We start from the raw sequence: 230,686 nt of genomic DNA on the forward strand, positions 1-230,686 counted from the left end.
CAGCAGTTCCGGTTGGCCGACTCCGACGGTGGTTACGTGCGGCTGATCAACCGCAACAGCAACAAGGCCGTCGAGGTGCAGGGTGCCTCCACCGCCGACGGCGGCAACGTCGTGCAGTACGCCGACTGGAACGGCACCAACCAGCAGTGGCAACTCGTCCGCGTCGACGGCGGGACCGACCCCACGACGCCACCCCCGTCGAACGGCACGTACTCGAACCCGGTGGTCTGGCAGGACTTCGCCGACGTCGACATCATCCGCGTCGACAACGCCTACTACATGTCGGCGTCCACCATGCACTACTCGCCTGGCGCGCCGGTCCTGCGCTCGTACGACCTGGTCAACTGGGAGTTCGCCGGGCACTCAGTACCCAAGCTCGACTTCGGCTCGAAGTACGACATGAGCGGCGGTAACGCCTACGTCGATGGGATCTGGGCGTCGACGCTGAACTACCGGCCGAGCAACCGGACGTACTACTGGGCCGGGTGCATCGACTTCGCGCAGACCCACATCTACACCGCGTCCGCCGTCGACGGCACCTGGAGCAAGCACACCACCATCCCCAACTGCTACTACGACGCGGGGATGTTGATCGACGACAACGACACCATGTACGTGGCGTACGGCAACGGCACCATCAGCGTGGCGCAGCTGTCCGCGGACGGGAAGTCCCAGGTTCGTGCCCAGCAGGTGTACACCACGCCGTCGAGCATCGGGACGCTGGAGGGCGCCCGCTTCTACAAGCGCAACGGCGCCTACTACATCTGGCTCACCCGCCCGGCCAACGGCCAGTACGTGCTGAAGTCGACGAACGGCCCGTTCGGCCCGTACGAGCAGCGTCAGGTGCTGCTCAACCTGCCCGGCCCGATCTCCGGTGGCGGTGTGCCGCACCAGGGTGGGCTGGTGCAGACCCAGAACGGCGACTGGTACTACATGTCCTTCGTCGACGCGTACCCCGGTGGTCGGATGCCGGCCATGGCCCCGATCACCTGGACCGGCGACGGCTGGCCCGTGCTGCAGACGGTCAACGGCACGTGGGGCAGCACGTACCCGAAGCCGAACCTGCCCGCGCCGCCCCGGGCGGTCAAGCCGCTCACCGGCTCCGACACGTTCGCCGGCACCACGCTCGGCCCGCAGTGGGAGTGGAACCACAACCCGGACAACAGCAAGTGGTCGGTCAACAACGGGCTGAACCTGCAGACCGCCACCGTCACCGGCGACCTGTACAAGGCGCGCAACACGCTGACCCACCGCATCCAGGGCCCCACCTCGACCGCGACGATCGAGTTGGACTACTCCACCATGCGCGACGGTGATCGCACCGGCCTGGCGGTGCTGCGCAACTCGTCGGCCTGGATCGGAGTCCGACGCGACAACGGGTCCACCCGACTGGTCATGCAGAACGGGCTGACGATGGACGGCAGCTGGAACACCACCAGCACCGGCAGCGAGGTGGCGAGCACCGCCGTCTCCGGCGGCCGGATCTGGTTGCGCGCCAACGCCGACATCAGACCCGGCTCCGGCCGGCAGGCCCGTTTCTCGTACAGCACCGACGGGGTCAACTTCACCTCGTTCGGCAATGCCCTGACGTTGGCGAACAACTGGCAGTTCTTCATGGGCTACCGATTCGCCATCTTCAACCACGCGACGCAGGCGCTCGGTGGCGCGGTCACCGTGCGGCGCTTCGACCTGACCACCCCGTGACACCAGTCACACGACGATCGCTCTGACCGGTGGCGCTGGCAACGCAGGCCTGGCGGCATGTGAAGTCCGCGCCACCGCGTCAGGTCCTCGCCGGCCTGTTCCTCGCTCTGTCCAGGAGCGAGGGCAGGCCGGCGTACCACTTCGGGACCGTGCCCCGTCCCGGTTGGTTGGGGACTGCGGGCGGGCACGCGTTGTACGGCTTCGGCATGTCGCGGGGTCCCCGCACAGCCGTGCCGTGTTCGGGGCCGTTGCTGGCGTAGACTGTCGGCGATCCAGCGCTGGTCACCTGGGATTCAGCACCGGCGTGGTGACTGAGCGAGGGGGATCGGGCCGGGCCGCTCCAGTCGACGTCGACGGGCTGCGGGCCGGAGATGTAGCGGGGGGAGTGAAATGGCCGTCCACGGTCCCGCGATGACGGACGTTGCTCGTCTCGCCGGTGTCTCCCATCAGACGGTGTCGCGGGTGCTCAACGGGCACCCCAACGTCCGTGAGCAGACCCGGCTTCGGGTACGCGCGGCGATCGCCGAACTCGGCTACCGCCCCAATGGCGCGGCACGCGCCCTGGTGACCGGTCGATCACAGGTCATCGGTGTGGTCGCGCAGAACACGACGCTCTACGGTCCGGCGTCGCTGCTGGCCGCTCTGGAGCAGACCGCCGCCGAAGAGGGTTTCGCGGTCAGCGTCGGCAGCGTGCGAAACCTGGACCACCGCTCCATCTCGGCGGCCGTCGAGCGGCACCTGTCGCACCGCGTCGCCGGCATCGTGGTCATCGCCCCGGTCGAGTCGGCCGGTGAGGCGCTGGAGCGCCTGCCCAAGGATGTCCCGCTGGTCACTGTCGACGGTGATCCGAGCCGGCCGGTGCCGCTGGTGACTGTCGACCAGGTGGCGGGCGCCCGGGCGGCGACGCAACATCTGCTCGACGCCGGGCACCGCACCGTCTGGCACGTCTCCGGGCCGACCGACTGGTTCGACAGCGTCGGTCGGATCGACGGCTGGCGCCAGGCGCTGCTGGCCGCCGGGCTGGATCCGCCGCCGCCGATGCCGGGGGACTGGTCCGCAGCGTCGGGTTACCGGTGCGGGCAGATGTTGGCGCGGATGCCGGAGGTCACCGCCGTCTTCACGGCCAACGACCATCTCGCGCTGGGCGTGCTGCGGGCGCTGCACGAGTTCGGTCGACGGGTGCCGCACGAGATCAGCGTGGTCGGCTTCGACGACGTGCCGGAGGCGGCGTACTTCATTCCGCCGCTGACCACCGTCCGACCGGACTTCGACGCGGTGGCGCGGGCGAGCCTTCAGATGCTGCTGTCCCAGATCGAGTCGGGCATCGGCGGGGCGCTGCGGCAGACCATCGCCCCGGCGCTGGTCGCTCGCGAGAGCGTCGCCCCACCTCGTCACTGACGGCCGGACCAACCGGAGGTCGCCGCCTCCCGCGACGCGGGGGAGCGGTCCCGCCGCCGTTCCGCGTCCAGTGGGTCCGCGTCAGCGTGCGCCACCACTGTTCACCTGCTCCGCCTGATAAGACGCAACTCGATGGGTTGCAGAGTGTGACCAATCGATGTCGGGCGATACGACGCCGTGCAGGTATTGAACCTCGTGAAATGTCGCCGTAACATGATGGGCGTCTCTGTTAACGCTAACAAAAATTGGCGTCCCACTATCGGCGCACCGACCAGAGATCGTAATCACGGGCGGGCGTCACCGACAAGGAGGCTCGATGAACCGCATTACCCGAGGTCGTCGCTGGGGGAGCGTACTGGCGGCCGGAGTACTGCTCGCCGGTGCCCTGGTCGGCCTTCGCGCGCCGACGGCGCAGGCACTGGACAACGGCGTGGCACGCACTCCCCCCATGGGTTGGAATTCGTGGAACTCGTTCGGCTGCAACATCAACGAGGCGCTGATCCGGCAGACGGCTGATGCGATCGTCAGCAGCGGTATGCGGGACCTGGGCTACAACTACGTAGTGGTCGACGACTGTTGGTTCAACCCCAACCGGGACAGCTCCGGCAACATCCAGGGCGACCCCAGCCGGTTCCCCAGCGGGATGAAGGCGCTCGGCGACTACCTGCACGCCCGGAACCTGAAGTTCGGCCTCTACCAGGTGCCGGTCGACAAGACCTGCGCGCAGTACTTCGGCGCCTACCCCGGTGCGACCGGCAGCCGCGGCCACGAGGTGCAGGACGCGCGTCAGTTCGCCGCCTGGGGTGTCGACTTCCTCAAGTACGACTGGTGCTCGCCGGAGGGCAGCATCAACGACCAGGTGACCACCTTCGCCAAGATGCGTGACGCGCTGGCCGCCACCGGCCGACCGATCGTCTACAGCATCAACTCCAACAGCATCCACGCCAAGACCGGCCCGCAGCGCAACTGGGGCGACGTGGCGAACATGTGGCGAACCACCGAGGACATCACCAACGCGTGGGACACCGGCCAGAGCAACGGCTACCCGATGGGCATCCAGAACATCATCAACGTGACAGTTCCGCTGGCGTCCTACGCGAGGCCGGGTGGGTTCAACGACCCGGACATGATGGAGGTCGGTCGCGGTGGCATGAACGACACGGAGATGCGCAGCCACTTCGCTATGTGGGCGATCATGGCGTCTCCGCTGATCGCCGGCAACGACGTGCGGAACATGAACTCCGCGACGCAGACCATCCTCAAGAACGCCAACCTCATCGCCATGAACCAGGACTCGCTCGGGTTGCAGGGGACGCAGGTGTCGTTCGACGGCACCCGTCGGGTGCTGGCCAAGCGGCTCGCCAACGGTGACATCGCCGTGGCCCTCTTCAACCAGGGCGGCTCGACGACGACGATCTCGACCACGGCCGCGGCCATCGGCAAGTCCGGCTCGTCGTTCACGCTGGTGGACGCGTGGACCGGTGGCACCAGCTCCAGCACCGGGACGATCAGCGCCAGCGTCCCCGCACACGGCACTGTGGTGTACCGGGTCAGCGGTGGCGGGACGACTCCTCCGACGACGCCGCCGCCGACCACGTCGAGCGCGTACGCCAGCGCCGCCTCGGGCCGCTGCCTCGACGTGCCGAACAGCAACACGGCAAACGGCACGCAGCCGGTCATCTGGGACTGCAACGGCGCCGCCAACCAGCGCTGGACCAGCAGCGGTCAGACCCTGCAGGCCCTCGGCAAGTGCCTGGACGCCCCGGTCAACGCCGCGGCCGGTGCCAAGGTGCAGCTCTGGGACTGCAACGGCGGGACCAACCAGCAGTGGACCGTCAACGCCAACGGCACGATCAGCAACACGCAGTCCGGGCTCTGCCTGGACGTCAACGCCAACGCCACGGCGAACGGCACCACGGTGATCCTCTGGACCTGCACCGCAGCGGCCAACCAGCGGTGGTCGCAGCGGTAGCCGATCGGGTCCGCCGGCAGCCGAGGTCGCGGCGACCCACCTGATCCGGCGGTAGTGCTGGTGCCCGCGGACGACAGACGTCGTCCGCGGGCACCGGTCTGTAGAGTGCTGCGGACGACACGCTGAGTCGCCGCATCCTGCCCTTCCGGCGGATCGGCCACATGGCTACGCTCGCCTGGATGCTCCGTTACGAGACCGTGACACCGGTATTTCGGATCTGGTGTTGACGCAATCTATGTGAGCGCTAACACTACCCGAAAGATGACACTTGGCCCCGGCAGTCGGCGGGGGAGTCCAGAGAGGAGAAGCCCGTGGGCAGGAAATTCCTGGTTGCTCTCGGCGGCGCGGCACTCGCGCTCAGTTTGGCGGCGTGCAGCGGCGGGGGTGCGGGCAGCGGCGAGAAGAGCGGCGACGAGAAGCCCAGCGATCTGACCATCGGTGTCTCGATGCCGACCCAGACCTCGGAGCGGTGGATCGCCGACGGCAACGCGGTGAAGTCGAAGCTGGAGGCCAAGGGCTACAAGGTCGACCTCCAGTACGCCGGCGACGACATCCCCACGCAGTCGCAGCAGGTCGACCAGATGATCACCCAGGGTGCTGATGTCCTGGTCCTCGCGGCGATCGACGGCACCGCGCTCAGCAGCCAGCTGCAGGCCGCCGCGGCCGCGAAGATCCCGGTCATCTCCTACGACCGACTGATCCGTGGCAGCAAGGACGTCGACTTCTACGTCAGCTTCGACAACTACAAGGTTGGCGTCGCCCAGGGCACCGCGCTGCTCGTCGGTCTCGGCCTGCTGAACAAGGACGGCTCGAAGGGCACGGCCAAGGGGCCGCTGAACGTCGAGCTCTTCGCCGGCTCGCTGGACGACAACAACACCCAGTACTTCTTCGGCGGCGCGATGGACACGCTGAAGCCGTTCATCGAGAACGGCACGCTGGTCGTCAAGTCCAAGCAGACCACCCCCGAGCAGGTAGCCATCCTGCGGTGGCAGCAGGAGACCGCGCAGAAGCGGATGGAGAACCTGCTCACCTCCAGCTACAACGACGGCTCGAAGGTCGACGGGGTGCTCTCGCCGTACGACGGCATCTCCCGGGGCATCATCACCGCCCTGCAGAACGCCGGCTACGGCAAGGGCGCGAAGAAGCTCCCGGTGGTCACCGGCCAGGACGCGGAGATCGCCTCGATCAAGCTGATCAACGACGGCGTGCAGAGCTCCACGGTCTTCAAGGACACCCGTCTGCTGGCCGAGCAGGCCGTGAACGCGGCCGAGGCGTTCCTGCAGAAGAAGCAGCCGCAGGCCAACGACACCCAGACGTACAACAACGGCGTCAAGGTCGTCCCGGCGTACCTGCTGCCGATCGCGACCGTCTACAAGGACGACATCAAGGCGACACTGATCGACTCCGGCTACTGGACGGCGGAAGAGGTCGCCGCCGGTCAGGCCAAGAAGTAAGCCACTCGTCGGGCCCGGCGTTCATCCGCCGGGCCCGACGCCTGGGCGCGTACCACGTCCAGACCTGACGGAGGACAGTGACAATGGACGACACCATCCTCGAGATGCGTCGCATCACCAAGACCTTCCCCGGCGTGACCGCGCTGGAGGACGTCACCCTCGCAGTGCGCCGCGGTGAGATCCACGCCATCTGTGGTGAGAACGGCGCCGGCAAGTCCACCCTGATGAAGGTGCTGTCCGGCGTCTACCCGTCCGGCTCGTACGACGGCGAGATCCTCTTCGACGGCAAGCCGATGCAGTTCCGTGGCATCCGCGACAGCGAGGCCAACGGCATCGTCATCATCCACCAGGAGCTCGCCCTGGTGCCGTACCTGTCGATCGCGGAGAACATCTTCCTCGGGAACGAGCGGCGCGGCCGCAGCGGGCTCATCGACTGGAACTTCGCCAACGCCGAAGCGGCGAAGCTGCTGGCGTCCGTGGGGCTGCACGAGAACCCGGTCACCCCGGTCATCCAGCTCGGTGTCGGCAAGCAGCAGCTGGTGGAGATCGCCAAGGCGCTGTCGAAGAAGGTGCGCCTGCTCATCCTGGACGAGCCGACGGCCGCGCTCAACGACATCGACTCGGCGCACCTGCTGGACCTGTTGCGGGCCCTCAAGGAGCAGGGCATCACCTGCATCATGATCTCGCACAAGCTCAACGAGATCACCGCCATCGCCGACTCGACAACGGTCATCCGCGACGGACGCGCCGTGGAGACCCTCGACATGAGGTCCGACGACGTGACCCAGCAGCGGATCATCCGGGGCATGGTCGGGCGCGACCTGGACAGCTTCTACCCCGACCGCGAGTCGTCCCCCGGTGACGAGGTCCTGCGCATCGAGGACTGGACGGTGCGCCACCCGGTCCAGGACCGGATGGTCGTCGAGGGCGTCGGTCTCTCCGTACGCGCCGGCGAGGTCGTCGGCATCGCGGGCCTCATGGGGGCCGGGCGGACCGAGCTGGCCATGAGCGTGTTCGGTCGGTCCTACGGGCGCGACATCCGGGGCCGACTCTTCGTCCACGGGCGGGAGGTGCAGGCGCGCAGCGTCGCCGAGGCGATCGACAACGGCATCGCCTACGTCACCGAGGACCGCAAGCGCTACGGCCTCAACCTCATCGACGACGTGCGGCGCAACGTGTCCGCCGCCGCGTTGGACCGGCTGTCCCGCCTGGGCTGGGTGAACGGCAACGAGGAGATCAAGGTTGCCGAGGCGAGCCGCAAGGAGATGAACATCCGGACGCCGAGCGTCATGGCGGTGGTCGGCAAGCTCTCCGGCGGCAACCAGCAGAAGGTCGTGCTGTCGAAGTGGCTGTTCACCGACCCGGACGTGCTGATCCTCGACGAGCCCACCCGCGGGATCGACGTCGGCGCCAAGTACGAGATCTACACGATCATCAACCGGCTGGTGGCCGCCGGTAAGGCGGTGATCGTCATCTCCTCCGAGCTGCCGGAGCTGCTCGGCATGTGCGACCGCATCTACACCCTCGCCGCCGGCCGGATCACCGGCGAGATGCCGGTGGCCGAGGCGACTCAGGAGAGCCTCATGGAGCTGATGACCAAGGACAAGGAGCTCGTCGGATGACCAGCATCAAGACCCCTTCGACGGAGCGCCCCACGCCCCCGGACAGCACGCCCGCCGCCGCCCTGCACAGCGGGACGAGCGACCTGCGGGCGCTGGTGTTGAACAACCTGCGGCAGAGCGGGATCTACGTCGCCCTGGTCGTCATCGTCGCGCTCTTCGCGGTCCTGACCGACGGGGTGTTGCTGAGCCCCGGCAACATCACCAACATCGTCCTCCAGTACTCGTACATCCTGGTCCTCGCGATCGGGATGGTCATCCTGATCATCGGCGGGCACATCGACCTGTCGGTCGGATCGGTCGTCGCGCTCACCGGAGCGGTCTCCGCCGTCCTGGTGATCCAGCAGGGCCACCCGTGGTGGATCGGCGTCGTCGCGGCGCTTGTCGTCGGCGTCGCGGTCGGCGCGTGGCACGGGTTCTGGGTGGCGTACGCCGGCATTCCGGCCTTCATCGTGACCCTGGCCGGCATGCTGCTGTTCCGGGGTCTGACCCTGCGGGTGCTCGACAACATCTCGCTGTCGCCGTTCCCGTCCGAGTACCAGCAGGTCGCCGCGGGCTTCCTCAACGGCCTGCTCGGCGGGCAGGGCTTCGACGCCTTCACGCTGCTGATCGGCGCCATCGCCGTGGCCGGCTACGCGGTCAGCGGCTTCCGCACCCGCGTGGCGCGTATCCGGTACCAGCAGCCCGTCGAGTCGTTCCCGCTCTTCGTCGCCCGGGTCGTGCTGGTCGGCGCGGTCCTCATGTACTTCGCCTGGCAGTTGGCGCACGCCCGAGGGCTGCCGATCGTGCTGATCATCCTGGCGGTCCTGGTGCTGGTCTACGGCCTGCTCACCCGGCGTACCGTCTTCGGTCGCCAGGTCTACGCGATCGGCGGCAACCTGTCGGCGGCGGCGCTGTCCGGGGTGAAGGTCCGCACCGTCAACTTCTGGATGTTCGTCAACATGGGCTTCCTGGCGGCGGTGGCCGGGGTCATCTACTCGTCGCGGTCGAACGGCGCCCAGCCCGCCGCCGGCAACATGTTCGAGCTGGACGCGATCGCCGCGGCCTTCATCGGTGGCGCGGCGGTCACCGGTGGCGTGGGCACCGTGGTGGGCGCGATGGTCGGTGGTCTGATCATGGCGGTGATGAGCAACGGCATGCAGCTGATGGGCATCGACCAGTCGACCCAGTCGGTGGTGAAGGGCCTCGTCCTGCTCGTCGCGGTCGCCTTCGACGTCTACAACAAGCGTCGCGCCGGCACCGCCCGCTGACGCTCGGTCCGTACCAGGTGGCCCCTGACCGCGCTGCGGTCAGGGGCCACCTGCGTACCAACCCGACTCCGCGATCTTGCACTTTGTGTCGACGGTATGCGGCTTATGCGGCATAAGCCGGGACAGAAAGTGCAAGATCGGCGGGGTGGGGGATGGGGCGGGGTGGGGTGGGGTGGGGTGGGGTGGGGTTAGTGGCAGGTGGTGGTGCCGGTGTCGGTGTAGGTCTGGCCGGCTACCGGTACGAACTGCCAGTCGTAGCTGTTGGAGTGCAGGGTGAACTTCAGGACGCCCCACGCTGAGCTGTTACGCGCCTCGCTGTTGGGCTGGATGGTGCCGAAGCCGTAGTGGCCGGCGCCGCCCATCCCGGCGACGAAGCTGTGCAGGCCCCGGCTGGAGTCGGCGCCACCGGCCGGGTTCATCGGGGCGAACCGCTCGTACACGTGGTTGTGTCCCCACACCACGACGTCGGCGTTGTAGTCGTAGAGCGCCTGGTACAGCGGACGCGTCGACGTCGACGGCGCGTGGTTGGAGCTGGACGTGAAGAGCGGGTGGTGCCAGTAGGCGAGCGTGCACGGCCTGCTGCTGGCGGCCAGGTCCGCGCGTAGCCACTGCTCCTGCGTCGAGCCGGCCGACATGCTGATGTTCGAGTTCAGCGACACGACGTGCCAGTTGCCGAGGTCGTACGAGTAGTAGCCGCGACCGCTCGGGCCGGCGGACGTACCGAAGTAGTTGTAGTAGCCGGTCGCGCCCGACGTGTTGTAGTCGTGGTTGCCCGGCGACGGGCGGGTGCGGGACTTGTGCCGACCCCAGGTGGGCTCGTAGTAGCTGTTGAACTGCGACGCCGTCCCGCTGTCGTAGACGTTGTCGCCGGTGGTGAAGACAGTTCCCGGGATGCTGTCGAGCAGCGTCGCGGTGGCGCTGTCGCCGGAGCCCGAGTCGGCGATGTCGCCGGCACCGACGAACACCGGGTCGCCCGACGGGGGTGGCGTGGTGCTCCCGGTGGTGACCACCAGTTGCGGAGCGTCGGCGCCACTCTCGCGAGTGTCGTAGTAGGCGCCGTCACCGCTGGTCGAGGTGGCCCCGAAGCTGTACGTGCCGTTGCCGGTGACCGCGGCCGTGACGTCGACCTCGTACCAGGTGTTGCCGCTGACCGCGCCGATAGTGCCGAGCGTGGCCCCGTCGATGGTCGGCTGGCTGTTCCAGGTGGTGCCGGTCTCCGACCAGGTCGTGTTGGACATCCGGCGGAACGTGCCGCCGGCGTCGCTGCCGCTGTTGCCGCTGATCGTGCGCAGTCGCAGCTTGGCGCCGGTCACCGTGCCGCTGACACCGCTCACCGTGAAGCGCAAGAACGAACGCCGCACCGGCGAGTTGTCGACCACGACCTGCGTGGACGTGCCGTAGTTGGTGGTGGCCGTGTCGCTCTGGACGTAGGTGTCGGCGACCGGCGTGAAGGTCACGCTCGCCGCCGACGCCGCGCCAGCGCCGGTCACGACGACGGCGGCGGTCGCGGCGACGATCACCGTGACCACCCCCAGCGTCACCGACGGACGGGGAAATCGAATGTCCATCCAGGACTCCTTACCTCGTGGGGAAGAGCGCAAGGAATGTAGGAAGGTCGATGAGCCGGCGGGCGACGGGCGGATGAACACCGCGTCCCGGCAAGCGAACACCTCGGTGTTGTCAGCCCGTTCACCCGACCCTCGCCGGGAGGCCATCCGCGGTCCGTTGTGCCTGCTCCACTGAGTACGGACGATGGCTGCCCGTCGACCGCCGATCCGAGGAGATGCTCGTGTACCTGTCGACCGTCTCCCGACCGGTCGCCGACGAACCCGGATCGGGGCCTCGACGCCGCCGGTTCGCGATGGTCAGCGGCAACGTCGTCGCGCTCGGCACTGTCAGTCTGATCACCGACGTGTCGGCCGAGATGGTGGCCGCGGTGCTGCCGCTCTATCTGGTGCTGGGCCTGCACCTCAGCCCGGTGGCGTTCGGCGTGCTGGACGGCGTCCACACCGGCGCCACCGCGCTGCTGCGGGTCGTCGGTGGTTTCGCCGCCGACCGGTTCCGGCGGCGCAAGGTGATCGCTGGCGTCGGGTACGCGCTCTCGGCGGTCGCGAAGCTCGGCCTGCTGCTCGCCGGTCGGTCGATCCCGGCGATCGGCGCCGTCATCGCCGTCGACCGGATCGGCAAGGGGGTGCGCAGCGCGCCGCGCGACGCGCTGATCACGCTCTCCACGCCCCCTGAGGCGCTGGGTCGGGCGTTCGGGGTGCACCGGGCGATGGACAGCGTCGGCGCGTTCCTCGGGCCGCTCGCCGCGTTCGCGGTCCTGCTGGTCGTCGGGCAGTCGTACGACGCGGTCTTCGTCACCAGTTTCTGCATCGCGGCCCTGGCCGTGGTGGTGCTGGTGCTCTTCGTCCGGGAGCAGCCCTCAGGCGAGGCGGGTGGCGAGACTGACGACCCGAAGGTCTCCGTCCGGGAGGCGTTCGGGCTGCTGCGCGTTGGACCGGCCCGACGGCTCGTGCTGGCCGCCGCGATGCTCGGGCTGGCCACCATCGGCGACGGCTTCGTCTACCTGCTGCTGCAACGCCGGATGGACCTCGGCCTGCGCTGGTTCCCGTTGCTCGCGGTGGGGACCAGCCTGGCGTACCTGCTGCTCGCCGCACCGCTCGGCGTACTCGCCGACCGGATCGGTCGCCTGCCCGTGGTGATCGGCGGCTACACCGCCCTCGGTGTGACGTACCTGCTGCTGGCCGGGCCGGTCGACGGTTGGCCGCTGATCGTCCTGGCGCTGACGCTCTACGGCGCCTTCTACGCGGCCACCGACGGCGTGCTCATCGCGCTCGCCGGTCCGGTGCTGCCGGCGCGAGTGCGGACCACCGGAATCGCGTTGGTGCAGACCGGGCAGGCGCTCGCTTACCTCGTCTCCTCCGTGCTGTTCGGTCTGGCCTGGCAGGCGTGGGGGCCGGAGAACGCGATCCGCGTGGCGGCCGTGGCCGTCGCCGGCGTCCTGGTCGGCACGCTGCTGCTGCTGGCCTCCCCGTCCCGACTCACCACCTGGAAGGTGCCCCGATGACCGCGATGTCGACCCGAGCGAAGCTGGGCGTGGTGGTGGCCTCGGCCGTTCTGTTGGGCACCGTGGCGGCCGGCTACGCCGCCACGGCCGCGCAGGCTCCCGCGGCGCCGCCACCGGCCGGCGGCGAGCAGGCGGTCACCCTGGCACCCGGGCCGCGCCTGCTGGCGATCACCGACCGGCACGTCTCCACCGTCGCCGCGACCGACCCCGCCGGGCCGCGCACCGTCGCCGGCCTGGAGTGCCTCCGGGTGTACGCGGCGGCCGGCACCGGGGTCTGCCTGAAGCCGGAGACCGCGTGGTCGTACCAGGTCGTCGTGCTCGACGCGACGCTGCGCCAGACGCGGGCGGTCAGTGTGCCGGGGCTGCCGAACCGGGCCCGGGTCTCGGCCTCCGGCCGGATGGTCTCCTGGACGACGTTCGTCGGTGGCGACTCGTACACCTCCAGTGGCTTCTCCACCCGTACCGGGATCCTCGACACCCGCACCGGCGCCACTGTGGCGTCGCTCGAAGAGTTCGCGATCACCCGGGACGGCCGGGGCTACCGAAGTGCGGACGTCAACTACTGGGGGGTCACCTTCAGCGCCGACGACAACCGCTTCTACGCGACAATGGCGACCGGGGGTAGGAGGTACCTCGTCCGGGGTGACCTCGCCGCCCGTACTGTCGAGACGCTGAAGGAGAACGTCGAGTGCCCGTCGCTGTCACCGGACGGCACCCGGCTCGCGTTCAAGGAGGCTGTCGACGCCGACCCGGCGAAGGGCTGGCGGCTGTCGGTCCTGGACCTGTCGAGCATGCGGGTCACCGCGACCGCCGAGGTCCGCAGCGTCGATGACCAGGCCGCGTGGCTGGACGGCGGGACGTTGGCCTACACGCTGCGCCGGGACGACGGCCAGCCCGACGTCTGGACCGTCCCGGCGGACGGGTCCGGCGCTCCGACGCTGGTGATCCCCGGCGCCGAGTCGCCGTCGCCGCTCACCTGACGGTCCGGCCCCCGGCACCGGCGGTCCGGACACCTGAACGCCTTGGCGCGGACAGCATTCCGTCATGTCGGATTCCGCCGCGCAGCCATCGCCGTTCATCGACGTTCCCGAGGCTGTTGACCATGACAAGGCTGAGCCGTCGCATATTCGTCCTCAGTGGACTCGTGACCGCCGGAGTCGCTGTGACACCCCGCCAGGGTGCCCGCGCCGCGGCGCCGTACCCCTTCAAACTCGGTGTGGCGTCCGGTGACCCGGCGCCCGACAGCGTGGTTCTCTGGACCCGGCTGGCACCATCCCCGCTCAACGCCGACGGGCAGGGCGGCATGGCCAACGCCGACGTGACGGTGGAGTGGCAGGTGTCCGCCACCGACCGGTTCACCTCGCTGGTCGCCTCCGGCTCGGTGGTCGCCCGGTACGCCGACGCGCACTCCGTGCACGCCATCGCGGGCGGGCTCGCCGCCGACTCCGACTACTACTACCGGTTCCGGGCCCAGGGGCAGATCTCGCCGGTCGGGCGGACCCGGACCGCCCCGGCGCCCAGCGCCTTCGGCCGCGACCTGGTGATGGCCTTCGCCTCCTGCGCCCACTACGAGGCCGGCTACTACACGGCGTACCGGCGGATGGCCGAGGACAACCCGGGCCTGATCCTGCACCTCGGCGACTACATCTACGAGGGCGGCGTCGGCAGCTCCACCGTTCGGCAGCACGTCGGCGCCGAGATCGTGTCGCTGGCCGACTACCGCCGCCGGTACGCGCTGTACAAATCCGACCCGGACCTGCAGGCGGCCCACGCGGCGGCGCCCTGGCTGGTGGTGCCGGACGACCACGAGGTGGAGAACAACTACGCCAACATGGTCCGCAACGACAGCAGCCCCACGCTGACCCCCGCCCAGTGGACCGCCCGGCGCACCGCCGCGTACCGGGCCTACTACGAGAACATGCCGCTGCGACCGCCGTCCGCCGCCAACGGCAACAGCATCCCGCTGCACCGGCGGGTCCGGTGGGGGCAGCTCGCCACCTTCCACATGCTCGACACCCGGCAGTTCCGTGACGACCAGGCCTGCGGGGACGGTTGGAAGGTCTGCGCCGACGCGGACCTGACCTCCCGGTCGCTGACCGGCGCCAGCCAGGAGGCGTGGCTGCTCGACGGGCTGGCCCAGCGCTACGGCACCTGGGACATCCTCGGCCAGCAGGTCTTCTTCGCCCAGCAGCTGGACGCGAACGGGGCGGCGAGCATGGACGCGTGGGACGGCTACCGGGCCTCCCGCAGCCGCATCCAGACCGGCTGGCAGCAGCGTGGGGTGCGCAACCCGCTGGTGCTCACCGGCGACGTGCACCGCTCGTGGGCCAACGACCTCAAGGCCGACTACGCCAACCCGTCCTCGGCCACCATCGGCACCGAGCTGGTCTGCACCTCGATCAGCTCGACCGGCAACGGCAGCGGCAGCACCACGGTCCCGAACGCGGCGGCCAACCCGCACCTGAAGTTCTACTCGGACCGGCGCGGCTACGTCCGTACCACGATCAGCCGCAGCCAGGTCCGCGCGGACTTCCGCGCGGTGAACACCGTGACCGAGCACGGCGCTGCGGCGTCCACAGTGCGCTCGTTCGTCATCCTCGACGGCCAGCCCGGCCTGCAGGCCGGGTAAGGGAGAAAGCCACAATGACCGTGACAACCGCACTGCTCACCGCGTCCCTGCTGGTCCCGAACGTGTTTCTCGGCCCGACCGCGATGACCGCCGAGGCGGTCACCTGGACCACCGCGAACAGCGTCGCCACCGGAGACCAGGACCTGCCCTCCATCGCCATGAACCGCAACGGCCACGTCGCAGTGGTCTGGGAGGACGACCGGGACAGCACCGCCCCGGAGGACGACACCCACAGCGAGATCTACCTGCGGCTGTTCCGCGACGGCACACCCGCGTACGAGCTGAAGCTCTCCACCGGAGGGACCAGCGGAGCCGCCTGGCGGCACCTCAGCCCGGACGTGGGGCTCGACGACCGGGGCAACGCCGTGGTGGTCTGGGCCGCCGACGGCGACGGCAACGGCGTCTACAACATCCAGTACCGGGTGGTGTCGCCCACCGGCGCGGTGCTCGGCTCGGGGCAGGCCAACGCCAGCGACGCCGGGCAGCAGATCTGGCCGAGGGTCTCGGTCGACCCGGACGGCGCGCCCAGCAACGCCGCCGCCGTCGGCTTCACAGTGGTCTGGGAGGACGTGCAGGGCACCGCTCCCGCCACCGTCAAGGCCGCCGGCTTCACCGCCGCCACCACCAAGGCGTACGAGGTGACGGCCTCGCAGACGACGGGCACGCACCACCGCCCCGACGTGGCGGTGTCCGCCTCCGGCGAGGCGCTGGTGGTCTGGGACGAGGACGCCGACGCGAACGGCTCGTACAACATCGGGCTGACCCGGCTGGCCCGGTCCAACGGTGCCGTTACGCTGTCGCGGCGGACGGCCAACGCCCAGAACGGCGGGCAGCAGCAGCGGGCCTCGGTGGCGGCGAACTTCGCCGGTGACTTCACCGTCGGGTGGGAATCCGACCACCTCGGCACCCGGGGTGTCTGGGCCCGATCGTTCACCGCTGCGGGCACGGCCCGGCACGACGAGGTTCCGGTCTCCACCGGAACCGGTGCCGTCGCCCCGGGGGTCGGCATCGACGACCAGGACAACGTGGTGGTGGGCTGGACGGTGTCCGGCGCCAACCCGGACGTCTGGGCGCGGGGCCTCAACCCGGACGGCACGTCCACCGGGCGGCTGGCTGCCCAGGCGCTGAGCCAGACCACGACGGGTCGCCAGGAGCACTTCGCGGTCGCCGCGTCGCCCTGGGGCGAGGTGAGCGTCTGCTACACCGACGACAACGACGGCAACACCTTCGACCAGGTGCTCCTCGGCCTGGGGACGACGAACTCCACCTGGCTGATGTCCGCCGACGAGCTGCGCCGTCTGAAGGCGCGGGCGGGCTTCACGACCCACTAGGGCGCGGCTCGCCGCCGACCCGCGCCACCCCGTCGTCCCCGCCGAGGGATGACGGGGTGGCCACGGCGCGCAGAGTGATCGACTGGTCGGTGTGGTCGACCTCGAAGAGCGTCCCGGCCGGAAAGGTCGCCACCGTCTCGGGCGGCAACTGGATCGTGCCGTCGCCGGCCACCACGGCGAAGTCCCGGCCGTTGCGCCCCTCGGCGCCGACCCGGCCGTCCCGGATGGTGACCGCGCGGCCCAGCTGGGCGCCCACCTCGCCGTCGTGCGTCACCACGACCACAGTGGTGCCCCGCTCCGCGTTAACGGCGGTGAGCGCCGCGAGCACCTCGTCCCGACCGGACGCGTCGAGCTGGCTGGTCGGCTCGTCGACCAGGAGCAGCCCGGGCCCGGCCGCGAGCCCCTGCGCCAGAGCGGCCCGCTGACGTTGCCCCGGGGTCAGGTCGCCCACCCGCCGCGAGCCCGCGCCGGCGAGACCGACGAGGTCCAGGATCGCCTCCGGTGGATCGAGCCGGCGTCCGGCGAGGCGTGCCGCGGGTCGCTGCGCCAACCAGATGTTGCGCGACAGCGACACGTACGGCAGCAGGTTGCGTTCGGCGCCCTGGAGCACTGTGCCGATGGTGGCCCCGCGGAGGGCCGCCAGGCCCTTGGACGAGAGCCGCGACAGCTCGTGGTCGCCCACGTACACACGCCCGGCGGACGGCTGCATGAGCCCGCCGAGGATCGCCACCAACGTGGACTTTCCCGAGCCGGACGGCCCCACCAGCGCCAGCATCTCGCCGGGAGAGATCCGCAGGTCCACGCCGGAGAGCGCGACGACGTCGCCGGTGCCTGTGGAGTAGATGTGGATCAGCCGGTGGCAGGTGACGGCCACGCCCTCTGCCGGTCGGGCGAGGGTCAACGGCTCGTCGTGTGGCTCGGCGGTCATCGGCCGCTCCTGCGGCGCACCGAGGCGGCGACGACCCGACCGAGCACGACCGCCGTGAGGGCGAACAGCGCGATGGTGGGCATCGTGAACATCAGCAGACGGCCGACGTCCGGCCAGTCGGGCAACGGGACCGGTGAGCGGCCGTCGCTGAACAACCGCTGCCCGCTTCGGGTGAGCAGCCAGATCACCACTGTGACGAGGCCGCCCGATACGGCGGCGACCGCGGCCGGTAACCCGTAGCCGCCACGGACTGCGCGTGGTGGCAACCCCTGCCGACGCAGCGCCACCAACATTGCCACCCGAGCACGCTGCTCGGCCGCCGCCATCGCGATCAGGCCGGCCGCCCCGATCAGCACCCCGGCCAGCGCGGCGAACAGGTTGAAGCGCAGCGCCAACGCCGGAGCCTGTCGATCGAAGTCCTGGCGAACTCCGGTGATCGTCCGCTCGGACTGGACAACCAGACCCTGGGCGCGAAGCCGATCGAGGACGTCGACGGGAGCCGTTCCCGTCAACCAGACCTCCTCCTTACCGCTCTGGCTGGCGACGGCGAGCCGATCCGCGTACTCCAGGTCGACGACCAGACCGGATCCTCCGAGTCGCGGTAGACGATCGGCAACGCCTCCGACCAACGCCGTTGTCGGTGTCCCGTCGACCCCGTCGTACGGATGAGTCCCGCCGAGCGGCGTCCCCGTCGATCGGGTCAGGTAGACGGGTAGCGGGAAGGGTGCGTCGGCAACAGCGATGCCGGCCGGCGTCGCACGCCGATTTTCCGGCACGGTGAGGATCAGCGCCACATCCGTTCCGCTCGTGGCGTCGAGAAAGGTGTCATCCGGATCGGTCAGCCGCCACCGCGTGATATCGGCGAACTGAGCACCGGTCAGCACCATCGTCTCGTGTTCGCCGTCCTCATCGCCGGTTCGCATCTCCTCGAAGCGGACCTCCAGGTTCCGGGACACCACCGGAGCGACGATGTCGATTTTGACCAGCCGGCAATCCTGCGCGCACTCGGGCACCTGGAGGACGTAGCCCTTGCGACCGGGCTCGATGTCCTGTCGAGAGGTGGCCACTCGGGTGCCGTTGGCGCTGGAGACCGTGACCGCGAGGCGGACCCGATTGCCGCCGAAGACCTCGGCGTCGAAGCTGGCGGAGATGACGATGGTGAGCAGGCGCCCGCGTAGGTGCACAGGTGCCCCGGGTGCGGTTGGGCGGATCTTCCGCTCGACGTCCGCCAAGGACATGCCGTAGGACGAATGCGGCCTGGCCACTGTCGCAAGCCGGTCGGAGTCCACGGCCAGCAGCGGTGTGCCGGCTGCGGAGGACGAGCCCGTGACCACAGTGGCCATCGCGAACCGCCCCTCGGGATCGGCCGCCCGTACGGCTGCCAACAGGTGCGAACGGGACGTCGCACCGACCTCGACCACACGCGGCGCACCGACCTCGACGATCGCGCGATCACGGTAGGCGGCCGACGCGACCTCGCTCGTGGCGACGGTGAATGCGAGCATCGCGACAACCACTGTGAGCAGCGCGATCAGAGGCCGGAACCGTGGTTGCCGGGCCACCTGCACCAGGGCGAGACCACCGGCGGTCCGGCCGCGCGCCAGCAGCGCACCACCCACCGCCCCGCCGGCGATCATGGTGACTCGCGCCAGCAGCAACCCTGCGGCGAGCGCCCCGGCGACCGGCGCCACCAGCGCCAGTCCGCTGGGCGATCCGCCGGAGCGCAACTGCACGACGGCAGCCACGGCGACGGAAACCGCGACGACATCACCGATGGTCGCCCGCCACCCCCTTACCCGTGCCGGCACCCGGCGTAGCAGGTCGACGACCGGTGCGGACAACATCCGAGCCTGGGTGAGAAGCACCGCGGCGAGCGCGCCGAGGGCGCCGATGGCGGCGAAGCCGATCACGGTGGCGTCCACCGTGACGTCGGCGCGGGCCGGGAGAGTGTGCGCGGCGAGCAGTGTGGCAGCGGTCAGGCCACCCAGGCAGCCGAGGGGGATCGCGAACAAGGCGGGTATGGCGTGCTCGCCGATCGCCAGCGCCCACAGCCGTCGGCGCTGCACCCCACGGAGCAGGAGCAGGCCCTGCTCCGGCCGTCGCTGGTCCGCCGCTGAGCCGACCGCGACGAAGAGGACCAGCCAGCAGAGCAGGACGAGCAGTCCGGCGCCCAGCGTCACCCCGTCGGCCAACTGCCCGCGTTGCAGGGCCACCCGGTCGAGCAGGCTGGACAGGCTGGTGCCGCCCCCGAGGCCCTCGCGGCTCCCGTCGCGCGTCACCACGGTGACAGCGGCCCGCAGGTCCGCCACGGACCGGGTGTCGAACAGGCGCTCGGTGACGTAGAGGTCGGCCGTCGACCGATACAGGATGGCCTGGTCGTCGGTCAGGGGCGCGGCCTCGGCGGTGAAGATGGCGTCTTCCGCGCTGCCCACGGCCGACGTGCCGGTCGGGCCCGCCGCGGCCGGCCGAATGTACTCCGCACCCAGCCAGAACGGATCGGTCGCGTCCAGCGGTTGGTAGATGCCGGCCACCCGCACCGGCACCGCGCCGAACGTGAACTGGTCGCCGACGGCGACACCGAGACGCGCGGCGGTGTGCGTGCCGACCATGACCTCGGGGAGTTGCCCCCTTGAGGTGGCCCGGGGGCAGGCGCCGGCCACTGTGACCCGCTCGCAGACCCCCGCGCGGAAGACCAGGCTCGAGGTCACCGTCCCGTCCCGACCGGCGGCGACGCCACCACTCTGGGCACCCAGGACGACCTCGAAGCCGGCCGGCGTCAGTTTCTTGACCATGTCAGCGAACGGCGTCCGTGCGGGGTCCCCGGGCACCCCCGGATATTCGACGGGATCGGCGAGCCGCAGCCGAAGCTCGTTCGGCGTCGCCCTGGAAACCTCGTAGCGGGCCAGTGCCTGCCCGGCCGCGGCGACGTAGCTCGGTGCGGCCGCCGCGGCGGCACTGGCGAGCACCGCGAGCAGGAGCACCGCCAACGCCTGTGCCCGGCGGGCCGCGAGCGCACCCCAGATGACGGTCAGCATTGACGCCGAGGCTATCGAGCCGTCCGCCGGTCCGCCGCCCTGTGCGACCGGACCGAGACCTGCCGGTTACCGGCGTCCTCAGTCGCGGACGATCTCCGCCCGCCCCTCGACGAGGTGCAGCTCTGCTTCGCAGGCGGCGGCCACCTCCGGGTCGTGGGTGGCGAACACGACGGCAGCACCCCGCCGCGCCTCGTCGTGCAACAGATCCAGCACCCGCTGCCGATTGCCGGCGTCCAGCTAGCTCGTCACCTCGTCGGCCAGCAGTACACCCCCACGCAGGGCCAGGCCACGGGCGACGGCCGTGCGCTGCTGTTGGCCACCGGACAACTCCTCGACGAGCTGGTCGGCCTGGCCGGCGAGACCCAGCAGATCCAGCATCGCGGCGGTCTGCCGGAGGGCCTCCGGTGGTGTGACGCCACCGGCTACGAGCGCCACCTGAAGGTTCTCGGCCGCGGTGAGGATGGGAGCGAGGCCGTTGTCCTGCGGGATGAGGACGATCCGGTGCTCGACCGCGTGATCACGGTCGCGCAGCGGCCGACCGTCGACAGTCACTGAGCCGTCCCGTGGCCGCAACAGCCCCGCCATCGCGTTGAGCAGGGTGGTCTTGCCGGCGCCCGACGACCCGGTCAACGCCAGGACCCGACCCGGTCGGACCGTCACCGAAATGTCAGTGAGGACGGCCGGCGCGTCGCCGTAACCGACCGAGACCCCGTCCATGTTCAACATGTGCGACCGCCCCTCACCGGCACCGATGACGGGCAGACTGTCATGGCGAGCGGGAGTCGCACAATCCCGCCGATCTGTCGGTGGTAGGCCGTGGTCAGTCGGCTCGGGTCAGCCGCTGGTGAAGCGCCAGGGCGGTGAGGATGGCCGCCAGCAGGCCGAGGGCGGCCAGCGCGGGCAGGATCCGGGCCACCGGCAGCAGCAGGAGGACGACGCCGATCGCGACGAGCTGACCCGGCGAGCCGCCGACGGTCAGCCGGAGGAACAGCAGACGACCGATGAGGTAGAGCGCGGCACCGCCGTAGAGCACTGTCGTCGCCGGCCATCCCATCGGCTCCCCGGCGGGGTGCCGAGGCTGGTCGGTCAGGCTCGCGAGGATCAGGTGGATGCCCAGGGCGAAGTAGACCACCCCGGCGACCAGCGGCAGGTGCGCCAGCGTGTACGCGTCCGACGCCAGCTGCTGACGGCGTCGGGTGCGCGGCGAGGCCGAGGTCAGCACCTTCGCGGCGGCAGGGGCGACGCCCACGAAGTAGAGCCACCACAGGCACACGGTCGCGGCGAAGCCGAACACCGCCGCCACCAGCACCGGCCAGACGATCGTGGCCCGGCCCACGCCGGCCCCGGCCGACAGCAGGGACTCACCGAGCACGATGATCAGCACCAGGCCGTGGCGTTCGGCGAAGTGTGCCCCGCTGCGGACCTCCCCGAAGCTGGCGGCGGTGGCGATCCGGCCGCCGCCGTAGTCGACGAGGAACGCCACTGTCCACAGCACGGTCTGCGCGGTACCGCCGAGGAAGGCTCCAGCCAGGAGCGGAACCCAGGCGAGTGTGGTGGACACGGCGAAGCGCGCTGTCTGGCGGCGGTACTGCGGGTTGCCGGACGAGGCGTAGGTCATCAGGGTGAGGTGCACCCCGCGGACCGCGAGGTAGGCGATGGCCAGGGTGAGCGGCGGGCTCAACGCGCCGTCGTGGCGCTGCCACGCCTCGGGGATCACCAGGGCGGCCACGAAGATGGCGGCCATCGCCACGAGCATTCCGGCCAGTACGGGGCCGTTGTCCGCGCGGACCTGATTGCCCAGCCAGGCATAGCAGCTCCACGCGTACCAGAACCAGAGCAGGAGCAGCAGCCCCTGGTAGAGGGTGAGCGGCCCCAGCGACTCCGCCATGAAACCGATGAGCCGCGTCAGCGCGAAGACCAGGACCAGGTCGAAGAAGATCTCGAAGGTGGTGGCCCGGTGTGCCTCCTCGACCAGCACCGGCCGGGACCGGCGGATGCGGCTCATCCGCTCATCCTGGTCTGTGCCACCCCTCGTGCGGGGGCCAACGGCCAGCTACGACGGGATCAGCCGAAGAGCAGGTCGAGGTGGGCGTCCAGTGCGCCCAGCGCCTGTTCGGCGGTGTACTGCCCGCCGAGCAGGTAGACACCGAGCCCTTCCATCAGCGCCAGCAGGCCAGCCGCGGCGGCGGCGTCGTGGCGGTCGGGCAGGACGCTGGCGATGAAGGTGGTGAACTGCGCGGTGTCCTCGTGCAGGCTGGGCGCGGCCGACGGTCGCACCGCCGTGTAGGCGAGGAACGCGAGTGCCACCCGCCCGTTGTCGCGGGTGCCTTCGTCGAGCGGCAGCAGCGCGGCGAGCATCGTGCGTAGCAGCAGCCGAGGCGACGGGGTCTCACCCAGCCGTGCCACCGCCTCGGTGACACGGAACTGGCTGCGCTCACGCACCACGCTCAACGCGAACGCCATCATCTCGTCCTTGGTTCGGAAGTAGTGCTGGACCATCCCGGCGGACACGCCGGCCTCGGCAGCCACGTGTCGGAGGCTGACGGCCTCCAGGCCCTGATCCGCGGCGACCCGCATCAGCGCGTCCGCGATGAGGGTGCGTCGCTCCTGGTGATCGACCTTCTTGGGCATGACCTCGATCGTTTCACAGTGGGTGGCCCGGAGACTCCGCCAGCGCGGCGGTCACCGGCTGACGATGTGGCTCACCGGAGTGCCCCGCGCGCTGCGCAGCAGGCCGTCCGGGTCGTCGGCGTACAGTCGCAGCTCGTTCATCGGCGTGGACCCGGTCTTGGGCAGGTCGAAGGTCAGCGGCCGACGCAGCAGGACGTCGATGCTGGTCTGGCTGCCGACCGAGATGGACACCACCTGGCGGTCGCCCTCCTGCTCGACCTGCACCGATCTGCTCGACGGCAGCGAGCGGTAGCGCTTGCGCAGGGCCTCGACGTCCGTCCACGGGATCCAGATGTCGATGCCCCAGCTGAGCCGCACCCGCAGGCCCCGGTCGCCCACGACGTGAGGGTGGAGGGTCATGCTGGCGAACAGGCCGATCATCCAGAGCAGACCCCAGATGCCGAGGCCCAGCACGATCCAGCGGGCGGGACGCCACGGCACCACGTGGGTGACCACCACGTCGAAGATCGGGATCTCCACTACCGACAGGCCGATGAAGATGCCCAGGATCGGCTTGACCACGCCGAGGTAGCCGAACGGCTCGTCGCCGGGCCCCAGCGGTAGTGGGCGTCGCCGCGCCCACGCGTACAGGCTGCGCCACGTCGCGGCCTCGGCCTCGACGGCCCGACGCAGCAGCGAGCCCACCCGCGCCCTGGTTGGCGTCTTCGTGTCGGTCATGGTCGTCCTTCTCGCTCGGGGGCCGACGGTCAGTGCAGCGTGACGGTTCCGGCACCGCCGTCCACTGTGACGAGCTGCCCCGTGGTGATGGTCCGGGTGGCGTCGGGCACGCAGATGACGGCGGGAATGCCGTACTCACGGGCCACCGTCGGGCCGTGCGCCATGATCGCTCCGGTCTCGGTGACCAGCGCCGCCGCGGTGAGGAACAGCGGGGTCCAGCCGGGGTCCGTGGTCGCGGCCACCAGGACGTCGCCGGGCTCGACGTGGGCGGTGCCCGGGTCGTGCACGACCCGGGCGGGGCCGGTCACCCGGCCTGCCGACGCACCCACTCCGGCGAGTGTCCCGTCGCCGGACGAGGTCGCCGGCAGGACGGTCTCGACGTCGGTGCCGTCGGAGAGCAGTGCCACCGGCACCGTCCGACGCCGCAGCTCCCGGCGGTGCACCGCCCGTCGGGCGGTGACGGTGCCACGCAGATCAACACCCTGGTGTACGGCGGTGTGCACCTCGTCGAGGGTCAGGAACATGATGTCGTCGGGCTGGTCCAGCAGGCCGGAGCCGTGCAGGTCGGCGCCGATGAGCAGCAGTTGGCGGCGGGTTTCGCGCAGCGGGTACAGCCCGGCGAACTTGCCGGCCTCGCGCAGGCCGGCCAATGATCGCGCCCGGCGCAACAGGAAACCGGCGATCCTGCCCCGCACCGGCCGCCGACGGCGAGCCCGCGTGGCCAACTCCCGCAGCGCTGACTCCGCCACCGAGGTGGCCCGCTGGAAGCGCTGGTCGGGGCCCTGTCGCGGATCGGTGACCCGCAGGTAGTTGGCGACCGCGGCGAAGACCGGCGTCGGATCCTCCGCCCAGCGCGGCACCCCGAGGTCGACTTCGGCGACGCCCCGGTGACCGTAGACGTCCAGGAAGGTCGTCATGCCGATGTCGGGCAGCGTGCCGCGCAGGTGGCGTGCGGCCAACTCGGCCGGCGGGGTGTCGAGGAGAAGCTGGCGGTGCTCGCCCGCGCCCTGGGCGAGCCGCCACAGGGCCAGGTCCATCTCGATGGTGACGTTGTGCGGCATGCCACCCAGCACGGTGTGGATCTCGTCCGGGCCGGCGACGCCCTTGAGCAACGTGGTCGGCAGAGCGGCGGCGAGCATCCCGGCGACGATCGGCCACATGATCGCGTCGGCGCTGTCGTCGGCGTCGGCGTCCTGCGCCTGGACGAAGCGCAGCCGGTCGGCGGCGGTACGCAGGTCGGCGGGGGCGGCCGAGCGTACCCTCAGCTGCTCGATCGCCTCGAACATCCGGGCCCGCGCAGCCTCGGGACGGGCGAGCGCCCGCAGGATCCCCACCACCGCGCGACCGGCTGTCCGCAGCGACGCGGCCCCCGGTGCCCCACCGCGGCGGGCACCGACGCTGGTCGGGGCGAACCGGGGATCCGCCAGCACGTGCTGCATCACCGCCTGGGCGCGCGGCCCGAAGTCGACAGCCAGGAGCTTCACCAGTCGCTTGCGGGACGACCGGTCGCGTGCGAGGTCGGTCAGGTCGCCGTAGAGGCGGCCGCCGATGTCGACGATCTCGACCCGTACCCCGAGCGCGGCGAGCATCGCGGCGATCTGCGTCCGCAGGGTCGACATGCCCATCGGGGTGACCGGTTGCAGCATGCCCTGGACGTGCCCGAACTCCAGGTAGACACGGGGGAGGGGCTTCTCGCTGCGGGGTGGGGCGGGGAACAGGCTGGTGACCGGCCGGGACTGGAGGAGCCACAGCACGTCGTCCGCGTCGATCGCCCACTCGACGTCCTGTGGGCAGCCGAAGTGGGCCTGCAACCGCTCGCCGGTGACGCGGAGGCGGGCCAGCTGCGTGGACGTCAGGCATCCGGCCTCGGCGCGCGTGACGTCGTCGAGGATGTAGTGGTCGACTGCCGTTGCGCCGTCCACCACCGTCGTGCCGAGGCCGGGCGCGGCGTCGACGGCCATCTCGTCACGGCGGCCGGTCAGCGGGTTCGCTGTGAACAGCACTCCCGCCACGGTGGGGGTGACCATGCGCTGCACGACGACGGCCATCTCCACCGCTGCATGATCGATGCTACGGGCGTCGCGGTACGCGGTCGCGCGGTCGCCGTGCAGCGAAGCCCAGCATTTCTCGATCGCGGCGATCAGCTCGGCGGTGCCGGTGACGTTGAGGACGGTGTCCTGCTGCCCGGCGAAGCTCGCGTCCGGCAGGTCCTCGGCGGTGGCGCTGGAGCGCACCGCCACCGGGCCCGCACCGAGCCGCTGGTACGCGGCGACGACCTCGGCAGTGGGGACGACGCCGAGCCGGTGTGCCTCGGTGGTGACGCAGAAACCGTCGGGGACCTGCTCGCCGTGCCGGATCAGCTCGCCCAGCCCGGCCGCCTTGCCGCCGACCAGGGCGGTCATGGCGGCGGTCACCTCGGACAACGCGATCACGTGCATGGGAGCCCACTCTCGTTGCAATACGACTGCATTGCATCCCACGCTATCTCGTTCACGATGCGACTGCAATGTCACTGCATCGGGGCGCGACCTCGGAGTCGACATGTTGCCGGGATCTGCCATGCTCGGGCCGGTGACGACCGGCCGCCCGACCAGAGCCCGTTCCCACCGCCGCCCACGAAGCCGTGCCATCCGCGTCGTCCTCGCGCTCGTCGCGACAGCGGCCGTCCTGGGCGTCGCGGTGGTGGCGCTGCCGATGCTGCGACCGGCCGGGCCGCGCCCGCTCTTCCAGATGCCGGTGACCTGCGGCGAGACGTGGCAGCTCAGCACCTACCCCGGTCACGACGACTACGACGTCGACTTCTTCCCCGTCGAGGGCGAGACGTGGGGGCGGCCGGTGCTCGCGTCGTACGCCGGGACTGTCACGGTGGCGGGCATCAACGGCTCGCTGGGCGGCCGCAACCCGGAGAACCCGGAGGGCCCACGGGGGCGCGGCGGCGGCTACTGGGTGAAGATCGACCACGGCGGCAAGTGGGAGACGCAGTACCTGCACATGCTCGAACCGCCGCTGGTCACTGTCGGTCAGAAGGTCGCCCAGGGTGACCAGATCGGGCGGCTCGGCAGCACCGGCAACTCCGGAGCGCCGCACCTGCACTACGAGCAGCGCCGTGGCTGGGACAAGGTCGAGACCCACTTCGACGGCACGCCGTCGGGCATCACCACGGACGAGCGCGAACAGATCCTGCGGCGGGTGAGCAACAACTGCCCGGCCGCCTCCTGAGGACGGCAGTTTGCCCGGCGCGGCTCGGGGGCACTGATTCGGGGGACAGCGCAGACGCAGGGAGGAGCCGGTCATGGCCAAGGGTGACGTCGACACGTACCACGAGGACGGGCAGTGGAAGAACAAGCCGGAGGGCCAGGAGCGCGCCAGCAGCACGCATGACGTGAAGGCCGACGCGCAGGCCCAGGGCCGCGAGATGGCGGCCGACCGCGGCGTCGAACACGTGATCAAGAAGCAGGACGGCACGATCGGGGAGAAGAACACCTACCCCCGCAGCCGTGACCCTCGGGACATCGAGGGCTGACAGCTTCCAGTCTCAGCGGACCGACCTCCCCGGCGTGACCGAGGAGGTCGGTCCAATTTTGCGCGGCCGGGCACCAGCCCGCTTTATGCCGGTAAGAGAAATATGGGTGTTTTTGGGGGATATAGTCCAGCTCGGGACTCGAGTGAAAGCTGGGAGTGGGCATGTCGTTTCGGGGCCGGCGTCGTCCGAGCAGCATCGCAGCGCTGGCGGTAGCCGTGACCGTGGGAGTGCTCGCGGTCGCGCCACTCCCGGCCTCGGCGGCCGGCTCCGTGCTGTTCGACCAGCCCTTCCACAACAACACCGCGAACGGCGTCGGCGCTGTGGCGGTACCCGCGGTGCCCGGCCTCCTCGCCACCAACGCCGCCTGCCTGAGCGCGGCAGGCAACTCCACCATCGGCCCGCTGCTCAGCTGCACCAGCTCCACCGACCCGCAGGGCTCCGGCAAGCTGCGCCTCACCCCCGCCGCCATCACCCGCCAGGGCGGGGTGTTCGGCGCGGTGAGCGTGCCCACCTCGCAGGGACTGCACGTCAGCTTCAACACCTACCAGTACGGCGGCATCAACCCCGGTGCGGACGGCCTCGCCTTCGTCCTGGCCGCCGTCGACCCGGCGAACCCGAGACCCCCGTCCACCCTCGGCCAGCCGGGCGGCTCGTTGGGCTACTCGGCGGCGTTCAACGGGGTGTCGGCGGGCCTCTCCAACGGCTACCTCGGCATCGGGCTGGACGTCTTCGGCAACTTCAGCAACAGCACCTACCAGGGGACCGGCTGCACGAACCCGCCGTACATCTCGACCACCAACGGCCGGGTTCCCGGCCAGGTCGTGATCCGGGGGCCGGGCCGCAACGCGGTCGGCTACTGCGCGATCAACAGCACCGCCACCACCACATCCTCGGCGGCACTCGCGTTGCGGGCCGCCACCCGACCCGCCTCGGTGGTGCCGGTCGAGGTGGTCGCCAACACCACCCCGTCGCCGTTCACCACCGACACCGGCATCACCGTTCCGGCCGGGGAGTACCGGGTCAGGTTCACCCCGGTCGGCGGCGCGGCGCGGACGCTGGCCGGCAGCCTCCCGGTCGTGTCGCCGAGCCTGTACCCGTCGCCGACCTGGCTGAACGCCAGCGGCTACCCCCGACAACTCGCCTTCGGCTGGGTGGGCTCGACCGGCTCGGTCACCGACTTCCACGAGGTCGACAACGCTCGGGCGGTCAGCTTCAACCCGGTACCGGACCTGAACGTGACGCAGACCAGCGCGGTCGGGGCCGCCCCGCAGCCCGGTGACCCGGTCACCTACTCGATCACCGCCGGGGTCGATGCCGGCGCCGCCGAGACGTCACCGATCTCGGTCACCCAGACCGTGCCCGCTGGCGTCGTCCCCCGCGCCGCGTACGGCCCCGGCTGGGTCTGCGCCGCACCGTCCGGACAGACCATCACCTGCACCAACAGCAACGGCCCGTTCGCCGCCGGCACCTCCCTGCCGCCCATCACTGTCGTCGCGACAGTCACCGGTACCGGCGTGACACCGACGCAGATCCAGACCGCGACGGTGGCGACCTCGTCGTCGATCGACGCGAACCCGGGCCTGGCCACCAGCACCACGCCGGTAGCGCCGGCCACCGCACCCAGCGGCGTCACCGTCACCCCGGCCCAGAGCTCGGTCTCCGGGGGCGTCCCGGTCACCGTCGGCGGCAGCAACCTCACCGGAGCGACAGCGATCACCATCGGTACGGCCGCCGAGCAGCAGGCCGGCACGTCGGTGCTGCTGGTGCCGTGCACCTCCGGCCCGGCCGCCGGCTGCTTCACGGTGAACCCCGACGGCACCCTCGCCATCTCCGCCATGCCCGCCCGGTCCAGCCCGGCGACTGTCACGGTCAGCGTCGTCACCCGGGGCTCCGCCGGATCGGCGAACTTCGTCTACGCGTCCACGCCGGGCGTACCGACCACGCCCACAGCGGTCGCGGGCGTCACCAGCGCCACAGTGAGCTGGGTCGCGCCGGCGAACAACGGCAGCCCGATCACCAGCTACCTGATCACCCCGATCCGGGACGGCGTCACCCAACCGACTCTCACCTTCGACGCCTCCACCACGAGCCGCACCCTGACCGGGCTGACGGCCGGCGCGTCGTACACCTTCCGGGTGGCGGCGGTGAACGCGTTCGGGACCGGCGCGGCCAGCCCACCCTCGGCGGCGGTGGTCCCGTACACACTGCCAGGAGCACCGACGAACGCCTCGGCCACCGCCGGAACCAACGCCGCCACGGTGAGCTGGACGGCCCCGGCCAACGGGGGGTCGCCGATCACCGGTTACACAGTCACGCCGTATCTCGGCGGCGTGGCGCAGGCGCCCCGGGTCTTCAGCGGAACCGCCACGACCCAGATCGTCACAGGGCTGACCGCCGGTGCCACGTACACCTTCCGGGTGGCCGCGACGAACGCCGGTGGGACCGGCCCACAGTCGGCCCCCTCCGCGTCGGTGACGGTCAACGCGTCGCCGACGCTGACCTTCCCGCCGCCCCCACCCGGCAAGGCGTACGACCCGTACCAGTACCAGCTGACGGTGACCGGCGGCACGGGCCCGTTCACCTGGTCGGTCAGCGCCGGGAGCCTGCCCGCCGGGCTGACCCTCGACCCGGTCACCGGACTGCTCTCCGGCACACCCACAGTGTCCGGCACGTTCCCGTTCACCGTCCGGGTGACCGACTCGTTCGACCAGTCCGCGACCCGACCTGTCGAGCTGGTCATCAGCCCGCTCGGTGGGCTCTCCATCAGCGTCCCGGCGATCTCTGCGCTCGGCACTGTCACCTCCGGCACGACCGGCGTCTCGGGCCAACTCGGTCCGGTGACAGTCACCGACGACCGCGGGCCGTTCTCCGGTAACTGGGTCAGCGTCGTCTCCAGCACCAGCTTCACCACGGGCTCCGGCTCGGGTGGCGAGACCATTCCCAACAGCAACATCACGTACGCCTCCGGGCCCCTCCTTGCCAGCACCGGTGTCGGATCCTTCGTCCCGCAGCCCGGGGCGGTGCTGAACACGCCGCGTACGGCCGCCGGGTGGTCCGGCCAAACTGGAGGCCCGAACTCCGCCACCTGGAACCCCTCGCTGTTGGTGACGCTCCCGTCCGGGGTGGTGGTCGGCGACTACGCGGCGGTCGTGACGCACTCGGTCATCTAGCCCGGCCAGCCCGTCCCGTCAGACGTCGCTGCCCGGCCGTTCCCTTCGGAACGGCCGGGCAGTCTCTGTCGGGGAACCTCAGGCCAGCTGGGTCCGGTGCCGGCGGACGAGGTACCAGCCACCAAGAGTGACCAGCACCAGCAGGGCGATGCCGCCGACCGTGTAGACGAGCCAACTCGGCCCGCTGGACGTCGCGACAGTCATCGGCGCTGCGACAGGGAGGACGATCTTCCCGGTCGCGGTGCGCTCCACGGTGCCGCTGGCGAGCTTCGCGTGCACGTCCCAGGTCCCGGCGGGCAGGGCCTGGTTGACGTCGATCCGCACCTGACCGCTCTGACCGGGCAGGATCGTCACCCCGTTGGTCACCTTGAACGGGCCGGCCTGGACTGCCGCCTTGGTCAGCGACAGGGTGCCGGTCATGTCCAGTGCGCGTTCGCCGGTGTTGGTGACCTTCGCGGTGACCACCGGGAACTCACCGACGCCGGGCTCCGCGGCCAACCCCTCGATCCGGAAGTCCGTTGGCGGCTCACCGCCCGGACCGACGTCGAGGTAGACCCGGATGCCCACCCGGTGGATCTGGGTGACGTTGCCGGTGCGTTCCTTCGCGCTGGTGACCTGCGCCCAGATCGCCGCGTACCGCTCGCCCTTCGATGCCTTCTTCGGCACGGCGAGCTCGACCTCGACCGGTTGTCGCTCACCCGGGTCCAGTTCCATGGTGGCGGTCTTCAGCCGGATCCACCCGCTGAGTTCGTTGCCCGTACGCCCCTCGGGCACTGTGAAGGCGTTGTTCTCGACCGACGCGGCGCCGGAATAGAACTCGATCTTCTGCGTCTCGGCGGAGGTGTTCTGCACCTCGACCCGGCGGTTGATCGTCGTCCCCGGCTTCAGGTGATCCACTATGTAGACCTGGGCCCGGGGATCCTGCACCCGACTGGCCGGGATGTCCAGCATCCGGATGCTGATCGCGGCTTCTTCGGCCGGGTCCTGTCGCTGCTCCCGCACGGCAACGGCTGGTGCCGCCGAAACCCCGAGCGCCACGAGGGCGACCGAGGCCAGCAGCACCAGCCGGCCCAGCGGCTCAGAACACCGAATGTGTCACCGTCCCCGTGTAGACACCCTGGACGGTGCCGACGGGCACGTTCACCACCAGCGTGGGGTTCCAGGTGGCGAAGTTGTTGCCGGTGCCGCCGGTGTGGCTCATCGCCGTGCGCGGAACGTTGATGATCACCTGCTGGGCGGCGGTCGGCTGACCCGGCGTGAAGGTGCCACCACCGGCGGTCGCCGTGGCGGGGCCGGACCAGTACAGGACGTTGATGTTGGGGATCGTCTCCCCGGAGGAGCCGCCGCCGGTAGTGAAGTCGGTGGAGATGACGTTTGCGGTCCAGTTGGGGGTGAGCGCCCCGCGCTGATCCAGCACGGTGACCGGGCCGAGCTGGCCGGAGACGGTAGTGCCCTCCACGCCGTTTCCGATGTTCGCCGTCGCCGGCACGGTGATCGACAGGCCGCCGGCTGCGTCGACGGTGAGGGTCACGATCGTGTCGCCCGTCGTGTCCGCGGCGGCCGGTCCGGCGAGCGCGACGACGGCGGCAACGCCGGCCAAGCCCGCGAGAATCTTTCTACGCATCGAGTCTCCTTTGTCCTATGGAACCCTGACAAGCACTTAAGAGACTATCTACGCAAAACGCCCATACGGGCCGGAATCGCGCGAGCTTCACCCGGTGGCCGCGGGCGATCCCAGGTGGCCCGGAGCTGCGCTCCCGGCCGTCGCGGAGGGCGCGCACGGCAAGGGCTCGGCGCCGTGCCGGCCGCCGAGCCCCGCGAGCAGATTCAGGCAGCGACCACGTACGGGAACGTGGCGGAACGGGCCGCCTTGGTGACCTCCGAGGTGAGGCCGGCCGTGGTGCCGGTGTTGAGGACCAGGGAGAACATCACCTCGGGCACGTTGTCGGCCAGGGTGCGCCCGTTGCGGACCGCGAAGCCGAAGTTCGCGGCCGTGCCGACCTTGTACGAGAGCAGGTCGGGGTAGAGCTGCCGGGCGACGCTCCAGCCGTACGCCTGCGGATCCGGTGCGGTGCCGTTCGCCTTGACCACCCCGGCGACAGCGTTCGCGATCTCCTCGCCGCCCTCGGTGAGGTCGGTGCTGGGGTGCCGGAAGTTGGCGGGGTCGGAGAAGTCGGTGTCGTGGGGCCAGAAGATCGGCCACATCATGGGGTGGCCGGCGCGGTTGATCTGCCGCCATCCGCCGGCGTCGGTGGCCAGCATGGTGCGACACCACACGCCGATCTCGGTGCCGTCGCGCAGCAGTGGCTCGTCGTGGGAGACCTCGAGGACGATCGACTCGACTGTGGTGCCGGCGAAGCTGTTCTTGGCCTGGTCGACCCGCCACGCGGAGCGGTCCACAGGCGAACCGTTCTTGACCGCGCCGTTGATGGTGGCAAGTTCGTCGAGGTCGACGAAGAAGGGGTCGGTGATCCGTCCGGCCCAGATCCGGACGTTGCCACCGGTCGTCACCTCGCCGGTCCGCCCCTCGGCAATGGGGGTGCCCATCGCGGCGTCGTCGCGGGCGTCCGCTCCGGTCAGCTCGTACAACTGGAGGGCCTGCCGGGCGTCGCTGTCCGGCTCGCCGAAGGCGAACCGGTAGGTCAGGTCCTCCACGTCGGTGCCGTTGATGTGAATCTTGATCTCGTAACGCGCCTCGGCGTGGAAGCCGCGCTTGATGTCGGCCTTGGTCACCGAGCTGTTGACGTCCATGACGAACACGGTGGCGCGGTCGCCGTTGAAGACGTACAGGTCGTCGATGTACAACTGGCCGCCCTGGGCGGCCAGGGGCGTATCGAGGTGGTGCGACATGGGCTCACTCCCGGAACTGCCGGATTCTGGATAATCCGAACATAGTGGGCGTAAGCCGAGCGTCCGCGCCCATCGAGGAATCCGGTTCGACGAGGTGAGCGGGAGCCCTCCGACAGCGGTGGGCCGCCCGAGTCTCTCCTCGGGCGGCCACGCCTTCGAACTCGGATCGTCAGATGCGAGACCACTTCTGGTTGGCGGCGCCGAGGCAGTCCCACAGGTGCAGCTTGCCGCCGTTGTTGGGGTTGGCCTCCCGTACGTCCACGCACTTGTTGGCGTTGAGGTTGACCAGGTCGCCGGAGGCGTTGAGGGTGAAGCGTTGCGCGGCGTTGCCGTTGCAACTGACCAGGTTGACCTCGGTGCCGTTGGCGGTGCCGGCCCAGGCCGGGTCCATGCACTTGCCCATCGCGCGGACGGTCCCGTCGGAGGCGAAGGTCCAGCTCTGGGCCGCCGTGGTGTTGCAGTCCCAGATCTGGAGCTTGGCGCCCTCGACCGGGTTGGCGCCGGGGATGTCGATGCAGCGACCGCTCTGCGCGCCCCGGATCCGGTTGGTGCCGGGAGACGGGTCGCCCCCGCCACCCGAGGTGTAGCTGGACACCCGGACGTAGTCGACGAGCATCTGCTGCGGGAACTGGGTCGAGCCGTCCGGGTAGCCGGGCCAGTTACCACCGACCGCCACGTTGAGGATCATGAAGAAGGGGTGGTCGAACACCCAGCGGCTGCCGCCGAGCCGTGCGGGGTCGACCCGGTGGTACTGCACCCCGTCGACGTACCAGGTGATGACGTTCGGCTCCCAGTCCACCCGGTAGGTGTGGAAGGTGTCGGCGAGCGGCGCGCCGAGGGTGCGGCTGCCCGTGATGCCGCCGCCACCGGAGTAGCCGGGCCCGTGCACGGTGCCGTAGACGGTGTTGGGCTCCCGGCCGATGTTCTCCATGATGTCGATCTCGCCAGCGTCGGGCCACCCGCCGCCGGTGCCGAGCATCCAGAAGGCCGGCCAGATGCCCTGACCACGCGGGACCTTGATCCGGGCCTCGAACCGCCCGTACGTCTGGGTGAAGGTGGCCGCCGTCAGCAACCGTGCTGACGTGTACTCGCAGCGCCCGTAGTGGCACTGGTAGTTGGCGGGGTTGTCCCGGCGGGCGGTGATGACGAGGTTGCCCTGGCCGTCGTGGACGGCGTTGCTGGTGCTGTTCGTGTAGTACTGCCGCTCGTTGTTGCCCCAGCCGCCACCGCCGGTGTCGAACCGCCACTTGTTCTGGTCGACGGGCGTGCCGGCGGGGGAGTTGAACTCGTCCTGCCAGCTGATGGGGCCGATGGCGGCCTCGGCCCGGTCGGGGTGCGCCGGGACGACGAGCGCCGTCGCGGTCGCGACGAGGGCGGCCGCCAGGAGTACGAGGGGACGGAAGCGGAGGCTGGGCCGGGCTGTGAACACGGGAGGCTCCTCAGCTTGGGGGGTGGTGGAGGGGGTCTACCAGGGTAGAGAGCGCTCTCTACAGCGAAGCATGTCGATATGGTGTCTTTCTGTCAAGAGTGTTTCCAATATCACGACCGTCCGTTACCGCCCGATGATGACCAGTGAGCGGCGGAGCGCCGATCCCGGTCGTCGCAGCGCCATCTCTCGATGTCTCCGAGGTGGACGGCGCCGGCCCACCGACGGAGTTCGACACGGCCGAGGGTTACTCGATAGCTGTCGAATCGACCCTTCCTATTGCCGTGGGGCGTCCACGGGGGACAGGATGACGAGGCGTGCCGGAAACTTTCCCGTAACCTGCGTGCTGCTGGTCTCTGTCACAAGGAAGTGGGAGTCAGTCATGAGCGAGGCGTCGACGGCGCTGGGTGTGCGCCTCTACCCGGATCTGGTCGAGCGGGGTGGCCTGGCCCCCGCGCTCATCGAAACCGCTGCCCGCCACGGGCTCGACGTGGGCCAGGTGACCGCGCCGGAGCAGGGGCGGGCCCGATTCACCTGCGCCGAGCTGCACTCCGACGAGGGCGTGATCTGCGTGGGGCTGGGATCGCAGGCCCGATACTTCATGATTGACCTGCGCGTCTCGGGAGAGGTTCTCGCCCGCGGTGACGTCATGGACCTGGCGCAGGTCGCCCAGGTGGCCGCGGCCTGGCGGGCTGGCCTGACGTTCGCCGAGCTGACCGCCCGGTTCCCGTTCATGGAGGAGATCAAGCACCGTCCGGCACCGGTGGCTCAGGTCAGCTAGCCGGGCAGGTCAGCAGCGCAGCCGGGGCGGCAGGGGTGCCTCGGCACCGACGTCCCGGTTGAGGTAGGTCGACGCGACGAAGTCGACGAAGCGCTCCGCGTCGGTCGCGATGGAGGCCAGTCCGAACGAGACGCGGACCGCGCCGCCCGTCGGTAGCCCCAACGCGGCGAGGTACTGGTCGATCGTGTCGACCCCCGCCAACAGCCGCTGCCGCATCGACGTCCGGCTCATCCCGAACGCGCCCTCGGCCGCGCCCGGGTTGCAGAAACAGCCGGTACGCAGGGAAAAACCGGCCGCTGCCGCCTCCCTGGCCACGAGCCGCTCGTCGAACAGCGTGCCGTCCGGGTGGCGGAGGTTGAAGGTCAGCGTGCCACCGCGCCCCGCACCCGTCGTCGGCCCGTACACCTGGACCAGCGGTCCGCCGGTGTCGTGCCGCAGGGTGGCCAGCCGCTCCAGCAGCCACTCGGTGAGCAGGCCGACCCGGGCGTGAACGAGGTCCACGCCGATCGAGTCGAGCCAGCGCAGCCCGAAAGCCACGTCCGGGATGCTCAGGAAGTTGAGCGTGCCGTCCTCGAACGCCGACTCGTCGTCCATCGGCCGGTGCCAGTCACCCTGCACGCTCACCGCGCGGATCGTGCCGCCGGCGAACCACGGCCGGCGCAACCGGGCCAGCGCCGAACGGCGGGCCAGCAGCGCGCCGACCCCGGTGGGGTAGCCGAAGAGCTTGTACCAGCTCAGGCAGACGAAATCCGGCCGGACGACGCTGAGGTCCAGCCGGTTCGTCGGCGCGAAGGCGGCCGCGTCGAGCAGCACGTCGTAGCCGCGCTGGTGGGCCAGCTCCACCCAGCCCAGCGGGTGCTGCACCCCGGAGAAGTTGCTCTGCGCCGGATAGGCGAACAGCCCGCGCCGACCGGGCCGACCCCACCGACGGGCCAGGCTGCCGCGGCCTTTGTCGAGCGCCGCGACCAGTGCCGACTCGGCGACCCGCAGCTCCGGCCCGCTGAGTGGCACGTAGCGTACGGACGCGCGGGCCGAGCGGGCGTACTCGCGGATGCCGTTGACCGAGTTGTGGTTGTCCCAGGTGAGCACCAGCGGCGCGGCCCGGTCGAAGTCGTACGCCTCGCCGACCAGCCGGCAGGCGCCGCTGGCGTTCGGGGTGAAGATGACCGCGTACTCGTCCGGGTCGGCGCGGAAGAAGTCGAGCACCGCACGTCGCGCCGACTCCACCAGGGAGCCCGCCGCCACGCTCGTCGGGTTCTCCGAGTGGGGGTTGCTGTACAGGCCGGCGAGCAACCGGTCGTGGTGGGCGCGAACCTGGGCCTGGGCGGCCACCCCCGCCCCGGCGTAGTCGAGGTACACCTGCCCGTCGGTGTCCAGGTGTCGGTACTCGGTGGCGCGCAGCTCGTCGATCCGGCCGGTGGCGGCGTAACCCGGCAGCGCCGTGGGGGAGGCGGGCGGCGTCGGGTCAGGACGCACGACGGGGATCCCGTCGGAGCAGGACCGCCCAGGCCGCGCCCAGGAAGAGCAGCACGAAACCGCCGAGCACCAGCCAGTCGACCCACACCGGCCGGGAGAAGCTGTCGCCGTACGTGGCCAGCAGCGGCGGGCCGAGCGGGGAGCCACCGTCGCGCCAGAGCCGCTCCACCCCGGCGGTGTGCCCCAAGCCCTCGAACGCCCACCGGTTCGACATCGCGTAGCTGAGCCACTGACCACCTACAGCCATGGCCGGCACCGGCAGGATCGCGCCGACGAACAGCACCTGTGGGAAGCAGAGCATCGGCAGCATGAGCGTCGCCTGGGCCGCGTCGGACACGGCCGCCGAGCAGAGCAGACCGAGGGCGAGCGCCGCCGCCGAGGAGAGCAGCAGTGTCGCGTACAGGGCGGCGAAGTCGGCGCCGCCGACGGGCGGCAACCGGTCCATGCCGCGCAGCACCCCGAGCAGAGCCAGGTCCACCAGGGCCAGCAGCGGCAGCAGCACCGCCACCTTCGCCAACAGGTACGGGACCAGCCGGACCCCGGCCAGCCGCTCCCGGCGCAGGATCGGCAGCTCGGTGCAGATCTGGAGGAGCCCGTAGGTCAACCCGAAGAAGAAGCCGCCGAACGCGATCCAGAACAGGATCATCACGGTCACCGTCGGGCTGGGGCTGGTCGGCTCGAACGCTCCCGGGCGGAACAGCAGCGCGAACATGCCGAGCACCATCAGCGGCGAGCCGAGCAGGATCGCCAGGGTCAGTCGGTTGCGGACGACGATTTCCGCGTTGCGCGCGGTGAGGACCGCCCACTGGCGCAGGCGGCCGACGCGCCGGAGCGGCGTCGCGGCGACGTCACCGTCGTCGGTGGTACGGGACGGCTGCTCGGTCGGGCGCTGCTCGGCGAAGCGGTCGGGCCACTCGGCGGGTTGTGTCGCTCCGTCGAGCAGGAGGTGCACCTCGGCCAGGGACCGCACGCCGAAGAACTCCTGGGCGGCGGCCGGGGTGCCGGTGAACGCCAGTCGGCCCTGACGGGTCAGCACGACGACCCGGTCGCAGTGGTCCACGTCGGTGATCTGGTGGCTGGTCAGCACGACGGTGGCGCCCGTGTCCGCGAGCGCGCGGAGCACCCGGAGCAGTTCCACGGCGATCGCCGGGTCCAATCCGGAGGTGGGCTCGTCCAGGAAGAACACGCCGGGCCGGGTGAGCAGCTCGACGGCGATGCTGGCGCGCTTGCGTTCACCGCCGCTGAGCAGGCCGACCGGCGTGGTGGCCCGGTCGGTGAGCCGCAGCTCGGCGAGCACCGCCGCGACCCGTTCACTGATCTCGGCGGGCCCGGTGGTGGAGGGCAGGCGCAGTCGGGCGGCGTACCGCAGGGTGCGGGCCAGGGGCAGCTCGCGGTGGATGATGTCGTCCTGCGGAACGACACCGATGGTGTCGGCCGCGGCGGTGCGGTCGTACGTCATGGTGCCCGATGCCGGTAGCTGTACCCCGGCGAGGATCTCCAGCAGTGTGGTCTTGCCGGCGCCGCTGGCACCGATGATCGCGACCAGCTCGCCCGGCGCGATGTTCAGGGAGATGTCGGTCAGGATCTGGCGACCGCCCCGCACGCTCTGGCCCAGCCCCGCAGTGGCGATGCCGACACCGGCACGCGGGGGAGACGTGGTCTGCTCGGTCGTCATGTCGAGTGCTCGATCCGGTCGGGGAGTGGTCCGCCTGAATATCGTGCCTCGCCGATGCTACTGAGCGGCCGCGCAGTGCGCCCGGAGTGGACGGTCAGTGACCGTCGTCCGTTCAGCCGGTGGTGGTCCGCGCCTGCGCCGGCACCTGGAGGAGATCGAGGCAGTTGCGCCACAGCGTCTCCAGTTGGGTCGGATCGTTGAGCAGCTTCGCGAGCAGGACCCGCCCCTCGATCTGCGCGACGATCGATCGGGCGGCCTCCCGGCTGTCGACAGCAGAGCCCGCCAGGCCGCGCTCCTTCGCCTCGACGACGACCTGCTCGATGAGGCTGATCTGCTCCTCGAAGATCTCTTGGAGCCGAGCGCGGATCTCCTCGGCCTGGTTGCTGAGTTCGAGGGCGAGGTTGCCGAACAGGCAGCCCGCGACCACGCCGGCCTTCTGCTGACCGACGCGCTGGACCTCCTCGGTGGCCTCGAACAGGTCCCGGAGCCGCTGTAGCGGGTCGCGTTCGCTGCCGAGCAACTGCTCCCACTGGCGGCGCTGGGTGACCCAGTGCTCGTCGATGACGGTGCGGGCGAGCGCCTGCTTGGACTCGAAGAAGTAGTAGAAGCTGCCCTTCGGCACGCCCGCCGCCGTGCAGATCTCGGCCACGCCGAGCGCCGTGTAGCCGCGCTGCTCGATCAGCGTGGCGGCCGCGTCGAGAATCTTGTTCTTCGCGTCACTGGTCCGACCCATGCCTCGACGATACACGACCGGTCGGCTAGCTTTTAGTAGACCAGTCGTCTAGTGAAGGTGGTTCCCTCATGAACAGCAGCCCCATGAACAGCAGTCAGGGCCAGAAGGTCGTTGTGATCACCGGCGCCTCCCAGGGCATCGGCGCCGACCTCGTGGCCGCCTACCGCAAGCTCGGGTACGGCGTCGTGGCGACCTCGCGCTCGATCGGCGCGTCCGGCGACCCGGAGATCGTCACGGTCCAGGGCGACATCGCCGAGGCCGACACCGCCGAGCGGGTGGTTCGCGCCGCACTGGACCGCTTCGGGCGGATCGACTCCCTGGTGAACAACGCCGGCATCTTCGTCGCCAAGCCGTTCACCGACTACACCGACGAGGAGTTCGACCTGGTCACCGGGGTCAACCTCGCCGGCTTCTTCCACCTCACCCGACGCGTCCTGCCGCACCTGCTGGCCCGGGGCTCGGGGCACATCGTCAGCATCACGACCAGCTTCGTCGACCAGCCCAACTCGAATGTTCCGTCGGCGCTCGCGTCGCTGACCAAGGGTGGCCTCAGCTCGGCCACCAAGTCCCTGGCCATCGAGTACGCGGCGCGCGGCGTACGGGTCAACGCCGTCGCGCCCGGCATCATCAAGACCCCGATGCACCCGGTCGGGACGCACCAGACGCTCGCGGGCCTGCACCCGGTCGGCCGGATGGGCGAGACCAGCGACGTCGTCGACGCCGTCCTCTACCTCGAGTCCGCCCCGTTCGTCACTGGCGAGATCCTGCACGTCGACGGTGGGCAGAACGCCGGTCACTGATCCGGCCCGGCGGCCGGTGAGACGCCCCGCGCGGGGGGTACCTGGGTGGTACGGCCACCGCACCGGTCGCCGCTAGCCGGCGGAGTTGATCATTTCGTGCGACCGTTGGAGGGGTGATCAACACGAGGTTGGTCACCCGGAAGGAGACCGTGTCGTGGATCTGCCCGACGACCTGCTCACGTTGCTGCGCGAGCCGAGCACCTGCTTTGTCACGACGCTGATGCCCGACGGCTCACCGCAGCTCACCCAGACCTGGGTGGACACCGACGGCACACACGTTCTGATCAACACCGTCGAGACCCACCAGAAGACCCGAAACGTCCGGCGGGACCCACGGGTGGCGGTGGCAATCTCCGACCCGCAGAAGCCGGGCCGCTACCACGAGGTCCGGGGGCGGGTGGTGCGCACCAGCACCGAGGGCGCCGCCGAGCACATCGACCAGTTGGCGCAGCGCTACCTCGGTGGGCCGTACCCGTGGTTCGGTGGTCGTGACCAGATCCGGATCATCCTGACCATCGAGCCCGACCGGGTGCGTTCGATGGGCTGACGGCGGTCAGGTGTCTCGGCGGGCCCGGCTGGGCCCGGGTACCGCGGCGAAGAACTGCCGCAGCGCGTCGGCGACCAGTGTGGGTGCCGTCATGGTCACGAAGTGCGACTGGCCCGGCCAGACGACGTAGCGGGCCGACGGAATTGTCCTCGCGAGGGCGTTCATCGTGGAGGGCATCGGCTCCCAGGTGTCCGCCCCGGCCAGCAGGAGAGTCGGCACGGCGATCGAGGACCACCTGGTGATGTCCGTGCTGTCCTGCGCGAGGGCCTCGAGATCGTGCAGCCAGCCGACCGCCGAGCGACGCGCCTCGACCGGGTCGGGCACCCGATCGCCCGCGCCGGCGGCGATCGCGGCGACGATCTCGGCCGGAACCCGCGTCACGTCGTTCAGGGCCCCTGCCATGGCGGCGGAGTCGTCGCGCTCGAAGGCGGCGCGGTACCGGTCGAGCAGCGGCACGATCTCCGCCCCGGCCGCGTAGAGCGGCGGCTCGAAGATCGCCAGGGAGCGGATGTCGCGCGGATGCGCCAATGTGGTGTGCAACGCCAGCGTCGCCCCGTAGGACGCGCCGACGAGATGGACCGGTCGGCCCGAGGATTGACGGGCCGCCTCGATGACGGCGAGCAGATCGGCGGTCTCGGCCCGGAAGGACTTGGTGCCGGCCGGGACGTCGCTGGGACCGTATCCGCGCCGGGCCGGTAGCCATACCTCGTGGCCCTGGGTGAGGTGCTCCGCGACGGTGGCCCAGGAGTGCAGCCCGCCACCCGAGCCGTGCACCAGGACGACGGGGTCTCCGACGCCCAGGCGTCGTACCACCAGGCGGGTCCCGTCGGCCGACTCGACCGACTGATCGTTGCCGCTCACTGCTGCTCCTGTTTCCGGGTCGGCCAGTTGTTCAACGTGGTGTGCACAGCGTCGAGGATCGACTGCCAGGACGCGTCGACAGCGCGGGGATGCCCGAAACCGTCGACAGTTTGGAGGCTTGCGAAGCCGTGGAAGGTGCTGCGGACGAATCGCATCGCGTCGGTCAGGGCCGGCTCGTCGAGCCCGTACCCGCGCAGCATCGCGTAGCTCAGCTCGATCATGCGCAGGTGCCCGGCTGACCGGGTGCCGACCTCGGGCGGCAGGTGAAGCTGGGTCGCCGCGTACTGCCCCGGATGGCTGACGGCGAACGCGCGCCAGGCGTCGGCGAACCCGATCAGGGCCTGGCGGCCGGCCCGCCCCGCCACCGCGAGCGCGAGCGCGTCGGCGAACGTGGCCGCCGCCCGGACCGCGACGTGCTCGATCAACGCGTCGCGGCTGCGGACGTGCACGTACAGGGCGGCGTCCGAGACCCCGAAGTGCCGGGCGACGGCCGCGACTGTCAATCGGGACAGGCCGACCGAGTCCGCCAGTTCGGCTGCGGCGGCCGAGACGCGAGCGCTGGTCAGACCCTGCCGTGGCATACCGAACCTTTGCTTCACTAGGAAATAACTTAGGCCCCCTAAGATACCACTGCCACCGGCCGCCGGGTGGGGCAGGCATGAACGGCCCAGTCGGGGGAAGACCGGCCGTTCCACAGCCGAACAGGAGAGCCGGGATGAGAGCCGTCGTCTACACGGACGTCCGGACGGTCGCGGTGCGGGAGGTGCCCGACGCGACACTGGAGGCGGAGACCGACGCGCTCGTGCGGATCACCTCCACCGCCCTGTGCGGCACGGACCTGCACATGTACGACGGACGGACCAGCGCCGAGCCCGGCCTGGTGCTCGGTCACGAACCGCTGGGCGTGGTGCAGGAGGTGGGCGCCGCGGTGCAGACCGTCCGGCCGGGCACCCGGGTGGTGATCCCCACGCACCTGTTCTGCGGGACGTGTGTGATGTGTGCCCGCGGGCTCTCGGCGGCCTGTCTGCGGGTCCGGGCCGAAGGTCCGGGTGCGGCGTACGGGTACGCGGGGATGGGCCCGTACCGGGGTGCGCAGGCCGACCTGCTGCGGGTGCCGTGGGCCGACGCCAACTGCGTACCCCTGCCCGGCGAGCCGGGGGACGCGTACGAGGACGACTTCGTGCTGCTCGCCGACGCGTTCGTCACCGGGTGGCACGCCGCCATCCTCGCCGAGGTCGAGCCGGGCGACACGGTGGCGGTGTTCGGCGCCGGCACCGTCGGTCTGCTCGGCGCCTACTCGGCGCTGCTCCGGGGCGCCCGGGTGGTGTACTCCGTCGACGGGGTCGACGCCCGACTCGACAAGGCCGGCGAGATCGGCGCCGTACCGATCGACTTCCGTCGGGGCGACCCGGTCGAGCAGATTCGCGCCGACCGGGCCCGGACCGGGCTGCCGCTCGGCGAGGAGAAACTGGGCGGGGTCGACAAGGTCATCGACGCGGTCGGGTTCCAGGCGCGCGACCGGGAGCACCCCGACCGGGAGCGTCCGAACCAGGTCATCACCGACGCGGCCCGGCTGGTCAACGCCGCTGGCGCGATCGCGGTCGCCGGTGTGTATCCGGACCGGGACCCACACCCCGGGCCCGGCGCGGACGGTCACGAGGACCTTGTCGCGCCGTGGGGAGCGCTGTTCAGCAAGGGGGTGGCGGTCCGGTTCGGTCGCACCCACGACCGCCGCTACACAGTCCTGTTGCGGGACCTGGTCGTCGCGGGCCGGGCGCGGCCCAGCATGATCGTCACCCACCACGGCACCCTGGCCGACGCCCCCGAGCTGTATCGCCACTTCGACCGGCGGGAGCACGGTGTGATCAAGGCGGTGCTGCACCCGCGCTGACCGGACTGGATGGCGCGGTGGGCCGCCACGAACCGCGCTTAACGGACGCCAAGGCACTGACCCGTCGTCCGGTGCGCATCTCTGCGGAATGGTGGCCATCGATGCGTACGGCCGGCAGAGGCGTGGGTCACATCAGCCGCCAGAGACCCCGTGGTGCGCCTCGCATGCGGCGCTGGGCTGACGGCCGATTCCCATCATTCGATGGCGTGACGTGTGCGCTGCGTTACCGGATCCACCGTCCCTGAGGCATCTTTCCTGGTGGGAAAGCTGCGGGAATGGCCGGGGTCGATTGGCGCGTTGTCGCAGGTGGACGCGGGTGCTGCGGTCAGGCCTGGGGTACCGCGAGGGACTGTCGTTGCCGCTGTGGCGGACGAACACTGTGCGACATCTATATTACCGGATTGTTACTTTTTCAACAGTCCCTCGCCTTGCGGATGGCCCTCCGGCCGCAATACGTTGCCGTCAACAACAAAACCAAGTGAAGGTTCAACCTTCCGGAGGCAACCGATGACGTTGGCGAGGTGGTACGAGCGATGAGCGACGTGCCCATCCTCCTTGAGATGCGCTCCATCACCAAGGAGTTTCCCGGAGTCAAGGCCCTCTCCGACGTCAACCTGGTGGTTCGCGCCGGCGAGATCCATGCCATCTGCGGCGAGAACGGCGCGGGCAAGTCCACCCTGATGAAGGTGCTCAGCGGGGTGTACCCGCACGGCACCTACGACGGCAAGATCGTTTACCAGGGGTCGGAGAGCAAGTTCTCCGACATCCGGGCCAGCGAGAACGCCGGCATCGTGATCATCCACCAGGAGCTCGCGCTCATTCCAGGGATGTCGATCGCCGAGAACATCTTCCTCGGCAACGAACCGCGCAAGCGGGGCGCGATCGACTGGAAGGCCGCGAACCGGATGGCGCTGGACCTGATGGCCCGGGTCGGTCTGGAAGAGGACCCGGACACCCTGATCAAGGACATCGGGGTCGGCAAGCAGCAGCTCGTCGAGATCGCCAAGGCGTTCGCCAAGGACGTGAAGCTGCTGATCCTGGACGAGCCCACAGCGGCGCTGAACGAGGCCGACTCCAAGCACCTGCTGGACCTGCTGCGGGGGTTCCGCTCCCGTGGCATCACCTCGATCATGATCTCGCACAAGCTCAACGAGATCGAGGCGATCGCCGACCAGATCACCATCCTGCGCGACGGCCGGACCGTGGAGACCCTCGACGTCAAGGCGGACGGGGTCGACGAGGACCGGATCGTGCGGGGCATGGTCGGCCGTGAGCTGAGCAGCCGGTTCCCGGACCACACTCCGAAGATCGGTGACGTGTTCTTCGAGGTCCGCAACTGGAACGTCCGGCACCCGATCTCCGCCGAGCGGCAGGTCTGCAAGAACGAGAGCTTCGTGGTGCGCCGCGGCGAGATCGTCGGCTTCGCCGGTCTCATGGGCGCGGGCCGCACGGAACTCGCGATGAGTGTCTTCGGCCGCTCCTACGGGGTGTTCGAGTCCGGCACGATCATCAAGGACGGCAAGGAGATCGTCCTGAAGTCGGTGGCGGATGCCATCGACAACGGCCTCGCGTACGTCAGCGAGGACCGCAAGGCGATCGGCCTCAACCTGCTCGACGACATCAAGACGTCGACGGTGGCCGCCAAGCTGTCCAAGATTTCGCACCACGGCGTCCTGAACGAGGTCGAGGAGTACCAGGCGGCTGAGTCGTACCGCAAGGAGTTGCGGACCAAGGCCCCGACGGTCGACGAGAGCGTCTCCAAGCTCTCCGGCGGCAACCAGCAGAAGGTCGTCCTGGCCAAGTGGATGTTCACCGACCCGGACCTGCTGATCCTCGACGAGCCGACGCGCGGCATCGACGTGGGCGCCAAGTACGAGATCTACGGCATCATCCAGCGGCTCGCCGACCAGGGGAAGGGCGTCATCGTCATCTCCTCGGAGCTGCCTGAGCTGATCGGGCTGTGCGACCGCATCTACACAGTGTTCGAAGGCGCCATCACGGGCGAGATCGCCCGGGCGGACGCCACCCCGGAAACCCTCATGAAGCAGATGACCTCGACGAAGAAGATGGCCACACGATGAGCCGATTGAAGGACCTTCAGAAGAACCTGTTCGGAGGCACCACCTCCAACGCTCGCCAGTTCGGAATGATCTTCACCCTGGTGGCGATCGTCGTCCTGTTCCAGATCCTGACCGACGGCCTCACCCTGCGGTCGGACAACCTGATCGCGCTGTTCCAGCAGAACTCGTACATTCTGATTCTGGCCATCGGCATGCTCATGGTGATCGTGGCCGGGCACATCGACCTCTCGGTCGGCTCGGTCGCCGCCTTCGCCGGCATCCTGGTCGCCAAGTCGATGACCGAGTGGGACCTTCCCTGGCCCGCCGCCATCGTGTTCGGCCTCGCCATCGGTGCGGCGATCGGCGCCTGGCAGGGCTTCTGGGTGGCCTACATCGGGGTGCCGGCGTTCATCGTCACCCTGGCGGGCATGCTGCTCTTCCGGGGCGGCAACCAGTTCATCGGTAACGCGAGCACCGTCCCGGTGCCGGAGGGCTTCCGGGAGATCGGCTCCGGCTTCCTGCCCGAGTTCGGTCCGAACACCGGCTACAACAACGCCACGCTGCTGCTCGGCCTGGCCGCGGCGTTGGCGGTGGTGTGGCGCGAGATCCAGGCTCGCAAGACCCGACGGGCCATGGACGCCGACCCGGCGCCCATGTGGATCTCCATCCTGCGGATGGCCATCATGGTCGGCGTCATCGCCTTCGCGGCGCTGCGCTTCGCCAGCGGTCGCGTCGGCACCAGCTTCCCGATCTCCGGCATCATCCTGCTGGTCCTGGTGATCGCGTACTCCTTCTACACCCGCAACACGGCCGGTGGCCGGCACATCTACGCGGTGGGCGGCAACTCCCGGGCGGCCGAGCTGTCCGGTGTGAAGCTCAAGCGGGTCAACTTCTTCGTCATGATGAACATGTCCGTCCTGGCCGCCCTGGCCGGCATGATCTTCGTGGCCCGTTCGGCGGCCTCCGGACCGCAGGACGGCAACGGCTGGGAACTGGACGCCATCGCCGCCGTCTTCATCGGTGGCGCGGCAGTCGCCGGCGGTATCGGCACCATCAGCGGCTCCATCGTCGGTGGTCTCGTCATGGCCGTGCTCAACAACGGCCTCCAGCTCATGGGTGTCGGCACCGACCGCGTCCAGATCATCAAGGGTCTGGTCCTGTTGCTGGCCGTCGCGATCGACGTCTACAACAAGAGCCAGGGGCGCTTCTCCATCATCGGGAGCCTGATGCGGCCCTTCCGCCGCGACGACTCCGCTCCACCCGCCTCACCGCCGGACGCGGAGCGCGAGCCCGCCAAGGCAGCGGTGTCCGGCTGACGGCCACCGACCTCTCCACCCGCCTCACCATCTAGAAAGGCAAGTCCTCACCATGCGTAAATTCTTCGGCACGTCGGTGGTGGCCATCAGCGCCGCCGCCATGCTGGCCCTCGCCGGCTGCGGCTCCGGCCGCGACGGCGACAGCGGCTCCGGCGGCGAGGCCGCCAAGGGCTTCCCGGCCAACTCGCTGATCGGCGTGGCCCTCCCGGCCAAGACCTCGGAGAACTGGGTCCTCGCCGGTGACCTGTTCAGCAACGGCCTCAAGGAGGCCGGCTTCCAGGGTGACGTGCAGTACGCCGGCGCGTCGACCACTGTCGCCGACCAGCAGGCCCAGATCACCGCAATGGTCACCAAGGGCGCGAAGGTCATCGTCATCGGCGCGACCGACGCCGCGCAGCTGTCGACCCAGGTCGCGGCGGCCCACACGGCCGGCGTGAAGGTCATCGCGTACGACCGGCTCATCACGAACACCCCGGACCTCGACTACTACGTCGCGTTCGACAACTTCAAGGTCGGCCAGCTCCAGGGCCAGGCCCTGCTGGACGGCATGAAGGCCAAGAAGCCGAACGGCCCGTACAACATCGAGCTGTTCTCCGGCTCGCCGGACGACAACAACGCCGGTGTCTTCTTCAACGGCGCGATGGACGTGCTCAAGCCGGAGATCGACAAGGGCAACGTGGTCGTCGCCTCGGGTCAGAAGGACGTCAAGCAGACCGCCATCCAGGGCTGGAAGGCCGAGGGTGCGCAGGCCCGCATGGACCAGCTGCTGACCTCGACCTACGGCAACAAGGAGCTGGACGGCGTCCTCTCCCCGAACGACACGCTGGCCCGCGCCATCCTGACCTCGGTCAAGGGTGCTGGCAAGCCGACCCCGATCGTCACCGGTCAGGACTCCGAGGTTGAGTCGGTCAAGTCGATCGTCAAGGGCGAGCAGTACATGACGATCAACAAGGACACCCGCAACCTGGTGAAGGAGACCATCAACATGGTCAAGGCTCTCCAGGCCGGCGACAAGCCGCAGGTGAACGACACCAAGTCCTACAACAACGGCAGCAAGGTCGTCGACACGTACCTGCTCCCGCCGGTCGCCGTCACCAAGGCGAACGCGGCTGAGGCGTACGCCAGCGACCCGAAGCTCGCGCCGCTCACCAAGTAATCACCGCACGGTAGGTAGTAACGCCGATGGGTCCCGGGTCTTCTCTACCGGGACCCATCGTCGTCCCTGCACCCCCGCACCAACCGGCTTCGACCCGGAAGGAGGTCTGACCGTGGCGACACCAGTACGGGCCAGGCCAGCCGGCGTCGGCCGCAACGCCGAATCCCCGCTGCCGTCGGTCCCCGGCGCCAGCCAGGAGGAGATCCGGCGGCAGAACCTCGGCGCTGTGCTGCGCTACGTCCACCTGCACGGACCGACGTCCCGCGCCGAGCTGACCAGCCGGCTCGGGCTCAACCGAAGCACCATCGGCGCCCTCGCGGCCGACCTGGTCACCAGTGGCCTGGTCACCGAGGAGGCGCCGACGACCGCCCGCCGCGCCGGCCGCCCCTCGCTGGTGGTCAGTCCCCGCTCCGACCGGGTCTACGCACACGCGTTGAGCATCGACGCGGACCGGCTGCGTGCCGCCCGGGTCGGCCTCGGCGGGCAGATCCTCGACCTGCGGGAGATTCCGCGACCCAGCGGCATGTCGGCGATCGACGCCGTCGGGCCCCTCGCCGACCTGGTCCGCGACATGGAACGCTCGGTGGCCGGCGACGCGCTGCTGGTCGGCGGCGCCGCCGCGGTCACCGACACCACCCGCGACCCGGACGGCAGGATCCGGATCGCCAGCATCGACGAGACGCTCGGCGCCGCGCTGCAGGCGGAGTTCAGCTCCGGCCCCGGTTTCGTGGCCGGCGACCTGGCCGACATCGCCGGCCTGGCCGAGCACGTCCGGGGTGTCGCGGTCGGCATCGACGACGTCATCTACCTGCACGGCGACCTGGGCATCAGTGCCGGCATCATCGTCGGTGGCCGACTGGTGATCGGCCACCGGGGTCACAGCGGCAAGGTCGGCCACATGGTGGTCAACCCCAACGGCCTGCCCTGCGGCTGCGGTTCACGTGGTTGCTGGGAGACCGAGATCTCCGAAGCCGCACTGTTGCGGCACGCCGGCCGTGACCCGAGCGACCGCGCGGCGGTGGCCGAGGTGCTGCGCGCCGCGGCGCAGGGCGACCCGACCGCCCGCGCGGCGGTCGAGCAGGTGGCGGACTGGCTCGGCTTCGGCGTGGCGAACCTGGTCAACGTTGTCAACCCGGACGCCGTGGTGTTCGGTGGCTCGTTGCGCGACATCTTCACCGCCGGTGCGGACGTGGTCCGGGACCGGCTCGACACCATGCCGTTGCCCGCCTCCCGCGAGCACCTGCGGCTGCGCGCGGCGGCACTCGGCCGCGACGCCGTCCTGATCGGCGCCGCCGAGTTGGCGTTCGACAAACTCCTGGCCGACCCGTTGAACGTCGGCGTCGCGGGCCAGGTCGGGACCGCCGAGCCCGAGTAGCCGCGACTCCGGCGCCGCCTGGCTCCGCGACGTTACCGCTGGCACCATCCTGCCCCCACCCGATCGGGCCCTCAGGAGGCTTGTCGTACGGTCTATCGTACGTTGTACGGTAGACCGGGCGGACAGTTTCGGGAGGGAAGCGCTGTGACGACAAGAGCCGACGCGATAGTGGCGCAAGGGCTGCGCAAGCGGTATCGGGACCGGCACGCGCTGGACGGGTTCGACCTGCGGGTGCCGCGCGGAACCGTGTGCGGCCTGCTCGGCCCGAACGGGGCCGGCAAGACCACAGCGGTACGGATCCTCTCCACCCTGCTCCGACTCGACGAGGGTCGTGCCGAGGTGGCCGGCTTCGACGTGACCCGCCAGCCCGACCAGGTGCGGTACCGGATCGGGCTGGTGGGGCAGCATCCCGCGCTCGACGAGGCGCTGAGCGGCCGGCAGAATCTGGTGCTCTTCGGCCGCCTGTTCCATCTGGGTCGCCGCCGGGCCCGCCAACGGGCGGTCGAGCTGCTGGAACGCTTCGGTCTCGCCGACGCCGCCGAGCAGCCGGTCAGCACGTACTCCGGCGGCATGCGCCGACGGCTCGACCTGGCAGCCGGCATGATCCTGGCCCCGGCGGTCCTCTTCCTCGACGAACCCACCACCGGGCTGGACCCACGCGGCCGCAACGAGGTGTGGGAGTCGGTCCGGCAGTTGGTACGCGCCGGCACCACAGTGCTGCTCACCACCCAGCAGCTGGACGAGGCCGACCAGCTCGCCGACCGGATCTCGGTGGTCGAGGCCGGCCGGGTGATCGCCGAGGGAACCCCTGACGACCTCAAGACCCGGCTCGGCGGCGACCGGATCGAGGTGGTCGTCACGGTGCCGACCGACCTTGCCGCCGCCGTCGCCGAGGTACGCCGGGCGGCCGACGACGAACCGACTGTCGACGTGGAACGGCGGATGGTGAGCGTCCGGGTCGGTCACCAGGCCGGTGCGCTCGTCGACGTGTTGCGGGCGCTCGACGCCGTGAACGTCCCGGTGGCGGACGTCGCGTTGCGCCGCCCAACCCTGGACGACGTGTTCCTGCACCTCACCGGGCACCGGGCGGCGACCGCCGAGGTGGCGGCATGAGCGCGGTGAGCACGCCGGCCCCGCCGGTGGACCTGACGCCCGGCCGGCCCACCCTCCTGGCCGACAGCAGCACGCTGATCTGGCGCGGCCTGGCCCGGTGGCGACGCGACCCCGGCCCACTGATCGCCTCGCTCGGCTTCAACATCCTGATCGTGCTGATGTTCGCCTACCTGTTCGGTGGCGCGATGCGGGTGCCTGGCGGTGGGAGCTACCGAGAGTTCCTGATGCCCGGCATGTTCGTGATGACCATGGTCTTCGGCATCAGCCTCACCACGATCGCCGTCGCCGAGGACCTGGAGCGCGGGGTGACCGACCGGCTCCGATCGATGCCCGTCTCGCTGCTGGCGCCACTGGCGGCCCGGGCGGTGGCCGACATGCTGTTCGCGCTGGTCACCCTCGCGGTCCTGCTGCTGACCGGCCTCGCGATCGGGTGGCGGGCACACGGCGGGGTCGGCGCCACACTGGCGGCGGTGGGATTGATCCTGCTGCTGCGCTTCGCAGTGATCTGGGTCGGCATCTTCCTCGGGTTGGTCACCCGTGGGCAGACGGCCGTCGTGGCCGTGCAGACCCTGGAGTTTCCACTCGGCTTCCTCTCCAACGCGTTCGTCGCACCGTCCACAATGCCCGCCTGGCTCGGTACGGTGGCCGCGTGGAACCCGCTGTCGGCGACGGTCGGCGCCACCCGTGAGCTGTTCGGCAACCCCGGTTGGGGTGGCGACTCCTGGGCGGCGCAGCACTACCAGTGGCTGGCGGTGCTCTGGCCGCTCGTCCTGGTCGCGATCTTCCTGCCGCTCTCGGTCGCCCGGTATCGACGGCTGACCGGCTGAGCCCGCGCGGACGCGGGGTTCGACACGAGCGCCGTGCCCTGGCCGTCGTCGGGCTGGACCAACAACCGCAGCGTCACCCAGATGCTGGAGTTCCTGGTCCTACGCGGCGAGGTCGCGATCGCCGGCCGTCAGGGCCGACAGCGGCTCTGGGACGTGGCCGAGCGGGTCTATCCGGTCGACGTGCCAGTCATCGAGGTGGAGCAGGCGCGCCGGCTTCGCAACGAGCGGCGGTCGCGGGCGCTGGGCATCGCCCGCGAGAAGGCGGTGATCGTGCCCGGCGCTGTTGTCGCCGTTCGACCGGCTGGTGCACGACCGGGTCCGTCTCGCGGACCTCTTCGAGTACGAGTACGTGCTGGAGATGTACAAGCCCAAGGCGAGTCGACGGTGGGGCTACTTCGCGCTGCCGATCCTGCACGGCGAGCGGCTGGTCGGAAAGGTGGACGCCACGGCCGAGCGCCGGCGCGGCACGCTCACCGTGCACGCCATCCACGAGGACGTGCCTTTCACTCCGGAGGTGACCCGGGCCGTGCACGAGGAGCTGCACGACCTGGCGTCCTGGCTGTCGCTGATCGTCGAGGGCCCGCGCTGACGGGTGCTCGTCGAGGCCCCCGCTCCCCGACGAGCACCCGTCGCCCAGCTACGCGATCCGGTGGATCCGGCGCACCGCCAGATAGAGCAGGAGTACGGCGAGAGCGACGAAGATGCCCGTCTCGATGCCCTGGAACAGCCAGAACCGGTCCGCCGGCTGGTAGAGCTGCCAGTTGTACGCGCCCGGTTCGAGGCCCAACTCGGCGCCGCAGACCCGACCGTCCGGCCCCTTCCCGCCCGGTGGGCACTGGATCCGGCCGCCCTCCGCGATCATCGTGCCGTCGGGGTTCCGGACGCCCTGCGCGAGGATCCAGTCTCCCCGGCTGACCTCCGGTGGTCCTTCCCCCTCGATCGGGAAGGTCTGGGTCCGGGCCGGCTGATAGTGCCGTCGGGCCAGCAGCTCGACCGCCGCCCGTACGCCGATGAAGCCGGCGAGGGTGATGCCCATGGCGGGCAGCATCCGCTTCCAGACGGTGCCGGCGAAGACGCCCAGCGCCACGGCGAACAGGGTGTACCCGATCGGGACGATGCCCTGCAGATCGAAGACGATCATGCCGAACCGGCCCTCGTGCGCGGCCTTGGTGAGCGGGTCGACCCACCAGGACATGCCCAGCCCGTAGACCGTCGCGAGGATCAGAACGGACCCGATCACCAGACCGAACTTCACCAGCGCCCAGCGGGTCCGGCCGACGCCCTGGGTCCAGACGAACCGGTGCGTGCCCTGCTCCACCTCGCGGGCGACCAGCGGTGCACCCCAGAAGAGGCCGACCAGCACCGGCAGGGTGATCAGCAGTACGGCCACCAGACTGAGGTTGCCGTACTGGTTGCCGAAGCGCCGATAGCCCGCATCGCACGTCTCCCGGGTCGCCTGCGCCACGTCGGCGCGGGCGAGTTGGCTGGCGCAGTCGGTCAGCCCGAGGTCGGAGAAGGTGTGCCGCATCGCCAGGCCGATGGGCACCAGCAGAGCGGCGAGCGCCGCGAGCCCCAGCAGGGTGTAGAACGCCTGCTTGCGATGTTGCCGCCAGGTCAACCAGATCATGCTGCTACCCCCCACTCGCTGTGACTGGTCTGCGTGGTGCCGTCGGCCAGGTAGGCCAGCACGACGTCCTCCAGGCTCACCTCACGGACCGTCCAGTCCGGATCGGTGACCGGCCCGTCGGTGCGGACGAGCAACGTGGACTGCCGGTCGGTGTGGCTGGCCCGGATCACTGCGGCGACGCCCCCGACAGCGCCGCCGTCGTGCCGCGGCCCGACGAGCTGCCGGTGCCCGGCGACCAGGTCGTCGACGGCGCCGGTGAGCTGCACCTGGGAGGCGTTCAGCACGATCAGGTAGTCGCAGACGCGTTCCAGGTCGGCCAGCAGGTGTGAGGAGAGCAGGACTGTGGTGCCCGACTCCGCGACGCTGCCCATCAACGACTGGAGGAACTCCCGTCGTGCCAGGGGGTCGAGGCTGGCGACCGGTTCGTCGAGCAGCAGCAGCCGCGGCTGCTTGGCCAGTGCCAGAGCCAGCGCGACCTGGGCCCGTTGACCGCCGGAGAGCTTGCCGACCGGCTTGTCCGGAGGGATGCCGAGCTGCGCCAGCCGAGTACGGGCCAACGCCGCGTTCCACCGCTTGTTCAGCTTGCCGCCCGCGATGACCAGCTCGGCCGCCGTGAAGTCCCGGTACAGCGGGGTGTCCTGGGCGACGAACCCGATGTCGGCCAGGCCCTCCGTGTCGCCGTACGGGGACCGACCGAACACCCGGACCGTGCCCGCGTCAGGCTTGAGCAGCCCGACGGCCAGGTGCAACAGCGTGCTCTTGCCCGCGCCGTTCGGCCCGACCAACGCGGCGATCCGGCCGGCCGGCAGATGCAGCGAGCAGTCCCGCAACGCCCAGGTGCTGCCGTATCGCTTGCCGAGGCGGTCTGCTTCCAAGACCATGTCCATCCCTTGTCCTCTCGTTCCGTTCACGCCGCCGCCTCGCGGTCGCGTGAGCGCTTGCGGTGCCTGATGGTTCGTTCGCTCTGCTCGCTCATGCGGGCTCCTTCTGCGGGGCGTCGTCGGCGAGGGTGGCGCGCAGCGTCGTCTCCACCAGGGCGATGACGTCCTCGGCCGTGAGGCCGGCCGCCTTCGCCCGGTGCAGCCACGCGACCAGGTCGTCGCGCAGCTCGGCCTGGTTGGGCAGGGACGCGCCGGCCAGGGTGCGCTGGACGAACGTGCCCACCCCGGGTCGGCCACCGACCAGACCCTCGATCTCCAACTCCCGGTACGCCTTCAGCACCGTGTTCGGGTTGATCGCCAGGGATTGCGCGACGTCCCGGACCTTCGGCAACTGGTCGCCCGGCGTCAGCAGGCCAACCCGTAGCGCCTGTTTCACCTGCTGCACGAGCTGCATGTAGGTGTTCACCTTCGACCGGCTGTCCAGTACGAACTCGATCACTCCCGATGATCCTTCCTGTTGTCCTACGACAGTAGGACTAATAGACAGCTTCATCGGTCGCACACCGACTGTCAAGCCCGGCGAGGCAGGTGCTGTCGAGGCGCGGCGCGTCTCGCCCGGCACGCCGCGCGCTCGTCGGCGGCGCACCGGGTCCTGCTCGGCGCGGCGGGCCGGCCCGATGGCACCGGCAGGCCACCGGTTGGCACCCAGGGGTCAGCCCACGGGGAAGGGACCCGCAGCGATCCGCGTGGACGGGGAGGTGTTCGATGGTCACCAACGAACTGACGACGTCGAGGGCGACTCCACTACAGGCCGCCCGCGCCCGGGGCCGCGTACGCGGGCGGTTGATCCTGCTCGGCCCGGCGTTCGTCGCCGCCGTCGCCTACGTCGACCCCGGCAACTTCGCCACCAACTCCGCCGCCGGTGCCCGCTACGGCTACCTGCTGGTCTGGGTCGTGGTGGTGGCCAACCTGATGGCGATGCTGGTGCAGACGCTCACCGCGAAGCTGGGTCTGGCCACCGGGCGCAGCCTGCCCGAACTGTGCCGGGAACGCCTACCCCGGCCGGTGAACCGGATGATGTGGGTGCAGGCCGAGTTGGTCGCCATGGCCACCGACCTGGCCGAGGTGATCGGTGGCGCGGTCGCCCTGTACCTGCTCTTCGGCATCCCCCTGCTGCCCGGCGGGATCATCATCGGCACTGCCGCGTTCGCCGTGCTCGCCCTGCGCTCGCGCGGGTACCGTGCCTTCGAGGTCGTCATCGCCGTCCTGCTCGGGGTGATCGTGCTGGCCTTCGCCGCCAACCTGCTCGCCTCCGGCTCCGACCCCGCCTCGGCCATGGCCGGTCTGGTGCCGCGCCTACAGGGCACGGACAGCGTGCTGTTGGCCGCCGGCATCCTCGGCGCGACAGTCATGCCGCACGTCATCTACGTGCACTCCGCGCTCACCCGCGACCGTATTCCCGCCGCCGACGACACCGAGCGCCGGATCCTTTTCCGCGGTCAGCGCGCCGACGTGCTGCTCGCCCTGAGCGCGGCCGGCGCGGTCAACCTCGCCATGCTGCTGATCGCCGCGGCCAGCTTCCGGGGCGGCGGTCCGGGCGGCGCGGACAGCCTGGAGGGGGTGCACGCCGGGCTCGGTCAGACCATCGGGACCGCTGCCGCGTTCGGGTTCGCCGTCGCCCTGCTGGTGTCGGGGCTCGCCTCCACGAGCGTCGGCACCTACGCCGGAGAGGTGATCATGCAGGGCTTCCTGCGGCGGCGGGTGCCGCTGCTGCTGCGTCGGCTGGTCACCCTGCTGCCCGCGCTGGCCGTGCTCGCCATCGGCCTCGACCCGACCCGGGCGCTCGTGCTGTCCCAGGTCATCCTCAGCTTCGGCATCCCGTTCGCGCTGATCCCGGTGGTCGCCTTCACCCGCCGCCGCGACCTGATGGGCAACCTGGTCAACCACCCGCTCACCACCGCCGCCGCGTCCCTGGTGGCCGTGCTGGTGGTCGCGCTCAACGCGTTCCTCCTCTGGCAGGTCGTCGCCGGCTGAGCCGGCCGGTCGGCGTCGCCGGTTGAGCCGGCCGGTCGGCATTGCCGGTTGAGCCGGCCGGCCAGCGTCGTGGGCTGAGCCGCGCGGGCTGGTCAGGTGCGACGCCCCTCGTCGCGGGCCGGGATCTCCTGGCGCTGTTCGAGGGCGTCCGCCGGGTTGGCGTCGGCTGGCAGCGACGTCACCTCCTCGAGCGTTCCCGCCGGGAAGGCGCCCTGCTCGGCCAGGTCGGCCTCGGCCGCCTCCGGGTCCACGTCACCCGACACCCGGTCCGGCGGCCCGACGTCGAACGCGTCCTGTCGTTGTTCCAGGGCATCCGCCTCCGGCGGAGGGAACGTGTCGCCCTGTTCGTCCCGGTACGTGCTCATCGGAGCCTCCCACCCGGCGGGTGTCGACATGCCGCCGGGCCGCTGCCTACCCGCCAGCGCCGCACTCAGGCCGTCAGCCTGGTCGAGATCTGGGCAGTTTGCGGGATAGTGCTGCCCCCGCAGCGGCGGAAGCAGCACCATCCGACTAGTTGCGCGTTTCGTGAGGGGGTCTGGCGTCACGCCCGGCGGCAGTGGCCTGCGGTGGGCTTTCGTACCGTGGTGGGCGCCCCCAGGTCGACGGGCTTCGGGCCGTCCGAGCAGGCCAACGCGCCCACCTGGCCGCCGGCGAGGATGGGTGCCGACGCGGTACCGGTCAGCGCCAGCGGCCCGGCCACCCGGGCCCCCACCATCGTGACGTGGTCGGAGGTGCCGGTCAGCGCCACAGCGCCGCGTACCTCGGTGTTCAGCACCTCGACGGCGGTCGCGCGGGACGCCGTCAGGTCTCCGGCGATCGAGGAGCTTTGGGCGACCAGGGCGGCGCCGGGCGTGACGGTGACCGGGCCGTTCACTGTGGCCGCGCGCAGGCAGGTGACACCGGCGGTGACGGTCAGCGGGCCGGCGTGTCGGCCGGTGACCACTGTGGTGCAGGCCGGTGGAGGCGGGATCAGCGTGGCCACGAACGCGCGGGCCGGCCCGATGTTGCCGACGGCGTCGATGCCCCGGTACTCGATGCGGTGCCGGCCGTAACCGGGAGACCGTTCGGCGAACGGGGACACGGACAGGCCGCCCGAGCCGAGGTTGCCGTAGACCAGGCCGTCCACGTCGGTGCCGGTGGCGGTGAACAGGAACGGCGATCGGGCGTCGGTGGGCCAGCCGTAGTAGTTGTGCCAACCGTCGCCGTCGAGCCGGAACTCCGAGGTGACCTGGCCGGTGCCGTCGTCGGTGCCGGTCAACCCCATGGTGAACGGGCCGTTGTACACGTACTCGGTGGGTCGGCCGGGCCGGGTGACGGCGAGCAGCGGCTCGGAGAGGGCGTACGCCACGTCGGGCCGCGTCGCGTCGACAGCCCAGGTGCGGGTCACCGCCTTCCCGGTGGCCGGATCGGTGACCCGGGCGGTCAGCCGGTGGGTGCCCCGCGACAGGCGCAGGGCGCCCAGGTTCACGTCCCGGTCGGTGCCGGTGTCGGCCACCGGCCGGCCGTCGAGCGTCCAGCGCACGCGTGGCGCCCGATCGGTGGGCTGGCTGGTCCGCACGTAGACCACGTCGTGTGCAGCGACCGGCCGGTCGGTCGCTGTGGACGCGGTGATCGCCAGCGGCGACTCCACCGCCGGGGTGCGCACTGCGGTGTCCACGGTCCAGGTGCGGGTCTGGGTCAACGCCGGTGAGTTGCGGACCGCCGGGTCGCGGACGAACTCCGTCGGGTCGGTCACCGTGGCGGCCACCGTGTGCCGGCCGGGGGAGAGGCGTAGTTTCCGCAGGTCCAGGTGGCGGGCGTTGCCGGTACGCGGCACCGCACTGCCGTCCACCGACCAGGTCACTGTCAGCGCGTGGCTCACCGGGTGCAGAGTGTCCACCCAGAGCAGTCGGTCCGCGCCAACCGCCTGGTCGGTGGCCGTGCCGCCCTGCACGATGCCGACCCGGGCCGCGATCCGTTCGGTCATCCGCTCCCGGCCGACCTGGTCGAAGTAGAAGCCCAGCGACTTCATCATCGAGTGTCGGCTGGGTCGCCAGACCCCGCGCTGGAGGTACAGGCCACCCTCGTAGCGGCCGATCGTGCCGCCCGCCTCGCTCGGCTCACCCAGCCAGCGCCACCACTTCGCCCGGGTGTCGCGCATCTGCCGCTCGGTCAGCACTGTGTGATGCACCGACTCCGGTTCCGGCCCGCTGTAGGTGTCGCCCGGCACCCCACGGCCGTAGTAGTCGTACTCGTCCTGCAAGCCGCCGAGCGAGTGCCCCAACTCGTGCGGGCTGATCAGCGCGGAGAGCACGTTGCCGCCGGAGGCGGTGGCGTTGCTGCCGCCGGCCCCGCCGTAGGTGCCGCTGTTGGCCAGAGCGATCAGCTGCCGGTTGCCGGGGTTGGTGCCGACGGCCAGGTCGGCGTACGCGTTCGCGGCGGTGCCGTCGACAGTGAGCAGACGTTGCACGCTCGCCGGGTTGCAACCACCCCAGAAACCCATGCCCAGCGCGGTGTCGCGTTGCGGCGCGGACAGACCGGGGTCGCAGTCCACCCCTGACTCCGCCGAGACGATCTCGACGGCGTAGACGTTGAAGTAGCTGCGGTAGGACTTGAACGGCTCGATCGTCCACAGGGTGTTGAGGTGCCGGTCCACGTGTGCTCGAAAGGTGGGCAGGTCGGCCTCTGTGTAACCGTCGCCCAGCAGCACCAGGTTGAACCGCGTCGCCGGGTCACCGGTGACCTGGATCGGCACCACTGTGGCGCCGGGCGCCGGCGTGGCGGCCGGTGCGGCGGCGGCCGGTGTGCCGACCGTCAGCCCCGCCGCGACGAGCGCCGCGACGCACAACCCCGCTCTGATCCGCACCCTGCGCCCCTTTCGTGGCCGGTCGGCCTGGCGGCGCCGGGCGCCGGGCCCGGCGGGGGCGCGGTCGTCCGGGCCTGCCGCGACCGTGGACATCTCGGACCGTACCGGTCTTCAGACCGACAGGTAACCCTCGACGGTCCTCGCCGGACGTCGACGCCGGCCAGATAGAGGCAGGCCCCCCGGACCGCTCGGCGCAGCCAGCCCGGCGTTCGGCTCGCGCCCGCGCCGGAATCGGCTCAGCCTGAACAGCCCATCGTTCACCATCGATGGATGCGTCCGGGCGTGGTCGTCGTTTTCGGCGGACGGCGTACTACCGACGATCCCGGACGACCTTCGAGGAGAGGGATCAACCATGCGATGGAACGCACGACAGGCCGCCGCCGGGGCCTTCGGGCTCGTCCTCGGGGCTGTGCTGGCGCTGGCCCAGGTCGCACCCGCCCAGGCCGAGTCCAACGGTGGCGTACGTGTGATGCCACTCGGTGACTCGATCACCGACGGTTTCAACGTGCCCGGCGGGTACCGGATCAACCTGTGGCAGCGGTTGGCCGGCGGCGGTTACACCGTCGACTTCGTCGGCTCCGGGTTCAACGGGCCGGCCAGCCTCGGTGACCACGACCACGAGGGTCACTCCGGCTGGCGCATCGACCAACTCGACGCCAACGTCGTCACCTGGTTGCGGGCTACCGATCCGCGTACCGTGCTGCTGCACATCGGCACCAACGACGTGAACCAGAACTACAACCTCGCCACCGCTCCGGCCCGGCTCTCCGGCCTCATCGACAAGATCAGGTCGACGGCTCCGGGAGCGGATGTCTTCGTGGCCACCATCACCCCGGAGGCAGACCCGAACCTGGAGGCCCGGGTGCAGGCGTACAACGCGGCGATCCCCGGAATCGTGGCGCAGAAGGGCAGCCGGGTGCACCTGGTCGACATGCACGCCGCGCTCACCACCGCCGACCTCGCCGACGGCGTCCACCCCAACGCCGGCGGGTACGACAAGATGGCGGCCCGCTGGTACGCCGCGTTGCAGTCGGTGCCCGGCAGCCTGGTCCCGGCGGGCGGACCGCCGGTGGGCACCGCCGTCGGCCTGGTCAACCCCGCCTCCGCGCGTTGCCTGGACGTGAACGGCGCCAGCACCACCGCAGGCGCAGCCACGATCATCTGGGACTGCCACGGGGGCGCCAACCAGCGGTGGACCCGCACCGCCGCCGGGGAGCTGCGGGTCTATGGCGACCGGTGCCTGGACGTGAACGGCGGGGCGAGCGCCGACGGTACGAGGGTGCAGATCTGGACCTGCAACGGCACCGCCGCGCAGCGCTTCACGTTCGGCACGGACGGCACTGTCGTGCTCGCCTCCGCCGGCAAGTGCGTCGGCGTGACCTCCGCCGGCACGGCCAACGGCACCACCACGCAGCTCTGGACGTGCAACGGCAGCGGCGCCCAGCGCTGGTCCGTCCGCTAGTGGACGCCCCCGGGCCGGTCCACGTCGTACCGTGGCGGGACCGGCCCCGGGCGGGCAGTGACCGGTCCGAGGGTGGTCAGTCGGCCGTGGCCTCGGGTGTGGTGTTCCGGCGGGTACCGGCGGCCAGCCCCAGCGCCAGCAGCACGCACACGGCGCCGACCAGGAAGAGCAGCGACGCGGCCGGCTGGCCCAGCCACTCCCAGTACGGGTGCCAGGCCGGGTGCGGTTCGCCGAGGTGGTGGTGCAGCAGTTGCGGTGCGGCCAGCGGCACCGGCAGCCACCACAGCACAGTGGCCACACCGATCAGGCCGTTCACCGTGCCGCGGCTACGGCGTCCCTCGGTGCGTCGGCTGGCCCAGCCGAAGACCAGCCAACCGGCCACCGCGCCCAGCACCGTGCCGAGCACTCCGGCGGGGATCACCAGGGGCGGCGGCGCGCGGTGCAGCCCGACGGAGAGGTAGCTGGCGTCGGCGGCTGTCTGCGAGGAGATCGAGGCGTTCAGGATGGTGTCGCCGCGTCGGGCGGTCAGCGCGGTGTCGGTGATCGCCCGCGGGGTGGCGCACATCTTGTCCGCGCAGCTGACGCCATCGGACACCTGTGGGTCGTACACCCGCCAGCCGGCACCGGTCAGGCGCTCCCGGGCCACAGTGACGATCTGCTCGGCGGGCACCGGCGGTGCGCCGAGGGCCCCGGCGCCGGTGGCGCTCTCCTGGTATTCGCCGCCGTCACCGAACACCAGGGTCTTGACGGTCTCCAGGCGCAGCGCGTGCCCGTAGACGACGAAGAGCGCCGGTGGGGTGTCGATCTCACCGAGGTCGTGGCCGGGGAAGACCTGGGTCAGGATGGCGGCGGCTTCGGCCCGGTCGGGTTGCGGCCGGGACGTCTCCCAGGCGGCCCGGCTGGCCAGCGCGCCGGTGAAGAGGCCGCAGACGACAGCGGCGAGCGGCACCCACGCGACGGCGGCGCCACCGGCCGGGCGGCCGAGGCGGCGTAGCAGCCGCCGTCCGAACCGGGTGGCCGGCGCGGTGTCGCTCACGGACATGGCCACCCTCCAGCTTGAGAATCAGGCCGAGCGACAGTACATCGGCCAGGGGTTCCGGCGCGTCCCCCCGATGACCGTCGACGGTGGCCGGGATCGGCCAGGATGGGCGGGTGGCCGGTCACGGTCGCGACGAGGAGGGTGGGCGATGCGGGTACGTGGACGGTTGACCTGGGGGCGGCGTGCTCGGGCGGGGGCGGTGCTGACCGCGCTGCTCGCGGGCGTGGTGCCGCCGGCCGTGGTGCTGGCGCCGGGCGCTGCCACGGCGGGTGCCGCGGCGGCGGGGACGCCGGTCTGCCAGGTGCGCGACGACCGGCTGCGCGAGATCTCCGGGATGGTCGCCACCGACGACGGGTACGTGGTGATCAACGACGGGGCCGACGACGAGGCCCGCCGCCGGATCTTCTTCCTCGACCAGCGCTGCGCGGTGACGCGCACCGTCTCCTTCCCGTCCCGGCCCCGTGACACCGAGGACCTGGCCATCGGCCGGGACGGCACCGTCTGGGTCGCCGACATCGGCGACAACGACCGCACCCGGACGACTGTCGGCGTGTGGCGGCTCGCGCCGGGGGCGAAGCGGCCGGTGCTGCACCGGATGACCTACCCGGACCGCCCGCACGACGCCGAGGCGTTGCTGCTCGACGCGTCCGGGCGGCCGCTGATCGTCACCAAGGGCGGCAGCGGCACTGTCTTCGTGTACGCGCCGACCACCGCGCTGCGGTCGGACGCGACGACGCCACTGACCCCGCTCGGCCAGGTGACAGTGCCCTCGACCACTACCAGCAACCCGTTCTCGTTCCTGGGGCGCGGGGTGATCACCGGCGCGGCGAGCGCGCCGGACGGACGGCGGGTGGTGCTGCGCAGCTACGCCGACGCCTTCGAGTACGACGTGCCCGACGGCGACGTGGTCCGCGCGTTGACCACCGGCACCCCGCGGATCACCCCGTTGCCGGACGAGCCCCAGGGCGAGTCGATCACCTACAGCCGAGACGGCCGCTCGTTGCTCACCGTCTCCGAGTCCGCCGGTCAACCAGCCGGCACCCGCTCGACGATCCTGCGCTACCCGGCCACTGCCACCACTGCCACCGCCGCGCCACCCACGCGGTCCGATGATCCGGTGGCGCCCACCGCGGTCCGTCCGGCCGCCGGAGAGGTCGGCGGCGGAGAAGGTGGGCAGACCTGGCCGCTGGCCCTCGGCGCGGGCACGCTGCTGGTCCTGCTCGGGGTGGCCGCCGCGCTCTGGTGGAGGCACACCGCGCGCCAGTGAGCGGGCCGGGTCTGCGGCAGGATGGGGGGATGTCCGTCCTGTCCACGTTGCGCCACCCGATCATCGCCGCTCCGATGGCTGGCGGCCCGTCCACGCCCGCGCTGGTGGCCGCCGTGTCCGCCGCGGGCGGGCTGGGTTTCCTCGCCGCCGGGATGATCGACACCGGCCGGCTGGTCGCCGATGTCGCCGAGGTCCGGGCGCGTACCGATCGGCCGTTCGGTGTCAACGTCTTCCTGCCCGACCCCGGCGGCGTCGACGAGGCCGCCATCCGGGCGTACGCGGAACGGCTCGCCCCGCAGGCCGCGCAGCGCGGGGTGAGCCTGGGCGAGCCGGTGGGCGGCGACGACGCGTACCCGGAGAAGCTGGCCGCGCTGCTCGCGGACCCGGTCCCGGTCGTGTCCTTCGTGTTCGGGCTGCCCGACCGGGCGGCGGTGACCGCCCTGCGTGAGCGGGGCACCGAGGTCTGGGCCACCGTGACCCGCCCGGACGCCGCGAGCGACGCCGCCGACCTGGGGGTGGACGCGGTGGTGGTGCAGGGCACCGAGGCCGGTGGGCATCGCGGTGGCCTGCCGGACGACGACGACTACGGGTTGCTGCCGCTGCTCCGGCTGACCGCCGCCCGCTGTGACCGGCCGTTGGTGGCCGCGGGCGGCCTCGTCGACGGCCCCTCGGTGGCTGCCGTGCTGGCTGCCGGCGCCGCCGCCGCGCAACTCGGCACGGCCTTCCTGCGCTGCCCGGAGGCGGGCAGCTCGCCGATGCACCGGGCGGCGGTGGCCGGCGCCACGCCGACCGCGTTGACCCGGTCGTACACCGGTAAGCGGGCCCGTGGCGTGGCCAACGACTTCCTGCGTCAGCACGACGCGGTGGCACCGCGCGGTTACCCCCAGGTGCTGCACCTGACGCGTCCACTGCTCGCCGCCGCGCGGCGCGACGCGGACGCGTCGGTGGCCAACCTGTGGGCCGGGCAGGCGCACCCGCTGGCCCGGGACGTGCCGGCGTCGCAGGTGGTCGCCGAGGTGAGCGCCGACGCCCGCGCCGCGCTGGCCACAGTGGTCGAGCGGTCCAGCCGCTGGGGCTGACCAGGACGCCGGCAACCGGCTCGGGCGGGCGGGAGATGGCCAGGCGGGCAACCCGTTAGAGTCTCGCCGTGATCGAGATCGGTGCGCAGGTCGACCTGTCCCACCCGGCTGAGCGGGTCTGGCGCGCTCTGACCGATCGGGAGTTGCTCGGCCGGTGGTTCGCCGAGGCCGAGATGGTCGAGGGCGTACCGGACCGGATGTTGCTGCACACCGCCGGCCTGCCCGGCTTCGAGGCCAACATCGAGGTCGAGGTGACCGAGCGGCAGGAGCCGGACCTCCTCGTGCTGGCCTGCGACGAGGCCGGTCGGCTCAGCGAGCTGACCTGCACGGTCACGGTCACCAAGCAGGGCTGCCGGCTGGAGCTACGGGAGGTCAGCACGCACGGCGCGTGGTCCGCCGAGCAGCACGACCCCCGCGAGCAGCAGCTCCGGCAGGCGCTGACCGTCCGGCTGCCGGCCATCCTCGACTGGATCGCCTTCCAGCAGGTCGACCTGCGCCGCGCCGACGGTGGGATGACGGCGGAACTGCCGCTGATCGGCGTACGCGGAAGGCCCGGCCGCAATCCCCGTCGGCGTCGCACGCTGGTCGCCGTGGTCGCCGGGGCCGTGCTGGTGGCGGGGACGGCGGCATGGGTGACACTGCCGCCCGACGCGAAGCCGGCCGCCGCACCCGCACCGACCGAGACAGCGTCGCCGACCGTGACGGCCGGCAGGACGACAGTCGCCCCCACGGCGACCCCCTCGGCGCGCCCCTCGCGCAGCACCGCGTCGGCGACCGCCCGACCGAGCCGGACCCCGTCGGCGACACCCTCACGGACGCCCGCCTCGGCTACGCCACCTCCGCCACCGACGCCCGTCACGGCCCGCTACGAGACCGAATCCGACCGACTGTTCGGCTACACCGGCGAGATCGTGGTCGCCAACCCCGGCGGCGCACCGGTGGCGGACTGGGCAGTGGTGGTCACCCTCGCCGAAGGCACCACTGTCGACGACGTCGACGGCGCGAACTGGCGACAGGACAAACGGGTGATCACCTTCACCGGCGCCGCCGTGGCGGCCGGGGGATCCCAGACGATCAGCTTCGACGTCCGCGACAGCCGGCCGAAGGCCCGGGAACCGGAGAGCTGCACGATCGGCGGGCAACAGTGCGCGGGCCTCTGACTAGGCTGCCGTCATGGCACTGCTGCACAGGGCGACCCTGCACCCCACGAAGCTGGACCTGCTGACGGCCTGGCTGCCCGGCCGACAGTGGTTCGCCGGACCGACCGGCGTCGAACTGGTGAGCCGGGGCGCCTACCGGTTCGACGACCCGGCCGGCGAGGTCGGCATCGAGACGATGCTGGTCGGTGCCGCCGACGGGCCGGTCCACCATGTTCCGCTCACCTACCGCGCCGCACCCCTCGACGGTGCGGACGGCTGGCTGGTCGGCACCACCGAGCACTCGGTGCTCGGCCGGCGCTGGGTGTACGACGGCTGCGTCGACCCGGTGTACGCCGCCGCGCTCGCCCACGCGATCTTCACCGGCAGCGGCCAGGCGGAGCAGTACTTCGAGGTCGACGGCCGGCGCGAGGTGCGTGAACCGACGGTGACGGTCGTCGTCGACGGTGCCGCCGACGCCCAGGTGCCGGCCGTGGGCGCGGTGCGACGGGTGGTCGACGAGGACCGCACGCTCATCGGCACCGACACCGTCGAGCTGGTCGTCGTGCGCAGGCCCGGAGCCGGGGCCGACGGGCCGGCCGGGGGCACGCTGAGCGGCAGGTGGCACGGTCAGTCCACCACCGTGCCGCTGGCGTACGTCAGGACGCGCTGATCTGTGCGCGGTGGGCGGCCCGATCGCTCGGGCCGCCCACCGCTGTCACCACTGCGCCGGAGGCGGGGGCGGCGACACGGGCGGCCGGTCGTCGCAGGTGATGGTGTTGGGCAGCAGCCACGGCGCGAGCCACCCGCCGTCGTTGCCGCCGAGGTCGGTCAGTGTGAACTCCGAACCGGCCGGGGTGAAGTGGAACGATCCGCAGTTGTTGACGCCGACAGCCCCGACGTTGCGGGCGTCCACGTTGGCGAACGAGGCCGACCCGGCCGCGCGGGCGCTGACCACCGAGGTGCCGGTGCCGTCGACCCGGACGTCCCGGAACCGCGCTTCGGAGATGGAGTAGAGGTCCTTCACCGGCCAGTCGCTGACCAGCATGATCGCGTTGTACGTGTTGTCCAGGTACGCGTCGCCGGTCACCTCGATGGGCGCCTCGATGCTGCGATCCAGGGCGAAGACCCAGATCGCGCCCAGCCCGATGTTCCAGTTCAGCTCGTACGTGCCGGCGCGTGCGGTGGTGTTGTTGGTGAACCGCAGGTACCCGGTGAACGGCTCCGCGCCGAAGCGGGCCCCGGCGTGCAGGCCGCTGCCCTCGCGTACCGGGTCGGCGACCAGGTTGTGCGAGACGGTGGTGTCGGTGCCGCCGTAGATGGCGATGCCGTTGGCCAGCGTCGGTGACTGCACAGTGTTGTGGTCGAACGTGTTCCGCGCGTTGGCCGTCTTCTCCGACCACATCGCCAGGCCGTCGTCGCCGGTGTTGCGGACGAAGTTGTGCGACACCAGGGAGTCGGTCACGCCGGTGTGGAAGTTGAGCGCGTCGGCGATCTGGTCGACGATGATGTTGTTGGTGACCCGGACGTTGCGCATGGGGCCGTCGAACCACAGACCCGCCTTGGTGCGGTGCAGGTAGAGCCCGTCGATGGTGGAGTCGCTCATCGCTCCGCCGATCGCGTTGACCTGGTCGGTGTCGATGCGCTCCCGCACGTCGCCCTCGATGGCGAAGCCGGAGAGGTGCACGTTCCGGCTGCCGCCGTCGGCGGCGTCCCGACCGTAGAACCCGACTCCGGTGTGCACCGAGCCGTCCGGCGCGGGAGTCGGCAGGGCGACCTCGCGGCCCTTGATGGTGGTGTACCAGTTGCCGGCGCCCTCGATGGTCACGTCGTCAACGATGATGTGCCGGTTGACCTGGTAGGTGCCCGGCGGGATGTACACCTTGAGGTGGGCGCGCCGGGCGAAGGCGATGGCCCGGTCCAGCGCGTCGGCGGAATCCCGCCGGCCGGTGGGGTCGGCGCCGAAGGCGAGCACGTTCGCGGCGAGCAGCCGGACGTGCGGCGGCGCGACCAACTCGGAGTCGAGCAGGTCGATGACAGTCCACGCGGCGGCGCTACCGGGCGGCGCGGTGAGCCGTACCTTGTCGCCGGCCCGGTAGGTACGCCCGAGCAGCAGCCGCTGCTCGTCGTAGTAGTGGGTGGGCCGGAACGGCTTGTCGATGCTCGGGGACGGCGTGGTGGCCGACGGCACGCACTGGCACTCGGTGATCCACCAGTCCGGGTGCAACAGCCCAGCCTGCGGGTCGTTGGTGAACGGGTACTGGTTGTAGAGCCACGAGTACTGCGAGGTGAGCGTCATGGTGCGCAGGTGCTTGCCGTTGACGGCGACCTTCAGCGGCGCGGTGATCCCACCACCCTGCGGCGCGTCCGGGATGCTGTACCGCACGGTGATCCCGTTCGCCGCGCTGGGCAGGACGAACTCCACGTACTCCCCGGGGGTGAGCCGGACCGCCCGGCGGCCGGAAGCCTCCGCGGGCAGTGTGTAGGCGGACCGGTCGGGTCCGATGATCTCGCCGTTGGTGCGGGCGTTCTCCGCTTCCTGCTCGAGGAAGTCGACGTCCGCGCCGCGTCCGGCGACCAGCGCCGGATCGAGGGCGGCCCGGGTGACCACCGGCTGCGCGCCAGCGGACCCGGGTGGACTGGCGGCGGCCGCGGTGGGCCCGGCGACCAGTACGGCGAGACCGGCCGCGAGCGCGACGGCGGTGCCGCTGGGCCGGCCGGGGCGTCCCCGCGCCGGCGTGAGGCTGCGAAACATCGGTGACCCTCCTGGGTGGGTGGTGGTGGAGGTCCGCCTGGCGATCCCCCGACGCCCGACATTGATCGTCATGATGCAGCACCGGACATGGCACTGCAAGACGCCTATCGAACAACGAAAATAAACGACTATCAGGCCGCAAGAAATGGACGGTCGTCGAGTTGAGGTGTCGCGCGTCGGCCACCCCGACCAGCTCAGGCCCGGCGTAGGCTGGTCCGCGTGGATCAAGAAGACCGGATTGCCCTCTTCCTCGACTACGAGAACCTCGCGTTGGGCGCGCGCGACCATCGCGGCGGCGCGGCCTTCGACTTCCGGCCCATCGCCGACGCGCTGGCCGAACGAGGTCGGGTGGTGGTCCGTCGGGCGTACGCCGACTGGTCCTACTTCGACGAGGACCGCCGGATGCTCACCCGGTCCCACGTCGAGCTGATCGAGATCCCGCAGCGGATGGGCGCGTCCCGTAAGAACGCCGCGGACATCAAGATGGCCGTCGACGCCATCGAGTTGGCGTTCGAACGCGACTACATCTCCACCTTCGTCATCTGTAGCGGCGACAGCGACTTCACCCCGCTGGTGCACAAGCTGCGCGAGCTGAACAAGCGGGTCATCGGCGTCGGGGTCGAGGGGTCCACCTCGGGCCTGCTTCCCCCGGCGTGTGACGAGTTCCTGTACTACGACCGGCTGGAGGGCGTGGACATCCCGCCGGCCCGCGGCCGGCGCGGTCGTCCCACCACCCGGCAGGCCGGCGCGGAGCAGCGCCCACCCGAACCGGAGCGGGAGCACGAGCCGGAGGTGGACCGCCGGCCGGCGGGGGAGGAGCCCGGCCGCGACGTGGACGCCCTCGCCGTGTTCGTCGCCCAGTCGGTCGCCGGGTTGCAGGGCAGCGCCAACGGTGAGGTCACCGCCTCCCGGCTCAAGCGCACTCTGCTGCGCAAGGACCCCACCTTCAGCGAGTCCGACTACGGCTTCCGCACCTTCGGCGAACTGTTGCGCCACCTCGCCGAGCGCAACGTGATCGAGCTGGCCGAAGGCCCGGCGAAGGGCGACCCCGAGGTCTCACTGCCCGAGCACGGCGACCGGGAGGTGGCGTTCGGTCTGCTCCGGGGCGTCGTGGCGGACCTGGGCAGCAGTGGCAACCCGGTGGCGTTGTCCGGGTTGAAGAACCAGGTACGCCGGGCCCGCCCCGACTTCAGCGAGAAGAAGCTCGGCTACCGCAGCTTCCTCCAGTTCTGCAAGGCCGCCGCCACTGCCGGCGTACTGGACCTGCGCTGGAGCCCCGAAGCCGACGACTATCTCCTGACAACCCAAACCTGACCACCCCGGTCTCCCGAGCGCGTTGATCAAGAGGTTTGCGTCACCGGGAACGCGATTCGTGACGCCAACCTCTTGATCAATAACGGCTGGGGGTGGGAGTTGCGGGGAGGGTGCAGAGTGGGGGCGGGCTCCTGATTCGCAAGTCAGGAGCGGGAGAACCGCCCGTTATGGTTTCGAACCGTCAACGGTTGGGCCGAAATGCGCCTGGAATGTCGCTCTTGCCCTGGTCCGGGCATACCTGCGCCGTACCCTCGGCGCGGGAATTGCTATACGGTCGGCGAATGAAGGTGGAGGAACACTGGTGGAACGGAGACACGACCCCGCGCGGGCGCAGGGACGTGTACATCCGTACTGACGGGCAGGGTTGGGAGGTCCGCGCCCAGATCGGTGGGGCGTCGGGTCGTGAGCGGGTGCAGCAGTGCCCCAGCCGGGCCTCGGCGGCCATCCTCGCCGACGCCTGGCGCGGCACCCACCCATCCTGGCGCGAGCTAAAGCAGCGCTGATCCGGCACCGGGCCGGGTCGGCAACGCTCCCGGGCTCCAGCCCGGCGCGCCCGCCGACCGGCCCGGCGCTCGGTACGTTGGTCCGCCGCAATCGCTGAGCGATTCACCCGCCGATCACGTCCAGCTCACCGGTCACCGCTTCTGAAGCATGACGGAAGCAACGTCTGCCAGAAGGGCCAACGCCCCAATCCACCACTCGCCGATCGTGCAGCTTCGGTCGCCGAGATGCGCGGAATGCCCCTACGTCGAGCCAGTAGGCGCACGATCGCGTCCAGGGATGGTCGCGGACCCCGTGTCTCCGCCGTTAGTCCGGGTACACGGAGGTTTGCCGGTCGCGCCTGATGGAGGTCCCCATGTCGCAGGGTCCCGACGAGGAGAACCCCAGGCTCGACGAGGAGGTCCGGGAGGCCGAGCGGAGGCTCGCCGACCTGGCCACCTCGTCGGACGACGCGCTGACCGACGACGACGCCCGGGCGCCGGACGAAGCCCGCTCCGAGCAGAACGCCGACTGAGGCTGCCTGAACCGGACGGTAGACATGATCCACTCGACTTCGGTGACATTGCGGTGTTGGAGGCGGTCTGACCCCGCGCCTTCCCGGAAACCGAGTCGATCAACGTGCTGGTCGCCCAAAGAGCTGCCAACGGGGCCTGCCCGGCGTCCTGCCGGACAGGCCCCGACGGCGGGTCAGCGCTTCAGCGTGAAGGTGAAGTCCCCGGAGAGCTTGCCGCTCAACCGGAACGCCGAAACGACCTGCCCCTCCGTGATCAGTCGGTCGACCTCGCCCCGCGACAGACCGCAACCGTCAGCGATCAGTCGTGTCGGCCGGACCGGGATCCGTGCCGCGTTGCGGACCGCGACGTCGATCACGTCGAGGTCCAGGTGATCCGATCCGCCGGTGTCGAGACGCCAGGCGTTGTCCCAGTCGAGGACGAATCGGTTTCGGTGCTGGACGGCCGGATCCTGAAGCAGTTCGGCGGTCAGGCCGGGGTCGTTGGCATGGAGCCGGTCCAGCAGTTCGGGTGGGATGGAGCGCACGGTCATCCGCTCCAGGACCGTGAGCTTCGCCGTCTCCCCGCACTCGGCGCAGAGCACGAGCAGCCAGACGTCGAGCAGTTTGTGGTTGGCGTTGACACGGAACTTGCCGCTCGCCCGAAGGCATGGGGACGCGCATGCGTGGCAACGGCGGCGAATGATCGGTAGGCAGGTGGGCACGACGGCCCAATTTTTGAGCACAGAAGTACACCGGTTTCAGTGAGAAGTCCGCAGCAAAAAGGAGCGCGGCGCAGCTGCGCGACGCGCGACAGATCAGCTCTCGGGAGGTCTCACAGGGTGTACAACGGCACGTCCTTGCCTAGACGACCTGGTTGCGCAGCACGGTAACGGCGCGCGGCGGCGCCGTTCCACTGGTTTTCGCGTACGCGTCAGGAGCCCGGGTGGCGGGAGGTGCCGACCGGTCGGGGTGTCAGGCCCCGGTCAGACGGTCGGGACCGGCAGCACCACGCCCTCGGCCGCCGACCGGTGCGCCAGCTCGATCAACTCAACGGTGTGGACCGAGTCCCGGGGGTCCACCGGCATCGGTGTGCCGTCGCGCAGCGCAGCCGCCACCTGTGTGTAGAAGCTTTGGTACGCGCCGGGCTCCGTCGGCACCGGCCGCAGGTCACCGTCGACGCCGAGCAGGCCGTAGCGGTCCGGCGGAACCTCGCCCCAGCCCGGCTGGTCCGGTCGGCCACCGTCGCGCAGCGCCGCCTCCTGCACGTCCAGCCCGTAGCTGGTGTAGCCGGCCCGGTCGCCCAGCACCCGCAGGCGCGGCCCGAGTTGAGCGGTCACCGCGCCCATCCACAGGTGCGAGTGGACCCCGTTGGCGTGGGTCAACGCCACGAAGGCGTCGTCGTCGACGGCCGCGCCCGCGCGGCGGCGGTCCACCTCCGCGTAGACGCGGTCGACAGGGCCGAACAGCTGCACCGCCTGGTCGACGAGGTGGGCGCCGAGGTCGAAGAGGGCGCCGCCGGCCTCCTCCGGACCGGCGAGCTCCCGCCAGCCCGGCTTGATCGTCGGACGGAACCGCTCGAACCGGGACTCGAAGCGCAGCACCTGCCCCAACTCGCCCTGCTCGACCAGGCGGCGGACGGTCAGGAAGTCGCCGTCCCAGCGCCGGCTCTGGAAGACCGTCAGCGGCACCCCACTCTCGGTCGCCTCGTCGATCAGCACGCGGCCCTCCGCGGCGGTCGGGGAGAGGGGCTTGTCGACGACGACCGGCAGGCCGGCGGCGAGCGCCGCGCGCGCCATCGGGACGTGCTGCCGGTTCGGCGTCGCCACCACGACCAGGTCCAGGGCGTCCGGGGTACGCCACAGCTCGTCGGCGTCGTCGACCAGGCGGGCGTCCGGGAAGTGCTGTCGCGCCTGCTCGCGTCGCTGCGAATCACGGGTCACGATGGCGTCGAGCCGCAGCCCGGGAGTCGCGCCGATCAGCGGCGCGTGGAACACCCGGCCCGCCAGCCCGTACCCCAGCAGACCAACCCGCAACGCCTTCGCCATGCCGTGCCCCCGTCTCCCTGGTCCGCGCCCTGACCTGGCGTCGGTACCGCTGAGAGGAATCTACGCCGCTGGCGGTAGGGCTCCATCTGGGCCCGGCCCCGCTCAGGTCACCGGGTCGGCGCGCAGGTAGGTGAGGACCGCGAGCACCCGACGGTTGGTGTCGTCGCTGGGCGGCAGGTCGAGCTTCAACAGGATGTTGCCGACGTGCTTGCCGACCGCCGCCTCGCTGACGTGCAACCGGCCGGCGATCGACGCGTTGGACCGCCCCTCGGCGAGCAGCGCCAACACCTCGCGTTCCCGAGCGGACAGCGCGGCGAGCGGGTCCCGGGGGCGGTGCAGAAGCTGCCGGACCACGTCCGGGTCGACGGCGGTGCCGCCGCCGGCGACCCGACGCAGCGTGTCGACGAACTCGGTGACCTCGGCGACCCGGTCCTTGAGCAGGTAGCCCACCCGTTGGCCGTCGCCGCTGTCCAGCAGCGCCGCCGCGTACCCGGTCTGCACGTACTGACTGAGCACCACGACCGGGAGGTCCGGTCGCTCGGTGCGCAGCGCGACGGCCGCGCGCAGCCCGTCGTCGCGGCGGCCCGGCGGCATCCGGATGTCGGTCAGCACCAGGTCCGGTTGGTGGTCGCGGGCCGCAGCCAGAAGGTCCGGCGCGGAGCCGACGGCCGCGCACACGGTGAAGTCGAAGCGGGTCAGCAGGGCGACCAGACCCTCCCGCAGCAGCACCTCGTCCTCGGCGAGCACCACCCGGGTCACCGACGACATGGCAGCTCCACCCGGACCACTGTAGGCCCGCCGGGCGGGCTGGACAGCAGCAGCCGGCCGTCCACGGCGGCGACCCGGTCGGCGAGCCCGGTCAGGCCCGTGCCCCGGGCCGGGTCGGCGCCGCCGTGACCGTCGTCGGTCACCTCGACGACGAGGTCACCGCCGACCCGGCTGAGGCGTACGTCGGCGCGGGTCGCCCGGGCGTGCCGGGCCACGTTGCCCAGCGCCTCGGAGACCACGAAGTAGGCCGTCGTCTCCACGATCTCCGGCAGCTCGTCATGCGGTTCGGCGTGCACGGCGACCGGGATGGTGGCGGCGTCGGCCAACTCGCGTACGGCGCCGGCCAGGCCGAGGTCGGTGAGGCTCTGCGGGCGAATGCCGTGCACCAACTGCCGCAGCATCACCATCAGGCCCCGGGCCTGGTCGTGCGCCACGGCGAGCGGTCGGGAGGCGGGAGAATCCTCGGGTACGTCCAGCCGGGCCAGCCCCAGCTGGAGGGTGAGGCTGGTGAGCCGGGGCTGTGCGCCGTCATGCAGGTCGCGCTCGATGCGGCGGCGTTCGGCCTCGTACGCGCCGACCAGTCGGGTGCGGGAGCGGGTGACCTCGCGCAGCGCCGCCGCGTCCACCGGGTGGGCCAGCAACCACCGGGCCACGGCTGCCTGGACGGCGGCGAGCAGACCGGCGGCGTACCAGAGCACCGGGATCAGCAGCACCCCCACAATCGCGTACGGAATGGCCTCCCCGGTGCTGTCGATCGGCTGCCAGATCACGACCGGCTGGTTGGGGTCGCCGGCCAGCCAGGGGCTGGTGATCATCCCGAGGTCGAGCAGCACCAGCACCAGGAACACCCAGTAGGCGACCGGCGTGAACCCGCCGAGCCAGAACAGGTATGCCACCTCCCGCCAGGTCGCGGCGCTACGGTAGCGGGCGACCAGGCCCGGCCACGGCGACGAGGGCAGCGGGCGGTTGTCGACGAGCCCGACCCTCCACCGCTCGACGGCGGCCACCGCGAAGCTCAGGAGCGGGGCCAACGCCAGCAGGATGATGCTGCCGGTGATCAGGAACAGCATCAGCGCGATGCTCGGCGGTCGGCCGTGCTGCCGGAGCGCGCTGAAGACGGGCAGCATGGGTCCGCCGATGATGAGCAGCCCGACGGCGAGCACGCCGGCGATCGGCACCGTGGTCACCAGGTAGGCCAGCGCGCGCCAGGGCCACGCGGAGATCAGCCAGCGGCGGCGGCGCAGCGCCTCGGCCAGGTGCGAAGGGTGTTCCGTGGTCATGCAGCAGACGCTAATCGGGAGCGGCCGGGTGCCCCAGCCGTCCAGATCCACTCTTCGGGGTATGCCCAGCACTACCCGCGAACGGGTGTGCGGAGCCCGAAAACGGGAAGAACGCGCCGTCGCGCGGCTCGCGTGACCTGTGCTGGCGGCGGCTGGAGAGACATGGGTGCCAGAACCTTCGTGGTGGTCGGCGGGACGAGCGGTCTCGGCCTCGCGGTGGCCCGACTGCTCGTCGACGAGCATCAGGTCGTGGTGTTCGGCGACGTGCCGGCCGAGGTCGCCGCCGCGACCGACGAGCTGGGTTGCGACGGCGCCGTCTGCGACATCTCCTCCTACGAGCAGGTCCGTGACGGGTTCGCCGAGGTGGTCGAGCGCTACGGAACTATCGACGGGGTGGCGGCCTGCGCCTCCATGTGGGCGGGCGGCGACCTGGGGGACCTGTCGGTGGAGCACATCCGCCGGGCCGTGGAGATCAACGTCCTGGGCATCACGTACCTGTTGCGGGAGTCGGTGCAGCACCTGCACCGGCAGGGCCACGGCAACGTCGTCTACATCGGCGCGCTGGCGCTGGCGGCACCCCGGCCGGGCATCCCCGTGTATCGAGCCACCAAGAGCTACGGCAACAGCCTGGTCGACTCGCTGGCCGAGGCCCAGCACAGCAACCGGGTCAAGGTGATGCAGCTGCATCCCGGGCCGATGCCGACGCGGCTACAGGAGCGGGTGGGCGCCGAGTTCCTGGACGAGGTGTACGCCATGCCCGAACAGGTCGCCACCGAGGTCGTCCGGCTGCTCTTGCTCGAACCCGACGACCTCTACGTCTCCGGTGAGCGCGTGCTGCGCGCGGACGGGCGGTGGTGACGGCCGCAGCCGGACCCGCCGACCGTCCGGCCTCGGCCTGGGCGCCGCTGCGGACGGCGGTCTACCGCAACCTGTGGCTGGCCCTGCTCGCCGCGAACGTCGGCACCTGGATGCAGACCGTCGGCGCGCAGTGGCTGCTGATCAACCACTCCAACGCCTCCACCCTTGTGGCGTTGGTGCAGACCGCCAGTCTGCTGCCGGTGCTGCTGCTGGCGTTGCCCGCCGGGGTGCTGGCCGACAGCTTCGACCGCCGGCACCTGCTGATCGCCGTGCAGCTGTTCCTGGTGGCGGTGGCGGTGGCGTTGACGCTGCTCACCCTGGCCGGCCGGATGCCGCCGGCGCTGCTGCTCACCCTCACCTTCGCGTTCGGGGTCGGGCAGGCGCTGACACTGCCGGCCTGGGCGGCGGTGATCCCGGAGTTGGTGCCGCAGGAGCAACTGCGCTCGGCGTCCGCGCTCGGTTCGATAAGCGTGAACGTGGCGAGGGCGGTCGGGCCCGCGGTGGCCGGCGTGCTGATCGCCCGTACCGGCGTCGCCCCGGTCTTCGGCATCAACGCGGTCGCCTTCGGGATCTTCGCGTACGCGCTGTGGCGCTGGCGGCCGGGTAACGCCCGCGCGGTCGAGGTGCCCGAGCGGTTCACCGCCGCGTTGCGCGCCGGCAGCCGCTACGTACGCCACTCGCCGACCGTACGCCGGCTGTTGCGCCGTGCGCTGGTCTTCGTGGTCCCGGCCAGCGCGCTGTGGGCGTTGCTGCCGTTGGTGGCGAGTCGGCGGCTGGGCCTGGGCTCCGGCGGGTACGGGGTGCTGCTGGCCGCCCTCGGCGTGGGCGCCATCGCGGGTGGCGTGCTGCTGGCCGTGATCCGCACCCGGCTGTCGGCCAACCAGCTCCTGCTGATCGCGGGGGCGCTGTTCACAGTGGCGTTGACAGTGGTCGGCACCGTGCGGGCGGTGCCGCTGGTGCTGCTCGCCCTGCTGCCCGCCGGGATGGCCTGGGTGACGGTGCTGGCCAACGTCAACGCCGAGATGCAGCTCTTCCTGCCCAGTTGGGTACGGGCCCGGGGCCTGGCCGTCTACCAGGTGTGCTTCGCCGGTGGGCAGGCCGCCGGCGCGCTGCTCTGGGGTCTGGTGGCCGAGATGGCCGGGCTGCTCCCCGCGTACCTGGCGGCGGCGGCGCTGATGCTTGTCGGCACCCTGACGAGTCGGATCTGGCCGTTGCCGGACCTGCGGTCGGTGAACCGGGAACCGGCGGCCTACTGGCCGCAACTGCACCTGGCGCACGAGCCGGACCCGGGGGTGGGGCCGGTGCTGGTGACAGTGCAGTACACCGTCCGGCCGGAGCGGACCCGACGGTTCCTGGCGGCGATGGACCTGGTGCGGGGGGCGCGGCAGCGGACCGGCGCGATGCGCTGGGGGCTGTTCCGCCCGGCCGAGACTGTGGACCGGTTCGTCGAGGTGTATCTGGTGCCGTCCTGGGACGAGCACCTGCGTCAGCACGGTGGCCGGTTGACCGGTGAGGACCGCGCGGCCGAGCAACGGGCCCGGGAGTTGACCGACGGGGAACCGGAGGTCCGACACCTGGTGCCAGCCGCCGCCGGTCCGACGCTGTCCGACGACCGCGAGGCGCTCTGACAGCGCGCGGGAGCAGGCTGGCGCGGGCGTACCGCGTACGGCCGCGTTGTTAGGATGGCCGCACCATGGCGAGTGAGCGCAAGGCGACCGCGGACCCGGCCCGCAGCCTGGCCCTTCTCTGGCGCACCCGGGAGCCGACCAGCCGCAGCGCCGGTCCGGCGCTCAGCGTCGACCGGATCGTCCGGGTCGCGATCGACATCGCCGACACCGAGGGGCTCGACGCGCTGACGATGCGCCGGGTCGGTGAGGCGCTGGGGGTCGGCACCATGTCGGTCTACACCTACGTGCCGGGCAAGGCCGAACTCGTCGCCGTCATGATCGACACCGCGTACGGCGAGATGCCGCGCCCCGCCGTCGAGGGCGACTGGCGGACCCGGCTGGAGCGGATCGCCCGCGACAATCTGGCGCTCTACCAGCGGCATCCCTGGATGCTGCGGGCCGAGACGACCCGACCGGTGCTCGGCCCGCACCTGATGGCCAAGTACGACTACGAGCTTGGCGCGATAGTCGACATCGGGCTCACCGACGTCGAGGTCGACGCGGTGCTCACCCTCGTGCTCGGTCACGTGAAGAGCGCCGCCCGGGCCGCCTCCGAGGTGGTCGACCTGGAGCGCGAGACCGGCATGACCGACGGTCAGTGGTGGCAGTCGCACGCGCCCTGGCTGGAGACCTTCCTGAAGCCCGGCGCCTACCCGATCGCCTCCCGGGTCGGCACCGCTGCCGGCCAGCAGCACGGCGCCGCGTACGGCCCGGAGTACGCGTTCGAGTTCGGGCTGCAACGCGTCCTCGACGGGATCTCGGTGGTGGTCGCCGAGCGGGCGGCCAACCGGTAACCGGCCCTAGCGTGCTGCCCGTCGAGCCAGCCGGGCCAGCGAGCGCGCCGAGGGGCTGCCCGGCTCGGCGTGATAGACGACCAGCGACTGGGTGGTGCCGCTGATCGTGAGCTTCTCGTAGCGCAGCGCCAACTCGCCCAGCTCCGGGTGCTGGAACACCCGCACCCCACCGCCCGCGCGGGCGGTGACGTCGTGCCGGGCCCACAGCCGCCGAAACCGTTCGCTGCCGGTCGTCAGCTCCTGCACCAGCTCGACGAGGCGGGGGTCGTCCACCTCGGGGCCGACCTGTGCGCGCAGGCCGGCCACCGCGTTGGCCGCGACCGCCGTCAGAGCCGGGTAGAGCGCCGGCACGCTCGGGTCCAGGAAGACCGCGCGCAGCAGGTTCACCCCGGCGGCGAAGATCGGCGCCAGCGCGGTCGCGGCGGGGTTGGCGAAGAGCACGTCCAGGTGTCGACCGTGCACGAAGGCGGGCGTCTCGGCCCACGAGCCGACCAACTGCCGGATGCCCACCGGCACCCGCTCCGATGGTCGCGCCGCCCGGCGGGTGGGCACCGGCCGGGCCAGGCCGTGCAGGTGTGCGGCGGCATCCGCGTCCAGCCTCAACGCGCGGGCCAGAGCCTCGACCACCTGCGTCGACGGGTGCCGGTCACGCCCCTGCTCCAACCGCAGGTAGTAGTCGGCGCTGATGCCGGCGAGCAGGGCCGCCTCCTCGCGCCGCAGGCCGGGCACCCGCCGACGGCCGTGCGCGGGCAAGCCGACGTCACCCGGCCCGATCAGCTCGCGCCGGGCACGCAGGTATTCGCCGAGGGGGCCGGCCGTGCTCACCCGCCCATCGTAGGAGCCGCCTACCGACCGCTCAGCCTGGTCCTGCCACTACCAGGAAAAACAGGGAACCGGCTAGGGCCCGCCGCCGGGGTGACAGTGTCGGGGTAAGCGTGATCGAGAGACGGGACAGCAATGACAGAGCGCATCACGACCCCCTTCGGATTCGCCTCGACCGCCGATGAGGTCATTGCCGGGGTGGACCTGAGCGGCAAGAGGGCCATCATCACCGGCGGTGCCGCCGGTATCGGCATCGAGACGGCCCGTTCGCTCGCCGCCGCCGGCGCCGAGGTCGTGCTCGGGGTCCGCCGGGTCGCGGCGGGTGAGCAGGCCGCCGCCGACATCGCGGCCAGCGTCGGCGCGGAGCGGGTCACCGTCCGCGCGCTGGATCTGGCCAACCAGGATTCGGTACGCCAGTTCGTCGCCGGCTGGGACCAGCCGCTGCACATCCTGGTCAACAACGCGGGGATCATGGCGCTGCCCGAGCTGGAGCGCACCGCCGAGGGCTGGGAGATGCAGTTCGCCACCAACTTCATGGGGCACTTCGCCTTGACCGTCGGCCTGCACGACGCCCTCGCCGCGGCCGGCGGCGCCCGGGTGGTTTCGGTCAGCTCCAGCGGCAACCTCTTCTCCCCGGTGATCTTCGATGACCTGCACTTCGCGTTCCGGCCGTACGACCCGCTGCTGGCCTACGGGCAGTCCAAGAGCGCCGAGGCTCTGCTCGCCGTGGAAGCCACCCGCCGCTGGGCCGGCGAGGGCATCTACTCCAACGCGCTGAACCCGGGCGCGATCGCCACCGGGTTGCAGAAGCACACCGGTGGGCTGAAGTCGCCGAAGGAGATGCACAAGACCCCGCAACAGGGCGCGGCGACCTCGGTGCTGCTCGCGGCATCCCCGTTGCTGGACGGCGTCGGCGGTCGCTATTTCGAGGACTGCACCGAGGCACCGGTCGTCACCGAGCGGCCCGCCGACTACAGCGGCGTGGCCGCGTACGCGGTCGACCCGGGCAACGCCGAGCGGCTCTGGACCGTGGCTTCGGACCTGATCTCCTGAAGGATGGCGATGGCCGGCGACCAACCGCGACGGCACGACGTGGTGGAGTTGCGGGTGCACGGCGTGTCCGGGGCGGACCCGACGGTCATCCTCGACCAGCGGCAGGTCCGGCAGGTGGCCGGCGACGGCAGCGGGGGCTTCCACCGGGTCGCCCGGTCGGACGGCGTCGGCCCGGACGGGGTGACGTTGGAGGCGTACCGCTGGGGTGACCTGCCCTCGGGCACTGTGGGCCGAACCCTCGCAATGGTCTTCCTGCTGCCGTTCATGCTCAGCAACGTGGCGGTGTGGATGCGCCCCACCGGCCGCCGCCGCGCCGCCGCGGTCAGCGTGCTGTGTCGGCTCCTCGCGCTCAACCTCACAGTGCTGTACGTGGTGTCCATCGCCGGAGTCGCCCTCGACCTGCTCGCCTGGCGGTGTCTCGGTGCGGCCCGCTGCCGCCCGCCCTTCGACGGCATGGCCGGGCTCGACGGTCGGCACGTCGGGCAGCGGCTGGCAGTGCTGGCGCTCCTGCCGATAGCCGCCATAGCGGTCCTGCGTCTCCTCGGCACCCGTCGGTCCGGCCCGGCCGACAACCCACTGTGGGCAGTGGAGCCGCTGGTGCACCGGCTGCGCGCGATCCACGTGGCCGCCGCGCTCGCCGTACTCGATGTCGTGCTGCTCACCGCCCGTCGCGCCAGCGGCGCGACGTTCTCCACGACGCTGCTGCTGGCGCTCAGCACGGCGGTGGTGCTGCTCTGCGTCGGTCTGCTCGCCGCCCCGGGGTTGATCGACAGGGCGGCGACCGCGCGAACTGCCACCTGGACCGCCCGCACGGCGGTCGGGGTGGCGGCCGTCCTGAGCGTGGCGACCCTCGTCACCGTGGCCAGCGACGGGCGCGACTGGTCGTCGGCGACCGGGCTTCCCGGCTACGGCGGGCTCGCAGGCTTGGCGCTGTTCGGCCAGATGATGTTGCTGGTGCTGCTCAGCGCGGTGGTGCTGTGGCGGCGCGGTCGGGTGGGCGGTCGGTCCGCGCTGCCGGGTGGCCTGGGCGCGGCGGTCCTCGCCGCCCTCGCGGTCGGCCTGACCGGCGCGCTCTCCGCCGGCCTCGTCTACCAGGCGGGGGACCTGCTCGGTGGCTACCGCGGTGACGGTGGGCCACCGTTGCCGTATCGCTGGACGCTGCTGGCCTTCTTCCTGCACGTTGTCGCGGCGGTGCTGCTGTGTGGCGCGTTGACAGTCGTGTCGCGGCGGGGCCGGCGGCGCGCGGCAGCGGCGATCACCACCCGTGACTTCCCGGTCGTGCCACCGGAGGCGGTCGGCCGGCTGCGGTTGGCGACGAGGACAGTCGCCCGGGCGCGGTTCACCGAGTGGTTGGGTCTGCTGGCCGCCACGTACGCGGCGCTCGCGGTGGTCGGACTGACCACGAGTCTGGTGGGGCGTACCGGGCGCGACCCGGAGGAGTTGTCCCGGCACCTGCTCGGGCTACCGGCCGGCGCCGTCCAGATGGGGCTCAGCGGGGGCAGCTATCTCCTCGCCGCGCTGCTGCTCACGCTGTTGATCGGTGGCGTGTTCGCCTATCGGACCGCGTGGTTTCGCCGGCACGTCGGCATCCTGTGGGACCTGGGCACCTTCTGGCCCCGGGCCGCGCACCCGTTCGCCCCGCCGAGCTACGCCGACCGTGCGGTGCCGGAACTGGCCGATCGGATCAGCCAACTGGCCGAGCGGCACGTCGGGGTGTTGCTCTGTGGGCACAGCCACGGGTCCGCGCTGCTCGCCCTCGCGGTGCTGCGGCTGCCCCCGCGCGTGCGTCAACGGGTCGCGCTGCTCACCTACGGGTCGCCGTTGGACCGCCTGTACGCCCGGCTCTTTCCGGCCTACCTCAACGAGGAGGTGCTGCGTGAGGTGGGGGAGCGGGTCGAGTGGCGGTGGCTCAACCTCTGGCGGGACACCGACCCGGTCGGCGGTTGGATCTTCGCCGCACACCGCCCCGGCGATCCACCCACGGACCCGGTCGATCCGGCGGGCCAGGTCGACCGGCGGTTGCGGGACCCACCGGAGCTGCTGGCGGCGCCGGGGGAGCGGTCTGCGCCGCCGCTACGGGGGCACCATCCGGGCGAGACCGACCCGGAGTTCCGGGCGGCGGTGCGCGAACTCGCCGAACGCCTTCGTGGTGCTGGCTGAGCCTGCCGGTCGTGGGCCGGGCGGTACGGGGGACACCGCCACGGTCAGCGGTCCATCCCGGGTACCCGGTCGGACTCGGCCACCGTCGCTCGGACCTTTCGCAGGGTGGCGTCAGGGGCACGGATCGCGGCGCGCCAGCGGTCCACCGTCCGGGTGAGCACCCGGACCACGAACTGCAACTGGTTGACCTGCTCGCGGAGCATGCCCAGCTCGGACCGGGCGCTGAACGCCTCGCCCTCCAACTGGGTGATCCGCGTCTGCAACGGCTGCACGAGCGTGAGGGCGGCCTCGGTGAGCGTGTCGGCAGCGTCGGCCTTGAACTTGCCGCGCTGCACCACGACGGTGGCGATCGCGGCCAGGCCGGTGCCTCCGCCGAGGATGCCGAGCACGCTGAGCGCCACCTGCACCCAGTGCGGTGCGGCCGGTGCGGGTGCGGTAATCACGTGACACCTGCCTGCAACTGTTCGTAGGTCACAAATTCGCACGCGCGGGCCAGGCGACGAAGGTCGATGGCGATCTGCCCGGCCCGCCAGAGCGACCCGACAGTCACCGCCATCACGAACGACGTGGCGACTATGGAATTCCGGCCCGACATGACCAACAGGGCCACCGTGTACATGCCGGTGAGCGTGCCGAGCACCAGCACCGCCGCGAGTTCGAGGCCGAGCCCGGTGGAGAGCCGGCCGGGCCACAGGATGCCCAGTAGTCCGCCCACGCCCACCGCGATCAGGCCCAACTCCCAGGCGATCTGGATGGGCTCCGGCATCGACGTCTGGACGGACGTCGGCCGGACATTCAGGATCATCATCAGAATGCCGCAGAGCGGTGCCGCGGCCAGGACGGCGATCTCGTACGGCTGGTGGCGGGATCGGATTCGTAGGTTTCCCACGGCAACTCCTTGGTCGAGGACCGGCGTCCGGCAGCGCCAGGTGGACCAGTGCCGTTCGGTGGGCCGCGACTGTTGAGTTGCGGCCCGTGCGGCGGAGCCCGGTGGTTCGTTGCCCGTGGACGGTCGTTGGGCGAGAAGATGGAGGCGACTCGACCTCGTTGGCTGCCGTTATCTGCCTGTGTATCACCGATGGCCGGTTGGCGTCCACCTGGTGTAACGTCGCATTCCCGCAGGTCAGGGCCCATTAATGGCTGACTTTGGGCTGTGGGACGGGCGAAGCGCGGCGACCCGGCCGCTCGGCCACCCGGTGACAAGGAGTGTCGGATATCTTGCCCAGGGTGACAGTGGCGGCCGGGTCGCCGATCGATCAACGGGCGAGCAGGGCGCGCAGCGCCCGGAGCACCTCGGCCGGGGCCTCCTCCGCCATGAAGTGTCCGCAGGTGACCGTCTGGTGGTCCAGGTCGGGTGCCCAGGCCCGCCACACCGCCGCCGCGTCGTAGCCCAGCGCCGCGCCCCAGTCCTGCTGGAGCACCGTCACCGGCATCCGCAGCTGGTTGCCGGCCGTCCGGTCGGCGGCGTCGTGGGTCACGTCGATCCCGGCGGACGCCCGATAGTCGGCGACGATCGAGGGCACGGCGTCGCGGGACGCACGCAGGTACGCGGCCCGCACCTCCGCCGGCAGGGCGCCCGGATCACGGGTCCAGACGTCCAGGAAGTGACCGAAGAAGGCGTCCGGGCTGGCGGTGATCAGCTCTTCGGGCAGGCCGGGCGGCTGCGCCATCAGATAGAGGTGAAACGCCACAGCGGCGCTGGCACCGTGCAGCACGTCCCACATGTCCAGTGTGGGTAGCACGTCGAGCACTGCCAGGTGACTGATCGCCGCCGGATGGTCGAGGCCGGCGCGGAACGCGACAAGGGCGCCCCTGTCGTGCCCGGCCAACGCGAACCGATCGTGTCCGAGCGCGCCGGCCAGTGCCACGATGTCGGCGGCCATTGTGCGCTTGGCGTACCCGGCGCCGTCGGTGTCGAGGGGCTTGTCGCTGGCGCCGTAGCCGCGCAGGTCGGGGCAGATGACCGTGTGGTCTGCGGCCAGATCGGCGGCGACGTGCCGCCACATGAGATGGGTCTGCGGAAAGCCGTGCAACAGCACGATCGCCGGCCCGGAACCGCCCACGGCGGCGTTGAGCGTCACCCCGTCGGCGACTGTGACGCGTCGGTAGTCGAATCCGTTGATCTTCGGGTCCACGGGGAACCTTCCTGGTGAGCAGTGCCGGCGGGGGCGGTGGCCCCGTCGCCGCCGTACCGCGTCGAGCCTGCTCGGCGGTGATCAGCAGCCGGTCAGCGTCGGATCAGTACCGGCCGGGCCACGGGCCTAGATTGGTGCCATGACCAGGCAGCTGACGGCACCCGTCGCGGTGACCTTCGGCGTGCTCGGGCCGGTGACCGCCGCGACCGAGCGCGGCCCGGTCCCCCTTCGGGGACACCGGCAGCGCCTGGTGCTGGGCCGGCTGTTGATCGCCCACGGTCGGGTGGTGCCGGTGGATCGTCTCGTCGACGACCTGTGGGAGGTCGCACCGGACGGCGCGGTGGGCGCGATCCGAACCTTCGTCGCCGACCTGCGCCGGGCCCTGGAGCCTGACCGACCACCCCGCCAGCCACCCCGGATCCTGGTCACCGAGCCGCCCGGGTACGCCCTGAAGGCCGCCCCGGACGCTGTCGACGCCGGACGGTTCGAGGCAGCCGTCGGCGAGGCGGCCCGGCTGCTGACGGCCGGACGCCCCGCGCCGGCCCTGGCCGCGCTGGACGCGGCGCTCGGGCTCTGGCGCGGGCCCGCGTACGCCGACTGCGCCAACGAGTCCTGGGCGATCGCGGAGATCAACCGGCTGGACGAGCTGCGGATGCTCGCCATCGAGCGGCGGGCGGAGGCGCTCCTGGCGCTGGGCCGACCGGACGAGGCCGCCGCGGACCTACCGGCACACCTGGCCAGCCATCCGCTGCGCGAGGACGCGTGGCGGCTGCTCGCGACGGCCCGGTACCGCGCCGGCCGGCAGGGCGACGCGCTGGCCGCGCTGCGGGAAGCCCGCCACGTCCTGGTGACCGAGCTGGGCGTGGACCCGGGGCCCGAGCTGCGACGGCTGGAAGCCGACATCCTGGCCCAGGCGCCGCACCTCGCCCCATCCCTGGACCGGGTCGCCACCCCCGGCCTCGGGGAACCCGTTCGACCCGCCCAGGCGGAGCAGCGCCCGTTCGTCGGTCGCGACGCGGAGCTGGAGCGGCTGTGGCACGCCGCCGAGGCCGCGTCCCGACGCCGCCAGCCCGCACTCGCCCTGCTCAGCGGCGACCCGGGCGCCGGCAAGACGGCGCTGGCCGAGGCCCTCACCCGGCGACTCGCCGCCGAGGGCTGGACCACGGCATGGGGACACAGCCCGGAGTACGACGGCGCTCCGGCGGCGTGGCCGTGGACCCAGATCACCGACGTGCTCGCCGGGCCCGTCGCCGCCCCCGCCGTCGCCGCCGACTCGGCTGACCCTGCCACCGTGCGGTTCCGTCGACACCGCGAGGTGGCCTCGCTGATCTCGGCGGTCGCCGACCAGGAGCCGCTCCTGCTGGTCCTCGACGACCTGCACCGCGCCGACGGTGACACCCTGGACCTGCTGACCGCACTGCTCACCGGCCCGCAGCCGGCCAGCGGGCCGGTGCTGATCCTCGGCACCTACCGGGCCACCGAGATCAGCCCGGAGCTGACCGCCACCCTCGCCCGCGCCGCCGGGCTGGAGCCGGTCCGGGGGTATCTTGCCGGCCTGCCCGCGTCGGCGACCGGCGAGCTGGCCGGCGCCATCGTCGGGGCGGAACTGGACCCGGCCACCGCCCGCTCGATCCACCGTCGCAGCGGCGGTAACCCGTTCTTCGTCCGCGAGCTGGCCCAGCTCTACGCGAGCACGGGCCAGGCGGGGTTGGCCGCGGTGCCGCCCGGGGTACGCGACGTGATCCGGCACCGGCTGGCGCAACTACCCGCCCCGACCCGTGCCGTGCTGCGGCAGGCGGCAGTGCTCGGCCGGGACCTCGACCCGGACGTGCTGGGCGTGCTGGCCGGTGACCCGACGGCAGCGCTGGACGCCGTCGACCGCGCCCTGGCAGCCGGGTTCCTCACCGAGCGGGAGTCCGACGGGCGGCTGCGCTTCACCCACATCCTGGTCCGCGACACGCTCTACGCCGACCTGTCCGCGCCGCGCCGTGCCGCCTGGCACGCGGCCGTCGCCGATGTGCTGCGACAACGGGAAACCGTCGAGCCGGCGGCCCTCGCGTACCACCTGCTTCGCGCCGGCGGGCCGGTCCACGCCGCCGAGGCGTCGACCTACGCCCGGGTGGCGGCCGAGCGGGCCGAACGGGGCGGCAACCCCCACGAGGCGGCCCGCCTGTGGGGCCAGGCGATCGACGCGTACGACCGGGCCGGTGGGGTCGAGCCGCGCGGTCGGGTGACCGCGCTGCTCGGCCTGGGGCGGGCGCTGGCCGTCACGGGCCGGCTGGCCGAGGCACGGCGACGGCGAGCCGAGGCGATCACCGCCGCCGAGTCCACCGGCGACCCCCTGCTGATCCAAGAGGCCCTAGCTGGCTTCGACGTGCCCGCCAGTTGGACGCGCAACGACGACGACCTGCTCTCCGGGCACATCGTCCGCGCCGCCGAACACGCCCTGACCGCGCTCGGCCCGATCGGCTCGGCGCAGCGCAGCCGGCTGCTGAGCACCCTCGCGCTGGAACTGCGCGGCACCACCACCGATCGTGGCCGCCGCGCCGCCGCCGAGGCCGAGGCCATCGCCCGCGACATCGGCGATCCCGGGCTGTTGGCCTTCGCGCTCAACGCCCGCTTCATGCACGCCTTCCACAGCGTCGGTCTGGCCGACGCGCGGGCCCGGATCGGCCTCGAACTGGTCGAGCTGGCCGCCCGGCACCACCTGGTGACCTTCGAGGTGCTCGGCCATCTCGTGCTGGTCCAGGCCAACTGTGCGCTGGCCGACCGGCCCGCCGCCGACGCCCACGCGCGCGCCGCCGACCGCCTCGCCGAGCGGTACGAGCTGCCGTTGGTCGGTGTCTTCACCCGGTGGTACGCCGCGCTGCGCCTGGCGCTGAACGGTCATTCGGTCGCGGCGGCGGACGCGTACCGGGCGGCAGCCGACCGAATGTCCACTGACGGCATGCCGGGGCTGACCCAGGGGTTACTGCCGCTCGCTCTGCTCGGCCTGCGCCTGGCCGACGCGGTGAGCGACGCCCCGCCGGCAGGTGACGCCCGGCTGGTCCCCGGGCTGCGAGCGAATCCCGGGCCGGACGACGAGGACTGGGCGCGGCTGGACTGGGGCCCGCACGAGCCCTGGGTCCGACCACTGCTGCTCGCCGCCGCAGGCGACCGCAGTGCCACCCGAGCGGCACTGCGAGCCCTGCCGGACGGGCCGCACGACCTGCTGCGGGAGGTGCGGCTGTGCCTCACCGCTCGGGCGGCGCTTGCCATCGACGACCGGTCGACCATGGAAACCGTCGCCGCCGCGCTCCGCCCGGCCGTCACCGAACTGGCCGCCGGCAGCGGAGTGGTCACCGTCGGCCCGATAGCCGGGCACCTCGCGGATCTGGCCGCTGCCCTGGGCCGCGACAAGGAAGCCGCCGAGCACCGTCGGACCGCTCGCGCGCTCACCGCGCGTGTCCGCGCCGACGACCCAACCTGAGCGCCGCCGGGCGAAGCTGCCCGATGCCAGGGCCGGCCACACGGAACACGACCCAGGCGGAGAAGTAGCGTCTCCCCAGCTCGCGCGTTCTTCCGGTGCACCTTCTGGTGCCACACGACACTGTCCCCCGAGCTCGGGCTACCTGGCGACTTGCCGGTTTCCGCCGGAACCCACCGGTGGGTGCTGTCAGATGGAACCACCGGCGCGTCCACCGTCGGCCACGGTCGGAGGGAGTACGCGTGGAGGCGCTCATCCTGATCGTGGCGCTGGGCCTCACCGTCCTCGTCGGCACCACCCTCGGCGGCCGGTACCGGGTCGCCCCACCGGTCCTGCTCATCGCGTTGGGCGTGCTGCTCGGGCTCACGCCGCCGCTGTCCGAGGTCACCCTGGAACCCGACCTGGTTCTGCTGATCTTCCTGCCGGCGATCCTGTACCGGGAGAGCCTCACCATCAGCCTGCGGGAGATCCGGGCCAACCTGCCGGTGATCGGGCTGCTCGCCGTGGTGCTGGTGGTGCTCACCATGGTCACTGTGTCGTTCACCGCGCAGGCGTTCGGGGTGAACCCCGCCGCCGCCTGGGTGCTCGGCGCGGTCCTCGCGCCGACCGACGCCGCCGCGGTCACCGGCCTGGCCAAGCGGCTGCCCCGGAAGCTGCTCACCACCCTGCACGCGGAGAGCCTGATCAACGACGGCACCGCGCTGGTGGTCTTCGCGGTGGCCGTGGGGCTGCTCAGCCACAGCGACAAGCCGGGCGTGCTGGGCATCGGCGAGGAGTTCGTCGGCGCCAGCGTCGGCGGCGTGGTCGCCGGTCTGCTGGTGGGGGCCGCCGTGGTGCTGATCCGCAAGCGGCTCGACGATCCGTTGCGCGAGGGGGCGCTCAGCGTGCTGACGCCGTTCGGCGCCTTCCTGCTCGCCGACTCGGTGCACGCCAGCGGTGTGCTGGCGGTGGTGGTCGCCGGCCTGGTGCTGGCCTACGCCGGCCCACGGGTGATCCGCGCCCGGTCCCGGGTGCTGGCGTACGCGTTCTGGGACCTGTCCACCTTCCTGATCAACGGCGGCTTGTTCGTGCTGCTCGGCACGCAGATTCCCCGCGCGGTGCGGGGCATCACCAGCACCTCGCCCGGGCGGGCTCTGGTGATCGTGCTGGTGGTCACAGTGGTCGTGATCGGCACCCGGCTGCTCTTCGTCTACCTGACCGCGCAGTCGGCGCGGCTGCGGCGCCGCCGGATAATGGACCCGAGCCAGGGGCCGTCCGCCTGGCGGGTGGGGACCGTCGCGGGCTGGTCCGGTTTCCGGGGCGCGGTCTCGCTGGCCGCCGCCCTGGCCGTCCCGACGGTGATGGTCGACGGTCGACCTGTTGTCGAACGCGATCTGATCATCTTCGTCACCGCACTGGTGATCGTGCTGATCATGCTGCTTCAGGGCACCACCCTGCCGTTGGTGGTGCGCTGGGCCGGGCTGAGCGGCGACCCGGAACGCGTCGACGAGGCCCGCAACGCCCGGCGGCGGGCCACCGAGGTGGGTCTGGCCGCCCTTCCGCAGGTCGCCGCGGAGGTCGGAGCCCGGAATGACTCGGTGCGTCGGCTGGAGGCCGAGTACCGGCGGCATCTGGAGGACCTCGACGAGAGCGGCGGGAACACCGCCGAGGAGCGTCGGTTGGAACGCCGACTGCGCCTCGGCGTCCTCGCCCACAAGAGGCGGGAGGTCACCCGACTGCGCGACAACCGGGAGATCGACGACCTGGTGCTCCAGGAACTTCAGGCCGCGTTGGACAACGAGGAGATCCGGCTGCTGGGGCGCGGACCCAACGAATGACGGAGGGCTCAGAGCACCTGGTCGAGGAACCGGCGAAGCCGCGGATGCCCGGCCCGCTCGAAGATCGCCTCGGGTGGGCCGGCTTCCAGCACCACGCCCCGGTCCATGAAGGCGACGGTGTCGGCGACCTGCCGGGCGAAGCCCATCTCGTGGGTCACCACCACCATGGTCATGCCGGCGGCGGACAGGTCGGCCATCACCCCGAGGACGCCCTTGACCAACTCCGGGTCGAGCGCCGAGGTGGCCTCGTCGAAGAGCATCACCTCGGGCCGCAGCGCCAGCGCGCGGGCGATCGCCACCCGCTGCTGTTGACCACCGGAGAGCTGCGCCGGCCGGGAGTCCGCCTTGCCGGCCAGCCCCACCAGCTCCAACTGGGCCCGGGCGACGGTCTCCGCCTCGTCCGCACCGAGCTTGCGCAGCCGGCGCAGCGCCAGCGTGACGTTGCGCAGCACGCTCATGTGCGGGAAGAGGTTGAACTGCTGGAACACCATGCCCACCCGCTGCCGCAGCGCGTCGGGGTCGTCGCCCAGCACGCTGCGCCCGTCCAGCAGCACGTCGCCCCGGTCCGGTTCGATCAGCCGGTTGATGGTGCGCAGCAGCGTGGACTTGCCCGACCCGGACGGGCCGATGACGCAGGCCGTCGCGCCCCGCGGCACCGAGAGGTCGACGCCGCGCAGCACCCGGTTCGGTCCGAAGGCGAGGTGGACGTCGCGTACGTCGAGGCTGACCGAGGTCGTCGTGGCGGTGGTCATCGCCGATCTCCTTCCGTGGCGGCGTACGAAAAGGTTTCGTCGTCGTCCTCTTCGGTCGACGCGGTGGCCGGCCGGCCGTTGCGCAGCCGCCGGTCGATCCAGTTGACGACGTGCGTCAGCGGGACTGTCAACGCCAGGTAGCACAGCCCCGCCAGCAGCAGCGCCGACTCGTTGCCGGTGGTCGCCGCGTAGTCCTGCCCGATTCGGAACAGCTCCCGCTGACTGGCCACCAGGCCGAGGAAGTAGACCAGGCTGGAGTCCTTGATCAGCGCGATGAGCTGGTTCACCCAGGCCGGCAGCACCCGCCGGATGCCCTGCGGGATGATCACCAGCCGCATCGCGTCGGCCCAGGAGAAGCCGAGCGCCCGGGCGCCCTCCAACTGGGCGGCCTCCACCGACTGGATGCCCGAGCGGAAGATCTCCCCGATGTACGCGGCGGCGATCAGCGACAGCGCCAGGATGCCCAACGGGTAGGGGTCCGGCCCCCAGACCTGCATGCCCAGCGGGGCCAGCCCGACGCCGATCAGCAGGATCGTCGCCGCCGCCGGCAGCCCCCGGAACACGTCGGTGTAGACCCGCGCCGGCCAGCGCAACCAGCGACTGCGGGAAATCCCGGCGACGGCCAGCAGCAGGCCCAGCACCGAGCCGAGCAGGGCGGCGGAGACCGCCAGGATCAGCGTGTTGGGCAACCCGACGGTCAGCATCTCGGGCAGCGCCTCGCGCATCGCGTCCCAGTCGAAGAAGGTCTCCCACAGGGTGCTCAACGGATCCATCTGTCGCTCCTCCTACCGCCCTGCTCGCTCGTCACCGGCTCAGGACGCGGCCGACGCGGACGCCGACGGTGTGGCCGACGCGGACGGGGCCTTCACAGTGCCGCTGCCCGGCGTGAAGTCCGCCGGGATCGGCCGGCCCGGGTAGTACTGCGCCTGCAACCGGCTCCAGGTGCCATCGGCGATGACCTCGTCGAGGCCCTTGTTCAGCGCCTCGCGCAGCTTGTCGCCGCCCTTGGCCACGGCGTACGCGGTCGGTGCCGGGCTGAGCTGCTTGGCGGCCACGGTGATCTTGCCGTTGCTGTCCGCGGCCGACTTCTCGCCGATCTCCGCCGGGGCGATCCAGGCGTCGGCGGTGCCCGCCTTGAGCTGGTTGATCGCGCCGTTGTAGTCCGGCACCCGCACGGGGTTGAGCTGCTTGCCGGTGGCGTAGTCGTCCTGGACGGTGCCCTGCACCACCACGACCCGCTTGCCGGCGAGCTGGTCGAAGCCGGTGATCGGCGAGCCGGCCGGGACGTCCAGGCCGAAGTAGCCGAAGTCGTAGCCGTTGCCGAAGTCGACTGTCTTCTTGCGGGCCTCGGTGATGGTGATCGAGGAACTGCCCACGTCGAACTTGCGGTTGTTGACCTGGCTGAGCAGCGCGGAGAAGTCGGTGCCGACGAACTCGACGGTGAGGCCGAGCTTGCCGGCCACCGCGGTCAACAGGTCGTTGTCGAAGCCGGTGAACCTGCCGTCCTTGAGGTACACGTTCGGCGGAGCGTCGGTCAGCGTGCCGGCGCGCAGCACGCCCGCCTGGGCCAGGCCGTACGGGTTGGCGGTGGCGTCGGACGAGCTGTCGTCGCCGCAGGCGGTGAGGGCGGTGGCGGCCAGGATCGTGGCCGCGCCCAGGGCGGCGGCACGGGTCAGGGCAGGAAGGAATCGCACTGGTGTCTCCGAAAGGGTGGTGTCTCGGGGCGCACGGACGTGCGCCACCGACGGCGCGCCCGATGGGCGTACCGGTGGGAAGGGAGCTCGGGAAGGGGGTGCTAGAGCGCGGTGCCGCGACGACAGGCGGCGCTGCACATTCGCATCATGTCCACGTGCCGTCGCCGGGTCAGTGCGGGCGAGGGTCGACCGGCGCGGGAGTCCGCGACGTCGGTCGGTGGGGCGGTGCGCAGGATGCTCATGGTTCTCCCGGGTCTGTGCTGACCTGGGTGCCAGGCCACGCTTGCACCGACGTCGTGCCGGTGCCTGGTCTTCACCCGGGGCACCCCACCGCGGAGGAGGGTTGCCGGCCAGCGAGCCGGGGCTTCGCGCTGGCACTCATGACCTGCGCCGAGGCTAGCAGCAGGAACCTGGGGATCGTCCAGTCGTTATGACCACGCTCACCGTGCGCGACGAACTGCCGGCTCGCAGGTCAGCCGGCGTGCACGTGCGGTCGACGGTGCGGGTCGGGCTCCTGGCGGCGCAGGATCTCCCGGGTCACCGAGGCGATCGCGCCCTGCCCGAACGCCAGGTAGCGCAGGAAGTTGCGAGTCGGGCCGCCCTCGGACCACTCGAAGTAGATGTGGGGGCGCCGACGGCTGCGGTCGCGGATCTCCAGCAGCAGGGCGGCGAGCGCGGTGGGCACCGACGAGCTGGCCAGGCTGAGCACCGGGAAGCGGCCGTCGACCACCCCGCCGCGGACCAGCAGCTCCGTCTCGAAGTCGGACGGGTCGGTGACAGTGACCTCGACGAAGATCACGTCGCTGTCGTCGGGAAAGTCGTTGTCCGCCATGGTCTGCGCCAGCTTGGCGCGGTACTCCGCCTCGTCGCGCCGGTCGGGTTCGTGCGCGACGAGGCGGATCCGCCGTCCGGCGCGCTCGTCGATCATCCGGGCGGCCGTCCGGTCCAGCTCGACGTGGTCGACGCGCAGCTCGTAGGCCCGCATCACCCGGGACAGCACCGACACCAGGATGATCCCGCCGATGAAACAAGCCGCGATCTTGACGCCGTCCGGGCGCTCCACCACGTTCGCCACAGTGGTGTAGACGAAGATCACCGCGATGACGCCGAACGCGATGGTGCGGCCGCGCTGACGCTGCCGGAGCGCCGCGAGCGTCACCGCCGTCGCGGCCGAGGTGATCAACACCAGGACCCCGGTGGCGTACGCGCCGCCCTGCGCGTCCACGCTGGCCTCGAAGACGATCGTGATCAGGAACGCCACGGCCGTGAAGACCAGCACCAGCGGCCGGACGGCTCGCGCCCAGGTCGGCGCCATGCCGTAGCGGGGCAGGTAGCGCGGCACCAGGTTGAGCAGACCAGCCATCGCCGATGCCCCGGCGAACCAGAGGATGCCGATGGTGGACAGGTCGTAGATGGTGCCGAACACCTCGCCGAGGTGGGCGTGCGCCAGGTAGGCCAACGCGCGCCCGTTCGCCGGCCCGCCCGGCTCGAACGCCTCCGGCGGAATGAGCACGGTGGTCGTCACGCTGCTGGTGATCAGGAAGACGCTCATGATCACCGCTGCGGTGGTGAGCAGCCGGCGGGCGCCACGGATCCGGCCCAGCGGTCGTGCCTCCGAGTCCTGCGGGTCACCTCGTACGCTCGGCATGACCGCCACCCCGGTCTCGAAACCGGACAGACCCAACGCCAGCTTCGGAAAGACCAGCAGCGACAGCCCGACCACCAGCCACGGATCACCGTGCCCGGTGGTCAACATGGTGGTCCAGTCGCCGACAGCGCTCGGATGCGTCGCCACCCGCCACAGCGCGTCGGCCACCACCACCGCGTTCAGCGTCAGATAGACCGCGACCAGGACGACGGCGATCCCGATGGCCTCGGTGAATCCCTTGAGGAACACCGTGCCCAGCAGCGACACCAGCAGCAGCGTGACGAGCACCTCGTGACCCTTGAGCCCACTCGGCCAGAACGGGTTCTCGTCGATGTGCGCCGTCGCGTCGGCGGCCGAGAGGGTGATGGTGATGATGAAGTCGGTGGCCGCGAAACCGAGCAGCACCAGCACCAGCAACTTGCCCGGCCAGTAGCTGAGCAGGCGTACCAGCATCGCGATGGAGCCCTCACCGTGCGGGCTCTCCACCGCCACCCGTCGGTAGACCGGCAACGCTCCCAGCAGGGTCACCAGCACCAGCACCAGTGTCGCCACCGGTGAGAGCGCCCCGGCGGCCAGCGCCGCGATGCCCGGCTGGTAACCCAACGTGGAGAAGTAGTCGACCCCGGTCAGGCACATCACCTTCCACCACGGGTGGTGCCGGTGCTCCGGCGGGCGCCCGTGCGGCCCCGGGTGCTGCACGGCCTGGTCCGAGCCGGCGTCGAGCAGCCACCCCCGCAACCGGCCGGCGCGTCTGTCGACAGTCACCGGCGCGTCCCCCGTCATCCGCCCACGGTCACCGTGAGTATCCGCCCGACGGGCCGCCCCCGTCCGCCGGTGCGCGGAACCCAGCCGACGCCACGGCGGGTTTCAGGGCCCGGGACAGGGGGGAAGCAGCGCCCCGGGCTGGACGGGACGGCACCGGGGGAGGGGACAGGGCATGGTTGGCAGCCGTCGCTTCCGCCCGGGTGGTGGCTTCGGCCGCCAACTCGACGAGTACGAGACGAGGGTCGGTGTGCCCCCGTCCACGGAGCCGCCCGCCGCGTCCCACGGCGGCCTGGTGGACAGCGCGGTCTACATCCGAGGGCACCGGTTCGCCTCGCCGTCCGGCCTCGCCGAGACGTACCGCTGCCTCCAGGAGCAGGACGGCGCGATGGCCTGGATCGGGTTGTACCGACCCGACATCGAGCAGATCACCTCGCTGGCCCGGGAGTTTCGGCTGCACGACCTGGCGGTCGAGGACGCGATCAACGCCCACCAGCGGCCCAAGCTGGAGCGGTACGGGCACACCCTGTTCGTGGTGCTGCGCGCCGCCCGCTACGACGACCTGCGGGAGGAGGTCGAGTTCTCCGAGTTGCACCTGTTCATCGGCCCGGGCTTCGTGGTCACCGTCCGACACGGTGAGGCGCCCGACCTGGCCGCGGTGCGGCGGCGGCTGGAGACCGAGGCGCAGATGCTCGCCCGGGGGCCGGAAGCGGTCCTGTACGCGATCCTCGACCAGGTCGTCGACGGGTACGCGCCGGTCGTGGCGGGACTGGAGAACGACATCGACGAGATCGAGACCCAGGTGTTCGGTGGTGACCCGAACGCCAGCCGCCGCATCTACGGGCTCAGCCGCGAGGTCATCCAGTTCCAGCGGGCCGCCCGCCCTCTGCTCAGCGTGCTCGACGCGCTGGCCGACGGCGCCGGCAGTGCCAGCGCCGACGAGGAACTGCGCCGCTACCTGCGCGACGTGACCGACCACCTGACCCAGGTGGTGGAGCGGGTGGACGGTTTCCGGCACCTGTTGCAGAACATCCTCACCGTCAACGCCACCCTCGTCTCGCAGCAGCAGAACGAGGAGATGCGCAGCCTCACCGCGGCCAGCTACAGCCAGAACGAGGAGCTGAAGAAGGTCTCCTCCTGGGCGGCGATCCTCTTTGCTCCCACGCTCATCGGCACCGTGTACGGCATGAACTTCGTCCACATGCCGGAGCTGAACTGGCGCTTCGGCTATCTCTTCGCGCTGCTGTTGATGCTGCTGGTCTGCGGCACCCTCTATGTGATCTTCAAGCGGCGCGGCTGGCTCTGAGTCGCGCGGCCGGGATTCACTCGATGCCGCGAAGGATGTGCCGCTCGTCCTCGACGTCGTCGTCGCCGGCACTGATCCGGCCGAGCAGTACGGCGGCCGCCCAGATCGTCAGTGGCGTGGCCGCCCCGGTCATTCCGCCGCCGGTCCGGTCGTCCCGGGTCTGGCTCCGCTCTGTGCGCGGTGGCCTGCGCTGAGCCTGCATGGGCCCTGCCTCTCCTCGTCGAAGCCGCCGTGGGTGGCGCGGGGTGACCCCGCGCCACACCGGCCGGGCGAACCGCCTGCGAGCAGCTCACCACCGGTACGACAGCCACTCGAACCTTCCCACGCCCGGCCGCATCCGCACCGCTTGTTTTCGGGTTTCCGACTGTCGCCCGCCAAACCGGACATTACGCCTCGACGGTCGAGGCGTGGTCAAGGCAGCGGGTGGGCGATACCGCGGGCGTGGTCGGTGAGCGCCGCGCCGACCACCGTCGCGGCCAGCGGCAACACCTCCAGACAGCGGCGTACCGCTGCGGCCATCAGCGTGTTCGGCACCCGCATGGACAGCGTGCAGTGCGGCACCCACCGCCCCGGCTGGTAGTGCTCGGCGAGGGGGATGCCGGCGGCGGCGAGCCGGTCGTGCACCAGCCGGTGGTGCGCCAGCAACTCCGGGGTGGGAGCCGGGCCGAGCCAGAGCACCCGACCGACGAACTGGCCGGCGTGCTGGAAGTCGAGCCGCAGCGGGGCGGCCACCACAGTCCCCTGTAGCGCCTCGGCGACCTGCTCGGGGTCGAATCGAGGCGCCACCATGAGCGAGACGTGCGGACGGTGGCGCTGCTCCAGCAGCGAGCGCATGCTCTGCACGCCCTCGGCCTCCAGCGCGTCCCAAAGCACCCGGATCCGGCGGGTGGCGTCCGGGTCCAGGTACAACTCCACCGCGGCGACCATTTGATCACCGTAGCGGCCGAGGTTTGCGCGCCCGGGTCCGGCGGTACCTGTTCGGAAACCGACCAGGAAGGCGTTCCCGTGGATGTGAGTGACCTGCTGACCGAGGCGTACGACCGGCTGCCCGACCTCGTCCGCGCGGCCGTCGACGGCCTCAGCCCCGATCAACTGCGCCAGCAGCCCGGGCCGGGCGCCAACTCGGTCGGCTGGCTGGTCTGGCACCTCACCCGGGTGCAGGACCACCACGTCGCCGACCTGCTCGACGCCGAGCAGATCTGGGTGAGCGGCGACTGGGCGGGTCGGTTCGGGCTCGCCGCCGACCCCGACGACACCGGCTACGGGCACTCGCCCGCTCAGGTGGCGGCGGTGCGACCGGAGAGCGCGCAGGCGTTGATCAACTACTACGGGGCGGTCGCGGCGCGTACCGGAAGCTTCCTGGCCGGCCTGGTCCCGGCGGACCTGGACCGCGTGATCGACGAGGCGTGGGACCCGCCGGTCACCCTCGGCGTCCGGTTGGTCAGCATCGCCGACGACGACCTGCAACACGTGGGCCAGGCCGCCTACGTGCGCGGCCTGGTCGAGGCCGGCTGACGCACCCCTCACCCTCTTCGGGTGAACCGGGCTCACCCCGACGCGGGTGATCCTGCGGGAAACCGTGGGGAGGGGACCCGATGGGCGCGACGGCGGAGCAGTACCTACGGCAGCTGGACACCGGTCGGCGGCCCGACCTGCCGGAGACCACAGCGGGGACGCTGCGGCTGGACTTCCGCGACGACGGCAGCACCGATCACTGGTACCTGACCATCGCCGACCAACAGGTCCGGGTGACCCGCTCAGCCGACGATGCCGAGCTTGTGGTGCGGGCCGATCGGGCGGTCTTCGACCGGATGGCCCGCGGCGAGCTGCACCCGGGCGCGGGCCTGTTGCGCAACGAGCTGACCGTGCAGGGCAACATGCAACTGCTGATGCTGCTGCGGCGGATCTTCTCCGGGCCGGTAGGCGCCCGTCACCCGCAGGAGCTGGGCCGGGCCGCCCTGGTTGGCCGGGCCGCGACGACCGCTCGGAATGAGCGGTCGTGAAGCAGGAACTGGTGCACGTCATCGCCGGCAACCTGTTCGCGATCAGCGACGCCCAGGGCGACATCGAGGCCGACCCGCAGGCCCCGCTCGGACTCTTCGCGTACGACACACGGTTCCTGTCGCACTGGGTGCTCAGGATCGACGGCGAACGGATCAACGCGCTCTCCCGCGACGACCTCACCTACTTCGAGACCCGGTTCTTCCTGGTCCCCGGTGCGGCGAGCCACTACGTCGACGCGGACGTGTCGATCATCAGGCACCGCTCGGTGCACGACTGCCTGCACGAGAACATCACTGTGCTCAACCACTCGTCGCAGCCCGCCGAGTTCACCGTCCGGATGGAGATGGCCAGCGACTTCACCGACATCATCGAGGTCGGGCAGCTACGGCAGCGGGCCGTCGAGGTCAGCGCCGACCCGGCGAGCCAGCGGCTCGTGCTGCGCTACCAGCGGGACCGGTTCGTCCGCGAGACCACAGTGCGCAGCACCGCCCCCGCCGAGGTGGACGAGCAGGGGATGACGTTCCGGATCCGGATCGAACCCGACGGGAAGTGGGAGACCGACCTGCACGTCAGCGCGACAATGGGCGGCGAGGACGGTCGGGATCTCCGCGCCGACCTGCAGTCGCACCAGCAGACCGTGCGGACGGGGATGCGCGAGGACCTGGTGCAGTGGCTGGACCGGGCGCCGCAGCTGGTGGCCGAACGCAAGGGCCTGGAGGAGCTCTACCGGGGCAGCCTCGCGGACCTGGCGGCGCTGCGCTACAAGCCGCTGTCGTACCGCGAGCGGGTGCCGATCGGCGGTCTGCCGTGGTCGATGGGGTTGTGTGGGCGGGACGCCCTCATCACCTGCCTCCAGACGATGGCCTTCACCCCCGAACTTGCTCCGGCGACGCTGCGGATGCTGGCGCTCATGCAGGGCGGCCAGCTCGACGACGCGCTGGACGAGGAACCCGGCAAGATCCTGGCCCAGCTCCGGTACGGCGAAACGGGGGCGTTCAGCGACCGGGCGAGCGCGCTGTACTACGGCGCGGCGGACACCACCCCGCTCTTCGTCGTGCTGCTCGACGAGTACGAGCGCTGGTCCGGTGACGCCGACCTGGTCCGCGAGCTGCGTCACCCGGCCCGGATGGCGTTGGACTGGATCGACGAGTACGGCGACCTGACCGGGGACGGCTACCTGCGCTACCAGCGCCGCAACGAGCGCGACGGCACGGTCAACCAGTGCTGGAAGGACTCCCCGGACGCCATCGTCGACTCCCGCGGTCGGCAACCCGCCTTCCCCCGCGCCACCTGCGAGTTGCAGGGCTACGCGTACGACGCGAAGCGGCGCGGCGCCCGGCTGGCCCGGGAGTTCTGGGGTGACCCCGCGTACGCCGACCGGTTGGAACGGGAGGCGGCAGCGCTGAAGGAGCGCTTCAACCGGGACTTCTGGATGCCGCACCGGGAGTACTACGCGTTGGCGCTCGACCCGTACGGCGAACCGGTCGACGCGTTGGCCTCCAACATCGGGCACCTGCTCTGGAGCGGGATCGTCGAGGACGACCGCGCGGAGGCGGTCGCCGAGCACCTGGTCGGGCCGCGACTGTTCAGTGGGTGGGGGGTGCGCACGCTGGCCTCCGGGCAGCGCACGTACAACCCGGTGGGCGCACACCTGGGCGCGGTGTGGCCGTCGGACAACGCGCTGATCGCCGCCGGGTTGCGCCGCTACCGCCTCGACGCGCAGGCGGCCCGGATCGCTGACGGCATCTTCGACATGGCGCAGACGCTCGGCGGGGCGGCGCCGGAGATGATCGCCGGCTACGAGCGCAGCCTCACGACCTTCCCCGTCCAGTTGGCGACGAGCTGCCGCCCGCAGGCGTGGTCGTCGGGAGCGTTGCTGATGCTGCTCGGCACCATGCTGGGCCTGCGACCCACCGGCGACAACCTGTTGGTGAACCCGGCGGTGCCGGAGGGGTTCGGGCGGCTGGAACTGCTGGACATCCCGGGCCGTTGGGGTCACTCGGACGCCTACGCGAGAGACCGGACCACCGAACGCCGGCACCGCCTGCGCTGAGGCGATGGAACAGCGCTGAGCCCGCCGACGGTGGGCGTCGCGGTCAGCCCATGGTCTTGGCGCCGTCGATCGACTCCCGCAGGATGTCGGCGTGCCCGGCGTGCTGGGCCGTCTCGGCGATCAGGTGCAGCAGCACCCGGCGGACCGTCCAACTCGCCCCCACCTCGAACCAGGGCGCCTGCGGCAGCGGGTGCGCCGCGTCCAGGTCGAGGGTGGCGGTCAACTCGTCGGTCCGGGCGGCCACCTGCTGGAAGCGCTCGACCAGCCCGGTGAGGGTCTCGCCCGGCATCATCTGGAACTGACCGACCCAGTCGATCTCCTCGCGGCCCATCTCCTCCGCGCCGCCGACGGCGAAGAGCATCCACCGGTGCTCGACGCCGGCCACGTGCTTGACGAGGCCACCGAGGCAGAGGCCACTGACTGTGGGACGGCTGGCCGCCTGCTCGTCGGTGAGCCCGTCGACCGTCTGCAAGAGGAAACCGCGGTGCCTGCGGAGCGCCTGCAGGAGGTCGGCGCGCTCACCTGTGAGCTGCTTAGTGCTGGTCATGCCGCCACCCTTCGTTGATGTCCACCCGGTGCCACCGTAGGGCCAGGTACCGACACTTCCCGGGCACGACACCTCCTCGACCGAAGACCCGCCAGCGGTTGCCGATCCGCGCCGGTGGCGGTCCACTGAATGACATGGGTGTGATTAAGGTGGGCACGTCGTCCTGGGCGGACCAGTCCCTGCTGCGCTCCGGGTGGTACCCACGCTCGGCCAGCACGCCGGCCCGTCGACTGGGCTTCTACGCCAGCCAGTTCCCGATGGTCGAGGTGGACACGTCCTACTACGCCATCCCGGTGCCCGAGACGACCCAGGGCTGGGTGGACGCCACACCTGACGACTTCACCTTCGACATCAAGGCGTTCAGCCTCTTCACCGGTCACCCGACACCGGTCGCCGTGCTGCCCCGGGACCTGCGACCGGCAAGCGGCCCGACCCGGATCCGCCGCCGTGACCTGCCGGAGCCGGCGTACGACGAGCTGTGGGCCCGGTTCCGCGCGGCCCTCGACCCGATCGCCGCGGCCGGCAAGCTCGGTGTGGTGATGTTGCAGTTCCCGCCGTGGCTGGTGCGCAGCCCCGCGGCGGAACGCCGGATCGTCGAGCTGGCGCAGCGCTGCCGGCCGTGGCGGGTCGCCGTGGAGCTGCGGCACGCCTCCTGGTTGGACGACGACGCCGCGGCGGACACCCTGGACCTGCTACGCGCCCACGACCTGTCAGTGGTCTGCGTCGACATGCCGCAGGGGCACCCGTCGTCGGTGCCGCCGATCCTGAGCATGACGGCGGAGCCGGCGATCGTCCGGTTCCACGGTCACAGCGACGCCTGGCGCGAGGGCGACAAGCAGGAGAAGTTCCGGTACGCGTACGCCGAGGACGAGCTGCGGCACTGGGCCGGGCTGCTGGCCGAGTTCGCCGATCTCTCCGACGAGCTGCACGTGTTGTTCAACAACTGCTGCGCCGGGCAGGCCCAGCGCGACGCGACCCGGCTGGCGCAACTGCTCGCCGAGACGATGGTCGTCGAGCAGGCCGTCCCGGCGACCGGCTGACCGCCGCACGGGCTGCCCGGCCGGGCGCCGGTCCGCTCAGGACCGCCGACCCCTGCTGCGCAGGGCGTCCTGGGTCGACTCGCCGATGTCCGCGTCGTCGGGGAAGCTCCGGCCGCTGGGGGCGGGATCGGGTGGGGCACCCGGTCCGGCCATCGTCGTACGGGTCGGCTCGACCGAGCCGAAGCCGTGTCGTCCCGCCGGGTCCGACCGGCCCGCCGGGGCACCCGCGCGTCGCTCTCCGCGCCGTCCCTCGGGCACCGCTGTCTCCTCGCTGCCCTCGTCCATCGGTGAGTCGTCGTCAGTGCCCCAGGGCGCGTCGGCGTCGAAGCCGTCGCCGGTGCCCCACGGCTTTGTCGCTTCCGGCTCCAGCCGGTCGTTGTCACCGCTGCGTCCCTTGTGCGCCGTCATGGCCACCCCGCTCGTCGGTCCGCCGCCACCGGCGGACAATGTCCCGTCCTCGGGCCGGGACTGCCCGCCCGAGCGTGGCGCGCGACAGGTCGCCGGCACGCCGCCCGCGCGCGGGCTCCGTCGTCGCTCCGGTGCGTGCGTAGAGCCGGCCAGCGCCCCGCCGTCGAGGTGGCGGCGGGACGCCGGCCGGTCCGACGTTCAGCGTCCGGCCATCGCCATCGGGCGCTTGCCGTTGCTCATTCCCGCCATCTTGATCATGCCCTTCGAGGCGCCCTTCATCCCACCGGCGCGACCGAGCATCCCGCGGAACACCTGGCCGGGCTTCTGCTGCTCACCCATGTACGCGGTGACCACGACCAGGGTGCCGGTCAGCGCCGGAATGGCCCACTGGAGCAGCTTCATCTGCCGCTGCGAGGAGGCCACGCTGGCCGGGGTCTGGTGGTTCGGCTCGGTGGCGCCGCTCACCGACGGACCGCCCGCCTTCTCCAGCCGCATGCCGACCAACCGGCTGTAGCCGGTGACCGCCAGTGCGCCGATGGTCAACGCGGTCTTGATGGCGCTGGCCCGGCCAACGCCGGACTGGGCCGCCACCCGTGGGCTCTCGGTCACCAACTCGCCGACGGCGCCGGCCAGGTGAGCGCCGATCGCGGCCGCGTTGACCGGTGTCCACTTGGACCATCCGGCCGAGGCGACCGGAAGCCGCTGGGTCGAGTCGCTGATTTTCGCCGCTGCGCCGTTGACGCCGAAGGCACCCATGAGGGAGCCGCCAAACCAGGCCGCCAGGCCCAGATCGTGCATCGATCGCAGTGCGGTATGCCGTTCGGACATGTGATCCCCTTCCGCCGTGTCGGGCGGTGCGGCTTACCCGCCGGTCGGGCAGCTAACCCCGCCCCGGGCGGGCCGATCCGCGCTGTGGCGGGCCGCTACCGGACATCCGTGGCGTCGGCGGGTCGACCTGCCCCGGGCAGGAGTCGTTGGCCCGGTGGCGGGTAGATCCCGAGCGACGCCGACGAGAGGGGAACGCGATGTCGCAGCCGGACGAGAGCCGGGAGAAGACCCCCAAAACAGACGCGGTGCTCATGCACCCCGACAACGACCCACACCGGAACACCGCCGAGGTCGCGCCTCGCAAGGAGCACGCCGAGATCCAGGTGGAGCGCGACGGTGAACTGGTGCCGCTGGACCAGGACGAGTGAGCCGACCGGCCGGTACGGCTCAGCGGGGCGGCAGGTCGCCGACGAAATCGGCGATCCGCCGCGCCAGCGGGACGCTGACGCGGACCCAGGTGAAGTGGTCCAACGTCGTACCGGCCTGCGCCACTGTGTACCGCTCCCGGGTCACCGGCGCACCGGCCAGCTTCGCGCAGAGGTGGTCCATGGTCTCGTGCGGGGTGAACTGGTCGTCGTCCACACTGACGGCGAGCACCGGGGTCCGCACCGCGCGGACTGCGGCCTCGGTGTCCGTACCGTCGAGCCGGGGAAATCGGCCGGTGCGCGCGGTGTGGGCCCAGTCGCGGATCACGCCGCGCGCCTGCCGACCGCCGAAGCCCCAGCCTGGCCAGACCCCGAGCAGCGCCGCAGTGGCGGCGATCGCCTGGGTGTAGGGCAGTACGCCGAGGCCGCGCCGGCCCGGGTAGCTCCGCCAGTACGGGATGCCGACGGCGACCAGCGCCAACCCGTCCACCTCGTCGCTACCGTGCAGGGCGAGGTGCAGCAGCGCTGCCTGCCCGCCGAGCGAGTGCCCGAGGAGCAGTCGGGTGCGTCCGTCCAGTCGCGGCTTGAGGGCGGCCAGGACGGCGCCGACGTCGTCGGCCAGTTCGGCGTAACCGTGCCGGTCCGCCCGACTCGGCGCGGGCGTGCTCGCCCCGGTGCCGCGCAGGTCGGCCACGACCACGGCCAGGCCGGCGGCGCGTAGCGCGGCGGCGAAGGGCCGGTAGTACCGGGCCCGGACCCCCATCGCCGGCCAGATCACGACCACCGGCGCGCCCGGCGCCCCGGCCGGCTCCGGATAGACCTGCACACCCAGCCGGCCACCGTCGACCTCGACGAACTCCTGCGCGTACTCCGGATCCCCGTTCACCGGCCCAGCCTACGGCCTGACGTTACCGGCGGGTAGCAGCAGGCCGCCGGGTCGACGACAGCGCTGTGCGGACGTGCCGCACGCTCGTCGGACGCGACGAAGGGCCCCGCCGTCCGGCGGGGCCCTTCGAAGGACGCTGCGGTCAGGAGATCGAGATCGCCCCGTTGCTGGCCCGCACGCAGGCCACCGCACGGGCGCTGGTGGAGGCCGCGCCGCTCAGGCACTGGCCGAGCACCTGGTGCCCGGTGGCGTTCGGGTGCCACGACTCCTGGCAGGTCTGGAAGTACGTGACGCAGGTGTTGGCGATCCGCTGGATAGCGATCTTGTCCTTGCCGGCGAGGCTGGTGACGAAGGTGCCGGTCGCGCCGTCCTGAAGCCGGATCGGAGTGGCCAGCGCGCCGCTCGGGCTGCTGGTCTGCTCGCAGAGCCGGGCGCCGTTGAAGGCCTGCTGCACGTTCAGGTACACCAGGTCGTCGGCGGGGAACTCGGCGGCCAGAGTGTCCCGGGTGGACTTCACGATGCTGCCCAGACCCTGGGAGAAGCGGTGCCCCGGCGCCAGGCTGGCCCGGTGGATCGGGCAACCGGCCGCGTACCGCTCGGCACCCAGGTCACGGAACTTGTCCCGGGTGTCGTCCCGGCTGTCCTCCTCGTGGAACTGCTGGTTCAGGTCCAGCGGCAGCGGGTTCGTGTAGTCCTGGAACACCACCCGGTGCTGCCCGTCCGCGTCCACCTGGTCGAGGGTGGTCAGGATCTGGCGTACGGCAGCTGTGGTCTCCGCGGTGGCGGCGCTGAGCTGCGCGGCGGTGGCCAGGTCGGCGTCGCTGCACGGCTTCTGCTCCACCGGCCCGTTCAGGTACGCCCAGAACTCCCACCAGCCGGTCCAGGCGTCGGCGATGAACCGGTTGGCGCACTTCTCCGCGACACTGCCGAAGGTGAACGAGCTGTTGTTGGAGCCGAGGCCGACAAGCACCAGGTCGATGTCCTGGGTCTGCGCGACGGCGCGCAGCTGGCTCAGCTGCGAGGCGACGGTGCGACCGTTGGTCCGCGCCTGGGAGGCGTTGGCGATGTCGTGTGGCTGACCACCGGAGCAGGCCAGGTTGAACCGGTTCTGGATGCCCGGCAGGTTGGCCTGGTTGAGCGAGGCGTTCGCCGAGCGGTGGCAGAAGAACGCGTTGTTGTTCGCCCCGGTCCAGCCGGGGAAGCCCTGGCTGACTCCGTTGACGTCGACGACCGGGGTGTACGCCCCGGCGCCCTCGCCACTGATGAAGCTGTCCCCGAGTGCCACCGCGGCGGTGGGCAACGCGGCGGACGCGGGTGCGGGCAGCGCGAAGGCGGTCGACAACGCGGCCATGGCGATCGTTAGTCCCGCGGCGAGCGCGGTACGCCGGAACCTGGGCATGGGGCCCCCAACCATCGAAAGATGAAAGATTCTCTGAGAGCGCGATCAGATCACCCCGGTGCGACGGGCGTCAATGGCCCGTAACAGATTCGTTCGACGAAAGACACGCGCCCGTAGGCAGGACGGGCTACCGCGTCGACATTGGACCCGCGCTCCGGGTCGTCGACAGCACCGGCCCGCGCCCCTCGGCGCGCGGAGTCAGCGACCGGTCGGGCGGTCGCGGCGGTCCAACAGGGCCGCGCCCCCGGCGTTCAGACCGACACCCCAGATCAGGAGTACGCACAGCCACTGCACCCACCGCACCGCGCTCATCTCGCCCGAGAGCAGGTTGCGCACGCTGCCGAGCGGGGTGAGCCACGGCTGCGCCGGACGGAGCGCGTCCACGGCACCCAGCAGCGCGAACAGCCCCAGCGGCAGAATGATCGTGGCCAGGAACGCCAGCACCGCCGAGCGCAGCAACAGGCCCAGCCCGGTGCCCACCAGGCCGGCGACGATCTGCACCAGCACACTGCCCAGCGCGACCGTCCCGGCGAACCGCCACGGCGCGCCGGCGACATCGGCCGGGGTGAGGGCCAGCGTCGCGGCGCAGATCAGCACACCGACCACGCCGAAGACCACCGCCGGCAGCCCCACCGCGAGCACTGTGGGCAGGACCGGAAGGCGGACGGACGACCGGCGCAGGTCGCGTACCAGCAGGATGCCGAAAAGGGGCGTCACGACCGACATCAGGCTCTGGACCGTGCCCGAGAGTTCGGCGAAAGTCCGGTCGGCGGGATCCGCCGCCGCGACCAGCGCCACGGCGGCCAGCAGCCCCACCACCAGGGTGCCCACCAGCAGCCACCGCCGGGCCGGCGTACCGAGGGAGCGCCGCAGCGCGTCGCGAATCGTCAGGTCCACCTCGACCGCCTCCCGATCTGCTCGACCCGGACCGGCGCGCACCCCGCGCTCAACCAGCCGCGATCATGGGTGAGCGTACCGGTGGCGGTGCCTCTGCGTGGTCCCATGATCACCCGCAGGTTGTTCGTTGGCTCACGTCCGGCGGGCCGCGCGCGGCGGGTCGCGTAGGTCCTCCGGTGGTTGTCCTAGCCTCGGGCTAGGCTCGCTGCGGCGCGCCACGCCGGCTGATGTCGCCGGTGACCGGCAGCAGACCGCCGAGACCGGGGAGTACGACCAGTTGACCGCAGAGCCTGACACCCTGTACGGGGCCGATGACCTCACCCACCTTGAGGGGCTGGACGCTGTCCGCAAGCGGCCCGGCATGTACATCGGTTCCACCGACAGCCGTGGCGTGGGTCACCTCGTCAACGAGATCCTCGACAACTCCACCGACGAGGGTGTCGCCGGTCACGCCGGCCACGTCGAGGTGATCCTGCACGCCGACGGCTCGGTGCAGGTCGACGACGACGGCCGCGGCATCCCCACCGACGTGCACGCCAAGTCCGGCATCTCCGGCGTCGAGCTGGTGCTGACCCGGCTGCACGCCGGCGGCAAGTTCGGCGGCTCCGGCTACAAGACCTCCGGCGGTCTGCACGGCGTCGGCGCGTCGGCGGTCAACGCGCTGTCCCGCCGCTTCGACGTGACAGTCCGCCGGGCCGGCAAGATCCACGCGATGTCCTTCCGACACGGCGTCCCGGGCATCTTCGACGGCGACGGGCCGGACGCGTCCTTCACCGCAGGCCCCGGGCTCCAGATCACCGGCGCCATGAAGCGCGGCCAGCGCACCGGCACCTCGATCCGCTGGTGGCACGACGCCCGCTACTTCGAGACCGGGGCGGCGCTCGACGTCGACGCCGTCCGGATGAAGCTGCGCAACACCGCGTTCCTGGTCCCCGGCGTGACCTACCTGCTTCGCGACCTGACCGGCGAGACGCCCGCCGAGGAGCGGTTCCACTACCCCAACGGGCTCAGCGACATGGTCGAGTTCCTCGCCCCGGCCGGCGACCGGCCGGTCTCCGGCACCCTGCTGATCAACGGCGAGGGCACCTACCGGGAGAACGCCGCCGACGCCAACGGCGTCATGCAGTCCAACGTGCAGCGGCGCGCCGAGGTCGAGGTGGCGTTCCGGTGGGGCACCGGTTACGAGCGCACCGTCGAGTGCTTCACCAACACCATCCGCAACGCGCACGGCGGCACCCACCGCAAGGGCTTCGAGCGGGCCCTCGTCCGCGCGCTCGCCGACGCGATCCGCAACACCCGCGGTCTGCTCAAGGCCAAGGAGGAGCCGCCCACCCTGGACGACGTCCTGGAGGGGATGACAGCTGTGGTGCACGTGCGGATCCCCGAGCCGCAGTTCACCTCGCAGACCAAGGACGAGCTCTCCACCACCGGCATCACAAAGGTTCTCCAGTCCCTGGTCGACGCGCACATCAAGGCCTGGCTGGAGGATCGACGCACCAAGGCCGAGGCGCGCACCGTCCTACAGAAGATCGTCGACGCCGCCCGGGTGCGACTCACCCAGAAGCAACAGAAGGACGCCGCCCGACGCAAGACCGCCCTGGAGGGCGCGTCCATGCCGCCGAAGCTGGTCGACTGCCGGGCCACCGGCATCGACCGCAGCGAGCTGTTCATCGTCGAGGGCGACAGCGCCCTGGGGACGAGCCGGATGGCCCGTTCCTCGGAATACCAGGCGCTGCTGCCGATCCGCGGCAAGATCCTCAACGTGCAGAAGGCCAACCTCCAGCAGGTTCTGGACAATGCCGAGTGCGCGGCCATCGTGCAGGTCCTCGGCGCCGGCTCGGGGCGCACCTTCGACCTCACATCGCTGCGCTACGGCCGCGTGCTGATCATGGCCGACGCCGACGTGGACGGCGCCCACATCCGTACGCTGCTGATCACCCTTTTCGCCAGGTACATGCGGCCGCTGATCGAGGCTGGTCGGCTCTACGCCGCGATGCCGCCCCTGCACAAGATCACCACCAAGGGGCGCAGCCCGCAGACCGTCTACACCTACACCCAGGCCGAGATGGAGACGACGGTTCGCAAGCTGGAGAAGTCCGGCAAGCAGATCGTCACGCCCATCCCACGGTTCAAGGGTCTCGGTGAGATGGACGCCGACGAGTTGTGGGACACCACGATGAACCCGGCCACCCGCGCCGTCCGCCGGATCACCCTCGACGACGTCGACGCCGCCGAACGCATCCTCGAACTGCTGATGGGCGAGAAGGTCGAGCCGCGTCGCAACTGGCTCATCGACTCCGCCGACCGCGTCGACCGGGATGCGATCGACGCATGAGCGAGCGGGTTTTCGATACAGCGCGATGGTGCCTCGTGCCGTTGCGCAGCGAAGCGAAGCGACGGCATGAGCGAGCGACAGCGAGCGAATTTTTGGTACAGCGCGATGGTGCCTCGTGCCGTTGCGCAGCGAAGCGAAGCGACGGCATGAGCGAGCGACAGCGAGCGAATTTTTGGTACAGCGCGATGGTGCCTCGTGCCGTTGCGCAGCGAAGCGAAGCGACGGCATGAGCGCCCGTTCCGTTCCGATGGAGAGCTGAGTCATGGCACGCCGTAAGGAAAACAAGGTCGACCTCTCCTCGTTCGACCAGGCCGGCGCGCGGGTCTTCGACAACCCGCTGGTCACCGAGGTCTCCGACTCCTATCTGGAGTACGCGTTCTCGGTCATCCACTCCCGCGCCCTGCCCGACGCCCGCGACGGCCTCAAGCCCGTGCACCGGCGCATCCTCTGGTCGATGTACGAGCAGGGCTACCGCCCGGATCGTGGGCATGTGAAGTCCGCCCGGATCGTCGGCGACTGCTTCGTTGCCGGCACACTCGTCTCGACGCCCGACGGTCTGCGGGCCATTGAGGAGATCGAGGTCGGGGACCTCGTTCTGGACGGCGGCGGAGCCTCCGTACCGGTGACTGCTGTTTATCGGAACCCGACCTCCGAACTCGTGCGCGTGACCTGGAGCAACGGGCACACGATGCTCGTCACGCCGGGTCAGCGCTTCCGCGTGGTCGCCGATGACCTTTCGGTTCAATGGGCGGAGGCTCGGGATCTCCCCGGGCGACTGGCATTGGCGTACGGCAGTCGCCGTAATGCGGTGTCGACGCCTGCCGGTGACGTCTACGACTATGTGCGCGGGCTGCTGGTGGCTGAGGGCTTCCCTGCCCATCGGTCTCGCGAAGCGGACGGCCGGGTCCGGATCCACATGTGTGACGTCGAGCCGCTGGACGTTGCTCATGGCTGGGCCATCGCCAGTGGATTGAACGTCTCCCGAGGTAAGCGCGAGGCGCGCAATCCCCTCCATCGCGACCAGCACATTCTGACCTTCAGCCGGAACGAGGGGCTGCTGGAGGCTGCACGTCCGCTCAGCCGAGACAAACACGTGCCGGGCGACATCATCGCGAACCGGTCGGCGTGGGTGCCGTTCCTCGCCGGTTTCTTCGACGGAGACGGCTACGTCCGTAAGCGTTTCAGGGAGATCGTCTTCGTCAGCACGAGCAAGGTGCTGGTGCGGCAGATCTACGCCATGCTTGCCGACTTCGGGCTGCACGGGCACCACTGGACCAGCGGTCGCGCCTCTGCGGGTAACCCGCCCTTTGGTCTCTCGGTCAGCGGGCGGGACGCTGCAGACCTTGCGCGGTTGTTGCTGCCCTGGGTGCGGATCGGATACAAGCACGACGGCTTGCAGCGGGTCGCCGAGATCGGCTACGAGTACAGCGGCAAGCAGGGCAACGACCGGTTGCCGTACGGTCCGGTCATCGCGGAGTTCACGGCCGCGCATCAGGGCGGCGGGTGGTTCCGGGACCAGGACGGACAGGCGTTCCGTGACTCGCTCTCGGCGAGCGGTGGCCCGAAAGTGCGGTATGGCAAGGACCGCAATGGTGTTCCGCTCGCGGACCGGTCGTTCCAGTTGGAGCGGGCGGTGCGAGACGGCTGGATCCACAAACTCCGCCGCCTTGGCTCACCGCTCGCTGCTCGGCTCGACGCGTTGGTCGGCAGTTCGTTCCTGCGGGTCACCTCGGTTGAGGCGGTTTCGCCGGACGTCACGTACGACATCCAGGTCAGCAGTGATGAGCACGCGTTCGTCGCCGAGGGCTATGTCGTTCACAACTGCATGGGAAAGTACCATCCGCACGGCGACACGGCGATCTATGACGCGATGGTCCGCCTCGCCCAGGACTTCTCGCTCAACGTGCCACTCATCGACGGGCATGGAAATTTTGGATCCCCAGACGATGGACCGGCAGCATCGCGTTACACCGAAGCACGAATGTCCCGCGAGGCCATGCTGCTCGTCGGTGAGCTGGGCGAGGACACCGTCGATGTCGAGCCCAACTACGACGGGTCGCTGACCCAGCCCACAGTGCTGCCGGCGGCCTTCCCCAACCTGCTGGTCAACGGCGCGTCCGGGATCGCGGTCGGGATGGCCACCAACATGATCCCGCACAACCTGGCGGAGGTCGTCTCGGCGGCTCGCTGGCTGATCAACCACCCGGACGCCACTCTGGACAAACTCATGGAGTTCGTCCCCGGCCCCGACCTGCCCACCGGTGGGGTTCTGCTCGGCCTGGACGAGGTGCGCCGGGCGTACGAGACCGGGCGTGGCGTGGTGCGGATGCGCGGCAAGGTGGAGATCGGCCCCATCGAGGGCAGCCGGGGCCGTCAGGCGATCACAGTGGTCGAGCTGCCCTACGGCGTCGGCGCGGAGAAGGTCATCGCCGCGATCACCAACGAGGTCACCAAGACCAAGCGGCTGACCGGCATCGCCGACGTCAAGGACCTCACCGACCGGGAGAGCGGCACCCGGCTCGTCGTCGAGTGCAAGGTCGGGGTCAACCCGCAGGCGCTGCTCGCCGACCTCTATCGGCTGACCCCGCTGGAGCAGTCGTTCGGCGTCAACAACCTGGTCCTGGTCGACGGGCAGCCGCGCACGTTGGGCCTCAAGGCGCTGCTGGAGGTCTTCCTGGCCCACCGGTACGAGGTGGTCACCCGGCGCACCTCGTACCGTCGGCGCAAGCGTCAGGAGCGGTTGCACCTGGTCGACGGTCTGCTGATCGCGCTGCTGGACATCGACGAGGTGGTCCGGCTGATCCGGGGCAGCGACGACGCGCAGGCCGCGAAGGACGGGCTGATGAGCCGGTTCGGTCTCTCCGACATCCAGGCGACGTACATCCTGGACACTCCGTTGCGCCGGTTGACCAAGTTCGACCGGATCGAGCTGGAGGCCGAGCAGGAGCGACTGCGCGGCGAGATCGCCGAGCTGAGCAAGATCCTCGACGACGAGCGGGTGCTCAAGAAGGTGGTCTCCGACGAGTTGGCCGCCGTGGTCAAGCAGTTCAGCACCGAACGCCGTACGACGCTTGTCGACGGTGACCTGAAGGAGGTGCTGGCCGCGTCCGCTCCGGCCGGCCCGCTGGAGGTCGCCGACGACCCGTGCCAGGTGATCCTCTCCGCGACCGGGCTGGTCGCCCGGACCGCGGCCGAGTCGGAGGAGAGCTCCGAGGGGCGCCGACGCAACGGCCGGGTCAAGCACGACACGGTACGCGCCATCGCGCACTCCACCGCCCGTGGTCGGGTGCTGCTGTTGACCAGTGCCGGCCGGGCGTTCAAGGTCGACGTCCTGCCGCTGCCGGTGCTGCCCGAGCAGGCGGGCACTGTGTCACTGCGGGGCGGTATGTCCGCGGCCGAGCTGGTGCCGTTGGCGTCGGGGGAGACCGTCGTCGGCCTGGCCCCGCTCGGCGGGCAGGCGGAGGGCTCACCGGGGCTGGCGTTGGGCACCCGGCAGGGCGCGGTGAAGATCTGTTCGCCGGAGTGGCCGGTGCGCTCCGACGAGTTCGAGGTGATCGGTCTGCGCGACGGTGACGAGGTGGTCGGGGCGACCTGGCTGACCGACGGCACCGAGACGCTGACCTTCGTCACCTCGGAGGCGTCGCTGTTGCGCTTTCCCGCCGGGTTGGTCCGGCCGCAGGGCCTCAAGGGCGGCGGTATGGCCGGCATCAACCTGCCGGCCGGGGCGCGGGTCGCGTTCTTCGGCGCCGTGCGCACCGACGACCCGGGGCATGGCGAGCCGATGGTGGTCACCTCCACCGGCGCGACGGTCAAGGTGACGCCGTTCAAGGCGTACCCGGCGAAGGGCCGGGCGACCGGCGGCGTGCGCGCGCATCGCTTCCTCAAGGGTGAGACGGACGTGGCCGTCGCCTGGGTGGGCCCGCGACCGGTCGGCGCGACCGCCACCGGCGACCCGGTGGAGCTGCCCGCGGCGGACCCGCGCCGCGACGGCAGCGGCTTCGCGGTGATGCTCGGCCCAACGGTGGTAGGCCACCTGATCGAACGCGACTGACCCACCCGCGTTGTCGCGCCCAGCGCGCCCGGCCTCAAGGTCGTGCTCGAACCAGGTTCGAGCACGACCTTGAGGGGTGGGGCGTCCGTCAGCGCGGTATGGTGGGGCCCTCTGTTGTCGGTGAGGGTCTGGGTGCGCCGCTAAGCACCCCTCAACATGATCTCAACTCTGTCCGGCGGAGTCGCCGGCGCGGCGTGAGCGCCGCCATCCGGGTCCGGCCCAGGCGCGAGCTACGCGCCGCCCGCCGTCCCCGGCCACACCGCTGCTGGGGTCACCTGATCGCCGCGCCACTCTGGCCGATGCACGGCGCGAACCTCGGCACCCTGTTGCGTACGTGCGACGCGGTCGGCGCCTGCCTGGCCGTGCCCCCGTTCCGTTGGGTGGACGAGGCAGTGGCCCGGGGTAACACGCTGCGCCGGCCGGGCTGCGTTCACCGGATCGGCAGTCCGCTGAGCTGGCTGGCCGCCGAACGGGCCGCCGGCACCCGGGTCCTCGGGGTGGAACTGGCCGACGAGGCCGTCCGGCTCGGTGATCTGCCCGCCGCTCGGGGCCGCACCGTGGTGCTGCTGGGGCACGAGGCGACAGGCATCCCACCCGAGGCGCTCGACCAACTGGACGCGGCGGTGGAGATCCCCATGGTCGGCCACGGTCACAGCCTCAACGTCGCGGTAGCCGGCTCCCTGGTCCTCTACAAGTTGGCCGGCCTCCTCTAGCCCGCCCCCGCTCGGCTCGCGCCGATCTTGCATCTTCTGCCCCGACAATGCGCTGCGAAAGGTGCATATAGGCGCCCGAAAGTGCAAGATCGACGCGGTGCAGGGTGGGGCGGGGATCAGGCGACGTTGTGGGGGCGGAACTGGACGCTTACCCGGGGGCCCACGGGGCGGGTGGTCTTCGGGATGGCGTGTTCCCAGGTGCGTTGGCAGGAGCCGCCCATCACGATCAGGTCGCCGTGGCCCACCGGGAAGCGCAGGCTCTCGCCGCCGCCGCGTGGGCGAAGCAGCAGCGGCCGGGGTGATCCGAAGGAGACGATCGCGACGATCGTGTCGGTGTGCGCCGAGCGGCCGATGGTGTCGCCGTGCCAGGCCACGCTGTCGCGGCCGGACCGGTAGAGGCACATGCCGGCGGTGACGAAGGGTTCGCCCAGCTCGGGCGCGTAGTGGGCGGTCAGCGCGGCCCGCGCGGCGGTGAGGACGGGGTGGGGGAGCTGCCTCGCGCCGTCGTACCAGCAGAGCAGGCGGGGCACGTCGACCTCGGCGTCATACATTGCGCGCCGTTCGGCACGCCAGGGCACCTCGGTGAGCAGGGTGTCGAGGACCGTGTCGGAGCCGCGCACCCAGCCGGGGAGGTGGTCGAGCCAGGCGCCCCGGCTGAGCTGGTGCCGGCGGATCTGGCCGGGCAGTGGACCCAGGGTCGGCCCGGCGTCGGCCAGGTCGAGCATCGACGGCTGGTAGGCGGCCTGCGTCATACGGCCACCCTAGCAGCACTTTCGTACACCCGTGCTAGCCCTGAGTCGGGGTCGTGGCCGGCTGTGGTCAGCCGGGGACGGCGGCGGCGCGTACGGCGTCGAACACCGCGTCCACCACCCGGGCCCGGCCCTGCCCGTCGACTGTCGACCAGGCGCGCGCGGCGAGCGTCGCGCGCCGCTGCGGTGAGCTGAGCAGCCCGTGCAGGGTTCGTGCCGCCGCCGCGCGGGCGGCTCGTCCGGCGACGCCGCCGGCGGTCAGCTCGGGCAGCTCGCCGAGGCCGGCGGCCAGGCCGTGTCGCACCACCCGGGTGTACGACTCACGTTGGTTGTCGACCACGCAGACCAGTGCGCTGGGTGCGCCGAGGCAGCAGAGTTCCCAGGTGGACGTGCCGGCGGCGCTGACCACCAGATCGGCCTCGGCGATCAGAGCCGGCAGCGAGGTGGTGGGCGGGACCGGTCGGATGATCTGCCCCCGGCCGGGGGTGACGTCCTCGACCTCCGCCTCGATCTCGGGTCGCCCGACGATGACAGTGAGGTCCATCGGGTGACCGGTGGCCACGAGCACCCGGGTCAGGACCGGGGCCGCGCCGACCGCGTCGGTGCCGCCGAAGAAGGCCAGCACCCGGGGGCGGCTGACCGCCGTGGCGGACGGGGCGACCGGCGGCCGGGCGCTGGTCACTGTGTCGCGCAGCAGCGCGTACCCGCTCCCGGCGAGCAGCCGGCCGGGCAGTTCCGCCCCGGAGCCCAGCCCGGGCAGTTCCGCCCCGGCATCCGGCCCGGCCAGCTCCGCGCCGAAGTTCTGGTCGAGGTAGAGGTCCGCGACCTGGCCCCGGCTGTCTCCGTCGATGATGGCGAGGGTGTAGACACCGGCGGCGCGCAGGGCTCCGGCCCCGGCCGGGTCCAGCTCGTAGGAGTCGAGGACCAGCACGTCCAGATCGTGTCGGCGGGCCGCCTCGACCAGTTCGGCCGCCGAGTCCGGGCCGGGCAGCAGCGGGATGCCCCGCGCGGCCAGCTCCGCGGTGGCCCAGTCGAGCCGTTCGACGGTGCCGAACACTGTGACGTCGGCACCCCGGGCGAGGAACTCCTCGGCGAGCGCCAGGCAGCGGACGAGGTGGCCGACGCCGCGCCGTGGCCCGGCGTCGCAGCGCAACCCGACCCTCAGGGTGCTCAGGACTCCTCCAGGTGCTTCTGTCGTACGTCGGCGTTGAGCGCGCGCAGCCGGGGTTGACCGTCGAGCCAGTCGGCGAGCTTGGCCAGCGGCACGCTGACGTCACCGAAGTGGTCGACGATCGCGCTGACCAGCGCCCAGTCCTGCTCGGTGTCGAGGGTGAGCCGCAGCGCGGAGCGGTCCGGGGTGAGTGTCACTCCGAGCACCCGGAACAGTTCCGGATGGGTGTAGGCGTACGAGGTGACGTGCACCCGGTGGTGGTCGGTGGCGAGCCGGCCCAGGGTGCGCAGCGTCTCCGCTCGGATGATCTCGACGTCCAGCCCTCGGGGCAGGGTCCGGGCGATCGACGTGCTGGCGTAGTCCAGCCCGGGGACGGCCCGGTACACCGACGCGACCAGGGCGATGATCTCCGGGTCGAGCAGTGGGCAGTCGGCGGTGAACCGCATGACGGCGTCCCCGGGGTGCGCCGCGAGGGCGCCCACGAATCGGTCCAGCACGTCGTCGACCGGCCCGCGGTGGCACGGTACGTCGAGCCGGGCGCACTCGGCGGCGACCGCGTCGTCGACCGCGTCGGTGCTGGTCGCGACCACCAGGTCGGCCAGGACGCCGCTGTCGCGGGCGGCGCGTACGACCCGGCCCAGCACGGACCGTCCGGCGAGCGGGCGGAGCACCTTGCCGGGCAGCCGGGACGAACCCATGCGCGCCTGCACGATGCCGACGATCCGTGGCGCGGCGGCGTCCGTGGCGGCCCCGGCGGTCACTGCTGCTCCTCCTGCTTTTGGGCGAGCATCGCTGTGGCCCGGCGTTTGGCGGCGCGGGCACCCCGCTTGGCCAGCCGGGCCGGGGTGATGGCGAGCCGGCCCACCCGGTAGCTGATTGATCCGCTGAGCAGGCTGATCGTCGTCTCGGCCCGGCGTAGCGCCCGTTCCCGCGAGGTGAGCAACTCCTCGGTCCACGCGGTCAGCGCGGCCAACCGGGTGAGTTCCTCGCGCTGTCGCAGCCACGCCTCGCGGAGCTGCTGGTAGCTGTGCCCGCCGACCGGCGGGTCGGTCGGCGCGACGGCGTGCAGCTCGGTGGCGAGGCCGACCCGGCTGCCGGCGTCCAGCCCGTGCAGCGCGGCGGCGATGGCCGCCTCGACCTCCACCGCCTCGCTGACGGTCGCGCGGCCGAGGTCGTGGCCGGCGAGTCCGCCGAGCACCACGGTCAGGCCCGCGACGTCGAGAGTGGACGACCACGGGTGGGCGTACCCGCCGGTGAGCAGGCCCGCGGCGAAGCGCCACAGCCCGCGAGCGAGCACCACGTCGCCGGGCAGCGCGGTGGTGGCCCGCCAACTGCTGTCGAGCACCGCGTACCGCTCGCCGTCGACCACCACGTTGTCGGTGCCGGCCAGCGCCGCCGCGCCGGCGATCCGGCCGTCGGTGTCGGCCTGGTCGGTGAGCCAACCCGCGTACCCGTGCAGCAGCGCGCGCAGGGCGGCCAGGTCGCGGCGCAGGGCCGCGTCGAGCAGCAGGGTACGCAGCAGCCGGCCGGACGGAACCGGCCCGGACAGCGCGTCCGCGTCCCGGTACGCGGCCTCGCGACTGGCGAACGGTGCGACGGCCGACGTCGTCGCGTCGGTGGCCGGGATGAGCCCCCAGCGCCAACCGGAGGGGCCGTGCAGCACCTCCAGCACGCCGATCCCGGGGCGACCGGTCTGCACGAGGGCCACCGGCAGGTCCCGGTCGACTGTCGGAGTGGTCGGGTCCGTGGGGTCGGCGGGCCGGTGGGCGAGGGTCAGCCAGCCCGGTGCGAGGTCGGCGGCGCGCCCGGCGTGCAGCGCGTCCACCGCCAGCCGGGCCGGGTCCTGGAGCACTGTGGCGCTGGTGAAACCCCCGGCGCAGGCGCCGTGCAGCACCGCGTCGAACAGGCCGGAGCCGGCGTCCCGGTCGAGGTGGTCGGCGTCCAGCAGCGCCGTCGGGGTGCTGACATCGGGGTACGCGGCCCAGCACGCAACCGGCCGCAGCCCCGCCGCGCCGAGCCGCTCACGCAGCTGGTCCCGGTTGGCCGGGTGGGCCCGGTCCAACACGCCGCCGATCACCCAGGCGGAGTCGTCGCGGCGGGCGTACCAGGGGGTGGCGTCGACCAGCCGGTGCAGGCCCAGCGGGTTGTCCAGGCGCAGCAGCAACGCGCCACCCGGTCGCACCGCGGCGACGAGTCGTGCCAGCACACCGTCCCAGCCGAGGCGGGTGCCCTCCACCGACTCCACCGGGTCCAGCCCGGCAGCCGCGATCACCACGTCGTACGTCTCGTCGTCGGGCAGACCGGCCGGGCCGCCCACCACCACGCGGGTGGCCCGGTGCGCCAGCGCCACCGCGTCCGGGTGGCTGCGCAGCAGGCAGGTGACCTCGGCGTGGGCGAGCTGGTCGAGCAGCGCCGGGTCGTGTGGACCAGCCAGCAGGACCCGGGTGCCGGGCGGCACCAACCGGGCGGCCAGCGCGGCGAGCGGTCCACCGTTGGCCAGCCGTTCCTGCGGCAGGTCCGACCAGGCCAGCATCTCTCCGCCCGGCAGGGTGATCCGGTCGGCGGGTGCCGTCTCAGTCGTCACTGTCTTCCTCTTCCTCCTGGAGGTTCGCCCAACCGAGCAGCTCGCGGAGCTCGGCCGGCGTGCAGCGGTGGTCGGTGCCCAGTTCGGCGCGGGCGATCTCGACAGCTGTGGGCAGGTCGACAGTGGTGCCGTGCAGTTCAGGCCACTGTCGCCGGATCCGGGCGGTGCCGCCGAAGGTCGGGTCCTCGTTGGACAGGATCATCGGGTCGCCGTAGACCGCCGGCTCGCACCCCGCCGCGATGCCGTAGAAGATCGCGCTGGTCAGCCGGTTGGATGCTACCCGGCGGTGACGGCGCAGCTCGGTGAGTTGCCGGTCGAGGAACTCCGGATCGGTGTCCTTCCACCAGTGCCCGCGGTAGCCGTGGCAGATCACCCGGAACCCGGCGCGCTCGTAGAGCCGGCGCACGTTGCGCATCCGGTACTCGTGCCAGTAGAGGCAGACAGTGACCGGGCCGGGCTCGGTGTGCTGGATGAGGGCGATCAGTTTGCGGTGGTCGCCCTTGACGTGTTGGCCCTCCCAGCCGTGGAACGGGTACCAGATGGTGCCCTCCCGCTCCTCGGCCGGCGGTTCCTCGGGTCGCAGGGCCAGCAGGTAGCTGAACGGCGCGCCGATGACGACCACGTTGCGTCGCCCCACCGACCAGGCCCGGCGGCGGGTCTGCTCCGACCAGAGCAGGCTGGGGGTGCGGTCGGCGTACGGGTGGCCGGGGGCCAGGCCGTCACCGATGTTCCAGCCGTGCTGCACGTACCCGTTGATCCGGGGTGGGTGCCGGTCGCCGAGGCCGGCGTACCGGGCCAGCACGTGTGCGTGGCCGTAGAAGTGGTTGGCGTGGTGCATCAGGTTCCCATCAGGCGGCGGAACGCACCGAGCCGACCCGCAGCGCGGCGGTCAGCGCGTCGATGACGCGGTCCTGGTCGGCGTTGCTGAGCCCGGGGTAGAGCGGCAGCGACAGCTGCTGGGAGTAGAACGACTCGGCCACCGGGCAGGACCCGCGCCGGTAACCCAGGTCGGCGAAGGCCGGGTGCCAGTGCACCGGGATGTAGTTGACCTGGACGCCGATGCCGGCGGCGCGCATCCGGTCGTACACCTCGCGGCGACGCCCGTCGAGCACCCGGATCGGGTAGAGGTGCCAGGCCGGGTCGGCCCACGACCTGCGGTTCGGCAGCAGTACGCCGTCCACGTCGGCCAGCGCCTCGTCGTAGCGGGCGACCAGGGCGCTGCGGCGGGCCGTGAACTCGCCGAGTCGACGCAGTTGGCTGCGACCCAGGGCGCAGAGCACGTCCGGCAGCCGGTAGTTCAGCCCGAACTCGTGCACCTCCTGGTGCCAGCCGCCCTCGTCCGGGAAACGCAGGTCGTCGCGTTCGCGGACCACACCGACGCCACGGAACCGGCGGGCCCGCTTCAGGATCTCCGGGTCCAGCGCCGCGACGGCGCCGCCCTCGGCGGTGGTCAGGTTCTTCGTGGGGAAGAACGAGAACGTGGTCAGGTCGGCGAGCGAACCGACCGGCCGACCGTGGTACGTCCCGCCGATCGAGTGCGCCGCGTCGGCGAGCAGCAGCGCGTCGCTGCCCTCGACGGACTTGCGCAGCGCGTCGTAGTCGGCGGGGTGGCCGGCGTAGTCGACGGCGGCGACGACCTTCGTCCGCGAGGTGACCGCCGCGGCGGCCGCCGCCGGGTCGAGGCAGAACGTCTCGTCGTCGACGTCGGCGAACACGATCTTCGCGCCGAGGGCGACCGCGCTGCTGGCGGTCGCCACGAACGTCATCGGCGGGACGACCACCTCGTCGCCCGGCCCCACCCCGGCCGCCGCGTACGCCACGTGCAGCGCGGCGGTGCCGTTGGAGACGGCGGCGACACCGACTCCGCCGGTCCACCGGGCGAGGTCGGCCTCGAAGGCGTCGACCTGCGGACCGGTGGTGAGCCAGTCGCCGCGCAGCACTGCGGCGACGGCGGCGACGTCGTCCTCGCTGATCGACTGCCGACCGTACGGGAGCATCCCCGTCATCAGTTGATGCCGAGCATGTCGCGCAACTGCTCGACGGTGAGCCACTCGTCGTTGGTGTCCGACTGGTAGGCGAAGCCGTCCGGCACCGGGTCGCAGTCGACCGGGGCCTGGTAGCCCCAGGTGGCGATGGTCGGCTGGACGATGAACCGGCCGTCGGCGCGCAGCGTCCGCCGGCTGTCGTCGGGCGCGATCATCTCCTCGTGCAGCTTCTCGCCCGGTCGGATCCCGATCTCGTGGGTGGTGGCGTCCGGGGCCACGGCCTCAACCAGGTCGAGGATGCGCATGCTCGGGATACGCGGCACGAACAGCTCGCCGCCCTGCATCTGGTCGAACGAGTCCATGACGAACTGCACGGCCTGGTCCAGGGTGATCCAGAAGCGGGTCATCCGCTTGTCGGTGATCGGCAGGCTCTTGCCCTCGGCGGCCAGCCGGCGGAACAGCGGGACGACCGAGCCACGGCTGCCCACCACGTTGCCGTAGCGCACCACCGAGAACCGGGTGGGGTGCTGGGCGGCGTAGTGGTTGGCCGAGACGAACAGCTTGTCGCCGACCAGCTTCGTCGCGCCGTACAGGTTGATCGGGCTGGACGCCTTGTCGGTGGAGAGCGCGATGACCTTCTTGACGCCGGCCTCGATCGCCGCGTCGACGACGTGCTGTGAGCCGGTGATGTTGGTGGCGATGTACTCCGAGGGGTTGTACTCCGCGGTGTCCACCTGCTTCAGCGCGGCGGCGTGCACCACGTGGTCGACGCCGTGCATGGCCCGGGTGAGGCGGTGCCGGTCCCGGATGTCGCCGATGAACCAGCGCAGCCGCGGGTCGTCGCCGAGTTGCTGGCGCAGCTCGTACTGCTTGAGCTCGTCACGGGAGAACACCACCACGCGGGCGGGGTCGGCCTCGTTGAGGATGTGCCGGAGGAACGTCCTGCCGAAGGAACCAGTTCCCCCGGTGATCAGAATGGACGATCCATTCAACTCACTCAATGTGGTGCTCCCGTGTTCGTGGATGAACGAGCGGCCCTGGGCCGGCCGACCGGGGTGACACGCTAGCCATGGCGGGTTAACTCCTCGGCGCTCGCGGGTGAACCACAACCTGTGCTCCCGTGAATGCCGAACACCGTGTAGGCGAACACTTCCGACCGCCTCGGATGTGGGCTGACCTGGCCGGATCGGGCCGTTACAGTGACCGCGCGAACGACCCGTCGGCCCGGCGCGCAGCCGGGTCCCACGTTCACCCGACATCCACCCCGGCGCAGTTCGAGCGGGCCACCCCGGGCGTCACCGACGCCGGCCGGTGGGCCCGTCGGATCAGCGCGGCCCGGTCCGGCCGGCAATTCTGGAGGCGTTCATGGCACCCGGTAGTGACGTGATCGAACGGCCGGTGGTGGCGGCCGGGACGCCGAGCGGCCCGCCCGCCCGGCGTTGGCTGGTGCCGCTGCTGCTGGTCGTCGGTTGGGTGCTCAGCGTGGCCTGGCGGATGTGGTGGTCCCGGCACATCGTGCTGCCGATCGCCCACACCGACGAGGACAGCTACCTGAACACCGCCCGCGCGCTGGCCGGTGGTCCGGGGGGCTTCAGCAGCGAGAACGACCTGCTGCGCCGGGTCGGCTACCCGATGCTGATCTCGCCGGCGTTCCTCGGCGACCGGGACTTCACCGACAGCTACCGGCTCGTCCAGCTCATCAACGCGATGGTGAACTCGACGCTGTTGCCGCTGGCGTACCTGTTCGGTCGCCGTCTGTTCCAGCTGCGCCGCTCGTACGCGCTGCTCGCCGCGGTCGCGGCGGCGACAGTGCCGGCCACCGCCTTCTACTCGGGCGTCGCCATGATCGACGCGGTGATGGCGCCGCTCGTGGTCGCGTGGCTGCTCGCCGTGCACCGCTGGATCACCCGGCCCGGCCCGCTCGCCGCCGCCACCGTGGGGCTGCTGGTCGGCGGGTTCCACCTGCTGCACTCCCGCGGCCTGGTGATCGTGGGCGTGCACGCCGGGCTGGTCCTGTTGCTGTTCGTCCGCCGTCGGATCAGCCCGCCCGCGGTGCTCGCGGCGCTGCTGCCGGTGCTCGCCATGGCGCTCGTCAACGAGGCCGCCATCCGTCACCTCGGCGGCAAGGTCTACCTGCTCGGCAGCACCCCCGGCGGCAGCATGGTCGAGGCGGTCGCCTCCGCCCAGGGCGTGGCCCGGGTGAGTGCCGCGGTCACCACCCAGCTCTGGTACCTCGTGGTGATCACGTTCGGAATGGCGGGGGTGGCCTGGGCCGGCGCCGTGCGCGAGCTGTGGCGCCCTAGGCACGGCGACGCGGCCCGCTGGACGCTGGGCGTGGCGCTGGTGGTGACAGTCGGGGTGGCCGGCGGCGCGTCGGTGATCCTGTCCGGCATCACCGGCAAGCCGCTGGACGCGATCTACGGCCGCTACGTGCAGATGCTGGCGCCGTTCTGGCTGCTGGTCGGGCTGGGGGTGCTGTTCACCGCCGGGTGGCGGGCGGTGCTGCGCCGGGCTGCGGTCGCTGTGGCGCTGCTGGTCGGCGGTGGCGCGCTGGTCGCCGCCCGACTCGCGTACGTGGCCAGCCAGGGCCACCGGTTGCGCTACGGCGGGTTCAGCGCACCGGACCTGGCGGCGTTGACCGGGGGCTGGCGGGAGCTGCGACCGGTGGTCGGGTCGCTGGTCGGCATCGCCGCCTGCGTGCTGCTCGTCGCCGCGGTCCGGGTGCCCCGCCTGCGGCTGCCCCTCCTCGGCGCCGTCGTGGTGGTCAACCTCGTCACCATGCAGATGATCGACCAGCGGATCGTGCGACCGACCGCCGCGAGCACCGCGCCGACGCCCCGGGTGGCCGACGTCGGCGTACGCCCCGGCGAACGGGTGTGGGCCTCGACCGGCGTGCACTACGTTCTCCGGTTCAACCTCAGCCACCAGGTGACCTGGGGCGACGTCCGGTGGTTCGGCGACAAGCAGCCGCCGGCCGTGGCGCAGGTCGTGTTCGCCCGCTGGGCGCCCGGGCAGGCCGACGACTGGAACGGCACGGCGTACGGCTTCGTCCGGCTCGGCGGCAACCCGGAGCAGCATTGGGCCGCCTGGCGGCGGGCCTGACCCACCGCGCCCCGGTGGACACCGCTATTCGTGAACGGCGGATGTCCACCGGGAGCACGCCCGGTTAATGGTTTCCGTCCATTACGGAATAGCGTCCGACAATCAGCGCTGGCGGCGGTCCGCCCGAGCCAGGGAAATCGGGATGACGGTGATTTCCCGGCCGTCGGACAGCTCCTGTCGCGGGGTACCCTCGACGAATCGGAAACGTCGGTTCATCTGTCGTACGACGGTATTGTGACCGAGCACCTCGCCGTCGAGTCGGTCCAGGTGCAGCCCGTCGAAGGCGTACTCGACGGCCTCCCGCATGACCCCCAGCCAGGCCGGCAGTGTCTCGCCCCGCCCGTCCAGCCCGTCGGCGTCGAGATAGAACCCCCACGCGCCGGTGCGAGGGCCGTCCAGCCGCAGGTCGAAGAAGGTGACGACGCCGCAGGGCTTGTCGTCGCGGACGTACACCAGCACCCGCCGGGACCTGTCGTCGCGGACCGCCGACCACCACCGGGCGTGCTCCTCGGCGGTGATCTCGTGACTGGTCTTGCTGACCTGTCGATTGGTTTCCTGATTACGCCAGGACAACATCAGGTGAACGTCGTCCGTCGTCGCTTCGCGCAGCACGTGCGTCTCGCTTTCCTGGCCGTTCACGTCGGGTTCCGGCACCTTACCCGGGCCTACCGGGAAATCAGATACGCATTCGTTGGGTTGTAGACTGCGGCGCATGAACGAATTGAGTCGCGCGCAGATCCGCGACCTCATGGCTCAGGTGCTGAAGAATCAGGACAAGGAGCTGCCCGCCGACGACGCGGCGCAGTTGCGGGAGATCGGCTTCCGGTCGCTCGACTTCTCTGAGCTGGCCCTGCGGGTGGAGGACGAGACGGGGGAGGAGCTCAACTTCGACGCCCCCGGGCTGCGTCGCATCGCCACCGTCGGGGACGTCCTCGACTTCCTCGTCGACCTTCAACACCAGTGACCGTCGCGACGTCGCACCAACCCACCCCCGCTGACCCGGAGCCGGCCGGTGCCGACAACTGGCTTGTCGTCGGTGGCACCGCGCTGACCTGGCGTTCGCTGCCGACTCCCACCCTGCCCGACCCGGCGGCGGTGCTCGCCCACTCGGCGGTGCACGCGCTCACCGCGGCGCGGCAGCACGCCGTGCACGGCACCGAGCTGCTGCTCAGCACCGAGAGTCGGGTCGACGCGGTGATGCGCGCCGAGCTGCTGGAGGCCGGGTTCACCGTCAGCGTCCTCGACGACGACGGCGTGCACCCGAGCGCACCGGCCCGGCCGCGAACCGCCGAGCCGGGCCGGCTCTGGCTGCTGACCTCGGGCTCCACCGGGCGTCCGAAGCGGGTCGGGCACACCCTCGACACGCTGACCACAGTGCGGGCCGACCAGCCCGACCGGACCTGGCTCTGCCCGTACGCCCCGGGCACGTACGCCTGGTGGCAGGTCGTCACCCTGTCGCTGACCCAGCCCGGCCAGCACCTGGTGGTGGTCGAGCCCGACGAGTTGGACGACTGGCCCACTGTCGCGGCCGCCCACGGGGTGGACGCGGCCTCCGGCACCCCGACCTTCTGGCGGCGCACCCTCTACCGCGACGCCGAAGCGCTGGCCCGGGTGCCGCTGCGCCAGATAACCCTCGGCGGCGAACCGGTGGACCAGGCGATCCTGGACCAGCTGCGGGAGGTCTTCCCGACGGCCCGGATCTCCTGGATCTACGCGTCCTCCGAGGTGGGGGCGTCCATTGTGGTCCACGACGGGCGGGCCGGTTTCCCGGTCGACTGGCTGGACCGGGAGACCCCGGGCCGACCGACGCTCTCCGTCCGCGACGACGAACTGGTGGTCACCTCCCCGTACCACGGGGCCGGTCTGGCCGGCCCGATCCGTACCGGGGATCGGGTGCAGGTGCTCGACGGCCGGGTGCTGATCACCGGCCGACTGGACTCCGACGAGATCAACGTCGGTGGCAGCAAGGTCTCCGCAGGCGTCGTTCGCGGCGTGCTCACCGGTCACCCGGCGGTGGCCTGGGCCCGGGTGACCGGCCGCCGGGCCCCGGTGCTCGGGCGGATGGTGGTCGCGGAGGTGGTCCTCGCCGCCGACCCGTCCGCCGCCGACACCGGTGTACCGGACGAGGCCGCGCTGGTCCGCTGGTGCGCCGACCGGCTTCCCGAGCACGCGGTGCCGCGCCGCATTCGCGTCCTGACCGACATTCCCGTCAAGGAGACTCTGAAGAGCGATGTCTGAGCCCGCCGACACCCAGCTCGTCCCGCCCAGCTCCGTGGTCCTCGTCTCCGGCGGTTCCCGTGGCCTGGGCCTGGCCATCGTCACCGACCTGCTCGACGCGGGCGTACGCGTGGCCGCGTTCGCCCGCACCATCACCCCGGAGTTGGAGAAGCTCGCCGCCGAGCACCCCGACCGGGTGCACGTCGGCTCGGTGGACGTCACCGATCTGCGCGCCGCGCAGAGCTTCGTCCGCGAGGTGGAGCAGCGCCTCGGCCCGATCGACGGCATCGTCAACAACGCCGCCATGGGGCAGGACTCCCTGCACGCGCACACCGCCACCGACGACATCGCCCGGATCATCGAGACCAACCTGACGGCTCCGCTCCAGCTGACCCGGCTGGTGATCCGCCGGATGCTGGCCAAGGGGCTGCGCGGCCGGATCGTCAACATCACCTCGATCTGTGGGCAGCGCGGGTTCCCCGGCCTCGTCGCGTACTCGGCCACCAAGGGCGGCATGGACGCCGCCACCCGGTCGCTCGCCCGCGAACTGGGCGGCCGGATGCTGGTCAACTCGGTCGCGCCCGGCTTCTTCGCCTCGGAGATGTCCGCAGTGCTCGGCCCGACCCAGCTCGACCAGATCGTGCGCCGCACCCCGACCGGTCACCTGACCGAGCCGGAGGAGGTCACCCCTGTCGTGCGGATGCTGCTGCGGGAACACACCAACATCAACGGCCAGGTCATCGTGGTGGACGGTGCCGCCGCCATCTGACCTGCGGCCGGGTCTCCTCCCGGTGCGACCAGCGCGGCGGGTCGGCCCCACCGGGCCTGCCCTGCCGTCGGGGGTGGGCGGCGCCGCTGTGCCGCGTCCGGTGCCAGGGCTGCTCGCCGCCGCCGAGCGGCATCTGCGCATCGGGTCGGCGGCTGCGATGGCCGACGCTGTCACCCGCAGTCACCTCGACGATGGACGGTGCGTTGGCTGGTACGGCCCACCGGCGCCCGGCTGGCGGGTGGCCGTCGACGCGGAGCGCGCCGACGCCCCGGTGCCCCCGGCGCTGGCCCGCCGGTTCGGCGCTGGTGACTTCTGGGCACGGTGGACCCGGGCCGAGTGCTGCTGCAAGCTGGCCGACGTGCCGATCGCGACCTGGTGGCGGAGTCACGGCCTGGGTACGCCGGCGGCCGGCGCCGCGCTGTGGCGAACCCTGCGCCTGGCCGACCTGGTGGTAACCGTCGGCTTCGCCCCGACCCTCCTACCCCGCCCCACCCAGCGATCTTGCACTTTCTGACGCCGAATCGCGGCTTACACGCCTTTGGCCGGGACAGTAACTGCAAGATCGCCGAGGTGGGGTGGGGTGGGGTGGGGTGGGGGCGCTTAGATCAGGTTCCAGGTTAGGGGGGTGCCTCGGGGGACGTCGGTGGCGAAGGTGCGGCCCAGGACCCGGTCGATCTCCACGGGTGCCAGGCCGCCGGCCGGCCGGATCGAGCGGACGTTGTGCGCGGTCACCGGGTCGCCAGCCTGGACGTCCTCGACCACGAAGAGCGAGCGGCGGAACCGCAGCCCCTCCCGCTCGGCGGGGGTCGGTCCGACAGCGGTGCCGCCCATTGCCTCGTACGCACGGGCCGACTCGGCGACCAGGGCCGTGAGCTCCGCCGGGTTCAGGGAGAAGCCCGAGTCCACGCCGCCGTCGGCCCGGTCCAGCGTCACGTGCTTCTCGATGAAGCAGGCGCCGAGCGCCACCGAGGCGACAGCCACCCCGATGCCGGGCGTGTGGTCGGAGAGCCCGACCGGCACGTCGAACGCGCCGGCCAGCACCGGCAACCGGCGCAGGTTGCTGTCGGCCGGCGGCGCCGGGTAGGACGCGGTGCAGGCCAGCAGGACGATGCCCGCCGCGCCGCCGTCCCGGGCGGTGCGCACTGCGGCGTCGATCTCGGCGACCGTCGCCATTCCGGTGGAGATGACCATCGGCTTGCCGGTGCTGGCCACCAGTCGGATCAGCGGCAGGTCGACCAGCTCCGACGAGGCGATCTTGTACGCGGGCGCGTCCAGCGACTCCAGCAGCTCCACGGCGGTCGCGTCGAACGGTGACGAGAAGACTGTCAGGCCACGCTCGCGGGCCCGCTCGAAGATCGGGGCGTGCCACTCGTACGGGGTGTGCGCGCGTTCGTAAAGGCGGTACAGGTTCTCCCCGCCCCACAGCTCGTGCCCGCTGGAGATCCGGAACGCCGGGGTGTCGACGTCGATGGTGATGGTGTCCGGCCGGTACGTCTGGAGCTTGAGCGCGTGCGCCCCGCTCGCGGCCACCGCGTCGACGATGGCCAGCGCCCGGTTCAGATCGCCGTTGTGGTTGCCGGACATCTCGGCGACCACGAACGGTCGCTCCCCGGCACCGACCGCGTGCGGTCCGATCTTGATTGTCGCCGTCATTCCGACCTCTGCTCAGGTACGTCCGCACCGGGGTGCGGTGGTGCTGTCGTCGTCCACCCGGCGGGCGGACGACCTGGGAAATCAGGGCGCCGGGAGCCGCCCCGGCTCCCGGCGTGCTCTGCGGATGCGGTGGGGTCGATCACGGCAGCCGGCCGACGGTCAGCGCGTCGCGCCGCTCCGGCGCGAGCCCACAGTCGCGCGTCGACCCGGTGCTCGCCCCTCGCCCCGGGTCCTCGTCGGCGGTGAGCGGACCGCCGTCGGCGCCGCCCACCGGGCCGGGCCGACGCAGGCGACCAGCGACCCGGTGGGCCTGGCGCAGCGCCGAGTACGCCAACCAGTCACCCCGCCCGACGAGGCGGTGCTTGAGCCCTGTCACGCCCGGGGGCAGCGGGTAGCCGCCGGTGGGCAGGTACCGACGGTAGTGCGCGGCGGCCCGGTGGAAGAAGTCGCGCCGCAGGTGTGGGTGCAGCCGGCCGTCGTTGCCCACCACCACCAGGTAGTGGCTGATCATCAGCTCGAACAGCTCGGCCTGCAACCGCTCGTCCGGGTGCTTCTGGGTGACCCAGTCCATCAGCCGCTCGTACTGGGCGAAGGCGTCGAAGTGCCGGCCGCTGCGGGTGGAGGTGATAGCGCCCTGGCGGCCCTGCCGGTACAGGTAGCAGACCCGGTCCAGCACGGAGATCTTCTCGGCCCCGATCAGCAGGGGGTGGCTGAACGGGATGTCCTCGTACCAGCCGGGGAAGAACCGCAGCTCCAGCTCGTCCATGAAGTCCCGGCGGACCACCTTGTTCCAGGCGGTGTGCTGCACCCGCAGCAGGTGCGGCTGGTCGGCCAGCCGGGTCACGCCGGTGATGCCGCGCAGCAGCGGGCTGCTCGCGTCGACCTCCCGCCGGCCGTCCTCGTGCACCCGCAGGTGGTCGAGCATCAGCACGTCGGGCTGGTGCTGGCGCAGCCGGTCCAGCACCGCCGCGATCGTGCCCGGCGGCAACCAGTCGTCGCTGTCGACGAACCAGACGTACCGGCCGGTGGCCACGTCGAGCCCGGCGTTGCGGGCCAGCCCCAGACCCACGTTGCTGCTCAGGTGCACGACCCGCACGCCGTCGCGGCTGAGGGCGTACGAGCGCAGCATGTCGCCGCAGCCGTCCGGGGAGGCGTCGTCGACGGCGATCAGCTCGACCGCGTCCGACTCGCCCGCCGGGATGTCGGCCCGGATCGACTCGAGGCACTGGTACAGGTACGCCTCGACGCCGTACACGGGCACGACGATGCTCAGCAGCGGTGCGTGCGTCGGCTCATTGACCACGTCCGCCACCTTCGACGACCCGGGTGGCCGGCCCCGGAACCTGACGTTGCCGCCGATGGTGGACTCTCTGAACTCCCGCCCAGCGGCAGGTTAACGCCGGGCCGGTGGGCGGTATCCCGGCCGGGGAAACGCGTGCTGGTGGGGCGGGTGGGATGCGTCCGGTTCACCCGGGAGTGACCCGGTAGGGTGCCTCGGTGCGGCCCTGTCGGGTCGTCGTGGGCGTCGCCGTCGCGCCGTCCGACGCCGCGCCGAGGAGGCTACGACAGTGCTGGTGACCCTGCCGAGCGCCGGGATCCCGGCATGACGAGCGTCGCCGCGACGACGGCCGCCCGACCCGCAACCGCCCCGCCCCGGCTGCCCTCGCTGACCGGGCTGCGGTGGATCGCCGCTCTGCTGGTCTTCGGCTTTCACGCCGGCACCATGCGGATCATCGCCGAGCCGGACTACAAGGCAGTGGTCGACGAGCTGTTCACCCTGGGCCTCTCCGGGGTGCAGTTCTTCTTCATCCTCAGCGGGTTCGTGCTGGTCTGGTCGGCCCGCGAGGGGGACTCCCGGCGTACCTTCTGGCGGCGGCGGATCGCCAAGATCTACCCGAACCACCTGGTGCTGTTCGCGGCGACGCTGGGGGTCGCCTGGTATTTCGCCGACCCGGTCCTGCCGGCGGCGGCGTTGGAGAACCTGCTGCTGTTGCAGGCGTGGGACCCCCGGCCGGGCTGGTTCTACAGCATCAACACGGTCAGCTGGTCGCTGTCGTGCGAGTTCTTCTTCTACCTCTGTCTGCCGCTGGCGCTGCCGCTGCTGCGCCGGGCCCGACCGAAGGTGCTCTGGGCGCTGATCGTCGCGCTGCCGCTGCTGATCCTCGCGCTCTGGCCGGCGCAGGAGTTGGTGCCCGAGGTGAGCCGCTGGTGGTTCACCCAGATCTTCCCGCCCGTACGGTCGCTGGAGTTCTGGTTGGGCGCGGTGGCGGCCGAGTTGATGCGCCGCGGGCTCTGGCGCGGTCCCAATCTGAGCGTGGCCAGCGGGATCTTCCTGGTCACCTGGGTGGTGGCCGCGCAGTGGATCCGCGCCGAGCTGTGGACCACACTGCTCGCTGTCGCGTACCTGTTGGTGATCACCGCTGCCGCGGACGCGGACGTGCGGGGGCGGCGCTCGCCGTGGCGGTCCCGGCCGCTGGTCTGGCTCGGTGAGGTCTCGTTCGCCTTCTATCTGGTGCACGTGCTGGTGATGACGAGCGTGCTGCGCTGGAGCGGCACCTGGGGGATCGGCTTCGCGGGCTGGCGTGGCCCGGCCGTGGTGTTCGGCTTCCTGGCGGTGACCCTGATCCTCGCCGGGCTGTTGCACCGCTTCGTCGAAACCCCGATGATGCGCCGGCTCGCGCCGCGCCGTGCGGCCCGTCCGGCACCCGTTCCCCGACAACGCACGGCCGGCGACGACGACGCGCGAGACCCCGCAAGCAGCGCCCGCGGCGCTGTCGACGGACCTGCCGGCGAGGTCGGTCAGACCGGCGGTCGATCAACGTACGTCGACCTGCGCTGACAGCGTCCACCCTGGTCAAAGGGGTCGGCGCGGCGTGATTCGACACGCCCGTGGTCGGTGCGCCCGGATCGGCGCGACGGTAGCGTGGAGACGTGCTTCCGGTCGCGTTCACCTGTCCGCTGTGGTGGGTGGCGCGCTGGGCGACTCGTGTGCTGACCAGCCTCGCCGTCGTCGCGGCCCTGGCGCTCGGCGCAGGCCCGGCCACGGCCGCCTCGTCGACGTCCGGCCCGGTGCCACCGTCGAGCGCGGTGCCGGCCTCGGTCACCGCCGGGTCGCTGGCGGCCCCCTGCCGGCTCGCCGGGCCACCCGCTGCGGCCCGCCCGGCCCCGGCGATACCGCCGGAGGCCACCGAGGAGTCGGTCCCGACCTGGTCGGTCGACACGCCGGTGGCGCTCCCCGGCGACCAGGGCACCATCGGGTCCGGCGTGTTGCCGGTCCGCGCGGCCGAATCTGACCGGCTGCCCCTCGGCGACGGTCCGAGCGGTCGGGCTTCCCGGGCCCCACCCGGGCGCTGAGCCACCGGGACGACCGTCCCGTCACCGCGCCCTGTCGACCCACCGCTCCCGGACCCGCCGACCCGTGGCCCACAGTGGCCCGCTGGTCGGCGCGGCTCCCCATCGCACTGCTCTCTCCCCGAGGTGCCGACCATGGAGACCGTCGTCTTCTACCAGTTCGTGACCGAGGTGCCGCAGGCCGCCGCCATCTGGTCGACGCTGTTCCTGCTGACCCTGGGCCTGCTCACCGTGCTGGCCGCCCGCCCCGAACGGGACCGGCCCACCGACGACCCGCTCCCGGCCGGGCCCACTCCTCGGGAGTTGGCCGCCGCCCAGGCCGTCGACCTGCGCCGCTACGCCGAGGAGGTGGCCGTCGCCGCGGCCGGCGCGGCCACCACCGCCAAGCGGTGGCGCGCCGCCTGGCTGACCGCTCAGGAGCAGCTGGAGCGGGCCTGGACCGGGTACGACGAGGCGGACACCGCCGCGCGTCGCTTCGCGGGCGCCGGGGCGCTGCCCACCCCGCAGACCCCGCACACCCCCGCCGAGTACGCCGCCCGGGAGCGCTATCTGCACCGAGCGGCGATGGCGGCGTACTGGAGGGGCGACCTGACCATGGCGCAGCTCGGCGACGTGTTCGGGCACCGGCGCGGCTGGGATCCCCGGCGCCACCCGGTCGAGCAGGAGGTGCTGATCAGCCGGGTGATCCGGGATGCGCGGCTGGCCGACTACCAGGTGGCGGCCGACCGCGAGCGGGCCGCCTGGCGCGACGCGGAGTTGGCAGCCGAGTCGGCTCGTGCCCTCGCCGAGGAGGCGTACGCGGCGGCGGCCCGGCTCCGCCCCACTCCGGTGCCCGCGCGTCGGACGGTGGCCGGTGCGTTGCGCCCCGCCGTCGTGGCACTGTGGCGCCCGGCCCGGGTGGGTTGAGCCCAATCCGTGATGTGAGGCCGGTCACCCCATTGCGAAATCGGACGTGCGGCGCGATCGACAGCATTGTTCCCGCGATTGCGGTCGCGTTCTTTGCAGCCTGTCCGGTTGTCGCCCGTAGGCGTCGCCGTAACCGGTTGTCCCATCGAGTCACATCATCGGCAATACGCGCAGAAATTGTCGTGCCAGTTGGGGTTTACGCAGGTGAACCTGGCTTGGCAGGGCGCTGAGACGCCAGTAGTGTCGTCCCGTCCGGTGCGGTTACCGATCGCAAGACGCGACGCCGCATCGACCCGCTTAATCGTGATCAACGAACCGGGGACCCATCAGTAAGTCTGGGGTGAATCCGCGAGCCACGGCCCGCGGTAGGGCGATCTTCCCGCCCGAATCCGTCAGCTAACCCGGTAGGCGGTGTCGGAAGGAGTCCCATCCTCGTGCAGCACCTTTCCACCCCTCGGTTGTTCCCTCGCCTCCACGGCGCGGCGGTGCACCCGCTCATTCGTCGCGTGACGGTGAGCTGACCCCCCGGGTCATCGCCTTCCCCGCCCGGCCGCGCCGGGCGTTCCCCTGAGCGGTTCACCATCCGCGGACCACGGTCCGCGCGCTGGCGCCTGCCCGGATGCCGGTCCGGCCCCGGTGTGCCGCTCTCCCCCCGATCCGTGGAGGACCCCGTGAAGCACACCCTGAAGCGTCAGCTCCGCCGCCTCGCCACCGAGCGCCCGTACCAGATCGTTGTCGCCTCCGCCGCGGCCCTCGCGATCGCCACCACCACCGGTGCCCTACTCACCACTGCCGACGACGCCCCGGCCGGCCAGCGCACCGCGACCACTGTCGCCGAGATGCGCAGCGACGTCGCCGCCTCCCGCGGCGATGTTCGGGACGCGTCCCCCTCGGCCAGCGCCGCGCCGACCACTGCCGCCCCGGCCGCCAGCGCCGCGTCGCCCGCCGCCAAGGCCAGCAGCAACCCGGACCTGACCCGGAAGCCGGAGCGGCCGAAGCCGCCCGCGACCAAGGTGCTCGACTACGACTACGAGGCGCAGAACACGTACTACAACTGCGGACCGGCGGCCACCCGGAACGCGCTCAGCGCCGCCGGCATCGACCGCACCCAGGAGGAGCTCGGCGCCGAGCTGGGCACCACCGAGATGGGCACCAACTCGGCCGAGGACACCACCCGGGTGCTCAACGCCGAGGTGAAGGGCTCCCCGTACCGGACCCGGATGTTCCCCGGCGCGCCCAGCCCGGCCCAGATGGACCGGCTCCAGGCCGACGTGGTGAAGGCCATCACCGATGGCCGGGGCGTGGTGGCCAACGTCGTCGGGGACGCCACCGACACCGACGGCAGCTGGCACTCCTACGGTGGCGGGCACTACATCGCCGTCGTGGGCTACAAGGACAACGGTCGCACCGTGCGGATCGCCGACTCGGCGAACCCGGCCGACCCGTCGTACTGGATCACCACTATCGACCTGGCCAACTGGATCACCAGCCGGGGCTACTCCGCCTGACCCGGGCACGCTGACCGCCGCGGGCGCCGTCCCCCACAAGGGGCCGGCGCCCGCGGCGTTTGTCCGCGCGGCCCGCCGTAAGCCGTCATCGACGGCTCTCGTACCCGGCTGTGAACCGTGGGAGACTGCGGCCGTGGTGGAGAAAACGGGTGGTCCCGCCGGCCGCAGGCCGGTCCTGCTGCTGCTGCACGGCATGGGGGCGACCGGGGACGTGTGGTTGCCCTGGGCGCCGTACCTCGAGCAGCACTGGCCCGGGCGGTGGCTGGCACCGGACCTCGCCGGCCACGGCTGGGCGTCGCCGCTGCCGTCATACTCCTTCGCGGGCTTCGCCCAGCAGGTCGCGCAGGCCCTCGCCCCCGACGACCGGCTGGTAGTGCTCGGGCACTCGCTGGGTGGGGTGGTCGGCCTGGCGCTGGCCGCCCGCGACGCCGGGACGCCGGTGGACGCTGTGGTCGGGCTGGGCATCAAGGCGCTCTGGTCACCCGCCGAGCTGACCCGCGCCGCCGAGGTCGCCGCCCGCCCGGTGAGCTGGTTCGCCAGCCGCACCGAGGCGGCGCGCCGCTACCTGCGGGTCGCCGGGCTGGCCGGCCTGGTCTCGCCGGACCATCCGGTGGTGGACGCCGGGCTGCGCCAGGTCGACGGCCGGTGGCGCCTCGCGATGGACCCGGCCGCCTTCGCCGTCGGCGAGCCCGACCTGGCCGCGCTGCTGGCGGCGACCGACGTGCCGGTGGTGCTGGCGCGCGGGGAGAACGACCCGATGGTCACCGACGAACAGCTCAAGGAGTACGGCGTACCGGTCGCCACCCTCCCCGGTCTCGGCCACAACGCGCACGTGGAGGAACCGGCCGCGGTGCTGGCGCTGCTCGACCCGTACCGCTGAGCGGCTACGCCGGTGTGGACGCGGTCAGGGTCTCGGCCGGTGCCAGCTCTCGGCGGGCGGCGGTCAGGAACGCCTCGGCGTACGACTCGGCCGGGAAGTCACCCAGGTAGCGGCGGCGGGTGGCCCAGCGGGCCTCGGCCAGCGGGTCGGTGTCCAGCAGCGCGGTCAGCACCTCGTCCACATTGGACATGTCCCGGCGCAGTACGTAACCCGACCCGGCCAGCGGGAACCGCTCCACGAACCGGTCGCCCTCGTCGCCCATGTCGGCGACCGCGTACGGCTTGCCGGAGTAGAGGAAGTCCGAGATCACGCCGGACACGTCGGAGACCAGCGCGTCGGCGGAGTTGACGCACTCGGTCAGGCTCAGCTCCCGAGCCGCCGCGCCGACCACGTGCTGGCGGCCCGTGCGGGCCCGGTCGGCGACGAGCAGCTCGGTCAGGCGGCCCAGTTGGCGGGCCGACGCCGGGTTCTGCGCGGTGTACGGGTGCGCCCGCAGGATCACCGTCGCTCCACGCTCCAACAGTTGGCGCAGCAGCCTGTCGGCCACCGGCAGCGAGCAGTAGTCGGCGTCGGCGTGGTGCCCGGTCCAGGTCGGCGTGTAGAGCACCGTCGGGTGCGCCAACCCTCGTGCGGGCTCCGGGCGTACCTCGATCGACTCGACCTGTGGGCGACCCACCACCACGAACTTGTCCGCCGGGATCTGCACTCCGGCGCGGGCGTACCTGTCGATCGCCGCCTGCCCGGCCACGAAGATCCGGTCGAAGATCCCCGACACCGGGTTGGCGCTCGGAGCCTTGTCGCTGTCGCCGTGGTGCAGCTGGATGTGGGTGAGCTGGGTGAAGCGGACGCAGTGGCTGTTCTTCGCACCGTGGTTGACGTAGAACGCCACCCGAAGGCTCGGCACCAACGCCTCGTCCATGGCCCCCAGGGTGGGGCAGTAGACCACCGGCGCGCCGGTGGCCGCCGCGATCGGAGCCAGGAACTCCGGCTCACGCAGCACGACCAGGAACGGTCGGCCGATCCGTTCCAGGTACGGCAGCCACATGGTGACCTGGTATTCCGAGCCGGGGGGCGCGGAGAAGTAGAGCAGGAACTCCGGCTGGTGCCGGCGCAGCGCGGCGGTCACCGACCCGCCACCGGCCCGCGGCCGGAACCGCCGCCGGGCCAGCTCCAGTGCGACGGCACCGGCGCCCGCGCCGACGAGCAGGCTGGCGGCCAGCGCCACACCGGCCGGCAGAGCGAGCGCGGCGGCGAGGGCCAGGGCGGCGAGCAGCCCGAGCAGAGCCGTGCCGAGCCGGTCGGCGATCATCGGCGTCCAGGCGCGTACCCGCAGATTTGCCGCCCGGATCTCCAGACTGCCGGCGGTGCGCAGCGGCCCCACCAGCAGCACCAGCCCCAGCAGGACCAGCCCGGTGGCGACCAGCGCGAGGTTGAGCTCGTCGTCCAACCGCCGGGAGTAACCGACCAGGATCGCCGCGGCGATCAACGCGGTCTCCGCCACCAGATCGGCGCTGGGCCGGATCCGCTGCTCGGCGGCCGAGGCGGCCAGCGCGGCGACGGCCAGCGCCAGCCCCCAGCCGGTGGCGCCGGTCAGCGCCAGCACGACAAAGGCCAGCACGGCCAACCCGGTGGTCAGGCACCGGGCGGCCAGCTTTCGGACCAGGTCGCCGCGCATGTCGCTCCGTTCGTGGTTCCGCAGCCGCCTGCGTCAGTTGGCGGACGTCGCGCCGGCTGGCGTCTCGACCCGACCCGACACGGACTGCGCCGGCACGCTCGGCGTGGGCCCGTCGCCGGGTGCCCGGCGTACGTCGATCACCTGGCCGGTCAGGTCGGAGATCAGCACGTCCAGCGACGACTGGGCGACGGCCTCCGCGGCGAGCAGGGTGTGCTCCGGCTCCTCGCCGAAGGCCCGCGTCCGCATCGGCGTGGCGGTGCGCTCCGGGTTGATGCAGTTGACGCGGACACCCACGTCGGCCCACTCGTCGGCGAGCGCCTGGGTGAGGTTGACCAGGGCGGCCTTGGTGGCCGAGTAGAGCGCGTAGCGGGCCCGGCCCCGGGTGTAGGAGCTGGAGGTGTAGAGCAGCAGCTGGCCCTTGGTCTGCTGGAGGTACGGCAGGGCCTGGCGGGCGATGGTCACCGGGCCGACGAAGTTGACCTGGAGCAGCCGGTCCATGGTCTCCTCGTCCATCTCGGCGAGGGCGCCCTTCTCCAGGATGCCGGCGGTGACCACCACGTGGTCGATCCGGCCGGTGGCCTCGAAGGCGGTCGTCAGCGCGGCCTCGACGTCCTCGGCCCGCTCCACGTGGGTGCCGGTGCTGGAACGGCTGAACGGGAAGACCTGGGCGCCGTAGCGTCGGGCCAGCTCGGTCAACTCGTGGCCGATGCCGTAGCTGCCGCCGAACACCACGATGGTCCGGCCGATCAGCTCCTCGCTGTAGCTGCGGTGATCGGTCAGCCGAGGCGCCTGCGCCGCGGCGAGCTGGAAGAGCTTGTCCGCCAGGTGCACGTCGACCGGGTGGGTGACCTTGATGTTCTCGTCCGAACCGTCGATCACCTTGATCGGGGTGCCGGGCAGGTAGCGCAGCACCACGCCGCAGTCGTCGGTGGCGGCGAAGTCCGGGTCGTCCTCGGCGATCTGGTACGCCGCCCGGATCGTGGGGGAGCGGAACGCCTGCGGGGTCTGACCACGGCGCAGCCGGGAGCGCACCGGGATGTCGGTGATGCAGTCGTTCTCGTCGACCTGGATGATCGTGTCCGCGGAGGGGATGGCCACGTCCACGGCGTCGTAGCTCCAGAGCGCGTTGACGCACTCACGCACGATCCGGCCGCTGAGCAGCGGGCGCACCGCGTCGTGGAAGAGGATGTTGCAGTCTTCCGGGCCGACGGCGTCCAGCGCGATCCGGGTGGTCGCGTTGCGGGTGTCACCGCCCTCGATCACCTTGGTGACCTTGCGCAGGCCGGCCTTCTCGACGATCTGCTGGGCGTCCTCGACGTGGCCGGTGGCCATCAGCACGATGATCTCGTCGATCTCCGGTGCCGTCTCGAAGACCGCCAGGGTGTGCTCGATGATCGGCTTACCGGCGATCTTCAGCAGTTGCTTCGGGATGCCGAGGCCCAGCCGGGTCCCGGTGCCGCCGGCCAGAACCACCGCCACTGTCCGCGAGGGCCGCCACGGCGTCGGGGTCTCCGCTTCGGCGTCCGGGCCAGTGGTCTGGTCCTGCGTCATTGCCGGATCCTCACTCTCAGGGATGCGTTAACGGAAGGTTCCGCCCGAGCGGCGACGGAATGAACCTTAACGCGCGGACCGCGTCGCCCCAACGCGGGCGACGCGGTCCTCGGGTGTCATGTCGATGCCGGTCGTTCGCCGGAACCCTACTTGCTGTTCGCGTACGCCTCGTAGGCCCGAATGACCTCGTCGGTGGGGCCATCCATCCGGATGACGCCCGATTCCAGCCAGATCGTCCGTTCGCAGGTGTCGCGTACCGAGGAGAGTTGGTGGCTGACCAGGAACACAGTCCCCGCGCCCTCCCGCAGCTCCCGCACCCGCTGCTCGCTGCGCTTGCGGAAGCCCTTGTCGCCGGTGGCGAGCGCCTCGTCGATGAGCAGCACGTCGTGCTTCTTGGCGGCGGCGATGGAGAACCGCAGCCGGGCCGCCATGCCCGACGAGTAGGTGCGCATCGGCAGGCTGGCGAAGTCACCCCGCTCGTTGATCCCGGAGAAGTCGATGATCCCCGCGGCCTGCTTGGCCACGTCGTCGGGGTGCATGCCCATGGCCAGGCAGCCGAGGGTGACGTTGCGCTCCCCGGAGAGGTCGTTGAGCAGCGCGGCGTTGACGCCCAGCAGGGACGGCTGCCCCTGGGTGTGGATGGCGCCCCGGTTCACCGGCAGCAGACCGGCGATGGCCCGCAGGATGGTGGACTTGCCGGAGCCGTTGCTGCCGATCAGCCCGATCGCCTCACCCCGGTACGCGGTGAAGGAGATGCCCTTGACAGCGTGCACCTCCCGGACGTTCGGCGCGTGGGTGCGCTTCACGAGCCGGCGCAGCGCGGCCACCGGCGTGGTGCCACCGGCGGCGCCCTGGTGCACCCGGTAGATGATGTGCGCGTCGTCCACGACCACTGTCGGGATGCGCTCCTGGGTTCGGGTCATCGTCGCGCTCGCCTCAACGGGGGCGTCGAAGTGATCAACCACGGCCGTACTCCTGTTCGCCGCGCCAGAAGTAGATGAAACCGCCGATGCCGGCGACCAGCGCCCAACCGGCGCCGACCAGCCAGAGCTGGGTCAGCGACTCGTTGAGCAGCGGTGCCTCCTCGAGCAGCGCGTACCGCGCCAGCTCGATGTAGACCAGCAGCGGGTTGTACTGCACAAGCGTCGTGGCCCAGCCGGGCAGCCGGTCGAAGAGGCTGACGCTGTAGAGGACGCCGGAGCCGTACATCCAGGTCCGCATGATGAACGGCATGACCTGCTTCAGGTCGCTCGACTTGGCGCCGAGGCGGGCCACCAGCAGCACCACGCCGGCGTTGAACACCGCCTGCAGCAGCAGCGCCGGCACCAGCATCAGCCACTGCCAGGTGAGCGGCTCGCCGGTGGCCAGCACGATGCCGACCAGCACCACCATCGAGGCCAGCAACTGCTGGAACTGGGTGATCGTGGTGGACAGCGGGAGGCTGGCCCGGGGGAAGTGCAGCGCCCGGATCAGCCCGAGGTTGCTGCTGATCGACTGGGTGCCGGCCAGGACCGCGCTCTGGGTGAAGTTGAAGATGAACAACCCGGTGGTCAGGTAGGCGATGAAGTTCGGGATGCTGTTCTGTGCCAGCACCACCCCGAAGATCAGGTAGTAGACCGCCGCGTTGGTCAGCGGGGTGAGCACCTGCCAGAGCTGACCCAGCTTGGCGTTGCTGTACGAGGCGACGAGCTTGGCATTGGCGTACGCGGCGATGAAGTGCCGGTAGGCCCAGAGTCGGCGGCTGTACTCGACGAGGCTGGGTCGCTCACCGGCGACCCGTAGCCCGTGCCGAGCGGCCAGCTGCGCCTGGGTCAGGCCCGTGTCGGGGTCGACCAGCGCGGTGGTGGCCATGGAAATGGCGCTCCGATCTTTCGTGCAGACGGGGGTTGCTCGCGACGATCGAATCCTAGTGGGACATGTGCGCGGGGCGCCGCCTCGTCGCTGCGAGGACAGTAGTCCGAAACACGTCGGGACGCAACCGTACCGTCGTTGCGCTACGCTGGACGGCGTGACCTGCGATAAGAGCCCTCGATGACCACCGAAAAGAGGCGGGCGCCGGCTGGCGCGGCGGTGCTGCGCGACGAGATCACCACGGCGATCCGCCGGGCGCTGATGCAGGAGCTCGCCGCTGTCGGCTACGGCCGGCTCTCCATCGAGGCGGTGGCCCGGCGGGCCGGCGTCAGCAAGACGGCGATCTACCGCCGGTGGAGCTCGAAGCTCGACCTGGTGTTGGAGATCGTCGCCGCCGCGGCGCACGGCAAGCTCCCCGCCCTGGACACCGGCACGCTGCGCGGTGATCTCGCGCTGCTGTTCCAGGCGGTGGCGCACGCGCTGCGCCACCCACTGGCGTCGCAGATCATTCCGGACCTGCTGGCCGAGGCCGCCCGCAACCCCAGCATCGACGCGACCCTGCGTCAGGTGCTGCACGCCCGGCAGCAGGAGATCGGCGGTCGCCTGGTCACCCGTGCCGTGCAGCGTGGCGAGCTGCCCGCCGACACCGAGCTGGACGCCGCCATCGACCTCATCGTCGGGCCGCTCTACTGGCGGCTCGCCATCGCCCGGCTCCCACTCACCGACGGTTACCTCGACAACCTGGTCGAATCAGTGGCGGCCGGGCTCGGCGCCGACAGCGTGCTGCCGCGTCCCCGGGCGGCTCCGATATCGGGTTGACCAGCCCTCCAAACTCGGTCGCCGGCAGCAGCGGCAGCCCTGCCCGATTCCGCTACGCTGCCCCCTTGACACCCGGCCGGCACAGTGCCGACGCCCCTCATCCGCCTGACGAGTAAGGACGCCCGTGGCCAACGTCGACAGCATCGCCGTAGCGCCCGCCGAACCGGACCCGACGCCACGGACCGGGCCGTCATCCCGACCCGCCGGCGCTCGCGCCGGGCTGTCCCGGGTACGCGCGCTGGTGGCCGTCGCCCCGGCGGTGCTCACCGACGGCGCCGTGATCGCGTTCGCGCTCTTCACTGTGCTCTACCACCTGGCCTTCCTCGGGGACCTGCGTCCGTCGGTGACCTTCCGGATCTGGCTGCTGGCCTGCGTGGTGCTCGCGGTCGTGGCCGTGCTGCGCGCCCGCCGCCGCGCCTCGGCCAACAGCGCCTCAGCCGACAGCGCCTCAGCCGACAGTGCCCCGGCCGCTCAGGACGAACCAGTCATCGGCCGCCCCGCCACCGACCGCCGCCTGCTGATCGGGGTCGTGGCCGCCGCCGCAGTGGCCGCCGTCTCCGCCGGGGTGGCCGGCACCGGCACCAGCCTCTCCTGGTGGATCCCGGCAGTGGCCGGCCTGCTCGCAGCCGTCGGCGGCCTCCTGCTGGTACGCCAGGCCTGGCTGAGCGGCCCGGCGCCCAGCCCAGCCGCCCCCGCGCCCACCACTGTGCAGTCCGCGTACGCCCTGGTCGTCTCGGCCCTGGTCGGCATCTCCTCGTTCTTCATGGCCCGCAACACCCCGGACGACGTCTACTACGTCGGCAAGTCGGTGTGGATCGCCGAGCGCGACCTGATCCCGCTCAACGACTTCCTGTTCTCCGAGAACGTGCTGCCGGCCATGGGCTCGCAGCCGCCCATCCCGTCGATCGAGGTCTTCGACGGCGCGTTCGCCAATGTCGTCGGCATCCACGCCAGCTCGGCCCTCTGGTACGTGCTGCTGCCGATCATGGCGATGGTCGCGGCGCTGGCGCTGTGGCGGCTGACGCACCGGTGGGCCCCGCGCCGTCCGCTGCTCGCCTTCACAGTGGCGATCGCGTACCTCTACCTCGTCGCCGGTGACGATGCCGCGCTGGGCACGTTCCACCTGCTGCGGCTGCACGAGGGCAAGGGCATGTTCGTCTCGGCGGTCATCCCGCTGATGTGGCTCTACCTGACCGAGTGGTTCGACAACCGGTCGCGGCGCAGCCTGGTGCTCATCGTGGCGCTCTCGATCACCGCGATCGGGCTCACCAACACCGCGGCGATCATCCTGCCGATGCTGGTCGGCGCCGCAGGCTTCGCCATGCTGCTGGTCGGCCGCTGGAAGGCGGCCGTCATCGCGGCGGTCGCCGCCCTCGCGTACCCGATCGGCTCGCTGGTGGTCTCCCGGCTGGTGCTCGGCGGGATGACCGCGACCGGGGCGGACGACGCCTTCTTCGACGCGGCGTACACCTACAAGCGGACGCTGCTGTTCGGTGTGGTCGGGGTGATCAGCGGCCTCGCGCTGTGGTGCGGCGCGCTGCTCGCCCGTCGGCGTACGCCCGCGCTGCTCGCCGCCGGCGCCGCCCTGGCGTTGAGCGTGTTGTTCGTGCCCGGTGTGCTGGAGCTGCTGAGCGCGTTGAGCGGCATCTCGGTGGTGCTCTGGCGTGTGCCGTGGCTGCTCGCCCTGCCGACGCTGATCGGTCTGCTCTGCACCGTGCGCGTGCCGGCACCGACCCCGGCGTTGCGCCGGGCGGCGTCCGGGGGGATCGCGGTGCTGCTGGTCGCCTCGTTCGCGCTGTTCGCCACCCCGATGTGGTCGTCCAAGAGCTGGGTCGAGGTGCACGACCGCCCCACCTGGAAGCTTCCGCAGCAGCGTCAGTCGATCGCGTTCTGGATCAAGGGCCTGGACCGTCCGGAGGGCCTGCTGCTCGCGCCGAAGACGATCATGCGGACCACGCCGGTCATCACCAGCGAGGTCCGGGTCGTCCTGCCCCGTGACTTCTACCTCGTCGAGTACGACCTCAGCTCCCAGTTCGCCAAGGACCGACTGCTGCTCTCCGACTTCGCCGACGGCACCTCCAGCCCGACGCCGGCCGAGCTGACGCCGGCACTGGACCGCCTGGACGTGGGCACCATCTGCGTCTACAACGGCAACCGGTACGCCCGCGACACCGCGCCGCAGCTGGGCTACCGGGAGTTCGCCACGCGCCCGGCGCCCGGCGCGATGACCTGCTTCCGGCGGGTCGGCTGAGCGCTTCACCCGCACCGAGCGCCCGACCCCACCGGCGGGTCGGGCGCGCCCCGGTGCGGAACTTTGCCCGAAATGGTGCCGGATACCCGAGCGACACCGAGCTGTCCCCTCGCGTTAAGGTCGCAGTCACACGCAGCCGGCCGCGACTGAGCCGCTGCGCGACGGGGGAGTGACGTCGGTCCATCACGGGCATCGCCCGCAACGAAATCTCGTAGGGAGCGAACTCTTTGTTCGGCACGTTGACAGGACGCCTCGGAGTGGCCGCCCAGAGTGCGCTACTGGTACTGGCCTACCTGGTCATGCTCCTCGGTGGCGTATTCGGTTGGGTCGGCCTGTTCGCCGTCGCCGGCCTGGCCGCCATCATCGGCGAGTTCGCCGTCGCCCGCTGGTCACCCCCGTCGCAACTGCTGCTGGAGAAGGTGGGCCTGCACTGGTCGTACCGGCAGCTGACCCGGGACCTCGCCGCCGTGTTGCTGGTCGCCGCCGAGGTGCGGCTCACCGGCGGCGAGCTGACCCTGCTGCTCGTGCTGCCGGCCGCGGTGTGGGTCGTGTCGGTCTTCGCCGGTGCGCTCTCCACCATGATCGAGCGTCGTAACCCGCTCTCCGCCATGGTCCGCAACATCGAGCTGGGTCCGCTGTCCAGCGCCCCCCAACCGCCCGCCTGGGCGGCGGCGGTCGCCGGTGACCGGATGCCCCTGCTCAACCTGCTGCTGGTGCCGGCCGGCGTGGCCGCCGCGGTGCAACACGATCCGACGCCGTTCTTCGTGGCCGGCGCGGTGGCGGTCCTGGCGACCGGTCTGGTGGGCGCGATCATCGCGCTGACCTGGCTGCGGGGCCGGGGGGCGGGGCAGGGTCCGCTGCTGCCGGCGGTCCAGCGTTGGCTGGACAACTACCGGCCGGAGGTGGCGCTCTACTTCGCCGGCCCGGCCAAGGACGTCTACCAGGCGAACATGTGGCTCGCACCGACCGAGGCGCTCCAGCAGCGCGCGGTGGTGCTGATGCGCAGCCGCGACGCGTTCCTGGAGTTGGCCGACACCCGGCTGCCGGTGATCTGCGTACCGGCCGGGGTCGACTTCATGAACCTCGACCTCGGCGGCATCCGCGCGGCGCTCTACTCAGCGAACGTCGGCGCGAACATCCACATGCTCCGCGAGCCGGGTACGAAGCACGTCTTCGTCGGGCACGGCGACAGCGACAAGCAGGCCAGCGTCAACCCCTACAGCAAGGTGTACGACGAGGTCTGGGTCGCCGGCCTGGCCGGCCGGGAGCGCTACGCGCGGGCCGGCGTGGGCGTGCTCGACTCGGACATCGTCGAGATCGGCCGACCGCAGCTCGCCGGTGTGCACACCTTCGGCGCCGAGTCGGTGGACCGGCCGTTCACAGTGCTCTACGCGCCCACCTGGGAGGGTTGGCTCGACGACGACCCGTACCACACCTCGCTGGTGCTGATGGGCGAGCGGATCGTCAAGGGGCTGCTCGCCACGAATCCCCGGGTCCGCCTGATCTACAAGCCGCACCCGCTGACCGGGTCGCGGTCCAGGGCGGCGAAGGTCGTGCACGACCGGGTCGTCACGGCGATCCGCGCTGCCGGCGGCAACCCGGACGCGTCCTCGCTGGACGGCACCGCGCACCTGGTGGTCACCGGCCGCACGCCGGCGCTGTTCGACTGCTTCAACCAGACCGACCTGCTGATCAGCGACGTGTCCAGTGTGGTGTCCGACTTCGTGCAGAGCCAGCGGCCGTACGTGGTGGCCAACCCGGCCGGCCTGTCGGAGGACGAGTTCCGCCGGGAGTACCCGACGGCTCGGGCCGCGTACCTGCTCTCCAAGGACTGCGGCGAGCTGGAGAAGATCGTGTCGGTCACCCGCGCCGGTGACGACCCGATGACCGAGGCCCGCCGGGAGTTGAAGACCTACCTGCTCGGCCCCGCCGAGGCGAACCCGATGGACCGGTTCCAGCAGGAGATCGACCGGCTCTGCCACTGAGCCCCGTCCCTGCGGCATCGCGCCCGGCCCGACACTGTCGGGTCGGGCGCGTCCGTATCGGCCAGCAGAGCCGCCACCGGGTCAGCCCAGCAGGGCGGCCACCGCGTCGGCGGCCGGAAGGTCCGCCGGCAACGCCCGCGCCGCCACCACCGCCGCGACCGGCAGCGGGCCGTACACGTGTGGGAAGAGCTGCCCGCCGCGCGACGGCTCCCACCGCAGCGCGTCGCCCAGTCGCTCCTCCTCGACGCTGAGCAGTGTCAACCCGGTCGCCCCGGTGAAGTACCGCCGCGCCGTCTCGACCACCTGGTCGGCGCCGGAGAGGTGGATGAACCCGTCCTGCCGGTCCACCGCGGAGCCGGTGAAGGCACCGACGGCGAGGGCTTCGTCCCATTCCGCGCTCGACAGCAGTTTGTAGATCACCACAGCAGCGTACGGGGCCGTGGTCGGCGCGCCCGCCCGGTTTTCGCCGGTACCGCAGCGCCCGTCGCCTCCCGCCGGGCATGCTCAGGTCAAGGGCCGCGGAGGGATGGGCGATGCAGAGCTACGACGATGACTGGACCGACAGCCAGCGCGCGCTGTACGACGAGTGCTACCAGGCCGGTGGCGAGTGGGCCGATGACCCGGACACGTCGTCCGACGACGTGCAGCACGTGATCAACCTGGCCGAGGCGGACGACGACGCCTTCCAGGACGCCGAGATCGACTATCCGGCACTGGTCGACGCGGTCACCCAGGCCAGCGGGGTCAGCGTCACCAGTGTGCCGGCCAGCCATGAGGACCCGGGCTTCCGCGGGTTCACCGACGGCGTCCGGGACGCCGTGGCCGACGACACCTTCGGCCTGTAGCGGCCGGTAGCCCGCCCAGCGCGGGCGGGTGGCCTCCCGGTCCGCGCGCTCTTCTGCCACCATTCGCAGAACAGCGCTGCGATGGACGGGGGCACGGGTGCGGATCCTGCTGGTGGAGGACGACCGCCGGGTGGCCGCCGCGCTGTCCTCCGCCCTCACCCGCCGGGGGTACGAGGTCGAGCACGCCGCCACAGTTGCCGCCGCGCTCTCCGCCGCCCCCTGTGACCTGGTGCTGCTCGACCTGACCCTGCCCGACGGGGACGGCACCGACCTGTGCCGGGAGTTGCGTCGGCGCAGCAGTCAGCTCGGCATCATCGCGGTGACCGCCCGGGGTGAGGAACGGGACCGGGTGCTGGGTCTGCGCCTGGGTGCGGACGACTACGTGGTCAAGCCGTTCTCGATGGTGGAGTTGCAGGCCCGGATCGAGGCGGTGCTGCGCCGCGCCGCGAACGCCGCGCCCGAGCGGCACCTCATCGAGGCCGGGCCGGTCCGCATCGACGTGGCCGCCCGGACGGTGACCGTCGACGGTCGGGCCGTCACGTTGACCCGCAAGGAGTTCGACGTGCTGCTCTCGCTGGCCCGCCAGCCCGGGGTGGCGGTGCCCCGCGATCGGATCCTGCTCGACGCCTGGGGCACCACCTGGGCCGACCGGCACACCGTCGAGGTGCACGTCGGGTCGCTGCGCGGCAAGCTCGGCGACGCCCGCCTGGTCGAGACCGTACGCGGCGTCGGCTACCGGCTGCGCGACGCGTGAGGAGCTGACGTGCGCCGTCGCCTGGTGATCAGCTATCTGCTGCTGATGGTCCTCGTCCTGATCGCGTTGGAGACCCCACTGGCCGCCACCATGGCCAGCCGGGAGACCGAACGGGTCCGCGCCGACCGCCTCGCCGATGCCACCCGGTTCGCCTCGCTGGCCGGCCCGGCGTTGCGCGACGGCGGGCCCGGCCCGATCGAGTCGGAGCTGACCAGCTACGACGACCTGTACGCGATCAGCGCCGCGATCGTCGACCGGGACCGGAACATCCCGGTCTCGTCGCCAAGGTGGCAGGCCAGCCCGGGGACCGCGACCGTGCTGGACGTCGCGCTGTCCGGGCAGCAGACCAGCGCCCCCGAGTCGGTCTGGCCCTGGACCACCGACCCGGTGGTGGTGGCGGTACCGATCAACGACGGAGGTGAGGTGCTCGGCGCTGTGGTGATCGTGACCCCGGCCGGCCCGATCCGTCGAGCCGTCGTCGCGTGGTGGCTGCTGCTCGCCCTGGCCGGTCTGCTCGCGGTGCTGGCCTGCGTGCTCACCGCGTTCGGGCTGGCCGGTTGGGTGCTGCGCCCGGTCACCGAACTGGACGCGGTCACCCACGAGATCGCCGAGGGCGACCGGGGCGCCCGGGTGCAGCACCGGCTGGGACCGCCGGAGCTGCGCCGCCTCGCGGCCAGCTTCAACCACATGGCCGACGTGGTCTCCGACGTGATGGACCGGCAGCGTGCCTTCGTCGCGCACGCCAGTCACCAACTGCGCAACCCGCTCACCGCGCTGCGGCTGCGGGTGGAGGAGTTGGGGCCCAGCCTCACCGACCCGGACGGTCGGTCCGAGCACCGGCTGGCCCTGGAGGAGACCGACCGGCTCGCGCTGGTGCTCGACGCGCTGCTCACCCTCGCCCGGGCCGAACGGGAGGAGAACGAGCGCGTCACAGTGGACGCCGCAGCGGTGGCCGCCTCCCGGGTGGCCGCCTGGGCGCCGCTGGCCCGGCACCGGTCGGTCGCGTTGCGGCTGGCCGCGACCGACGCCCCGGCGTACGCCCAGACCGTGCCGACCGCCGTCGACCAGGCGCTGGACGCGCTCATCGACAACGCGGTGAAGTTCAGCGGGACGGGCGGGGCGGTGACGGTGACTGTGGCTCGCCGCGACGGCGGGGTGACGCTGGAGGTACGCGACTCCGGCCCGGGTATGACCGAGAGTCAGCTCGGCCAGGCGACCGAGCGGTTCTGGCGCGCCCCGGACGCGCAGAACGTGGACGGCGCGGGGCTCGGCCTGACCATCGCCGCCGTGCTGGTGGACGCCTCGGACGGGCGGCTCACCATGCGCCCGGGGGAGTCGCGGGGGCTGGTCGCCGCCCTGTGGTTCCCGACGCCGGACCCGGCGGTGGAGCCGGCGGAGGAGGAACCGGCCGCCGACCTGCGACCCTCCCCGGCGCGGTGAGGCCCGCCGTCACGGTTTGGTGGCGCGGTACCAGGAGGCGGCGCCGGGATGCAGCGACAGCGGCGCGGTGACGATCGCCGAGCGGGGGCTCATCCGTCCCGCCGCCGGATGGGCGGCGGCAAGCTCGGCCCGGCGTTCCATCAGCAGCCGGGTCACCTCACGGACCAACGGCTCCGGCAGGTCGGCCCGGACGATCAGGTAGTTCGGGTCGGCCACTGTGGTCACCGCGTCCACCCCGTACACCGAGCGGGGGATGTCCCGGGAGACGTAGACCTGGCCGTAGCGCGAGCGCAACGGCTCGGTCCACTCGCTGAGGTCCACGATCCGGATGGCGCTGGCCTCGGCCAACTCCTCGATGCCCCGGACCGGCAACCCGCCGGAGAAGAAGAACGCGTCGATCCGCCCCGAGCGCAGCGCCGTCACCGAGTCGTCGAGTCCGAGTCGTTCCCGGCGCACCTCGTCACCACCGAGGCGGGCCACCTCCAGCAGCCGGGTCGCGGTGATCTCGGTGCCCGAGCCGGCCGCGCCGACGGAGACTCGCCGGCCGCGCAGGTCGGCGACTGCGCGGACCGGGCCGCCGCTCGTGGTGACCAGGTGCAGTTGGTCGTCGTACACCCGGGCGACGGCGTCGACAGCGGAGCTTCCGGCGGTGCTGGTGGGCAGCACGTCGGCCTGGGTGAAGCCCAGCTCGGCCCCGCCGGAGCCGACGAGCTGGACGTTCTCCGCCGAGGCGGCGGTGATCACCACGCTGGCCCGTACGTCGGGGAGTTCCCGGTTGAGGATGGCCGCCAGGGACTGCCCGAACGCGTAGTAGACAGCAGTGGGGCTACCTGTGGCGATCCGGATCGACGTCGGCTCGGTCGGGGCGTCCCGGCAGCTGGCGACTGCCAGGTTCGCGATCAGCAGCACCGTCGACAGGGCGGCCAGGCCGGCGCGGCTGGACGAGGTACGACTCACGCGGTGCACTGTGCGCCGTCGGGCGGGTGCGCGCAAGCCCGGACCGGCGACGTACCGGATGCTCGGAACCCGATCAGCGGGCCGGACGACCTGCCGGTGTCACGACCGCGGCCCGCGCCGACGCCGGGGCCAACCCGCGCGCCGGCTCCAACGCCGCGCTGCGCAGGATCCGCTGCCGGTCCGGGCCGTCGGCCACGCTGACCAGGAAGCAACCGGTGCCGGGGCGGAGCCGGGCCGGTACGTCGAGCACTGCCGCGCCCCGGATCAGCACCGCGGCCAGTTCCCGGTCGGTGAGCCGGACGCCGAGGATGTGCCGGCGCACGTGCCGTCCGGCGGCCAGCAGCGCCGAGCGCCAGGCTGCCTCCGCCAGTCGGGTCACCAACAGTCGGCGGGCGGGTGAGGCGCCGGGCAGCGGCCCGCCGAGCAGCTCGCGCCGCCCCTGCCACCAGCCCGCGTCCAACATCCGGGTGTACGCGCCCTGGTGCTCCCGGGGCACCCACAGCCGGTGCAGCTCGTAGCGGCGGCGCAGGCCGCCGACGGCCACCTCGTGGCTGACCGGGATGTCCAGCCGGTTGAGTAGTTGCCGCATCCGCTGCGCGGCGTCCTCCCGGTTGAACTCCACCCCGGCGGTGTGCTCGGCCCGGACCGCGCTGGGCCGGGCGGCGGTCGGTGGTGGTGTGCAGCGCAGCAGGCAGGCAGCCTCGAACGCGTCGCCCAGTGTCAGCCAGCCCAGCGGGGATGGGGTGGTCGGGGAGTGGGGCCGGTCGAGCACTGCGGGTTCGTGGGTCAACGGAGGCTCCCTTGTCGGAGTCTGGGTTGCCCTACCGTGGCCCCTGCCACGCCGTTAGGGAACTGCTCCGGCCCAGCCTTGAGCAAATCTTGCGGCTGCGGTGCCGCTAGAGGTCGGTGACCACCAGATCCACCTGGCGCACCCGGCCCGCGGCGGTGGCCTGCTCCAGCACTGTGTGCTTAAGCTCTCGCAGGGTGCCCACCAGCTCCGTGGCGGTGCGCGGCCGGGCGCCGGCGACGAGCAGGTCCCGGACCAGCCGCCCCTTGGTCGCCTTGTTGAAGTGGCTGACCACCGAGCGGACCGGCACACCGTCGACCTCCCGCTCGTGCAGCACCCGTACGGTGAGCGTCCGCTCGGCCAGCTCACCGCGTGGCGTCCAGGTCGCGGCGTACGCGCCGGAGCGCAGGTCCAGCACCGGGCCGCGCCCGGCGGCGTCGTCCAGCGCCGGCGTCAGCTCCCTGCGCCAGTACGCCGACAGCGCCCCGACGTCGGGCAGGCGCGCGCCGATCGGGCAGCGGTACGGCGGAATCCGGTCGGCCAACCGGACCGCGCCCCACAGCCCGGAGCTGATCAGGATCGACCGGCGGGCCGCCCGCTGCGCCGTGGCCGGCAACGAGGCCAGGTCCAACGCCTCGTAGAGCACACCGGTGTAGAGCCGCTCGGCCGGCGCGGTGGCCGCCTCCCGCAGTCGGGCGTTGCGCCGCAGCTCGCCCCGCTGGCCCTCGCTGAGGCCGAGCGCCGCCCGGGCGGCCTCCTCGTCCGGCCCGGTGCTCAGCGTCACCAGGGCGTCCAGCACCCGCTCGCGGGCCGGGTTCAGCGCGGGCAGCGAGAGCCGGTCCGGGGCCCAGCGCCGTCCGGTGCCGGCGTCGGCCTTCCCCTCCGAGGGCGGCAACAGGATGAGCATGGGTCTCCTCGACGGGCGAAACGGCGGCGCCCCACGCGCCGGCCCGGCCAGCGTACGACCAGCCCCTACCGCCAGGGCCGCACCGGGGTGTCGGGGTGGTAGACGCGATAGCCGCCGACCTCGCGCACCGGCGCGGCGTCGGCCCGGTCGGCGAGCAGCCGGCGCAACCGCCGGTCCATCGGCGAGTCGACCTCCACCACGTAGCCCGGCCGCTCGGCCCGTCCCACCTGCCGCCAGTACGGCCGGTAGCGGTTCTGCCCCGGCGACAGGTCCCCGTCGAGCACCCCGCAGACCACCGACTCATCCGTGTTGAAGATCAGTCGGTTGCAGGTCCAGTAGTCCCCGTACACCTCGTGGGGTCCGTCGGCGCGCAGCGCGGCGGCCAGCTCCCGGGCCTGGCGCTCCTCGGTCCGCGACGCCGCGGTGCCGGTGGCCGCGAACAGCACGGTGATCACCAGGGTGGTCACTGTCAGCGCCGCCAGCACGGCGGCGGACAGCGCGCCGGCGAACCGCCCCAGCACGCTGCTGGTGCCCCGCCACGCGGTCAGCGCCGCCACCCAGAGCGGCCAGAGCACCGCCGGCAGCGACAGTTGCAGCACCGACAGGTAGCGGGCGTTGTCCAGCGGGCTGGTCGCGGCGAGCGGGCTGCGCACATACGACAGCAGTGTCAACGCGGCGCCGGCGACCAGCGCGAGCTGCACGACCGGCCCGACCCGCTCCCCGCGCAGCACCCCGGCGGCGCGACGGTACGCGAGCACAGCGAGTGCCGCGGCGGCCAGCAGCAGCAGCGGGTACAGCACGCCGAACCACTGTTGCCAGCGTCCGCAGCCGTCCACCGGGCAGAGCCCGTGCGCCAGCGGCACCCCCTCCAGCAGGCCGCCCCGGATCCGGTCGGACCACGGCGGCTGCGGCCCGGCCTTGGTGCTGACCTCCCGGAACACCGACAGTGAGTCCTCACCGGCCCCGGCCCGCAGGTTGTCCACGATCATCGGGGCCACGCCGACAACCAACCCCGCCACCAGCAGCAGACCGGACCAGCCGAGCAACTCCCGCCGCACCGCCCAGACCAGTGCCAGGCCGGCCACCGCGAGGTACGGCAGGATCAGCCAGTCCGACCAGACGGCCAGGCCGACGAGCAGCCCGAACAGGCCGATCGCCAGTCGTCGGCGGTGGACAGTGCCGGCCGCCAACCCCACGGTGATCAGCAGCATCAGCAGCACCGCAGGCTTCACCTCCGGCCGCCCACCGACGACGGTGAGCTGGTCGCGCACCACCCGCTCCGGCCCGAGCGCGAGCAGACCCACAACGAAGGCGGCGAACCACGGGGTGCCGAGCCGGCGGGTCAACCGGTGGATCAGGTAGAGGAAGATCGCGTACAGCGCGAGCATCGGCAGGCGCAGCACCGGCCAGCTCGGCCCGAACACCGCCACCAGGGGAGCGGCGAGGTACGACTCCAACATCCCCATGTAGTGCTGGCCGTAGAGGAAGACCGGGTGTTCCCGGCCCTGCCCGATGTGCAGTGCGGCGAGCCCGAAGGTCGCCTCGTCGCTGTTCGACACCGGCACCGTGCACAGCGTCAGGACCAGCCGGTAGACGACACCGACGAGCCCGAACAGCAGCGCGACGAGCGCCGGCCGATCGAGTCGCGGGCGCCATCGCCCACGGTGCTGCTCTGGATGCGACACGACCAACGCCCCCGTCGTCGTCCCGACCGGAGTGTTTCACGTTCGGCCGGACCGCCGAGGGGGATCGGCCCAGCCGGGGTGGGCTGGACCGGCTCCACGACGGTCGGCCGGCGGCGGCGCAGCCGGGGTCGGCTCGCGTGGCCGTGGCTGTCGACGTGTGGCAGGGTTGGCGCGTGCCACCCACTCCCGCCGGCCAACTGGCCGTTCCGAACCTGCACCGGGCTGCGCGGATCGAGGACGCCGTGCACCAGCTCGTCGAGCGCCGGCTGCGGCGCACCGGCTGGCGGGTCAACATCGTCGCGTACACCGGCTATGGCGCGCCGGGCTGGGTGCGGGTGATGTGTCGGGTGCTGCTGGGCCGTCCGGACACCCGCCAGCGGGGTCGGCTGGACAAGGTCCGCGGCTGGCGCAGTTTCACGACGCTGCCGAACAAGCACGTCACGGTGACCATCGAGGCCGGCGGGGTGCGACACGAGACGCGGGCCGACCGCAGTGGCTTCGTCGACACCCTGGTCGAGGCGGACCTGCCGCCCGGTTGGGGCACCGTCCGGCTCAGTGTCCCGGACGCCGAGCCGGTCGACGCCCCGGTGCGCATCCTCGACCCGGAGGTCAAGTTCGGCATCATCTCCGACATCGACGACACGGTGATGGTGACCGCGCTGCCCCGGCCGCTGCTCGCCGCATGGAACACGTTCGTGCTCGACGAGCACGCCCGCAACGCGGTGCCCGGCATGGCGGTGCTCTACGAGCGGCTGGTCACCGCGCACCCCGGCGCACCGGTCTTCTACCTTTCCACCGGCGCGTGGAACGTGGCGCCCACGCTGACCCGCTTCCTGTCCCGGCACCTCTACCCGGCCGGGCCGCTGCTGCTCACCGACTGGGGCCCGACCGCCGACCGCTGGTTCCGCAGCGGCATGGAACACAAGCGGGTCACCCTCGCGCGGCTTGCCCAGGAGTTCCCCGACGTGCGCTGGCTGCTGGTCGGCGACGACGGCCAGCACGACCAGGAGATCTACCGGGAGTTCGCCGCCGCCCACCCGGAGAACGTCGCCGGGGTGGCGATCCGCAGGCTCTCCCCGACCCAGTCGGTGCTGGCCGGCACCCTGCCCGCCCCAGCCGGCCGCCCGTCGTCGGGGCCGGTGGGGCAGAAGTGGCTGTCCGCCCCGGACGGCGCCGGCCTGTGGCAGCTGCTCCGCGACGCCGGCCTGGTGTGACGGCCGGTCAGGACGACGGATCCCCGGCGTCCTGCGGTGCGGTGCCGAGGGACCGGCGAAGCATGGTGACCAGTTCCTCGGCTGCGTGACGGCTGTCGAAGTCGGGGTCGGCCAGGCACTCCGACACGATCGCGTCGATGGCCCCGTTCACGATGACGGCGGTGGCCTGCGGGTCGACGCTGGGCCGGTAGTCGCCGGCCGCCCGCGCCGCGTCGATCAGACCGGCGACCGCCTCCCGCCGACTGCGCGCGTTCGGCGTGTCACCGATGCCGGTCTCCTCGCTCAACGCCTCGACGATCATCCGGGTGTGGTCCGGGTGGTCCCGCAGGTACGCCACCAGGGACCGGACGTAGGCCTCCACAGCGGACGCACCGGCTCGCGCCCCGACTTCGGCGCCGACGTACCCGGTGAGGGACTCCAGGACCGAGGCGTAGGCGGTCCGCACGACAGCGTCCTTGGACGGGAAGTGGTAGAGGACGGCGGCCTTGGAGATGCCGGCCCCCTCCGCGATCCGGGCGAGTGAGGTGCCCCGATAGCCGTGCCGGGCAACCAGATCGATTGTCACGCCGATGAGTTGCGCCCGTCGCGCCTGCTCGGTGATCGTGAGTGGCTTGGTGGCGCGGACCTGCGCTGACGCGGTGTCGTTCGGGTGCACCCGCTTACCGTACCGGCCCCTTCGCCCGCCACTTCCTGACCTGACGGTTGTATTTTCTACCATGCGGTTAGTAATCTGACCTCATGGTGATGAAGGTCGTGCGGAGGATGGGCGGATTCCTGCGAGCGCATCGACACCTCCTGATCCGGGCCGCCGCTGTGCTCGTGGTGATCACGGTGGCGATCGCGTACGCGCTGCGCGACCCCGCACCAGTCGGCTACTTCACGTCGGCGGAGTCCCACGATCGTTTCGTCGGTGCGTACCGGGAGGCGATGGAGCAGTTGCCGGCCCCCGACCGCACGCTCGACGTCCGGACCGGACACGGCGTCGTCCGGGTCTACCACTTCAGCGGCGGCACCGAGCCGGCAGCCGCGCCCCTGCTGCTCCTGCCCGGCCGGGCGTCCGCGTCACCGGTCTGGGCGGACAACCTGCCGTCGCTGCTGCTGTCGCGCGACGTCTACACCGTCGACCTGCTCGGTGAGCCGGGCATGAGCATCCAGCAGCGCCCCATCAAGGACGCGACCGCGCACGCGCAGTGGTTGCACGAGGTCCTGCTGGCGCTGCCCGAGCCGACCATCCACCTGGTCGGCGTGTCGTTCGGCGGTTGGACGGCGATGAACCTCGCGGTGCACCGGCCGCAGAAGGTGGGGAGCGTCGTGCTGCTCGATCCGGTCCTGGTCTTCGCTGGTCTGTCAGCGGAGGTGGTGCTGCGGTCCATCCCGGTCAGCGTCCGCTGGGCGCCCCGATCCTGGCGGGACAGCTTCACCAGTTGGACGGCGAACGGCGCCCCGGTGCAGGACGTACCGGTCGCCCGGATGATCGAGGCCGGCATGCAGGCGTACGTGATGAAGCTGTCCGCCCCGACCCGGCCGTCCGAGGACCAGCTCGCGGCGGTGGACGTCCCGGTGCTCGTGCTGATGGCGGGAAAGTCCCGGCTGCACGACGCTGGCGAGGCCGCGAAGCTGGCGGAGCGGTCCCTGACCCACGGCACCGTGAAGACCTACCCGGATGCTTCGCACGCCCTCAACGGCGAATACCCGAACGAGATAGCCGCCGACATCTCCGCGTTCCTCAACTGACCGGCGAATCCTCGTGGACGTCGGCCGGCGTGACCGCGCCGCCTCAGCCCTGCCGCAGCCAGACCGCACCCAGCGGCGGCACCTGAAGGGCCGCCGAGGCGACCATCCCGTGCCACGGCACGTCCTCGGCACGCACCTCGCCCAGGTTGCCCACCCCCGACCCGCCGTAGTGGTGGGCGTCGGTGTTGAGCACCTCGGTCCATGCGCCGCCGGCCGGTAGGCCGATCCGGTAGTCGTGCAGCGGCTGGGCGGAGAAGTTCGCCACGCACACCAGCGTCGAGCCGTCCGGGGCGATCCGGACGAACGACACGGTGTTGTTGGCGACGTCGTCGCCGGCGATCCAGCGGAACCCGGCCGGCTCGGTGTCCTGAGCCCAGAGCGCCGGGGTGTCCCGGTAGACCCGGTTGAGGTCGGCGACGAGTCGTTGCACGCCGGCGCGGGCCGGGTCGTGCAGCAGGTACCAGTCGAGGCCGCGCTCCTCGCTCCACTCCCGGTCGTCGGCCAGCTCGGAGCCCATGAAGAGCAGTTGCTTGCCGGGGTGGGCCCACATGTACGCCAGCAGCGCCCGCACGTTCGCCAGCCGCTGCCAGGTGTCGCCGGGCATCTTGCCGGCCAGTGAGCCCTTGCCGTGCACCACCTCGTCGTGGCTGATCGGCAGCACGTAGTTCTCGCTCCAGGCGTACGCCAGGGAGAAGGTGAGCTGGTGGTGGTGGTGCTGGCGGTAGATCGGGTCCTTCGAGGTGTAGAGCAGGGTGTCGTGCATCCAGCCCATGTTCCACTTGAACCCGAAGCCCAGCCCGCCGTCGGCGGTGGGGCGGGTGACCCCGGGCCAGGCGGTGGACTCCTCGGCGATCATGACGACGCCGGCGTGGTGCTTGTAGACGGTCGCGTTCACCTCCTGCATGAGCGCGATGGCCTCCAGGTTCTCCCGGCCGCCGTACTTGTTCGGGGCCCACTCGCCGTGGTTGCGGGAGTAGTCCAGGTAGAGCATCGAGGCGACCGCGTCGACCCGCAGCCCGTCGACGTGGAACTGGTCGCACCAGTAGAGCGCATTGGCGACCAGGAAGTTGCGGACCTCGTTGCGGCCGAAGTCGAAGACGTACGTGCCCCAGTCGGGGTGCTCGCCGCGTCGCGGGTCGGGGTGCTCGTAGAGCGGGGTGCCGTCGAACCGCGCGAGGGCCCACTCGTCCTTCGGGAAGTGCGCGGGCACCCAGTCCAGGAGGACGCCGATGCCGGCGGCGTGCAGCTGGTCGACGAGGTGGCGGAACTCGTCCGGGTCGCCGAACCGGGAGGTCGGCGCGTAGTAGCCGGTCACCTGGTAGCCCCAGGAGCCGCCGAACGGGTGTTCCATCACCGGCAGGAACTCCACGTGCGTGAAGCCCAGCTCGGTGACGTACGCGGTGAGTTGCTCGGCCAGCTCGCGGTAGCCCAGGCCGGGTCGCCACGAGCCGAGGTGCACCTCGTAGACGCTCATCGGTTCCTGGTGCGGCTGCCGCTCGGCCCGCCGGGCCAGCCAGTCCGCGTCGTTCCACAGGTACGTCGAGTGGTGCACCACCGAGGCGGTGGCCGGTGGCACCTCGGCGTACGCGGCGAGGGGGTCGGCCTTGTCCCGCCACTGCCCGTCGGCGCCCAGCACCCGGTACTTGTAGCGGGCCCCGACCCGGGCGTTGGGGACGAACAGCTCCCACACCCCGCTGGAGCCGAGCGACCGCATCGACCAGCCGTCGTCGGGGCCCCAGCCGGTGAAGTCGCCGATCACCCGCACCCCACGGGCGTTGGGTGCCCAGACGCTGAACGCCACGCCCTCGTCGAAGACGCGGGCGCCGAGCGCCTCCCACAGCCGCTCGTGCCGGCCCTCGCGGATCAGGTGCAGGTCCAGCTCACCGAGGGTCGGCGGGTAGCGGTACGGGTCGTCGTGGGCGGTCCCGTCGACCTCCACCCGGTAGTCGAGCACTGTGCCGTCGACCTGCGCCTCGAAGACGCCCACGTCGTGCACCCGCTTCATCGGGTGCCGCTCGTCGCCGACGAGCAGCGCGACGTCGCCGGCGCCCCGGCGCATCGTGCGGATCGTCGTCGAGCCGTCCGCGGGGTGCGCGCCGAGCAGCGCGTGCGGGTCGTGCGTCGCGCCGGAGATCAGCTGGTCCATCGGTCGTCCTTCGGGGCGGGAGCGGTCGGCGCGGAACGGGACGAGCGGGCGGCGGCCGAACGGGCGGCGGACAGCCGGGACGCCACAGTGGCCGGGGTCGTCGTGGCCGGTGTCGTGGCGGCCGGGGTCGTGGTCGCCGGGGTCGTCGTGGCCGGTGTCGTGGTCGCCGGGGTCGTCGTGGCCGGTGTCGTGGTGGCCGGTGTCGTGGTGGTGGCCGGGGTCGTCGGCGCGGTGCCGCCGGACAGGTCGTCCGGCACCTCGGCGACGGTGAGGTCGGCCGGCTCTGCGCCCGCCGGCTGCGGCTCGGTCGGCGGGGTGGGGCGACGCACCGTCAACACGTGCGCGGGTTGCAGGTACGGGTCGAGCCGCACCGCGTTGCGCTGACCCCAGTCGTAGCTGGTGCCGGTCAGCTCGTCGTGCACAGTGAACCGTTCGTGCCAGTCGAAGCCGAGCGCCGGCATGTCGAAGGTGGTGTTGCCCCACTGCACCTCGCGCGAGTCGAACGAGCAGATCACGATGACCGTGTTGCCGGTCTCCGGGTCGTGCTTCGACCAGCAGAGCAGCGCCGGGTTGTCGATCTCGTGGAAGCGCAGGTTACGGAGCTGGTGCAGGGCCGGGTTGTCGTGGCGTACCCGGTTGAGGGTGGCCAGGAACGGCGCCAGCGAGCGGCCCTGCGCCTCGGCGCCGGCCCAGTCCCTCGGCCGCAACTGGTACTTCTCGTTGTCCAGCAACTCCTCGGCGCCCGGTCGGGCCACGTGCTCGAACAGCTCGTAACCCGCGTACAGACCCCAGGAGGGGGAGAGCAGCGCGGCCAGCACCGCCCGGATCTTGAACATCGGCGGGCCGCCGTGCTGCAACGACTCGTGCAGGATGTCCGGGGTGTTCGGCCAGAAGTTCGGCCGCATGTAGTCGGCCGCCTCGATCAGCTCCTCGCAGTACGCCCGCATCTCGGCCGCCGTCGTGCGCCAGGTGAAATAGGTGTACGACTGCGTGAAACCGATCTTGCCGAGGCCGTGCATGATGGCCGGCCTGGTGAACGCCTCGGCCAGGAACAGCACGTCCGGGTCGACCGCCTTCACCTCGGCGATCAGCCAGTGCCAGAAGTCGAACGGCTTGGTGTGCGGGTTGTCCACCCGGAAGATCCGGATGCCCTCGCCGACCCAGTGCAGCACCACCCGCAGCACCTCGGCCCGGATGCCCTCCGGGTCGTTGTCGAAGTTGACCGGATAGATGTCCTGGTACTTCTTCGGCGGGTTCTCCGCGTACGCGATGCTGCCGTCGGCCCGGGTGGTGAACCACTCCGGGTGTTCGGTGACCCAGGGGTGGTCCGGCGCGCACTGCAACGCCAGGTCCATCGCCACTTCCAGGCCCTGTGCCGCCGCCGCCTGGATGAAGGCCCGGAAGTCTGCCGGCGTACCCAGGTCGGGGTGGATCGTGTCGTGGCCGCCCTCGGCGGCGCCGATCGCCCACGGCGAGCCCACGTCGGTCGGCCCGGCGGTGAGCGCGTTGTTCGGGCCCTTGCGGTTGACCCGGCCGATCGGGTGGATCGGCGGCAGGTAGAGCACGTCGAAGCCCATTGCGGCCACCCCCGGCAGCCGCTCGGTGGCGGTCGCGAAGGTGCCGGACCGGCCACCCGCCGCGCCTTCGGAGCGGGGAAAGAACTCGTACCAGGCCGAGTAGAGCGCCCGCTTGCGGTCGACCCAGATCGAGTACGTGTCACCGGCGGTGACCAGCTCCCGTACCGGGTGATCCCAGAGCAGGTCGGCCAGGGCCAGCGCCCTGTCGACCCGCTGCGCCAGCGGCAGGTCGGTGTCGACCAGCGCGGTGAGCGCGTCGGCGACCCGGGGCCGGTCGGCGGTCGGCACGAGATCCTGGGCGGCGGCGAGCACCCGCGCGCCCTCGGCCAGGTCGTTGGCCAGGTCCTCCGGCCCCTGCCCGGCGGCGATCTTCTTGGTCACCGCGTTCTGCCAGGTCAGGTACGGGTCCTGGAACGCCTCCACGGAGAAGGTCCACGGGCCGACGGCGTCCGGTGCGATGGTGGCGTGCCAGCGGTCCTGGCCGGGCTCGCCGGGGCGCATCCGGGTGAACGGCCGGCTCGCGCCGTCCGGACCGGCCCACACCACGTTGCAGCCCAGCGCGTCGTGCCCCTCCCGGTAGGCGCGGGCCGACACCGGAATGGGCTCGTCGACCACCGCCTTGGCCGGGTATCGCCCGCACGAGACGACGGGGGAGACGTCTTCGATCGGGAACCGTCCAGTCACCCCGCCAACCTACTGCGCGAGATCCGTTCGCGCGCGGCCAAGCCGTCAAGATCCACACCGGTTCAAGGAAAGCGCGGTGTCGGCGCGCTCAGGATGCGGCGGTTTCCGGAAACCCGAGTAGATCTAGGTAGGGCGAGAGGTCCTCCGGTCCTGATGGCGGACCCGTTCGGGGCGGACCGCCGAACCGGAGGTGACGTAGCCTCCGGCCATGATCGAACGGGTGAAAGTCGCGGTTGTCGGCGTCGGTAACAACACCTCGGCACTGGTGCAAGGGCTTGCTCTCTACCGCCAGAGCAGCAGCCTGGTCGGAATCCGCAGGCCGATGATCGACGGGCTCGGGGTGGGGGACGTCGACATCGTGGCGGCCTTCGCCACCTCGGCGGAGAAGATCGGTCGGGACCTGACCGAAGCGATCTTCCTGGTGCCCAACAACTTCCCTCGGCTGGACTGCGACCTGCCCAGAGCGGGTGTGCCGGTCACGAAGGGCCTGGTCGACGCGAGCGAGGTGCAGCGGGTGGCAGCGGCGCTGGCCGGGGCAGAGGTGCTGCTCTACTCGGCGCCGAGTGGCCGGCCGGAGACCGCCCGGGCGTACGCCGAGGCAGCCCACACGGCGGGCGTCGCCTTCATCAACACCACAGCCGACCCGGTCGCCCGCGATCCGCACCTGCTGGACAGGTTCGAGGTAGCCGGCCTGCCGCTGATCGGCGACGACCTGGCCAGCCAGTTCGGCACCTCGGTGCTGCACAACGCGCTGCTGCGACTCCTCAAGGAGCGGGGCCTGACCCTGGTCAGCTCCTACCAGGTCAACCTGGGCGGCACCGAGGACTTCCGCAACCTGGTCGAGAACCCCAACACCAAGAAGCAGTCCAAGCTCAACGCCCTGTCCGGCGCTGACAGCGTCGCTGTGGCACCGCTCGGGTACCTGCCGCATCTCGCGTCACAGAAGGTGGCGCACCTCAACCTTGAGGCGCAGGGTTGGGGTGAGACATCGGTGAGCCTCGACGTGAAGCTGAAGGTGCATGACCCGAGTGGCGCCGCGGGGGTCAACATCGACCTCATCCGCATCGCCGCGAGCGCGCTACGGAACGGGCGTGGTGGTCAGTGCGCCGAGGCGACGTCGTTGCTCAAGTCGCCGCCGGGGACGGCGATCTGACGTCCGTCTGCCTCAGGCCGCGCCGACGGAGCGGTAGACCTCCAGTGTCTGCCGGGCGATGGCGTCCCAGGAGAAGTGCTGCACCGCGCGCCGCCGGCCGGCCAGGCCGAACCGTTCGGTGCGCGCCGGGTCGGCGAGCAGCGTGTTGATGGCGGCAGCCAGGTCGGCCACGAAGCGGTCCGGGTCCAGTGGGGTGCCCGAGCCGTCGGTGACCTGCTCGATCGGCACCAGCAGGCCCGTCTCGCCGTCGGCCACGACTTCGGGAATGCCGCCGGTCGCTGTCGCCACCACTGCCGTCTCGCAGGCCATCGCCTCCAGGTTGACGATGCCCATCGGCTCGTAGATCGACGGGCAGGCGAAGACCGTGGCGTGCGTGAGCACCTGGATCACCTCGGGCTTGGGCAGCATCTCGGCCACCCAGACCACGCCGGAGCGGTTGGCGCGCAGTTCGGCGACCAGCCCCTCCACCTCGGCGGCGATCTCGGCGGTGTCCGGAGCGCCGGCGAGCAGGACGAGTTGGGTGTCCGCCGGCAGCTCCCGGGCGGCCCGCAGCAGGTACGGCAGCCCTTTCTGCCGGGTGATCCTGCCCACGTAGACCACGCTGGGGCGGGACGGGTCGACGCCGAGCCGGTCGAGCACGTCGGTGCCCTGATCCGGGGCGTACTGAACGGTGTCGATGCCGTTGTAGACCACCCGGACCCGGTCGGGGTCGATCTGCGGGTACGCGGTGAGCACGTCGTTGCGCATCCCGCCGCTGACCGCGATCACCGCGTCGGCGGCCTCCATCGCGGTGCGCTCGATCCAGGAGGAGAGCGCGTAACCGCCGCCGAGCTGCTCGGCCTTCCACGGCCGCAGCGGCTCCAGGCTGTGCGCGGTCACCACGTGCGGCACCCCGTGCAGCAGCTTCGCGGTGTGGCCGGCCAGGTTCGCGTACCAGGTGTGGCTGTGCACCACGTCGGTGCCGGCCGCGCCGGCGGCCATCTCCAGATCCACGCCCATCGTGCGCAGCGCGGCGTTCGCGCCGGTCAGGCCGGGCGGTTCCGGGTACGCGGTGACGCCCGGCTCGGTGCGCGGCAGGCCGAAGCAGTGCACCCGCACGTCGGCGAGGCGGCGCAACTCCCGAGCCAGGTACTCGACGTGCACGCCCGCGCCGCCGTAGACCTCCGGTGGGTACTCACGGCTGAGCAGATCGACGCGCAGGGATCCGGTGGCCGGGGAGGAGTCGGTCATGTGCGCACCCTAGTGCAGAAGACTCCCCGTACGAGTGGTGAAGTGGGACGCGGGTGGATAGCGTCGGGGCATGGCTGCCAAGGTGCTCGCGATCGTCCTGGCGGGTGGGGAGGGCAAGCGCCTGATGCCACTCACCACGGATCGGGCCAAGCCGGCCGTCCCGTTCGGCGGGATGTACCGCATGGTCGACTTCGTCCTCTCCAACCTGGCCAACGCCGGCTATCTCAAGATCGTCGTGCTGACCCAGTACAAGTCCCACTCCCTCGACCGACACATCACCAAGACCTGGCGGATGTCCACGCTGCTCGGCAACTACGTCACCCCGGTGCCCGCGCAGCAGCGTCGTGGCCCGTGGTGGTTCGCCGGCTCGGCCGACGCCATCTACCAGAGCTTCAACCTGATCAACGACGAGCAGCCCGACTACGTGATCGTCTTCGGCGCCGACCACATCTACCGGATGGACCCGCGGCAGATGGTGGAGGACCACATCGCCTCCGGCGCGGCGGTGACCGTCGCCGGCATCCGCCAGCCGCTGTCGATGGCCGACCAGTTCGGCGTCATCGAGGTCGGCGAGGACGGCAAGCGGATCCGGGCGTTCCGCGAGAAGCCCACCGACGCGGTCGGCCTGCCGGACGCGCCGGACGAGATCTACGCCTCGATGGGCAACTACGTCTTCACCACCCGGGCGCTCTGCGAGGCTGTCGAGCGCGACGCCGAAGACAAGTCCAGCAAGCACGACATGGGCGGCAGCATCATCCCGATGCTCGTCGAGCGCGGCGATGCCAACGTCTACGACTTCCGCGACAACGAGGTGCCGGGCAGCACCGACCGTGATCGCGGCTACTGGCGGGACGTGGGAACGCTCGACTCGTTCTATGACGCGCACATGGATCTGATCAACGTGCACCCCGTCTTCAACATGTACAACTTCGACTGGCCGATCTACACCGAGCAGCCGCCGTGGCCGCCGGCGAAGTTCGTGCACCAGTGGGGTGAGCGGGTCGGCCGGGCGGTCGGCTCGATGGTCTCCCCGGGTGTGGTGATCTCCGGCTCGCTGGTGGAGAACTCGATCGTGTCGCCGAAGGTGCGGGTGCACTCCTGGGCGCACGTCGAGGGCTCGGTGCTGATGGAGGGTGTGGAGATCGGCCGGCACGCTGTGGTCCGGCGGGCCATCCTGGACAAGAACGTGTTCGTCCCGGAGGGCGTCGAGATCGGCGTCGACCTGGAGAAGGACCGGCAGCGCTACACCGTCTCCGACAACGGCATCGTGGTGATCGGCAAGGGCCAGAAGGTCGTGCCGTGACCGACAGGCACTCCCCGAGGAGGATCCCGCAGTGACCCACCCCCGTGCCGGCCAGCCCGCCGAGCCTGCCGACCTGGTCGACGTGCCGCGCCTGGTGACCGCCTACTACGCCGAGCATCCGGACCCCGCGGACCCGGCCCAGCAGGTCTCCTTCGGCACCTCCGGCCACCGCGGCTCCAGCCTGCGCAACGCGTTCAACTCCGACCACATCCTGGCGGTCACCCAGGCGCTCTGCGACTACCGGCGCGAGCAGGGGCTGGACGGGCCGCTCTTCCTCGCCCGGGACACCCACGCGCTCTCCGCGCCGGCCGCTGTGGACGCCCTCGAGGTGCTCGCCGCCAACGGTGTCACGGTGCTGGTGGACAGCCGTGACGGCTACACCCCGACCCCGGCGCTGTCGCACGCGATCCTCACGCACAACCGCGGGCGGACCAGCGGGCTCGCCGACGGCATCGTCATCACCCCGTCGCACAACCCGCCCGACGACGGCGGTTTCAAGTACAACCCGACGAACGGCGGGCCGGCCGACACCGACGTGACCCGGTGGATCCAGGACCGGGCCAACAGCATCCTCGCCGCCGGGCTCAAGGAGGTCCGCCGGATCACCTACGCGCGGGCGCGGGCCGCCGACACCACCGGGGAGTACGACTTCCTCGCCAACTACGTCGACGACCTGCCGGCGGCGATCGACATCGACGCCATCCGCGACGCGGGCATCCGGATCGGCGCGGACCCGCTGGGCGGGGCGAGCGTGGCGTACTGGGGTGAGATCGCCGAGCGGCACCGTCTTGACCTGACAGTTGTCAACCCGACTGTCGACCCGACCTGGCGGTTCATGACCCTGGACGGCGACGGCAAAATCCGGATGGACTGCTCCTCGCCGAACGCGATGGCGTCGCTGATCGCCGCCCGGGCCGACTACCAGATCTCCACGGGCAACGACGCCGACGCCGACCGGCACGGCATCGTCACCCCGGACGCCGGGCTGATGAACCCCAACCACTACCTGGCGGTGGCGATTCGTCACCTGTTCCGCACCCGCACCGAGTGGGGGCCGGCCGCCGCGGTGGGCAAGACCCTGGTCTCCTCGTCGATGATCGACAGGGTCGCCGCCGACCTGGGCCGGCCGCTGTTGGAGGTGCCGGTCGGCTTCAAGTGGTTCGTGCCCGGCCTGCTGGACGGCGCGGTCGGCTTCGGTGGCGAGGAGAGCGCCGGGGCGTCGTTCCTGCGGCGTGACGGCTCGACCTGGACCACCGACAAGGACGGCCTGCTGCTCTGCCTGCTCGCCGCCGAGATCCAGGCCACCACCGGCCGCAGCCCGAGCGAGCACTGGGCGGAGTTGGCCGAGCGTTTCGGCGCGCCCGCGTACGCCCGGATCGACGCCCCGGCCACCCGGGAGCAGAAGGCAGTGCTCGGCAAGCTCTCCCCGGAGCAGGTCACCGCCACCGAGCTCGCCGGTGAGCCGATCACCGCGACGCTGACCACCGCCCCCGGTAACGGCGCACCGATCGGCGGCCTCAAGGTCACCACCGAGTCCGGCTGGTTCGCCGCCCGCCCGTCCGGCACCGAGGACGTCTACAAGATCTACGCCGAGTCGTTCCAGGGCCCGGAGCACCTTCGCCGTCTCCAGCAGGAGGCCCAGGACCTCGTCACGCAGGTTCTCGGCTGACTTCTCCATCGCAGCGGGGCCGACGCCGGAAGGCGTCGGCCCCGTTTCCGCGAGGTCAGCGGGTCAGCGAGGTCAGCGGGCCAGCGGTATGCCCCCACGCCGTTGGGGGAGCGAGCCGTTCAGGTTGCCGCAGAGCCGGGCGAGCTGATCGATGACCTTGGCAGGTTCGTCGAACGGGTCCAGTCCACTGACCTCTAGGGGGTCCAGGACCGGAACGGTCACGTGCGAGATCAGCGGGTGCAGCGGTCGGTGGTCGGCCTCGCCCTGACCGAGCAGGTCCTCGTGCAGCTTCTCCCCGGGGCGCAGCCCGGTGTAGACGATCGGGACGGGGCTGGCCGCCTGCTCGACCATGCGGCGGGCGAGGTCGTCGATCCGGACCGGCTCGCCCATGTCGAGCACCAGCGCCTCCCCGTCGCGGCCGATGGCGGCTGCCTGGAGGACCAGGTGCACCGCCTCCTGCACAGTCATCAGGTACCGGGTCACGTTGGGGTCGGTGACGGTCAGCGGCTGCTTCGCCTCGATCTGCCGTTGGAAGGCGGTCACCACCGAGCCCCGACTGCTCAGGACGTTGCCGAACCGGACGCTCAGGAAGGTGCCCGGGTAGGTCGCCGCCGCGTGCGCGGTCAGCATCTCGGTGATGCGCTTCGAGTAGCCGAGCACGCTGATCGGGTCGGCGGCCTTGTCAGTGGAGATGTTGACGAAACGGGCGACGTCCCGGCACGCGTCCAGAACTGTGAGCGTCCCCCAGACGTTGGTCTTGACCGCCTCGCCCGGGTGCCGCTCCAGCAGGGTCAGGTGCTTCAGCGCGGCAGCGTGGAAGACGATCTCGGGGCGCCGTTCCCGCATGATACGGCGGATACCCTCGTCGTCCCGCAGGTCGGCGAGGATGAGTTCCGGGCCGTCCAACAGCGCCCGCCCGGTGAGCGACATCTGAAGGCTGTGCAGGGCCGACTCGTCCCGGTCCAGCATCATCAGCTCACCGGGGTTGGCGCGCATGATCTGCCGGCACAGCTCCGAGCCGATCGAGCCCCCGGCGCCGGTGACCAGAACGCGCCGACCGGTGAGCCCGTTGTCGTCCAGGGTCAGGTCGCCGACCACCTGGCGTCGGCCGAGCAGGTCACTGATCTGGACGTCCCGCACGTCGCTGACAGTGATCCGGTGATCCACCAGCTCCCGGACCGGTGGCAGGACCTTGAACGCCGCGCCGGTGCGCAGGGTCGCCTCCCGCACCTCGCGGATCAGCGTGGCGTCGGCGTTGGCCACCGCGAAGATCACGGTGGTGGCGCCGGTGCGGCGGATCACGTCGACGAGGTGCTGCCGGCCGCCCAGCACCGGGACGCCGGCGATGCGCAGGTCGTGTTTGCCCGGGTCGTCGTCGAGCGCGCCGACGGGCAGGTAGCGGCCCTTCGGGTCGCTGAGCATCGCGCGTACCAGCCCCTGCCCGGCCTCGCCGAGACCGAAGAGCAGCACCGGGGTCGCCGAGCGGGCGTCCGGTCGCATCGCACGGTCCCGTCGGTGGCGGTGCAGGAGACGGCAGCTGAGCATCAGCAGCAGCGCCAGCGCGGCACCGATCACCGGGGTGCTGGCCGGCACCGGACGTTCGCCCAGCGCGAGAAGGGCGACGAGGACGATCGCCGCCGTGGTGGCGGTGGTGCCGGCGAGCCCCCGAACCTCCTCGACGGTGCCGAGGGGCTGACGACCGGAACGAATGCGACGCAGTGCGCTGACGCCGACGTGCAGCACGGCGGCCCCGCCGCCGAGCAGTACCGCGTTGACCGCCTGATCGATGGTGAGAGCTAGCTCGTACCTCGCCCAGCCCGCGACGGTGAACCCGCCGACCCAGCCGAGGGCGTCGGCGGCGAGGAAGATGGCGGTCCGACGACGACTCACCCTGGCCCGGCCGGTGGCTGTTGATGTCGTTGGCTCAACCCGTTGTATCTCCGGCGGCATCTACGACTCCCTGTCCTGTCCGTGGCCGGGGGTGACCCAGGGCAGGTCAGGGGGCCACGTACGTCCCCTAACTGCTTAGCGGAATATGCGCCGCCGAATCCGGTTTTCACATTTCTATGACCGGTTGTCTGATTTAGTGTCGGGAATCCCGATGAGAGTGCCGTTACCGGTGAGGCTCTTCGCGGCGGCCGAGCTGGCGACGCAGGCTCTCGGGAAGCAGCTCGCGAAGCTGCTCCGGCAACAGGGGCAGATCCAGCAGCCCCAGCTTGAGCTGATTGCGTTCCTGGTGGCGGCGCGGATCGAGGCGGACCACCAGGCCGGCATCGTGGCGGTAGTGCACCTCCACCGCGCCCGTCGTCGACCGGTTGCGGATCACCCGTCCGTCGACCTCCACCGAGACCGGCCCGGACCCGGGGCGCAGATCCAACCGCACCGTCTCCTCCGGCGAGAGCACCACCGACCGGGAGATGCCGGCCATCGGAGCGCTCGGCGTCACCACAACGGCTCGCGTCGCCGGAGAGATCAGCGGTCCGCCGGCGGCGTAGCTGTAGGCCGTCGACCCGGTCGGGGTGCACACGACCACCGCGTCACAGCGGTAGTAGCCGTACTGTTGCCCGTCCACCGCCAGGGTGGCGCTGACGAAGCCCTGCCCCGGATGGCGGACCAGCGCGATGTCGTTGAACGCGACGACGTCGTCGCCGCAGACGGTGCAGGCCAGGCAGCTGTGCGCCTCGAGGGTGTACTCCCCGGTCAGCAGCCGGGCCAGCGCCGCCGGCAGCTCCGGCGGTTCGACCTCCACGAGGAACCCCAGCTTGCCCAGGTGTACGCCGAGCACCGGCTTCGGGTCGCGGACGGCCATCCGCAGCGCGCCCAGCATCGTGCCGTCACCACCGATGGCGATCAACATGTCCGACCCGGAGGCCAACTCCCCCTCCGGCACCGCCCGGACCGCCTCGGGCACCCGGTGCCGGTCCTGTTCGCGAACCGTCAGGGCGGCGTGGTGCTCGGCGGCCCAGGCCACGATCGTGCCCACCACCGGGGACACGTCCCGGGTGGGATGAAGCACCAGCCCGAGCCGGAATCGATCCATGTGCCCAGCTCATCACAGTTTGGGCGTCTGGCACGGGCCTACGCGCAACGACCGCGTACGCACGGGCGTTTCGCCCGGTCGGTTGGTTCGTTGGGGTCAGGAGCGACCAACCACATGCCAAAGGGGGCGCGCGCGATGACCTGGCCCGGGGCTGCCCTCGACCCCGGCGGGGCGACCGGTGCGACCGAGGCGCGGACGGCTCCGCCAACCGGAGATCGGGAGTCGGGTGCCCAGCGGGATCTCGTCGGTCGGGTGCTCCGCTGCTACCCGGTGACCGTCGTCGTGCTCGCCCCGTACGCGCTGCTCATCCTGCCGACGGCGGTCTTCTATCGGAATCCGGAGACCGGTTTCATCGTCTCCCTGGTCGGGCTCGCGTTGCTCGGCAGCGTCGCCGTCGAGACGATCGGCAGGTTGTCCGGACGCCCCGACCCGCGCTGGCGAGAGGGCTTCCGACGCGCCCACGCCCGGTATCCGTGGCTCTACCCGGTCGCCGTCGTGGTCACGCTGACCAGCGTCACCGCGAACGTGCTCGGAGCCCACCTCGGTCGGGGAACCATCGTCAACCAGGTCTCCGGTGACCTGTCCGACGGGCCGCTCGCCATGGTGAGCACGCTCTTCTCGGGCTGGACGGCCCTGGGCTTCGCGTTGCTGCTGGCCAGCCACCTGGGCGGTCGGCTGCCGCGGGCGAAGCTGTACGGCTGGCTGGCCGTCCTCGTCGGCGCGGAAATCTACGTCGCCGTGCTGACGGCTCTCACCGCGCCGCTGGTCGCGCTCGTGTTCTTCATGGCTGCCACCGGAGCGCTCTGCGGCGTCTTCCGACTGCGTTACCTGGTGGTCTGCGCGGTGGTGCTCTTCCTCGCGTGGCCGGCCGTGTTCGAGCATCGCAACGCCCTCCGGGAGGATCGCGGCGTCGCGGTGGACACCAAGGTCACCGCCACGGACCGACTGCGGCTGGACAGTCAGCTCAGCGTGGTGGCGGGCTTCGACGTCCCGGTCGACCTGGGCCAGCCCGGGGTCACCGACTACCTGCGGTACGGGTTGGTGCCCCGGGTGTTGGATCCGGACCGCCCGGTGCTCTCCACCGGGCAGCGGATCAACCAGTACATCGGCGGCGGGCCGACATCGGCCTACACCTTCCTGCTGCTGGGCAACATCTGGTTCTTCGACGGCGCGGTCGGCGTGGTGGCCGTGCACGCCTTCTGGGCTGCGCTGGCGGCGGTGCTGCTGCGCTGGCGGGGGCCGCCCGGCCCGATCCGGCTGAGCCTGTTCTGCCTGGTGCTCTTCGACCCGCTGCTCTGGTCCAACACCTACCCGGACTCCACAATCGGTTTCCTGCAACACGTGGTGGCGGCGACGCCGGTCTTCGTCCTCCTGGGGCTCAGCCGCCGCTCCCTGCACGGGGCCCGCAAAAACCCGGACACTCCTCGGTTGCCCACGGTCCCGGGCGCGCCCCGGTGACCGTGCGGGTAGGCCGGCACGCCGTCGGCCGGGCCAACGCCCCAGCCGGTCCGCGCACCGGTCGCCGTGCTCTGCTCGCGCTGGTCGTCGGCGGGCTCTCCAGCGGCGGCAACCTGCTGCTGGCGATCACCGTGACCCGACTGGAGTCGGTCGGCGGGCTGGGTCAGTTCGCCCTGGCCTTCTCGTTCTACATCGTCGGCTCCGGGTTGGTGCGCAGCACAGTTACCGACACGGTGCTGGCCACCGGGGCCGGTGTCGCGTCGGCCGCCCGGCGGGCGATCCTGCTCGGCCTCGTCGGTGGCTCCCTGGTCGGCGCGGCCGGCGCGGCGTACGGCTCGTCCTACCTGCTGTTCGCGGGCGTCGCCCTGCCCGGGTTGGTCCTCTACGACTACACCAAGGCGGTCGCCGTCGGCATCGGCGCTCCCTCGGCGGCGATGGCCCAGGAGATCGCCTGGGCGGCGCTCACCGGGTGTGCCGCGCTGGCCGGCCTGCTCCGGGTGATCGACACGCCGTACGTCTTCGCGCTGTGGGCCGTCGGCGGCGCTCTGATCGGTGTGGTCGTCGCGGCCCGGCGCCGGTACGCGCTGGTGCCCGGCTGGCGGGTCGGCCGAGCCGAGACCCGCGTCGCGGCGGGGTTCGGTGCGCAGTTCCTGCTGACCACCGGGTCGGCGCAGCTGGCGCTGACCGCTGTGGCGCTGGTCGCCGGCACGGCGGTGGTCGGCGCTTTGAGCGCCGGGCGCACGCTGCTGGGGCCGGTCAACCTGGTGCTGTCGACGGCGGCCACGCTGATCCTGCCGCAGTTGGCCCGCACCCGCGCCGAGTCCCGCGCGGTGCGGACGCGGGCGGCCGTCCGGCTGGCACTGCTGGTGGCCGCCGCGATCCTGCCGTTGACCGTCGCTGTCGCCCTGCTGCCGGGCGCGGTCGGCAAGGAACTGCTCGGCGCCAACTGGACGGTCGCCCGGAGCCTGCTGGTGCTGCTCGCGTTGGAGAGCCTGCTCGCCGTGCCGGCCACGATCGGCTTCGCCGGGCTGCGGGTCGAGCGGGCGAGCCGGCGGGCGATAGTGCTCGGCATCCTGCTCGGCGGGCTCCGCGTACCGGCGGTCGTCGCCGGGGCGGTCGTGTTCGGCGCGCCCGGCGCGGCCGCCGCACTGGTCCTGCTGGCCCTGGTCAGCGCGGTCGCCTGGGGCGGCAGCTATCTCCTGCTGCTGCGAGACCGCGCGGCCGACCGCCCACCGGCGGTCCAACCGGTCTGACCGCCAGGCCCGCGCCGACGGGGTCGGCGCGGGCCCGGCGGCGGGTCAGACGATCGTCGCCAGGGCGGCGCGGATGCGCTCCACCACGGCCTTGACCGCCGGTTCGGCCAGGTCGGCGTACGTGGGCAGGTTGATGCCGCGCCGACTCAGGTCCTCGGTCACCGGGCAGTCCGCGCCCGGATCACGATGCGCGGGTAGGTCCGGGATCGGCACGAAGAACGGGCGGGTCTCCACGCCGAGCCGGGCGAGCGCGCGGGCCAGCGCGTCCCGGGACGTCGCGTCGCCCTCGGCCCCGACGAGGAAGGCCGCCATCCAGGGCGCGCGGCGAACTCCGGCGGCCACCGGCTGCGCCGACAGCGCCGGCTCGTCGGCCAACTGCTCCTCGTACCCGGCGATCACCCGGTCCCGCAGGGCGATGATCTCGTCCGCCCGTTCCAGTTGGGCGCAGAGCACGGCGGCGCACAGGTTCGTCATCCGGTAGTTGTAGCCCAGCACCGGGAAGTAGTACCGCCGTTGCGGATCCATGCCCTGGTTACGCAGCAGGCGCATCCGATCGGCCAGGGCCGCGTCGGAGGTGGTCACGCAGCCGCCCTCGCCGGAGGTGAGCACCTTGTTGCCGAAGAACGAGAACGTCGTGACGTCGGCGAGTGAGCCGGTGGGTCGCCCGTCGAGGGTGGCGCCGAACGACTCCGCCGCGTCGGCGACCAGGAGCAGACCGTGCCGGTCGCAGAGGTCGCGCAGGGCGGTGTAGTCGGCCGGGTGCCCGTACAGGTCGACGGCGATGACGGCCCGGGTACGGGGACCGATCGCGGCGCGTACCCCGGCGGGGTCGACGCACCAGCTTTCCGGCAGGACGTCCACGCAGACGGCGCGGGCGCCGCAGTAGGCGACGGCGTTGGCTGTCGCCACGTAGGTCAGCGCGGGGACGATCACCTCGTCTCCCGGCCCGATACCGGCCGCCGCGAGGACCAGGTGCAGCGCGACAGTGCCGTTGCTGGTCGTCAGTGCGGCGTCGGCGGCGCAGCGCCGGGCGAAACGTTCCTCGAAGTCCCGCAGGTACGGGCCCTGTGAGGAGATCCACCCGCTGCGCAGCGCGTCGACCACGTACCGCTCCTCCAATGTGGAGAGGCTCGGTCGGGCGACCGGGTAGGTGTCGTCAGCGATGCTCATGTTCCATCCCCTCCGCTGGCCGCGGCGTCGGTCGCGGCCTCGGCGACGAACGGGGACCGTGGCACCTGGCCCGATCCGCCCCGCGCCGCCCAGCCCAGGACGTCCAGGTAGTCGCGGCCCGTGGCCGCCCAGGTGCGACCGGCCAGTCGGTCGTTCGCCCGCCTGGAGGCGGCGGCGTAGCGCTCCCGCTCGTCGAGCAGGTGCCGCACCGCGTCGGCGAGAGACCGTGGATCCCGCGCTCGGAAGACCGCCGCCTCGGCGCGGTTGAACGTCAACTGGTCGAGCAGCGGCTCGACGTCGGCGCAGGCGACCGGGAGACCCCAGGTGAACGCCTCCAGCATCGCACCGCTGGCCGCCTCCCAGAGCGAGGGTACGACCACCGCGTCCGCTCGGGCGTAGATGGCGTTCAGCTCGTCCAGGCTGACGAAGCCGGGGAAGGACACCCGGCCGCGCAGGTCGGGCTGCGCGGCGCGGGCGAGCAGTCGGCTCGCCTCGGGCTCGACCAGCGGCCCCGGGCAGATCAGGCGGCAGTCGGGCAGCAGCGCCATCGCCTCCAGCAGGGTCGCGTGGTTCTTGTGCTCCGCCGTGGACGACGGATAGACCAGCAGCCCCGGTTCGGGCTGCGCGTGCGCGCGCTCCGGTGCGGGTTGGAACGCCGGGGTCGGGATGAGCACTGTCCGCTCCGCTGCCTCCGGGAACAGGCGCAGGGTTTCCCGGTACGGATGCGGCCAGGTGACCACTATCGCCGCCGCGCGGGCCACGTTCTCCCGGACCACCGCCGCGAAGCCGGGGGCGTGGAACTCGCCCCCCAGGTGGCGTGTGTCGTGCAGGACGACGACCGAGGCGCCCGACCCGATCGGAGCGGAGTGGAACGGGAACAGTGTGACGTCGGTGTCGGCGTGCCGCACGACCGACCGTTGCCGGACGGCGTTGACGGCGGTGCGAACCGTGCGGGAGTTGCGCATCACCCTCGGCGTCCACCGGCGCAGCAGTTGGCCGGTGGGGTTGTCGGAGCGGAGCGGCTGCGCCACCTCGGTCCAGTCGATCCGTGCGTCGGGCACCTGCTCCCGCCACTGGGCCAGAGTGCCCCGCAGCACGTTCACCCGCAGGTCGCAGGAGTCGTCGACGGCCATGCCGGTCAACAGGCCGTAGGTGAAGGCTTCGAGCCCCGCGGCGTGACCGGGACGGATGGGTGCCGCGTCGACAGCTACCCTCACCGGTCCACCCGGACCAGTCGCCCCATCCGCTCGTCCTCGAGGAGTTGTCGATCGGCGTCGACCATGACCCGGACGAGGTCGCTGAAGAGCGTCTTCGGTGCCCATCCCAGGGTGCGTCGGGCCTTCGAGTAGTCGCCGATGAGGGCATCGACCTCCGCCGGGCGGAAGTAGGCGGGGTCCAGTTCCACGTACCGCTGCCAGTCCAACCCGACCCGGTCGAACGCGGCCTCGACGAACTCGCGCACTGTGTGCCCCTCGCCGGTGGCGACCACGTAGTCGTCCGGGGTGTCCTGCTGGAGGGCGAGCCACATCGCCTCGACGTACTCCGGCGCGTAACCCCAGTCCCGAACGGCGTCCAGGTTGCCCAGGTAGAGCTTGTCCTGGATGCCAGCCTCGATCCTGGCCACCGCGCGAGTGATCTTGCGGGTCACGAAGTTCTCGCCCCGGCGCGGGCTCTCGTGGTTGAACAGGATGCCGTTGGCGCAGAACATGTTCCAGGACTCGCGGTAGTTCACCGCCGACCAGTAGGCGTACACCTTGGCGCACGCGTACGGGCTGCGCGGGTGGAACGGGGTCTCCTCGCGCTGCGGGGGCGGGGTCGAGCCGAACATCTCCGACGAGGACGCCTGGTAGAACCGGCACCCGACGTCCGCGGAGCGGGCCGCCTCCATCATGCGCAGCGCCCCGAGCCCGGTGACGTCCGCCGTGTAGCCGGGGATGTCGAAGGACACCCGGACGTGGCTCTGCGCGCCCAGGTTGTAGATCTCGTGGGGGCGGATGTCCCGGATCAGCGCGGTCAGCGAGGCCGGGTCGGAGAGGTCGCTGTAGTGGAGGAAGAGGCGGGCGTCGCCGCTGCGCGGATGGACGTCCACGTGGTCGATCCGCTCGGTGTTGAAAGAGGACGACCGCCGTTTGATGCCGTGCACCGTGTATCCCTTGTCGAGCAGGAACTCCGACAGGTAACTGCCGTCCTGACCGGTGATGCCGGATATGAGTGCCGTTCGTGACATGAAATGCCTCTCCTGCTGGACCAATTCCCCGCGGTTCCTCATATCCCTATCGGTGTCGGCGGCCCTGAAGTAACTGGCGGAGTTTATTTTTCGCGGGGCAGTTCAGAGAATGACTCAGTCACGGATCGAGCCTTCGATCGTTAGGTGAATCGATCCTGTGGCACGAGCGAGGAGCGAGGATGGCCGGCGACCCCACCCCCGCGGCGGACACCCGAGAAAGACCGGCGACTGTCGACGAGAACAAATTCCACGTCCTTGTGACCGCCGGTTATTTCGCTCCCGGTTGGCGGGCCGGCGGGCCGGTCCGGTCCATTTCCGAAGTGCTCGCCCTGGCCAGTGACGACATTGAGACGTCCATGTTGACCCGGGACCGCGACCTCGGATGCCGAGACCCCTATCCGGGGCTCTCCGGTCGCTGGGCCCGGGTCGGGCGGACGAATGTCTTCTATCTCGGTGTGCGGCAGCCGGGGCACTGGCTGTCGCTCTGGCGCTCGCTGCGCGCCGGCCGTTTCGACCTGCTCTACGTCAACAGCGTCTGGTCGACCTTCTCGATCCTGCCCATGGCCGCGGCCCGGCTCGGTCTGCTGCGGGTGGGTCGCATCCTGGTCGCCCCCCGAGGCGAGTTCGGCGCGGCCGCCCTGCGGGTGCACCGACTCCGCAAGCGGATCTTCCTGACGGCCTGGCGGTGGATGCTGCTCGACCAGCGGGTGTTGTGGCACGCCACCACACCGGTCGAGGCCAACGACATCCAGCGGGTGCTGCCCCGGGCGCGGATCGGGGTCGTCGCGGTCAGCCGGGGCCCCGAGCCGGAAGAGGCCCCGGTCGAGATACCCGCCACCCACCACGCGCGGCTGGTCTTCATCGGGCGGATCTCGCCCATGAAGAACCTCGACCTGGTGCTGGCCTCGCTCGCCTTCGTTCCGGTGCCGGTGCGGCTGGACATCTACGGCCCGGTGGAGGACGAGGCGTACTGGCGACGCTGCCGGGAGCACCTTGCCGAACTGCCCGACTCGGTTGCCGTCAGCTACCGGGGTGAGCTGCCTCCCGAGCAGGTGCGCACGACCTTCTCCCGCTACGACGCCTTCGTCATGCCCACCCGGGGAGAGAACTACGGCAACGCCATCGCCGAGAGCCTCTCCGCGTCCTGTCCGGTGCTCTGCTCGGACCGGACACCGTGGACGGCGGTGCTGCGCGACGGCGGTGGGCTGGTCCTCAGCGAGCTGACCGCGCCGGCGCTGGGCGCACTCGTCACCCAGGTGGCGACCGCCACCCCCGAGCAGCGGCACGCGGCCCGGGTCGAGGCGGGAGCCGCCTACCGCCGGTGGCGGGCGAGCAGGGCTCCGGTCAGCGTCCTCGACCAGGCATGGCGAGTGATTCGCGACCCGGCGTACCGGGACCCCTGCCCCCTGCCCGCCCAGCGGGCTGAATCCGTACAACTGCCACCAGGAGGCGTCAAGTGACCCGCGTGATGACCGTCGTCGGGACCAGGCCGGAGATCATCAGGCTGGCCCGGGTGATCGACGCACTCGACCGGACCGTGGACCACACGTTGGTGCACACGGGGCAGAACTGGGACCCCTCCCTCTCCGATGTCTTCTTCAGCGAGTTGGGGGTCCGAGCGCCGGATCTCTTCCTGCGCGCCGACACCCAGTCGCTCGGCAGTCTCCTCGGCGCCGTCCTGGTCGGCACCGAGAAGGCGATCGCCGAGCTGCGCCCGGACGCGCTGCTGGTGCTCGGTGACACCAACAGCGCGATCTCCGCACTGATGGCCCGGCGGATGAACGTGCCGGTCTACCACATGGAGGCCGGCAACCGCTGCTTCGACCTGAACGTGCCGGAGGAGACCAACCGGTGCATGGTCGACCACATCGCCGACTTCAACCTGGTCTACTCGGAGCACGCCCGGCGCAACCTGCTCGCCGAGGGGCTGCACCCGCGCCGCATCCTGCACACCGGCTCACCCATGCGTGAGGTGCTCGACCACTACCGACGGCAGATCGAGCGGTCCACGGTGCTGGCCCAACTCGAACTCGAACCGGGCGGCTACTTCGTCGTCAGCGCGCACCGGCAGGAGAACGTCGACCACCCGGACCGGCTCCGTCGGTTGCTGGAATGCCTGCGGGTGGTCCGCGACGAGTGGCGGCTGCCGCTGCTGGTCTCCACGCACCCGCGTACCCGCAAACGGCTGGAGGCGCTCGCGGGCGACGGCCTGCACCTGGACGGCGTGGCCTTCCACGAGCCGTTCGGCTTCTTCGACTACGTGACCCTGCAACGGAATGCCCGGTGCACCCTCTCCGACAGCGGCACCGTCAGCGAGGAGGCGGCGATTCTCGGCTTCCCGGCGGTGACCCTGCGCGAGTCCATCGAGCGTCCGGAGGCGCTGGACAGCGGGGCGATCGTGATGACCGGCCTGGAGCCCGACGGGGTCGTCGAGGCCATCCGGGTGGTGGTGGCGCAGGTGGCCGAGGGCTCGGTCGCCTGCCCGCTCGACTACCAGGTCCCCGACACGTCACGCCGGGTGGTCGACTTCATCCTGTCGACTGTGCGCCGCCATCACGACTGGGCGGGCATCCGCCGCTGACCGGTCCGTCGGCCGGGCCGGCACACCAGTGACCACGACGCCCGGGGCGACGTCGCGGGTCACGCAGGCGCCGGCGCCCACTGTGGCGTCCCGGCCGACTGTCAGCTTCGGCAGGATCGCGGCAGTGGTGCCCACCAGAACGCCGTCCTCCAGCCGGCAGTATCCGGAGACCGCGGCGAGCGGATTGACCGACACGTAGTCACCGAGCACGCTGTCGTGCCCCACAGTGCAGTTCTGGTTGAGGTGCACGTGCCGCCCCAGCAGCACGTTCGTCGTCACCCGGGCGCCGCCGGCGGCGAACAGCCCCTGCTGGTGGACGCAGTCGGGCCCGATCTCCGCGGCCGGGTGCACCACAGTGGCCGCCGGCAGGCCGTACCGGGCGATGGCCTGGTCGGTCTCGCGGCGCAGCCGGGGATGCCCGACGCCGAGCACCACGTGGGTGCTGGCCGGTTGGGCGGCCAGCCACCGGGTCGGGCCGAGGAAGGCAACGCCGAGGCGGTGCACCGACTCGACGTTGGGCTCGGTGGGGTAGTCGTCGACGAATCCCAGCACCTGCCACGGCGGTGCATTGTCCGAAATGGTGTTCAAGAGGCGAATAACCCCATATACCTCACGGCCCATCCCACCGGTGCCTACGATCACTACGTCGGTCGTCAACCGCGGCTCCCTCGGCTACGGAGAACGCTGGCCGCTCTCCGTCATCGCAACCGGTTACCGGTGCCGATGGTGACGGGTGAGTCCCGGCGCCCTGGCCAACCCTCGCGCGCTCCAGGTGCCGGTGTGCCCGCGCCGACGCCGGGACAGCATTCTGGAAGGTGAGCCGAAGGTGAACGAGCTGGCAAGGACACGTCTCCCCGACAGGACCGGAACACCGAGGGGGCGATCCGCGACCACGACGGGGTACCGGGTGCTCGCCACCGCTCGCGTGTTCGAGCCGGGTTTTCGTGGCGGCGGGCCGATCCGGTCCCTGCGGTTCATCCTCGACACCCTGCCGGACGACCTTGACGTCACACTGGTCACCGGAGACCGGGACCTCTCCTCGACCGCACCCTACCCGGGCCTGTCCGGACGACTGGTACGCCGCGACGACCGCTGCGGTGTCTTCTACCTCGGCCCGTTCGCGCTGCGGCACTGGGTCCGCCTGGCGCGGCACATCAGGTCCCGCCCGCTCGACCTGATGTACGTCAACAGCCTCTGGTCGCTCTTCTCGGTGCTGCCGATCCTGGCGGTGGCGCTGCGACTGGTGCGTGTCCGCGCCATCATGCTGGCCCCGCGCGGCGAGCTCTCACCCGGCGCGCTCGCCATCAAGGCACGCAAGAAGCGGCTCTTCCTGGCGGTCTGGGCCCCGCTCCTGCGTCGGCTCGACGTGCGGTGGCAGGCGTGCAGCCGGCTGGAGGAGCACCAGATCCGCGCCACCATGCCATGGGCGCAGATCATGGTGAACGGCAACGAGTGCCCGATCCCTGAGCAGCCGGCGCCCCGGGCCGTCGCGCACGGCGGGCCGCCGCGGTTGGTGTTCGTCGGCCGGATCTCCCCGATGAAGAACCTCACCAGGGCGTTGGAGGCGGTCGCCGGCACCACGCACCCGCTCGAGTTCGACATCTACGGTCCGCGGGAGGACGAGCAGTACTGGGCGCGCTGCCGACGTCTCATCGACGCGATGCCCGACCATGTCCGGGTCCGCTACCTCGGGGAACTTCCGGCGGACGAGGTGATGGAGACCTTCAGCCGATACGACGCCTTCCTCTTCCCCACGCTGGGCGAGAACTACGGGCACGTCATCCTGGAGAGCCTCGCGTCCGGCTGCCCGGTGGTCTGCTCCGACGCGACGCCGTTCAGCGAGTTGATCGCCACGGGCGGGGGAGCGGTGGTCCGACCGGCCACGGCGGCAGCGCTGAGCGAGGCCCTCGACCGGCTGGCCGACCGGTCCGCCGGGGAGCGCGCCGAGGCGAAGGAGACCGCGGGCCGGCGGTACCGGCTCTGGCGACAGCAGCTCCGGGAACTCAACGTGCTGGACCATGCCCGACGGTTCTGCGCCTGATCCGGCTCGCCGCGAGCGCGTCACTCGGGCTGGAACTGCGTCGTTGCAATGGCGGGCCCGCGTGGGCGGGTCCGCCGCCCGCCACCCCGGTAGGCCCCGATGAGCGAGGACAGCACGTGCCCAGTCGCGTTCGTACGATGGTCCGGCGAGTCCAGGACCACCTGGCCGCCACCCGTGACCCCGAGGCGTTCGCGCGGTCCCTGGGGGTGAAGCTGACCGGACGGGTCAGGTTCTACGGGATCAGCCGGGCGATGTTCGGCTCGGAGCCGTGGCTGATCACCATCGGGAACAACGTCTACATCACCTCCGAGGTGCAGTTCGTCACCCACGACGGTGGCACGCTGATCCTGCGCAAGGACCACCCCGACCTGGACTGGACCGCCCCGATCACGATCGGCGACGACGTCTACATCGGTATGCGGTCGATGATCCTGGCCGGCGTCTCCATCGGAAACCGGTGCGTCATCGGGGCGGGCTCGATCGTCACGCGCGACATCCCGGACAACACGGTGGCGGCCGGTGTTCCGGCGCGACCGCTGCGGACCACCGACGAGTACCTCGAACGGTTGCAGGCCAAGTCGCTGGGCATCGGGCACCTTCCCGTTCCGGAGAAGCACGAGGCGATGAAGAGGATCTACGGGGTGACCACCGTCTGACCCCACACGCCGGCCGCGACCGCCCGCTCAGGCCCGTCGGTACGCGACCCGTGGTGGCGGCAGTTGGTGCACGCCGGCGATGGTGATCGCCGCCAACGCGCCGGTCGTCCCGGTCACCTCGTAACCGAACCGGTCCCCGGTCATCGCCGCGGAACTGGTGCCGAGGTTGAGGGTGGTGGCGCCGCCGGCGCTGCTGGCCCGCAACGTGGGCGGGGTGACGCCGCTGCTCTGCCAGGCGTGCCCGTACCAGTGCCAGCCGGCGGGCAGCACCACGGGGACGGCCAACACCGACTCCTGGACACCCACTGCCGTGACGTCGACGCTGCCGAAGTCGGCGATCGGGCCGAGGACGGCGGGACGACCGGTCGTCGGGTCGTGGGCGTACACGCCGTGCCGCACCACCCCGGTGCCCGCCACTGTGACCTCGACGCACGCCCGGTCGACCGGAGTGGGCTCCGCCAGGTACACCGGGTGCAGCAGCAGCGACTGGTAGGTGCCGGTGTAGGTGACCTGCTGGGTCGGGCCGGCGAGGAGGAGGAAGTAACTGCCGCGCGGGCAGGTCGCCCCGGGTAGCGGCCCCACCCGCGCCTTGCCGGGCTCCGCGCGCCACATGCCGTACCCGGTGGGGACAGGCATGCCGTACGAGATCCCGCCTGCGGCGACCCGGTCCGGCACTGTGAGGTTCGTCGGGCCGGCCGGGACCAGCAGCCGGTGGAACAGCTCCGGCGCCGCCATCTGGGTCTGGGCGACGGCGTCGACCCGTTCGATCATCACGAAGTCGTCTGTGGAGTCCGACACCACGATCTCGGTGGCCGCCGAGGGCGGCGCCAGGTAGCGGCGGTAGGCGGTGCCGGTCACCGACTCGCCGGCCTCGAGGGTGCGGCCCCACACCAACTGGGGGTAGTTCTTCCTCAGGCTGGAGGTGATGAACCAGCTCTTCGCGGTGGTGTGCCCGGATCGGATCTCGGGCATCCCGTCGGCGACCGGCAGCAACCCGACGGCGATGCCCCACTGCTGGACCTGGCCGCTGTTCAACACCCACTGGGTCATGCTGCTCGCCGGCATCAGCGGGTTCGTGAGGGTCGCCGGGGTGAAGTCGGTGAGGGCGGGCAACGTGTCGATGTTCGCCCACCCCGACCAGTTCAGGCCGCCGGCCGTGCCCACGTTCGGCATGAACTGCCGACGGGTGCCTCCGGCCACCGGGGTCAGCGGATGGCACTGGGTCACCCCGGCGTTCACTGTGAACCGCTCCAGCGCGGCCACCGTCTGTCCGACCAGCAGACCGCCCTGCGACCAGCGGTAGACGTTCGAGATGCGGCACAGGGACGGTATCCGCGACATGATCGTGGCGATGGGCGTGCCGATGTTCGTCCGGGCGGTATCGATCATCCCCTGGTAGGACGGGATCAGGTACGACTCCCGGATCGTCAGCTCCTGCCCGGTGAACCGGCCGTCGGGCACCGGTCGTCCGTCGAGTTCGACAGTCACCGTGTGGGAGTGGGTGGCCGGGCGGATCTGCACGTCGGGAGTCAGACCCGTGATCGGCACTGTGGTCGTGTGGGTCGCCCCGGAGAGGTGGGTGAGGGGCGCTGCCGGCTTGACCCGGGCGCCCTGCGCGATGCCGTCGATGATCGTGTACGGGTTGCCGAAGAGCAGGCTGTCCGCGTTGGTGATGGCCAGCAGGGTGAAGGTGCGTGTCCCGTCGGTCCACTGCGAGCCCACGTCGACTGTCGTCTTGCCGTGGTTGGTGACGACGATCTGGTTGCCGACGTTGTAGCCGTGGTTGCCGCCGACGTACGACCAGCCGGTGTTGATCGGGCAGTTGTCGTCGGACGTGTCGTGGATCTTCGTCCCGACGGCGGACATCACCGGCCACACCTGGGCGTCGGTGGCGGTCGAGGGCACCAGCGTGACCTGGGGGAGACCGGAGTGCCACATGCCGACCATCGCCTCGGCGTACGCGAGGTTGGCCGGCATGACCAGGTCCCGGGTGCTGTCGAAGCGCGACCGGACGGACATCAGGGCGTTGGACCGGTAGACGATCAGCTCGGGCATTGTCGGCACCTCCACCGTGAACGCACTGACGACGACCTCACTGTGCGCCGTCGGAGCAAGGGGGCCGTTTTCCCGGTCAGCACCCGGACAGGGTGAATTTGCCGCCGTCGCCGTCACGCGGCCCGTGTTCAGTCGATGAACAGGTGTTCTGGCGTATACGGGGGGTTTCATGCGCATTCTGATCACCGGCGGAGCCGGTTTCATCGGGTCCAACCTGGCCCGCGCCGCGATGGTCGATCCCACAGTCGGTGGGGTCACCGTCCTCGACGACCTCTCGGTCGGGCTGCGGGCCAACCTCGACGGCCTGGACGTCGAGCTGATCGAGGGTTCGATCCTGGACGAGGCCGCCCTGGACGTCGCGATGGCGGGCTGCGAGGCGGTGGTCCACCTGGCCGCGCTGCCCAGCGTCCCCCGCTCGCTGAGCGACCCGTTGGCCTCCCACCACGCGAACGCGACAGGCACGCTGATGGTGTTGGAGGCCGCCCGGCGACACCGGGTCGGGCACGTCCTCGTCGCCTCCTCCTCGTCGGTGTACGGCATGAACCCGGCGCTGCCCAAGACCGAGCTGACCTGGACCCGCCCGATGAGCCCGTACGCGGCCAGCAAGCTCGCCACCGAGGCGTACGCCCTGGCCCACCAGGCGTCGTTCGGGCTGCCGACGATGGCCTTCCGCTTCTTCAACGTGTTCGGCCCGGGCCAGCGGCACGACCACGCGTACGCGGCAGTGATTCCCCGCTTCGTGCACGCCGCCCTGCGCGACGAGCCCGCCGTGGTGCACGGCGACGGGACCCAGTCGCGCGACTTCACCTACGTCGGTACGGTCTGCGACGTCATCCTCGACGCGGTCCGCCGCCGGGTGCACCACCCCCATCCGGTGAACCTAGCCTTCGGCGCCCGGGCCAGCCTGTTGCGGGTCCTCGACGAGCTTGAGTGGTTGTGCGGCAGGCCGATCGCCCGCGAGTACGCGCCGCCGCGGACCGGCGACGTCGCGCACTCCCTGGCCGACAACGCCACGCTGCGGCAGCTGTTCCCGAACGTCGCACCGGTCGCCCGTGCGGAGGGCCTACGCGCGACAGTCGAGTGGATGGCCGGTCGGTTGGACGCCGAGCGTGCCGTAGCCGCCGTGCCTCGGTGACCCCCCGGGCAGCGAGTCGGGCCGTACCGGAGCCGGTGGCCCCGGTGGCGGCGGTGCAGGCCGACGCGCCACCCGCCGGCACCACTGTCGCGCCCGGCGCGCCGACCCCTGCGGCGTCGAGGGATCGGGATCGCACGGTCACCGTGGGCATCGCCGCCGCGATGGTGGCGAAGGGTATCGGCCTGGCCGCCCCCCTGGTCATCACCCCGGCCTGCTTCCGGTTCCTCGGCGACCAGCGGTACGGCCTGTGGATGGCTGTCACCGCCCTCACCGGGATGGCGTGGTTCGCCGATCTGGGGCTGGGCAACGGGCTGCTCACCCGGCTCAGTCACCTGGCCGACGACCCCCGGCAACAGGCCCGGGAGGTCTCCAGCGCGTTCGCCACCCTCGGCGTGGTCGCGGTGGCGCTGCTGGCGGGTCTCGTGCTGGTCGCCCCCGTGGTGCCCTGGGCCGCGCTGTTCAACGTCACTGACCCGGGTGTCGCCGCGGAGGCGTCCGCCCTGGTCCTGCTCTGCTTCGGCGCCTTCGTGGTCAACATTCCGCTCTCGCTGATCCAGCGCATCCAGTACGCCCGTGGCCAGGTGGTGCAGAGCAACATCTGGCAGTCGGCGGGGGCGCTGGCGGCCATGGCGGCAGTGCTCGGCGCCATCGCCGCCGGGTGGCAACCACTGGCGGTCATCGCCTGCGCGGTGCTGGCGGTGCCGGTGACCAACCTGCTCAACTGCGTGACCTACTTCTTGTTGCAGGATCGCGGCCGGCGGCCGGGCCCGAAACTCGTGCACCGGGCCACCGCCGTCGGTCTGCTCCGGCTGGGTCTGCGGTTCTTCGCGCTCACCACCATGTCGGCGATCGCGCTGAACGTGGACAGCCCGCTGGTCGCGAACGTCCTCGGGCCCACCACGGCAGCGCACTACGCGGTGGTGGGGAAGCTGTTCGGCGTCCTCTCGATCTTCGTCGGGTTGGTCGGTATGACGGTCTGGCCGGTCAACGGCGCCGCTCTGGCGCGAGGCGAGGTGGCCTGGGTGCGCCGCAACACGCGCCGCATGGTGCTGCTCTACGGGGTGATCGTGGGGGCGGTCGGGGTGCTGCTGGTCGGCTACGGCCACCGGCTGATCGACCTGTGGGTGGGCGGCATCGATCGCACCGAGATCCCGGTCAGCGTCCTGGTCGGGCTGGCGAGCTGGTCCCTCCTGATCGCTGTCACCTCTCCGCTGATCCTGGTGCAGAACAGCATCGGGTTGCTCCGGCCGCAGTTCGTCGGCTGGGCCACGTTCCTGCTGCTGGCGACCGCGCTCAAGGTCTGGGCACTGCGGCGGTTCGGCCTCGCCGGCCTGCCGGTGGCGGCCAGCGTCGCGTACGTGCTCACCATGTGGCCGGCCGTGCTTGTGGGATACCGCCGGGCGCTGCGCAGGGGAGAGCCGACGTGACCGGACAGTGCCGGGTACTGCGGGTCGTCGGCGAGCTGAACTTCGGCGGCACCGAGATGCGGACCGCCGAACTGCTGCCCCGGCTCTCCACGGCCGGCGTCCAGGTGCACCTGGTGACGCTCAGCGACCGGATCGGTCCCGGTCCGCTGGCCGGTGTGGTCAGCCGGCACGGCGGCACCGTCACACCGATCCCGCTGGACCTCCGCTTCGCCACCCGCTTCCTGGGCCTGCTGCGGCGGCTGCGCCCGGACGTGGTGCACGTCGACTGCGCCAACTTCTCCGGGGTGCTGCTCGCGCTCGCCGCCCTGTGCGGTGTGCCCGTCCGCGTCGCCCACTTCCGGGGGGACGACAACCAGCACCGCAACCTGCGCCGACGCGTCTACCGCTGGATCTGCAAACGGCTGCTGCGGGTCTCCGCCACCGACATCCTCGGCGTCTCGCCCAGCTCGCTCACCTTCGCCTACGATCCGCGCTGGCGCGACGACCCGCGCTGCCAGGTGGTCCTCAACGGACTCGACCTGGACCGGCTGCGCCACCCCAGCCCTGACGACCTACGCGAGTTGATCGGCGCACGCCCGGCCGAACTGGTCTGCGTCAGCGTCGGCCGGGCTTCGCCGGAGAAGCGACGCTGGCTCCTGCCGCCGATCCTCGCCGAGCTGCGGGCCCGGGGAGTGGAGGCCCACGCCGTCCTCATCGGGCCGGGCGACGACGCCGACGACGAGCGCGTCCGGGTGGCGGCGGCAGCCGCCGGTCTCGCCGACCGGGTGCACCTGCTGGGCCCACGCGACGACGTGGGCGGGCTGTTGAGCCAGGCCGACGTGGTGGTCCACCCGTCCTGCCTGGAGGGGCTGCCCGGGGGTGTGCTGGAGCCCATCGCCCTGGGCGTCGGCACGGTGGCCGCCGACCTGCCGGGGGTGCGCTTCATCGACGAGCACCTGCCCGGCGTGACCATCGTCGACACCGACGCCCCGCCGCGGCGGTGGGCGAGCGCGGTGTGCGCGGCGGCGTCGTACACCGAGCAGACCTCGGCCTCGGCGGCGGCGGAGCGGTTCGGGGGGAGCGTCTTCGCCATCGACACGGCGGCCGCCACCCACCTGACGATCTACCGACGGTGGGCGTCGGGCCGCCCGCACCACCCGGTGCCACCCCGGCCGCCGGCCTTCTCGACACGGGGAGAGAGATGAACGATCAGACGACTGTGATCGGCCGGCGACCGCGCCGGGACGCGGGGTCGACCGGGCGGGCCGACCGACCCCGTCCGCTGCTGGTGGGCGCGTACGCCTTTCCACACGGGGACGCCACCTCCAATCGCCTGTTGCAACTCGCCCGGTCCGCCGCGCCCGACGGCGCGTACACGCTGGTGGTCAACGACTGGCCCTGCGAGGTGGCCTTCCCGGCCGGGCAGCCCCGCGTGGCCGGCATCGACCTGGTGACCCTGCGAATCCGGGGTCGGCACCACCTCACCCGCGCGTCGGCCCGACTGGCCCGACCGCTGCGGGTGCTGCGGGCCGTCCGCCGGGTCGGCGTGGGTCGCGGTGAGGTGAGTGTCGTGCTGTTGCCGATGGCCCTGCTGACCCTCGGCAACTGGGCGACCCTGCGCCTCGTGCTGCGGTGCCCGGTGGTGGTGGACGCCAGCGAGCGGCACGACCGGCGCCAGTTCCGCCGCGGCTGGCTCACCCCGTACTTCGTCCGGCACCGCTGGTCGACGTTCCTGGCGACCCGGCTCGTCGGCCGGGCCACGGCGGTCTCCACCACGTTGGCCGACTACCTGACGGGCCACGGCCTGGACGTGCTGGTGGTGCCGCCGCAGGTGGACTGCGACGAGTTCCGGCCACCGCAGGCACCCCCGATCAGTGACGGCCTGCGGCTGCTCTACGCCGGCACCCCCGGGCGCAAGGACATGCTCGACGTGATTCTGCGGGGGATCAGCCGGCTCGCCCCGGAGCACCAGCGGCGGGTCAGCCTCACCATCGCCGGGGTCAGTGCCGCCGACGCCGCCGCCCACTCCGACCTGGACGTCGGGGTGCTGGACGCGGTCTCGGCCGACGTGCGGTTCCTCGGCCGCGTTCCGCGCGAGACCGTGCTGACCCTGCTGTCGGAGTCGCACTTCTCGATGCTGGTCCGCCCCACCGGCGGGTACGCGGCCAACGGGTTTCCCTCCAAGGTGCCGGAGAGTCTCGCCGCCGGATGCCCGGTGCTGCTCAACCACACCAGTGACCTCGCCGTCTACGTCCACGACGGGGTCGAGGGATTGGTGCTCGACGGCAACGGGCCGGACGATGTCCGGTCGGCGGTCGAGCGGGCGCTGCGGCTGCGCGACGAGGAGTGGACGGCGATGAGCGGGGCGGCCCGGTCGCGGGCCCGGGAGTCGTTCGACCACCGGGCCTGGCGGGACCGGGTGAGCGCCTTCGTGACGGCGGGCCGGGGCGACTGAGCCCGACACCCGCCGGCCGGGTTCGCGCGGTGCGCGGGCCCTAGCGCAGCAGGACTGTGGGTCGGCGCGGCACGCCGTCGTCGAACACGCCGGCCCGCTGCCGGCCTGCCTCGGCGTGGGGCAGGTTGACGCGGGCCGCACCCTCCCGGTCGGCGGGGTTCCGCTTCGTCGGCAGGTGCAGCAGCGCGGCGGCGACCACTGTCCAGAACACGTACGGGTAGGTCTGGCCCGTGCCGAACATGGCCGACTCGGTGACCTGGATCAGCAGGCCGGTGACGACGAGCCAGACCAGACCCGCGTCGGCTCGGCGCACCGGTGCCCGCAGGACGACACGCCCCGCAGCCACCAGCAGCAGCAACAGCGGTAGCACGGCGGCGAGCCCCAGCTCCAACAGCAGCTGAAGGTAGCTGTTGTGCACCACGCTGACGCCGGCGGTGCCGAAGAACTCGTCGGCGCTGGCGAGCTCGAACAGGTGGTTGCGTGACGCGTAACCGAAGCCCAGCGTGGGGCGGTTCTGCCACCAGAGGTCGATTGTCGTCTGCCACATCTGGGTCCGCCCGTTGGACAGGTCGCCGCCGGTGGGGTCGGTGAAGCGCAGGACGAACTGGCGCATCCAGGGTGCGGCGAAGATGGTGGGCAGCAGGTTGAGCAGGTGTGCCACCAGCAGCAGGGCGGTCGCCCCGGCGGCCAGCCGGACCATCCGGCCGAGCCCGTAGCGCAGCACCAGCCAGAGCGCCCCGACGAGCACGGCGATCAGCGCGGTACGCGACTGGGACAGCAGCAGGCTGGCGGCGGCCGGCACCATGCCGAGCAGCGCGACCTGCCGCCGGGACTGCCGGTAGAGCGCCCAGCCCAACGGGATCGTCAGGGCGCAGACGATGCCGAGCATGTTCGGGTTGTTGTAGAGGCCCTGGAACCGGGTGACGCTGGAGGTCGCCGCGACGAGCGTGCCGTCGGCGAACCCGATGCCGAGACTGACCACGATGGACGCGGTGAGGACCAGGTAGACCACGCGCAGGTCGGCCATCATGACCGCGCGATCGGGCCACCGGCGCCGAACGAGCACGTGCACCAGCGCGGCCAGCAGCAGCAGCGCGACGCCCCGCTGGAGGGTCTCCATCGGGACCACCGACCAGGCGAAGCTCATCGTGGCGAGGCCGCCCATCGCCCAGAGCGCGGCGACGAACACGCGGGTCCAGACATCGGTGCGTGCCGGTGTGCGGCCCGGTAGGCAGAGCCCCCAGAGGACCAGGCCCGCGACGGCCGCGTACCGGGGATAGAAACTGGCCTCGACCAGCGCCGGCACATTGGACGAGGCGCACACCAGGAGCCCCATTGTCAGGGCCAGCATCCACCGCCAGCCGTCCACCCGCCGACTGAAGGCGAGCAGCAGCACCAACGCCACCAACCCGGCCGCGACCAGCGGGACGGTGATGGCCGCGATGGTGGTGACCACCACGAGACACGTCGCGCCGACGAGCAGGCCCAGTTGGCCCATCCGGTTTCCCACGTGATGTCCTTCGAAGTCCGGCCGCAGGCGATGCCGGCGGTCGTCGGGTGGACTGCCCTCAGCGGGGCGCGTCCTGTAGGCCCGGTTGGGCCGGTTCGACAGCCCAGCGGGCCCTGGCGGCGTGCATCGCCCGGATCATGTCCGGCCAGTTCGGTGGCCGATAGCCGGTGGCCTGGGCGAGGGCATCCGCGTTCATCGACCGGTCGCAGGTGAACTCGTCGTCCGGCACGATGTCGCCGGGCCACCCGTACACCTCGGCGATCAGGCGGAGCAGGTCGTACTTGGAGATCGGCTCGGCGGCCACGTGGTAGAGCCCGGTCAGCTCCGTCCGGGGCAGGATCACCGTACGGAGCAGTCGGGCGAACTCGACTGTCGTCACGCCGCTGTAGATGGCCCGGGTGAAGCCGCGTACCTGCCCCCGCTGGGAGAGGAACCAGTCCACCAGCGAGCGGTTCGTGACCAGCTCGTGCCCGATGATCGACGTGCGGAGGGTGAGCGCGGAGGCCCCGCGCGCCTCACCCAGCAGCTTGGACCGCCCGTACAGGTCGGGTGGGTCGGGCAGGTCGTCCTCGACGTAGCCGCCCCGCCGGCCGGAGAAGACGCAGTCGGTGCTGACGTGGATCAGGCGGCTGTCGAGCTGCCCGCAGGCGTCGGCGAGCAGGTGGGGAAAGAGCGCGTTGAGGGTGACCGTCTGCACCGCGTCCTGCACGTCCGGCCGCTGCTTGATCACACCCACACAGTTGACCACGACGTCCGGCCGCAGGTCGTCGATGAGCTGCCGGACCTGGCCGAAGCGGGTCGCGTCGACGGCCGTGGTGATCCGGTCGAGCAGGCGCTGGGGGTACCACCCCGCGCGGTCCTCGATGCTCCGGGCGACACCGTGCACGTCGAGGTCCGGATCGTCGCCGAGCTCGCGGATGACAGCGTGACCGAGCATGCCGGTGACGCCGACGACGAGGACCCGTCGCGCCGGGCGCGGCTCCTCCTCGCCGGGGCCGCTGCGTCGGCGGGGGACCAGCTCCGGTCGCCGGCCACCGGTACCGGTGCTCATGCCGTTACGACCGCCGCCGCCGCGGCCTCGACCTGCGCCCGCACCTCGGGCAGCGTCAGCAGCAGCGCCTCGATCTCCGGTACGGACAGCCGCCGGGCGTTGTGCGAGTGGAAGTCGGCCATGTTGCCGCTCTCGACGTCGCCCTCCTCGAAGTAGAGGGAGTAGTTGAGGTCACGGCTGTCCACCGGCACCCGGAGGAACTCGCCGAGATCCTCGACGTGGGCGAGCTCCTCGCGGCTGGCCAGGGTCTCGTACAGCTTCTCCCCGTGCCGGATGCCGAGCACGTTGAACTTCGCTGGGACCTGGAACAGGTTGCACAGCGCGGTGGCCAGGTCGCCGATGGTGCAGGCGTCGGCCTTGCGGATGAAGACGTCACCGGGCTGGCCGTACCGGAAGGCGTGCTCCACCAGGTCGACCGACTCGGGCAGGGACATCAGGAACCGGGTCATCGAGGGCTCGGTGACCGTCGGCAGCCCGCCCCGCAGGATCTGTTCGATGAACAGCGGGATCACCGATCCGCGCGAGTACATGACGTTGCCGTAGCGCACGCAGCAGACCCGGGTGCGAGCTTCGGGATTGTTGCGGGAGTGCGCCTGCGCGACCTTCTCCATGAGGGCCTTGGTCATGCCCATCGCGTTGACCGGATAGACGGCCTTGTCGGTGCTCAGCAGCACCAGCGCCTCGACGCCGACCCGCTCGCAGGCGTCCACCACGTTGGCGCTGCCGAGCACATTGGTGCGCACGGCCTCCAGCGGAAAGAACTCGCAGGAGGGGACCTGCTTCAGCGCCGCGGCGTGAAAGACGAACTCCATTCCCCGCGCGGCCTTGAGCACACTGTCGTAGTCCCGGACGTCACCGACGTAGTAGCGGACACGGTCGTCGCCGAGGCGGTGCCGCATCGCGTCCTGTTTCGACTCGTCACGGCTGAGTACGCGCACCTCGGCGGCCCCGGCGTCGAGCAGTCGGGAGACCATCGTCTGGCCGAAGGATCCGGTGCCACCGGTGATCAGGAATCGCCGGTCCGAAAGCGAGGAAACCACATCTTCTCCTGCCTGTTTCCCGGGGGGCCATCCTCGGGAATCGGATTCTCGTCGAACGCGACCCTACGCGTGGATAAGTGGCGCCGTGACCTCTTCCGCCAAAAGGAATTCGAGTCGCGTTCGCTGTTCGTGGCGACCCGTTCGACAAATACGCGAATAAGGCTCGGCGCTGCCGAAGTAGCCGTTCGGCCCCCCATTGTCGACGCGCCGAAGTCGTTAGCGCTAAAGACGGAGTTGGTGCTCTGGAAAGGTGGTATGCGTACTCCATGCCAAAAGTTGCTCTCCACGCGGCGCACCCGCGCGCCGGTGCTTCCGACCTGACGACCGGTCGGGAAACACTTCGGGACGGCACTGCGACACGGCGACCCTACGATCGCTGGAAGCGGCTTCTCGACGTCCTCGGCGCTCTTCTCGTCCTGGTTCTCGGCGCTCCCGTGCTGGCGCTGGTGGCAGTGGTCGTGCTGGTGACACACGGGCGTCCGGTGCTGTTCCGGCACACCCGCCCCGGGCTGAACGGCAAGCTGTTCGAGGTGGTCAAGTTCCGGACGATGCGCCACCCCGACCCGGACCGGGGGTTGGTGAGCGACGCGGATCGCCTGACCCGGGTGGGCCGCTGGTTGCGGGCCAGCAGCCTCGACGAGCTGCCGGAGTTCTGGAACGTGCTGCGGGGCGAGATGAGCGTCGTCGGTCCCCGCCCGCACCTCGTCCGCTACCTCAGCCTCTACAACCCGGAACAGGCCCGCCGGCACGACGTGCGGCCGGGCATCACCGGGCTGGCCCAGGTGCGTGGCCGCAACGCGCTGGACTGGGAGGCGAAGTTCACCTACGACGTCGAGTACGTCGACCGCCGCTCCTTCCTGCTGGACCTGCGGATCGTCCTGGCCACGATCTGGGTGGTGCTCAGCCGCGAGGGAATCTCCGCGCCGGGCGCGGCCACCTGGCACGAGTTCACCGGCAACCCGCCCACGCAGGCGACCGCCGGACACGACTCCGCCCACCGGCGATGAACCGGGTACTGCTCCTGGGCGCCGGCGGATTCCTCGGCCGACACATCCACATGGCGCTGGCCGCCCACACCACCGTCCGGTCGATCACCCGCGCGGAGTGTGACCTGGTCCGGGTCGAGCTGCGCGACCTGACCGCGCTGGTCGCCCGGGAGCGACCGGACGTGGTGGTGACGGCGGCCGGGCGGATCGTCGGCTCCGGGTACGACTTCGTGCAGGCGCACGTCGTCGCGACAGCGAAACTGATCGAGGCGGTGGCCGCCGCCGCCCCCGGAGCCCGCCTGATCCGGATCGGCTCGGCCGCCGAGTACGGCACCGTGCCGCACGGCCTCGCCGTCAACGAGGACTACCCGGGCACACCCGTCAGCGAGTACGGGCTCAGCCACCTGGCCGCCACCCGGCTGGCGGAGCTGGCCGGCGGAGCCGGCCGCCTCGACACGATGGTGTTGCGGATCTTCAACCCGGTCGGGCCGGGAATGCCGCCGGGCAACGTGCTCACTCGGGTGACCGCGATGGTGAGGTCGGCGGTCGCCACCGGAATGGAGGAGATCGCCGTGGGCCTGCACGACACGTACCGGGACTTCGTCGACGTACGGGACGTCGCCACCGCGGTCCTCACCGCGGCGCGCTGCCGGTCGGGCCCCGCGCGGGTCTTCAACGTGGGCAGCGGAAAGGCGGTGGCGACTCGCGACGTCGTCCAGCTGCTGGCCGAGGTGTCCGGCTTCACCGGCGAGATCCGCGACGGCAGCTTCGCGCCGGACGCCAGCCGCTCGGCCGCGGTGCCCTGGATGTGCGCCGACATCGAGCGCGCGAACCGGGTGCTCGGGTGGGCGCCCGCGTACGACCTCGGTGAGTCGCTGACCACGCTGTGGCAGGCCGACGGCGAGCAAGCCGCCCGCCCCGTCGCCGGCTCAGCGGTGAGGTGAGGCCGATGCGGATCGGTCTGCTCACCCAGTGGTTCGACCCGGAGCCGGGCGCCGCCGCGCTCCCCGGAATGCTCGCCCGGGCCCTCGCCCGCCGAGGGCACGAGGTCCAGGTCCTCACCGGCTTCCCCAACTACCCGACCGGCGAGTTGGCGCCCGGCTACCGGGTGACCCGCCGCCTCGACGAGGTCGACGGGACGACCCGGATCCGCCGGGTGGCCCTCTATCCCAGCCATGACCGCTCCGCGCTGCGGCGGATGGCGAACTACGGGTCCTTCGCCGCCTCCGCACTGGTCTCCGGCACGCCGGCGCTGCGCGGCCTGGACGCCCTCTGGGTCGGCAACTCACCGATCAGCGTCGCTCTGCCGATGTGGTTCACCCGGTACGTGCAGCGGGTGCCGGTGCTGCTGCACGTCCTGGACCTGTGGCCGGACAGCGCGTTGGCCAGCGGCTTCATCGGCACCGACCGGGTCTCGCGGATCATCGAGAGGGGAATGGCCGGCTGGTGCGGTGGGATGTACCGCAGCGCCGGCCGGGTCGCCTACGTCTCGCCCGGCGCCGCCGACCTGCTCGCCAGCCGAGGCGTGCCCCGGGAGAAGCTCGTCCACATTCCGGTCTGGGCCGACGAGACACCGCGTACCGGCGTCGCGGACCTCCGCGCCGAACTCGGGCTCCGCGAGGACCAGGTGGTGCTGGTGTACGCCGGCACGCTCGGCGAGGCGCAGGGGCTCGACTCGCTCATCGACGCCTGCGCCCGGATCCGCGACCCGCGCCTGGTCTGCCTGATCGCCGGCTCCGGCACCACCGAGGAGCGGCTACGCCGCCGGGCCGAGGAGGCCAACGCGACACACGTGCGTTTCCTCGGGCGGGTGCCCCGGGAGCGGATGCCCGCCCTCATGGCCACCGGCGACGCGCACTACGTGAGCCTGCGACCCGGCGGCATGTCCGCGTACACGATGCCGAGCAAGGTGCAGGCCACCCTCGCCGCCGGGCGGGCGCTCCTGGTCGCCGCGGAGGGGGACGCCGCCGCCGTCGCGCGGGACAGCGGTGCGGGTATCACCGCCCGGCCGGGTGACCCCGACTCCATCGCCGACGCCCTGCGGGAACTCTGCGACCTGGGCCGGGAGAAGCTTGAGCTGTTCGGTCAGGCCGGTCGGGCGCACTACGACAGGGTCTTCTCCGTCGCCGCCGGTGCCGAGCGGGTCGAGCGGGCGCTGTGCGAGGCGGTGGAGAGCCACCGACGGCGCTGACCCCGATGCAGCAACGGGGCGAGCTGTAGAGTCCCGACGGCCGGTCGGGCGAGGGAAGAAACGGCCGGACCTGCGAGGGGGATGGCGCGTGCTGCACCTGAGAGTGATCGCCCCGGAGAGCAGGTCGACGGAGGTCGTCGACCTGCTCTCCGCAGACGTGGGGGTGACTCACCTCGCCGTGCTGCCTGGTGCCGCCCGGCAACCGCAGGGTGACCTCATCCTCTGTGACGTGGTGCGGGAGAGCGCCGACCGCGTGCTGCGGGAGTTGCGGCGGATCGGCGTGGACACCAGCGGCGGCATCGCCGCCGAGGACGTCGAACTGACCATCTCCGCGGCGGCCGACCGGGCGGCGGACCGGGCACCGGGCAGTGGCGCGGACGCGGTGGTCTGGGACGAGATCGCCGCGAAGACCGGCGAGCAGACGGAACTGTCCGGCACATACCTCGTGCTGATCGTGGTGGCCACCATGATCGCCGGCATCGGGGTGCTGCTGGACCAGCCGATTCTCATCGTCGGAGCGATGGTGGTCGGTCCGGAGTTCGGCCCCCTCGCCGCGCTGTGCGTGGCGTTGCTGCGCCGCCAGTTCGGGGTGATCGCCCGCTCGGTGCAGGCTCTCGTGGTCGGCTTCCTGGCGGCCATGGTGGCGACAGTGCTGAGCACCTGGGCGCTGACCGCGGCCGGCCTGGTCAGTCGGGAGATGCTGCTCGCCGAACGACCGCTCACCGACTTCATCTGGCGGCCGGACGCGCTGTCCTGGGTGGTCGGTCTACTCGCCGGCGTGGCCGGGATGCTCTCGCTGACGTCGAAGAAGTCCGGCAGCCTGGTCGGGGTGCTGATCTCGGTGACAACGGTCCCGGCCGCGGCGAACGTTGCGGTGGCCGCCGCCTACGGAGCGTGGGACGAAGCGGGGGGCTCCGCACTCCAATTGGTGATCAACCTGGGTGCGATCGTCCTGGCCGGACTGCTCACCCTCGTGGTGCAGCAGGTCTGGTGGTGGGGTCTGGCTCGCCGTTCCCGTCGTCCAGCAACCGGGTGAGCAGCGTCCGCAACGGAATCGACTCGCCGTCGCGGCCACCGGCCCCCACCACCAACGGCGCCGGGCTGGGCTCCGGGTCGACGCCGAACAGCCGGGCCCGTAGACCGCCCGGCACGGTCAGCAGGTGGAACCGGCCGGCCTCGTCCACCGCCCGGGTCTCGGCACGGTCGACGTACCAGCCGGTCAGCCTCGTCCGGTAGCGCCCGCGCCCGTCGTAGCCCCGGGCGATCAGCCGAGTGGTGCGCAGCCCCCGCCGGGTCGCCTCGGCCACGAACCAGGCCACCAGCCTCGCCGCCTCGGCCTGCTCGGCGGCCCGCCGCCGCGCGTCCGCGTCGGCGTGCGCCCGCACCGCCTGCTGCTGCTGCTCCCGCCACGTCCGGCCGTCCGGCTCACTCACGACGCCGACGGTACGCGACGGGGCTCAGTCGAGTACGGCCCGCAGGGTGCGCCGGGCGGTCGCGGCTGGGCGAGGGGGCGCGCTCGGCTTCGTCGATCATGGAGTTGTGGTGCCTGGCTTGGCGTGAGACGGGCGGTTTGTCACCCACCACAACTCCATGATCGACGGGACGGCGCGGGGTTGAGGTGCTGGACGGGGTCAGGCCAGTCCGGCGCGGCGCAGGGCTTCCGCCATCGCGTCGTTGGCCGGCGCCGGTGCGCCCTGCCGCTGCTGCCCGCCGCGGCGACCGCCCTGGCCTTCGCGACCACCCTGCCCGCCGCCGCGACCGTCCTGCCCGCTGCGACCACCCTGCCCGCCGCCGCGACTGTCCTGCCCGCTGCGACCGCCCTGGCCTTCGCGACCACCCTGCCCGCCGCCGCGACCGGCCTGGCCTTCGCGACCGCCCTGGCCGCCGCCACGACCCCCCTGCGGCGCGCGCTGCGCCGGGCCGCCACGCCCCTCCTGGTCGGTCCGGCTACCACCACCGCCGGCCGTGGGCTCGTCGTCCAGGCGCAGGGTCAGCGAGATCCGCTTGCGGGGTACGTCCACGTCGAGCACCCGGACCTTGACCACGTCGCCGGACTTCACCACCTCGCGGGGGTCCTTCACGAAGGTCCGGGACATCGCCGAGACGTGCACCAGACCGTCCTGGTGCACCCCGACGTCGACGAACGCGCCGAACGCGGCCACGTTGGTGACAACGCCCTCCAGCACCATCCCCGGCGTCAGGTCGCTGATCTTCTCCACCCCCTCGACGAAGGTGGCGGTGCGGAACTCCGGGCGGGGATCCCGGCCCGGCTTCTCCAACTCGGCGAGGATGTCGGTGACGGTGGGGAGGCCGAACCGGTCGTCGACGAAGTCGGTGGCCCGCAGCCCGCGCAGGATGCCGCTCTTGCCGATCACCGAGCGCAGGTCCTGCCCGGTGGTGGAGAGGATCCGGCGCACCACCGGGTACGCCTCGGGGTGCACGCTGGAGGAGTCCAGCGGGTCGTCGCCGTCCGGGATGCGCAGGAAGCCGGCGCACTGCTCGAACGCCTTCGGCCCGAGCCGGGCCACCTTCTTCAGCTCGGTACGCGAGCGGAACGGTCCGTTGGCGTCCCGGTGCAGCACGATGTTCTCGGCCAGACCGGCGCCGATCCCGGAGACCCGGGTCAGCAGCGGCGCGGAGGCGGTGTTGACGTCCACCCCGACCGCGTTCACGCAGTCCTCCACCACCGCGTCCAGCGACCGGGACAGCTTCACCTCGGACAGGTCGTGCTGGTACTGGCCGACACCGATCGAACGCGGGTCGATCTTGACCAGCTCCGCGAGGGGGTCCTGGAGGCGGCGGGCGATGGAGACCGCGCCGCGTAGCGACACGTCCATCCCGGGCAGCTCCTGCGAGGCGTACGCGGAGGCGGAGTAGACCGACGCGCCGGCCTCGGAGACCATCACCTTGGTCAGGTTGAGCTGCGGGTGCCGGGCGATCAGATCAGCGGCGAGCTTGTCGGTCTCGCGGGAGGCGGTGCCGTTGCCGATAGCGATCAGCTCCACCCCGTGCGCCCCGGCCAGCCGGGCGAGGGTCTCCACCGACGCGTCCCACTGCCGGCGCGGCTCGTGCGGATAGATCGTGTCGGTGGCGAGCACCTTGCCGGTGGCGTCCACCACTGCCACCTTCACACCGGTCCGCAAACCCGGGTCCAGGCCCATTGTGGGTCGGGTGCCGGCCGGCGCGGCGAGCAGCAGGTCCCGCAGGTTGGTGGCGAAGACCCGGACGGCCTCCTCCTCGGCCGCCTGCCACAGCCGCATCCGCAGGTCCGCGCCGAGGTGGATGAGGATCCGGGTACGCCACGCCCAGCGGACCGTGTCGGTCAGCCAACGATCGGCCGGACGACCCGCGTCGGACACCCCGAACCGGCCGGCGATGGCCGCCTCGTAGCGGGTCGGGCCGGTCGGTGCGGCGGCCGCCTCGCCCGCCTCCTCCGACTCCATCGTCAGGTCGAGCACGCCCTCCTTCTCGCCTCGGAACATCGCCAGGATCCGGTGCGAGGGCAGCTTCGGGTACGGCTCGGAGAAGTCGAAGTAGTCGGCGAACTTGGCGCCGGCCGCTTCCTGACCCTCGCGTACCCGGGAAACCAGCCGGCCCCGCGACCACATCTGCTCGCGCAGCGTGCCGATCAGGTCGGCGTCCTCCGCGAAGGTCTCGATGAGGATCGCCCGCGCGCCCTCCAGCGCGGCGGCGGTGTCGGCGACGCCCTTCTCCTCGTCGACGAACCCGGCGGCGGTGGCCCGCGGGTCCTGTCCCGGATCGGCCAGCAGCGTCTCGGCCAACGGGGCCAACCCGGCCTCGCGGGCGATCTGCGCCCGGGTCCGCCGCTTCGGCTTGTACGGGAGGTAGATGTCCTCCAGCCGGGACTTCGAGTCGGCGGCCATGATCTGCGCTTCCAGGGCCTCGTCCAACTTGCCCTGCCCGCGGATCGACTCCAGCACCGCGGCCCGCCGCTCGTCCAGCTCGCGCAGGTAGCGCAGCCGCTCCTCCAGGGTGCGCAGCTGGGTGTCGTCGAGCAGGCCGGTGGCCTCCTTGCGGTAGCGGGCGATGAACGGCACTGTGGCGCCGCCGTCGAGCAGCTCCACGGCCGCCCGCACCTGACGCTCGGCCACGCCGAGCTCGTCGGCGATCCGCTGATGAACAGACTGGGTCACGATCTCGATCCGCCTTCGGGAGTGGGTACGCCTGCATTCTGCCGGGCCGGCCGGGGCGCTGTCGCCGCGCCCGGCCGGAGCGGAGGACCGAACCACCGGGCCGGGCCGGGGTGACCGGCGGCGGTCCCGTCGGGCCTGCGCTAGCGTTGCGATCATGGAATCTGCTGCGGAGCCGCGCGCCCGGCGGCTCTTCGGCGGCAGCGCCCGGGCCCTCGGCGACCTCACGGCCAACCCGTTCCGCGCCGACCGGGACCGGATCGTCGGCTCGCCGTTCTTCGCCCGCCTCGGCGGCGTCACCCAGGTGATCAGTCCGGTCGGCTCCGGGCTGCTGGTGCACAACCGGCTCACCCACAGCCTCAAGGTCGCCCAGGTGGCCCGGGCGGTCGCCGAGCGGTTGGGCGCCGACGAACGGTGGCGTGACCTGCTGGACAAGCTTGGCGGCTGCGACGCCGACGTGGTGGAGGCGGCGGCACTCGCCCACGACCTCGGCCACCCACCGTTCGGGCACCTGGGGGAGCGGGTGCTGGACCGGCTGGCCCGCCAGCGCCTCGGCCTCTCCGACGGTTTCGAGGGCAACGCGCAGTCGTACCGGATCGTCACCAGCACCGAGATCCGCGGCGCGGCCACCACCGGGCTGGACCTGACCGCGGCGGTCCGCGCGGCCATGCTGAAGTACCCGTGGACCCGCCTGGACCACCCCGACCCGCACCCGCGCACCATGGACCCGCCGCCGCGCGGCGCCACCCCGCCGCCGGACGACCCGGAGAGCGGCTCGTCGAAGTTCGGCGCGTACCGGACCGAGCTGGACGACCTGCGGCAGGCCCGGGCACCGTTCGCCGGTCGCATCCCGGACTGGCAGCAGACAGTCGAGGCGTCCGTGATGGACACCGCCGACGACATCGCGTACGCCATCCACGACGTGGAGGACTTCTACCGGGTCGGGGTGCTCCAACAGGGTTCGGTCTCCGCGGAGTTGATGGCCTGGCAGCGCGAGAGCGGGCAGCTGCGGGCGATCACCGACGCGGCGCTGGCCACCGCGGCCCGGCGGCCCGGGGCGGCGATCGAGCGGCTACGCCGGCAACTGCACCGCAAGGACGCCTGGATCGCCGACGACGACGCGTTCGCCGCCGCCGTCGAACACGTCCGCGAGGAGTTGGTGGACGGGCTGCTCGCGATGCCGTTCGACGGCTCGATCGAGGCCGAGCAGTACGTGGCCCGGTTCTCCGCCCGCTGGTCCACCCGCTTCGTCGAGGCGATCACGGTCACCGAGCAGCCGTCGGTGCGCTCCGGGCACGTGCTGCTGGGCTGCGCGCAGTGGCACGAGGTGCAGGTGCTCAAGTTCGTCCACCACCGGTTCGTGCTGGCCCGCCCGGACCTCGCCCTGCACCAGCGCGGCCAGGCCCGGCTGCTGGGCACCCTGGTCGAGGCGCTCTGGGAGTGGCTGCTCGACCCGGAGGAGGAGTCCCGGCTGCCCCGCCGGCTGCACGACCTGGTCGAGCTGGCCGAGGCGGAGCTGCACCCGCGTACCCCGGACCGGATCGGTCGCGCCCGGGGCCGAGCCATCGTGGACTTCGTCGCGCAGCTCACCGACGGCCAGGCGGTGGCCATGCTGGACGCGCTCTCCGGCCGGTCCGGCGCGCTCTGGACCGACGCGTTCGTGCTCTGACCCGGCCCACCTCTGACCCGCCGTCGGGCGACGGCCTGACTCAGGCGACTGCCTGCCACCAGCCGTCGACGGCGGGCGGCTCGTCGACCACCACCCGCTCGCCCGGCCGGGGCACCGCGAGCCGCACGTCGCGGGCCTTCGCCTCGGCCCACAGCCGGTCGACCGGCTCGGACCAGTCGTGCAGGGCCAGGTTGAACGTCGCCCAGTGCACCGGCAGGAACAGTCCGCCGCGCAGGTCGAGGTGGGCGCTGACCGCCTCCTCGGGGAACATGTGGATCGTCGGCCAGGCCCTGTCGTACGCGCCGATCTGCATCAGCGTCACGTCGAACGGCCCGTGCTCGGCGCCGATCTCCGCGTACCCGTCGAAGTAGCCGGAGTCGCCGGTGTAGAAGACCTTGCGGCGCGCCCCGGCCACCACCCACGAGCTCCAGAGCGTGCCGTCGCGGCGCAGCCCGCGTCCGGAGAAGTGCTGAGCGGCGGTGGCGGTGATCTCCAGGCCGGCCACCTGGTGCGACTCGGACCAGTCCAGTTCGATGATCCGTTCGGCGGGTACGCCCCAGCGGTCCAGGTGCGCGCCCACGCCGAGCGGCACCAAAAACGGCGCGGACTGCCCGGCGAGCAGCGCCCGCACGGTGGCCATGTCGAGGTGGTCGTAGTGGTCGTGCGAGATCAGGATGGCGTCCAGCGGGGGCAGCTCGTCGATGCCGACCGGTGGCTCGTGCAGCCGGCGCGGGCCGACCAGACCCGACGGGGAGCACCTGTCGCTCCAGACCGGGTCGAGCAGCACCCGCCGACCCTCGATCTCGATCAGGGTCGAGGCGTGGCCGTACCAGACGATGTTCAGCTCGTCGGTGGCCGTTGGCCCCCCGTCGGGCCCGGGCGGCGTGGAGGCGCTGGGACGCAGCAGCGGCACGGGCGCCGTGGGTCGCCGCTTCTGCTTGCCGAAGATCAGCTCGCGGACCAGGTTGCGCCCCGGCTCGGCGATCATCGTGCGGGTGCCGGCCCGGTTGTGGAAGGTGCCCTCGCGAAACTGCGGCGAGCGGGCTGCCCGTTCGGCCCGCGCCCCGCTGAGCCGGCCGCCCAGCGCCGCCGGCACATCCCGGGCGACCCAGGCCAGGCCAGCCAGCGCGGCCAGGCCGGCGGCGCCCCGCATCCGCCGCCCGAGCGACCGTTCGACGTCCGTGTTCTGCGCTCGTGCCATTGCCGTCCCTCCGACGTGTCCGCCCTACACGGTAGTCACCCGGACCGACCCGTGCCTCGGTGGTCGCCACGCCGGGTCGGTCGCCGGCAGCGGCGACCGACCCGGGAGGGAGTTTCGGGGTGCCCTAGCCGCCGTTGCTGGGACGTCGGGCGGTGATCCGGAACGTCTTGCCCACGCCCGCGATCCGATCCACAGCGGCCAGGAACTTCGGGCCCATGGCGGCCCGGGCCTGCACCGCCGGGTGGGTCGCGCCGAAGTCCTCCGGGTTGGCCTGCCCGTCGGCGAAGAGGGCGTAGGTGAGCACCGCCGCGCCGGAGCGGTCGAAGATCACACCGGCCTCGTGCCGGGCGTCACCGAACCAGCCGGCCTTGGTGGCGATCCGGGCCCGCTCGTCGGAGGACATGGTGCGCCGGATGCCGTCGGTGAACGCCACCGGGGAGCGCAGGATGCCCAACAGGTACGTCGTCGAGGCGGGGGAGAGCAGCGTGCCAGCGACCAGGGCGCGCAGCAGGTCGTGCGTCTCCCGGGGGGTGCTGGTGCCGAGGAAGAACCGGTTCGGGTTGGCCACCGGCTGAACCTGGGTGTTCGGGAAGCCCTTGGCGACCAGGATGGAGTTGATCTCGGCCGCCGGGGCGACCAGCCCGCACAGCCGTACCGCCGTGTCGTCCGAGACGGTCAGCAGGTTGGCCAGCACGTGCCCGATGGTCACCAGGCTCGGGTACGCGCCGTCCAGGCTGAAGATGCCGTCGCCGCCCGGTACGACGATCGCGGCGCTCACCTCGACCTGCTGGTCCAGGGTGAGCAGCCCCCGGTCGACCTTGTCGAGCACCGCCGTCGCGACGGCGATCTTGTTGACGCTGTACGCCTCGATCCGCTGGTCCGCGTCAGCCTCCACCGCTACCACCGGCGCACCGGCCGGGTCGGCGACGCTGACGTACGCCTGCCAGTTGCCGCCGGCCGCAGCGCTGTGCTTGGTGAAGACGGAGGCGACCCGACGGGCGGCCCGAGCGGGAGTGGTCGGCGACGCCTCGGTGGTCTCGGCGGCGCTCGCCGTGCCGGCGGCGCCCAGCACCGTACCGGCGGTGGCCACAGTGCCCAGTCCGAGTGCCGTCCTGCGGTTCAGTCGCATGGTCAATCGTCTCCCCGATCGTGGTGTGCCTGAGCGCTTGCTGGCCCACCACCCTAGGCGAGTTGATCGACGCACGATGCCCCCGAGTTTGTCCCGAACAGTTCCGAACAGGTCAGTCGAACCGTCGGCGCAGCGCGGCCCCGACCGGTCCGAACAGGAGTTTCCGCAGGTCGGGAACGTGACCGCCGCGTACCGCCTCGCCGGACGGGTTCGCGGCGAAGACCGAGCCGTCGTGCGCGGCGACTGACCGTCCACTCAGTCCCACCGCCCGCATCAACGGCCCGACGAGGACGTCGTAGACCCCCGGCAGCACTGTGAAGCCGGCCCGCAGCACCACGTTGAGCCGACCCACCGACACCTCCCGGTGGGGCCGGTCCACACAGTTCACGATGGCCCGGGCCACCCGCTGCGGGCCGGCGACCGGCGGCGGAGGTCGCCCGATCCGGCCCAGATAGTTGGCTGCCTGCTGGTACACGGGAGTGTCCACGCTGCCCGGGTTGACCAGGCACAGCCGGATCGCCGGGCTGTCGCGCAACTCCTGCTGCACCGTCCGGACCAGACCCTGCAACCCCCACTTGCTCGCCACGTACGCGCTCATGTACGGAGCGGTGATGTGCCCGAGCACCGAACCGGTGAGGATCACCGTGCCGGCCCCGTTGGCCCGGAAGTGCCGCAGCGCCACCCGCAACGAGCCGGCGGCGCCGAGCAGATCGGTCCGGACCACCTGGTCGAAGACCCGTTCCGGCAGCTCGTCGAAGCGACCGTAGGCCATCACCGCCGCCGTGTGCACCCACACGTCGATGCGGCCGAAGCGGTCGATCGCGGCACCCGCGAGCGCGTCCAGTGCGTCCGGCTCGGTCACGTCGGTCGGCACGGTCAGTACGTCGACGTCGGCGCACTCCGCGCGTACCTCGGCCAGGGTCGTGGTGGCGCGAGCGGCGAGGACCAGGCGGTCGCCGCGCTCGGCGAACGCCCGGGCCGTCGCCCGGCCGATCCCGCTGCTCGCGCCAACGATCACGACCACCCGGCTCACGGCACCGGCTGCAATCGTGACTGCGGGGCTCGCAACCCCGGCTCACTCCTCGCACTCATGGTGCCCGTTGCAATCGTGACTGCGGGGCTCGCAACCCCGGCTCACTCCTCGCACTCATGGTTCGAGGACGACCTTGATGCAGCCGTCCTCCTTCTTCTGGAACATCTCGTACGCCTGCGGTGCACGGGCCAGCGGCAACCGGTGGGTACGCAGGTCCTCCACGCCCAGCGGGTCGTCGTCGCCGGAGAGCAGCGGCAGGATCTCGTCGGTCCACCGGCGCACGTGACACTGCCCCATCCGCAGCTGGATGCCACGGTCGAACATCTCCATCAACGGCATCGGGTCCGCCTCGCCGCCGTACACCCCGGAGAGCGACACGGTGCCGCCGCGGCGAACCCCCTTGAGCGCGGCGTGCAGGACTGACAGCCGGTCCACGCCCGCCCGGTCGGTCATCGTCTGGGCCAGCTTGTCCGGCAGCAACCCGGCGGCGGTCTGGGCCAACTTCCCCGCTGGCGAACCGTGCGCCTCCATCCCGACCGCGTCGATCACCGCGTCCGGGCCGCGCCCGTCGACCAGGTCGATCAAGGCGCCCGGCACGTCGGACAGCTGGCTCACGTCGAGCACCTCGATGCCGTGCCGGCGGGCCAGCTCCAGCCGCTCGGGCACCAGGTCCAGCCCGATCACCCGGCCGGCGCCGAGGTGGCGGCCGATCCGCGCGCAGAACTGCCCGACCGGACCCAGGCCGAAGACGGCCAGGGTGCCGCCTCGCGGGGTGTCCGCGTACTTCACCGCCTGCCAGGCGGTGGGCAGAATGTCGGACAGGTAGAGGTAACGCTCGTCCGCTCCGGTCTGCGGGATCTTGATCGGCCCGAAGTGGGCCTGCGGGACGCGCAGGTACTCGGCCTGCCCGCCCGGCACCGACCCGTAGAGCGAGGTGTAGCCGAACAGGGACGCGCCCTTGCCCTCGCTGGTGACCTGGGTGGTCTCGCACTGCGCGTACAGCTGGCGCTGACACATCCAGCAACTGCCGCAGGCGATGTTGAACGGCACCACCACCCGGTCGCCCGGCTTGAGCCCGGTCACCTCCGACCCGACCTCCTCGACGATGCCCATCGGCTCGTGACCCAGGACGTCACCCGGCTTCAGGTACGGCCCGAGCACCTCGTACAGGTGCAGGTCGGAACCGCAGATCGCGGTCGAGGTGATCTTCACGATCGCGTCGGTCGGCTCCTCGATGCGAGGGTCCGGAACCTCCTCGACCCGTACGTCTCGCTTGCCCTGCCAGGTGAGCGCCTTCATGTCCCTCATCCCTTCTCACTGCCGTCTCGGAAGACTGCTACCCGGGCATGGGCACTTGAACCGGCCGCTCGACCCCCGGCCTCCGGCCCATCTGGGCCGAGATCGAGTTGATCCACTCGGGTTCCTTGAAGTCGCGGTGTCCGAGGCCCGTCAAAGGGCCGACTTCCTGAAACGCGAGTGGATCATGGGATGTGGGTCAGGCGGGGCGCGACGCGTGAGGCGAGGGGTCGGGGCTGGGGCGACCATCCCCGGCGCAGGGATCAGGCCTGACCGCCCGGAGCCGGGGACTGTCGTCCCAGCCCTCACCGCAAGCAGAGACCAGCACAACCAAAGCCCGGAGCCCGGAGCCCGGAGCCCGGGAAAGCCAGACCGCCGTACCCCCGGAAAGCGGGATACGGCGGTCGGTGCGGCGGACCTCAGGAACCGGGGGTGTTGTTGGCTCCCTTGGCGGTGGCCGCGAGGTAGTCGCGGTTGAGCCGGCCGATGGTGTTCAGCGGGATGCCCTTCGGGCAGGCGGGGGTGCATTCGCCGGCGTTGGTGCAGCCGCCGAAGCCGGCCTCGTCGTGCGCGTCGACCATGCCGATCACCCGGGTGTAGCGCTCGGGCTGGCCCTGGGGCAGCAGCGAGAGCTGGGTGAGCTTGGCGGCGGTGAAGAGCATGCCGGAGCCGTTCGGGCAGGCTGCCACGCAGGCCCCGCAGCCGATGCAGGCCGCGGACTCGAAGGCGGCGTCGGCGTTGGCCTTGGCCACCGGGGTGGAGTGGGCCTCGGGCGCGCTGCCGGTCGGCGCGGTGACGTAACCGCCAGCCGCGATGATCTTGTCGAACGCGCTGCGGTTGACGACCAGGTCCTTGACGACCGGGAAGGCGCTGGCCCGCCACGGCTCGATGTCGATCGTCTCGCCGTCGGTGAACTGCCGCATGTGCAGCTGGCACGCGGTGGTGCCGCGCTGCGGCCCGTGCGCGTCGCCGTTGATCATCAGGCCGCACATGCCGCAGATGCCCTCGCGGCAGTCGTGGTCGAACGCCACCGGGTCCTCGCCAGCGAGGATCAGCCGCTCGTTGAGTACGTCGAGCATCTCCAGGAATGACATGTCCGGGGACACGTCGTCGACCGGGTAGGTCACCATCCGACCCTTGTCCTCAGGGCCCTTCTGGCGCCAGATGCGCAGGGTCAGGTTCACTTGTAGCTCCGCTGCGTGGGGTGGACGTATTCGAAATTCAGGTCTTCCTTGTGCAGCACCGAGGGCTCGCCGTCAGCGGTGAACTCCCAGGCCGCCACGTACGCGAACCGGTCGTCGTCGCGCTGCGCCTCACCGTCGGGGGTCTGGTGCTCGGCCCGGAAGTGGCCGCCGCAGGACTCCTCGCGGTGCAGGGCGTCGATGCACATCAGCTCGGCCAGCTCGAAGAAGTCGGCCACCCGGCCGGCCTTCTCCAGTGACTGGTTGAGTTCCTCGCCGGTGCCGGACACCTTGACCCGCTGCCAGAACTGCTCGCGCAGGGCGCGGATCTCGTCGATCGCCTTGCGCAGCCCGGCCTCGCTGCGCTCCATGCCGCAGTGTTCCCACATGATCTGGCCCAGTTCCCGGTGGAACGAGTCCACGGTCCGGTCGCCGTCGACGGCAAGCAGCCGCTGGACGCGGTCCTCGACGTCGGTGCGCGCCTCGACGGCCGCCGGGTGGCTGGCGTCGACCTTCTCCAGCGGACCGGAGGCCAGGTAGTTGGCGATGGTGGTGGGCAGCACGAAGTAGCCGTCGGCGAGGCCCTGCATCAGCGCCGAGGCGCCGAGCCGGTTCGCGCCGTGGTCGGAGAAGTTCGCCTCGCCGATCACGAACAGGCCGGGGATGTTCGACTGGAGGTCGTAGTCGACCCACAGGCCGCCCATCGTGTAGTGCACGGCGGGGTAGATGCGCATCGGCACCTCGTAGGGGTCCTCGCCGGTGATCCGCTCGTACATCTCGAAGAGGTTGCCGTACTTGGCCTCGATGGCCTTGCGGCCGAGCCGGCCGATCGCGTCGGCGAAGTCGAGGTAGACGCCGAGCTTCGTGGGCCCGACGCCCCGACCCTCGTCGCACACGTTCTTCGCGGCGCGGGAGGCGATGTCGCGGGGGACCAGGTTGCCGAAGGAGGGGTAGATCCGCTCCAGGTAGTAGTCCCGCTCGTCCTCGCCGATGTCCTTCGGGCTGCGGTCGTCACCCTTGGTCTTCGGCACCCAGACCCGGCCGTCGTTGCGCAGCGACTCGCTCATCAGGGTCAGCTTCGACTGGTGGTCGCCGGAGACCGGGATGCAGGTCGGGTGGATCTGCGTGTAGCACGGGTTGGCGAAGTACGCGCCCTTGCGGTGCGCGCGCCAGGTGGCGGTGACGTTGCAGCCCTTGGCGTTGGTGGAGAGGTAGAAGACGTTGCCGTAGCCGCCGGAGGCGAGCACGACGGCGTCGGCCATCTCGGTGCTGATCTCGCCGGTGACCAGGTCCCGGACCACGATGCCGCGGGCCTTGTCGTCGATGAGGACCAGCTCCAGCATCTCGTGCCGGGTGTTCATCTCCACGTTGCCCAGGCCGATCTGCCGCTCCAGCGCCTGGTACGCGCCGAGCAGCAACTGCTGGCCCGTCTGGCCCCGGGCGTAGAAGGTGCGCTGCACCTGGGCGCCACCGAAGGAGCGGGTGTCCAGCAGGCCGCCGTACTCGCGGGCGAACGGCACCCCCTGGGCGACGCACTGGTCGATGATGTTGACCGACACCTCGGCGAGCCGGTGCACGTTCGACTCCCGGGAACGGAAGTCGCCGCCCTTGACGGTGTCGTAGAAGAGCCGGTGCACGGAGTCGCCGTCGTTGCGGTAGTTCTTCGCCGCGTTGATGCCGCCCTGTGCCGCGATGGAGTGCGCCCGGCGCGGGCTGTCCTGGTAGCAGTAGGACTTGACGTGGTAGCCCTGCTCGGCCAGGGTCGCGGCGGCGGAGCCGCCGGCCAGGCCGGTGCCGACCACGATCACCGTCATCTTGCGGCGGTTGGCGGGGTTGACCAGCTTGGCCTCGAAGCGCCGGGTCTCCCAACGCTTCTCGACCGGGCCGGCGGGAGCCTTGGTGTCGGCGATCGCGTCGCCCTCGGTGAAGAGTTCCATGTCAGGACACCAATCCGGTGAGTACGGCGAACGGGACCACCAGGTACCCGGCGCAGAGCAGCACAGCGAAGATCAGAGCCGCGGTACGCGCCCTGCGCTCGCCGCGCGGTGTCTGCTGGCCGAGGCTGCGGAACGCGCTGAACGCGCCGTGGCGCAGGTGGAAGCCCACCGCGAGGATGGCCAGCGTGTAGAAGAGCGTGACGTACCAGCGCTCCGGGGCGAAGTCGGCGACGACGTTGCCGTACGGCTTGCTGGCGTCACCGACCGGGTTCAGCGTGCCGGTGGTGAGGTCCAGCAGGTGGTAGATCACGAAGAGCAGGATGATCACTCCACCCCAGCGCATCGTGCGGGCCGCGTAGCTGCCGTTGACCTTCTTGCGGTGGGCGTACTTGACCGGGCGGGCGGCGCGGGCCCGCCGGGCCAGCACTGTGGCGGCCACGATGTGGGCGACGACCGCCACCACCAGCACGGTGCGCAGGATCCACAGGAACCAGACGCCGGGCAGCAGTGGCTTGCCGATGTCACGCAGCCAGTGCGCGTAGTGGTCGAACGAGGTCTCCCCCGTGAACACCTTCAGGTTGCCGAGCATGTGGGCGATGAGGAACAGCGCCAGCAGGATGCCCGTCACCGCCATGACGGCCTTGAGACCGACGTTCGAGCGGATGGGCGACCGAGTCTTCGTGATTACCACAGGTCCGACGCTAGGAGCACTTCGATCAGTCGTCCAATGCATCAAACTCGCAGTGTTGATAGCCGTAGGCTATGTAGATGCAGCTCCATCAGCTCCGGTACTTCGTCGCGGTGGCCGAAGTACGACATTTCACCCAAGCAGCCGACCTCGTGGGCATCACTCAGCCTTCTCTCAGTAAGCAAATTCACGCTCTGGAGGCCGACCTCGGAGCGCCACTTTTCGAGCGGGTAAGGGGCAACATCGCACTCACCGCGGCGGGCGAGGTGCTGCTGCCGTTGGCCACCCGGATCCTCGCCGACGTGGAGACCGCGACCCGGGAGGTCCAGGAGTTGGTCGGGCTGCGCCGGGGCCGGGTCCGGCTCGGGGCCACCCCCAGTCTGGCCACCTCGCTCGCCCCGCCGGTGCTGCGCCGCTTCCGCGACGCGCACCCCACCGTCGACCTGCGCGTCGAGGAAGGCGGCTCCCAGGACCTGGTCCGCAACCTCCTGCGCGGCGACCTCGACCTGGCCCTGATCATCATGCCGGCGCAGGGGGCCGACCCCGGGCTGCGGGTCGACCCGATCCTGCGCGAGAGCCTGGTGGTGGCCTCGGTGGGAGAGGTGGCGACCGCGTCGACGACCGGGGAGCTGCGCATCACCGACCTGCGGGACCAGCCGATGGTGATGTTCCGGGAGGGGTACGACCTGCGCGACGCGACCATCCAGGCGTGTCGGGAGGCGGGCTTCGAACCCACCTTCGCCGTGGACGGCGGCGAGATGGACGCGGTCCTCAGCTTCGTCGAGGCGGGGCTCGGCATCGCGCTCGTGCCCGGCATCGTGCTGGCCCGCCGGCCGGGCGTGCGGATCACCCCGCTCGCCCCGCCCGGCGTGCGGCGGACCATCGCGGTGGCCCGTCGGCGCGACGTCGTACCCACCCACGCCGGTCGGGAGCTTCGGCGCATCCTGCTCGACTACATCCAGTCGGCGATCGACCTCGGCGAACTGCCCCCCGGCGTCGAGCCACTGACCTGACCCCGGCCGGGGCCGCCGCCGTCGACGAGGCCGGCAGCGGCCCCGGCCGCCGGGCTCAGCGGCCTTCGGCGTCGTCCATCGCCCGGTAGATCCGCTGCTCGGAGACGGGGTACGGGGTGCCCAGCGCCTGGGCGAAGACGTTCACCCGCAGCTCCTCGATCATCCAGCGGATCTGTCGGACGGCCGTCTCCTGACGGCGGGCCGGCGGCAGGTTGGCGAGCAGGTTCGCGTACTCCTTCTGCACGACGGCGATCCGGTCCTGCTGCTGGCGGTCCCGCTGCGGGTTGCCGCCCAGCCGCTCCAGTCGACGCTCGATGGCGGTGAGGTAGCGCAGCAGGTCGGGCAGGCGCGCGTACCCGGTCTCGGTGATGAAACCGGCGTGCACCAGCCCGGCGAGCTGACTGCGGATGTCGGCCAGCGCCGCCACCACGGCGAGGTTGCGGGTCGCGCCGAGCCGCTGCTCGACGGCGTACGCGGCGGCGAGGACCTTGCGAACCCGGTCCATCACCTCCACGACGGTGTCGACCAGGTCGGCGCGGACCTTCTCGCGCAGGGCCGCGAAGCCGTCGGCGTCCCACGCCGGCCCGCCCGCCGCGCCGATCAGCCGGTCGATGGCCGCGCCCGCCGCGTCCTCGATCAGCTCCTGCACGCCGCCGTGCGGGTTGCGGCTCAACGCCAGCTTCGCCTCGTTGTCCAGCCGCCCCTGGAGGAACCGCGCCGGGGACGGCACTGTGAGCCGCAGCAGCCGGCGGGTGCCGGCCCAGTGCGCCGCCTCCGCCTCGGCCGGGGAGTCGAACACCCTCACCCCGACAGTGGCGCCCTCGTCGACCAGCGCCGGATACGCGGTGACCGCGTAACCGGCACGGACCTGCCCGAGGGTCCGGGGCAGCGTGCCGATGCTCCACTCGCGCAGCCCGGTGCGGGCCACCTCCGGTGCGGCGGCCGCCACCACCTGGCGTACCTCCTGACGGAGTTGGCGTTGCAGCGCCGGCAGGTCCTTGCCCTCGGCGACCGGCTTCTCGTCGTCGCCGAGGACCCGGAAGGTCACCCGCAGGTGCGCCGGGAGCTTGCCCGGCTCCCAGGCGTCGCGGGGCACTGTCACTCCGGTCATCCGGCGCAGTTGCCGGGTGAGCGCGTCCAGCAGCGACTCCTCGCCGGGAGTGATCGCCGCCAGGGCGGCCCGGGCGTAGTCCGGCACCGGGACGAAGTTGCGGCGGATCGCCTTGGGCAGCGAGCGGATCAGCGCGATCACCGTCTCCTCGCGCAGCCCCGGCACCTGCCAGTCGAAGGTCTCCACCGGCACCTGGTTGAGCAGCGGCAGCGGGATGTCCACTGTGACGCCGTCGTCCGGCGTGCCCGGCTCGAACCGGTAGGTCAGCGGCAGGCTCACCCCGTCGGCCTGCCACTCGTCCGGGTAGTCGTCCTCGTCCACCCCCGGCCGGCCGTCGTTGATCAGCAGGTCGCGGGTGAAGGTGAGCAGGTCGGGTTGCTCGCGGCGGGTCTTCTTCCACCAGCTGTCGAAGTGCCGGCCGGAGGACACGTCGGCTGGGATCCGCTGGTCGTAGAAGCCGAAGATGGTTTCGTCGTCGACCAGGATGTCCCGGCGGCGGGCCCTGCTCTCCAGCTCCTCGATTTCGGCGAGCAGCCGCTTGTTGTCCGCCCAGAACTGGTGGTGGGTCTGCCAGTCGCCCTCGACGAGGGCGTGCCGGATGAACAGCTCCCGGCTCAGCGTCGGGTCGATCCGTCCAAAGTTGACTTTGCGGGAGCTGACCAGCGGAACGCCGTACAGGGTGACCTTCTCGTAGGCCATCACCGCGGCCTGCTTCTTCTCCCAGTGCGGTTCGCTGTAGCTGCGCTTGATCAGGTGCTGCGCGAGCGGTTCGACCCACTCCGGCTCGACCCGGCCGGCGATGCGCCCCCACAGCCGGGAGGTCTCCACCAGTTCGGCGGCCATCACCCAGCGCGGCGGCTTCTTGAACAACGCCGACCCGGGGAAGAGCGCGAACTTCGCGCCCCGCGCCCCCAGGTACTCGTGTTTCTGGGCGTCCTTGAGGCCGATGTGCGACAACAGGCCGGGCAGCAGCGACTGGTGCACCTTCGGGGTGTCGATCTCCTCCGGCAGGTCCGTGCCACCCCGGCGGCCCCGGCCGGCGTCCGTGTCGTCCGAGCTGTCTCGCGCCGGCCGCCCGCCCCGCCGGTCGCCGTCGGAGGGGGTACGCAGCACCTGGCGCAGCTGGCTGACGATGTCCTGCCACTCGCGGATCCGCAGGTAGTTCAGGTACTCCGCCTTGCACATCCGGCGGAACGCGCTGGAGGAGAGCTCCCGCTGCTGCTCGCGAAGGTAGCGCCACAGGTTGAGGTAGGCGACGAAGTCCGACTCCTTGTCGGCGAACCGGGCGTGCGCCTGGTCCGCCTGGGCCTGCTTCTCCGCGGGCCGCTCCCGCGGGTCCTGGATGGAGAGCGCGGCGGCGATCACCAGCACCTCGGTGGCGGCGCCGTTGCGTTCGCCCTCGACCACCATCCGGGCCAGTCGCGGGTCGACAGGCAACTGGGCCAGCCGCCGGCCGAGCGCGGTGAGCCGCTTCGCCGGGTCGGCCTCGGTCGGGTCCAACGCGCCCAGCTCGTGCAGCAGGTTGACACCGTCGCTGATGTTGCGCTTGTCCGGTGGGTCGATGAACGGGAACGCGGCGAGGTCGCCGAGCCCGATCGCTGTCATCTGGAGGATGACCGACGCCAGGTTGGTCCGCAGGATCTCCGGGTCGGTGAACTCGGGACGGGACCCGAAATCCTGCTCGTCGTAGAGGCGGATGCAGATGCCGTCCGAGGTACGGCCACAGCGGCCCTTGCGCTGGTTGGCCGAGGCCTGGGAGACCGGCTCGATCGGCAGCCGCTGCACCTTGAGCCGGCTGGAGTAGCGGGAGATGCGGGCGGTACCCGGGTCCACCACGTACTTGATGCCGGGCACTGTCAGCGAGGTCTCCGCGACGTTGGTGGCGAGCACCACCCGGCGCGAGGAGTGCGCGGCGAAGACCCGGTGCTGCTCGGCGGAGGACAGCCGCGCGTACAGCGGCAGGATCTCGGTGCCGAGCAGCGTTCGCTTCGTCTGCACCAGCTTGCCCAGCGCGTCGGCGGTGTCCCGGATCTCCCGCTCGCCGCTGAGGAAGACCAGGATGTCGCCGGGGCCTTCGGCGGCCAACTCCTCGACGGCGTCGCCGATGGCCTGGATCTGGTCGCGGACGTTTTCCTCGTCGCCGTCCTCCTCGCCCTCGGCGAGCTCGACGAGGGGCCGGTAGCGCACCTCCACCGGGTAGGTGCGCCCCGAGACCTCGACCACCGGCGCGGGAACGCCATCGGGCTCGTCGGCGGTGGGCGGGCCGGCGAAGTGCCGGGCGAACCGATCGGTCTCGATGGTCGCCGAGGTGATGATCACCTTGAGGTCGGGTCGTCGGGGCAGCAGCTCCCGCAGGTACCCGAGGATGAAGTCGATGTTGAGGCTGCGCTCGTGTGCCTCATCGATGATCAGCGTGTCGTACTGGCGCAGCATCCGGTCGGTCTGCAACTCGGCCAGCAGGATGCCGTCGGTCATCAGCTTCACCAGGCTGCGCTCGCTGACCTGGTCGGTGAAGCGAACCTTGTAGCCGACCACGTCGCCCAACTCGGTGCCCAGCTCGTCGGCGATCCGGTCGGCCACCGTCCGGGCGGCCAACCGCCGGGGCTGGGTGTGCCCGATCAGGCCGTGCACCCCGCGCCCCAACTCCAGACAGATCTTGGGGATCTGGGTGGTCTTGCCGGAGCCGGTCTCGCCCGCCACGATCACCACCTGGTGATCGCGGATGGCGGCGGCGATGTCGTCCTTGCGCTCACTGACCGGCAAGCCCACCGGGTACGTGATCACGGGCACCGCCGCCTGCCGGGCGGCGAGGCGCTGCTCGGCCCGGACCACGTCGGCGGTTATCTCGGTCAGCGCCGCCTCCCGACGCTGCGGGTCGCGCAGCTTGCGGGCACCGTCCAGTCGCCGCTGGAGCCGGCGCTGGTCGCGGAACATCAGAGGTGTGAGGCGGCGGTGCAGCTCGCGAACGGGGTCGGACGCGACGGAGGCGGTTGGATTCTGCATGTCGTGCCCAAGGATAGGCAGCCCGGCGGCGCACCGCCCCTGGGTTACCGAGCGGACGGCTCCGTGAAGGCCACCTCCCGTCCCGGGACGGCCACCAGCGGGCCCTAGAGTTGGCGGCCGACGTCGAGTGCTGGGGGAGCCGGATGGAGATGCGCGACACCGACCGCGCGTTGGTGCAGGCCGCCACGGCGGTCTCCAAGCTGCGCTGTCGCAGCCAGCACCACACCGTCGCGTCAGCGGCCCGGACCGCGGACGGGCGGGTCTTCACCGGCGTGAACGTCCAGCACGCCGCCGGAGGGGCCTGTGCCGAACTGGTCGTGATCGGCACAGCCGCCACCCAGGGTGTCACAGCTCTGGAGACGATCGTCACTGTCGCCGACCGTGGGCGCGAGGTCGTCGCACCCTGTGACGGGTGCCGGCAGGTGCTGCGGGACTACTTCCCGGAACTGCTGGTGATCGTCGGCCCGATGGACGCGCTGCGGGTGGTCCCGCTCGGTGAGTTGCCGGCGCAGACCGGCAGCGGCTCGGCCGGCTGACCGGGCCCGGCGTCAGTCCCCGGAGGCCGCCTCCAGCATCGACTGCGGCACCGGCACGCTCTCGAACCGCAGGTTGCCCTCCGGGAGCAGCCACGACGTGACCCGCGCCACCAGGCGACCGGCCCGCACGGCGGGGTCGTTGGCGAAGAGCGCGCGTGCCTCGTCCGGGGCGATGGACAGCACCACGAAGCCCCGTAGCTGCTCGTCGTCGGGGTGCAGGAACGGTCCGGCAGCGAGCACCAGCCCCTGCTGCACGAGGCCCGCCTGGTGGGCCAGGTGCGCGTCCCGCAACCGGTCGATCGCGTCCTGCGGCAGCTCCGGCGGATCCGACGGCCGGGTCAGCAGGACGGCCGTGTGCTGGTCGAATCGCATGTCCACACCCTATGGCGCGAATCTTCCTCTTCTGGGTGTCATCTGCTATCTGTCCGTCCTGTCATCGTCTGCGAATCTCATTCTCAAATCAGGTTCGCTGCGATCGGGAGGGTGCGGCATGGTCACCAGACGTCAGTTGCTCGCGGCCAGTGCCGCCGGTGGTGCCGCGGTTCTGGTCCCGGCGGGCGGGGCGGCGGGCCGAGCGCTCGCTGCGGCGGCACCGTTGGACGCGGGCGAGATCCCGAAGTACGTCGTGCCGCTGCGGATCCCACCGGCCATGCCGGCGGTGGCGACCGGCCCGGAGCGAGACGAGTACGTCATCGCGGTACGCCAGTTTCGCCAGCAGATCCTGCCGCCGTCATGGCCGCGCACCACAGTGTGGGGTTACGGCTCCACCGCCCACCCCGGCAGCTTCGGCTACCCGGCGCCCACGATCATGGCGCGGGTCGGCCGTCCGGTACGGGTGACCTGGGTCAACCAGCTCGTCGACGGCCGGGGCGACTACCTGCCGCACCTGCTCCCGGTGGACCCCACCCTGCACTGGGCCAACCCGCCGGGCGGACCGGCGGGCCGGGACCGGCACGGTCACTGGGACGGCGACCCACTGGGGTACCGCGGCCCGGTGCCCCAGGTGGTGCACCTGCACGGTGGGCACAGCACGCAGGAGAGCGACGGACACTCCGAGGCGTGGTACCTGCCGGTGGCCCGGGACCTACCGTCCGACTTCGCCGTGACCGGCAGCACATACCGGGAGTTCCGGTCCCGCTTCGCCGAGGGTTCCGGCCTGCGCTGGGCGCCGGGTTCGGCCACCTTCGAGTACGCGAACGACCAGCGCTCCTGCACCCTCTGGTACCACGACCACTCGTTGGGGCTCACCCGCGAGAACGTCTACGCCGGACCGGCCGGGTTCTACCTGCTCGGCGGCGGGGACGATTTGCCCGACGGCGTACTGCCCGGCCCGACGCCGGCTCGCAACGATCCGCCGAACGTCCGCTACCACGACATTCCGCTGCTGATCCAGGACCGCAGCTTCACCGCGGACGGCGACCTGCTCTACCCGGACGCGCGCTCGTCGCACGGCGACGTGCCACCGCTCTGGACGTCCGGGTTCTCCGGCTCGGCCATCGTGGTCAACGGCCGCACCTGGCCCACATTGACCGTCCAGCGTCGGCGTTACCGGTTCCGCCTGCTCAACGGCTGCAACAGCCGATTCCTGCTGCTCAGCGTGGCCGCCCACGCCACCGCGCGACCGGCCCGGCCGGTGCTGCCGATCTGGCAGATCGGCAGCGACGGCGGTCTCCTGCCCGAGGCGGTGCCGCACGAGCGGGTGACCCTCGGCCCGGCCCAGCGGGTCGACGCGATCGTCGACTTCACCGACGTGCCGGCCGGCACTGAGCTGTACCTCGTCAACGAGGGACCGGACCGGGCCTACGCCGGCGGTCGGCCCGGGGTGGACTTCGACCCCGCCGATCCGCACACCACCGGACAGGTGCTGCGCTTCGTGGTCACCGACGCGGCCGGCGCGGATTCGAGCGTGCCACCGGAGCAGCTGCGGCTGCCGTCACACAGTCGGCTCGGCCCGGCCCAGCGGGTACGCCGGTTGTCGCTCAACGAGCGGAGGTCCGGCGGCTCGATGATCATGCTGCTCGGCGTCCTCGACGAGCGGGGCCGGGGCCTGCCGTTGCGCTGGAGCGACCCGGTGACCGAGCAGCCCACCCTCGGCGACACCGAGGTGTGGGAGGTGCGCAACTTCACCCGGCACGTGCATCCGGTCCACCTGCACCAGGTCCAGTTCGAGCTGCTCGGCCGGGGACACTCGGGCCGGTCGCGGCCGGGCCCGGGGGACCGGGGGAGGCTGGACACGGTGCTCGCGTACCCATGGGAGGTGACCCGGATCAAGGCGCACTTCGACCTGCCGGGTCGGTACGCCTGGCACTGCCACCTGCTGGAGCATGAGGACAACGAGATGATGCGGCCGCTGAACGTCCTACCGCGCGGTGGCGCGGCGGCCGGGGACGGCGGCTCCCCGAGCGGGGCGGTGGAACCCGAGACGGTATCGACAGACGCCGGTTAGTCCCATTTCCGCAGCTCGGCTAAGGTTAGGCGAACCTAAGCGTGAACGTGCAGGAGACTCGTGACCACCCTCGCCACCCGGCCGACCCCGGCCCGCAACCGGTCCGGCACCCGTACCGGCCGCCGGGTGGCCGTCACCGTCGTGGCCGCGCTGGTGCTGCTGCTCACAGTGCTGGCCAGCTTCGCCCTCGGCAGCCGACAACTCGGCGTCGACCAGGTCTGGCACGCGCTCGTCGCGCCGGACGGCGGCGACGCCAGCACCATCGTCCGTGAGCTGCGGATGCCCCGGACCGCGCTCGGCCTCGCTGTCGGGCTCGCACTCGCCGTGGCCGGGGTGTTGTTCCAGGCGCTCACCCGCAATCCCCTCGCCGAGCCGCGCATCCTCGGCATCAGCGCGGGCGCGTCGTTCGGGGTGGTGCTCGCGATCTCCGTCTTCGGCGTCGGCACGCTCGCCGGGTACGTCTGGTTCGGCATCGCCGGAGCCCTGATCGCCGGGCTGCTGGTCTTCGCCATCGCCACCCGCGCCCGTGAGGGCGCCAGCCCGGTCACCCTCGCGCTGGTGGGCGCGGCGCTCGACGCCAGCCTGGCCTCCGGGGTGTACGCGCTGCTCAGCATCGACGCCCGCACCTTCGAGGAGTACCGCTTCTGGGTGGTCGGCGGGCTGGCCGGCCGGGACCTGTCGGTCGCCGCGCAGGTGCTGCCGTTCGTCCTCGTCGGGTTGGTGCTGGCCGCCCTGGTGGCCCGGGGCCTGGACGCGTTGGCCCTCGGCGACGACGTGGCCCGTGGCCTCGGCCACCGGATCGGCCTGGTCCGCCTCGGTGGTGGCCTCGCCGCCGTGCTGCTGACCGGCGCCGCGGTGGCCGCCGCCGGACCTGTCGCGTTCGTCGGGTTGGCCGTTCCGCACCTGGCGCGCGCCCTGGTCGGCGCGGACCACCGCTGGACCCTCGCCGTCTCCGCCCTGCTCGGGCCGGCGCTGCTGCTCGCCGCCGACATCGTCGGTCGGCTCGTCGCCCCGCCCGGCGAGATCCCGGCCGGGATCGTCACCGCGCTGATCGGCGCGCCACTGCTGGCCGTGCTGGTCCGCCGCGCCCGGGTGGTGACCGCGTGACCACCACCCTGCACCCAGACTCGCCTCGTGCCGACGCGGCGCGGCTGCCCGGGCGGTCGCTGCTGCGGATCGGCCCGGTCAGCCTGGTGATCCGCCGCCGCGCGGTACTGGTGGCCGCCGTGCTGACCGTGCTGCTTCTCCTGGCCGTCGTGCTCAGCCTCTCGCTGGGTACCCCGTACGTCGCCCCGGCCGACGTGCTGCGCGCACTATCCGGCACCGGCACCCCGTACGACCTCGTGGTCTTTGATCTTCGGCTGCCGCGGGTCGTGCTGGCGGCCGTGGCCGGCGCCGCCTTCGGCGTGGCCGGCACGCTGATTCAGAGCGTGGCCCGCAACCCACTCGCCAGCCCGGACGTCATCGGCATCACCCAGGGCGCCGGCCTCGCCGCGACTGTGGCTCTGACCAGCGGAATGGCCGCGGCGCTGGTGGCACCCACAGCGCTGGTGGGCGGGCTGCTCGCGGCGGTCCTGCTGTTCGCCCTCGGCGCCCGGCACGGGCTGGCCGCGCAGCGGTTCGTGCTCGCCGGGGTGGCGGTCGCGTTCGGCTTCCGGGCGCTCACCGAGGTGGTCATGCTCACCGCCGACCCGATCGACGGGCTGCGCGCGCAGATCTGGCTGATCGGCACCCTGGCCGGCAAGGGCTGGACCGAGGCCGCCTGGATCGCCGGCACACTGCTGGTGCTGCTGCCGGTGCTGGCCTGGGCCGGCTGGGCGCTGAACAGCACCGCCCTCGACGACGACACCGCCCGGGGCGTCGGGCTGCGCCCGGTGGCCCGCCGGATCGGCCTCGCCGGCACCGGCGTACTCGTCGCCGCGATGGTCACCGCCCAGGTCGGCGCCGTCGACTTCGTGGCGCTGGTCGCCCCGCAGGTGGCCCGACGACTGGTACGCGCCGAACGGCCGCCGCTGGTCTGCGCGGCGCTGCTCGGCGCCCTCCTGCTGGTGCTGGCCGATTTGGCCGGCCGGCGGCTGTTCGCACCCACCCAACTACCCGCCGGTGTGCTGACCGCAGCGATCGGCGGCCCGTACCTGATCTTCCTGCTGCTGCGCGGCCGGCGGCGGTCGTCGTGACGCCACAAGGAGTCGAGTGATGCTCTCCACCCGCGACCTGGTCGCCGGCTACGACGAGCGGACCGTGCTCGACGGGCTCGACCTCGACCTGCCCACCGACGCGTTCACAGTGATCGTCGGACCCAACGCGTGCGGCAAGTCCACACTGCTGCGCACGATGGCCCGGCTGCTCACCCCCCGCCGAGGCACTGTGCTGCTGGACGGCACCGCCATCCGCGACCTGCCGACCCGGGAGGTCGCCCGCCGCCTCGGCGTCCTGCCGCAGAGCCCGCTGGTGCCCGAGGGCGTCACTGTGGCGGACCTGGTCGGGCGCGGCCGGCAGCCCTACCAGCGGTGGTGGCGGCAGTGGTCGTCGGAGGACGGCGCGGCGGTGGACCAGGCGATGGCCCTCGCCGACGTCACCGACCTGGCCGACCGGCCGGTGGACAGCCTCTCCGGCGGTCAACGGCAACGAGTGTGGATCGCCATGACACTCGCCCAGGACACCGACGCCCTGCTGCTGGACGAGCCGACCACGTTCCTCGACCTGGCCCACCAGGTGGAGGTGCTGGACCTCCTGCACCGGCTGCGCTCCGAGCGGGGCCGCACAGTGGTCGCCGTGCTGCACGACCTGAACCAGGCCGCCCGCTACGCCGACCACCTGGTCGCCATGCGCGCCGGCGCCGTGGTCGCCGCCGGACCACCCCGGGAGATCCTCACCGCCGACCTGGTCCGCGACGTCTTCGGGCTGGCCTGCGTGGTAGTGCCCTGCCCGGTGACCGGCGCCCCACTGGTGGTGCCCTCCTACACCGGCGGCAACGCTCCGGCTCCCGGTGCCGCGTCGGGTGGCCGGGTCGCCTCGCCGGGTGGCCCGGTCGATGCTGCCGCTGGCGCGGAAGACCCCGATTCGTCGACGGCGTCCGTACCGGACGCCCGACCCTCCACCGGCGACGCGGCCAACCCGCTCGCCGGCTCGCACCCCTCGAAAGGACTCTGATGCGTCGTCTCGTCGCAGCTCTCGCCGCGGCCGTCGCCCTCGGTGCCGGCCTCACCGCCTGCGGTGAGAGCGACCCGGTCGCCGGCTCCACCACCGGGGAGACCCGGGAGATCACCCACGCCATGGGCACCACAAAGGTCCCGGCCGAACCCAAGCGCGTCGTCGTGCTCGACACCGACAAGATCGACACGGCGCTGTCGCTGGGCATCACGCCCGTCGGCGCGGCCACCGCCGGTGAGGCGAAGAGCTGGCCCACGTACTTCGGCGCGGACAAGCTCGCCGGCATCAAGGAGGTCGGGGTGCTCACCGAGCCCGACCTGGAGGCGATCAACGCGCTGAAGCCGGACCTCATCCTCGGCAGCAAGTTCCGCCAGGAGAAGTTCTACGACGAGCTGGCCGCCATCGCACCGACCGTGTTCACCGACAAGGTGGGCATCACCTGGAAGGACAACCTCCTCCTCGACGGCAAGGCGCTCGGCCGCGAGCAGCAGGCCAAGGATCTGCTCGCCACGTACGAGAAGCGGGCCAAGGACTTCGGCGCGACGCTCGGCGACGCCGCCGCGCGCAAGGTCTCCATCGTGCGGTTCCTGCCCGGCAACATCCGGGTGTACGGCCCGGACTCGTTCTCCGGCATCGTCATCGGCGACACCGGCCTGGGCCGCCCCGAGCGGCAGCTGCTCGCCAACAAGGAGGACAAGCGCTTCGACCTGGTCAGCCCCGAGCGGATCAACGAGGTCGACGGTGACGTCATCTTCGTGACCGCGTACGGCGACAAGGCCGCCGCCGAGCAGACCAAGGTCGCCGGCGGGACGCTGTGGAAGGGGCTCGGTGCGGTCAAGGCCGGCAAGGCGTACCCCGTCTCCGACGAGGTCTGGATGACCGGCATCGGCGTCGGCGCCGCCAACAAGATCCTCGACGACCTGACCAAGTACCTCCCCGCAGCCTGACACCCCACCGCCGCCATGCGTCAGCGCACCCCGTGCGCGGCTCATGATCGTGCTCGATCCAGGAAGTAGTGGCCTCCCTGGACGGGGAGGCCACTACTTCCATGTTCGAGCACGATCATCGTCACCGGGGGGAGCGCGAGCGTGCCCGCAGGGCGGCTCGGACCTCGGCGAGGAACCCGTCGAAGTCGTCCCGGAGGCGCTTGGCGGTCAGGTGCAGCACGATCCAGTCGCCGCCGAGCAGTCGGTTGAGGCGTTGGCGGTCCCGATGGAACTGCTCGGGGTCGTCGTGCCAGAGTCCGTCGTACTCCACTGCGACCTTGAACTGCGGCCAGGCCAGGTCCAGGCGGGCCACGAATCGGCCCTGATCGGCCACGACCCACTGCGTCTCCGGCCTCGGCAGGCCGGCGAGCACGAGCCGCACCCGGGCGCGGGACTCCTGAGGAGACTCCGCACCCGCGTCGGCCAGGTCGACAGCGCGTAGCAGCGACCGCCAGCCGCGTCGACCGGCCCGGCTCAGCGCGTACTCGCGCAAGGCGGGCGCGGTGGTCAGTCGACTGGCCAGCATGGCGTCGATGACGACCACCGCCTCGATCACGTCGAGCCAACGGGCCAGGTCCCAGCAGGTACGTGCCGGGCTGGTCACAGTGATCCCGGCCCTTTCCACGGTGTCGCCGGAGTCGATCTCTGCGTGGTGGACCCGGATGCCGGTGGTCGGGCCGGTACGGGTGGCGGCGGGAACGAGGACGTCGACCGGCTCACTCGCGATCGGCCTCGCGCAGCCGAACAGGCCGGCGGCAGCGCGCCCCGCGATCGCCGCACCGGGCGGAACCAGCCAGCGTCCAACGGCGGCGCATCTGATGGGGTGGGTGACTGTGACCTCGGCATCGGCGTAGACGTCGCGGAAGAGCGGTCGCCACGCCGAGCTGCGTAGGTCATTGCGGGTCAGTAGGCCTCGCGAGACGGCGGTCGAGCCACGGAAGACGCGACCCCGCAACTGCGGCGGCCGACGAGGAACTTTCGGCATGGGCCCCAGGCTGGCCGAACCCCTCCGCGTCACGCTGCCCCTGTGGATAACCGCCGTCGCCACACCGTCGCCGATGCGCGCCGTTATCCCCAAGATCGCGCTCGAACATGGATGTAGTGGCCTCCCAACAGGCGGAGGCCACTACATCCTGGATCGAGCGCGATCTTGCCAGGCAGGCGCGTGGAGCGGGTGGGGCGGGTGGAGCGGGTGGAGCGCGGAGGCCGTGGAGAGTGGGGGCGGGGTTAGGCGGCGGTGGACCAGATGGCGCGGAAGGCGGCGGCTTCGCCGGAGAGCCATCGTTCGATCTGGTCGGGCTTGGCGTCGGTGGGCATGCGGTGGGCCAGGCCGCGGCGGACGTCGACAAGGACCGGCTCAGCGTGCGGGAGCACCGCGTCCATGTGTCGGGCCATCAGGTGCAGGGTGGCGAGCACCGATTCCTCACTCGGTGGGGCCTCGTCGAAGTGCAGGCGGACCGCTTCGGCGCGGCCGTCGGCGTGGCGTACCCCGAAGTGGGGGTTGATCTTGACGGGCAGGTCGCCCAGCATGGCCAGGGCATCGCGGGTCTGGGCGAGATCGACGGCGGCCGGCTCGCCGAGGGAGTGCAGCCAGGTCGTGGCGCCGGGGACGAGCGCCTGGTAGAGCGGGCGCCATCGTGGCTTGACGATGTCGGCCACCCCGGCCAGGTGGGTGCCGCCGGTGTGGAAGGCGATGTCGGCCTTGAGTGCCTTGACGAACTGGCCGTGCGGGTTGAAGCCGGACCGGCTGGCGCGCTGCTTGCGCAGCCCGCCGACGAAGGTCGCCTTGGTGGGGCCGGTGCGGTCGACGTAGCGGGTGAAACCGAGCAGTGTCGCGTAGGGGGTGAGGGGCGTGGAGGCGGGCGCGGTCACGGGCGTCCTCCCAGGTCAGGATCTTGATTAGTACATACATTCTAATCGACAGGTCTGACATTGCCCAGCGCGGTTGAGGGGTCGACCACCTCTTGGTCGCCGGGACGATTTGCCCGGTTGGCCGAGTGTCGCGGGCCGCCGTCGATAGGTCGTCGCCGATAGCATCTGCCCGGGCTCACCGGCCGTTCCTGCCTCGGAGTGACTCGGCGTAGGGGCACCCGTCTTCGCCGTCAGGGCGTCGCGCCGGCCGGGTCGATCCAGTCCGGCTCACCTCAGTGCAGGAGCGCCCATGATCAATATCCGATCGTGGCCACGGCGAGTGCTTGCCGCCCTCGGAGCGGTTGTGGTCAGCCTCGCCGGGACGCTGGTCTTCATGACCCCGGCGAACGCGGATTATCCGGGTTTCAGCATCAATCACGAGGTGCGGTGCACGGCCGACGGCACCTACCAGATCCGCTGGACCGTCCTTGCCGAGACGCCTACCACCGACGCGACGCGATACCGGTTCGTCAAGGTGGAGGTGATTCCGGCCGACACCAGCATCGACCCCATCGCTGCCAGCCCCGAGGGCGTCTTTCCGCACTCCCTCGGCGAGCCGGTGATCGGCAGTCAGAGCCTGCCCGGCACCACCACCTACGCCGACCTGATCGTGTGGGTGCAGTGGGACGACGGCTACGTCGAGACGTCCGGCTTCTCCGGCGGCGTTCCGCTCGACGGCAGGTGCGGGCAGCCGCCCACCGATCCGACGGCCACCTTCCAGTCCCGGTGCGACGGCAGCGCGCTGGTCGACCTGGCGAACCCGCCCGCTGGGCGGGCGGTCGACCTGGTGGTCAAGACCTTGCCCGGGAGCTTCTCACGAACCGTCTCCGTGGCCCCGGGGCAGACGGTGAAGGGCATCGTGGTTCCCCGAGGGTTCGACGTCCTGTCGGTGACCGTCGCGGGCGAGCGGGAGTCGTTCGCAACGTACTCCTGGGCCTTCGATCCCAGTCACTGCGTCGTCCCGGACATCCGCGCCCGCTCCACCTGCGACGAGTTGGTCATCGTGGTGTCGGTTCCGGATGTCGGCCTGTACCTGTTCGTCACCTTCGATCCCAACCGCGGCCCGGAGCAGCGACGAACCATCGTCAGCGGCACCACAGTCGACGTCTCCTTCCCGGCCGTCGCGGGGCTGGCTGTCACGCTGCGCTCGGACGAGTTCGACCCGCAGGTCACGCGCCTGAATGGTCCGTACCGGTGGGAGCGGCCGGCGGGTTGCGCCGACGGCGGGGGAGGCGGCCTGCCGGTGACCGGTCAGTCGACCGGCGGCGTGGTCGCTGGCGCGGGCCTGCTGCTGGGCGTGGGTGCGACGTTGTTCGTCCTGGCCCGTCGTCGCCGGATCTGGTTCACCGTCTGACACCCCCGGCCTGCCGGTTGGGCGAGCTGGCTGATCAGAGGAACAGCCGCCCGGGGGGCGGGACGCTCCCTGACTCGCGTTCGCAATGCCGGGAACTTTGTCCTACTTGCGGCGTTATTGTGCGTTGTGGTCATCGGTGCGGCGTCCAGGGTCGTCATTCCTGGCAGGGGTACGGCGGTGCGGACCGTCCAGTCCGCCGACCCCGCTGCTGACCGTGACCGCTACCTGGATCTGTTGCGGACGATCGCCCTGGTCCGCGTCGTGCTCTTCCACGTCACCGGCTGGATCTGGCTGAGCCTGCTGGTGCCGGCGATGGGTCTGATGTTCGGCATCGCCGGTTCGTTGATGGCGGCTTCACTCGACCGGCACGGTCCGTCGGCGGTGCGCCGGCGGCTGCGCCGGCTGCTGTTGCCGTACTGGGCGTTCGGCGCGATCGCACTGGCGGTGCTCTCGGTCGGGTGGCGGCCGCTGCCGAGTGGCGTGGCTGGCTGGGCTGAACTGCTCTGGTGGGCGCTACCCCTGCGGGTGCCGCCGGTGGGTGGGCAGTCCTGGGCCTGGGTGTTCCACGTCGGGCTCTGGTACGTCGTCACCTATCTGTGGTTGGTGCTGCTCTCCCCGGTGCTGCTGCGGCTGTTCCGCCGCTGGCCCTGGCCCAGCATCGGTGTCGCCACCGCGCTGCCGGTCGGGATGCACCTCGGCGGTGTGCACGCCGGCTACTTCGTCGCCGCCTACCTGTCCTGCTGGCTGATGGGCTTCGCCCACCACGACCGGTTGCTGCACCGCGTCCCGTGGCGCTGGTACGGCTGCCTCGTGGCCGGCCTCGCCGGGGTGGGCGGCACCTGGGTGGTGGCCGCCATGGTGACCGGCCGGGCCGTCGACCTCAACCACATCGCGGGTGGCACCACACTGTGGTCGATGGCCCTCGTCGCCGTGCTGCTGAGGGTGCAGCCCCGGTTCGCCGGCCGGGTGCCGGTGGGCGGCCTGCTCCGGGTGGTCAACGCCCGAGCGGTCACCATCTACCTGTGGCACATCCCGGCCAGCCTCGGGATGTTCCTGCTGCTCGCGCCGGTGCTGCAGTACAACTCGGTGGCCTCGATCGCGCTGCGACTGACCGGGGTGTGCCTACTGACCGCCGGGGCGGTGCTGCTGTTCGGCTGGATCGAGGACGTGGCCGCCCGGCGTACCCCGGCGCTTTTCCGCCCCGGGCCCGTTGGCCCCCGACGGTCCGTCGGGGGCAGGCACGTCAGAGCTGGCCGACGTCGGTGATTCGCACGACCGCCGCACCGACCTCGTCCGAGGCCACCAGGTCGATCTCGGCGCTGATGCCCCAGTCGTGGTCGCCGTTGGGGTCGTCGAAGCTCTGGCGGACGGTCCACCGTTCCCGCCCCTGCTCGATCATGAGCAGCGCCGGACCGCGGGCGTCCGGCCCGACGCCGATCGAGTCGTACTCCTCGAAGTACGGCGCGAGCGCGTCGGCCCACGCGTCGTAGTCCCAGCCGTCCTCGGCGTCCAACTCGGCGAGCAGGTCCCAGCGGCGTAGCGCGGCCAGTTCGACGCGGCGGAACAGCGCGTTGCGCACCAGTACCCGGAACGCCCGCGCGTTGCGGGTCACCGCCGGCGGCCGATCGGTCAGGGCGGCGTGCGCCTGGGCCACCTCGGCCACGTCGGACGGGTTGCGCAGTCGCTCCCACTCGTCGATGAGACTGGAGTCGACCTGGCGGACCAGCTCGCCCAGCCACTCGATGAGGTCGATCAGTTCCTCGGTCTTGGCGTCCTCGGGCACGGTCTGGCGCAGCGTCTTGTACGCGTCGGCCAGGTAGCGCAGGACGAGACCTTCCGAGCGGGTCAGCCCGTAGAACTGCACGTACTCGGTGAAGGTCATGGCCCGCTCGTACATGTCCCGGACGACGGCCTTGGGGGAGAGCTGGTGGTCGGCGACCCAGGGGTGCCCCTGCCGGTACATCTCGTACGCGGCCTCCAGCAGCTCGGCCAGGGGCTTCGGGTGGGTCACCTCGTCGAGCAGCTCGATGCGCGCCTCGTACTCGATGCCCTCGGCCTTCATGGCGGCGACCGCCTCGCCGCGCGCCTTGAACTGCTGCGCGGAGAGGATCTGTCGGGGGTCGTCGAGGATCGACTCGATGACGCTCAGCACGTCGAGCGCGTACGACGGCGACTCGGCGTCGAGCAGCTCGATGGTGGCCAGCGCGAGGGGGGAGAGCGGCTGGTTGAGGGCGAAGTCGAGCTGGAGGTCGACGGTGAGTCGGATCCGCCGGCCGGTCTCGTCCGGCTCGGGCAGCTCCTCGACGACCCCGCCGGCCCGCAGAGCCCGGTAGATCGCGATCGCCCGGCGGATGTGCCGGCGCTGCGCGGTGGGCTCCTCGTGGTTGTCGGTGAGCAGGTGCCGCATCGCTGTGAACGCGTCCCCGGGCCGGCCGATGACGTTGAGCAGCATCGAGTGGCTGACCTGGAAGCTGGAGGTCAGTGGCTCCGGCTCGGCGTCGACGAGCCGGTCGAAGGTGGGCTGGCCCCAGCCGATCGAGCCCTCCGGCGGCTTCTTGCGCACCACCTTGCGCCGCTTCTTCGGGTCGTCACCGGCCTTCGCGAGGGCCTTCTCGTTGTCGATGACGTGCTCCGGGGCCTGCACCACGACCCGGCCGATGGTGTCGTAGCCGGCCCGGCCGGCCCGCCCGGCGATCTGGTGGAACTCCCGGTTCTTGAGCAGTCGGGTACGGACCCCGTCGTACTTGGACAGCCCGGTGAACAGCACGGTGCGGATCGGCACGTTGATGCCGACGCCGAGGGTGTCGGTGCCGCAGATGACCTTCAGCAGCCCGGCCTGGGCGAGGGTCTCCACCAGGCGGCGGTACTTGGGCAGCATGCCGGCGTGGTGCACGCCGATGCCGTGCCGGACCAGCCGGGAGAGCGTCTTGCCGAAGCCGGCGGTGAACCGGAAACCGCCGATCGCCTCGGCGATCATGTCCTTCTCGGCCCGGGTGCAGACGTTGACGCTGGTCAGCGCCTGGGCGCGTTCCAGCGCGGCGGCCTGGGTGAAGTGCACCACGTACACCGGGGCCTGCTTGGTCTCCAGCAGTTCCTCAAGCGTCTCGTGCAGTGGCGTCATCGCGTACGAGAAGATGAGCGGGACCGGCCGCTCCGCCGTGCGGACGACGGCCGTGGGCCGCCCGGTGCGCCGGGTCAGGTCGTCGACGAAGCGGGTGGTGTCCCCCAGCGTGGCGGACATCAGGATGAACTGGGCCTGCGGCAGCTCGATGATCGGCACCTGCCACGCCCAGCCCCGGTCGGGCTCGGCGTAGAAGTGGAACTCGTCCATGATCACCTGGCCGACGTCGGCCTTCGTGCCCTCGCGCAGCGCCAGGTTCGCCAGGATCTCAGCCGTGCAGCAGATGATCGGGGCGTCGGCGTTGACGCTGGCGTCGCCGGTGAGCATGCCGACGTTCTCGGCGCCGAAGACCTCGCAGAGAGCGAAGAACTTCTCCGACACCAACGCCTTGATCGGCGCGGTGTAGAAGGTCGTCCGGCTGTCGGCGAGGGCCGCGAAGTGCGCGGCGATCGCCACCAGGCTCTTGCCCGAGCCGGTGGGCGTATTCATGATCAGGTTGGCGCCGGAGACGATCTCGATGACCGCCTCTTCCTGATGGGGGTAGAGGTCGAGGCCGCGCTCCTTCGCCCAGCCGGCGAACGCGTCGAAGAGGGTGTCGGGGTCGGCGCTTGTCGGCAGCGCGGCGGTGAGCGTCATAGCCTGTCCATGGTGCCTGGATCATGCCCCGGTACGCCAACCCGGCCCGCACCGGACCCCCGTCCGGGCGTCCCGAACGCGCCGCCATGTTCCGGTTCGGGTGTTTCGCCGCTCACCGTCGGCGGTAGAGCAGGTCGGCGACCGGCCGATCGGCAGTGATCGCCCGCCGCTCGAACTTCGTCACCGGGCGGTGCGCCGGACGCGGCGCGAAGCCGCCGTACGCGTCCACCAGCTCCGGGTCGGCCTCCAGGGTCTCCCGCATCGCCTCGGCGTACTCGGCCCAGTCGGTCGCGCAGTGCAGCATGCCGCCGGAGCGCAGCCGGGACCGCAGCAGCGCCACGTGCGCCGGCTGGATGATCCGCCGCTTGTGGTGGCGGGACTTCGGCCACGGGTCCGGAAAGAAGACGTGCACCGCGTCCAGCACGCCCTCGGGCAAGCCGCTGACCAGGGACAACGCGTCACCCTCCGCCACCCGCACATTGCGCAGGCCACCGCGCTCCACGAGGTGGAGCAGGTTGGCGATTCCCGGCGTGTGCACCTCGACCGCCAGATAATCTCGATCCGGGTCGGCGGCAGCCATCGCAGCGGTGGTGTCGCCCATGCCCGAGCCGATCTCCAGCACCACGGGCGCCCGGCGACCGAACAGGTCGGCCAGGTCGACGGGCACCACAGGGCCGTCCGGCACATCCAGGCCGTACGCGGGCCAGAGCCGGCTCAGCGCGTCGGTCTGCCGGTCGCTCATCCGACCCCGGCGGGGGTGGAACGTGCGGATCGTCCGGCTCACGGGCGGGACGGCGGGGTCATGGTCGGTGGCGGTCACAGCGAACCGAGCGTACGCGACGCCGCCGGCGGATCGGGTGTGATGTGCGACCGGAAATGAGAGGATCCAACTGGTACGGCAGGTCGGGTGCTCCACTGCCCGGCCGGGCCGCACGGCGTCGAGAGGGGGCATCGTGACAGTGACCCGCGGCGTCGTGACCCTGTCCCTGGTTGCAGTGCTCGCCGGCCCCCTGCTGGCCGCCACGCCCGCTCTCGCGGCGCCCCAGCCTGCCGCCGTCGCCTTCGCGCCCGCACCGCAGCCGGAAGGGCCGCCCGGTTCAGCGCCTCAACCGACGCCGGCGGTGGACATCTTCGTCGAGGTGAGCCCCAGCACTGTGCAGCCCGGCTACCTGGTCGGCATCCGGGCCAGTTGTCGCGACAACTCGGTGGGCGCCACAGTGGTCTCGGACGCGTTCGGGGCGGTCGGTGTGCAGCCACAGCGCGGGGTGCTCACCGCCGCGCCGATGGTCCGCGAGCGCACCCGCCCCGGCAACTACCGGGTCAAGCTGGAGTGCCGCGACGGCGAGACCGCCTCGACGATGCTTCAGGTGGTCAAGAAGGTCCCCGTCCAACCCAGCCGTGGTCCGGCGACCGGCTTCGGTGGGAGCACCGGCGGGATGACCGGAAAGCTGCTGCTGCCCGGCGGCGCGGCACTGATCATCACCGGGCTGATCGTCGCCGTGATGGCGTTGCGCCGCCCCCGAGCCGCCACGCGTCGCTGAGGCCCGCCATGACGATCTTCCGCCCCACGCCGCCTCCGGCAGGTGCGCGCCCGCCAAGTCCCCATCGCCCGCCACATCTCCAGCGCCCGCCGGATCCCGATCGCCCGCCGGATCCCGATCGCCCGCCGGATCCCGATCGCCCGCCGGATCCCGATCGCCCGTCGGTGGCCGCGCGTCCGCCGACCGCCGTCGCACCCCGGCGTAGTCGCCCCTCCGGCCGCAGCCCCTGGTCCGTACCGTTGGCTGTGGTGTTGGTGTTGGCCGGGGTCTTCGCCACCGGGGCGGGGCTGGGCCGTTCGGTCGGCCCGTTCGACCTGGCCCCGACCGGCGGTGACCGACCGGCCCGCAGTGCGTCGGTCGGCTTGTCCGCCAGTCGCCCGGTGCGGCTCTCGGTGCCGGCGATCAAGGTGACCGCGCCGGTGGCACCCGTCGGGCAGGCGCGCGACGGCTCAATCGCCGTACCGCCGTTGGAGCGGCACAACGAGACCGGCTGGTACGACCGGGGGCCCACCCCCGGTGAGCCTGGCCCGGCGGTGATCGTCGGGCACGTGGACACGAAGACCGGCCCGTCGGTCTTCTACGACCTGGGCAAGTTGCACCCCGGCGACCTGATCGAGGTGGCCCGGGCGGACGAGTCGGTGGTGGTGTTCCGGGTCGACACCGTGGAGCACTTCCCGAAGGACCAGTTGCCCGCCGAGCGGATCTACGGCAACGACGGGCCACCCGGGCTGCGGTTGATCACCTGCGGTGGGCAGTTCATCGGGGGCCGCACCGGCTACGCCGACAACGTCATCGCCTTCGCCACCCTGCAGTCCTCCCGCAAGTCCTGAGACCGACTCCGGCTGGCCCACCGGCGCCCGGCGGAGTTTGATCGACTCGGGTTCATTGAAGTCGCGGTATCGGGCCGACCGGGACACCCCGATTTCCTTGAACCCGAGTGGATCACGTCGGCGGCGGGCGCCGGCCCAGCGTCGGCGTCAGTCCAGGAAGGCCAGAAGCTGGCGGGTGGTCTCGTCGGGAGCCTCCTCCGGGATGAAGTGCCCGACCGGGACCGGCTCGCCGCGCACGTCGTCGGCCCATTCCCGCCAGATCGCGAGCGGGTCGTCGTAGAGCTTCGCGACCTGGCCGTGTTGGCTCCAGAGGAACAGCACCGGGCAGGTGATCTTCCGTTTGCCGCGATCCGCCTCGTCCTGCTGGTAGTCGAGCGTCGCGGCGGCGCGGAACTCCTCGCAGATCGCGTGCACGGTGGCGGGGTCGCTGAACTGCTTGACGTACGCCGCCCGGACCTCGGCGGGGAAGGCGTCCTTCACCTTGGGCCAGGTGTCGAGCATGAAGTCGACGAGCACCGCGGGCGCCGCCTTGATGAACTGCTCAGGCACCGGCGCTGGTGCCGCCAGGAAGGACCAGACCCAGTAGGAGAGGCTGAACGTCTTGTCGGCGCGGTTGTAGACGTCGCCGATGGGCACCACGTCCATCACTGCCAGCCGGGTGACGGCGTCGGGTTCGTCCAGCGCGAGACGGTAGGCGCAGCGGGCCCCACGATCGTGGCCGACGACTCGGAACTGTTCGTGGCCCAGACTCCGCATCACGGCGACCTGGTCGCGGGCGATGGCGCGCATGCCGTACGGCTCGTGATCCGGACTGCTCGGCGGCTTGCCGCTGTCGCCCCAGCCCCGCAGGTCGGTGGCGACGACCGTGTAGTTCTCGGCGAGCCGTGGCGCGACCTGGTGCCACATGAGGTGCGTCTCGGGGATGCCGTGCAGCAGCAGAACGGGCGGCCCGCTTCCGCCTCGGCGCCCGTGGATGGTCGCGCCGGGTGTCTCGATGTCGAATTCCTCGAATCCGTCGAACACGGCCGGGATCCCCCGCGACTGCCTGGATTGCCGGTGCCGACGTGGTGCCGGGCGCGGCAATGGTGGTTGATGGCCTGGCAGCCTCGATCCTGCCGGCCCGCTACGACGGACGCTATCAGCGCGAACCGCCTCCCGCCTGGGGTTCAATCGTGCACAGGATCCTGGCCGGCATCATGGCGCGGCGTGGTGGCGAGATATTCGAAAGGTGATGTTCGGTGAGCATGCTCGGTGACTTCGCGCGGCTCGACCCCGAGACGTTCGCGCGGCTCCGAGACACCCCCATCGAGGCCTACCGTCAGCTCACTACCTTGCCCGATGCGAGCAGGCTGAACCTGGACTCGGCGGATGCACGACTGACCGACCTGATGAATGCTGCGCATTTCCCGATCAACCCCATCCCGGCCGGATCGCCCTATCCCGATGAGCGCACCGCCTGGGGTGCGGAGGGCGATTCTCGATGCTTGGCGGTCGACGAGGTCACTCAGGCGGCCCGGCACCTGAGTCGGACCCCGTTCAACGTCCTCAAACCCCACCTGCGGCAGGTGCTCGAGGCGGAGGAGGGGGTCTTGGTCGATCTTGACCCCGGTTCTCCTCGCTACCTGGAGCCGCTGTGGCCTGCGGAGGTCAGGGCCTGGTCAAGATCGTGCTCGAACCAGGATGTAGTGGCCTCGCGCTGCGAGGAGGGAACTACATCCAGGATCGAGCACGATCAAGGCGCTGGCTGCCGCTCCATATCCGCATCGAGGCCCCGACGAGCCTGAACGCCCCGACCCATCGAGGCTCGGCAAAGGTCGGGGCGGGGACTTCGTCCGCGTCTGCGAGGCTGGCGGCAGGTGGCTAGGGCTGGGGGACGTGCAGCGCGACCTCGAACTCCAGCAGGCTGGCGCCGGTGGAGACCGGGGGACGGGGCTTGTCGCCGGGGGCGGGGGCGTGGGCGGCGCGCGAGGGACCGGCGGCCCACGCCTGGAACGCTTCTTCGTTCTCCCACTTCGTGTAGACGAAGTAGCGGGTCTCACCGGCCACCGGGCGGAGGAGTTCGAAGCCGAGGAAACCGGGGGAGTTCTCCACAGTGCCGGCCCGGGCGGCGAACCGCTTCTCCAGCTCCGCGCCGCCACCGGGCGGGACGTCGATTGCGTTGATCTTCACGACTGCCATCTGCCCACCCTAGCCACTCAGAACGCCTCGACCGCCGGGACCAGGTCCGCGTCGACCACGATCGGCGCGTGGTCGGAGGGGCCCTTGCCCTTGCGGGCCTCCCGGTCCACGTACGCGGAGCGGACCGCTCGGGCGAACGGCGCTGACGCGTACACCAGGTCGATCCTCATGCCCTTGTTCTGGTGGAACATGCCGGCCCGGTAGTCCCAGTAGGTGAAGGGGTGCGGGCCCTTCATCGGGGTCGGCACGACGTCGCTGAGGCCCAGGTCGCGGAGCGCCGTGAGGGCTGCCCGCTCGGCCGGGGTGACGTGCGTGGAGTGGGTGAAGACCGCCGGGTCCCAGACGTCGGCGTCGGTCGGGGCGACGTTGAAGTCACCGCAGACCGCCAGCGGCAACCCGCTGCCCAGTTCGGCGTCCAGCGCGTCGCGCAGCGCCGCGAACCAGGCCAACTTGTACGCGTAGTGCGGGTCGTCCGGCGTCCGGCCGTTGGGCACGTACACCGACCAGACCCGCACCCCGTCGCAGGTGGCGGAGATGGCCCGGGCCTCGGGCTCGGGGAAGCCGGGTTCGTCGGCGAACCCGACCCGGACGTCGCCCAGCCCGACCCGGGACAGGATGGCCACCCCGTTCCACCGGCCGTCGCTGTGGCTGGCCACGGTGTAGCCCAGCTCGCCGACCTCGGTCACCGGGAAGGCGCCGTCCGGGCATTTCGTCTCCTGCAGGCAGACGACGTCCGGCCCGGTGTCGGCCAGCCACTCCAGCAGCCGGGGTAGGCGGGCCTTCACCGAGTTGACGTTCCAGGTCGCCAGGCGCATGCCCCCAGCCTGCCGTATCCGCCGCCGCGACGCCCGGTCAGCTGCCCGGGGTGTCGCCGGGACGGGTCTGTTCGGCCAGGAACCGTTCCAGTTCGGCGCCGAGTTCGTCGGCAGTG

Annotated in this window: 195 protein-coding genes, 2 pseudogenes and 2 riboswitches (1 of these 199 cut by a window edge); of the genes and pseudogenes, 99 read left to right on the plus strand and 98 right to left on the minus strand. The window is 71.5% G+C overall.

What is annotated here, in order from left to right; all coding sequences use genetic code 11:
- From NIE79_RS02750 to mmsB (NIE79_RS02775), 6 genes are all read left to right on the plus strand, one after another.
- Positions 1-1,704 (plus strand): family 43 glycosylhydrolase (locus NIE79_RS02750; protein WP_238677026.1); only part of this gene is annotated, 1,704 nt, incomplete at its 5' end.
- A 411-nt stretch (positions 1,705-2,115) separates the two neighbouring features.
- Entirely contained in the window at positions 2,116-3,102 is a 987-nt protein-coding gene (locus tag NIE79_RS02755) for a LacI family DNA-binding transcriptional regulator (RefSeq protein WP_238677027.1), read from the plus strand.
- A 316-nt stretch (positions 3,103-3,418) separates the two neighbouring features.
- Positions 3,419-5,074, plus strand: a complete 1,656-nt coding sequence (locus NIE79_RS02760) for a glycoside hydrolase family 27 protein (protein WP_238677028.1) — start codon at positions 3,419-3,421, stop codon at positions 5,072-5,074.
- Between the two features lie 311 nt (positions 5,075-5,385).
- The gene (gene chvE / locus NIE79_RS02765) at positions 5,386-6,528 is read left to right on the plus strand and encodes a multiple monosaccharide ABC transporter substrate-binding protein (RefSeq protein ID WP_091401170.1); all 1,143 of its coding nucleotides are present in this window, start codon (positions 5,386-5,388) and stop codon (positions 6,526-6,528) included.
- Positions 6,529-6,611: 83 nt separating this feature from the next.
- Positions 6,612-8,150, plus strand: a complete 1,539-nt coding sequence (gene mmsA / locus NIE79_RS02770) for a multiple monosaccharide ABC transporter ATP-binding protein (protein ID WP_238677029.1) — start codon at positions 6,612-6,614, stop codon at positions 8,148-8,150.
- Positions 8,147-9,397: a multiple monosaccharide ABC transporter permease gene (gene mmsB / locus NIE79_RS02775; RefSeq protein ID WP_238677030.1), complete on the plus strand. Its 1,251-nt coding sequence runs from the start codon at positions 8,147-8,149 to the stop codon at positions 9,395-9,397. The genes mmsA (NIE79_RS02770) and mmsB (NIE79_RS02775) overlap by 4 nt, the downstream gene beginning before the upstream one ends.
- Before the next feature lie 188 nt (positions 9,398-9,585).
- Here mmsB (NIE79_RS02775) and NIE79_RS02780 read toward each other — a convergent pair whose 3' ends face one another.
- On the minus strand, positions 9,586-10,965 hold the full coding sequence (locus tag NIE79_RS02780; protein WP_238677031.1) for a CBM96 family carbohydrate-binding protein: 1,380 nt from the start codon (positions 10,963-10,965) through the stop codon (positions 9,586-9,588).
- 221 nt (positions 10,966-11,186) lie between these two features.
- Between NIE79_RS02780 and NIE79_RS02785 the strand changes: the two genes are divergently transcribed.
- From NIE79_RS02785 to NIE79_RS02800, 4 genes are all read left to right on the plus strand, one after another.
- Complete coding sequence (locus NIE79_RS02785; protein WP_238677032.1) at positions 11,187-12,467, plus strand: MFS transporter; 1,281 nt, start codon at positions 11,187-11,189, stop codon at positions 12,465-12,467.
- Positions 12,464-13,447: a TolB family protein gene (locus NIE79_RS02790; protein ID WP_238677033.1), complete on the plus strand. Its 984-nt coding sequence runs from the start codon at positions 12,464-12,466 to the stop codon at positions 13,445-13,447. Before NIE79_RS02785 ends, NIE79_RS02790 begins: the two co-directional genes overlap by 4 nt.
- A 182-nt stretch (positions 13,448-13,629) precedes the next feature.
- Positions 13,630-15,096 carry an alkaline phosphatase D family protein gene (locus tag NIE79_RS02795; protein WP_372471399.1) on the plus strand — a complete coding sequence of 489 codons (1,467 nt, stop codon included), beginning with the start codon at positions 13,630-13,632 and terminating at the stop codon, positions 15,094-15,096.
- Positions 15,097-15,110: 14 nt separating this feature from the next.
- Complete coding sequence (locus NIE79_RS02800) at positions 15,111-16,427, plus strand: hypothetical protein (RefSeq protein ID WP_238677035.1); 1,317 nt, start codon at positions 15,111-15,113, stop codon at positions 16,425-16,427.
- Here NIE79_RS02800 and NIE79_RS02805 read toward each other — a convergent pair.
- The 8 genes from NIE79_RS02805 to NIE79_RS02835 form a co-directional block, all read right to left on the minus strand.
- Positions 16,414-17,355, minus strand: coding sequence for an ABC transporter ATP-binding protein (locus tag NIE79_RS02805; RefSeq protein ID WP_238677036.1), 942 nt, complete (start codon positions 17,353-17,355; stop codon positions 16,414-16,416). The genes NIE79_RS02800 and NIE79_RS02805 overlap by 14 nt on opposite strands.
- On the minus strand, positions 17,352-20,390 hold the full coding sequence (locus NIE79_RS02810; protein ID WP_238677037.1) for an ABC transporter permease: 3,039 nt from the start codon (positions 20,388-20,390) through the stop codon (positions 17,352-17,354). Before NIE79_RS02810 ends, NIE79_RS02805 begins: the two co-directional genes overlap by 4 nt.
- 78 nt (positions 20,391-20,468) lie before the next feature.
- Positions 20,469-20,603 (minus strand): hypothetical protein, encoded by a 135-nt coding sequence (locus tag NIE79_RS34175; RefSeq protein ID WP_372471400.1) that lies wholly within the window; start codon positions 20,601-20,603, stop codon positions 20,469-20,471.
- 24 nt (positions 20,604-20,627) lie between these two features.
- A complete protein-coding gene (locus NIE79_RS02815; protein ID WP_372471401.1) occupies positions 20,628-21,116 on the minus strand; it encodes an ATP-binding cassette domain-containing protein in 489 nt (162 codons plus the stop codon).
- 94 nt (positions 21,117-21,210) lie between these two features.
- Positions 21,211-22,395, minus strand: a complete 1,185-nt coding sequence (locus NIE79_RS02820) for a low temperature requirement protein A (RefSeq protein ID WP_238677038.1) — start codon at positions 22,393-22,395, stop codon at positions 21,211-21,213.
- Between the two features lie 59 nt (positions 22,396-22,454).
- Positions 22,455-23,021, minus strand: coding sequence for a TetR/AcrR family transcriptional regulator (locus NIE79_RS02825; protein WP_238677039.1), 567 nt, complete (start codon positions 23,019-23,021; stop codon positions 22,455-22,457).
- Positions 23,022-23,072: 51 nt separating this feature from the next.
- Entirely contained in the window at positions 23,073-23,738 is a 666-nt protein-coding gene (locus tag NIE79_RS02830) for a hypothetical protein (RefSeq protein WP_238677040.1), read from the minus strand.
- A gap of 29 nt (positions 23,739-23,767) precedes the next feature.
- Complete coding sequence (locus NIE79_RS02835) at positions 23,768-26,176, minus strand: PEP/pyruvate-binding domain-containing protein (protein WP_238677041.1); 2,409 nt, start codon at positions 26,174-26,176, stop codon at positions 23,768-23,770.
- Positions 26,177-26,309: 133 nt separating this feature from the next.
- Here NIE79_RS02835 and NIE79_RS02840 point away from each other — a divergent pair, with 133 nt between their 5' ends.
- The 3 genes from NIE79_RS02840 (at position 26,310) to NIE79_RS02850 (ending at position 30,431) form a co-directional block, all read left to right on the plus strand.
- Positions 26,310-26,957 carry a M23 family metallopeptidase gene (locus NIE79_RS02840; RefSeq protein WP_372471402.1) on the plus strand — a complete coding sequence of 216 codons (648 nt, stop codon included), beginning with the start codon at positions 26,310-26,312 and terminating at the stop codon, positions 26,955-26,957.
- 73 nt (positions 26,958-27,030) lie between these two features.
- Positions 27,031-27,261, plus strand: a complete 231-nt coding sequence (locus tag NIE79_RS02845; protein ID WP_091401205.1) for a DUF2188 domain-containing protein — start codon at positions 27,031-27,033, stop codon at positions 27,259-27,261.
- A 161-nt stretch (positions 27,262-27,422) separates the two neighbouring features.
- A complete protein-coding gene (locus NIE79_RS02850) occupies positions 27,423-30,431 on the plus strand; it encodes a fibronectin type III domain-containing protein (protein ID WP_238677042.1) in 3,009 nt (1,002 codons plus the stop codon).
- Between the two features lie 78 nt (positions 30,432-30,509).
- Here NIE79_RS02850 and NIE79_RS02855 read toward each other — a convergent pair whose 3' ends face one another.
- From NIE79_RS02855 to NIE79_RS02870, 4 genes are all read right to left on the minus strand, one after another.
- Positions 30,510-31,493, minus strand: a complete 984-nt coding sequence (locus NIE79_RS02855) for a COG1361 family protein (protein WP_238677043.1) — start codon at positions 31,491-31,493, stop codon at positions 30,510-30,512.
- A 16-nt stretch (positions 31,494-31,509) separates the two neighbouring features.
- Positions 31,510-32,055, minus strand: coding sequence for a hypothetical protein (locus NIE79_RS02860; RefSeq protein WP_238677044.1), 546 nt, complete (start codon positions 32,053-32,055; stop codon positions 31,510-31,512).
- A gap of 203 nt (positions 32,056-32,258) precedes the next feature.
- Complete coding sequence (locus NIE79_RS02865) at positions 32,259-33,281, minus strand: DUF4331 family protein (protein WP_238677045.1); 1,023 nt, start codon at positions 33,279-33,281, stop codon at positions 32,259-32,261.
- Between the two features lie 169 nt (positions 33,282-33,450).
- Positions 33,451-34,710, minus strand: a complete 1,260-nt coding sequence (locus NIE79_RS02870) for a glycoside hydrolase family 16 protein (RefSeq protein ID WP_238677046.1) — start codon at positions 34,708-34,710, stop codon at positions 33,451-33,453.
- 379 nt (positions 34,711-35,089) lie between these two features.
- On the opposite strand from NIE79_RS02870, the gene NIE79_RS02875 reads away from it, so the two are divergent.
- A complete protein-coding gene (locus NIE79_RS02875) occupies positions 35,090-35,488 on the plus strand; it encodes a hypothetical protein (RefSeq protein WP_238677047.1) in 399 nt (132 codons plus the stop codon).
- A 9-nt stretch (positions 35,489-35,497) separates the two neighbouring features.
- Here the strand turns inward: NIE79_RS02875 and NIE79_RS02880 are convergent, their stop codons facing one another.
- The 3 genes from NIE79_RS02880 to NIE79_RS02890 form a co-directional block, all read right to left on the minus strand.
- Positions 35,498-36,964, minus strand: a complete 1,467-nt coding sequence (locus tag NIE79_RS02880) for an aminotransferase class V-fold PLP-dependent enzyme (RefSeq protein WP_238677048.1) — start codon at positions 36,962-36,964, stop codon at positions 35,498-35,500.
- Positions 36,954-38,639 carry an ABC transporter ATP-binding protein/permease gene (locus NIE79_RS02885; RefSeq protein WP_238677049.1) on the minus strand — a complete coding sequence of 562 codons (1,686 nt, stop codon included), beginning with the start codon at positions 38,637-38,639 and terminating at the stop codon, positions 36,954-36,956. The genes NIE79_RS02880 and NIE79_RS02885 overlap by 11 nt, the downstream gene beginning before the upstream one ends.
- Before the next feature lie 112 nt (positions 38,640-38,751).
- Positions 38,752-39,372 (minus strand): TetR family transcriptional regulator C-terminal domain-containing protein, encoded by a 621-nt coding sequence (locus NIE79_RS02890; RefSeq protein WP_238677050.1) that lies wholly within the window; start codon positions 39,370-39,372, stop codon positions 38,752-38,754.
- A 68-nt stretch (positions 39,373-39,440) separates the two neighbouring features.
- Between NIE79_RS02890 and NIE79_RS02895 the strand changes: the two genes are divergently transcribed.
- On the plus strand, positions 39,441-40,172 hold the full coding sequence (locus NIE79_RS02895) for an SDR family NAD(P)-dependent oxidoreductase (RefSeq protein ID WP_238677051.1): 732 nt from the start codon (positions 39,441-39,443) through the stop codon (positions 40,170-40,172).
- A gap of 154 nt (positions 40,173-40,326) precedes the next feature.
- Positions 40,327-40,719, plus strand: coding sequence for a PPOX class F420-dependent oxidoreductase (locus NIE79_RS02900; protein WP_238677052.1), 393 nt, complete (start codon positions 40,327-40,329; stop codon positions 40,717-40,719).
- A gap of 6 nt (positions 40,720-40,725) precedes the next feature.
- Here NIE79_RS02900 and NIE79_RS02905 read toward each other — a convergent pair whose 3' ends face one another.
- The gene (locus NIE79_RS02905) at positions 40,726-41,580 is read right to left on the minus strand and encodes an alpha/beta fold hydrolase (protein ID WP_238677053.1); all 855 of its coding nucleotides are present in this window, start codon (positions 41,578-41,580) and stop codon (positions 40,726-40,728) included.
- Positions 41,577-42,161, minus strand: a complete 585-nt coding sequence (locus tag NIE79_RS02910) for a TetR/AcrR family transcriptional regulator (protein WP_238677054.1) — start codon at positions 42,159-42,161, stop codon at positions 41,577-41,579. The genes NIE79_RS02905 and NIE79_RS02910 overlap by 4 nt, the downstream gene beginning before the upstream one ends.
- 134 nt (positions 42,162-42,295) lie before the next feature.
- Here NIE79_RS02910 and NIE79_RS02915 point away from each other — a divergent pair, with 134 nt between their 5' ends.
- From NIE79_RS02915 to NIE79_RS02950, 8 genes are all read left to right on the plus strand, one after another.
- Complete coding sequence (locus NIE79_RS02915) at positions 42,296-43,471, plus strand: glutathione-independent formaldehyde dehydrogenase (protein WP_238677055.1); 1,176 nt, start codon at positions 42,296-42,298, stop codon at positions 43,469-43,471.
- Positions 43,472-44,004: 533 nt separating this feature from the next.
- Complete coding sequence (gene mmsA / locus NIE79_RS02920) at positions 44,005-45,552, plus strand: multiple monosaccharide ABC transporter ATP-binding protein (protein ID WP_238677056.1); 1,548 nt, start codon at positions 44,005-44,007, stop codon at positions 45,550-45,552.
- Complete coding sequence (gene mmsB, locus NIE79_RS02925) at positions 45,549-46,847, plus strand: multiple monosaccharide ABC transporter permease (protein ID WP_238677057.1); 1,299 nt, start codon at positions 45,549-45,551, stop codon at positions 46,845-46,847. Before mmsA (NIE79_RS02920) ends, mmsB (NIE79_RS02925) begins: the two co-directional genes overlap by 4 nt.
- A 52-nt stretch (positions 46,848-46,899) precedes the next feature.
- On the plus strand, positions 46,900-48,003 hold the full coding sequence (locus NIE79_RS02930) for a substrate-binding domain-containing protein (protein WP_238677058.1): 1,104 nt from the start codon (positions 46,900-46,902) through the stop codon (positions 48,001-48,003).
- A gap of 112 nt (positions 48,004-48,115) precedes the next feature.
- Positions 48,116-49,378: an ROK family transcriptional regulator gene (locus NIE79_RS02935; RefSeq protein ID WP_238677059.1), complete on the plus strand. Its 1,263-nt coding sequence runs from the start codon at positions 48,116-48,118 to the stop codon at positions 49,376-49,378.
- Between the two features lie 144 nt (positions 49,379-49,522).
- Complete coding sequence (locus tag NIE79_RS02940; protein WP_238677060.1) at positions 49,523-50,491, plus strand: ATP-binding cassette domain-containing protein; 969 nt, start codon at positions 49,523-49,525, stop codon at positions 50,489-50,491.
- Positions 50,488-51,318: an ABC transporter permease gene (locus NIE79_RS02945; RefSeq protein ID WP_238677061.1), complete on the plus strand. Its 831-nt coding sequence runs from the start codon at positions 50,488-50,490 to the stop codon at positions 51,316-51,318. Before NIE79_RS02940 ends, NIE79_RS02945 begins: the two co-directional genes overlap by 4 nt.
- A 283-nt stretch (positions 51,319-51,601) precedes the next feature.
- Positions 51,602-51,907 carry a DNA glycosylase AlkZ-like family protein gene (locus tag NIE79_RS02950; RefSeq protein WP_238677062.1) on the plus strand — a complete coding sequence of 102 codons (306 nt, stop codon included), beginning with the start codon at positions 51,602-51,604 and terminating at the stop codon, positions 51,905-51,907.
- Between the two features lie 48 nt (positions 51,908-51,955).
- On the opposite strand, the gene NIE79_RS02955 is transcribed toward NIE79_RS02950, so the two are convergent.
- From NIE79_RS02955 to NIE79_RS02965, 3 genes are all read right to left on the minus strand, one after another.
- The gene (locus tag NIE79_RS02955) at positions 51,956-52,945 is read right to left on the minus strand and encodes an ABC transporter permease (protein ID WP_238677063.1); all 990 of its coding nucleotides are present in this window, start codon (positions 52,943-52,945) and stop codon (positions 51,956-51,958) included.
- Positions 52,942-53,832: an ABC transporter ATP-binding protein gene (locus NIE79_RS02960; RefSeq protein ID WP_238677064.1), complete on the minus strand. Its 891-nt coding sequence runs from the start codon at positions 53,830-53,832 to the stop codon at positions 52,942-52,944. The genes NIE79_RS02955 and NIE79_RS02960 overlap by 4 nt, the downstream gene beginning before the upstream one ends.
- 85 nt (positions 53,833-53,917) lie before the next feature.
- Positions 53,918-54,325: a GntR family transcriptional regulator gene (locus tag NIE79_RS02965; protein ID WP_203117807.1), complete on the minus strand. Its 408-nt coding sequence runs from the start codon at positions 54,323-54,325 to the stop codon at positions 53,918-53,920.
- A gap of 266 nt (positions 54,326-54,591) precedes the next feature.
- On the opposite strand from NIE79_RS02965, the gene NIE79_RS02970 reads away from it, so the two are divergent.
- Positions 54,592-55,860: an Nramp family divalent metal transporter gene (locus tag NIE79_RS02970; RefSeq protein ID WP_238677065.1), complete on the plus strand. Its 1,269-nt coding sequence runs from the start codon at positions 54,592-54,594 to the stop codon at positions 55,858-55,860.
- Between the two features lie 92 nt (positions 55,861-55,952).
- On the opposite strand, the gene NIE79_RS02975 is transcribed toward NIE79_RS02970, so the two are convergent.
- Positions 55,953-56,225: a hypothetical protein gene (locus tag NIE79_RS02975; RefSeq protein WP_238677066.1), complete on the minus strand. Its 273-nt coding sequence runs from the start codon at positions 56,223-56,225 to the stop codon at positions 55,953-55,955.
- Between the two features lie 176 nt (positions 56,226-56,401).
- On the minus strand, positions 56,402-58,705 hold the full coding sequence (locus tag NIE79_RS02980) for a M64 family metallopeptidase (protein WP_238677067.1): 2,304 nt from the start codon (positions 58,703-58,705) through the stop codon (positions 56,402-56,404).
- A 352-nt stretch (positions 58,706-59,057) separates the two neighbouring features.
- Here NIE79_RS02980 and NIE79_RS02985 point away from each other — a divergent pair, with 352 nt between their 5' ends.
- On the plus strand, positions 59,058-60,167 hold the full coding sequence (locus NIE79_RS02985; protein ID WP_238677068.1) for a ricin-type beta-trefoil lectin domain protein: 1,110 nt from the start codon (positions 59,058-59,060) through the stop codon (positions 60,165-60,167).
- 76 nt (positions 60,168-60,243) lie between these two features.
- Here the strand turns inward: NIE79_RS02985 and NIE79_RS02990 are convergent, their stop codons facing one another.
- Positions 60,244-61,209, minus strand: coding sequence for a hypothetical protein (locus NIE79_RS02990; protein WP_238677069.1), 966 nt, complete (start codon positions 61,207-61,209; stop codon positions 60,244-60,246).
- 145 nt (positions 61,210-61,354) lie between these two features.
- On the opposite strand from NIE79_RS02990, the gene NIE79_RS02995 reads away from it, so the two are divergent.
- The 4 genes from NIE79_RS02995 (at position 61,355) to NIE79_RS03010 (ending at position 65,361) form a co-directional block, all read left to right on the plus strand.
- Positions 61,355-62,473 (plus strand): NHL repeat-containing protein, encoded by a 1,119-nt coding sequence (locus NIE79_RS02995; protein ID WP_238677070.1) that lies wholly within the window; start codon positions 61,355-61,357, stop codon positions 62,471-62,473.
- Positions 62,474-62,502: 29 nt separating this feature from the next.
- Positions 62,503-63,552: an NAD(P)H-dependent flavin oxidoreductase gene (locus NIE79_RS03000; protein ID WP_238677071.1), complete on the plus strand. Its 1,050-nt coding sequence runs from the start codon at positions 62,503-62,505 to the stop codon at positions 63,550-63,552.
- A gap of 68 nt (positions 63,553-63,620) precedes the next feature.
- On the plus strand, positions 63,621-64,712 hold the full coding sequence (locus tag NIE79_RS03005; RefSeq protein ID WP_238677072.1) for an SRPBCC domain-containing protein: 1,092 nt from the start codon (positions 63,621-63,623) through the stop codon (positions 64,710-64,712).
- A 13-nt stretch (positions 64,713-64,725) separates the two neighbouring features.
- Positions 64,726-65,361: a CG0192-related protein gene (locus tag NIE79_RS03010; protein ID WP_238677073.1), complete on the plus strand. Its 636-nt coding sequence runs from the start codon at positions 64,726-64,728 to the stop codon at positions 65,359-65,361.
- 45 nt (positions 65,362-65,406) lie between these two features.
- On the opposite strand, the gene NIE79_RS03015 is transcribed toward NIE79_RS03010, so the two are convergent.
- A complete protein-coding gene (locus NIE79_RS03015) occupies positions 65,407-67,443 on the minus strand; it encodes a glycosyl hydrolase family 28-related protein (protein WP_238677074.1) in 2,037 nt (678 codons plus the stop codon).
- Positions 67,444-67,662: 219 nt separating this feature from the next.
- Between NIE79_RS03015 and NIE79_RS03020 the strand changes: the two genes are divergently transcribed.
- From NIE79_RS03020 to NIE79_RS03030, 3 genes are all read left to right on the plus strand, one after another.
- The gene (locus NIE79_RS03020) at positions 67,663-68,757 is read left to right on the plus strand and encodes a PIN domain-containing protein (RefSeq protein ID WP_238677075.1); all 1,095 of its coding nucleotides are present in this window, start codon (positions 67,663-67,665) and stop codon (positions 68,755-68,757) included.
- Positions 68,758-69,038: 281 nt separating this feature from the next.
- The gene (locus tag NIE79_RS03025) at positions 69,039-69,260 is read left to right on the plus strand and encodes a hypothetical protein (RefSeq protein WP_030335934.1); all 222 of its coding nucleotides are present in this window, start codon (positions 69,039-69,041) and stop codon (positions 69,258-69,260) included.
- Positions 69,261-69,613: 353 nt separating this feature from the next.
- Positions 69,614-69,772, plus strand: a complete 159-nt coding sequence (locus NIE79_RS03030; RefSeq protein WP_238677076.1) for a hypothetical protein — start codon at positions 69,614-69,616, stop codon at positions 69,770-69,772.
- Positions 69,773-69,945: 173 nt separating this feature from the next.
- On the opposite strand, the gene NIE79_RS03035 is transcribed toward NIE79_RS03030, so the two are convergent.
- From NIE79_RS03035 to NIE79_RS03050, 4 genes are all read right to left on the minus strand, one after another.
- Positions 69,946-70,494 (minus strand): DUF1062 domain-containing protein, encoded by a 549-nt coding sequence (locus tag NIE79_RS03035; RefSeq protein WP_238677077.1) that lies wholly within the window; start codon positions 70,492-70,494, stop codon positions 69,946-69,948.
- Positions 70,495-70,734: 240 nt separating this feature from the next.
- Positions 70,735-71,796 (minus strand): Gfo/Idh/MocA family oxidoreductase, encoded by a 1,062-nt coding sequence (locus tag NIE79_RS03040; protein WP_238677078.1) that lies wholly within the window; start codon positions 71,794-71,796, stop codon positions 70,735-70,737.
- 102 nt (positions 71,797-71,898) lie between these two features.
- Positions 71,899-72,564, minus strand: a complete 666-nt coding sequence (locus NIE79_RS03045; RefSeq protein ID WP_238677079.1) for a response regulator transcription factor — start codon at positions 72,562-72,564, stop codon at positions 71,899-71,901.
- Positions 72,552-73,844 (minus strand): sensor histidine kinase, encoded by a 1,293-nt coding sequence (locus NIE79_RS03050; RefSeq protein WP_238677080.1) that lies wholly within the window; start codon positions 73,842-73,844, stop codon positions 72,552-72,554. Before NIE79_RS03050 ends, NIE79_RS03045 begins: the two co-directional genes overlap by 13 nt.
- Positions 73,845-74,006: 162 nt before the next feature.
- Here NIE79_RS03050 and NIE79_RS03055 point away from each other — a divergent pair, with 162 nt between their 5' ends.
- The 3 genes from NIE79_RS03055 to NIE79_RS03065 all read left to right on the plus strand — a co-directional run bounded on the left by NIE79_RS03055 (position 74,007) and on the right by NIE79_RS03065 (position 77,163).
- Positions 74,007-74,702 (plus strand): SDR family NAD(P)-dependent oxidoreductase, encoded by a 696-nt coding sequence (locus NIE79_RS03055; protein ID WP_238677081.1) that lies wholly within the window; start codon positions 74,007-74,009, stop codon positions 74,700-74,702.
- Positions 74,696-76,330: an MFS transporter gene (locus tag NIE79_RS03060; RefSeq protein WP_238677082.1), complete on the plus strand. Its 1,635-nt coding sequence runs from the start codon at positions 74,696-74,698 to the stop codon at positions 76,328-76,330. Before NIE79_RS03055 ends, NIE79_RS03060 begins: the two co-directional genes overlap by 7 nt.
- 65 nt (positions 76,331-76,395) lie before the next feature.
- Complete coding sequence (locus NIE79_RS03065; protein ID WP_238677083.1) at positions 76,396-77,163, plus strand: TetR/AcrR family transcriptional regulator; 768 nt, start codon at positions 76,396-76,398, stop codon at positions 77,161-77,163.
- Between the two features lie 6 nt (positions 77,164-77,169).
- Here NIE79_RS03065 and NIE79_RS03070 read toward each other — a convergent pair whose 3' ends face one another.
- Positions 77,170-77,988: a helix-turn-helix transcriptional regulator gene (locus NIE79_RS03070; protein ID WP_238677084.1), complete on the minus strand. Its 819-nt coding sequence runs from the start codon at positions 77,986-77,988 to the stop codon at positions 77,170-77,172.
- 132 nt (positions 77,989-78,120) lie between these two features.
- Here NIE79_RS03070 and NIE79_RS03075 point away from each other — a divergent pair, with 132 nt between their 5' ends.
- Both NIE79_RS03075 and NIE79_RS03080 read left to right on the plus strand, forming a co-directional pair.
- Positions 78,121-79,038 (plus strand): SDR family NAD(P)-dependent oxidoreductase, encoded by a 918-nt coding sequence (locus tag NIE79_RS03075; protein WP_238677085.1) that lies wholly within the window; start codon positions 78,121-78,123, stop codon positions 79,036-79,038.
- 9 nt (positions 79,039-79,047) lie between these two features.
- Positions 79,048-81,198 (plus strand): hypothetical protein, encoded by a 2,151-nt coding sequence (locus NIE79_RS03080; RefSeq protein ID WP_238677086.1) that lies wholly within the window; start codon positions 79,048-79,050, stop codon positions 81,196-81,198.
- 44 nt (positions 81,199-81,242) lie between these two features.
- Here the strand turns inward: NIE79_RS03080 and NIE79_RS03085 are convergent, their stop codons facing one another.
- The 3 genes from NIE79_RS03085 to NIE79_RS03095 form a co-directional block, all read right to left on the minus strand.
- Entirely contained in the window at positions 81,243-81,641 is a 399-nt protein-coding gene (locus tag NIE79_RS03085; RefSeq protein WP_238677087.1) for a hypothetical protein, read from the minus strand.
- Complete coding sequence (locus tag NIE79_RS03090; RefSeq protein WP_238677088.1) at positions 81,638-82,087, minus strand: hypothetical protein; 450 nt, start codon at positions 82,085-82,087, stop codon at positions 81,638-81,640. The genes NIE79_RS03085 and NIE79_RS03090 overlap by 4 nt, the downstream gene beginning before the upstream one ends.
- Positions 82,088-82,454: 367 nt before the next feature.
- Positions 82,455-83,333 (minus strand): alpha/beta fold hydrolase, encoded by an 879-nt coding sequence (locus NIE79_RS03095; RefSeq protein ID WP_238677089.1) that lies wholly within the window; start codon positions 83,331-83,333, stop codon positions 82,455-82,457.
- Between the two features lie 139 nt (positions 83,334-83,472).
- Between NIE79_RS03095 and NIE79_RS03100 the strand changes: the two genes are divergently transcribed.
- Entirely contained in the window at positions 83,473-86,802 is a 3,330-nt protein-coding gene (locus NIE79_RS03100) for an ATP-binding protein (protein WP_238677090.1), read from the plus strand.
- Between the two features lie 239 nt (positions 86,803-87,041).
- A complete protein-coding gene (locus tag NIE79_RS03105; protein WP_238677091.1) occupies positions 87,042-88,616 on the plus strand; it encodes a Na+/H+ antiporter in 1,575 nt (524 codons plus the stop codon).
- Between the two features lie 8 nt (positions 88,617-88,624).
- On the opposite strand, the gene NIE79_RS03110 is transcribed toward NIE79_RS03105, so the two are convergent.
- The 5 genes from NIE79_RS03110 to NIE79_RS03130 form a co-directional block, all read right to left on the minus strand.
- Complete coding sequence (locus tag NIE79_RS03110) at positions 88,625-89,368, minus strand: amino acid ABC transporter ATP-binding protein (protein ID WP_238677092.1); 744 nt, start codon at positions 89,366-89,368, stop codon at positions 88,625-88,627.
- Entirely contained in the window at positions 89,365-90,141 is a 777-nt protein-coding gene (locus tag NIE79_RS03115) for an amino acid ABC transporter permease (RefSeq protein WP_238677093.1), read from the minus strand. Before NIE79_RS03115 ends, NIE79_RS03110 begins: the two co-directional genes overlap by 4 nt.
- Positions 90,142-90,180: 39 nt before the next feature.
- Positions 90,181-91,062, minus strand: coding sequence for an ABC transporter substrate-binding protein (locus NIE79_RS03120; RefSeq protein ID WP_238677094.1), 882 nt, complete (start codon positions 91,060-91,062; stop codon positions 90,181-90,183).
- 101 nt (positions 91,063-91,163) lie between these two features.
- Entirely contained in the window at positions 91,164-91,304 is a 141-nt protein-coding gene (locus NIE79_RS03125) for a hypothetical protein (protein ID WP_238677095.1), read from the minus strand.
- Between the two features lie 32 nt (positions 91,305-91,336).
- Positions 91,337-91,448, minus strand: a riboswitch (SAM riboswitch).
- Between the two features lie 86 nt (positions 91,449-91,534).
- Positions 91,535-93,493, minus strand: coding sequence for an amino acid transporter (locus tag NIE79_RS03130; RefSeq protein ID WP_238677096.1), 1,959 nt, complete (start codon positions 93,491-93,493; stop codon positions 91,535-91,537).
- 154 nt (positions 93,494-93,647) lie between these two features.
- On the opposite strand from NIE79_RS03130, the gene corA reads away from it, so the two are divergent.
- Positions 93,648-94,778 (plus strand): magnesium/cobalt transporter CorA, encoded by a 1,131-nt coding sequence (gene corA, locus NIE79_RS03135; protein WP_238677097.1) that lies wholly within the window; start codon positions 93,648-93,650, stop codon positions 94,776-94,778.
- Between the two features lie 16 nt (positions 94,779-94,794).
- Here corA and NIE79_RS03140 read toward each other — a convergent pair whose 3' ends face one another.
- Positions 94,795-94,980: a hypothetical protein gene (locus NIE79_RS03140; RefSeq protein ID WP_238677098.1), complete on the minus strand. Its 186-nt coding sequence runs from the start codon at positions 94,978-94,980 to the stop codon at positions 94,795-94,797.
- Between the two features lie 209 nt (positions 94,981-95,189).
- Positions 95,190-95,705, minus strand: coding sequence for a 2'-5' RNA ligase family protein (locus NIE79_RS03145; protein ID WP_238677099.1), 516 nt, complete (start codon positions 95,703-95,705; stop codon positions 95,190-95,192).
- Positions 95,706-95,783: 78 nt separating this feature from the next.
- On the opposite strand from NIE79_RS03145, the gene NIE79_RS03150 reads away from it, so the two are divergent.
- The 3 genes from NIE79_RS03150 (at position 95,784) to NIE79_RS03160 (ending at position 98,835) form a co-directional block, all read left to right on the plus strand.
- Positions 95,784-96,293, plus strand: a complete 510-nt coding sequence (locus NIE79_RS03150) for a mycothiol transferase (protein WP_238677100.1) — start codon at positions 95,784-95,786, stop codon at positions 96,291-96,293.
- Between the two features lie 80 nt (positions 96,294-96,373).
- Positions 96,374-96,781 carry an SCP2 sterol-binding domain-containing protein gene (locus NIE79_RS03155; protein ID WP_238677101.1) on the plus strand — a complete coding sequence of 136 codons (408 nt, stop codon included), beginning with the start codon at positions 96,374-96,376 and terminating at the stop codon, positions 96,779-96,781.
- Entirely contained in the window at positions 96,778-98,835 is a 2,058-nt protein-coding gene (locus NIE79_RS03160; protein WP_238677102.1) for an amylo-alpha-1,6-glucosidase, read from the plus strand. The genes NIE79_RS03155 and NIE79_RS03160 overlap by 4 nt, the downstream gene beginning before the upstream one ends.
- 43 nt (positions 98,836-98,878) lie before the next feature.
- Here the strand turns inward: NIE79_RS03160 and NIE79_RS03165 are convergent, their stop codons facing one another.
- On the minus strand, positions 98,879-99,382 hold the full coding sequence (locus NIE79_RS03165; RefSeq protein ID WP_238677103.1) for a DinB family protein: 504 nt from the start codon (positions 99,380-99,382) through the stop codon (positions 98,879-98,881).
- A 134-nt stretch (positions 99,383-99,516) separates the two neighbouring features.
- Here NIE79_RS03165 and NIE79_RS03170 point away from each other — a divergent pair, with 134 nt between their 5' ends.
- The gene (locus tag NIE79_RS03170; protein WP_238677104.1) at positions 99,517-100,422 is read left to right on the plus strand and encodes a DUF72 domain-containing protein; all 906 of its coding nucleotides are present in this window, start codon (positions 99,517-99,519) and stop codon (positions 100,420-100,422) included.
- Positions 100,423-100,458: 36 nt separating this feature from the next.
- Here NIE79_RS03170 and NIE79_RS03175 read toward each other — a convergent pair whose 3' ends face one another.
- Both NIE79_RS03175 and NIE79_RS03180 read right to left on the minus strand, forming a co-directional pair.
- On the minus strand, positions 100,459-100,830 hold the full coding sequence (locus NIE79_RS03175) for a hypothetical protein (protein WP_238677105.1): 372 nt from the start codon (positions 100,828-100,830) through the stop codon (positions 100,459-100,461).
- Positions 100,831-101,028: 198 nt separating this feature from the next.
- Entirely contained in the window at positions 101,029-101,658 is a 630-nt protein-coding gene (locus NIE79_RS03180) for a hypothetical protein (RefSeq protein WP_124821501.1), read from the minus strand.
- A 197-nt stretch (positions 101,659-101,855) separates the two neighbouring features.
- Between NIE79_RS03180 and NIE79_RS03185 the strand changes: the two genes are divergently transcribed.
- A complete protein-coding gene (locus tag NIE79_RS03185) occupies positions 101,856-102,026 on the plus strand; it encodes a hypothetical protein (RefSeq protein WP_158629581.1) in 171 nt (56 codons plus the stop codon).
- Between the two features lie 19 nt (positions 102,027-102,045).
- Here the strand turns inward: NIE79_RS03185 and NIE79_RS03190 are convergent, their stop codons facing one another.
- The 3 genes from NIE79_RS03190 to NIE79_RS03200 form a co-directional block, all read right to left on the minus strand.
- Entirely contained in the window at positions 102,046-102,909 is an 864-nt protein-coding gene (locus NIE79_RS03190; protein WP_238677106.1) for an alpha/beta hydrolase family protein, read from the minus strand.
- A 142-nt stretch (positions 102,910-103,051) separates the two neighbouring features.
- On the minus strand, positions 103,052-104,308 hold the full coding sequence (locus NIE79_RS03195) for an SGNH/GDSL hydrolase family protein (RefSeq protein ID WP_238677107.1): 1,257 nt from the start codon (positions 104,306-104,308) through the stop codon (positions 103,052-103,054).
- Positions 104,309-104,506: 198 nt separating this feature from the next.
- Positions 104,507-105,205 (minus strand): hypothetical protein, encoded by a 699-nt coding sequence (locus NIE79_RS03200; RefSeq protein ID WP_238677108.1) that lies wholly within the window; start codon positions 105,203-105,205, stop codon positions 104,507-104,509.
- Positions 105,206-105,482: 277 nt separating this feature from the next.
- On the opposite strand from NIE79_RS03200, the gene NIE79_RS03205 reads away from it, so the two are divergent.
- The 5 genes and pseudogenes from NIE79_RS03205 (at position 105,483) to NIE79_RS03215 (ending at position 112,304) form a co-directional block, all read left to right on the plus strand.
- Complete coding sequence (locus NIE79_RS03205) at positions 105,483-107,540, plus strand: DNA gyrase/topoisomerase IV subunit B (protein WP_238677109.1); 2,058 nt, start codon at positions 105,483-105,485, stop codon at positions 107,538-107,540.
- Positions 107,541-107,802: 262 nt separating this feature from the next.
- Positions 107,803-108,060: pseudogene (locus NIE79_RS33925) on the plus strand (DNA gyrase subunit A); the annotation flags it as partial.
- Positions 108,061-108,228: 168 nt separating this feature from the next.
- Positions 108,229-108,816: pseudogene (locus tag NIE79_RS34180) on the plus strand (LAGLIDADG family homing endonuclease); the annotation flags it as partial.
- A 357-nt stretch (positions 108,817-109,173) separates the two neighbouring features.
- Positions 109,174-111,591 carry a DNA topoisomerase (ATP-hydrolyzing) gene (locus NIE79_RS33935; protein ID WP_308193128.1) on the plus strand — a complete coding sequence of 806 codons (2,418 nt, stop codon included), beginning with the start codon at positions 109,174-109,176 and terminating at the stop codon, positions 111,589-111,591.
- 194 nt (positions 111,592-111,785) lie between these two features.
- Positions 111,786-112,304 carry a TrmH family RNA methyltransferase gene (locus tag NIE79_RS03215; protein ID WP_238677111.1) on the plus strand — a complete coding sequence of 173 codons (519 nt, stop codon included), beginning with the start codon at positions 111,786-111,788 and terminating at the stop codon, positions 112,302-112,304.
- A gap of 116 nt (positions 112,305-112,420) precedes the next feature.
- Here NIE79_RS03215 and NIE79_RS03220 read toward each other — a convergent pair whose 3' ends face one another.
- From NIE79_RS03220 to pseB, 7 genes are all read right to left on the minus strand, one after another.
- A complete protein-coding gene (locus NIE79_RS03220; protein WP_238677112.1) occupies positions 112,421-113,056 on the minus strand; it encodes an alpha-ketoglutarate-dependent dioxygenase AlkB in 636 nt (211 codons plus the stop codon).
- 67 nt (positions 113,057-113,123) lie between these two features.
- Complete coding sequence (locus NIE79_RS03225) at positions 113,124-114,227, minus strand: PseG/SpsG family protein (RefSeq protein WP_238677266.1); 1,104 nt, start codon at positions 114,225-114,227, stop codon at positions 113,124-113,126.
- The gene (locus NIE79_RS03230; protein ID WP_308193123.1) at positions 114,224-114,985 is read right to left on the minus strand and encodes a cytidylyltransferase domain-containing protein; all 762 of its coding nucleotides are present in this window, start codon (positions 114,983-114,985) and stop codon (positions 114,224-114,226) included. The genes NIE79_RS03225 and NIE79_RS03230 overlap by 4 nt, the downstream gene beginning before the upstream one ends.
- Complete coding sequence (locus NIE79_RS03235; protein ID WP_238677113.1) at positions 114,982-116,808, minus strand: class I SAM-dependent methyltransferase; 1,827 nt, start codon at positions 116,806-116,808, stop codon at positions 114,982-114,984. Before NIE79_RS03235 ends, NIE79_RS03230 begins: the two co-directional genes overlap by 4 nt.
- Positions 116,798-117,646 carry a hypothetical protein gene (locus tag NIE79_RS03240; protein ID WP_238677114.1) on the minus strand — a complete coding sequence of 283 codons (849 nt, stop codon included), beginning with the start codon at positions 117,644-117,646 and terminating at the stop codon, positions 116,798-116,800. The genes NIE79_RS03235 and NIE79_RS03240 overlap by 11 nt, the downstream gene beginning before the upstream one ends.
- A 10-nt stretch (positions 117,647-117,656) precedes the next feature.
- The gene (locus NIE79_RS03245; protein WP_238677115.1) at positions 117,657-118,814 is read right to left on the minus strand and encodes a DegT/DnrJ/EryC1/StrS family aminotransferase; all 1,158 of its coding nucleotides are present in this window, start codon (positions 118,812-118,814) and stop codon (positions 117,657-117,659) included.
- Positions 118,814-119,794 (minus strand): UDP-N-acetylglucosamine 4,6-dehydratase (inverting), encoded by a 981-nt coding sequence (pseB, locus tag NIE79_RS03250; protein ID WP_238677116.1) that lies wholly within the window; start codon positions 119,792-119,794, stop codon positions 118,814-118,816. The genes NIE79_RS03245 and pseB overlap by 1 nt, the downstream gene beginning before the upstream one ends.
- A 364-nt stretch (positions 119,795-120,158) precedes the next feature.
- Here pseB and NIE79_RS03255 point away from each other — a divergent pair, with 364 nt between their 5' ends.
- A complete protein-coding gene (locus NIE79_RS03255) occupies positions 120,159-121,895 on the plus strand; it encodes a hypothetical protein (protein ID WP_238677117.1) in 1,737 nt (578 codons plus the stop codon).
- Between the two features lie 102 nt (positions 121,896-121,997).
- On the opposite strand, the gene NIE79_RS03260 is transcribed toward NIE79_RS03255, so the two are convergent.
- Complete coding sequence (locus tag NIE79_RS03260) at positions 121,998-122,534, minus strand: GNAT family N-acetyltransferase (protein WP_238677118.1); 537 nt, start codon at positions 122,532-122,534, stop codon at positions 121,998-122,000.
- A 73-nt stretch (positions 122,535-122,607) separates the two neighbouring features.
- Here NIE79_RS03260 and NIE79_RS03265 point away from each other — a divergent pair, with 73 nt between their 5' ends.
- Genes NIE79_RS03265 through NIE79_RS03280 form a run of 4 tightly spaced genes read left to right on the plus strand, consistent with a single transcriptional unit; the run spans position 122,608 to position 125,395 of the window.
- Positions 122,608-122,859: an acyl carrier protein gene (locus tag NIE79_RS03265; RefSeq protein ID WP_238677119.1), complete on the plus strand. Its 252-nt coding sequence runs from the start codon at positions 122,608-122,610 to the stop codon at positions 122,857-122,859.
- Positions 122,856-124,133, plus strand: a complete 1,278-nt coding sequence (locus NIE79_RS03270) for an AMP-binding protein (RefSeq protein WP_238677120.1) — start codon at positions 122,856-122,858, stop codon at positions 124,131-124,133. Before NIE79_RS03265 ends, NIE79_RS03270 begins: the two co-directional genes overlap by 4 nt.
- The gene (locus tag NIE79_RS03275) at positions 124,126-124,881 is read left to right on the plus strand and encodes an SDR family NAD(P)-dependent oxidoreductase (RefSeq protein WP_238677121.1); all 756 of its coding nucleotides are present in this window, start codon (positions 124,126-124,128) and stop codon (positions 124,879-124,881) included. Before NIE79_RS03270 ends, NIE79_RS03275 begins: the two co-directional genes overlap by 8 nt.
- Positions 124,882-124,903: 22 nt before the next feature.
- Positions 124,904-125,395 carry a hypothetical protein gene (locus NIE79_RS03280; protein ID WP_238677122.1) on the plus strand — a complete coding sequence of 164 codons (492 nt, stop codon included), beginning with the start codon at positions 124,904-124,906 and terminating at the stop codon, positions 125,393-125,395.
- An 86-nt stretch (positions 125,396-125,481) separates the two neighbouring features.
- Here the strand turns inward: NIE79_RS03280 and pseI are convergent, their stop codons facing one another.
- Both pseI and NIE79_RS03290 read right to left on the minus strand, forming a co-directional pair.
- A complete protein-coding gene (gene pseI, locus NIE79_RS03285; RefSeq protein ID WP_238677123.1) occupies positions 125,482-126,534 on the minus strand; it encodes a pseudaminic acid synthase in 1,053 nt (350 codons plus the stop codon).
- Positions 126,535-126,673: 139 nt separating this feature from the next.
- The gene (locus NIE79_RS03290; RefSeq protein ID WP_238677124.1) at positions 126,674-127,837 is read right to left on the minus strand and encodes a glycosyltransferase family 2 protein; all 1,164 of its coding nucleotides are present in this window, start codon (positions 127,835-127,837) and stop codon (positions 126,674-126,676) included.
- A gap of 300 nt (positions 127,838-128,137) precedes the next feature.
- Between NIE79_RS03290 and NIE79_RS03295 the strand changes: the two genes are divergently transcribed.
- The 5 genes from NIE79_RS03295 (at position 128,138) to NIE79_RS03315 (ending at position 133,179) form a co-directional block, all read left to right on the plus strand.
- Positions 128,138-129,373: an acyltransferase family protein gene (locus tag NIE79_RS03295; protein ID WP_238677125.1), complete on the plus strand. Its 1,236-nt coding sequence runs from the start codon at positions 128,138-128,140 to the stop codon at positions 129,371-129,373.
- 92 nt (positions 129,374-129,465) lie between these two features.
- The gene (locus NIE79_RS03300) at positions 129,466-129,888 is read left to right on the plus strand and encodes a hypothetical protein (RefSeq protein WP_238677126.1); all 423 of its coding nucleotides are present in this window, start codon (positions 129,466-129,468) and stop codon (positions 129,886-129,888) included.
- 132 nt (positions 129,889-130,020) lie between these two features.
- Positions 130,021-130,791 carry a hypothetical protein gene (locus tag NIE79_RS03305; RefSeq protein WP_238677127.1) on the plus strand — a complete coding sequence of 257 codons (771 nt, stop codon included), beginning with the start codon at positions 130,021-130,023 and terminating at the stop codon, positions 130,789-130,791.
- A gap of 284 nt (positions 130,792-131,075) precedes the next feature.
- Positions 131,076-131,217: riboswitch (cyclic di-AMP (ydaO/yuaA leader) on the plus strand.
- Positions 131,218-131,450: 233 nt separating this feature from the next.
- A complete protein-coding gene (locus tag NIE79_RS03310; RefSeq protein ID WP_238677128.1) occupies positions 131,451-132,299 on the plus strand; it encodes a C39 family peptidase in 849 nt (282 codons plus the stop codon).
- A gap of 133 nt (positions 132,300-132,432) precedes the next feature.
- A complete protein-coding gene (locus NIE79_RS03315; protein WP_308193124.1) occupies positions 132,433-133,179 on the plus strand; it encodes an alpha/beta fold hydrolase in 747 nt (248 codons plus the stop codon).
- Between the two features lie 4 nt (positions 133,180-133,183).
- On the opposite strand, the gene NIE79_RS03320 is transcribed toward NIE79_RS03315, so the two are convergent.
- The 4 genes from NIE79_RS03320 to NIE79_RS03335 form a co-directional block, all read right to left on the minus strand.
- Positions 133,184-134,854, minus strand: a complete 1,671-nt coding sequence (locus NIE79_RS03320; RefSeq protein WP_238677129.1) for a CDP-glycerol glycerophosphotransferase family protein — start codon at positions 134,852-134,854, stop codon at positions 133,184-133,186.
- Positions 134,855-134,887: 33 nt separating this feature from the next.
- Positions 134,888-136,405 (minus strand): bifunctional cytidylyltransferase/SDR family oxidoreductase, encoded by a 1,518-nt coding sequence (locus tag NIE79_RS03325; protein ID WP_238677130.1) that lies wholly within the window; start codon positions 136,403-136,405, stop codon positions 134,888-134,890.
- Positions 136,406-136,551: 146 nt separating this feature from the next.
- Positions 136,552-137,328, minus strand: a complete 777-nt coding sequence (locus tag NIE79_RS03330; protein ID WP_238677269.1) for an ABC transporter ATP-binding protein — start codon at positions 137,326-137,328, stop codon at positions 136,552-136,554.
- A gap of 34 nt (positions 137,329-137,362) precedes the next feature.
- Positions 137,363-138,256, minus strand: coding sequence for an ABC transporter permease (locus NIE79_RS03335; RefSeq protein WP_238677131.1), 894 nt, complete (start codon positions 138,254-138,256; stop codon positions 137,363-137,365).
- A 180-nt stretch (positions 138,257-138,436) separates the two neighbouring features.
- Between NIE79_RS03335 and NIE79_RS03340 the strand changes: the two genes are divergently transcribed.
- The 3 genes from NIE79_RS03340 (at position 138,437) to NIE79_RS03350 (ending at position 143,311) form a co-directional block, all read left to right on the plus strand.
- Complete coding sequence (locus NIE79_RS03340) at positions 138,437-139,075, plus strand: TetR/AcrR family transcriptional regulator (RefSeq protein WP_238677132.1); 639 nt, start codon at positions 138,437-138,439, stop codon at positions 139,073-139,075.
- A 124-nt stretch (positions 139,076-139,199) separates the two neighbouring features.
- Complete coding sequence (locus NIE79_RS03345) at positions 139,200-141,326, plus strand: DUF6077 domain-containing protein (protein WP_238677133.1); 2,127 nt, start codon at positions 139,200-139,202, stop codon at positions 141,324-141,326.
- 227 nt (positions 141,327-141,553) lie between these two features.
- Positions 141,554-143,311, plus strand: coding sequence for a CDP-glycerol glycerophosphotransferase family protein (locus NIE79_RS03350; RefSeq protein WP_238677134.1), 1,758 nt, complete (start codon positions 141,554-141,556; stop codon positions 143,309-143,311).
- An 81-nt stretch (positions 143,312-143,392) separates the two neighbouring features.
- Here the strand turns inward: NIE79_RS03350 and NIE79_RS03355 are convergent, their stop codons facing one another.
- The gene (locus NIE79_RS03355) at positions 143,393-143,731 is read right to left on the minus strand and encodes a DUF952 domain-containing protein (RefSeq protein ID WP_238677135.1); all 339 of its coding nucleotides are present in this window, start codon (positions 143,729-143,731) and stop codon (positions 143,393-143,395) included.
- A 113-nt stretch (positions 143,732-143,844) separates the two neighbouring features.
- On the opposite strand from NIE79_RS03355, the gene NIE79_RS03360 reads away from it, so the two are divergent.
- The 3 genes from NIE79_RS03360 to NIE79_RS03370 all read left to right on the plus strand — a co-directional run bounded on the left by NIE79_RS03360 (position 143,845) and on the right by NIE79_RS03370 (position 146,350).
- Positions 143,845-144,156, plus strand: a complete 312-nt coding sequence (locus NIE79_RS03360) for a hypothetical protein (protein ID WP_091401431.1) — start codon at positions 143,845-143,847, stop codon at positions 144,154-144,156.
- A gap of 97 nt (positions 144,157-144,253) precedes the next feature.
- The gene (locus tag NIE79_RS03365; protein ID WP_091401433.1) at positions 144,254-144,910 is read left to right on the plus strand and encodes a response regulator transcription factor; all 657 of its coding nucleotides are present in this window, start codon (positions 144,254-144,256) and stop codon (positions 144,908-144,910) included.
- A gap of 9 nt (positions 144,911-144,919) precedes the next feature.
- Complete coding sequence (locus NIE79_RS03370; protein WP_238677136.1) at positions 144,920-146,350, plus strand: sensor histidine kinase; 1,431 nt, start codon at positions 144,920-144,922, stop codon at positions 146,348-146,350.
- 9 nt (positions 146,351-146,359) lie between these two features.
- On the opposite strand, the gene NIE79_RS03375 is transcribed toward NIE79_RS03370, so the two are convergent.
- From NIE79_RS03375 to NIE79_RS03390, 4 genes are all read right to left on the minus strand, one after another.
- Positions 146,360-147,259 carry a TAXI family TRAP transporter solute-binding subunit gene (locus tag NIE79_RS03375; RefSeq protein ID WP_372471408.1) on the minus strand — a complete coding sequence of 300 codons (900 nt, stop codon included), beginning with the start codon at positions 147,257-147,259 and terminating at the stop codon, positions 146,360-146,362.
- 121 nt (positions 147,260-147,380) lie between these two features.
- On the minus strand, positions 147,381-148,097 hold the full coding sequence (locus NIE79_RS03380) for a hypothetical protein (protein ID WP_238677138.1): 717 nt from the start codon (positions 148,095-148,097) through the stop codon (positions 147,381-147,383).
- Positions 148,098-148,203: 106 nt separating this feature from the next.
- Positions 148,204-149,001: a peroxide stress protein YaaA gene (gene yaaA / locus NIE79_RS03385; protein WP_238677139.1), complete on the minus strand. Its 798-nt coding sequence runs from the start codon at positions 148,999-149,001 to the stop codon at positions 148,204-148,206.
- Between the two features lie 65 nt (positions 149,002-149,066).
- Positions 149,067-150,686 carry an ArnT family glycosyltransferase gene (locus NIE79_RS03390; protein ID WP_238677140.1) on the minus strand — a complete coding sequence of 540 codons (1,620 nt, stop codon included), beginning with the start codon at positions 150,684-150,686 and terminating at the stop codon, positions 149,067-149,069.
- A 173-nt stretch (positions 150,687-150,859) separates the two neighbouring features.
- Here NIE79_RS03390 and NIE79_RS03395 point away from each other — a divergent pair, with 173 nt between their 5' ends.
- Positions 150,860-151,900 carry an App1 family protein phosphatidate phosphatase gene (locus NIE79_RS03395; RefSeq protein WP_238677141.1) on the plus strand — a complete coding sequence of 347 codons (1,041 nt, stop codon included), beginning with the start codon at positions 150,860-150,862 and terminating at the stop codon, positions 151,898-151,900.
- Between the two features lie 7 nt (positions 151,901-151,907).
- Here NIE79_RS03395 and NIE79_RS03400 read toward each other — a convergent pair whose 3' ends face one another.
- Entirely contained in the window at positions 151,908-152,555 is a 648-nt protein-coding gene (locus NIE79_RS03400; RefSeq protein ID WP_238677142.1) for a TetR/AcrR family transcriptional regulator, read from the minus strand.
- Positions 152,556-152,638: 83 nt separating this feature from the next.
- Here NIE79_RS03400 and NIE79_RS03405 point away from each other — a divergent pair, with 83 nt between their 5' ends.
- Positions 152,639-153,634 (plus strand): alpha/beta fold hydrolase, encoded by a 996-nt coding sequence (locus NIE79_RS03405; protein WP_238677143.1) that lies wholly within the window; start codon positions 152,639-152,641, stop codon positions 153,632-153,634.
- A gap of 43 nt (positions 153,635-153,677) precedes the next feature.
- Here NIE79_RS03405 and glgB read toward each other — a convergent pair whose 3' ends face one another.
- Positions 153,678-155,780 carry a 1,4-alpha-glucan branching protein GlgB gene (gene glgB / locus NIE79_RS03410; RefSeq protein ID WP_238677144.1) on the minus strand — a complete coding sequence of 701 codons (2,103 nt, stop codon included), beginning with the start codon at positions 155,778-155,780 and terminating at the stop codon, positions 153,678-153,680.
- The gene (locus NIE79_RS03415) at positions 155,768-158,041 is read right to left on the minus strand and encodes an alpha-1,4-glucan--maltose-1-phosphate maltosyltransferase (protein ID WP_238677145.1); all 2,274 of its coding nucleotides are present in this window, start codon (positions 158,039-158,041) and stop codon (positions 155,768-155,770) included. Before NIE79_RS03415 ends, glgB begins: the two co-directional genes overlap by 13 nt.
- A 208-nt stretch (positions 158,042-158,249) precedes the next feature.
- On the opposite strand from NIE79_RS03415, the gene NIE79_RS03420 reads away from it, so the two are divergent.
- Positions 158,250-159,194: an inositol-3-phosphate synthase gene (locus NIE79_RS03420; protein WP_238677146.1), complete on the plus strand. Its 945-nt coding sequence runs from the start codon at positions 158,250-158,252 to the stop codon at positions 159,192-159,194.
- A gap of 12 nt (positions 159,195-159,206) precedes the next feature.
- Here the strand turns inward: NIE79_RS03420 and glgA are convergent, their stop codons facing one another.
- Complete coding sequence (gene glgA, locus NIE79_RS03425; RefSeq protein ID WP_274523523.1) at positions 159,207-160,424, minus strand: glycogen synthase; 1,218 nt, start codon at positions 160,422-160,424, stop codon at positions 159,207-159,209.
- Positions 160,425-160,494: 70 nt separating this feature from the next.
- Here glgA and glgC point away from each other — a divergent pair, with 70 nt between their 5' ends.
- Together glgC and pgm are read left to right on the plus strand one after the other, a co-directional pair.
- The gene (gene glgC / locus NIE79_RS03430; protein WP_238677147.1) at positions 160,495-161,727 is read left to right on the plus strand and encodes a glucose-1-phosphate adenylyltransferase; all 1,233 of its coding nucleotides are present in this window, start codon (positions 160,495-160,497) and stop codon (positions 161,725-161,727) included.
- 31 nt (positions 161,728-161,758) lie between these two features.
- Complete coding sequence (pgm, locus tag NIE79_RS03435) at positions 161,759-163,396, plus strand: phosphoglucomutase (alpha-D-glucose-1,6-bisphosphate-dependent) (protein ID WP_238677148.1); 1,638 nt, start codon at positions 161,759-161,761, stop codon at positions 163,394-163,396.
- 72 nt (positions 163,397-163,468) lie between these two features.
- On the opposite strand, the gene NIE79_RS03440 is transcribed toward pgm, so the two are convergent.
- Positions 163,469-165,346, minus strand: coding sequence for a nucleoside-diphosphate sugar epimerase/dehydratase (locus NIE79_RS03440; protein WP_238677149.1), 1,878 nt, complete (start codon positions 165,344-165,346; stop codon positions 163,469-163,471).
- Positions 165,347-165,509: 163 nt separating this feature from the next.
- The gene (locus NIE79_RS03445; RefSeq protein WP_238677150.1) at positions 165,510-166,436 is read right to left on the minus strand and encodes an NAD(+)/NADH kinase; all 927 of its coding nucleotides are present in this window, start codon (positions 166,434-166,436) and stop codon (positions 165,510-165,512) included.
- A gap of 135 nt (positions 166,437-166,571) precedes the next feature.
- Between NIE79_RS03445 and NIE79_RS03450 the strand changes: the two genes are divergently transcribed.
- Both NIE79_RS03450 and NIE79_RS03455 read left to right on the plus strand, forming a co-directional pair.
- Positions 166,572-167,894, plus strand: coding sequence for a hypothetical protein (locus NIE79_RS03450; RefSeq protein WP_238677151.1), 1,323 nt, complete (start codon positions 166,572-166,574; stop codon positions 167,892-167,894).
- Positions 167,891-169,147 (plus strand): MATE family efflux transporter, encoded by a 1,257-nt coding sequence (locus NIE79_RS03455; RefSeq protein ID WP_238677152.1) that lies wholly within the window; start codon positions 167,891-167,893, stop codon positions 169,145-169,147. Before NIE79_RS03450 ends, NIE79_RS03455 begins: the two co-directional genes overlap by 4 nt.
- A gap of 45 nt (positions 169,148-169,192) precedes the next feature.
- On the opposite strand, the gene NIE79_RS03460 is transcribed toward NIE79_RS03455, so the two are convergent.
- From NIE79_RS03460 to gmd, 3 genes are read right to left on the minus strand one after another with little or no spacing between them, the layout of a single operon-like run.
- Positions 169,193-170,317: a DegT/DnrJ/EryC1/StrS family aminotransferase gene (locus tag NIE79_RS03460; RefSeq protein ID WP_238677153.1), complete on the minus strand. Its 1,125-nt coding sequence runs from the start codon at positions 170,315-170,317 to the stop codon at positions 169,193-169,195.
- Positions 170,314-171,534 carry a glycosyltransferase gene (locus NIE79_RS03465; RefSeq protein WP_238677154.1) on the minus strand — a complete coding sequence of 407 codons (1,221 nt, stop codon included), beginning with the start codon at positions 171,532-171,534 and terminating at the stop codon, positions 170,314-170,316. Before NIE79_RS03465 ends, NIE79_RS03460 begins: the two co-directional genes overlap by 4 nt.
- Positions 171,531-172,544, minus strand: a complete 1,014-nt coding sequence (gene gmd, locus NIE79_RS03470; protein WP_238677155.1) for a GDP-mannose 4,6-dehydratase — start codon at positions 172,542-172,544, stop codon at positions 171,531-171,533. The genes NIE79_RS03465 and gmd overlap by 4 nt, the downstream gene beginning before the upstream one ends.
- A gap of 179 nt (positions 172,545-172,723) precedes the next feature.
- Here gmd and NIE79_RS03475 point away from each other — a divergent pair, with 179 nt between their 5' ends.
- Together NIE79_RS03475 and wecB are read left to right on the plus strand one after the other, a co-directional pair.
- Positions 172,724-174,004 carry a glycosyltransferase family 4 protein gene (locus NIE79_RS03475; protein WP_238677156.1) on the plus strand — a complete coding sequence of 427 codons (1,281 nt, stop codon included), beginning with the start codon at positions 172,724-172,726 and terminating at the stop codon, positions 174,002-174,004.
- Entirely contained in the window at positions 174,001-175,125 is a 1,125-nt protein-coding gene (wecB, locus tag NIE79_RS03480; protein WP_238677157.1) for a non-hydrolyzing UDP-N-acetylglucosamine 2-epimerase, read from the plus strand. The genes NIE79_RS03475 and wecB overlap by 4 nt, the downstream gene beginning before the upstream one ends.
- Here wecB and NIE79_RS03485 read toward each other — a convergent pair.
- Entirely contained in the window at positions 175,054-175,767 is a 714-nt protein-coding gene (locus NIE79_RS03485) for an acetyltransferase (RefSeq protein ID WP_308193129.1), read from the minus strand. The genes wecB and NIE79_RS03485 overlap by 72 nt on opposite strands.
- 265 nt (positions 175,768-176,032) lie before the next feature.
- Between NIE79_RS03485 and NIE79_RS33940 the strand changes: the two genes are divergently transcribed.
- Both NIE79_RS33940 and NIE79_RS03495 read left to right on the plus strand, forming a co-directional pair.
- Entirely contained in the window at positions 176,033-177,166 is a 1,134-nt protein-coding gene (locus NIE79_RS33940; RefSeq protein WP_238677159.1) for a glycosyltransferase, read from the plus strand.
- A 137-nt stretch (positions 177,167-177,303) separates the two neighbouring features.
- A complete protein-coding gene (locus tag NIE79_RS03495) occupies positions 177,304-177,822 on the plus strand; it encodes an acyltransferase (RefSeq protein WP_238677160.1) in 519 nt (172 codons plus the stop codon).
- 27 nt (positions 177,823-177,849) lie between these two features.
- Here the strand turns inward: NIE79_RS03495 and NIE79_RS03500 are convergent, their stop codons facing one another.
- Positions 177,850-179,877 carry a hypothetical protein gene (locus tag NIE79_RS03500; RefSeq protein WP_238677161.1) on the minus strand — a complete coding sequence of 676 codons (2,028 nt, stop codon included), beginning with the start codon at positions 179,875-179,877 and terminating at the stop codon, positions 177,850-177,852.
- A 169-nt stretch (positions 179,878-180,046) separates the two neighbouring features.
- Here NIE79_RS03500 and NIE79_RS03505 point away from each other — a divergent pair, with 169 nt between their 5' ends.
- The 4 genes from NIE79_RS03505 to NIE79_RS03520 are packed head-to-tail and all read left to right on the plus strand — an operon-like array spanning position 180,047 to position 184,873.
- On the plus strand, positions 180,047-181,012 hold the full coding sequence (locus NIE79_RS03505) for an NAD-dependent epimerase/dehydratase family protein (RefSeq protein WP_238677162.1): 966 nt from the start codon (positions 180,047-180,049) through the stop codon (positions 181,010-181,012).
- Complete coding sequence (locus NIE79_RS03510; RefSeq protein WP_238677163.1) at positions 181,009-182,439, plus strand: lipopolysaccharide biosynthesis protein; 1,431 nt, start codon at positions 181,009-181,011, stop codon at positions 182,437-182,439. The genes NIE79_RS03505 and NIE79_RS03510 overlap by 4 nt, the downstream gene beginning before the upstream one ends.
- Positions 182,436-183,623 (plus strand): glycosyltransferase family 4 protein, encoded by a 1,188-nt coding sequence (locus tag NIE79_RS03515; RefSeq protein WP_238677164.1) that lies wholly within the window; start codon positions 182,436-182,438, stop codon positions 183,621-183,623. The genes NIE79_RS03510 and NIE79_RS03515 overlap by 4 nt, the downstream gene beginning before the upstream one ends.
- Positions 183,620-184,873: a glycosyltransferase gene (locus tag NIE79_RS03520; RefSeq protein WP_238677165.1), complete on the plus strand. Its 1,254-nt coding sequence runs from the start codon at positions 183,620-183,622 to the stop codon at positions 184,871-184,873. Before NIE79_RS03515 ends, NIE79_RS03520 begins: the two co-directional genes overlap by 4 nt.
- Before the next feature lie 40 nt (positions 184,874-184,913).
- On the opposite strand, the gene NIE79_RS33945 is transcribed toward NIE79_RS03520, so the two are convergent.
- From NIE79_RS33945 to NIE79_RS03535, 3 genes are read right to left on the minus strand one after another with little or no spacing between them, the layout of a single operon-like run.
- Positions 184,914-186,383 (minus strand): O-antigen ligase family protein, encoded by a 1,470-nt coding sequence (locus tag NIE79_RS33945; protein ID WP_238677166.1) that lies wholly within the window; start codon positions 186,381-186,383, stop codon positions 184,914-184,916.
- A gap of 58 nt (positions 186,384-186,441) precedes the next feature.
- The gene (locus NIE79_RS03530) at positions 186,442-187,434 is read right to left on the minus strand and encodes a dTDP-4-dehydrorhamnose reductase family protein (RefSeq protein WP_238677167.1); all 993 of its coding nucleotides are present in this window, start codon (positions 187,432-187,434) and stop codon (positions 186,442-186,444) included.
- A complete protein-coding gene (locus NIE79_RS03535; protein ID WP_308193125.1) occupies positions 187,431-188,474 on the minus strand; it encodes a polysaccharide biosynthesis protein in 1,044 nt (347 codons plus the stop codon). Before NIE79_RS03535 ends, NIE79_RS03530 begins: the two co-directional genes overlap by 4 nt.
- A gap of 317 nt (positions 188,475-188,791) precedes the next feature.
- Between NIE79_RS03535 and NIE79_RS03540 the strand changes: the two genes are divergently transcribed.
- The 4 genes from NIE79_RS03540 (at position 188,792) to NIE79_RS03555 (ending at position 192,687) form a co-directional block, all read left to right on the plus strand.
- A complete protein-coding gene (locus NIE79_RS03540; RefSeq protein WP_274523568.1) occupies positions 188,792-189,481 on the plus strand; it encodes a sugar transferase in 690 nt (229 codons plus the stop codon).
- Positions 189,478-190,404, plus strand: coding sequence for an NAD-dependent epimerase/dehydratase family protein (locus NIE79_RS03545; RefSeq protein WP_238677168.1), 927 nt, complete (start codon positions 189,478-189,480; stop codon positions 190,402-190,404). The genes NIE79_RS03540 and NIE79_RS03545 overlap by 4 nt, the downstream gene beginning before the upstream one ends.
- Positions 190,405-190,409: 5 nt before the next feature.
- On the plus strand, positions 190,410-191,651 hold the full coding sequence (locus tag NIE79_RS03550) for a glycosyltransferase family 4 protein (protein ID WP_238677169.1): 1,242 nt from the start codon (positions 190,410-190,412) through the stop codon (positions 191,649-191,651).
- 88 nt (positions 191,652-191,739) lie between these two features.
- Complete coding sequence (locus NIE79_RS03555; RefSeq protein ID WP_238677170.1) at positions 191,740-192,687, plus strand: DUF389 domain-containing protein; 948 nt, start codon at positions 191,740-191,742, stop codon at positions 192,685-192,687.
- Here NIE79_RS03555 and NIE79_RS03560 read toward each other — a convergent pair.
- Positions 192,617-193,084, minus strand: coding sequence for a hypothetical protein (locus NIE79_RS03560; RefSeq protein WP_238677171.1), 468 nt, complete (start codon positions 193,082-193,084; stop codon positions 192,617-192,619). The genes NIE79_RS03555 and NIE79_RS03560 overlap by 71 nt on opposite strands.
- A 198-nt stretch (positions 193,085-193,282) precedes the next feature.
- Entirely contained in the window at positions 193,283-195,805 is a 2,523-nt protein-coding gene (locus tag NIE79_RS03565; protein WP_238677172.1) for a Tex family protein, read from the minus strand.
- A gap of 154 nt (positions 195,806-195,959) precedes the next feature.
- Between NIE79_RS03565 and NIE79_RS03570 the strand changes: the two genes are divergently transcribed.
- A complete protein-coding gene (locus NIE79_RS03570) occupies positions 195,960-197,471 on the plus strand; it encodes a deoxyguanosinetriphosphate triphosphohydrolase family protein (protein WP_238677173.1) in 1,512 nt (503 codons plus the stop codon).
- 40 nt (positions 197,472-197,511) lie between these two features.
- Here the strand turns inward: NIE79_RS03570 and NIE79_RS03575 are convergent, their stop codons facing one another.
- From NIE79_RS03575 to NIE79_RS03605, 7 genes are all read right to left on the minus strand, one after another.
- Positions 197,512-198,672 (minus strand): MBL fold metallo-hydrolase, encoded by a 1,161-nt coding sequence (locus NIE79_RS03575; protein ID WP_238677174.1) that lies wholly within the window; start codon positions 198,670-198,672, stop codon positions 197,512-197,514.
- 124 nt (positions 198,673-198,796) lie between these two features.
- Entirely contained in the window at positions 198,797-199,801 is a 1,005-nt protein-coding gene (locus NIE79_RS03580) for a serine hydrolase (protein ID WP_238677175.1), read from the minus strand.
- A 112-nt stretch (positions 199,802-199,913) separates the two neighbouring features.
- On the minus strand, positions 199,914-200,834 hold the full coding sequence (locus NIE79_RS03585; RefSeq protein WP_238677176.1) for an SDR family NAD(P)-dependent oxidoreductase: 921 nt from the start codon (positions 200,832-200,834) through the stop codon (positions 199,914-199,916).
- Positions 200,835-200,948: 114 nt separating this feature from the next.
- Entirely contained in the window at positions 200,949-202,133 is a 1,185-nt protein-coding gene (locus tag NIE79_RS03590) for a zinc-dependent alcohol dehydrogenase (RefSeq protein ID WP_238677273.1), read from the minus strand.
- Positions 202,134-202,549: 416 nt separating this feature from the next.
- Entirely contained in the window at positions 202,550-203,314 is a 765-nt protein-coding gene (locus tag NIE79_RS03595) for a succinate dehydrogenase/fumarate reductase iron-sulfur subunit (protein WP_238677177.1), read from the minus strand.
- Positions 203,311-205,248, minus strand: coding sequence for a fumarate reductase/succinate dehydrogenase flavoprotein subunit (locus NIE79_RS03600; protein WP_238677178.1), 1,938 nt, complete (start codon positions 205,246-205,248; stop codon positions 203,311-203,313). Before NIE79_RS03600 ends, NIE79_RS03595 begins: the two co-directional genes overlap by 4 nt.
- 1 nt (position 205,249) lies before the next feature.
- A complete protein-coding gene (locus tag NIE79_RS03605; RefSeq protein ID WP_084597936.1) occupies positions 205,250-205,933 on the minus strand; it encodes a succinate dehydrogenase cytochrome b subunit in 684 nt (227 codons plus the stop codon).
- A gap of 83 nt (positions 205,934-206,016) precedes the next feature.
- Here NIE79_RS03605 and NIE79_RS03610 point away from each other — a divergent pair, with 83 nt between their 5' ends.
- Positions 206,017-206,949 carry a LysR family transcriptional regulator gene (locus NIE79_RS03610; protein WP_238677179.1) on the plus strand — a complete coding sequence of 311 codons (933 nt, stop codon included), beginning with the start codon at positions 206,017-206,019 and terminating at the stop codon, positions 206,947-206,949.
- 55 nt (positions 206,950-207,004) lie between these two features.
- Here the strand turns inward: NIE79_RS03610 and hrpA are convergent, their stop codons facing one another.
- Positions 207,005-211,063, minus strand: a complete 4,059-nt coding sequence (hrpA, locus tag NIE79_RS03615) for an ATP-dependent RNA helicase HrpA (protein ID WP_238677180.1) — start codon at positions 211,061-211,063, stop codon at positions 207,005-207,007.
- 143 nt (positions 211,064-211,206) lie between these two features.
- On the opposite strand from hrpA, the gene NIE79_RS03620 reads away from it, so the two are divergent.
- On the plus strand, positions 211,207-211,599 hold the full coding sequence (locus tag NIE79_RS03620) for a cytidine deaminase family protein (protein WP_238677181.1): 393 nt from the start codon (positions 211,207-211,209) through the stop codon (positions 211,597-211,599).
- Between the two features lie 12 nt (positions 211,600-211,611).
- Here NIE79_RS03620 and NIE79_RS03625 read toward each other — a convergent pair whose 3' ends face one another.
- Positions 211,612-211,971, minus strand: a complete 360-nt coding sequence (locus NIE79_RS03625) for a YciI family protein (protein WP_238677182.1) — start codon at positions 211,969-211,971, stop codon at positions 211,612-211,614.
- A 118-nt stretch (positions 211,972-212,089) separates the two neighbouring features.
- Here NIE79_RS03625 and NIE79_RS03630 point away from each other — a divergent pair, with 118 nt between their 5' ends.
- Genes NIE79_RS03630 through NIE79_RS03650 form a run of 5 tightly spaced genes read left to right on the plus strand, consistent with a single transcriptional unit; the run spans position 212,090 to position 218,145 of the window.
- Positions 212,090-214,045 carry a multicopper oxidase family protein gene (locus NIE79_RS03630; RefSeq protein ID WP_238677183.1) on the plus strand — a complete coding sequence of 652 codons (1,956 nt, stop codon included), beginning with the start codon at positions 212,090-212,092 and terminating at the stop codon, positions 214,043-214,045.
- A gap of 60 nt (positions 214,046-214,105) precedes the next feature.
- Complete coding sequence (locus NIE79_RS03635) at positions 214,106-215,152, plus strand: FecCD family ABC transporter permease (RefSeq protein ID WP_238677184.1); 1,047 nt, start codon at positions 214,106-214,108, stop codon at positions 215,150-215,152.
- Complete coding sequence (locus tag NIE79_RS03640; protein WP_238677185.1) at positions 215,149-216,222, plus strand: FecCD family ABC transporter permease; 1,074 nt, start codon at positions 215,149-215,151, stop codon at positions 216,220-216,222. The genes NIE79_RS03635 and NIE79_RS03640 overlap by 4 nt, the downstream gene beginning before the upstream one ends.
- Positions 216,223-216,241: 19 nt before the next feature.
- A complete protein-coding gene (locus NIE79_RS03645; protein ID WP_308193126.1) occupies positions 216,242-217,198 on the plus strand; it encodes an ABC transporter ATP-binding protein in 957 nt (318 codons plus the stop codon).
- The gene (locus NIE79_RS03650) at positions 217,198-218,145 is read left to right on the plus strand and encodes an ABC transporter substrate-binding protein (RefSeq protein WP_238677186.1); all 948 of its coding nucleotides are present in this window, start codon (positions 217,198-217,200) and stop codon (positions 218,143-218,145) included. Before NIE79_RS03645 ends, NIE79_RS03650 begins: the two co-directional genes overlap by 1 nt.
- 121 nt (positions 218,146-218,266) lie before the next feature.
- Here the strand turns inward: NIE79_RS03650 and NIE79_RS03655 are convergent, their stop codons facing one another.
- Positions 218,267-219,169: an endonuclease domain-containing protein gene (locus tag NIE79_RS03655; RefSeq protein WP_238677187.1), complete on the minus strand. Its 903-nt coding sequence runs from the start codon at positions 219,167-219,169 to the stop codon at positions 218,267-218,269.
- A gap of 242 nt (positions 219,170-219,411) precedes the next feature.
- A complete protein-coding gene (locus tag NIE79_RS03660; RefSeq protein WP_091401551.1) occupies positions 219,412-220,056 on the minus strand; it encodes a hypothetical protein in 645 nt (214 codons plus the stop codon).
- A 289-nt stretch (positions 220,057-220,345) separates the two neighbouring features.
- Between NIE79_RS03660 and NIE79_RS03665 the strand changes: the two genes are divergently transcribed.
- Together NIE79_RS03665 and NIE79_RS03670 are read left to right on the plus strand one after the other, a co-directional pair.
- The gene (locus tag NIE79_RS03665; RefSeq protein ID WP_238677188.1) at positions 220,346-221,449 is read left to right on the plus strand and encodes a hypothetical protein; all 1,104 of its coding nucleotides are present in this window, start codon (positions 220,346-220,348) and stop codon (positions 221,447-221,449) included.
- Between the two features lie 177 nt (positions 221,450-221,626).
- Positions 221,627-222,715 (plus strand): acyltransferase family protein, encoded by a 1,089-nt coding sequence (locus tag NIE79_RS03670; protein WP_238677189.1) that lies wholly within the window; start codon positions 221,627-221,629, stop codon positions 222,713-222,715.
- Here the strand turns inward: NIE79_RS03670 and NIE79_RS03675 are convergent.
- The gene (locus NIE79_RS03675; protein WP_238677190.1) at positions 222,693-225,206 is read right to left on the minus strand and encodes a DEAD/DEAH box helicase; all 2,514 of its coding nucleotides are present in this window, start codon (positions 225,204-225,206) and stop codon (positions 222,693-222,695) included. The genes NIE79_RS03670 and NIE79_RS03675 overlap by 23 nt on opposite strands.
- A 112-nt stretch (positions 225,207-225,318) precedes the next feature.
- Positions 225,319-226,026, minus strand: coding sequence for a tRNA (guanosine(46)-N7)-methyltransferase TrmB (trmB, locus tag NIE79_RS03680; RefSeq protein WP_372471403.1), 708 nt, complete (start codon positions 226,024-226,026; stop codon positions 225,319-225,321).
- A gap of 130 nt (positions 226,027-226,156) precedes the next feature.
- On the opposite strand from trmB, the gene NIE79_RS03685 reads away from it, so the two are divergent.
- Together NIE79_RS03685 and NIE79_RS03690 are read left to right on the plus strand one after the other, a co-directional pair.
- Complete coding sequence (locus NIE79_RS03685) at positions 226,157-226,747, plus strand: hypothetical protein (RefSeq protein ID WP_238677275.1); 591 nt, start codon at positions 226,157-226,159, stop codon at positions 226,745-226,747.
- A 164-nt stretch (positions 226,748-226,911) separates the two neighbouring features.
- A complete protein-coding gene (locus NIE79_RS03690) occupies positions 226,912-227,577 on the plus strand; it encodes a class F sortase (protein ID WP_238677191.1) in 666 nt (221 codons plus the stop codon).
- Positions 227,578-227,724: 147 nt separating this feature from the next.
- On the opposite strand, the gene NIE79_RS03695 is transcribed toward NIE79_RS03690, so the two are convergent.
- Positions 227,725-228,600, minus strand: a complete 876-nt coding sequence (locus NIE79_RS03695) for an alpha/beta fold hydrolase (RefSeq protein WP_238677192.1) — start codon at positions 228,598-228,600, stop codon at positions 227,725-227,727.
- Between the two features lie 215 nt (positions 228,601-228,815).
- Between NIE79_RS03695 and NIE79_RS03700 the strand changes: the two genes are divergently transcribed.
- Positions 228,816-229,361: a YfbM family protein gene (locus NIE79_RS03700; protein WP_238677193.1), complete on the plus strand. Its 546-nt coding sequence runs from the start codon at positions 228,816-228,818 to the stop codon at positions 229,359-229,361.
- 76 nt (positions 229,362-229,437) lie between these two features.
- Here the strand turns inward: NIE79_RS03700 and NIE79_RS03705 are convergent, their stop codons facing one another.
- The 3 genes in view from NIE79_RS03705 to NIE79_RS03715 are tightly spaced (at most 37 nt apart) and all read right to left on the minus strand, a layout consistent with a single transcriptional unit that may run on beyond the window.
- Complete coding sequence (locus tag NIE79_RS03705; RefSeq protein ID WP_238677194.1) at positions 229,438-229,755, minus strand: antibiotic biosynthesis monooxygenase family protein; 318 nt, start codon at positions 229,753-229,755, stop codon at positions 229,438-229,440.
- 17 nt (positions 229,756-229,772) lie between these two features.
- The gene (locus tag NIE79_RS03710) at positions 229,773-230,570 is read right to left on the minus strand and encodes an exodeoxyribonuclease III (protein WP_238677195.1); all 798 of its coding nucleotides are present in this window, start codon (positions 230,568-230,570) and stop codon (positions 229,773-229,775) included.
- A 37-nt stretch (positions 230,571-230,607) separates the two neighbouring features.
- Positions 230,608-230,686, minus strand: the end of a protein-coding gene (locus NIE79_RS03715; protein WP_091401570.1) for a proteasome assembly chaperone family protein. The gene runs 842 nt beyond the window's last position; 79 of the gene's 921 nt are visible here — the last part of the coding sequence; its start codon lies off the right edge, out of view; its stop codon occupies positions 230,608-230,610.

The sequence above is a fragment of the Micromonospora trifolii genome (assembly GCF_022229005.1).
Lineage (GTDB): Bacteria > Actinomycetota > Actinomycetes > Mycobacteriales > Micromonosporaceae > Micromonospora > Micromonospora trifolii.

What these genes read in the sequence shown, in the direction of transcription:
- NIE79_RS02755 (WP_238677027.1), top strand. Translation starts at nt 2,116, where the DNA reads ATGACGGACGTTGCTCGTCTCGCCGGTGTCTCCCATCAGACGGTGTCG.
- NIE79_RS02760 (WP_238677028.1), top strand. Translation starts at nt 3,419, where the DNA reads ATGAACCGCATTACCCGAGGTCGTCGCTGGGGGAGCGTACTGGCGGCC.
- mmsA (WP_238677029.1), top strand. Translation starts at nt 6,612, where the DNA reads ATGGACGACACCATCCTCGAGATGCGTCGCATCACCAAGACCTTCCCC.
- mmsB (WP_238677030.1), top strand. Translation starts at nt 8,147, where the DNA reads ATGACCAGCATCAAGACCCCTTCGACGGAGCGCCCCACGCCCCCGGAC.
- NIE79_RS02780 (WP_238677031.1), bottom strand. Translation starts at nt 10,965, where the DNA reads ATGGACATTCGATTTCCCCGTCCGTCGGTGACGCTGGGGGTGGTCACG.
- NIE79_RS02790 (WP_238677033.1), top strand. Translation starts at nt 12,464, where the DNA reads ATGACCGCGATGTCGACCCGAGCGAAGCTGGGCGTGGTGGTGGCCTCG.
- NIE79_RS02800 (WP_238677035.1), top strand. Translation starts at nt 15,111, where the DNA reads ATGACCGTGACAACCGCACTGCTCACCGCGTCCCTGCTGGTCCCGAAC.
- NIE79_RS02805 (WP_238677036.1), bottom strand. Translation starts at nt 17,355, where the DNA reads ATGACCGCCGAGCCACACGACGAGCCGTTGACCCTCGCCCGACCGGCA.
- NIE79_RS02810 (WP_238677037.1), bottom strand. Translation starts at nt 20,390, where the DNA reads ATGCTGACCGTCATCTGGGGTGCGCTCGCGGCCCGCCGGGCACAGGCG.
- NIE79_RS02815 (WP_372471401.1), bottom strand. Translation starts at nt 21,116, where the DNA reads ATGTTGAACATGGACGGGGTCTCGGTCGGTTACGGCGACGCGCCGGCC.
- NIE79_RS02820 (WP_238677038.1), bottom strand. Translation starts at nt 22,395, where the DNA reads ATGAGCCGCATCCGCCGGTCCCGGCCGGTGCTGGTCGAGGAGGCACAC.
- NIE79_RS02825 (WP_238677039.1), bottom strand. Translation starts at nt 23,021, where the DNA reads ATGCCCAAGAAGGTCGATCACCAGGAGCGACGCACCCTCATCGCGGAC.
- NIE79_RS02830 (WP_238677040.1), bottom strand. Translation starts at nt 23,738, where the DNA reads ATGACCGACACGAAGACGCCAACCAGGGCGCGGGTGGGCTCGCTGCTG.
- NIE79_RS02835 (WP_238677041.1), bottom strand. Translation starts at nt 26,176, where the DNA reads ATGCACGTGATCGCGTTGTCCGAGGTGACCGCCGCCATGACCGCCCTG.
- NIE79_RS02845 (WP_091401205.1), top strand. Translation starts at nt 27,031, where the DNA reads ATGGCCAAGGGTGACGTCGACACGTACCACGAGGACGGGCAGTGGAAG.
- NIE79_RS02850 (WP_238677042.1), top strand. Translation starts at nt 27,423, where the DNA reads ATGTCGTTTCGGGGCCGGCGTCGTCCGAGCAGCATCGCAGCGCTGGCG.
- NIE79_RS02860 (WP_238677044.1), bottom strand. Translation starts at nt 32,055, where the DNA reads ATGCGTAGAAAGATTCTCGCGGGCTTGGCCGGCGTTGCCGCCGTCGTC.
- NIE79_RS02865 (WP_238677045.1), bottom strand. Translation starts at nt 33,281, where the DNA reads ATGTCGCACCACCTCGATACGCCCCTGGCCGCCCAGGGCGGCCAGTTG.
- NIE79_RS02875 (WP_238677047.1), top strand. Translation starts at nt 35,090, where the DNA reads ATGAGCGAGGCGTCGACGGCGCTGGGTGTGCGCCTCTACCCGGATCTG.
- NIE79_RS02885 (WP_238677049.1), bottom strand. Translation starts at nt 38,639, where the DNA reads ATGACGACCGAGCAGACCACGTCTCCCCCGCGTGCCGGTGTCGGCATC.
- NIE79_RS02890 (WP_238677050.1), bottom strand. Translation starts at nt 39,372, where the DNA reads ATGGGTCGGACCAGTGACGCGAAGAACAAGATTCTCGACGCGGCCGCC.
- NIE79_RS02895 (WP_238677051.1), top strand. Translation starts at nt 39,441, where the DNA reads ATGAACAGCAGCCCCATGAACAGCAGTCAGGGCCAGAAGGTCGTTGTG.
- NIE79_RS02910 (WP_238677054.1), bottom strand. Translation starts at nt 42,161, where the DNA reads ATGCCACGGCAGGGTCTGACCAGCGCTCGCGTCTCGGCCGCCGCAGCC.
- NIE79_RS02915 (WP_238677055.1), top strand. Translation starts at nt 42,296, where the DNA reads ATGAGAGCCGTCGTCTACACGGACGTCCGGACGGTCGCGGTGCGGGAG.
- mmsA (WP_238677056.1), top strand. Translation starts at nt 44,005, where the DNA reads ATGAGCGACGTGCCCATCCTCCTTGAGATGCGCTCCATCACCAAGGAG.
- mmsB (WP_238677057.1), top strand. Translation starts at nt 45,549, where the DNA reads ATGAGCCGATTGAAGGACCTTCAGAAGAACCTGTTCGGAGGCACCACC.
- NIE79_RS02930 (WP_238677058.1), top strand. Translation starts at nt 46,900, where the DNA reads ATGCGTAAATTCTTCGGCACGTCGGTGGTGGCCATCAGCGCCGCCGCC.
- NIE79_RS02945 (WP_238677061.1), top strand. Translation starts at nt 50,488, where the DNA reads ATGAGCGCGGTGAGCACGCCGGCCCCGCCGGTGGACCTGACGCCCGGC.
- NIE79_RS02955 (WP_238677063.1), bottom strand. Translation starts at nt 52,945, where the DNA reads ATGATCTGGTTGACCTGGCGGCAACATCGCAAGCAGGCGTTCTACACC.
- NIE79_RS02960 (WP_238677064.1), bottom strand. Translation starts at nt 53,832, where the DNA reads ATGGACATGGTCTTGGAAGCAGACCGCCTCGGCAAGCGATACGGCAGC.
- NIE79_RS02970 (WP_238677065.1), top strand. Translation starts at nt 54,592, where the DNA reads ATGGTCACCAACGAACTGACGACGTCGAGGGCGACTCCACTACAGGCC.
- NIE79_RS02975 (WP_238677066.1), bottom strand. Translation starts at nt 56,225, where the DNA reads ATGAGCACGTACCGGGACGAACAGGGCGACACGTTCCCTCCGCCGGAG.
- NIE79_RS02985 (WP_238677068.1), top strand. Translation starts at nt 59,058, where the DNA reads ATGCGATGGAACGCACGACAGGCCGCCGCCGGGGCCTTCGGGCTCGTC.
- NIE79_RS02990 (WP_238677069.1), bottom strand. Translation starts at nt 61,209, where the DNA reads ATGTCCGTGAGCGACACCGCGCCGGCCACCCGGTTCGGACGGCGGCTG.
- NIE79_RS02995 (WP_238677070.1), top strand. Translation starts at nt 61,355, where the DNA reads ATGCGGGTACGTGGACGGTTGACCTGGGGGCGGCGTGCTCGGGCGGGG.
- NIE79_RS03000 (WP_238677071.1), top strand. Translation starts at nt 62,503, where the DNA reads ATGTCCGTCCTGTCCACGTTGCGCCACCCGATCATCGCCGCTCCGATG.
- NIE79_RS03010 (WP_238677073.1), top strand. Translation starts at nt 64,726, where the DNA reads ATGGCACTGCTGCACAGGGCGACCCTGCACCCCACGAAGCTGGACCTG.
- NIE79_RS03015 (WP_238677074.1), bottom strand. Translation starts at nt 67,443, where the DNA reads ATGTTTCGCAGCCTCACGCCGGCGCGGGGACGCCCCGGCCGGCCCAGC.
- NIE79_RS03025 (WP_030335934.1), top strand. Translation starts at nt 69,039, where the DNA reads ATGAAGGTGGAGGAACACTGGTGGAACGGAGACACGACCCCGCGCGGG.
- NIE79_RS03030 (WP_238677076.1), top strand. Translation starts at nt 69,614, where the DNA reads ATGTCGCAGGGTCCCGACGAGGAGAACCCCAGGCTCGACGAGGAGGTC.
- NIE79_RS03040 (WP_238677078.1), bottom strand. Translation starts at nt 71,796, where the DNA reads ATGGCGAAGGCGTTGCGGGTTGGTCTGCTGGGGTACGGGCTGGCGGGC.
- NIE79_RS03045 (WP_238677079.1), bottom strand. Translation starts at nt 72,564, where the DNA reads ATGTCGTCGGTGACCCGGGTGGTGCTCGCCGAGGACGAGGTGCTGCTG.
- NIE79_RS03050 (WP_238677080.1), bottom strand. Translation starts at nt 73,844, where the DNA reads ATGACCACGGAACACCCTTCGCACCTGGCCGAGGCGCTGCGCCGCCGC.
- NIE79_RS03055 (WP_238677081.1), top strand. Translation starts at nt 74,007, where the DNA reads ATGGGTGCCAGAACCTTCGTGGTGGTCGGCGGGACGAGCGGTCTCGGC.
- NIE79_RS03065 (WP_238677083.1), top strand. Translation starts at nt 76,396, where the DNA reads ATGGCGAGTGAGCGCAAGGCGACCGCGGACCCGGCCCGCAGCCTGGCC.
- NIE79_RS03075 (WP_238677085.1), top strand. Translation starts at nt 78,121, where the DNA reads ATGACAGAGCGCATCACGACCCCCTTCGGATTCGCCTCGACCGCCGAT.
- NIE79_RS03080 (WP_238677086.1), top strand. Translation starts at nt 79,048, where the DNA reads ATGGCCGGCGACCAACCGCGACGGCACGACGTGGTGGAGTTGCGGGTG.
- NIE79_RS03100 (WP_238677090.1), top strand. Translation starts at nt 83,473, where the DNA reads ATGACCAGGCAGCTGACGGCACCCGTCGCGGTGACCTTCGGCGTGCTC.
- NIE79_RS03110 (WP_238677092.1), bottom strand. Translation starts at nt 89,368, where the DNA reads ATGACCACCGCCACGACGACCTCGGTCAGCCTCGACGTACGCGACGTC.
- NIE79_RS03115 (WP_238677093.1), bottom strand. Translation starts at nt 90,141, where the DNA reads ATGGATCCGTTGAGCACCCTGTGGGAGACCTTCTTCGACTGGGACGCG.
- NIE79_RS03125 (WP_238677095.1), bottom strand. Translation starts at nt 91,304, where the DNA reads ATGAGCATCCTGCGCACCGCCCCACCGACCGACGTCGCGGACTCCCGC.
- NIE79_RS03130 (WP_238677096.1), bottom strand. Translation starts at nt 93,493, where the DNA reads ATGACGGGGGACGCGCCGGTGACTGTCGACAGACGCGCCGGCCGGTTG.
- corA (WP_238677097.1), top strand. Translation starts at nt 93,648, where the DNA reads ATGGTTGGCAGCCGTCGCTTCCGCCCGGGTGGTGGCTTCGGCCGCCAA.
- NIE79_RS03140 (WP_238677098.1), bottom strand. Translation starts at nt 94,980, where the DNA reads ATGCAGGCTCAGCGCAGGCCACCGCGCACAGAGCGGAGCCAGACCCGG.
- NIE79_RS03145 (WP_238677099.1), bottom strand. Translation starts at nt 95,705, where the DNA reads ATGGTCGCCGCGGTGGAGTTGTACCTGGACCCGGACGCCACCCGCCGG.
- NIE79_RS03155 (WP_238677101.1), top strand. Translation starts at nt 96,374, where the DNA reads ATGGGCGCGACGGCGGAGCAGTACCTACGGCAGCTGGACACCGGTCGG.
- NIE79_RS03165 (WP_238677103.1), bottom strand. Translation starts at nt 99,382, where the DNA reads ATGACCAGCACTAAGCAGCTCACAGGTGAGCGCGCCGACCTCCTGCAG.
- NIE79_RS03170 (WP_238677104.1), top strand. Translation starts at nt 99,517, where the DNA reads ATGGGTGTGATTAAGGTGGGCACGTCGTCCTGGGCGGACCAGTCCCTG.
- NIE79_RS03175 (WP_238677105.1), bottom strand. Translation starts at nt 100,830, where the DNA reads ATGACGGCGCACAAGGGACGCAGCGGTGACAACGACCGGCTGGAGCCG.
- NIE79_RS03180 (WP_124821501.1), bottom strand. Translation starts at nt 101,658, where the DNA reads ATGTCCGAACGGCATACCGCACTGCGATCGATGCACGATCTGGGCCTG.
- NIE79_RS03185 (WP_158629581.1), top strand. Translation starts at nt 101,856, where the DNA reads ATGTCGCAGCCGGACGAGAGCCGGGAGAAGACCCCCAAAACAGACGCG.
- NIE79_RS03195 (WP_238677107.1), bottom strand. Translation starts at nt 104,308, where the DNA reads ATGCCCAGGTTCCGGCGTACCGCGCTCGCCGCGGGACTAACGATCGCC.
- NIE79_RS03220 (WP_238677112.1), bottom strand. Translation starts at nt 113,056, where the DNA reads ATGACGCAGGCCGCCTACCAGCCGTCGATGCTCGACCTGGCCGACGCC.
- NIE79_RS03240 (WP_238677114.1), bottom strand. Translation starts at nt 117,646, where the DNA reads ATGCACCACGCCAACCACTTCTACGGCCACGCACACGTGCTGGCCCGG.
- NIE79_RS03245 (WP_238677115.1), bottom strand. Translation starts at nt 118,814, where the DNA reads ATGACGGGGATGCTCCCGTACGGTCGGCAGTCGATCAGCGAGGACGAC.
- NIE79_RS03255 (WP_238677117.1), top strand. Translation starts at nt 120,159, where the DNA reads ATGGCACCCGGTAGTGACGTGATCGAACGGCCGGTGGTGGCGGCCGGG.
- NIE79_RS03265 (WP_238677119.1), top strand. Translation starts at nt 122,608, where the DNA reads ATGAACGAATTGAGTCGCGCGCAGATCCGCGACCTCATGGCTCAGGTG.
- NIE79_RS03275 (WP_238677121.1), top strand. Translation starts at nt 124,126, where the DNA reads ATGTCTGAGCCCGCCGACACCCAGCTCGTCCCGCCCAGCTCCGTGGTC.
- pseI (WP_238677123.1), bottom strand. Translation starts at nt 126,534, where the DNA reads ATGACGGCGACAATCAAGATCGGACCGCACGCGGTCGGTGCCGGGGAG.
- NIE79_RS03295 (WP_238677125.1), top strand. Translation starts at nt 128,138, where the DNA reads ATGACGAGCGTCGCCGCGACGACGGCCGCCCGACCCGCAACCGCCCCG.
- NIE79_RS03305 (WP_238677127.1), top strand. Translation starts at nt 130,021, where the DNA reads ATGGAGACCGTCGTCTTCTACCAGTTCGTGACCGAGGTGCCGCAGGCC.
- NIE79_RS03320 (WP_238677129.1), bottom strand. Translation starts at nt 134,854, where the DNA reads ATGCGCGGCGACCTGGTCCGAAAGCTGGCCGCCCGGTGCCTGACCACC.
- NIE79_RS03325 (WP_238677130.1), bottom strand. Translation starts at nt 136,405, where the DNA reads ATGACGCAGGACCAGACCACTGGCCCGGACGCCGAAGCGGAGACCCCG.
- NIE79_RS03330 (WP_238677269.1), bottom strand. Translation starts at nt 137,328, where the DNA reads ATGACCCGAACCCAGGAGCGCATCCCGACAGTGGTCGTGGACGACGCG.
- NIE79_RS03335 (WP_238677131.1), bottom strand. Translation starts at nt 138,256, where the DNA reads ATGGCCACCACCGCGCTGGTCGACCCCGACACGGGCCTGACCCAGGCG.
- NIE79_RS03340 (WP_238677132.1), top strand. Translation starts at nt 138,437, where the DNA reads ATGACCACCGAAAAGAGGCGGGCGCCGGCTGGCGCGGCGGTGCTGCGC.
- NIE79_RS03360 (WP_091401431.1), top strand. Translation starts at nt 143,845, where the DNA reads ATGCAGAGCTACGACGATGACTGGACCGACAGCCAGCGCGCGCTGTAC.
- yaaA (WP_238677139.1), bottom strand. Translation starts at nt 149,001, where the DNA reads ATGCTCATCCTGTTGCCGCCCTCGGAGGGGAAGGCCGACGCCGGCACC.
- NIE79_RS03405 (WP_238677143.1), top strand. Translation starts at nt 152,639, where the DNA reads ATGGTGATGAAGGTCGTGCGGAGGATGGGCGGATTCCTGCGAGCGCAT.
- glgB (WP_238677144.1), bottom strand. Translation starts at nt 155,780, where the DNA reads ATGGACCAGCTGATCTCCGGCGCGACGCACGACCCGCACGCGCTGCTC.
- NIE79_RS03420 (WP_238677146.1), top strand. Translation starts at nt 158,250, where the DNA reads ATGATCGAACGGGTGAAAGTCGCGGTTGTCGGCGTCGGTAACAACACC.
- glgA (WP_274523523.1), bottom strand. Translation starts at nt 160,424, where the DNA reads ATGACCGACTCCTCCCCGGCCACCGGATCCCTGCGCGTCGATCTGCTC.
- glgC (WP_238677147.1), top strand. Translation starts at nt 160,495, where the DNA reads ATGGCTGCCAAGGTGCTCGCGATCGTCCTGGCGGGTGGGGAGGGCAAG.
- NIE79_RS03440 (WP_238677149.1), bottom strand. Translation starts at nt 165,346, where the DNA reads ATGCCGCCGGAGATACAACGGGTTGAGCCAACGACATCAACAGCCACC.
- NIE79_RS03445 (WP_238677150.1), bottom strand. Translation starts at nt 166,436, where the DNA reads ATGGATCGATTCCGGCTCGGGCTGGTGCTTCATCCCACCCGGGACGTG.
- NIE79_RS03450 (WP_238677151.1), top strand. Translation starts at nt 166,572, where the DNA reads ATGACCTGGCCCGGGGCTGCCCTCGACCCCGGCGGGGCGACCGGTGCG.
- NIE79_RS03460 (WP_238677153.1), bottom strand. Translation starts at nt 170,317, where the DNA reads ATGAGCATCGCTGACGACACCTACCCGGTCGCCCGACCGAGCCTCTCC.
- gmd (WP_238677155.1), bottom strand. Translation starts at nt 172,544, where the DNA reads ATGTCACGAACGGCACTCATATCCGGCATCACCGGTCAGGACGGCAGT.
- NIE79_RS03475 (WP_238677156.1), top strand. Translation starts at nt 172,724, where the DNA reads ATGGCCGGCGACCCCACCCCCGCGGCGGACACCCGAGAAAGACCGGCG.
- NIE79_RS03495 (WP_238677160.1), top strand. Translation starts at nt 177,304, where the DNA reads ATGGTCCGGCGAGTCCAGGACCACCTGGCCGCCACCCGTGACCCCGAG.
- NIE79_RS03500 (WP_238677161.1), bottom strand. Translation starts at nt 179,877, where the DNA reads ATGCCCGAGCTGATCGTCTACCGGTCCAACGCCCTGATGTCCGTCCGG.
- NIE79_RS03505 (WP_238677162.1), top strand. Translation starts at nt 180,047, where the DNA reads ATGCGCATTCTGATCACCGGCGGAGCCGGTTTCATCGGGTCCAACCTG.
- NIE79_RS03520 (WP_238677165.1), top strand. Translation starts at nt 183,620, where the DNA reads ATGAACGATCAGACGACTGTGATCGGCCGGCGACCGCGCCGGGACGCG.
- NIE79_RS03530 (WP_238677167.1), bottom strand. Translation starts at nt 187,434, where the DNA reads ATGAGCACCGGTACCGGTGGCCGGCGACCGGAGCTGGTCCCCCGCCGA.
- NIE79_RS03545 (WP_238677168.1), top strand. Translation starts at nt 189,478, where the DNA reads ATGAACCGGGTACTGCTCCTGGGCGCCGGCGGATTCCTCGGCCGACAC.
- NIE79_RS03550 (WP_238677169.1), top strand. Translation starts at nt 190,410, where the DNA reads ATGCGGATCGGTCTGCTCACCCAGTGGTTCGACCCGGAGCCGGGCGCC.
- NIE79_RS03570 (WP_238677173.1), top strand. Translation starts at nt 195,960, where the DNA reads ATGGAATCTGCTGCGGAGCCGCGCGCCCGGCGGCTCTTCGGCGGCAGC.
- NIE79_RS03575 (WP_238677174.1), bottom strand. Translation starts at nt 198,672, where the DNA reads ATGGCACGAGCGCAGAACACGGACGTCGAACGGTCGCTCGGGCGGCGG.
- NIE79_RS03580 (WP_238677175.1), bottom strand. Translation starts at nt 199,801, where the DNA reads ATGCGACTGAACCGCAGGACGGCACTCGGACTGGGCACTGTGGCCACC.
- NIE79_RS03590 (WP_238677273.1), bottom strand. Translation starts at nt 202,133, where the DNA reads ATGAAGGCGCTCACCTGGCAGGGCAAGCGAGACGTACGGGTCGAGGAG.
- NIE79_RS03600 (WP_238677178.1), bottom strand. Translation starts at nt 205,248, where the DNA reads ATGGAACTCTTCACCGAGGGCGACGCGATCGCCGACACCAAGGCTCCC.
- NIE79_RS03610 (WP_238677179.1), top strand. Translation starts at nt 206,017, where the DNA reads ATGCAGCTCCATCAGCTCCGGTACTTCGTCGCGGTGGCCGAAGTACGA.
- hrpA (WP_238677180.1), bottom strand. Translation starts at nt 211,063, where the DNA reads ATGCAGAATCCAACCGCCTCCGTCGCGTCCGACCCCGTTCGCGAGCTG.
- NIE79_RS03620 (WP_238677181.1), top strand. Translation starts at nt 211,207, where the DNA reads ATGGAGATGCGCGACACCGACCGCGCGTTGGTGCAGGCCGCCACGGCG.
- NIE79_RS03625 (WP_238677182.1), bottom strand. Translation starts at nt 211,971, where the DNA reads ATGCGATTCGACCAGCACACGGCCGTCCTGCTGACCCGGCCGTCGGAT.
- NIE79_RS03630 (WP_238677183.1), top strand. Translation starts at nt 212,090, where the DNA reads ATGGTCACCAGACGTCAGTTGCTCGCGGCCAGTGCCGCCGGTGGTGCC.
- NIE79_RS03645 (WP_308193126.1), top strand. Translation starts at nt 216,242, where the DNA reads ATGCTCTCCACCCGCGACCTGGTCGCCGGCTACGACGAGCGGACCGTG.
- NIE79_RS03650 (WP_238677186.1), top strand. Translation starts at nt 217,198, where the DNA reads ATGCGTCGTCTCGTCGCAGCTCTCGCCGCGGCCGTCGCCCTCGGTGCC.
- NIE79_RS03655 (WP_238677187.1), bottom strand. Translation starts at nt 219,169, where the DNA reads ATGCCGAAAGTTCCTCGTCGGCCGCCGCAGTTGCGGGGTCGCGTCTTC.
- NIE79_RS03665 (WP_238677188.1), top strand. Translation starts at nt 220,346, where the DNA reads ATGATCAATATCCGATCGTGGCCACGGCGAGTGCTTGCCGCCCTCGGA.
- NIE79_RS03675 (WP_238677190.1), bottom strand. Translation starts at nt 225,206, where the DNA reads ATGACGCTCACCGCCGCGCTGCCGACAAGCGCCGACCCCGACACCCTC.
- NIE79_RS03705 (WP_238677194.1), bottom strand. Translation starts at nt 229,755, where the DNA reads ATGGCAGTCGTGAAGATCAACGCAATCGACGTCCCGCCCGGTGGCGGC.
- NIE79_RS03710 (WP_238677195.1), bottom strand. Translation starts at nt 230,570, where the DNA reads ATGCGCCTGGCGACCTGGAACGTCAACTCGGTGAAGGCCCGCCTACCC.